The 230686-nt window shown below is 65.5% G+C and carries 192 protein-coding genes, 4 tRNA genes, 6 pseudogenes and 1 riboswitch (1 of these 203 only partly in view); of the genes and pseudogenes, 113 read left to right on the top strand and 89 right to left on the bottom strand.

Annotation, left to right across the window (positions count from 1 at the left end; translation table 11 throughout):
* Nucleotides 1-427 precede the first annotated feature (427 nt).
* The 5 genes from J8F10_RS32190 (at nucleotide 428) to J8F10_RS32170 (ending at nucleotide 10314) form a co-directional block, all read left to right on the top strand.
* Entirely contained in the window at nucleotides 428-2017 is a 1590-nt protein-coding gene (locus tag J8F10_RS32190; RefSeq protein WP_210660827.1) for a BBP7 family outer membrane beta-barrel protein, read from the top strand.
* Nucleotides 2018-2232: 215 nt separating this feature from the next.
* On the top strand, nucleotides 2233-3108 hold the full coding sequence (gene hisG, locus J8F10_RS32185; RefSeq protein ID WP_210660825.1) for an ATP phosphoribosyltransferase: 876 nt from the start codon (nucleotides 2233-2235) through the stop codon (nucleotides 3106-3108).
* 671 nt (nucleotides 3109-3779) lie between these two features.
* Nucleotides 3780-3854: transfer RNA gene (locus tag J8F10_RS32180), tRNA-Pro, on the top strand.
* Between the two features lie 642 nt (nucleotides 3855-4496).
* Nucleotides 4497-8201 (top strand): chemotaxis protein CheB, encoded by a 3705-nt coding sequence (locus J8F10_RS32175; RefSeq protein WP_210660823.1) that lies wholly within the window; start codon nucleotides 4497-4499, stop codon nucleotides 8199-8201.
* Nucleotides 8202-8433: 232 nt separating this feature from the next.
* Nucleotides 8434-10314 (top strand): hybrid sensor histidine kinase/response regulator, encoded by a 1881-nt coding sequence (locus tag J8F10_RS32170; RefSeq protein ID WP_210660821.1) that lies wholly within the window; start codon nucleotides 8434-8436, stop codon nucleotides 10312-10314.
* A gap of 135 nt (nucleotides 10315-10449) precedes the next feature.
* Here the strand turns inward: J8F10_RS32170 and J8F10_RS32165 are convergent, their stop codons facing one another.
* Nucleotides 10450-10878: a hypothetical protein gene (locus tag J8F10_RS32165; RefSeq protein WP_210660819.1), complete on the bottom strand. Its 429-nt coding sequence runs from the start codon at nucleotides 10876-10878 to the stop codon at nucleotides 10450-10452.
* 409 nt (nucleotides 10879-11287) lie between these two features.
* On the opposite strand from J8F10_RS32165, the gene J8F10_RS32160 reads away from it, so the two are divergent.
* From J8F10_RS32160 to J8F10_RS40995, 3 genes and pseudogenes are all read left to right on the top strand, one after another.
* Nucleotides 11288-11434, top strand: coding sequence for a hypothetical protein (locus J8F10_RS32160; RefSeq protein WP_210660817.1), 147 nt, complete (start codon nucleotides 11288-11290; stop codon nucleotides 11432-11434).
* Between the two features lie 85 nt (nucleotides 11435-11519).
* Nucleotides 11520-11768 (top strand): hypothetical protein, encoded by a 249-nt coding sequence (locus J8F10_RS32155; protein WP_210660814.1) that lies wholly within the window; start codon nucleotides 11520-11522, stop codon nucleotides 11766-11768.
* Nucleotides 11765-11953: pseudogene (locus J8F10_RS40995) on the top strand (RNase H family protein); the annotation flags it as partial. The gene J8F10_RS32155 and the pseudogene J8F10_RS40995, both read left to right, overlap by 4 nt.
* A 16-nt stretch (nucleotides 11954-11969) precedes the next feature.
* Here J8F10_RS40995 and J8F10_RS39450 read toward each other — a convergent pair.
* From J8F10_RS39450 to J8F10_RS32120, 7 genes are all read right to left on the bottom strand, one after another.
* Nucleotides 11970-12470: a fluoride efflux transporter FluC gene (locus tag J8F10_RS39450; RefSeq protein WP_246523690.1), complete on the bottom strand. Its 501-nt coding sequence runs from the start codon at nucleotides 12468-12470 to the stop codon at nucleotides 11970-11972.
* 155 nt (nucleotides 12471-12625) lie between these two features.
* A riboswitch (Fluoride riboswitch) is annotated at nucleotides 12626-12690 on the bottom strand.
* 46 nt (nucleotides 12691-12736) lie between these two features.
* Nucleotides 12737-13480, bottom strand: coding sequence for an SDR family oxidoreductase (locus J8F10_RS32145; RefSeq protein ID WP_210660813.1), 744 nt, complete (start codon nucleotides 13478-13480; stop codon nucleotides 12737-12739).
* 36 nt (nucleotides 13481-13516) lie between these two features.
* Complete coding sequence (locus tag J8F10_RS32140) at nucleotides 13517-13984, bottom strand: zinc-binding dehydrogenase (protein WP_315854244.1); 468 nt, start codon at nucleotides 13982-13984, stop codon at nucleotides 13517-13519.
* Between the two features lie 120 nt (nucleotides 13985-14104).
* Nucleotides 14105-14434, bottom strand: coding sequence for an alcohol dehydrogenase catalytic domain-containing protein (locus J8F10_RS32135; protein WP_210660809.1), 330 nt, complete (start codon nucleotides 14432-14434; stop codon nucleotides 14105-14107).
* 56 nt (nucleotides 14435-14490) lie between these two features.
* Nucleotides 14491-15492: a M90 family metallopeptidase gene (locus J8F10_RS32130; RefSeq protein WP_210660806.1), complete on the bottom strand. Its 1002-nt coding sequence runs from the start codon at nucleotides 15490-15492 to the stop codon at nucleotides 14491-14493.
* A gap of 77 nt (nucleotides 15493-15569) precedes the next feature.
* The gene (locus J8F10_RS32125; RefSeq protein WP_210660804.1) at nucleotides 15570-15809 is read right to left on the bottom strand and encodes a hypothetical protein; all 240 of its coding nucleotides are present in this window, start codon (nucleotides 15807-15809) and stop codon (nucleotides 15570-15572) included.
* Between the two features lie 30 nt (nucleotides 15810-15839).
* A complete protein-coding gene (locus tag J8F10_RS32120) occupies nucleotides 15840-16436 on the bottom strand; it encodes an RNA polymerase sigma factor (RefSeq protein ID WP_210660802.1) in 597 nt (198 codons plus the stop codon).
* 114 nt (nucleotides 16437-16550) lie between these two features.
* On the opposite strand from J8F10_RS32120, the gene J8F10_RS32115 reads away from it, so the two are divergent.
* The 3 genes from J8F10_RS32115 to J8F10_RS32105 all read left to right on the top strand — a co-directional run bounded on the left by J8F10_RS32115 (nucleotide 16551) and on the right by J8F10_RS32105 (nucleotide 19737).
* Nucleotides 16551-17030, top strand: coding sequence for a YkgB family protein (locus J8F10_RS32115; RefSeq protein WP_210660800.1), 480 nt, complete (start codon nucleotides 16551-16553; stop codon nucleotides 17028-17030).
* 224 nt (nucleotides 17031-17254) lie between these two features.
* A complete protein-coding gene (locus J8F10_RS32110; RefSeq protein ID WP_210660798.1) occupies nucleotides 17255-17731 on the top strand; it encodes a MarR family winged helix-turn-helix transcriptional regulator in 477 nt (158 codons plus the stop codon).
* Complete coding sequence (locus tag J8F10_RS32105; protein WP_210660796.1) at nucleotides 17728-19737, top strand: alpha/beta hydrolase-fold protein; 2010 nt, start codon at nucleotides 17728-17730, stop codon at nucleotides 19735-19737. The genes J8F10_RS32110 and J8F10_RS32105 overlap by 4 nt, the downstream gene beginning before the upstream one ends.
* A gap of 10 nt (nucleotides 19738-19747) precedes the next feature.
* Here the strand turns inward: J8F10_RS32105 and J8F10_RS32100 are convergent, their stop codons facing one another.
* The 3 genes from J8F10_RS32100 to J8F10_RS32090 all read right to left on the bottom strand — a co-directional run bounded on the left by J8F10_RS32100 (nucleotide 19748) and on the right by J8F10_RS32090 (nucleotide 21580).
* Complete coding sequence (locus J8F10_RS32100) at nucleotides 19748-20305, bottom strand: flavodoxin family protein (RefSeq protein WP_210660794.1); 558 nt, start codon at nucleotides 20303-20305, stop codon at nucleotides 19748-19750.
* Between the two features lie 89 nt (nucleotides 20306-20394).
* Nucleotides 20395-20751 (bottom strand): hypothetical protein, encoded by a 357-nt coding sequence (locus J8F10_RS32095; protein WP_210660792.1) that lies wholly within the window; start codon nucleotides 20749-20751, stop codon nucleotides 20395-20397.
* A 31-nt stretch (nucleotides 20752-20782) separates the two neighbouring features.
* Complete coding sequence (locus J8F10_RS32090; RefSeq protein ID WP_315854243.1) at nucleotides 20783-21580, bottom strand: IS1595 family transposase; 798 nt, start codon at nucleotides 21578-21580, stop codon at nucleotides 20783-20785.
* A gap of 384 nt (nucleotides 21581-21964) precedes the next feature.
* Between J8F10_RS32090 and J8F10_RS40990 the strand changes: the two are divergent.
* A pseudogene (locus J8F10_RS40990) lies at nucleotides 21965-22465 on the top strand (site-specific integrase); the annotation flags it as partial.
* A 274-nt stretch (nucleotides 22466-22739) separates the two neighbouring features.
* On the opposite strand, the gene J8F10_RS32080 reads toward J8F10_RS40990, so the two are convergent.
* Both J8F10_RS32080 and J8F10_RS32075 read right to left on the bottom strand, forming a co-directional pair.
* Nucleotides 22740-22810: transfer RNA gene (locus tag J8F10_RS32080), tRNA-Cys, on the bottom strand.
* A 68-nt stretch (nucleotides 22811-22878) separates the two neighbouring features.
* A complete protein-coding gene (locus tag J8F10_RS32075) occupies nucleotides 22879-23622 on the bottom strand; it encodes an RraA family protein (protein ID WP_210660788.1) in 744 nt (247 codons plus the stop codon).
* Nucleotides 23623-23901: 279 nt separating this feature from the next.
* Between J8F10_RS32075 and J8F10_RS32070 the strand changes: the two genes are divergently transcribed.
* The 3 genes from J8F10_RS32070 to J8F10_RS32060 all read left to right on the top strand — a co-directional run bounded on the left by J8F10_RS32070 (nucleotide 23902) and on the right by J8F10_RS32060 (nucleotide 27497).
* Nucleotides 23902-25260 (top strand): DUF1501 domain-containing protein, encoded by a 1359-nt coding sequence (locus J8F10_RS32070; RefSeq protein ID WP_210660787.1) that lies wholly within the window; start codon nucleotides 23902-23904, stop codon nucleotides 25258-25260.
* Between the two features lie 75 nt (nucleotides 25261-25335).
* Nucleotides 25336-26073, top strand: a complete 738-nt coding sequence (locus J8F10_RS39445; RefSeq protein ID WP_246523689.1) for a hypothetical protein — start codon at nucleotides 25336-25338, stop codon at nucleotides 26071-26073.
* 191 nt (nucleotides 26074-26264) lie between these two features.
* The gene (locus J8F10_RS32060; RefSeq protein ID WP_210660785.1) at nucleotides 26265-27497 is read left to right on the top strand and encodes a YncE family protein; all 1233 of its coding nucleotides are present in this window, start codon (nucleotides 26265-26267) and stop codon (nucleotides 27495-27497) included.
* On the opposite strand, the gene J8F10_RS32055 is transcribed toward J8F10_RS32060, so the two are convergent.
* A protein-coding gene (locus J8F10_RS32055; protein WP_210661762.1) for an ISNCY family transposase occupies nucleotides 27451-28964 on the bottom strand; the annotation gives its coding sequence in 2 pieces (ribosomal slippage) (nucleotides 27451-28080 and nucleotides 28083-28964; 1512 coding nt in all). The two genes, J8F10_RS32060 and J8F10_RS32055, sit on opposite strands and share 47 nt — an antisense overlap.
* A gap of 320 nt (nucleotides 28965-29284) precedes the next feature.
* Between J8F10_RS32055 and J8F10_RS32050 the strand changes: the two genes are divergently transcribed.
* Nucleotides 29285-29821, top strand: a complete 537-nt coding sequence (locus J8F10_RS32050) for a hypothetical protein (RefSeq protein ID WP_210660783.1) — start codon at nucleotides 29285-29287, stop codon at nucleotides 29819-29821.
* A gap of 142 nt (nucleotides 29822-29963) precedes the next feature.
* Here J8F10_RS32050 and J8F10_RS32045 read toward each other — a convergent pair whose 3' ends face one another.
* The 11 genes from J8F10_RS32045 to J8F10_RS31995 form a co-directional block, all read right to left on the bottom strand.
* Nucleotides 29964-30788 carry a ferritin-like domain-containing protein gene (locus tag J8F10_RS32045; protein WP_246523687.1) on the bottom strand — a complete coding sequence of 275 codons (825 nt, stop codon included), beginning with the start codon at nucleotides 30786-30788 and terminating at the stop codon, nucleotides 29964-29966.
* 93 nt (nucleotides 30789-30881) lie between these two features.
* Nucleotides 30882-31304, bottom strand: coding sequence for a transcriptional regulator (locus tag J8F10_RS32040; RefSeq protein ID WP_210660781.1), 423 nt, complete (start codon nucleotides 31302-31304; stop codon nucleotides 30882-30884).
* Nucleotides 31297-31944, bottom strand: a complete 648-nt coding sequence (locus J8F10_RS32035) for a hypothetical protein (RefSeq protein WP_210660779.1) — start codon at nucleotides 31942-31944, stop codon at nucleotides 31297-31299. Before J8F10_RS32035 ends, J8F10_RS32040 begins: the two co-directional genes overlap by 8 nt.
* 657 nt (nucleotides 31945-32601) lie before the next feature.
* The gene (locus J8F10_RS32030; protein ID WP_246523686.1) at nucleotides 32602-33372 is read right to left on the bottom strand and encodes a DUF2314 domain-containing protein; all 771 of its coding nucleotides are present in this window, start codon (nucleotides 33370-33372) and stop codon (nucleotides 32602-32604) included.
* 238 nt (nucleotides 33373-33610) lie between these two features.
* The gene (locus tag J8F10_RS32025) at nucleotides 33611-33982 is read right to left on the bottom strand and encodes a hypothetical protein (RefSeq protein WP_210660774.1); all 372 of its coding nucleotides are present in this window, start codon (nucleotides 33980-33982) and stop codon (nucleotides 33611-33613) included.
* Between the two features lie 302 nt (nucleotides 33983-34284).
* A complete protein-coding gene (locus tag J8F10_RS32020; RefSeq protein WP_210660772.1) occupies nucleotides 34285-35631 on the bottom strand; it encodes a DUF1552 domain-containing protein in 1347 nt (448 codons plus the stop codon).
* A 7-nt stretch (nucleotides 35632-35638) separates the two neighbouring features.
* Nucleotides 35639-38635, bottom strand: a complete 2997-nt coding sequence (locus tag J8F10_RS32015; protein WP_210660770.1) for a DUF1592 domain-containing protein — start codon at nucleotides 38633-38635, stop codon at nucleotides 35639-35641.
* Nucleotides 38636-38902: 267 nt separating this feature from the next.
* A complete protein-coding gene (locus J8F10_RS32010) occupies nucleotides 38903-39562 on the bottom strand; it encodes an RraA family protein (RefSeq protein ID WP_210660768.1) in 660 nt (219 codons plus the stop codon).
* An 87-nt stretch (nucleotides 39563-39649) separates the two neighbouring features.
* On the bottom strand, nucleotides 39650-40606 hold the full coding sequence (locus J8F10_RS32005; RefSeq protein ID WP_210660766.1) for a metallophosphoesterase family protein: 957 nt from the start codon (nucleotides 40604-40606) through the stop codon (nucleotides 39650-39652).
* A gap of 134 nt (nucleotides 40607-40740) precedes the next feature.
* Nucleotides 40741-41196, bottom strand: coding sequence for a hypothetical protein (locus J8F10_RS32000; protein WP_210660764.1), 456 nt, complete (start codon nucleotides 41194-41196; stop codon nucleotides 40741-40743).
* A 19-nt stretch (nucleotides 41197-41215) separates the two neighbouring features.
* Complete coding sequence (locus J8F10_RS31995; protein WP_210660762.1) at nucleotides 41216-42130, bottom strand: DUF1559 family PulG-like putative transporter; 915 nt, start codon at nucleotides 42128-42130, stop codon at nucleotides 41216-41218.
* A gap of 293 nt (nucleotides 42131-42423) precedes the next feature.
* On the opposite strand from J8F10_RS31995, the gene J8F10_RS31990 reads away from it, so the two are divergent.
* Nucleotides 42424-43569 carry a GntR family transcriptional regulator gene (locus J8F10_RS31990; protein WP_210660760.1) on the top strand — a complete coding sequence of 382 codons (1146 nt, stop codon included), beginning with the start codon at nucleotides 42424-42426 and terminating at the stop codon, nucleotides 43567-43569.
* A 352-nt stretch (nucleotides 43570-43921) separates the two neighbouring features.
* On the opposite strand, the gene J8F10_RS31985 is transcribed toward J8F10_RS31990, so the two are convergent.
* Together J8F10_RS31985 and J8F10_RS31980 are read right to left on the bottom strand one after the other, a co-directional pair.
* On the bottom strand, nucleotides 43922-45208 hold the full coding sequence (locus J8F10_RS31985; RefSeq protein WP_210660758.1) for a DUF5690 family protein: 1287 nt from the start codon (nucleotides 45206-45208) through the stop codon (nucleotides 43922-43924).
* Entirely contained in the window at nucleotides 45205-46113 is a 909-nt protein-coding gene (locus J8F10_RS31980) for a sugar phosphate isomerase/epimerase family protein (RefSeq protein ID WP_246523684.1), read from the bottom strand. Before J8F10_RS31980 ends, J8F10_RS31985 begins: the two co-directional genes overlap by 4 nt.
* Before the next feature lie 117 nt (nucleotides 46114-46230).
* On the opposite strand from J8F10_RS31980, the gene J8F10_RS31975 reads away from it, so the two are divergent.
* Nucleotides 46231-47079: a sulfurtransferase gene (locus J8F10_RS31975; protein ID WP_210660754.1), complete on the top strand. Its 849-nt coding sequence runs from the start codon at nucleotides 46231-46233 to the stop codon at nucleotides 47077-47079.
* Nucleotides 47080-47094: 15 nt separating this feature from the next.
* Here J8F10_RS31975 and J8F10_RS31970 read toward each other — a convergent pair whose 3' ends face one another.
* The 5 genes from J8F10_RS31970 to J8F10_RS39440 form a co-directional block, all read right to left on the bottom strand.
* Nucleotides 47095-48408: a type III polyketide synthase gene (locus J8F10_RS31970; protein ID WP_210660752.1), complete on the bottom strand. Its 1314-nt coding sequence runs from the start codon at nucleotides 48406-48408 to the stop codon at nucleotides 47095-47097.
* Complete coding sequence (locus tag J8F10_RS31965) at nucleotides 48405-49583, bottom strand: NAD(P)/FAD-dependent oxidoreductase (RefSeq protein WP_210660750.1); 1179 nt, start codon at nucleotides 49581-49583, stop codon at nucleotides 48405-48407. Before J8F10_RS31965 ends, J8F10_RS31970 begins: the two co-directional genes overlap by 4 nt.
* Before the next feature lie 41 nt (nucleotides 49584-49624).
* Entirely contained in the window at nucleotides 49625-50362 is a 738-nt protein-coding gene (locus J8F10_RS31960; RefSeq protein ID WP_210660748.1) for a methyltransferase domain-containing protein, read from the bottom strand.
* 152 nt (nucleotides 50363-50514) lie between these two features.
* Nucleotides 50515-52134 (bottom strand): hypothetical protein, encoded by a 1620-nt coding sequence (locus J8F10_RS31955; RefSeq protein ID WP_210660746.1) that lies wholly within the window; start codon nucleotides 52132-52134, stop codon nucleotides 50515-50517.
* Between the two features lie 36 nt (nucleotides 52135-52170).
* Nucleotides 52171-53472: a DegT/DnrJ/EryC1/StrS family aminotransferase gene (locus tag J8F10_RS39440; protein WP_246523683.1), complete on the bottom strand. Its 1302-nt coding sequence runs from the start codon at nucleotides 53470-53472 to the stop codon at nucleotides 52171-52173.
* 283 nt (nucleotides 53473-53755) lie between these two features.
* Here J8F10_RS39440 and J8F10_RS31945 point away from each other — a divergent pair, with 283 nt between their 5' ends.
* Entirely contained in the window at nucleotides 53756-54865 is a 1110-nt protein-coding gene (locus tag J8F10_RS31945) for a hypothetical protein (protein ID WP_210660744.1), read from the top strand.
* 54 nt (nucleotides 54866-54919) lie between these two features.
* Here the strand turns inward: J8F10_RS31945 and J8F10_RS31940 are convergent, their stop codons facing one another.
* Nucleotides 54920-55147, bottom strand: coding sequence for a hypothetical protein (locus tag J8F10_RS31940; protein ID WP_210660742.1), 228 nt, complete (start codon nucleotides 55145-55147; stop codon nucleotides 54920-54922).
* 163 nt (nucleotides 55148-55310) lie between these two features.
* Here J8F10_RS31940 and J8F10_RS31935 point away from each other — a divergent pair, with 163 nt between their 5' ends.
* The 5 genes from J8F10_RS31935 to J8F10_RS31915 all read left to right on the top strand — a co-directional run bounded on the left by J8F10_RS31935 (nucleotide 55311) and on the right by J8F10_RS31915 (nucleotide 62735).
* On the top strand, nucleotides 55311-57449 hold the full coding sequence (locus tag J8F10_RS31935) for a helix-turn-helix domain-containing protein (RefSeq protein WP_210660740.1): 2139 nt from the start codon (nucleotides 55311-55313) through the stop codon (nucleotides 57447-57449).
* Between the two features lie 318 nt (nucleotides 57450-57767).
* A complete protein-coding gene (locus tag J8F10_RS31930) occupies nucleotides 57768-58685 on the top strand; it encodes an aldo/keto reductase (protein WP_210660739.1) in 918 nt (305 codons plus the stop codon).
* Between the two features lie 45 nt (nucleotides 58686-58730).
* Nucleotides 58731-59237: a GNAT family N-acetyltransferase gene (locus J8F10_RS31925; RefSeq protein ID WP_210660737.1), complete on the top strand. Its 507-nt coding sequence runs from the start codon at nucleotides 58731-58733 to the stop codon at nucleotides 59235-59237.
* Between the two features lie 738 nt (nucleotides 59238-59975).
* Complete coding sequence (locus J8F10_RS31920) at nucleotides 59976-61802, top strand: serine/threonine protein kinase (RefSeq protein WP_210660735.1); 1827 nt, start codon at nucleotides 59976-59978, stop codon at nucleotides 61800-61802.
* Nucleotides 61803-61913: 111 nt separating this feature from the next.
* The gene (locus tag J8F10_RS31915) at nucleotides 61914-62735 is read left to right on the top strand and encodes a HEAT repeat domain-containing protein (RefSeq protein WP_210660733.1); all 822 of its coding nucleotides are present in this window, start codon (nucleotides 61914-61916) and stop codon (nucleotides 62733-62735) included.
* Here J8F10_RS31915 and J8F10_RS31910 read toward each other — a convergent pair.
* Nucleotides 62726-62799 (bottom strand) — tRNA-Arg (locus J8F10_RS31910). The two genes, J8F10_RS31915 and J8F10_RS31910, sit on opposite strands and share 10 nt — an antisense overlap.
* Before the next feature lie 3 nt (nucleotides 62800-62802).
* Nucleotides 62803-62874 (bottom strand) — tRNA-Ala (locus J8F10_RS31905).
* Nucleotides 62875-63090: 216 nt separating this feature from the next.
* Between J8F10_RS31905 and J8F10_RS31900 the strand changes: the two genes are divergently transcribed.
* From J8F10_RS31900 to J8F10_RS31855, 10 genes and pseudogenes are all read left to right on the top strand, one after another.
* On the top strand, nucleotides 63091-64323 hold the full coding sequence (locus tag J8F10_RS31900) for a tyrosine-type recombinase/integrase (RefSeq protein WP_210660731.1): 1233 nt from the start codon (nucleotides 63091-63093) through the stop codon (nucleotides 64321-64323).
* An 868-nt stretch (nucleotides 64324-65191) separates the two neighbouring features.
* Nucleotides 65192-65407 (top strand): hypothetical protein, encoded by a 216-nt coding sequence (locus J8F10_RS31895; protein WP_210660729.1) that lies wholly within the window; start codon nucleotides 65192-65194, stop codon nucleotides 65405-65407.
* Nucleotides 65401-65643, top strand: a complete 243-nt coding sequence (locus tag J8F10_RS31890; protein WP_210660727.1) for a helix-turn-helix domain-containing protein — start codon at nucleotides 65401-65403, stop codon at nucleotides 65641-65643. The genes J8F10_RS31895 and J8F10_RS31890 overlap by 7 nt, the downstream gene beginning before the upstream one ends.
* Before the next feature lie 317 nt (nucleotides 65644-65960).
* Nucleotides 65961-67478, top strand: a complete 1518-nt coding sequence (locus tag J8F10_RS31885; protein WP_210660725.1) for a phage NrS-1 polymerase family protein — start codon at nucleotides 65961-65963, stop codon at nucleotides 67476-67478.
* Between the two features lie 15 nt (nucleotides 67479-67493).
* Nucleotides 67494-68444: pseudogene (locus J8F10_RS31880) on the top strand (DNA primase family protein); the annotation flags it as partial.
* A 319-nt stretch (nucleotides 68445-68763) separates the two neighbouring features.
* A complete protein-coding gene (locus J8F10_RS31875; RefSeq protein WP_210660723.1) occupies nucleotides 68764-68967 on the top strand; it encodes a hypothetical protein in 204 nt (67 codons plus the stop codon).
* Nucleotides 68968-69053: 86 nt separating this feature from the next.
* Nucleotides 69054-69272, top strand: a complete 219-nt coding sequence (locus tag J8F10_RS31870; RefSeq protein WP_210660721.1) for a hypothetical protein — start codon at nucleotides 69054-69056, stop codon at nucleotides 69270-69272.
* The gene (locus tag J8F10_RS31865) at nucleotides 69272-69664 is read left to right on the top strand and encodes a hypothetical protein (protein ID WP_210660719.1); all 393 of its coding nucleotides are present in this window, start codon (nucleotides 69272-69274) and stop codon (nucleotides 69662-69664) included. Before J8F10_RS31870 ends, J8F10_RS31865 begins: the two co-directional genes overlap by 1 nt.
* Nucleotides 69665-69928: 264 nt before the next feature.
* A complete protein-coding gene (locus J8F10_RS31860; RefSeq protein WP_210660717.1) occupies nucleotides 69929-70177 on the top strand; it encodes a hypothetical protein in 249 nt (82 codons plus the stop codon).
* Nucleotides 70174-70458: a hypothetical protein gene (locus J8F10_RS31855; protein WP_210660715.1), complete on the top strand. Its 285-nt coding sequence runs from the start codon at nucleotides 70174-70176 to the stop codon at nucleotides 70456-70458. The genes J8F10_RS31860 and J8F10_RS31855 overlap by 4 nt, the downstream gene beginning before the upstream one ends.
* A gap of 32 nt (nucleotides 70459-70490) precedes the next feature.
* Here J8F10_RS31855 and J8F10_RS31850 read toward each other — a convergent pair whose 3' ends face one another.
* A complete protein-coding gene (locus tag J8F10_RS31850; RefSeq protein WP_210660713.1) occupies nucleotides 70491-70811 on the bottom strand; it encodes a hypothetical protein in 321 nt (106 codons plus the stop codon).
* 75 nt (nucleotides 70812-70886) lie between these two features.
* Entirely contained in the window at nucleotides 70887-71312 is a 426-nt protein-coding gene (locus tag J8F10_RS31845; protein ID WP_210662361.1) for a hypothetical protein, read from the bottom strand.
* A 153-nt stretch (nucleotides 71313-71465) separates the two neighbouring features.
* On the opposite strand from J8F10_RS31845, the gene J8F10_RS39435 reads away from it, so the two are divergent.
* On the top strand, nucleotides 71466-71621 hold the full coding sequence (locus J8F10_RS39435) for a hypothetical protein (RefSeq protein WP_246523682.1): 156 nt from the start codon (nucleotides 71466-71468) through the stop codon (nucleotides 71619-71621).
* Nucleotides 71622-72351: 730 nt separating this feature from the next.
* Here J8F10_RS39435 and J8F10_RS31835 read toward each other — a convergent pair.
* Nucleotides 72352-72639 carry a hypothetical protein gene (locus tag J8F10_RS31835; protein ID WP_210660711.1) on the bottom strand — a complete coding sequence of 96 codons (288 nt, stop codon included), beginning with the start codon at nucleotides 72637-72639 and terminating at the stop codon, nucleotides 72352-72354.
* Between the two features lie 134 nt (nucleotides 72640-72773).
* The gene (locus tag J8F10_RS31830; protein WP_210660709.1) at nucleotides 72774-72968 is read right to left on the bottom strand and encodes a hypothetical protein; all 195 of its coding nucleotides are present in this window, start codon (nucleotides 72966-72968) and stop codon (nucleotides 72774-72776) included.
* 227 nt (nucleotides 72969-73195) lie between these two features.
* Between J8F10_RS31830 and J8F10_RS31825 the strand changes: the two genes are divergently transcribed.
* From J8F10_RS31825 to J8F10_RS31800, 6 genes are all read left to right on the top strand, one after another.
* Nucleotides 73196-73528 (top strand): hypothetical protein, encoded by a 333-nt coding sequence (locus tag J8F10_RS31825; RefSeq protein WP_210660706.1) that lies wholly within the window; start codon nucleotides 73196-73198, stop codon nucleotides 73526-73528.
* A gap of 335 nt (nucleotides 73529-73863) precedes the next feature.
* Nucleotides 73864-74289 carry a hypothetical protein gene (locus tag J8F10_RS31820; RefSeq protein WP_210660704.1) on the top strand — a complete coding sequence of 142 codons (426 nt, stop codon included), beginning with the start codon at nucleotides 73864-73866 and terminating at the stop codon, nucleotides 74287-74289.
* Nucleotides 74286-75776 carry an ATPase domain-containing protein gene (locus tag J8F10_RS31815; RefSeq protein ID WP_210660701.1) on the top strand — a complete coding sequence of 497 codons (1491 nt, stop codon included), beginning with the start codon at nucleotides 74286-74288 and terminating at the stop codon, nucleotides 75774-75776. Before J8F10_RS31820 ends, J8F10_RS31815 begins: the two co-directional genes overlap by 4 nt.
* A gap of 9 nt (nucleotides 75777-75785) precedes the next feature.
* Nucleotides 75786-77402: a hybrid sensor histidine kinase/response regulator gene (locus J8F10_RS31810; RefSeq protein WP_246524566.1), complete on the top strand. Its 1617-nt coding sequence runs from the start codon at nucleotides 75786-75788 to the stop codon at nucleotides 77400-77402.
* Nucleotides 77403-77479: 77 nt separating this feature from the next.
* Nucleotides 77480-78742: a two-component system sensor histidine kinase NtrB gene (locus J8F10_RS31805; RefSeq protein WP_210660699.1), complete on the top strand. Its 1263-nt coding sequence runs from the start codon at nucleotides 77480-77482 to the stop codon at nucleotides 78740-78742.
* 405 nt (nucleotides 78743-79147) lie between these two features.
* Nucleotides 79148-79966, top strand: a complete 819-nt coding sequence (locus J8F10_RS31800; protein WP_315854194.1) for a sigma-70 family RNA polymerase sigma factor — start codon at nucleotides 79148-79150, stop codon at nucleotides 79964-79966.
* A gap of 233 nt (nucleotides 79967-80199) precedes the next feature.
* Here J8F10_RS31800 and J8F10_RS31795 read toward each other — a convergent pair whose 3' ends face one another.
* On the bottom strand, nucleotides 80200-81078 hold the full coding sequence (locus tag J8F10_RS31795) for a YihY/virulence factor BrkB family protein (protein WP_210660694.1): 879 nt from the start codon (nucleotides 81076-81078) through the stop codon (nucleotides 80200-80202).
* A 107-nt stretch (nucleotides 81079-81185) separates the two neighbouring features.
* Nucleotides 81186-81638 carry a hypothetical protein gene (locus J8F10_RS31790; RefSeq protein WP_210660692.1) on the bottom strand — a complete coding sequence of 151 codons (453 nt, stop codon included), beginning with the start codon at nucleotides 81636-81638 and terminating at the stop codon, nucleotides 81186-81188.
* A 634-nt stretch (nucleotides 81639-82272) separates the two neighbouring features.
* Between J8F10_RS31790 and J8F10_RS31785 the strand changes: the two genes are divergently transcribed.
* Nucleotides 82273-83508 (top strand): sugar phosphate nucleotidyltransferase, encoded by a 1236-nt coding sequence (locus tag J8F10_RS31785; RefSeq protein WP_210660690.1) that lies wholly within the window; start codon nucleotides 82273-82275, stop codon nucleotides 83506-83508.
* A gap of 760 nt (nucleotides 83509-84268) precedes the next feature.
* Nucleotides 84269-85114: a TIGR02996 domain-containing protein gene (locus J8F10_RS31780; RefSeq protein ID WP_210660688.1), complete on the top strand. Its 846-nt coding sequence runs from the start codon at nucleotides 84269-84271 to the stop codon at nucleotides 85112-85114.
* On the opposite strand, the gene J8F10_RS31775 is transcribed toward J8F10_RS31780, so the two are convergent.
* Together J8F10_RS31775 and J8F10_RS31770 are read right to left on the bottom strand one after the other, a co-directional pair.
* Nucleotides 85093-86487, bottom strand: a complete 1395-nt coding sequence (locus J8F10_RS31775) for an SDR family NAD(P)-dependent oxidoreductase (protein ID WP_210660686.1) — start codon at nucleotides 86485-86487, stop codon at nucleotides 85093-85095. The two genes, J8F10_RS31780 and J8F10_RS31775, sit on opposite strands and share 22 nt — an antisense overlap.
* Nucleotides 86488-87248: 761 nt before the next feature.
* Entirely contained in the window at nucleotides 87249-89033 is a 1785-nt protein-coding gene (locus tag J8F10_RS31770) for an RNA polymerase sigma factor (protein WP_210660684.1), read from the bottom strand.
* A 233-nt stretch (nucleotides 89034-89266) separates the two neighbouring features.
* Here J8F10_RS31770 and J8F10_RS31765 point away from each other — a divergent pair, with 233 nt between their 5' ends.
* Nucleotides 89267-90922, top strand: coding sequence for a sigma-70 family RNA polymerase sigma factor (locus tag J8F10_RS31765; RefSeq protein WP_210660682.1), 1656 nt, complete (start codon nucleotides 89267-89269; stop codon nucleotides 90920-90922).
* Nucleotides 90923-90927: 5 nt separating this feature from the next.
* Here the strand turns inward: J8F10_RS31765 and J8F10_RS31760 are convergent, their stop codons facing one another.
* Entirely contained in the window at nucleotides 90928-91917 is a 990-nt protein-coding gene (locus tag J8F10_RS31760; protein ID WP_210660680.1) for a phosphoglycerate dehydrogenase, read from the bottom strand.
* A 636-nt stretch (nucleotides 91918-92553) separates the two neighbouring features.
* Here J8F10_RS31760 and J8F10_RS31755 point away from each other — a divergent pair.
* From J8F10_RS31755 to J8F10_RS31720, 8 genes are all read left to right on the top strand, one after another.
* Nucleotides 92554-93045: a hypothetical protein gene (locus J8F10_RS31755; protein ID WP_210660678.1), complete on the top strand. Its 492-nt coding sequence runs from the start codon at nucleotides 92554-92556 to the stop codon at nucleotides 93043-93045.
* A 167-nt stretch (nucleotides 93046-93212) separates the two neighbouring features.
* Nucleotides 93213-93398, top strand: a complete 186-nt coding sequence (locus J8F10_RS31750; protein WP_210660676.1) for a hypothetical protein — start codon at nucleotides 93213-93215, stop codon at nucleotides 93396-93398.
* Nucleotides 93386-93904 (top strand): hypothetical protein, encoded by a 519-nt coding sequence (locus J8F10_RS31745; protein WP_210660675.1) that lies wholly within the window; start codon nucleotides 93386-93388, stop codon nucleotides 93902-93904. Before J8F10_RS31750 ends, J8F10_RS31745 begins: the two co-directional genes overlap by 13 nt.
* Nucleotides 93905-94080: 176 nt before the next feature.
* On the top strand, nucleotides 94081-94257 hold the full coding sequence (locus J8F10_RS31740) for a hypothetical protein (protein ID WP_210660673.1): 177 nt from the start codon (nucleotides 94081-94083) through the stop codon (nucleotides 94255-94257).
* Nucleotides 94258-94392: 135 nt separating this feature from the next.
* Nucleotides 94393-94578, top strand: a complete 186-nt coding sequence (locus J8F10_RS31735; RefSeq protein ID WP_210660671.1) for a hypothetical protein — start codon at nucleotides 94393-94395, stop codon at nucleotides 94576-94578.
* A gap of 75 nt (nucleotides 94579-94653) precedes the next feature.
* Nucleotides 94654-95556 (top strand): hypothetical protein, encoded by a 903-nt coding sequence (locus J8F10_RS31730; protein WP_210660670.1) that lies wholly within the window; start codon nucleotides 94654-94656, stop codon nucleotides 95554-95556.
* Between the two features lie 235 nt (nucleotides 95557-95791).
* Nucleotides 95792-96565 carry a hypothetical protein gene (locus J8F10_RS31725; RefSeq protein ID WP_210660667.1) on the top strand — a complete coding sequence of 258 codons (774 nt, stop codon included), beginning with the start codon at nucleotides 95792-95794 and terminating at the stop codon, nucleotides 96563-96565.
* A gap of 97 nt (nucleotides 96566-96662) precedes the next feature.
* Nucleotides 96663-97037 (top strand): hypothetical protein, encoded by a 375-nt coding sequence (locus J8F10_RS31720; RefSeq protein WP_210660666.1) that lies wholly within the window; start codon nucleotides 96663-96665, stop codon nucleotides 97035-97037.
* 156 nt (nucleotides 97038-97193) lie between these two features.
* Here J8F10_RS31720 and J8F10_RS31715 read toward each other — a convergent pair whose 3' ends face one another.
* From J8F10_RS31715 to J8F10_RS31705, 3 genes are read right to left on the bottom strand one after another with little or no spacing between them, the layout of a single operon-like run.
* The gene (locus J8F10_RS31715) at nucleotides 97194-97541 is read right to left on the bottom strand and encodes a hypothetical protein (RefSeq protein WP_210662359.1); all 348 of its coding nucleotides are present in this window, start codon (nucleotides 97539-97541) and stop codon (nucleotides 97194-97196) included.
* A gap of 5 nt (nucleotides 97542-97546) precedes the next feature.
* Nucleotides 97547-97756 (bottom strand): hypothetical protein, encoded by a 210-nt coding sequence (locus J8F10_RS31710; RefSeq protein WP_210660664.1) that lies wholly within the window; start codon nucleotides 97754-97756, stop codon nucleotides 97547-97549.
* 16 nt (nucleotides 97757-97772) lie between these two features.
* Nucleotides 97773-97916: a hypothetical protein gene (locus J8F10_RS31705; RefSeq protein ID WP_210660662.1), complete on the bottom strand. Its 144-nt coding sequence runs from the start codon at nucleotides 97914-97916 to the stop codon at nucleotides 97773-97775.
* Nucleotides 97917-98185: 269 nt separating this feature from the next.
* On the opposite strand from J8F10_RS31705, the pseudogene J8F10_RS40985 reads away from it, so the two are divergent.
* From J8F10_RS40985 to J8F10_RS40065, 4 genes and pseudogenes are all read left to right on the top strand, one after another.
* Nucleotides 98186-99434, top strand: a pseudogene (locus tag J8F10_RS40985) (carbon-nitrogen hydrolase family protein).
* Between the two features lie 312 nt (nucleotides 99435-99746).
* Nucleotides 99747-99974 (top strand): hypothetical protein, encoded by a 228-nt coding sequence (locus J8F10_RS31695; RefSeq protein WP_210660657.1) that lies wholly within the window; start codon nucleotides 99747-99749, stop codon nucleotides 99972-99974.
* A gap of 17 nt (nucleotides 99975-99991) precedes the next feature.
* Nucleotides 99992-100270 (top strand): hypothetical protein, encoded by a 279-nt coding sequence (locus J8F10_RS31690; protein WP_210660655.1) that lies wholly within the window; start codon nucleotides 99992-99994, stop codon nucleotides 100268-100270.
* Between the two features lie 1241 nt (nucleotides 100271-101511).
* The gene (locus J8F10_RS40065; RefSeq protein ID WP_261363101.1) at nucleotides 101512-101646 is read left to right on the top strand and encodes a hypothetical protein; all 135 of its coding nucleotides are present in this window, start codon (nucleotides 101512-101514) and stop codon (nucleotides 101644-101646) included.
* A gap of 237 nt (nucleotides 101647-101883) precedes the next feature.
* On the opposite strand, the pseudogene J8F10_RS31685 reads toward J8F10_RS40065, so the two are convergent.
* From J8F10_RS31685 to J8F10_RS31675, 3 genes and pseudogenes are all read right to left on the bottom strand, one after another.
* Nucleotides 101884-102549, bottom strand: a pseudogene (locus J8F10_RS31685) (alpha/beta hydrolase); the annotation flags it as partial.
* Between the two features lie 272 nt (nucleotides 102550-102821).
* Nucleotides 102822-103175: an ArsC family (seleno)protein gene (locus J8F10_RS31680; protein WP_210660650.1), complete on the bottom strand. Its 354-nt coding sequence runs from the start codon at nucleotides 103173-103175 to the stop codon at nucleotides 102822-102824.
* 520 nt (nucleotides 103176-103695) lie between these two features.
* Nucleotides 103696-104724 (bottom strand): metallophosphoesterase family protein, encoded by a 1029-nt coding sequence (locus J8F10_RS31675; RefSeq protein WP_210660648.1) that lies wholly within the window; start codon nucleotides 104722-104724, stop codon nucleotides 103696-103698.
* Between J8F10_RS31675 and fabG the strand changes: the two genes are divergently transcribed.
* The 5 genes from fabG (at nucleotide 104723) to J8F10_RS31650 (ending at nucleotide 111027) form a co-directional block, all read left to right on the top strand.
* Entirely contained in the window at nucleotides 104723-105487 is a 765-nt protein-coding gene (fabG, locus tag J8F10_RS31670) for a 3-oxoacyl-ACP reductase FabG (protein WP_210660646.1), read from the top strand. The genes J8F10_RS31675 and fabG overlap by 2 nt on opposite strands.
* A gap of 71 nt (nucleotides 105488-105558) precedes the next feature.
* A complete protein-coding gene (locus tag J8F10_RS31665; protein WP_210660644.1) occupies nucleotides 105559-106638 on the top strand; it encodes a hypothetical protein in 1080 nt (359 codons plus the stop codon).
* 642 nt (nucleotides 106639-107280) lie between these two features.
* Nucleotides 107281-107700, top strand: coding sequence for a hypothetical protein (locus J8F10_RS31660; protein WP_210660643.1), 420 nt, complete (start codon nucleotides 107281-107283; stop codon nucleotides 107698-107700).
* Between the two features lie 220 nt (nucleotides 107701-107920).
* Complete coding sequence (gene clpX / locus J8F10_RS31655) at nucleotides 107921-109219, top strand: ATP-dependent Clp protease ATP-binding subunit ClpX (protein WP_210660641.1); 1299 nt, start codon at nucleotides 107921-107923, stop codon at nucleotides 109217-109219.
* A gap of 527 nt (nucleotides 109220-109746) precedes the next feature.
* Nucleotides 109747-111027, top strand: a complete 1281-nt coding sequence (locus tag J8F10_RS31650) for a hypothetical protein (RefSeq protein WP_210660639.1) — start codon at nucleotides 109747-109749, stop codon at nucleotides 111025-111027.
* A 210-nt stretch (nucleotides 111028-111237) separates the two neighbouring features.
* Here J8F10_RS31650 and J8F10_RS31645 read toward each other — a convergent pair whose 3' ends face one another.
* Both J8F10_RS31645 and J8F10_RS31640 read right to left on the bottom strand, forming a co-directional pair.
* Nucleotides 111238-111549 (bottom strand): putative quinol monooxygenase, encoded by a 312-nt coding sequence (locus tag J8F10_RS31645; RefSeq protein ID WP_210660637.1) that lies wholly within the window; start codon nucleotides 111547-111549, stop codon nucleotides 111238-111240.
* Between the two features lie 46 nt (nucleotides 111550-111595).
* A complete protein-coding gene (locus J8F10_RS31640; protein ID WP_210660635.1) occupies nucleotides 111596-112279 on the bottom strand; it encodes an SOS response-associated peptidase in 684 nt (227 codons plus the stop codon).
* Nucleotides 112280-112609: 330 nt separating this feature from the next.
* On the opposite strand from J8F10_RS31640, the gene J8F10_RS31635 reads away from it, so the two are divergent.
* The gene (locus J8F10_RS31635; RefSeq protein WP_210660634.1) at nucleotides 112610-113383 is read left to right on the top strand and encodes a 3-keto-disaccharide hydrolase; all 774 of its coding nucleotides are present in this window, start codon (nucleotides 112610-112612) and stop codon (nucleotides 113381-113383) included.
* 93 nt (nucleotides 113384-113476) lie between these two features.
* On the opposite strand, the gene J8F10_RS31630 is transcribed toward J8F10_RS31635, so the two are convergent.
* The 3 genes from J8F10_RS31630 to J8F10_RS31620 are packed head-to-tail and all read right to left on the bottom strand — an operon-like array spanning nucleotide 113477 to nucleotide 117784.
* Nucleotides 113477-115129: a phospholipid carrier-dependent glycosyltransferase gene (locus J8F10_RS31630; protein ID WP_210660632.1), complete on the bottom strand. Its 1653-nt coding sequence runs from the start codon at nucleotides 115127-115129 to the stop codon at nucleotides 113477-113479.
* Entirely contained in the window at nucleotides 115126-116517 is a 1392-nt protein-coding gene (locus J8F10_RS31625; RefSeq protein ID WP_210660630.1) for a glycosyltransferase 87 family protein, read from the bottom strand. The genes J8F10_RS31630 and J8F10_RS31625 overlap by 4 nt, the downstream gene beginning before the upstream one ends.
* A gap of 58 nt (nucleotides 116518-116575) precedes the next feature.
* A complete protein-coding gene (locus J8F10_RS31620; protein WP_246523681.1) occupies nucleotides 116576-117784 on the bottom strand; it encodes an iron-containing alcohol dehydrogenase in 1209 nt (402 codons plus the stop codon).
* Nucleotides 117785-117914: 130 nt separating this feature from the next.
* On the opposite strand from J8F10_RS31620, the gene mog reads away from it, so the two are divergent.
* The gene (mog, locus tag J8F10_RS31615; protein WP_210660628.1) at nucleotides 117915-118436 is read left to right on the top strand and encodes a molybdopterin adenylyltransferase; all 522 of its coding nucleotides are present in this window, start codon (nucleotides 117915-117917) and stop codon (nucleotides 118434-118436) included.
* Between the two features lie 25 nt (nucleotides 118437-118461).
* Here the strand turns inward: mog and J8F10_RS31610 are convergent, their stop codons facing one another.
* The 3 genes from J8F10_RS31610 to J8F10_RS31600 form a co-directional block, all read right to left on the bottom strand.
* A complete protein-coding gene (locus tag J8F10_RS31610) occupies nucleotides 118462-120177 on the bottom strand; it encodes a putative ABC transporter permease subunit (RefSeq protein ID WP_210660626.1) in 1716 nt (571 codons plus the stop codon).
* A gap of 620 nt (nucleotides 120178-120797) precedes the next feature.
* A complete protein-coding gene (locus J8F10_RS31605) occupies nucleotides 120798-121541 on the bottom strand; it encodes an ABC transporter ATP-binding protein (protein ID WP_210660624.1) in 744 nt (247 codons plus the stop codon).
* Nucleotides 121542-121734: 193 nt separating this feature from the next.
* Nucleotides 121735-122610: a hypothetical protein gene (locus J8F10_RS31600; RefSeq protein WP_210660622.1), complete on the bottom strand. Its 876-nt coding sequence runs from the start codon at nucleotides 122608-122610 to the stop codon at nucleotides 121735-121737.
* Nucleotides 122611-122870: 260 nt separating this feature from the next.
* Here J8F10_RS31600 and ald point away from each other — a divergent pair, with 260 nt between their 5' ends.
* From ald to J8F10_RS31525, 15 genes are all read left to right on the top strand, one after another.
* On the top strand, nucleotides 122871-123974 hold the full coding sequence (ald, locus tag J8F10_RS31595) for an alanine dehydrogenase (protein WP_210660620.1): 1104 nt from the start codon (nucleotides 122871-122873) through the stop codon (nucleotides 123972-123974).
* Nucleotides 123975-124075: 101 nt separating this feature from the next.
* Nucleotides 124076-124561, top strand: coding sequence for a hypothetical protein (locus J8F10_RS31590; RefSeq protein ID WP_210660618.1), 486 nt, complete (start codon nucleotides 124076-124078; stop codon nucleotides 124559-124561).
* A 271-nt stretch (nucleotides 124562-124832) separates the two neighbouring features.
* Nucleotides 124833-125660 (top strand): alpha/beta hydrolase, encoded by an 828-nt coding sequence (locus tag J8F10_RS31585; protein ID WP_210660617.1) that lies wholly within the window; start codon nucleotides 124833-124835, stop codon nucleotides 125658-125660.
* A gap of 289 nt (nucleotides 125661-125949) precedes the next feature.
* Nucleotides 125950-129249, top strand: coding sequence for a hypothetical protein (locus J8F10_RS31580; RefSeq protein ID WP_210660614.1), 3300 nt, complete (start codon nucleotides 125950-125952; stop codon nucleotides 129247-129249).
* Between the two features lie 35 nt (nucleotides 129250-129284).
* Nucleotides 129285-130028 (top strand): dolichyl-phosphate beta-glucosyltransferase, encoded by a 744-nt coding sequence (locus tag J8F10_RS31575; RefSeq protein WP_210660612.1) that lies wholly within the window; start codon nucleotides 129285-129287, stop codon nucleotides 130026-130028.
* The gene (locus J8F10_RS31570; protein ID WP_210660610.1) at nucleotides 130025-130756 is read left to right on the top strand and encodes a class I SAM-dependent methyltransferase; all 732 of its coding nucleotides are present in this window, start codon (nucleotides 130025-130027) and stop codon (nucleotides 130754-130756) included. Before J8F10_RS31575 ends, J8F10_RS31570 begins: the two co-directional genes overlap by 4 nt.
* A gap of 56 nt (nucleotides 130757-130812) precedes the next feature.
* Entirely contained in the window at nucleotides 130813-131775 is a 963-nt protein-coding gene (locus tag J8F10_RS31565; RefSeq protein ID WP_210660608.1) for an NAD-dependent epimerase/dehydratase family protein, read from the top strand.
* 189 nt (nucleotides 131776-131964) lie between these two features.
* Nucleotides 131965-132840, top strand: coding sequence for an SDR family NAD(P)-dependent oxidoreductase (locus J8F10_RS31560; RefSeq protein WP_210660606.1), 876 nt, complete (start codon nucleotides 131965-131967; stop codon nucleotides 132838-132840).
* Complete coding sequence (locus J8F10_RS31555; protein WP_210660604.1) at nucleotides 132831-133829, top strand: Gfo/Idh/MocA family protein; 999 nt, start codon at nucleotides 132831-132833, stop codon at nucleotides 133827-133829. The genes J8F10_RS31560 and J8F10_RS31555 overlap by 10 nt, the downstream gene beginning before the upstream one ends.
* A 190-nt stretch (nucleotides 133830-134019) precedes the next feature.
* Nucleotides 134020-135045 (top strand): GHMP family kinase ATP-binding protein, encoded by a 1026-nt coding sequence (locus J8F10_RS31550; protein WP_210660602.1) that lies wholly within the window; start codon nucleotides 134020-134022, stop codon nucleotides 135043-135045.
* Nucleotides 135046-135099: 54 nt separating this feature from the next.
* The gene (locus J8F10_RS31545) at nucleotides 135100-135813 is read left to right on the top strand and encodes a nucleotidyltransferase family protein (RefSeq protein WP_210660600.1); all 714 of its coding nucleotides are present in this window, start codon (nucleotides 135100-135102) and stop codon (nucleotides 135811-135813) included.
* Between the two features lie 119 nt (nucleotides 135814-135932).
* Nucleotides 135933-136553 (top strand): SIS domain-containing protein, encoded by a 621-nt coding sequence (locus J8F10_RS31540; RefSeq protein ID WP_210660598.1) that lies wholly within the window; start codon nucleotides 135933-135935, stop codon nucleotides 136551-136553.
* Between the two features lie 51 nt (nucleotides 136554-136604).
* Complete coding sequence (locus tag J8F10_RS31535) at nucleotides 136605-137165, top strand: D-glycero-alpha-D-manno-heptose-1,7-bisphosphate 7-phosphatase (RefSeq protein WP_210660596.1); 561 nt, start codon at nucleotides 136605-136607, stop codon at nucleotides 137163-137165.
* A 27-nt stretch (nucleotides 137166-137192) separates the two neighbouring features.
* Nucleotides 137193-137897 carry a transaldolase family protein gene (locus J8F10_RS31530; RefSeq protein WP_052559193.1) on the top strand — a complete coding sequence of 235 codons (705 nt, stop codon included), beginning with the start codon at nucleotides 137193-137195 and terminating at the stop codon, nucleotides 137895-137897.
* 170 nt (nucleotides 137898-138067) lie between these two features.
* A complete protein-coding gene (locus J8F10_RS31525) occupies nucleotides 138068-138760 on the top strand; it encodes a hypothetical protein (protein WP_210660594.1) in 693 nt (230 codons plus the stop codon).
* Between the two features lie 387 nt (nucleotides 138761-139147).
* Here J8F10_RS31525 and J8F10_RS41145 read toward each other — a convergent pair whose 3' ends face one another.
* The 5 genes and pseudogenes from J8F10_RS41145 to J8F10_RS31505 form a co-directional block, all read right to left on the bottom strand.
* Nucleotides 139148-141400, bottom strand: coding sequence for a cytochrome c biogenesis protein (locus J8F10_RS41145; RefSeq protein WP_449267463.1), 2253 nt, complete (start codon nucleotides 141398-141400; stop codon nucleotides 139148-139150).
* Between the two features lie 267 nt (nucleotides 141401-141667).
* Nucleotides 141668-141877, bottom strand: a pseudogene (locus tag J8F10_RS41140) (cytochrome c biogenesis protein ResB); the annotation flags it as partial.
* 997 nt (nucleotides 141878-142874) lie between these two features.
* Nucleotides 142875-143483: a hypothetical protein gene (locus tag J8F10_RS31515; RefSeq protein ID WP_210660590.1), complete on the bottom strand. Its 609-nt coding sequence runs from the start codon at nucleotides 143481-143483 to the stop codon at nucleotides 142875-142877.
* 308 nt (nucleotides 143484-143791) lie between these two features.
* A complete protein-coding gene (locus J8F10_RS31510) occupies nucleotides 143792-145927 on the bottom strand; it encodes a DUF4394 domain-containing protein (protein ID WP_210660588.1) in 2136 nt (711 codons plus the stop codon).
* A gap of 179 nt (nucleotides 145928-146106) precedes the next feature.
* The gene (locus tag J8F10_RS31505) at nucleotides 146107-147624 is read right to left on the bottom strand and encodes a serine hydrolase (RefSeq protein ID WP_210660586.1); all 1518 of its coding nucleotides are present in this window, start codon (nucleotides 147622-147624) and stop codon (nucleotides 146107-146109) included.
* A gap of 147 nt (nucleotides 147625-147771) precedes the next feature.
* On the opposite strand from J8F10_RS31505, the gene rfbF reads away from it, so the two are divergent.
* The 6 genes from rfbF to J8F10_RS31475 all read left to right on the top strand — a co-directional run bounded on the left by rfbF (nucleotide 147772) and on the right by J8F10_RS31475 (nucleotide 153165).
* A complete protein-coding gene (gene rfbF / locus J8F10_RS31500; RefSeq protein WP_210660584.1) occupies nucleotides 147772-148539 on the top strand; it encodes a glucose-1-phosphate cytidylyltransferase in 768 nt (255 codons plus the stop codon).
* Nucleotides 148536-149522, top strand: a complete 987-nt coding sequence (locus J8F10_RS31495) for an NAD-dependent epimerase/dehydratase family protein (protein WP_210660582.1) — start codon at nucleotides 148536-148538, stop codon at nucleotides 149520-149522. The genes rfbF and J8F10_RS31495 overlap by 4 nt, the downstream gene beginning before the upstream one ends.
* Nucleotides 149519-150769 carry a class I SAM-dependent methyltransferase gene (locus tag J8F10_RS31490; protein ID WP_210660580.1) on the top strand — a complete coding sequence of 417 codons (1251 nt, stop codon included), beginning with the start codon at nucleotides 149519-149521 and terminating at the stop codon, nucleotides 150767-150769. Before J8F10_RS31495 ends, J8F10_RS31490 begins: the two co-directional genes overlap by 4 nt.
* Before the next feature lie 184 nt (nucleotides 150770-150953).
* Nucleotides 150954-151487, top strand: a complete 534-nt coding sequence (gene rfbC, locus J8F10_RS31485) for a dTDP-4-dehydrorhamnose 3,5-epimerase (protein ID WP_210660578.1) — start codon at nucleotides 150954-150956, stop codon at nucleotides 151485-151487.
* A complete protein-coding gene (locus J8F10_RS31480) occupies nucleotides 151484-152407 on the top strand; it encodes an NAD-dependent epimerase/dehydratase family protein (RefSeq protein WP_210660576.1) in 924 nt (307 codons plus the stop codon). The genes rfbC and J8F10_RS31480 overlap by 4 nt, the downstream gene beginning before the upstream one ends.
* On the top strand, nucleotides 152398-153165 hold the full coding sequence (locus J8F10_RS31475; RefSeq protein WP_210660574.1) for a cephalosporin hydroxylase family protein: 768 nt from the start codon (nucleotides 152398-152400) through the stop codon (nucleotides 153163-153165). Before J8F10_RS31480 ends, J8F10_RS31475 begins: the two co-directional genes overlap by 10 nt.
* Before the next feature lie 19 nt (nucleotides 153166-153184).
* Here J8F10_RS31475 and J8F10_RS31470 read toward each other — a convergent pair whose 3' ends face one another.
* Both J8F10_RS31470 and J8F10_RS31465 read right to left on the bottom strand, forming a co-directional pair.
* On the bottom strand, nucleotides 153185-154654 hold the full coding sequence (locus J8F10_RS31470) for a glycosyltransferase family 2 protein (RefSeq protein WP_210660572.1): 1470 nt from the start codon (nucleotides 154652-154654) through the stop codon (nucleotides 153185-153187).
* A gap of 105 nt (nucleotides 154655-154759) precedes the next feature.
* Complete coding sequence (locus J8F10_RS31465) at nucleotides 154760-156556, bottom strand: sulfatase-like hydrolase/transferase (protein WP_315854193.1); 1797 nt, start codon at nucleotides 156554-156556, stop codon at nucleotides 154760-154762.
* A 206-nt stretch (nucleotides 156557-156762) separates the two neighbouring features.
* Between J8F10_RS31465 and J8F10_RS31460 the strand changes: the two genes are divergently transcribed.
* Nucleotides 156763-157866 carry a YncE family protein gene (locus J8F10_RS31460; protein WP_210660570.1) on the top strand — a complete coding sequence of 368 codons (1104 nt, stop codon included), beginning with the start codon at nucleotides 156763-156765 and terminating at the stop codon, nucleotides 157864-157866.
* A 59-nt stretch (nucleotides 157867-157925) separates the two neighbouring features.
* Here the strand turns inward: J8F10_RS31460 and J8F10_RS31455 are convergent, their stop codons facing one another.
* The 3 genes from J8F10_RS31455 to J8F10_RS31445 all read right to left on the bottom strand — a co-directional run bounded on the left by J8F10_RS31455 (nucleotide 157926) and on the right by J8F10_RS31445 (nucleotide 163732).
* Nucleotides 157926-159353, bottom strand: coding sequence for a DUF1501 domain-containing protein (locus tag J8F10_RS31455; RefSeq protein WP_210660568.1), 1428 nt, complete (start codon nucleotides 159351-159353; stop codon nucleotides 157926-157928).
* Nucleotides 159354-159569: 216 nt separating this feature from the next.
* Nucleotides 159570-162002, bottom strand: a complete 2433-nt coding sequence (locus J8F10_RS31450; protein WP_210660566.1) for a PSD1 and planctomycete cytochrome C domain-containing protein — start codon at nucleotides 162000-162002, stop codon at nucleotides 159570-159572.
* A 137-nt stretch (nucleotides 162003-162139) separates the two neighbouring features.
* The gene (locus J8F10_RS31445) at nucleotides 162140-163732 is read right to left on the bottom strand and encodes an ABC transporter permease (RefSeq protein ID WP_210660564.1); all 1593 of its coding nucleotides are present in this window, start codon (nucleotides 163730-163732) and stop codon (nucleotides 162140-162142) included.
* A 273-nt stretch (nucleotides 163733-164005) separates the two neighbouring features.
* On the opposite strand from J8F10_RS31445, the gene J8F10_RS31440 reads away from it, so the two are divergent.
* The 3 genes from J8F10_RS31440 (at nucleotide 164006) to J8F10_RS31430 (ending at nucleotide 168726) form a co-directional block, all read left to right on the top strand.
* A complete protein-coding gene (locus tag J8F10_RS31440; protein WP_210660562.1) occupies nucleotides 164006-165883 on the top strand; it encodes a 30S ribosomal protein S1 in 1878 nt (625 codons plus the stop codon).
* A gap of 722 nt (nucleotides 165884-166605) precedes the next feature.
* On the top strand, nucleotides 166606-167439 hold the full coding sequence (locus J8F10_RS31435; RefSeq protein ID WP_210660560.1) for a sigma-70 family RNA polymerase sigma factor: 834 nt from the start codon (nucleotides 166606-166608) through the stop codon (nucleotides 167437-167439).
* Nucleotides 167440-168105: 666 nt separating this feature from the next.
* Entirely contained in the window at nucleotides 168106-168726 is a 621-nt protein-coding gene (locus J8F10_RS31430; RefSeq protein ID WP_210660557.1) for a hypothetical protein, read from the top strand.
* A gap of 10 nt (nucleotides 168727-168736) precedes the next feature.
* On the opposite strand, the gene hflK is transcribed toward J8F10_RS31430, so the two are convergent.
* From hflK to J8F10_RS31415, 3 genes are all read right to left on the bottom strand, one after another.
* Nucleotides 168737-169675, bottom strand: coding sequence for a protease modulator HflK (gene hflK, locus J8F10_RS31425; RefSeq protein WP_210660555.1), 939 nt, complete (start codon nucleotides 169673-169675; stop codon nucleotides 168737-168739).
* A gap of 30 nt (nucleotides 169676-169705) precedes the next feature.
* The gene (gene hflC / locus J8F10_RS31420) at nucleotides 169706-170761 is read right to left on the bottom strand and encodes a protease modulator HflC (protein WP_210660553.1); all 1056 of its coding nucleotides are present in this window, start codon (nucleotides 170759-170761) and stop codon (nucleotides 169706-169708) included.
* A 147-nt stretch (nucleotides 170762-170908) separates the two neighbouring features.
* Entirely contained in the window at nucleotides 170909-173059 is a 2151-nt protein-coding gene (locus J8F10_RS31415) for an alpha/beta hydrolase family protein (protein ID WP_210660550.1), read from the bottom strand.
* A 426-nt stretch (nucleotides 173060-173485) separates the two neighbouring features.
* Here J8F10_RS31415 and J8F10_RS31410 point away from each other — a divergent pair, with 426 nt between their 5' ends.
* The 4 genes from J8F10_RS31410 to secD all read left to right on the top strand — a co-directional run bounded on the left by J8F10_RS31410 (nucleotide 173486) and on the right by secD (nucleotide 180042).
* Nucleotides 173486-174862 (top strand): DNA-directed RNA polymerase subunit alpha C-terminal domain-containing protein, encoded by a 1377-nt coding sequence (locus J8F10_RS31410; RefSeq protein ID WP_210660548.1) that lies wholly within the window; start codon nucleotides 173486-173488, stop codon nucleotides 174860-174862.
* 132 nt (nucleotides 174863-174994) lie between these two features.
* Nucleotides 174995-176098: a tRNA guanosine(34) transglycosylase Tgt gene (gene tgt / locus J8F10_RS31405; RefSeq protein ID WP_210660546.1), complete on the top strand. Its 1104-nt coding sequence runs from the start codon at nucleotides 174995-174997 to the stop codon at nucleotides 176096-176098.
* A 115-nt stretch (nucleotides 176099-176213) separates the two neighbouring features.
* On the top strand, nucleotides 176214-176561 hold the full coding sequence (gene yajC / locus J8F10_RS31400; RefSeq protein ID WP_210660544.1) for a preprotein translocase subunit YajC: 348 nt from the start codon (nucleotides 176214-176216) through the stop codon (nucleotides 176559-176561).
* Nucleotides 176562-176652: 91 nt separating this feature from the next.
* A complete protein-coding gene (gene secD, locus J8F10_RS31395; RefSeq protein WP_210660541.1) occupies nucleotides 176653-180042 on the top strand; it encodes a protein translocase subunit SecD in 3390 nt (1129 codons plus the stop codon).
* Between the two features lie 96 nt (nucleotides 180043-180138).
* Here secD and J8F10_RS31390 read toward each other — a convergent pair whose 3' ends face one another.
* Nucleotides 180139-180726: a protoglobin family protein gene (locus J8F10_RS31390; protein ID WP_210660539.1), complete on the bottom strand. Its 588-nt coding sequence runs from the start codon at nucleotides 180724-180726 to the stop codon at nucleotides 180139-180141.
* Nucleotides 180727-180874: 148 nt separating this feature from the next.
* Here J8F10_RS31390 and J8F10_RS31385 point away from each other — a divergent pair, with 148 nt between their 5' ends.
* A complete protein-coding gene (locus J8F10_RS31385) occupies nucleotides 180875-181333 on the top strand; it encodes an RrF2 family transcriptional regulator (protein WP_210660537.1) in 459 nt (152 codons plus the stop codon).
* A gap of 221 nt (nucleotides 181334-181554) precedes the next feature.
* Here the strand turns inward: J8F10_RS31385 and J8F10_RS31380 are convergent, their stop codons facing one another.
* Together J8F10_RS31380 and J8F10_RS31375 are read right to left on the bottom strand one after the other, a co-directional pair.
* Nucleotides 181555-182517 (bottom strand): HEAT repeat domain-containing protein, encoded by a 963-nt coding sequence (locus J8F10_RS31380; RefSeq protein ID WP_210660535.1) that lies wholly within the window; start codon nucleotides 182515-182517, stop codon nucleotides 181555-181557.
* Between the two features lie 95 nt (nucleotides 182518-182612).
* Nucleotides 182613-183203, bottom strand: coding sequence for a 2OG-Fe(II) oxygenase (locus J8F10_RS31375; RefSeq protein ID WP_210660532.1), 591 nt, complete (start codon nucleotides 183201-183203; stop codon nucleotides 182613-182615).
* 132 nt (nucleotides 183204-183335) lie between these two features.
* On the opposite strand from J8F10_RS31375, the gene J8F10_RS31370 reads away from it, so the two are divergent.
* The 11 genes from J8F10_RS31370 to J8F10_RS31320 all read left to right on the top strand — a co-directional run bounded on the left by J8F10_RS31370 (nucleotide 183336) and on the right by J8F10_RS31320 (nucleotide 196418).
* Complete coding sequence (locus tag J8F10_RS31370) at nucleotides 183336-184769, top strand: sulfatase family protein (RefSeq protein WP_210660530.1); 1434 nt, start codon at nucleotides 183336-183338, stop codon at nucleotides 184767-184769.
* A 26-nt stretch (nucleotides 184770-184795) separates the two neighbouring features.
* Entirely contained in the window at nucleotides 184796-187375 is a 2580-nt protein-coding gene (locus J8F10_RS31365; protein ID WP_210660528.1) for a protein kinase domain-containing protein, read from the top strand.
* A 330-nt stretch (nucleotides 187376-187705) separates the two neighbouring features.
* Nucleotides 187706-189451, top strand: coding sequence for a chaperonin GroEL (groL, locus tag J8F10_RS31360; protein ID WP_210660526.1), 1746 nt, complete (start codon nucleotides 187706-187708; stop codon nucleotides 189449-189451).
* A 139-nt stretch (nucleotides 189452-189590) separates the two neighbouring features.
* Nucleotides 189591-189902 carry a co-chaperone GroES gene (groES, locus tag J8F10_RS31355; RefSeq protein WP_210660524.1) on the top strand — a complete coding sequence of 104 codons (312 nt, stop codon included), beginning with the start codon at nucleotides 189591-189593 and terminating at the stop codon, nucleotides 189900-189902.
* A 125-nt stretch (nucleotides 189903-190027) separates the two neighbouring features.
* A complete protein-coding gene (groL, locus tag J8F10_RS31350; RefSeq protein ID WP_210660523.1) occupies nucleotides 190028-191713 on the top strand; it encodes a chaperonin GroEL in 1686 nt (561 codons plus the stop codon).
* A 238-nt stretch (nucleotides 191714-191951) separates the two neighbouring features.
* Entirely contained in the window at nucleotides 191952-192896 is a 945-nt protein-coding gene (locus J8F10_RS31345; RefSeq protein ID WP_210652302.1) for an IS110 family transposase, read from the top strand.
* A 215-nt stretch (nucleotides 192897-193111) separates the two neighbouring features.
* Entirely contained in the window at nucleotides 193112-194263 is a 1152-nt protein-coding gene (dnaJ, locus tag J8F10_RS31340) for a molecular chaperone DnaJ (RefSeq protein WP_210660522.1), read from the top strand.
* A 107-nt stretch (nucleotides 194264-194370) separates the two neighbouring features.
* On the top strand, nucleotides 194371-194877 hold the full coding sequence (locus J8F10_RS31335; RefSeq protein WP_210660521.1) for a nucleotide exchange factor GrpE: 507 nt from the start codon (nucleotides 194371-194373) through the stop codon (nucleotides 194875-194877).
* An 81-nt stretch (nucleotides 194878-194958) separates the two neighbouring features.
* Nucleotides 194959-195315: an FmdB family zinc ribbon protein gene (locus tag J8F10_RS31330; protein WP_210660520.1), complete on the top strand. Its 357-nt coding sequence runs from the start codon at nucleotides 194959-194961 to the stop codon at nucleotides 195313-195315.
* A 58-nt stretch (nucleotides 195316-195373) separates the two neighbouring features.
* A complete protein-coding gene (locus J8F10_RS31325; protein WP_210660519.1) occupies nucleotides 195374-195562 on the top strand; it encodes a DNA gyrase inhibitor YacG in 189 nt (62 codons plus the stop codon).
* A gap of 355 nt (nucleotides 195563-195917) precedes the next feature.
* Nucleotides 195918-196418, top strand: coding sequence for an NYN domain-containing protein (locus J8F10_RS31320; RefSeq protein WP_210660518.1), 501 nt, complete (start codon nucleotides 195918-195920; stop codon nucleotides 196416-196418).
* Between the two features lie 52 nt (nucleotides 196419-196470).
* Here J8F10_RS31320 and J8F10_RS31315 read toward each other — a convergent pair whose 3' ends face one another.
* Entirely contained in the window at nucleotides 196471-198063 is a 1593-nt protein-coding gene (locus J8F10_RS31315) for a tetratricopeptide repeat protein (protein WP_210660517.1), read from the bottom strand.
* Between the two features lie 66 nt (nucleotides 198064-198129).
* On the bottom strand, nucleotides 198130-199521 hold the full coding sequence (locus J8F10_RS31310) for a sigma-54-dependent transcriptional regulator (protein WP_210660516.1): 1392 nt from the start codon (nucleotides 199519-199521) through the stop codon (nucleotides 198130-198132).
* A 109-nt stretch (nucleotides 199522-199630) separates the two neighbouring features.
* Between J8F10_RS31310 and J8F10_RS31305 the strand changes: the two genes are divergently transcribed.
* Complete coding sequence (locus J8F10_RS31305) at nucleotides 199631-200668, top strand: DUF3500 domain-containing protein (RefSeq protein WP_210660515.1); 1038 nt, start codon at nucleotides 199631-199633, stop codon at nucleotides 200666-200668.
* Between the two features lie 186 nt (nucleotides 200669-200854).
* On the opposite strand, the gene J8F10_RS31300 is transcribed toward J8F10_RS31305, so the two are convergent.
* From J8F10_RS31300 to J8F10_RS31270, 7 genes are all read right to left on the bottom strand, one after another.
* Nucleotides 200855-203014, bottom strand: coding sequence for a c-type cytochrome domain-containing protein (locus J8F10_RS31300; RefSeq protein ID WP_210660514.1), 2160 nt, complete (start codon nucleotides 203012-203014; stop codon nucleotides 200855-200857).
* 227 nt (nucleotides 203015-203241) lie between these two features.
* Entirely contained in the window at nucleotides 203242-205659 is a 2418-nt protein-coding gene (locus tag J8F10_RS31295) for a DUF1549 and DUF1553 domain-containing protein (RefSeq protein WP_210660513.1), read from the bottom strand.
* Between the two features lie 26 nt (nucleotides 205660-205685).
* Nucleotides 205686-205991: a type II toxin-antitoxin system RelE/ParE family toxin gene (locus tag J8F10_RS31290; protein ID WP_210660511.1), complete on the bottom strand. Its 306-nt coding sequence runs from the start codon at nucleotides 205989-205991 to the stop codon at nucleotides 205686-205688.
* A complete protein-coding gene (locus J8F10_RS31285; RefSeq protein ID WP_210660510.1) occupies nucleotides 205988-206221 on the bottom strand; it encodes an addiction module protein in 234 nt (77 codons plus the stop codon). Before J8F10_RS31285 ends, J8F10_RS31290 begins: the two co-directional genes overlap by 4 nt.
* A 37-nt stretch (nucleotides 206222-206258) precedes the next feature.
* The gene (locus J8F10_RS31280) at nucleotides 206259-208751 is read right to left on the bottom strand and encodes a PPC domain-containing protein (protein WP_210660509.1); all 2493 of its coding nucleotides are present in this window, start codon (nucleotides 208749-208751) and stop codon (nucleotides 206259-206261) included.
* 76 nt (nucleotides 208752-208827) lie between these two features.
* Nucleotides 208828-210135 (bottom strand): DUF1501 domain-containing protein, encoded by a 1308-nt coding sequence (locus J8F10_RS31275; RefSeq protein ID WP_246523678.1) that lies wholly within the window; start codon nucleotides 210133-210135, stop codon nucleotides 208828-208830.
* A gap of 624 nt (nucleotides 210136-210759) precedes the next feature.
* A complete protein-coding gene (locus tag J8F10_RS31270) occupies nucleotides 210760-212880 on the bottom strand; it encodes a S46 family peptidase (RefSeq protein WP_315854192.1) in 2121 nt (706 codons plus the stop codon).
* A gap of 332 nt (nucleotides 212881-213212) precedes the next feature.
* On the opposite strand from J8F10_RS31270, the gene J8F10_RS31265 reads away from it, so the two are divergent.
* The 5 genes from J8F10_RS31265 to J8F10_RS31245 all read left to right on the top strand — a co-directional run bounded on the left by J8F10_RS31265 (nucleotide 213213) and on the right by J8F10_RS31245 (nucleotide 220977).
* Nucleotides 213213-215684, top strand: a complete 2472-nt coding sequence (locus J8F10_RS31265; RefSeq protein WP_210660508.1) for a spermine/spermidine synthase domain-containing protein — start codon at nucleotides 213213-213215, stop codon at nucleotides 215682-215684.
* Nucleotides 215685-215973: 289 nt separating this feature from the next.
* Nucleotides 215974-217104, top strand: a complete 1131-nt coding sequence (locus J8F10_RS31260) for a thiamine pyrophosphate-dependent dehydrogenase E1 component subunit alpha (RefSeq protein WP_210660507.1) — start codon at nucleotides 215974-215976, stop codon at nucleotides 217102-217104.
* Nucleotides 217105-217273: 169 nt separating this feature from the next.
* Nucleotides 217274-218332: an alpha-ketoacid dehydrogenase subunit beta gene (locus J8F10_RS31255; RefSeq protein WP_210660506.1), complete on the top strand. Its 1059-nt coding sequence runs from the start codon at nucleotides 217274-217276 to the stop codon at nucleotides 218330-218332.
* Nucleotides 218333-218399: 67 nt separating this feature from the next.
* The gene (locus J8F10_RS31250; RefSeq protein ID WP_210660505.1) at nucleotides 218400-219722 is read left to right on the top strand and encodes a dihydrolipoamide acetyltransferase family protein; all 1323 of its coding nucleotides are present in this window, start codon (nucleotides 218400-218402) and stop codon (nucleotides 219720-219722) included.
* Nucleotides 219715-220977 carry a glycosyltransferase 87 family protein gene (locus J8F10_RS31245; RefSeq protein WP_210660504.1) on the top strand — a complete coding sequence of 421 codons (1263 nt, stop codon included), beginning with the start codon at nucleotides 219715-219717 and terminating at the stop codon, nucleotides 220975-220977. The genes J8F10_RS31250 and J8F10_RS31245 overlap by 8 nt, the downstream gene beginning before the upstream one ends.
* A 16-nt stretch (nucleotides 220978-220993) precedes the next feature.
* Here J8F10_RS31245 and panD read toward each other — a convergent pair whose 3' ends face one another.
* Nucleotides 220994-221353, bottom strand: a complete 360-nt coding sequence (panD, locus tag J8F10_RS31240; RefSeq protein WP_210660502.1) for an aspartate 1-decarboxylase — start codon at nucleotides 221351-221353, stop codon at nucleotides 220994-220996.
* A gap of 96 nt (nucleotides 221354-221449) precedes the next feature.
* Between panD and J8F10_RS31235 the strand changes: the two genes are divergently transcribed.
* Nucleotides 221450-222136: a 3-keto-disaccharide hydrolase gene (locus tag J8F10_RS31235; RefSeq protein WP_210660501.1), complete on the top strand. Its 687-nt coding sequence runs from the start codon at nucleotides 221450-221452 to the stop codon at nucleotides 222134-222136.
* A gap of 62 nt (nucleotides 222137-222198) precedes the next feature.
* Here J8F10_RS31235 and J8F10_RS31230 read toward each other — a convergent pair whose 3' ends face one another.
* Together J8F10_RS31230 and J8F10_RS31225 are read right to left on the bottom strand one after the other, a co-directional pair.
* Nucleotides 222199-225177, bottom strand: a complete 2979-nt coding sequence (locus J8F10_RS31230) for a protein kinase domain-containing protein (protein WP_210660500.1) — start codon at nucleotides 225175-225177, stop codon at nucleotides 222199-222201.
* Nucleotides 225178-225999: 822 nt separating this feature from the next.
* Entirely contained in the window at nucleotides 226000-226605 is a 606-nt protein-coding gene (locus J8F10_RS31225) for a hypothetical protein (protein WP_210660499.1), read from the bottom strand.
* Between the two features lie 229 nt (nucleotides 226606-226834).
* Here J8F10_RS31225 and J8F10_RS40060 point away from each other — a divergent pair, with 229 nt between their 5' ends.
* Nucleotides 226835-227533 (top strand): ISAs1 family transposase, encoded by a 699-nt coding sequence (locus J8F10_RS40060; protein WP_210653680.1) that lies wholly within the window; start codon nucleotides 226835-226837, stop codon nucleotides 227531-227533.
* 1 nt (nucleotide 227534) lies between these two features.
* Nucleotides 227535-227981, top strand: a complete 447-nt coding sequence (locus J8F10_RS40055; RefSeq protein ID WP_210653679.1) for an ISAs1 family transposase — start codon at nucleotides 227535-227537, stop codon at nucleotides 227979-227981.
* A 72-nt stretch (nucleotides 227982-228053) separates the two neighbouring features.
* Here J8F10_RS40055 and hemW read toward each other — a convergent pair whose 3' ends face one another.
* The 3 genes from hemW to guaB all read right to left on the bottom strand — a co-directional run.
* The gene (hemW, locus tag J8F10_RS31210) at nucleotides 228054-229208 is read right to left on the bottom strand and encodes a radical SAM family heme chaperone HemW (RefSeq protein WP_210660498.1); all 1155 of its coding nucleotides are present in this window, start codon (nucleotides 229206-229208) and stop codon (nucleotides 228054-228056) included.
* A 172-nt stretch (nucleotides 229209-229380) separates the two neighbouring features.
* Entirely contained in the window at nucleotides 229381-230529 is a 1149-nt protein-coding gene (locus J8F10_RS31205) for a hypothetical protein (RefSeq protein ID WP_210660497.1), read from the bottom strand.
* Nucleotides 230459-230686 carry the 3' portion of an IMP dehydrogenase gene (guaB, locus tag J8F10_RS31200; RefSeq protein ID WP_210660496.1) on the bottom strand. The gene runs 1266 nt beyond the window's last position, so 228 of the gene's 1494 nt are visible here — the last part of the coding sequence; its start codon lies beyond the right edge, outside the window — the gene reads right to left on this strand; it ends in the stop codon at nucleotides 230459-230461. The genes J8F10_RS31205 and guaB overlap by 71 nt, the downstream gene beginning before the upstream one ends.

The raw sequence follows: 230686 nt of genomic DNA, 5'->3' as shown, positions 1-230686 counted from the left end.
TAACGGCCCGGTGGAACCCGACCGCCCCGCGTGTGACGGTTGCCGCCTCGCGGTCCACTGACCGGATAGAAACTTAGCCCGCGATTCTCTGTTACCCAGAATCCGCAGGCCGCCAATCGGAGCCCGTGTTGACCGCATCAACGCGGCGCTGAATCGCGCCCAGTTCTCCAGGGCGGTGGAGCCTTCCCAGGTTCGCGCGGCCGATTCGCCCTCATTTCCCGCACATTCGCTCCAAATCGCAATCGGTCTCAAGGTCCACATCGGATCGTGCCGATTGTTTCGTTTAGCAGGACGACGTGCGTTGTCCGGGTTGGGGGCGGTGTATCGGGGGATACCCGCGGACCACGATTCGGAGTGCCGGAATCTGGGGGAGTGCTCGGCCGCCGGCCGCCTCGTCCCGCCACGGCTGGCAGAGCAGGAGCGTGCCATGCGAAAGGGATTGTTGGGATCGATCGCGGCTTTGGCCGCGGGGGCCGGGGCCGCTTGGGGACAGTCCCCAATTGAGCCCGGAGCACCACCCACCGGGGTTCCCGGTGTGGGTGCGCCCGCCCCGTTGGGCGGCCCGTCACCGTTCGGCCCGCCACCCGGCGCGGCCCCCGGTGGCGGACCGTTCGCACCGGGGCCGGTCATTATGCCGCCGGGTAACTACGGCCCGGCGGACGACCCGTTGGGGCTCGGCCCGGTCGGTGGGTTCGGCCCGCCACCGAGCCCGATGTACCCGATGCCGGGGCCATACGGGGCGCAGTCTTACCAGCCGGCCCCGAACGGGGGCGGGGGCGGACTCGGGAGCGCGCCGCAGTGGTGGGTCGACGGTGAGTACCTGTTGTGGTTCACCAAGGGCCAGCCGGTCCGCTACCCGCTGCTGACCTCCAGCGCGCCGGCGGACATGGGCGTCCTCGGTGCGGCGAGCACCGTCGCTCTCGTGGACCGGGGGACGCTCGGCTACAACGCGATGAGCGGTATGCGGCTGTCGGCCGGGTTCTTCGGCGACGCGGACCGCCGGTTCGGGTTCAATTTGACCGGGTTCTTCACCGAGCGCCGGTCGAACATCCAGGACTTCGGCGGGCTGGGGAACTTCTCGGGCGTCCCGGTACTGGCCCGTCCGTTCGTGGACGCGAACCAGGCCACGAGCACGATCGTGCTCTCGAGTGCGGACTTCGGTCCGGCGAGCGTGCAGGTCGGTACCAGCACCTCGACGTTCAGCATCGAACCGTCGGCGGTCTGGAATCTGTACCGGTCCGCGCCCGGTGCGCGGAAGGCCTGGTCGCTCGACTTCCTGGCCGGGTACCGGTTCTTCCAGCTCAAGGAAGACCTGTGGGTCGACAGCCTCACGGCCCTGAACAGCGGGCTGATCCTCCCGATCTTCCAGACGGGGCCGTTCGGGGTCGTCACCCGCGTCGGGACGCAGACCGTCCCGAACCAGGCCAGCTTCGGCGGGGTCATCATCCAGACGCCGGCGTTCGTCAACGTCCGCGACTCGTTCCGGGCCACCAACAACTTTAACGGTGCGTCCTTCGGGCTCCGCACCGAAGCCCGCTGCGGCATCGTGAGTGCGAGTGCGAGTGCGAAGGTCTCGATCGGCAACCTGCACCAGCGATTGGATATCTTCGGTGGCAGCTCGTTCGTCGACTTCACCGGGGTGTCGGGCTCGCAGATCAACAACACGGTCGCCCGCGGCACCGGCGGCGGGGCCGGCGGGGCCTACGGCGGGGTGCTGGCGAACGCGAGCAACATCGGCACCTACACCGACGACCGGTTCACCTACATGCCGGAGTTCGGTGGGACCATCGGCATCGCCTTCACTAAGGGGCTGACCGGGTACGTCGGGGTGAACTTCCTGTACCTCCCGGACGTGCTCCGCCCGGGCAACCAGGTGAACCCGGTTGTCAGTAGTGCCGCGATCCCGTTCGGGTCGAACTACGGGACGGCCGGTGCGGTTCGCTCGCCGGGCGTCACGCTCGACCAGTCCGATTACTGGCTGGGCGGCGTCACCTTCGGCCTCCAAGTCCGGTACTGATCTCCTGCTTCCGGCCGAACGCACGCTCCCGCCCGCGGTGACGAACCGCGGGCGGTACCGTTTTTCGGTCGCGCGGTAGGGCGTCCTCCGAAACGCGGAGTGCGGAACGCGGAGCGCGGAATAGAACATACGGAAAGGCTGCGGCGCGCCGGCTCCTGTTCGTTTTCGTTCCGCGCGCCGTACTCCGCACTCCGCGTTTCGGACGACTCCGCATTATGAACAACGTGTTGAAGTTGGGGCTCCCGGCCGGGTCGCTGCAAGAGGCGACCGCCGATCTGTTCCGCAAGGCCGGGTACAAGATCACCTTCCCGTCTCGCAGCTATTACCCCGTGATCGACGACCCGGAACTGCACTGCACGCTCATCCGCGCGCAGGAAATGGGCCGCTACGTCGCCGACGGGTCGCTCGACTGCGGGCTGACCGGGCACGACTGGATCGTGGAGAGCGACGCCCACGTGGAGGAGCTCAGTGAGCTCGTCTTCAGCAAGGTGAGCCGCCGGCCGGTGCGGTGGGTGCTCGCGGTGCCGAACGATTCGCCGATCCAGGGGCCGAAGGACTTGCAGGGCAAGCGCATTGCCACCGAGGTCGTGAACATTACGAAGAAGTGGCTCGCGTCGCACGGTGTGACCGCGCAGGTCGAGTTCAGTTGGGGCGCGACCGAGGTGAAGCCGCCCAAGTTCGCCGACGCGATCGTGGAAGTGACCGAGACCGGGAGCTCGCTCCGGGCGAACAACCTGCGCATCGTGTGCGACCTCCTGAGCAGCACGACGCGGTTCGTCGCCAACCCGGGCGCGGCCGCGGACCCGTGGAAGCGCCAGAAGATGGACGACCTCATTCTCATGCTCAAGGGCGCGATGGCCGCCGAGGGCAAGGTGGGGCTGATGATGAACGTGCGCCGCTCCGACTTGGCGCGCGTGCTCGCGCAACTCCCGGCGCTGAAGAACCCGACGATCGCACCGCTGGCCGACCAGGACTTCGTCGCGGTGAACACGATCATCGACGAGGACACGGTTCGGCACATCATCCCGCAACTGAAGGGCGCCGGCGCCAGCGGCATCGTCGAGTACCCGCTCACCAAGATCATCGACTGAGCCCCGTTGGGCCTCCGGCGGGGAATCGATGGTAACGAGTGCCCGTAAATTTTGACGGGCGTGATTGTTGGGCCGCAGGCCCTCGTACCTTTGACCCGAGGGACCGGTGCCACGCAAACCGCCGACCGGAGGGCGGCTGATTTTTGAAACGCGCGCTGGCATTCTGCGCTCAGATGCGAGTGGGCGGTGGCACCGCCCGCGGTGACGGTTCGGGCCGCGGTGAGTGCGGCGCCCTTGACTCGGGGCGCTGATTGGTGTGCGAAGTCCTAGACACGATTCAGACCCGCGACGATACCCCGACGGCTCTCAAAAGGTTCCGTGAGCGATTCGCGCGGGCACTCGACTGCGCGCGACGCATATCAGTACGCAGTTACCACCGGCGAAGAGCGCATCTTGTGCATACCGACGGCGCGCAAAGTATGGCGATGCTCGCCAGCGCGCGGGTCGAGGTGATGTTCCGGATATTGGCCGGTTGGGAATTTGACACTCCCGAGCACGCTGGCACGCGGAGTTTGTCGAACCAGTGGTCGAACTGACCGCAGTCGTCGATACACCCGAATGACACGACTGGCAGGCGGAATATTGAGCGTTTCCAAAACCTGCGGGCACCCTCAAAAGCCGCTATTGACTCTCGTCATACGCTGGATAATATTACTTCACATTAAGAGTAACGGGCTGTAGCTCAGCTTGGCTAGAGCGCTTGGTTCGGGACCAAGAGGTCGTAGGTTCAAATCCTATCAGCCCGACTCGATGACCCTCGGTGACAGTAGATGTCACCGAGGGTTTTTCGTTGACACAGTCAGCACTTACGTCGATTGCTCTCGCTTCATTCTGAAGATCGTCATTCGGCCGTTCGTTGCCAGGAGTGGCCCCAGAATGCCTCCCCAAGAATGCAGTTGGTGCAACCGAATTGGATGCTGAGACGGAATCGTCACTCGTTCTGGCTTCCATGCTCGCACCCGTGGTGGTTCTGGTGCCACCAGTCAGGGGTAGGGTCGGAAGTTTTTCCACGGCCCCGCGGACATCGAGCAGGCGGGTATCTGCATACACTCCCATCGTCAGCTTAATGTCGCTGTGTCGCATCGCCGCTTGTGCCGTTCGTGGCGCGGTGCCCGTTTTGCTCAACAGCGTGCCGAAGGTGGTTCGCATCGCGTGAACGTCCACCGTCCGCCCGCGGTCGTCGCGCTTCGGGATGCCGGCGGCGACCAGATCGCGATCCAGGATGCGAACTAAGGCATGCGATTCGTTACCGTTGCGAGTGCGCCTCTCGCTGTCACAACGAACGGGATGGCCGACTCGCGCATCTATCGCCACACCGGACCGACGTCGGACACGTTCCCCGGTCACGGCGTCTTCACCCGTTCCCACCTAAACCTCGCGTGGCCTCTTTGCCCGATCAACCAACCTCGCCGGCCGAGTCGTTTCCCGTGGTCGGGGTCGGGGCGTCCGCCGGTGGGCTCGAAGCGTTTACACGTTTCCTCCGGTACTTGCCCGCACAGCCCGGTCTCGCGATCTTCCTCGTTCAGCACCTCGACCCGTCGCGCGAGAGCCTGCTCACCGGGATCCTGTCCCGGGAGACCACTCTGTCGGTGCGTGAAGCGACCAACGGCATGTCGGTCGCGGTGGACTGCGTCTACGTGATCCCGCCCGACACCCGGATGGGCGTCGAGGGAGCGGTGATCCGCTTGCACCCGCGTGGGGACCGCTCGTCGCCCCACCAACCGATCGACTTCCTGTTCCGCTCGCTCGCCGCCGCGTTCGGCCAACGAGCGGTCGCCGTGATCCTGTCCGGCGGGGGCACCGACGGGACGCTGGGGCTGGGCGACGTCCGCGAGGCCGGTGGCGTCGTGTTCGCACAGGACCCGGGCTCGGCCGGGCAAGCGGGCATGCCCACCAGTGCGACCAGCGCCGGCGTGGACGCCGTTCTGCCGCCCGAGGAGATCGCCCGCGCCCTGATCCGGTTGGTCGAAGAACCGGACCTGTACCGGCGGCCCGTCGCCGACGCCCTGGAGCCGCTGCCCGGCGACTCGCTCGCGCCGCTGTTCACCTTGCTGCGCGCCCGCACCGGGATCGATTTCGAGCCGTACAAGCAGAACACGATCCGCCGCCGGGTGGCGCGGCGCATGGCCCTGCGGGCGTTCGCGACCGTCGGCGACCTGACGGAAGCGGTTCGCGACGACCCCTCGGAACTTGCCGCCCTGTCCCGCGACCTGCTCATCGGCGTCACCCGGTTCTTCCGCGACCCGGACGTGTTCGATCGGCTCCAGCGCACCACCCTTACGCACCTCCTTCGGGACCGGCCCGCGGACGGTCCGGTGCGCGTGTGGGTTCCCGGGTGCTCCACCGGCGAGGAGGCGTACTCGCTCGCCATCGCCCTGATCGAGGCCCTCGGCGACGCGGCCGACGTGCCGGTGAAGATCATGGCTACCGATGCCAACGACGGCGCTCTGGTCCGGGCGCGGGCCGGGATCTACCCGGAGAACATTGAAGCCGACGTGTCCCCGGAGCGGCTCCGCAAGTTCTTCCGCCCCGTACCCGGCGGGTACCGGGTGAGCCCGGCGGTCCGTGACCTGTGCGTGTTCGCCCGCCACGACTTGACCGCCGACCCGCCGTTCGCGCGCATGGACCTGATCTCGTGCCGGAACGTGTTGATTTATTTCGACGCGACGCTCCAGCGCCGCGTGGTCCCCCAGTTTCATTACGCGCTGCGCCCCGGCGGGTACCTGCTGCTCGGTCCGTCGGAGGCGATCGGCCCGTTCGCCGACCTGTTCGTGCCCGTGGGCCGCGACGACCGGATCTACACCCGCACACTGGCCCCGACCCGGCTCCCGTCCGGGCTCGCCACCGGTATGGGCACCTGGAGCCGGCCGGCGGGCTCGCCCGCGGTGCCGCTGCAGGAGGGCGGCCTCGCGGACGTCCAGCGCGAGACGGACCGGTTGCTCGCCCGGTACGCGCCGCCCGCGGTACTCGTCGACGACAACCTGAACATCTTGCAGTTCCGCGGGAACACCGACCCGTACCTGCACCACCCGGCCGGGACCGCCGGACTCGACCTCTTGCGGATGGTCCGCGAGGGGCTGCTCCCGGACCTGCGCAGCGGTGTCGCTCAGGCGCGGGCGGAGGCCGCGGGCGTCCGCCGCACGGGCGTTCGCGTCGGCGAGGGGGACGAAGCCCGGAGAGTGGCGCTTCAGATCAGCCCGGTCTCGGGCGGCCCCGGCCTGCAGTGCTTCTTGGTCGTGTTCGAGGACGAAGAGGGGCGCCCGCCCGCGCCCCCCCCCGTCGTCCCGACCGGCGACGCCGAGCTCACCGAGCGGGTGGTGCAACTCCGGCGCGAGCTGAACGTGAGCCGCGAGCACCAGCAGGCGGTGGCCGAGCAGTACGAGGTGGCCAACGAGGAACTCAAGTCGGCCAACGAGGAGATCCTGGCGAGCAACGAGGAGCTCCAGAGCACCAACGAAGAGTTGCAGACGACCAAAGAGGAGATGCAATCGGCGAACGAGGAGCTGGAGACGGTTAACGAGGAGCTGCAGCATCGCAATCGGGAACTCGGGCGCGCCAACGATGACCTGAACAGCCTGCTCGTCGGGGTCAACGTGCCGGTCGTGGTGGTGGGTCGGGACCTCCGCATCCGCCGGATCACGGTTCAGGCACAGGCCGCCTTCGGGCTCCTCGCGGCGGACGTCGGGCGGTCGCTCCGCGAGGTCGGGTTCGGAATCGACGTGCCGGACCTGATCGCGGCCGTGGGGCGGGCCATCGACAACTTAGAAGCGACCGCGTTCGAGGCCCGGGACCGGAACGGGCGCTGGTACGCGATGCGGGTCCGCCCCTACGAGACGGGCGACAACCGGATCGACGGGGCGGTGGTCACGGCCCTCGACATCGACGCCGCGAGGCGGGCCGAGGCCGCGCGCCGCGAACTGGAGGCGCAGGTCCATCAGGTCCAGAAGCTTGAGAGCCTCGGCCTCATGGCCGCCGGGATCGCCCACGACCTGAACAACCTGCTGACCCCGGTGCTCGGATACACGCAAGTGATGCTCGCCGAGCTCCCGAAGGACGCGTCCCTGCACCCGATGCTGTCCGAGGTCGCTCAGTCGGCCCGACTCGCCGCCGACATCGTGCAGCAGCTCCACTCGTACTCGGGCAAGACCCGGCGCGAGGTGCGGACGGCAAACCTGAGCGAGCTGGTCCAGGGGCCGAAGGGTCTGCTGGAGCGGGCGGCGGGGCGTGCGGAGCTGCGGTTCGATCTGGCCGACGCGCCACTACCCGTCGAGGTCGACGCCGCTCAAATCGCGCAGGTCGTCCTGAATCTGGTCACCAATGCGGGCGAGGCCGTTGCTGCCGAGGGGGGCATCGTGACCGTGCGAACGGACGCGATTCATGCGGGCCGGGCCGACCTGACGTCGCCCTATTTAGAGGGGACCGTACTACCCGAGGGGCGGTACGCGGTGCTGGAAGTGACGGACAACGGGAGCGGGATGGGCGAGGATACCTTGAGGCAGTTGTTCGACCCGTTCTACACGACCAAGTTCACCGGGCGCGGGCTGGGGCTCGCTGTGGTGCTGGGGATCGTGCGGGGTCACGACGGAACGATCCGGGTCCGCAGCGAGCCGGACCGGGGCGCGACCTTCCGGATTTTATTGCCCCTGTCGAACCGCCCGATTCCCGAGCCGGTGGGTCCCGATACGCTCCTCGCTCCGGACGGCTGGAAGGGGTCGGGAACGGTGCTGGTCGTGGACGACGAGAGGCCCGTGCGCGGGCTCATTCAGCTGGTTCTCAAGAAGGCCGGCTTCACCGTTCTGGAGGCCGGGGACGGTGAAGAAGGGCTAAAAATGTTCCGCAGCAAAGCGGACTCGATCCGATTAGTGCTAGCGGACATGACGATGCCCCGCATGGGCGGGCAAAAGTTCGTGGCGGCGCTCCTGGAGGAGCGGCCCGCCGTTCCGATCCTGGTGATGAGCGGGTACAGCGTCGAACAGGCCGCCGGTCAGTTTAAGAGTCGTTTGGTCAGCGGATTCGTTCAGAAGCCGTTCGCTCCGGAGGTACTGCTGGGGGCCATTCGGAGCGCCCTCGCTGTGCGGCCGGCCGGATCGTGAGCCGCACTCGAATCGCACCACACAGTGGAACCGCACTCCGCACCCGGACGGGGTTCAACGAGTCGAACGCGCGGAGCACCGTACAAGCTGCCGAGCGCGATTTGTTACGAAATGGGTGTTTCGCGGCAGCTGCGTGACGGTATCATCGCAACAGTTCCGCGACCGATCTCGCGCATCGTCGCGGGGTTCCGATCTTACGGCGCACTCACGTCTCGCGCCACAAGGCTCAACGATGCCCGCCGACACGCGAGACCAGCGCATCTTCGAGACCATCGCCGACAACGTCCCTCAAATGATCTGGGTGGCCGACCTCGGCGGCGCGGCCGAGTACCACAGCCGTCAGATCTGCGAGTACACCGGGCAGCCCAGCGAAGCGACCTGCGGGGATCAGTGGATCGAGTTCATTCACCCCGACGACCGCGCCCGACAGGTGACCCTGTGGCAGCAAGCGGTCCGCACCCGCGACCCGTTCGAAGCCGAGTGCCGCATCCGCCGCCGCGACGGGCAGTACCGCTGGCAACTCGCGCGGGCCGTCGTCCGAACCGATTCCGACGGCGTCCTCCGCTGGTACGGGACGCTCACCGACATCGAGGAGCAGAAGCGAACCGCGGCGGAACTGCGGCTCCGGGACCGCGCCATCCGGGCCGTCGGACAGGGCGTCGTGATCGTCGACGCGTGCGAGCCCGACCAACCGATCGTGTTCGCCAGCCCGGGGTTCGAGCGGATGACCGGGTACGGGGCCGACGAGGTCGTCGGCCGCAACTGCCGGTTCCTCCAAGGGGCCGAAACCGACCCGGCGATGGCGGCCCGGCTCCGCACCGCCGTCACCGACGGGCAGCCGTGTGCCGTCGAACTGTTGAACTACAAGAAGGACGGCACCCCGTTCTGGAACGAGCTGTCGATCTCCCCGATCCGGGACGAGGCCGGCCGCGTGACCCACTTCGTCGGCGTGCAGTCCGACGTGAGCGGGCGGCGGCTCCTCGAGGAGCAGTTCCGCCAGTCCCAGAAGATGGAGGCCGTGGGCCTTCTGGCCGCGGGCGTGGCGCACGATTTTAACAACCTGTTGACCGTGATCGGCGGCTACAGCAAGCTGTTCCTGAGTGACGCCCCTGCCGACGACCCGTGGCGCGAGTCCATCGCCGAGATCTATTCCGCCGGGCGCCGGGCGGCGGACCTGACCCGGCAGCTCCTCGCCTTCAGCCGCCGGGACGCACTCGAGACGCGCGTGCTGGACCCGAACGCAGTGGTTCAGGGGGCCGAAAAGCTCCTCCGCCGGTTGATCGGCGAAGACATCGAACTGGTCGCCGAATTGTCCGAGGGTGTGGGCCATGTACTGAGCGACCCGGCGCTCGTTGAGCAGGCACTGGTGAATCTGGCGGTGAACGCCCGGGACGCCATGCCCCGCGGCGGCCGATTGACGATCGGGACGAGGGACGAAGGCGTGGACGGCGAGCGCCCGGATGCAACGCCCGGACCGTACGTCGCGTTGCGTGTGAGTGACACCGGGCACGGAATGGACGCGGCGACCCGGACCCGGATCTTCGAGCCGTTCTTCACCACCAAGGGGCCGGGCAAAGGGACCGGGCTGGGGCTGGCGATGGTGTACGGGTTCGTGCGCCAGTCGGGCGGTTTCGTGGAAGTCGAAAGCGCGCCCGGCCGGGGTGCCACGTTCACGATCTTCCTCCCCCGGGTTCCGGCACCGGTGAGCCCCGAAGAACTGTCCCACGCGCCCGAGCCGCGGGGCACGGGGACGGTCCTGGTTGTCGAGGACGAGGCGTCCGTTCGCGGGTTCACCGCGCAGATCCTGCGCGGGTTCGGGTACGCGGTCCTCGAAGCGGCACACGGCCCGGAAGCGGTTCGGGTCGCGGAGGCCCACACGGGCCAGATCACGTTGGTGCTCGCGGACGTGGTGCTCCCCGGCGGCATGGGCGGGCGCAAGGTGGCCGAAGCGGTGCGCGCGGCCCACCCCGAAGCCCGGGTGCTGTACGTGAGCGGTTACACCGACGACGCGGTGGTCCGCAACGGGCTGTCGATCGACCGGGTGAACTTCCTGCCCAAGCCGTTTACACCGACCTCGCTGGCACAAAAGGTCCGGGAGGTACTCGACGGCTGACGCCCGATCGGGCACGAGCGGCACCACTCCCGGGAGGCGGCTCAATTACTTGCCCTTCTTCAACGGCTCGCCCTCGACGAACACCATCAGCACGGCCGTACTTTTTGCCGCCCTTCGGCAGGGTGGGCTGTAGCGTCATGGCCGGGATGGACTCCTCGGCCGACAGAACCCACCACCCCTTGTCGTGCAGTGTCGTCGTCGCCACCCCGCGGTCGTCGGTCCTGAACTTTGCGGTGACGAACTCCTCGGCCGGAACCTCCGCCGGGGCTCCGCGTTGTACGCTTCCAGTTCCGCCAAGTGCGACCGCTCCGGCTTCGGGAGCGGCAGCCGGGCTTGGAGCACCGACTTCTCGCGCAGTCCGTAGGGGCGGGTCATCGGGGCAAGCCCGAACGGGGACGCCTGATGCGACGTCGCCCACCCGAGGCCCTGCTCGACGTGCAGGTTCACCCGGACCGCGTCCTCGAAGAACTTGTTCCGCTCCTCCACCCACACGGGCGCGGCCGCGAACACGAGGGTGTAGTCGCCCACCAGCTTCGGCTCGAACGTGCACCGGTACGCGGTCACCCCCCAGGGCTAACGCATCTAAATTGCCTTGAAAATCGCCTATTTCTGTAGGTCTTGATGAGGATCACCTGCGTTTTCTAAGTTTGGGCAGTCCTCGGGAGTGAAAATCATCGTAACTCCCGGGATTTAGATGCGTTAGCCCTGGGCTCAACCCAGAACCGGGCGTGAACCGATACCGTCGGTCGCCATCTCGAGCGGCGGACCGATGCCCGAACTCGCGATTCCGCGCGCACGAACGACAGAACCGAGCACCGCGGCATGATCGCCTACTTCCTCTGCACGCCGCTCGCCCTCGCGACCGGCGTTCTTCTCTTCTACTCGGCCGAGGTGCCCTGCTGGGTACGGGAACGGGCGGCTCGTCCCACTCGCCATCGCGCTCGCGGCTTCTCTGTTCGGCAGCCTGTACCTCATGTTCGGCATCGACGCGCCGTGGGGCTGTTGGGCGACCGTGGCGGCAGTCAGCACCGTCGTGGTGCCGATCCTCCTGCCGGTGGCCGGGATGCTCTTCTCGGTCGTGTACGCCGAACTGACGGGTGAGCCCGTGCGGTGGAACTGAGCGCTTGGCGAGCGCGAAATGCCCCCGCGAGGTGTCATCTCAACTCCTGCTTGCACGATCGTCAATCTTCCGGCATTCTCAGCGCATGACTGACCGCACTGATATCCGCTCGCTTCACGCCAGTAAAGAAGCCGTGAATCTACTGCCTTCCGTGGCACTGCACCGGCTGTCGGAGATCATGGGACCGGCTTTGCTTGTCCCCAGCGAGTTGCAGGGCGGCGAACTCGTACCGATTTACCCTCTTCGCGATGACGAGGCGCTTACCCGATTCCTCCACAACTGGGAGATGAGTCGGAAAGAAGCGATACGTCAACTGGAAGGCGCTTCCGTGTGACCCGTACCGAGATTTTCACCGACGGAAGTTACAACGACCACACCGATAGTGGCGGGTGGGAGGCGGTAGTGTTCCGCCACACCTCCGGCCAGCAGACGGGTACGACGAATCAGGAGATGGAGCCGCGCGCCATCGTCGAGTCAGTGAAGATGGCCGAGGGGCCGACCACCGTCGTCAGCGACCATGAAGGCATCGTCGGTATCATTCAACGCGGGATGACTCCCCGTTGGTCACCGGACGTGTGGGGTGGGCTTTACGCGGCGACAGAAGGCAAGGACGTGGATTTCGTTTGGCAACGCCGCGACCAGAGCTTCGGACAGCGGCTCGCACACCAGTTCGCGAGACGCGGCGAAGGGCCGGGGACCTTAAACCCGTTTCTCCTCGCCCAGACCGGGACCGCTCGTCGACTTCCGGTGCGATGTACCGGGCCGAGGCTGCGCCGACGACAACCGCCAGCAACCCGGCGGGCACACTGCCCAACACGTAGGCCACGGCGTTGAGCCGACCGCCGCGCTCCCACAGCGACAGTGCCTCGAACGAATACGCCGAGAAGGTGGTGTAGCCGCCGATGGCGCCGGTGATTAGGAGCAGCTTCGCGTTCGGGTGCGGTAGCCAGCGGGCCAGCATGACGGTCAGGAACCCGATGGCGAACGCCCCGGTCACGTTGATCGTGAACGTCGCCCAAGGGAATTCCGCGTTCATCCACCGGTTCATCCAGTAGCGAGCATTCACCCCCGATCACGCCCCCGGCCGAGAGAGCCCGCACTTTCCACCAGTGTTCCGTGGTCGCGCCTTGTAAAACGAGAAGACCCCGGAGGATATCCGGGGTCTGGCGCGCGGCCCTACCCGGGGGTGGCCCCCGAGTGGGAGTTATCAGCCGGTGTGCGGCGGTTACGTGGCGAACTCCATCGCCGTTGCTCCTGTCATGTTACGGTTGAGCAATACGGGGATCAACCACATCCGTCGAGCTACGCATTGAACCCGCCGTCGATGGTCAGGCTGGCCCCGGTTACGAACCCGGCCTCCGGCCCGGCGAGGTACGCGACCATCGCCGCGATCTCGTCGACGTGTCCGTACCGCGGCAGTGCCATCAGGGCCTTCAGCGACGTGGCGAAGTCCCCGTTGGCGGGGTTCATGTCCGTGTCCACCGGCCCCGGCTGCACGTTGTTGACCGTGATGCCCCGCGGCCCGAGGTCGCGCGACAACCCTTGCACCAGTCCCTGCAGCGCCGACTTGCTCATGGCGTACACCGCGCCGCCCGCGAACGGCATCCGCTCGGCGTTGCAACTCCCGATGTTGATGACCCGTCCGCCTTCCTTCATGTGCTTCACGGCCGCCTGCGTGGCGACGAACACCGCCCGCACGTTGACCGCAAACGTCCGGTCGAAGTCCTTGAGCGAGAACGAGTCGATCGGGGCCATCAGCGCGACCCCGGCGTTGTTCACCAGGATGTCGAGCCCACCGAACTCCTCCGCCGCACGCTCGACCGCCCTCACGACCGCGTCGGCATCCGCCGCGTCGGCCTGGATCGCAACCGCGCGCACGCCGAGAGCCCTGGCGGCTTGCGCCACCTTCTCCACCTCGTCCGGCTTGCTGACGAATGTGAGCGCCACGTCCGCGCCCTCCTTCGCGAGGCGCTTAACGATGGCGGCCCCGATGCCCCGGCTGCCGCCGGTGACCAGTGCGCGTTTACCCTTGAGCGGCTGACCCATTCGAGTGCTCCTGATTGGGCGATTCACGAGCGGGAGTTATACGACCCGCAGCACGGCTTTCCCGTGCCGGGGCTTGTATTCGTAAGCCGCCCGTGCTTCCGCGAGCGGGAACGTGCCGTCGACTTCCGGCCGGAGCACATCGGAGTCGATCAGCCGTGCGACTTCGACGAGCTGCGCGCGGTTCGCCTCGACGATGAAGAACGCCTGCTTGGTGCGCTCGTCCGTAGCGACTTCACCGGACGCGGCGATGGTGACGAGCTTGCCGCCGGGCTTGAGCGCGCCCCACGACCGGGCCAGCGTCTCTCCGCCGACGGTGTCGAACACCGCATCCGCGTGGCGGAGTACGTCCTCAAATTTCGACGCGCGGTAGTCGATGCCCTCGTCCGCACCGAGGGCGCGCACGCGCTCCAGATTGTGAGCGGACGCGGTCGCGATCACATGAGCGCCGCGCCATTTGGCGAACTGAACGGCGAACGCGCCGACCGCCCCCGAGCCGCCGTGGATCAGTACCCGTTGACCTTTAGTTACTTCACACCGCTCGATCAGCCCCTGCCACGCGGTCAGCGCCGAGATCGGCGTAACTGCGGCCGCGTCGTGGTTGAGAGTGAGAGGCTTCGGAGCGATTTACTCCGCCGGCGCGACACAATACTCAGCCTGTGTGCCCTCGGCGAACCAGTCGCTCATTCCGTACACGAGGTCGCCCACGGCGAAATCTTTCACGCCGGTACCGAGGGCTGCTACCTCACCAGAAAATTCGTGGCCGGGGATGACGGGAAACTGGCGGGGCGTGCCCTCGCGCGTCGTCCAAGTCGGCACCCATGTGAGTTCGGTCGGGGTCACGCCGGAAGCGCGGACGCGGACGAGCACTTCGCCCGCACGCGGACTCGGCTCCGGTGCGTCACCGAGCGCGAGCGACTCGGGACCGCCGCGGGTCTGCAACGTGATTGCTTTCATGGACCGTTCTTGCGAGGAGCAGGGATTTCTCGGCGCTGTAAGTTGCGAGCGACGCATCAGGCTAGTTTCGTTTCCGACGGCCCTGTGGCCGCGTTCCGGCAACACTCTTTGAATGCCTTCCCGCTCCCGCAGGGGCACGGGCTGTTCGGCCGCGCCCGTTGCCGGGTCGTCGGCAGGTGGCGGGTCAGGGCCGCCGGGTCTTGATGGAACAGCTTGCGGAGCAAATCGTAGGCGGCGGGGGCTTTCGCCTGGAGCACCTCCGGCGAGCCGAAAAAATACTCAGAGAGGACCGCGAAGAACTCGTGTTCGTTCGTGTAGGCGTAGTCGCTGATTCCGGCGCGCTGGTTCGAAGGATGGGACAGCTCGCGGGCGACGTACCCGACCCACTGCCGCACGACCTCGGGCGGAACCTCCGGCGGGAGGCCGCCGTCAACCTCCTCTTGCTCGACGAGGTGGGCGAACTCGTGAACCCCGACGTTCTCCGGACCGGGGGCGTCCGAGAAACCCGCGAGGAGCGAGGGCTTCGACAGGATCACGACCCCGCGCAGGTGCCCCAGCCCCGTGAGCCCGAGGATGTTCGCACCGGCCGGTTGGTCGCTCCGGTAATCGCGGTCGAACGCCCCCGGGTAGACGAGAACCTCGCCCAGCCGGTGGTACTCCCAGTCCTCGAACCCGAACACCGGGATGATGGCACCCGCGGCTACCAGCACGCGGATCTCGTCGTCCACCACGGTCCGCACCCCGGTCACGCGGATTTCGTCCAGGAACACGCTCACCATCTCGCGGAACCGCTGCTTCGTCGCGTCATCGAGCGCGCAATAGAACCGCACTCGGCGTTCCAGAACGGCGCGCCAGGCCGGGGGGAACGGCCGCCCGGCGACCGTCATCCGCCGCAGGCACCGGCGGCGAAGCAACCGGAACCCGACCGGGGCGAGCGCCAGCACGACCAGCAGCGGCGGACAGAACCATCCCATCGTCCCGCCCACAATGGCAATGACGGCACTTACCGTCAGCGCGTGGCGGCGGTTGTGACGGTCGATCTCGGGTGTCACCAGCACAGGAAAATGCCCCCATAAACTCGTCGCCTGAAAATGCCCGTCATCTGGCGCCTCGATCGTCCGATTCTACGCACCGGTCACGAGAGCCGGTCTTCCTTTAGGGCCTCAAGTAACGCACGGAACTCCTCGGCGCACTCCGGGCACGTGTCAAGGTGCTCGGCGGCCTTCTGTAGCGGTTCTGGCACGGGCTGGCTGGCAGCGACCAATTCGGCGTAGCTCGGTGCGTACCCGAGCCAGTCGTCGCAGCCGATCTCGTTCGGCCGCGTCAGCAACACGAACTTGGCCAACTCACGCAGTTCATCAGGGGACAGGCTCATGTGATTCCCTCTGAAGTTCGACTCTTGAGACTACAGGTCGAACGCTTCCCTTACCTCGTCCCCGTCGATTCCCGCGGCTTCGAGCCCGCGCTTCAGGCTCTGCCGGGCGTCGTAAGTCAGCTTGTACAGCGCGTTCCGCGTCAGCCCCATCTGGGCGGCGATCTCCGCCTGCGGCATCCCCTTGAACTCGGCCACCAACGCTTGCCGCTGTCGGTCCGTCAGTTCGGTTTCGATCACCCGGTGCATCACCGCGAGAACCGCCTGCCGCGCTTCTTGCGATGGAGCCTCGGGTCGGGCCGCCGGTTGTCGTGCGGGGGCATCCTCCACCAGTCGGTCGAGGGAAACGTCCTTCCATTTCGCACGGCGGAGCTCGGTGAACGCCACACGAACAGCAATGGTTTCGGCCCATGTGGTGAACCGGCTGTCACCGCGGAACGTCGCCAGGCCGTCGAGCACCCTCAGAACCCCTTCCTGTGTCACGTCCTCAATGAACCCGTCGTCTGCGGCCGCCCGACCGGCGAGTGCGCGGAGCAGTCCGCGACGAAGGGTCTCCCGCAGTTCGGCCACGGCCTGTTTTTCAGCCGTGCCGAGTGTCCGGAGCCAGTCTTCGTTGGTCCGCTCGGTCACGAGCACTCCGAAAAAAGTTCTCGACGCCGGGGTAAGATCGCGCGCGGGCGCGGCGTCTGACGTGGCGAAGCGGGGTGACGAGGGTCGCCGCCCCGCCAGAAACAGGAGAATACCATGACCGCTATCACCCGTCTCGACAACGTCCTGACCGTTCTTGGTACCCGCGCCGAAGTCGTGGGGAGCCACGCCCTTCGCTACGGGCTGGTCCTGATCCTCGTGTGGATCGGCGGGATGAAGTTTACCGCCTACGAGGCCGAAGGCATCCGCCCGTTCGTCGAGAATAGCCCGTTCTTCGCCTGGACGTACCCTGTGTTCGGCGTCCGGGGCATGTCGGCGGTCCTCGGTGTGACCGAGATCCTCGTCGGGCTACTCATCGCTGCTCGTCCCTGGTTCCCCCGCGTGTCGGCCGTCGGCAGCCTTCTCGCGGTCGGGATGTTCCTGGGCACCCTCAGTTTCCTCGCGACCACTCCCGGCACGTGGGTTAGCGACCTTGGCGGCTTCCCAGCCATCAGCGTGCTCGGTCAGTTCCTCATCAAAGACGCCGCCCTGCTCGCGACCGCAGTCTGGACGTTTGGGGAGGCGGCTCGCCGTTAACCGATCGGAAGTCACGTCGAATCCTGATGCTTCTTGCCGAACGCTTTCCGTGCAGCTTCGTCCATTGTGTGGTTCTTCTGGGCATCTTTTGGCTCACGCCCTCGACGAGTTCCGCGAGCCGGGCGAACCGCTCTCACTATTTTCTCACTGGAAGCCCACCGCCACATCACTTACTGTCGCCGCGTAGATAGTGCGTGTACGCACGAAATACCGAGTGACCCGTCATGGCCGCCGGACACGACATCGCGATCGCCCTCCGCGCCGCGTACCTGGCCCTCCACCGCCGGTCGGATGCGGCGTTCTCGGCGCACGGCGTGACCGCCGACCAGTTCGTCCTCCTCGCGACCCTCGAACGGGGGCACGCCCTCACCCAAAGGGAACTCGGCCGCCGGATGTCGTCCGACCCGAGCACCGTGCGGGCGATGCTCGTGCTATTGGAGAAGCGGGGTCTGGTCGAACGTAACAGTCACCCGACCGACGCCCGCGCCCGGACGGTCGCCCTGACGGCCGAGGGCAGGCGAACGTTTCGCGAGTTGTGGACGGTCGGCGAACCGATCCGGCAGCGGATGATCGGCGTACTCAGCTCCGACGAGGCGGGCACACTCGTCGGGCTACTGGCGCGGGCCGCGGAATCACTGAATGCGGACCGCGTGCCGGTCGGCGGATCGGCTTCCTCACACTCCCCGGAGGACGAACGATGAGCAGTCGCATCCTGGTTCTGGCCCTGCTGGCCTGCGGGCCGGTGATGGCCCACCCGAAGGGCGACAAGAAACCGGACGGCGGGGCCGAGAGGTACCCGGCCCCGCCGAAGGACTACGACAAGAAGCGAGACAACATCGAGCGGGGCAAGGTGGAAGTGGTGGAGTACGACTCGTCCACCGTGGGCAACAAGCGGAAGGTGACAATCTACACCCCGCCGGGGTTCGACCCGAAGGGGAAGACCAAGTACCCGGTACTCTACCTGCTGCACGGCATCGGCGGGGACGAGAACGAGTGGCCGAAGGGCGGCGCGATCGCGGTGCTCGACAACCTGTACGCCGACAAGAAGCCGGTGCCGATGATCGTGGTCATGCCGAACGGCCGGGCGCAACCGAACGACCGCGCGGAGGGCGACGTGTTCCGCACCGCCCCGGCGTTCGCCAAGTTCGAGGGCGACCTGCTCAAGGACCTGATCCCGTTCGTCGAGAAGACGTACCCGGTGAGGGCGGATCGTGAGTCGCGGGCACTCGCCGGGCTGAGTATGGGCGGCGGGCAGTCGCTCAACTTCGGACTGGGGAACCTGGACACGTTCGCCTGGGTCGGCGGGTTCTCGTCCGCCCCGAACACCAAGAAGCCGGACGACCTGATTAAAGACCACGCCGACGCCGCAAAAAAGCTCAAACTCCTGTACGTGGCGTGCGGGGACAAGGACGGGCTGATGCGGGTCAGCGCGGGCGTCCACAAGATGCTCGACGAGAAGAAGGTGCCGCACGAGTACCGTGTCATCCCCGGCGGGGCGCACGACTTCAAGGTGTGGAAGAGCGACCTGTACCACTTCTCCCAGCTCATCTTCCGAAGGGCCCCGGAGAAGACGGACGAGCCGAAAGCCGAGAAGAAGGAGCCGGCCGACGCGGGCAAGCCGTCGGCAACGAACCTGCCGAACGCCCAGTACCCGAAGGTCCACACCGACGGGCGGGCGACGTTCCGGTTCAAGGCCGTGGACGCCAAGAAGGTGCAGGTGTTCACCAACTACGGGCTGGGGCCACGCGGGCACTGGGACATGACCAAGGGCGAGGGCGGGGTGTGGTCGTTCACCTCACCGCCGATCGTGCCCGGCTTCCACTACTACGGCTTCCTCGTGGACGGGGTGTTCGTGAACGACCCCGGCACCGACACCTTCTTCGGCACCAGCAAGCCGACCAGCGGCATCGAGATCCCCGAGAAGGGGGTGGACTTCTTCCACGCCAAGGACGTGCCGCACGGCGAGGTGCGGTCGCGGTGGTACACGTCGAAAGTGACCGGCCAGACCCGGCACATCCAGGTGTACACCCCGCCGGGCTACGACGCCGACCCGAAGACGAAGTACCCGGTGCTGTACCTCCAGCACGGCGGCGGGGAGGACGAGACCGGGTGGACCAAACAGGGGCACATGAACTTCATCCTGGACAACCTGATCGCGGAGAAGAAGGCGGTGCCGATGGTCGTGGTCATGGAGAAGGGGTACGCGACGAAGGCGGGTGAGCAGCCGGCAGCCCCGGGCCGCGGGTTCGGCGGCGGGGCGTTCGAGGACGTGGTGCTCAAGGACCTGATCCCGATGATCGACGCGACGTACCGCAGCATCGCCGATAGGGACCACCGGGCCATCGCCGGGCTGAGTATGGGCTCCGGGCAGGCCATGCAGATCGGGCTGACGCACGCCGACACGTTCTCGGCGGTGGGGGCGTTCAGCGGGGTATTCCGTCAGGGGGACGTGAAGTCCGCCTACGGCGGGGTGTTCGCCGACCCGACCGCGTTCGACAAGAAGATGGGCCTGCTGTACCTGCACTCCGGCGACCAGGGGCTGGACGAGGGCATCCACAAGGCGGCCGAAGACTTGTACTACACCCTCCAGAAGGGCGGGTCAAAGAACGTGGTGTTCCGCGACCTCAAGGGTCAGGGGCACGAGTGGCAGACGTGGCGGGTCGCCTTCCACGACTTCGCTCCTCGGCTGTTCCAGTCGAAGAAGTGAGCCGCATCGGTCACCCCGGCAGCATCCGCGACTCCGGCTTGGCGAGCGGGTGCTGGTCCTTGCGGCCGTCGGCCACGACCGCCACCCACTCGGCCAGCCGCCGCCCGAGCAGCCGGCATCCCTCCTTGACCTCTTCGTCCCGCGGCTCCCGCGCGGCAACGGCCCCGTAGTGGCAGGTGGTCATCTTCCCGGCGTAATCGGTCACCCCGAACACCAGGAATCCGAAGTTCATCAGAACCATGTACAGGGACTGGCAGGCGATCTCGGCCCCGCCACCCCACCCGCCGCTGGACGAGAAGGCGCACGCCACTTTGCCGTCCACCTTCCCCCAGTGGTCGAACATGGTTTCGTCCCAAAACCGCTTCATCTTCCAGGACAAGACGCCCATGTTGGTCGGGCTGCCGACGGCCAGGCCGTCGCACCAGTGGACGTCTTCGGGCGTTGCCGCTTCTACCTCCCGCAGCCGGACCTCCGTACCGGGGATCGACCCCGCCCCCTCGGCGACCAGGCGGGCCATCGCCGCGGTGTTCCCGCTGGCCGAATGGTAGATAACCAGAACCTTGCCCATCCGCCCCTCCGATCGTGATCCCCGACGACACGCTGAAGGGAGTATTAGCGGTAACGGCAGGAGCCGGCATCAAGCCTGGCCCGCAGCGATCACCCGTTCCACCGCTCCGACACCGGGTGAAGTTCGACTTCCCAGTCATCGAACGGTACCTCGGGGTGGAACGACGGGTCGCAGTATGCCCGGATGTGCTCGGCCGCCCCCGACCCACCGGGCGTACAGCCGGTTCCGCGGGCCGGGTGACTGGTCGGCAGGTGGACCTCGTCGAACGGCTCGTGGTCGAGCAGCGTTTTGAGCGGCCCGGCCTGACCGGTGAGCGGCGTCGGCGGGTTCAGTCCGCGGAGCACATCGGCCTGCTGGTCCGGCGGGAGCGTTGCGGCCAGCGCCCGGAAATCGGCGTACCCGATCCACGGCACGAGCACCCGGCGCGCGGCTATAGCTGGAACCATTTTTTGGACGATGGGACAAAATTATTTGGGCTCATGTCTTGTATCGGATGTCGGCCGATTTGGGCTGATCGGCAGTGGGGTGGGTGCCGGGCAGGATGCGGAGGACGTCGTCGGTGACGACTTTGAGGTTGTGTTCCCACTGGAACAGGGCGACGTATTGGGACAAGAACCACTTGCTCACGCCACGGAACGAACGAAGGACGTTCCGCAACCCCGTCCACGTTCCTTCCATCGTGTTGGCTCGAACCTCGCGGGTACCGTCCCCGTCGTCGTCGCGCGCCCACTCCCGATTGCTCGGCGAGTGGCAGATCGTGGCCTGGGTTCGACCCGTCTTCGCCAACTCACCGTAGGCCTTCCACTCGTCGGTGTTCACGGTCGCGGTCGCCGTCGTCGCCCCCGTCACGAATGCTTGCAGGGTCCTGCTATCGGTTCGCTTGACGACCTGCATGCGCACACGCCCGGAGTCCCGGCCGACCGCACCGGCCACCGGCGGGCGGTCGTTGTCCCAGGTGCCATAGCCCCGCCGCTTGTTCGCCCGTCGCCGGGGCGGGTCGTCGGGGTCGCGATGCGGGAGCCCTTTTTCCCCCGCATTCTGGAACATCTCGTCGGCTTCGGTCACCGGGTCTGTCAGGGCATTTTGCGGCAACGCTTGCTCGGCCCAATTCTGAATTTGGTGCCGCAATGGTAAGAGCGAGGTCCGACTACACTTCAGCTCCCGCGCCAATTGCGCACGGGGTGTTCCTTGGGTCACCCCGCGCAAAATCAGTAGTAACACGGATGGCTTGCGTCGCGTGCCGTGGAATCTCGTGCCAGTGAAGATATTGAACACGCGCCCGCATCCGTCGCAGCGGTGCTCGGGCACGGCCTTGCGTCGATACCTTGCGACGCTTGGCACTGCGGACAGCGTAATCCTTGCGGATGCAACAGCGACAGCAGTCTCGCATAGCAGGCCGACTCGTCCATCAAGCCTGTTATTGGGAAGTCCATCGCATCATCCTTGACACGCAAACGGAATCCCCCAAGCCTACCTCCATCCACTGGTCGCGTAAACCCAACATCCAGTGGAAGATATGAGCCGTAACTTCTACCTGACTGCGATGAAACAGTTCTGCAAATGGATAGTGAAGCATGGCCGCGCGGGAAGCGACCCGGTGGATCACCTTGAACCGCTCAACGTGCGCCTCGACCGCCGACACGACCGCGCGCGATTACAGTGGACGAGGTGAAGAAGCTGCTCACCTTGACCGGCGCGGGAGTGGTACGTGGTGGAATGACCGGCTCAGAACGTCGACTGCTCTACCTACTCGCCCTCGAAACTGGTTTGCGTGCGAATGAACTCCGAAGTTTGACCCGCGCCGCATTCGACCTGAACGACAGCGGGCCGACCGTGACCGTCGCGGCTGGTTACAGCAAGCGCAGGCGCACGGACACACCCCCTTTACGCCCGGCGCTCGCCGCCGAACTCCGTGGCCACTTGGCGAGTAACCAGCCCGCCGCACTCGCCTTTAGCGCTCCTGGTAACCCGACCTTCACCCGGATGTTCCAGTTTGATATCGGCGCGGCAGGAATTGTGTACCGTAACAAGGACGGGCGCGTTGCAGATTTTCACGCGCTGCGGCACACATTCATCAGCAACGTGACGCGGTCGGGTGTGTACCCCAAAATCGCGCAGTCGCTCGCCCGTCACAGCACGATTACGCTGACAATGGATAAATACTCGCACACGCTCGTCGGCGAACAGGCGGACGCACTGAAGGGATTGCCGGACCTGACCGGGCCAATCGCGAATGAGACGAAGAAGACCGGCACAGACGGCCGCGGTGAGGGAAATCACTTGGCGGACCACTCGGCGTTTTCCGGGCGTCAACAGTCTGCTGATGTGGACTTCTGTAGGCTACACGGTTGCGACGAGAACACAGGGGAAAAAGCGATCTTAACCCCTGAGATTTCCAGTATTTCACCGGAAATCTCAGGGGTTAAGATCGAAGAGGCCTCGCCCGGATTTGAACCGGGGATGACGGTTTTGCAAACCGTTGCCTTACCACTTGGCGACGAGGCCGTGCGCGAATCAATCACCGCCTCGAAATGTTATCGGGCGGGGCCGGAAGTGTCAATTCCGCGCCCCTTTCATCGGACGCCGGCCGCACGCGACTTGAGGCTCTTCCCCAGTTCGGTCATCCGGCGCTTGCACTCGTCGCGTGCGGTCACGAACCCGGACACGGTCACGTTTCCGGCGCGGAGGTAGTTCAGCACCACCGATTCCGCGTCCATGAACCCGGCGCACCCCTCGGCCGTGAGTGCCGCGAGTTCGTGCGGAATCGTGGTGATGCCGTTCCGGTCGCCGTGGAGCAGGTCACCCGGGTTGATCCAGACGCCCCCGGCGCGGACCGGCACTTCGAGTTCCACGATCTGCGTGTAACCGTGCGACGGCATCGTGCCGCCGGTGAAGCACGGAAACTTCAGCGGTTCGACCTGGTCCAGATCGCGCCCGCACCCGCTCGTCACTAACCCCACGCACCCGAACGCCTTGTACGTGGTACACATGATCTCGCCGAACGTGGCCGCGGTGGGCGGGTCGTCCAGATCCTGGAACACGACCACTTTGGGGCCACTCAGGGCCGCGATTCGTTCGACCTGCGCCCCCAACCCCATGTACGTGTCGCCACCACGAGGCGGCGCACCGGCGCGGAACGTCGCGGTGGTCGCGAACCCGACCATCGGCGGCAGGGCGGGGTAACACGCCGTGATGCGCGCGTCGGTGTAGCCCACGATGCGCGAGCGCATCTCGAAGAGTTCCAGCACGTTGCACACGGTCGGCGTGTCGTACTTGCGAAGCTCGTCGAGAACGGCGGCGGGGATTTCGACCGACATGATTGGAGAGTCCTCGGGGAAAGAAGCACATTCCGAGCGGCGTGCGTTTCCGATGTTTTATATTGCAGGAGGTACCGTCCCGGGGTATCCTTCTGGAAATGGTCGAAGCGCGAGAATCCCACCAAAACCATTCTCGTGCGCGTAATTTCGCGGCGCCAGGGCCGAAATGAAGGAAGGTGCATCGCGCATCATTCCTTCAAACTGCGAAGTTCTGCAGGGCTATTTGCGTTCGGAAGCCGCGTTCGATCCCGCCAAAAACTTCCGCCGAGGCGTTCCGCCATGCTCAGCATTCCCTTCGGTCGCGTTCGCATGTGCGACGGTGTCTCCCGCCGGAACTTTCTGAAGGTCGGGGCGCTCTCGTTCGGCGCCATGAACCTCACACTGGCGGACGTGCTCCGCGCCGAAGCCGCCGCGAAAAAGCAGGACCCGTTCGGCCGCACGCGGCACAAAGCCGTCATCAACATCTTCCTCGGGGGCGGCCCGCCGCATCAGGACATGTGGGAGATCAAGACGGAGGCGCCGAAGGAGATCCGCGGCGAGTTCAAGCCGATCGCGACGAAGGTGAACGGCGTTCAGATCGGCGAGACGTTCACGCGCATCGCGTCGATGGCGGACAAGTTCGCGTTCGTCCGGTCGATCGTCGGCGCCCGCGACGGGCACGACGCGGTTCAGTGTACGACGGGCTTTCTCAAGGCGTCGCTCGCGCCCCTGGGCGGGCGCCCGAGCATCGGCAGCGCGATCGCGAAGCTGCAGGGGAGCGTCGATCCGAGCGTCCCGCCGTTCGTCGGCCTCGCCGAGCGCACCCAGCACGTGCCCTGGAGCGATTCGGGCCAAACCGGGTTCCTCGGGAACGCCTACGAGCCGTTCAAGCCGAGCGGCCCGGACATGGCGAACATGGTCCTCAATGCCGCGAACAAGGACCACCTGCCGGACCGCAAGAAGCTCCTCGCCAGTTTCGATGACATGAAACGGAGCGTCGACCACGCCGGCGGGCTGCGCGGGGCCGATGCCGCGACCGAGCGCGCCTTCGACGTGCTCACCTCGAACCGGCTGGTCGAGGCGCTCGACGTCTCGAAAGAGAGCCAAAAAACGCGCGACCGCTACGGCAGTGGCAAGCCGTACCAGTTCCAATACGACGGCGCGCCGACCGTGAACGAGCACCTGCTCGTCGCCCGGCGGTTGGTCGAAGCCGGGGCGCGCGTGGTCACCCTGAGCTTCGGGCGCTGGGACAGCCACGGCAAGAACTTCGACCTCGTCCGCGACCACGGCGGGAAGCTCGACCAGTGCCTTACGGCCCTCGTTGAAGACCTGGACGTGCGCGGGATGCTGAACGACACTACGGTGATCGCGTGGGGCGAGTTCGGGCGCACCCCGATGGTCAACAAGGACGCGGGCCGCGACCACTGGCCGCAGGTGAGCTGCGCGATTCTGGCCGGCGGCGGGATGAAGACCGGTCAGGCGATCGGCAGCACGGACCGCACCGGCGGAACCGCGAAGGACCGCCCCGTGACGTTCGGCGACGTCTTCGCCACGCTCTACCACAACATGGGTCTGAACGCAGAAACCACGACGATCAACGACCCCACCGGGCGCCCGCAGTACCTCGCCGAAGGCAAGGCGCTGCCGGAACTGGTGTGACACGCGGCGAGCGCCTGTGTCGCGAGCGGGGGGCTGATGCCCCCTGTTTGCGTTTAATCGAGAGCACGGTGACGCATGGTGCGCGCCCCGCTGTGGCTGTTCCTCTGCCCCTCCTGTGGAACGGGGTTGTCGTTCGGCGACACGTTGCACCGCGTTGAATGCCCGAGGTGTCGGCACCAAACTCTGTACCCGAGCGCGGAGGCGTTCGGGGCGGCAGAATGGGACGCGGACCCCAGACCGGACTACCTCTACGGGTGCCTGACCGCGCTCGACTGCGTGCCGAGTTCTCGAAAGTGCCGGCTCCTCTACACCACGGTCGCACGGACCGGGTTCGACTGGCGCCGGGACCGGTGGTTCCGCCTCGCGATCGAGGCCGCGGAGCAGTGGGCGGACACCGACCAACCACCGTTCGGTGTCGATGACATTGTCCGCTCATTACGCGGGCCGGCGCCACGCATCTTCACCGCGAGTTGGGACGCACTCCAGGTCGCGGTGGGCAGTTTGAGCGCCGCGCCACTGATATCAACCGGGAATTTTCGTCCCGCGACGCAGCACGCATTTGCCGGCGCCTACCGCGAGTTGTTCCCCAACCCGTTCGTTCCGCTCGAATGGAACCCGAACTGGCGCACGTCCACGGTGCGCGACCTCGCGCGGCACATTGACTCCACACGCGACTTCGGCGCGATGCCGATTCTGGCCGATGCGCTCCAGGACGCGGGCTGCGAAGACGAGCACGTCTTGGGTCACTGCCGCGCGAGTACACCTCACGCCCGCGGGTGCTGGGTGCTCGATGCGGTTCTCGGCAAGTCATAGCGACCCGTGAGTGGCCACCGCCCGGGGCGCCCGGTTCTTGTGGCGAGCTTGACGCGATACGCGCGACTACGGACAATCTAACTTGCAAGAAGGCTCTCGACCGTTTGGCTCTAACTGGCCCGCGATCCCACCGGTCGGAGTCGCACGCCCCGCGTGAGCGCCGCCCACGATCACCGTCACGAGGTCACTCCATGTACCGCTCCGTTCTGGCCCTCCTGCTGATCGTGCCGGGCGCCCGCGCCGCCGATCCGATCGCGGGTAAGATGCTACCCCTCCCCGCGCCCGGCGGGTGGGTGATGACGCCCGACGGGGTGACGCTCATCGTGTCCCAACCGGATAAGGGCGAACTGGCCTACTTCGACACGGTGACCGAGCGCCAGGTGAAGCGCGTTTCGGTCGATTTCAAGCCATCGGTGATGGCCATCCAGGGCGACACCCTCTTCGTTGGCGCGAAGGGCGCGTCGACCGTCTACACCCTGGAAGCGAAAACGGGCAAACAGAAGAAGGAAATCGACCTGGGTGGGGACGCCGTGGCCCACATCGCGTGCCACCCGACCAAGGGGCTCGTGTACGCATCCACCGCGACTTACAAGATCTACGCGGTCGACCCCGCGGCCGGCACCGCGACCAAGACAAAGGCGATCGGCCACTTCCTCGCGGTCGATCCGATCAACGGGTCGGCCCTCTTCACCGGGGTGCAACCGCCGAACGACCAGGGAGAGATCCTGATTCAGGACTTCCCCGACGGACGGGTCAAAATCACCTTCGATCGGTGGGGCGCACGGGCATTCATCGTGAAGTACGCGCTGGACGACAAGGGGCCGAAGCCGGTGTCCGTACAGTGGAACGCGGCCGTCAGCGGGCACGGGCTAACGATCAGCCCGGACGGGAAGAAAATCTTCATGCCGAGCGGGGGCGGGTGGCGCCCGCCGGTCGGCGTGAACACCGGGGGCGGGGGCGAATGGGCCGCGTTCAGCACCGAAAAATTGACGGGCCGGGTCGGTGAGCTGACGGGCGGAACGAACATGGCCTTCCACCCGGTTCTGAACTTGGGCGTGCTGAACCAAGCCGGGCGCGACATTCAGTTCTTCAACCCGCGGTCGCTGATTACGGGAAAGGCGTTCAGCTTTTCACCGGGCGGGGACGCGCGGCCCCTACTCGTCACCTTCGGGGGCAAGGGAACGAAGATCGTTCTCTGGAACGGGGACAACCCGGCGAGCGCGACCGAAGGGCTGCACTTTTTGCCCCTGGAGCTGACCGCGGCCGACCGAACGGCACTGGAAAAAGTGTACGGCAAGCTGCCCGCCACCGGCTCCCGACCGACCGGGAGTTCGACCGCACAAGCCCCCAAGAAAGGCGAACCGGCGCCCAAAAAAGCTATGCCGGCAAGCCTGACTGGCGGGCCAGGTTTTCCAGGCTTTTGAGGTAGCTGGCGGGATCGCGTCGGAACTGCCGCTGTTGGGTCCGGGCCGCTTCACGAAACCCGAGCTCCTCTCGCAACTCGCGCCAGGCGAGCACCGACGTCGGTGCCAACTCCTCGGCCGTCGCCTCGCCCAGCCGCGTCATCAGCCCGGCCACCAGCCGCACGCTCCCGCGCACGACCAGCCCCGGCGACGCCACTTTCCGACCGCTGCACCGCCGCTCGTGGTGCCGGTGGCTCCCGAACAGTTGCTCCAGGTCGTTGTTGGTCCGCGGCAGGTCCCCCACGTCGTAGGTGTGGAACAAGCCCGGCTCGTAACTGCGGCTCACCTTCACGAAGTGATCCAGCGGCTCGGACAGGTCGGGGCGCTGTCGGCTCATCGCGTCCATCTCCCGGACCCGTTCGTCCCACCGGGCGCGGACCCCGGCCCCGGTCCGGCCGTCGTAGTTCGAGAGCTCGTGGGCGACCCGGTACACCCGATCGAACAGCTCCTTCACCGGCGCGAACAGTGCCGCCGTCCCTTCGAGCCCGCGTGTGATCATTCCGTGCAACCGGGTCAGCTCCCGGCCCGCCCCTTTTTCCCCGCGCCCAGCTTCTTCAGGCTCCCCGCCACCGCGTCGAGCCGCCCGCGCAGCCGCAGCCCGGCCGAGTCCAGCGGCGGACGCCCGTCGTCGGTCAGCGCGCTGCGGACCGCGGAACAGTACCCGCGCACGACCTCCGCCTCCGCATCGCTCCGGTCCTCGACTCGACGCTCGACCTCGCGCACCCCGCGGACGCGCTTCTTGAGCTCCTTCTTGGCGTGCCGGTCGGCCTCGTAAACCGGCCCGGCCGCCTCCCGCAGGTAGTGGAACTGGCACAACTGGTGCGGCACTCCGGGCAGCGCTTGGGCCACCGCGTTGCGGATCGAGTGCTGCCCGTCGGACACGACCCCGGCGATCGGCACCCCGACGGCTTCGGCGGCCTGGGCCAGCAAGGCGGCCAGATCCGCCCGGCACGCCGACAGCAGCGACTTGGCCAGGACCACACGCCCGCTGAGCACGTCGCGGATCACCCACAGCACCTCGTGCCCGACGTCCGGCTGGAGCCCGTCGAGCGCGAGTAATACCCGCCCCTGCTTCTCGAACGCCGGGCGCATCCGGTCCGGGTTGGTGGCACCCAAGGTGCGCAGCTCGTCGAACCGGTGGAGCAGGTTGGTGACCGTGCGAACTGACAGGGCCACACCGCGGGCAACGAGTTCGGCGTGGATCTCGGGCGCGGTCCGGTGCGCGGTGTACCGGCGGTTGCCGGCGTACGCGACGACGTCGAGCCCGAACTCGTGGTGCGGGAGGGCGATTCGGCCTTCGGCCTCGGGTCGGAACGGGACCGAATACAGGTCACACGGGCGGTGACGGCAGCGGCCGATGCGCAGTGTGTACCGGGCGACGCCGGCCAGCGTGGTGACGGTGCGGAAGTTGGAGTAGTCGAGGTACAGGTGATGCCCGCACGCCACACACGCGGTGGCGACCGGGGTCAGCGTTTGCTCGGCGGTTGGCGCGGGACGACAGGTGCGACGGGCCATACGAACACTCCGTGGAGGCGCAACCCATCATCACTCAACGCCTTCTGCACCACCAGTCAGGCTTGCCGGCATAGAAAAAAGGCGAACCCACCCCCGCACCCACAAAGGGAGATCCGGAACCCGAAGAGATACCGCTGCCCCCCGGCGCCATTGCCATCGCCGGTTTCAACGACGCCAAGGGCGAAAACAGCGACAAGACACCGGACTCGCCGTACCCACTCGGCAAATCGAACGTGCGCGGCGGGTTCGGCGAGGCCGGCTGGAAGGGCGTCTGGGTCGCTGATCCCAAAGCGAAGTTCGTGAAGGACGTGGTCGCGGAGGGCGACGGGGCACTGTACCTTTCGGGAACCGCAGGTTACGGCCGGGCGTGGAGCAACCCCCAGAAGGGTAAGTTCGTGATCGAAAACAAGGTCCGCTGTCCGAAGGACGGGGGCGTGAAGTGCTACATCCAGGAGAAGGATCACTTCACCACCGGACCGATGTGGGCGATCTCCGAGGGTCATTTCATGGCCCTGAACGGTAAACCCGGTTCCGAGGGCGACTGGGTCCGAGTGACGCCGTGCAAAGTCGATACCTGGTACACGCTCCGGTTGACAATCGATGTGAGCAAACTGTCTTGGACAATGGCCGTTGACGGCGGCACCCCGAGCGAGGAATTCCGATTCCGCTACAACCCGGGCGCACTCGAAAAGATCGGGTACCTAGTAGAGGGTAAAGAGTCCATCTACATCGACGCGCTCCGCATTTTGGAGGCGGGCGACAAAAAGTGATCGGCGGAGATCGTGGTGCGCGAAGCCCTGCGGGTGCCGTCGCGCACCGGACCCGGTGACAGAGCCCGTACCCGCAGTATCGGCCGCTTGCGCGGTGCGGGGGACGCTCCATTCGACGAGATCGATGTGCGCGTTTTAGCTCTCAACTTGTTGCGGTCGGCGCCGGCCAACGGTACGCGCGCGGGTCCATCGCGCGCCACGCTTTACCCATCTGTGCCCAGGCCGAGCGCCAGAACCGGCCGAACGTGAATCCCCCCGCGCGGAGCGCCCGCCGGTGCCCGGCCCACACCGCGAGCGTGACGCCGGCGAACAGCACGCGGTGGGCTCCCATCGTAAGCACCCACAACACCCGGGCGCGCCCGCGGTGCAGGACCGCGAGGCGCTCGCACTGGAACCGCAAGTGCGGGACTTCGTCGCGCAGGATCTGGTGGCAGATTCGGCGCAGCACGGCGGACCCGGTCGCGCGCCGGAGCGCCGCGTAGTAGAGCATCGCGTGCGACTCGACCATGACGACCACCGTGGCCCACACTTCCATCTGATGCAACACGTGGCGGAAGCACCGGAACACGGCGTCGCCCCAATCGCGGCCCTTTCGCGGCACGCCGACCAGGTCGAGGTACTTACCGAGTTCCGCTCCGTGCCGCTGCTCTTCCGCGATGAACAGTCGGATCGCGTCCACAAAACCGGGGTCGTTCATTCGGACCGCGTACCGCGAAGCCGCTCTCGTCAAGCGCGTGCCGTCGGACGTTTCGCCGAGCTGCCACGCGCGGAGCGAACCCGCGATCTCCGCCAATTCTTCGGGCGATACCCCGGCCCCGCAGCCCCACGGAACCGGCATCAGGTTAGTCGCGTTGTGCCGAAAGTACGCGACCCATTCGGCCGAGTTCCAAACGGTCGGCAGCGCGTGCTTCGTGAGTGCCGCGCTCTCGGTGGTGAGAGTGAGAGCTTCCAGCATCGCGCTCCTCATGTCCCGGTCTCCTTTTGGGATCGTAGATTAGTTTGCAATGCAAAGTTAATAGGCGAAAAGTAAGCGGGTCGAAACCCGCTGAGAAAATCCGCGTTACGCCCCCGCTAACCCCGGGCGCGTCTCGCTCTTCGTGGCGTCCGCGGCGCCGGCTTCTTCGGCCGCGTCGCGCAGCACTTGCTCCAGGTGCGCGAGGTACTCGCGGAACCGCTTGCGGCCGTTGCCGGTGAGAACGACGGTGGTCAGCGGGCGCCGGTTCTGGAACGTCTTCGTGATCTTCACCAGCGCGGGCTTCGAGTCCTCGGTCTTGGCGAGCGTGTCCAGGTGGCGGCTCAGGTTACCGTCGGTGAGGCTGCACAGCCGACTGAGGTCGGCGAACGACAGCCCGTCCGGGTGGGTCGCCAGCGCGGTCAGGATGCCGATGCGCGCTTTCGAGTGCAGCACCGGGTCGAGCCCGTCGTAGGCGAAACGGCCCGCGCCTTCGATCTCGGGTTCGGGCCGGTTCTCGCGGTCAGTCATCGTGGTGCTCCTTCGTGGATCGCAGCGCGAGTGCGGTGGCCAGGTGCCCGGCGCCGAACACGCCGCCGACGCACCAACCCGACGGCTCCGGGGGGAGCCACGCGAGCAGAATGCCGCCCGTTAATACGTAAGTGAGTCCGATGAGTCCCACCGCACGCGGCAAGTGCGGGCGCACGGACACCACGCCCAGACCGAACACGACCGCCCACATTCCGGGCAACAGCGGAACGAACCCGTCGGTGCGTGCCAGTGCGATCGTCAGCAGCGCGCCCGCGAGCACGCACGGCAAGAACTGGCCCATCACGCGCCGCGTGCGCCGGCGCTCGAAGTCGTCCTCGCGGAACAGGTACGCCCGAACCGCGGCGCCGGACCCGAGTAGCGCGCCGGCCGCCCCGATTACGGACCAGTACCACACGAACGCGCGGGCGTCGCCGTTCGGAACGGCCCACCGCTGCCCGGCTGCGGCGAGCAACCCCACGGCTCCCACCATCGCCACCGTGGGCACGCGGAAGCCCCGGTACACCTCACCCCGAGTGAGCTGGTCGTGGATGCGATCGAGTTGATCGAGAGCGTCGCGGACTTCCATGCGCGTGGGGCGCTCCACCGGGATCGGATCGCGGCAGTATACTTTGCGTGGCAAAGCAAAGTCAAGATCACTCACGGGAATCGGCTATTCGGGTGTCCCGGCTTGACCCACGGGACTCGCTGTAACGAGCCGCGACCGCAAGGGAGCGGGAAGGCACCCCGTTCGTCGTCGCGGTTCAACACACCGGAAGCCCCGCTCCCTTGCGGTCGCGGCTCGTCCAACCCGCTACGATCCCGAACCGAGACTAACAAACGCTAACATTTTGGGCTCCCAGAGACGCCGCTCGTGGGAGCTACACGCCAAGTGCCGCCATTTCAAACCTTTTTGACACAGCTCGCATCCCGCGGAGTCGCGCACACGGCTAACAATCGTCCAAATTTCGCGGTTCCGGGCTAACCTTTGGTGACATTTGACCTGGAATCGGCCCGTTTTCGTTCCACTTGAACGCTCCACGACCCGGAACATTTGCGTTCGGCTCCGCAAGCTCGGCCGATAGCAATTGTACACAAATGAACATGGGAACACAAAGCGATTGGGTGTCCGATCGGTTCAGCTCACGGAGAATCCGCCCGCTTCGGACCTCCGCGTGCCTGTTCGTAGCGGCCTTCTTGCGCCTCCACGAAGTGACTCAAATTGTGGGGCCATTCGTGCGACCGGCGCTGGTCGGATCTGCCGCCGGTTGGCCTCTCACTAAACAGCGCGCCCGCGATTTCATCGTGCCCCTTTGCGTGCCAAAAGTGCAACGACTTTATCCCAGCCAAGCGCCTCGGCGAGTTGCACCGGCGTCGTTCCGTCATCGGTCGCCGCGTTCGGATCAGCGCCGCACTCCAACAGAATCTCCACCGTCGCGAGGCTCCCTGCTAGCGCCTGGTGGTGCAAGAGGGTCCAACCCCGATCATCTTTCGAGTGCAACATCGACGGATCTTTCGCCAGTTGATCTTTCAACGGCGGTCCCATTGCCGCGCTCATCGGGTGCTCCGGGTCCGTCGCGCCGCCGCGCCCACCGAAGAGGGCCTTCATCAACCCACCCGACTTCTTCGGCTCGGGCGCCACGCGGATCTTCTGGGGGTCGCCAAAATTCAGCCCCCACGCTCCGTCGTGGCTTTCGCGCTCCTGCGAGTTCATTCGGGAGCGCATGAGGTTGACCGTATAGGCGCCGTAAACGTCCCCATTAATGGCGTACATCCAATCCGTAATTTCGTTGAGCGGTCGGCGGACCGCGTCGCCCACCTGGACCGTTTTCAGCCAATTCGGGCTGTTCAGCAACGCGCCGCTCACGACGCGACCATCGAAATCGATCTCGCCGACCCACATTTGCTCGACTTGGGAAGCGTCCTGTGTCCCGGGGTCCGCGGCGCCGTCGGAGAAAGGCATTTTTACGCACGCGAGGCTCAGCGCGGGGATGATCCGTCGTCGTTCCCAAGCGATTTCCCGCCAGAAATACCGAAAGGTGGCTCGGGCCGTTTCGTATGCCCTTTGCATTTCGGGATCACTATTATCGAACATGAACACTTTAGACGACTGTGAGCCACTCATTGTTTAGATACCCGACGCCCAAGATCAGAAAGTTGAACCGGTTCGCAGAACACGAGAGTTACGCAACACTTCTGCAACTCATTTCGGCTCGGCGGGTTACCATACTTCGCGGCCCACGTCTCGATCGGCTTGCGCAGACCCGCAGCGCCCCAATCTTTCCTGACACAAAACATCGCGCTGTGGATCACGGCTTCTTTTTGGGTTCGTTCCGCAGTTCGTAGCAGTAGAGCAGGTACGGTTCCAGCACGTCCGGCTCGTCCCGGAACAACCGCGCCAGCGACCGCACGTTGTATTCGGTGAGGCGCTGGCGCGTGGCGGGGTCAGTGAAGGCATCGATCTCGACCGTCTCCTTAGCGATGACCTTGGCAGTGAGCAGTGTAATTTGGAGCCACTTCCCCTCGTCAGAGTCTCCCAGATCCTTGAGCTTCTGGTCGTAGGTCTCGCGGAGCTTGCGGAACCGCTCCTGCTTTTCCTTCTCCACGTCCTTCGGGACCGGCGCGTTGGCAAGCGGAGTTGCGGACAGTATCAGCACTATGACCCAATTCCAACAGAGCATGGGTACCACCTCAGTTGACGCGCTACCGCTTGTCTCTTTTTTGGGGCTGATCGGCCCGTGCGAATCTTATCTGCTTAGTAAAAGACGAACGATAGTCTTCTCCGCCACACCCGTCGTCGTATGGATCGCGCCGGTGTCGTGCTCAATCGCGAGAACCCCGGCGTTCCGCGCCGAGGGTCCGTTCCGGTGAAGTGAATGAGGGACGTGGAGCACCAGCTTTATCGCTGGTTGATGGTGCCGTCCCGTGCGGCATGGCCCGGCACGCGCAACGCTTTCTGCGCCCGCGCGCACTAGCCCTTGAATCAGAGGCCCGCGAGCCGGGTGTCCGCGTCGCCGAACTTGTCGGCCTTGACGCCCATGCGGTCCAGCAGCGACAGGTACAGGCTGCACAGTTTGCGGTTGGCGTTGCCCTTCTCGCGGTAGTCGAGCGCGCGGCCCGTTTTGAGGGTTCCGCCGAGCCCGCCGGCCAACAGGAGGGGCACCTTGCTCGAGTCGTGCGCGCTGCCCGACCACATGCTGTTGACGAACAGCAGGCACGAGTTGTCCAGTACCGTCGCTTCGCCTTCTTTCATGGCGTCGAGCTTCGAGGCGAGGTACGCGAACTGGCTCACGTAGAACCGCGTGACCTTCTCGTAGGCTTCGGACCGGTCGCTGTGAGAGGCCCCGTGGTGGGCCTCTCGCACCCCCAGGAACGGGTAGAACAGGCCCGAGATGTCGCGGCACAGGAGCAGCGAGGCGACGCGGGTCTTGTCCGTCTGGAACCCGATGGCGATGAGGTCGCACATGAGCCGCATGTGCTCGCGGACGTCTTCCGGCAACCCGTCGTCCGGGCGCTTCATGCCCGCGACGGGCTTCCCCCTATCTCTGGCCCGTCCGTCGGCCTTGTCCTTGTGCGCGCGGGCCGATTCGATCCGCTTCTCGACCTCGCGGACGCTGGTCAGGTACTCGTCGAGCCGCGCCCGGTCGTCGGCACTCACCTGCCCGCTGAGCGCCGACGCCTCAGTGCGCACGCGGTCCAGCACGCTCTGGTTGCGGCGCGTGCCGCGGTTGTCGAACAGGCTGTCGAACGCCAGTGACGGGTACGCTTCCATCGGCACCGGCGAGGTGGCAGACTGCCATGAAATGTGCGAACTGTACGCCATCGAGAAGTTCGTCTCGTGGTACCCCGTGGTCGGTTGCTCGCACCCGAGTACCAGACTGGATTGATCGGTCTGGTCGCGGAAGTGGTTCGCGATCACCTGATCGACGCTGATCCCACCGCGGAGTTCGGCCCCCTTCTGGAGCGCAGCGCCGGAGAGGATGTTGCCGGTCTGACCGGGGTGAATACCGACGCCCGTTGCGGACTTGTTGAACAACCCGTGGACGACGTTCAGTTTGTGCTTGAGCTTGGTCAGCGGTTCCAGGCTCTTGCCCAGTTCCATGTCCGCCCCAGCGCCCTTCGCCCACCAGTGGTCGGGGCTGATCCCGCACCCCATGAACAGCGCCGCGAAACGCTTCGGAGCGACAGACGAACTGGCCTCCGGCACGCCGGGGGCAGCCCCCCAAACCGGAACCGATTCGAGCCAGGGCAGGGCCATCGTGACGCCCGCGCCTCGCAGGAATGTGCGGCGCGAGGTTTGGGCGTTTGAGCGATCGGCAGCGTCGGGCATGTCGTCCTCACTTCGGTGCGGCGGGGCCGCGCTTATTGAGAAACTGAGGGCTGGTAACGATTGTCTCAACGAGAACCGAGAAGCGGTAGTCCCCCGCTTCGAGTTTCGTGCGCATTGCTCGGACGAGTTGCTCGTCGGACGGGAGCGGGCTGCGCCCCAGAGCGTATACCAGGAGCTTGCGGCTCAGGTTGTCGACGAAATCCTGCTGGCGGTGCTTCCGAATGTACTCGGCGAGTCCCGGAACGCCGTCGCCGTCGCCGCCCGCGCCCGGGAACGTCGCCTTCGCGTCTATCGGGCGTCCGCCGAGATCCTTGGCCCGGCGCTCGCCAACAGGACCATACGCCTCGAACACGAGCCCGAGCGAATCGAACTTCTGGTGACATGATGCGCAGCTCTTGTCGGCGCGGTGCCGGGCCAGTGCTTCGCGCAGGGTCAGTTCGCCCAGCTTCGCCTCATCCGCGGGTAGCTCGGGCACGTCCGGAGGCGGGGCCGGGATGTGTTCGCCCAGCAACCGACGGGCGACCCAGTGCCCGCGCTTCACCGGGCTCGTGCGCAGACCGGGAGCGTTCTTCGTCAGGAACGCGGCCATCGGTAGCAGACCGCCGCGCCCGTACTTCCCGGCTCCGTCCACGCGCGCCCACGCATCCGGTCCGCCGGTCGGTGCCGGCATACCGTAGTGTCGCGCCAGAGGGGGATTCACGAACGTGTGGTCGGCATACAGGAAGTCGAGGACCGAACCGTCGCGGGCCGCGAGGTCGGTGAAGAACCGGACCGGTTCCTCGAACATGGCCTGACGCAAGTCGTTATCGAACGCCGGGAACCGGGTGCGGTCCACCGCGTTGTGTTCCTCGAACCGACGGAAGTCGAGCCAGTTACCGGCGAACTCGGTCGCCAGCCCGCGCGCCTTGGGGTCGCGGAGCATTCGCTTCACTTGCGCCGCGAGCACCTCCGGTTTGCGTAGATCGCCCGCCGCAGCGCGGGCGAGCAGTTCCGTATCGGGCATACTCGCCCACAGGAAGTAGCTCAACCGACTGGCGAGCGCGTAATCCGGGAGCGGTGCGGTGGCGCCGGCCCCGCGCCCGGGCAGGTCCACGCGGAAGCAAAAGTACGGCGACATCAGCACACTGACAACACAGTCGCGGATCGCGTCCTCGTGGGAGAGTTCCTCCTTCTCCCGCAATGAGCGATAGAACGCGGTCAGATTGTCTCGCTCGGCTTGGATCAAGGGGCGGCGATACGCGCGCTCGGCGAACCGGTGGACCGCCGCGAGGTGGTGCGGTTCCGCGTCCTTGCGAGCCTTCTCCAGCCAGCGGAACGTGGCCCCCATGCTCTTGAAGTAGTCGCGGATCGCGGTCCGCGCCGTTTCGCTCGCGCCGGCCTTTTCCGCCTTTGCCAGGTAGATCGTGGCCAGCTTGCGCATCTTGGCTTCGGACGTCGCGTCCTTGTCTTCGGCCCGGAACTCGTCGAACACCGTGTCGCGGAGGTAGTCGGTCTCGGCGCGCTCGTACCAGATGAACGAGAGGTACTGGCGCGCGGACGCATCGGCGGCGAAGTCGAACTCCCGCCAGAGCCGGTCGAGTTCCTTCTGTTGGGCGGTGTCGAGGAGCATGTTGTACAGCGGGCCGTCGTCGCGGAAGTAGCCCATCTGGTTGTGGAACCCGGCGCTCAACAGTCGCCCGGTCAAGCCCTTCTCGCCCTTCGGATCGAGGAACACGCGGGCGCGCTCGGACACGTAGAAGGCGTCGGGGAACGTGGCACAGAACCGCTCGAACGTGGACTCGTACTGCTTGAGCGCGTCCGGATCGGTCGGGGCGGTCATGGTTTTTGCGGCGCCCGACCCGGCGGGCAATCGGAGAGCGTTCAGCGCGAGTGCGCCACCCGCGTACCGCATTCGATTCGCGGCCATCGTGCGGTTCTTCCACAACACGAGCGGCTGCGACCCGTCGTTGATCTTCGGCGCGGTCAGGTTCTTCACGTTCGGGACGAGCTTGGTCCGCAGGTCCGCGACGAAGTCGCGTATCCGCTCGCACCCGGACCGGGCCGCGTCTTGCTTGTCGGCCCCCTGGGGAAGTTCGCGCCACAGCGCCTGGACCGCAACAACCGGCCCGATGTCCTCCGGCTTGTCGGTCAGGAGGAACCAGACCGTCGAGAGGTATTTCGCGCTGAGGCCCGCCTCGGTTGCGAACTCCGGGAGTTCCGCAGACGGCTTGCCCAGCGCGGCCCGGTTCCGGTACCGCCACGCGGCGAAGAAGTAATCGGCGAAATCCGTTCGCTGGCGGCGGTAGAACGCGACGATCCGGTTGACCCCGAACTTGTCCCGGTCCGTCTCCGCGTTGACCGGGTGCGGCGCGAACTCGAACCCGTCCGGGGTGAACACGAGGTGGTCGACCACGCGCCGGGCCGCTTCCAGGTACTTCTTCACCAGTGCCGGGGACGTGGCGAGGGACTCGGCGGAGTTGTCGAACCCGGACTCGTTGGCCGGGTCCACCGGGAAGTCGCGGGTCGGGCGGATGTCCGCGCCGGTCAGGTCGCGGATCGTGTGGTTGTACTCGGCGTTCGAGAGCCGACGGGCGGGCACTGGGCCGGGGTCGCCCGCGTTCCGGTCCCCCTCGTACTTGCGGACCGCCTCGGCCCAATCGACGACCTCGCGCCGGAGCTCCTTCGTGGGCTGCTTCTTCGCGCCCTCGGGGGGCATGTCGCCGGCCCGGAGGCGCTCGAGAACGAGCGCCCAGCGGCGGTGGTCCTTCGCGACCGATTCCAGCGTGGTGAACGGGCTGAGATCGAGATCGCCCTTCGGTTTCTCCGCGCCGTGGCACGAAAGGCAGTAGGTCTGAAGGAACGGCCGGACCGAGTCTTTAAAAGTCTGTTCCAGAGTGCCGGCCGGCATACCAGCGGGGCGCGGCGCCGGGGCCGGTTGAGGGGCCGCGCCCGGTACGTGTGCGGAGGCGCCGACGGGACCGGTCAGCGCGGCGAGCACCAGGCAGCGGGCAATTGGGAAGCGCATGACGGGCCGCGGGGTGGGTGGGGGCGGGCTAGTTGAGCGGGCGCGAGCGGTGCGAAGATCACATTAACGCTGGCGCGGGTCGGGCGGAGGGTTGCGGTTGCGACGGACCGCGGGCGGTCCAACGTCCGGTGCACGGGCGGGAGCGGGCGGTTCGGATGGTCCGGTGTTAGGGGAGGCCCCTGCCCCTATGGGGTTCCTTCCATTAGAGAATATTCTCTCGCCGCGCAGAACGCACGCAAATCGCAAAAAATGATGCCCTTCACCTCTTCAAAGAATCCCGAACTTCTTGAACGCTTCGGCGGTGGTCATTCCGCCCGCGAGCGCCTTCCGCACGAGGTTCTCGCCGCTCACTTTCTCTTCGGCCAATCGCAACGTCTCTTCGGCGGCGATGGATGGGACGACCACGATGCCGTCGTGGTCGGCGAGGATCAGGTCGCCCGGGTACACCAGCACGTCCGCACAGGAAATGGGGACGTTGTGCGCCACCACGTCGAGGCGCCCGAGGCTGTCCGCCGGGTGGAAGCCGACGTGGAACACGGGGAACCCCATCTCCTTGATCGCCAGCGAATCGCGCGTCGGGCCGTCGAGTACCACCCCGCGGCACCCGCGGTAAATTGCGGACGTGGAGAGCAGTTCGCCCCAAAAACTGCACGCGGACTCGGACACCACGAGCACGTCGCCGTTTTGGAGCGAATCGACGGCCGCGAGTTCGCCCGCGTAGGGGTGCGCGGGGGCCAAGTCGCGCGCGGGGACCGTCTGCACGGTGAGCGCGAACCCGGCCGCTTTCGCTTCCGGCCACAGCGGGCGCACCCGGGCGTTCATGCTCTGGTTGCGGTACCCGAGTTTGTCCAGGACGTCCGCAACAACCGGTGAATAGAGCTTGGCGAGCCGATCGACCCATTCGAGCGGGCGGGGCGGGGTGGTCATCAGAACCCTCAAACAAAAACGGCGGAGGAACACCGAAGGTATCCCGTCCGCCGCAACTGGGCAACTGATTCCGCGCCCGAACCGCGATTAGTCCTTGAGTTCCTTCCCCTGCCACTTGCGGGCCGTCCACCCGTAGTCCACGAAATCGTAGCTGAAGGTGCCGTCGGCGAAGAGGTCGAGTTTGCCGTAGCACGGCGGGAACCCGTACTCGCTGCCGCCCCACCACGCGCCACACGCGGCCCCGCCGCAGACGTACCACACCCCGCGGTACTCGCACCGGTCGCACGTGTGCATGTGCCCGCTCAGGCACAGCTTCACGTGCGGGTTCTTGCGGAACACTTCGCTGATGGCCCAGCAGTCCGCGTGGTGCCACACCCCCGGCACCACGTTTTCGTTGTTCTTGCGGCACCCGTCGCCGTACACCTGAGAAGTCACGCTCAGAATGGGCACGTGGCTGAGGACGACCGTGGGGAGCTTCGTCTTCGCGAGGTCGGCCTTCAGCCAGTCGAAGTGCTCGGGCGAGAGCGTGGCGTACTTCGGCCAGTTGCACATGCTGTTGAGCGACACGAAGTGCCAGCCGTTCTTGTCGAAGCTGTAGTACGGCGCCGGCATCCCGAGCACGCCGGTCATGAGCGCGAAGCCCTTCTTCTCGGCGGGAACCGCGTCGGTGGGTTCGTTGCCGTCCCACACGTCGTGGTTACCGAGGCACGAGTAAATCGGGGCCGGGGCGCCCTTCACCGCTTCTTTCCACACGGCAATGTGTTCGGCCGCCTTCGCGCCGGTCGTCTTGCCGTCCACGGCCATCACCGCGTCGCCGGTGTTGAGGATCAGCTCGGGCTTGCCGTCCTTCTGATTGGCCATGTGCGCGAACATCGCGGCAACCCCCTTCGGGGCCTCACGGTCCTTCGTGATGTGAACGTCGGTAATGTGTGCGGCCCGCAGCACCGGCTTGCGGTCGGCCGCGCGCGCGGTGGAGATGAAACCGGGCAGCACGGCGGCACCGACCGCTGCGCCGAACAGATCGCGTCGCGTGGGGGAGGTCATTATGGAACACCGAATTGTGTGTTGGGGTGGGACCGCGAACGGCGCGGCGTAAGCCCGTCGGTGCTTTCAGTACCCACCGACGGGCTTACGCCGCGCCGTTCGCAAAAACTTCAATGCGGACCGCACCTGAGACTTTACTTCAGATCGACCGACCACTCCTGGTTGGCCTCTTTCAGCTCGAACGTGAGGCCGGACTTGTCCGCGTCGGCGTACTGCGCGGGGAGAATTGGTCCCGCGACCTTGCTCACCTCCGCAGATGAAGACTTCTTGCCGGCTTTCTCGTCCGTCACGCCCTTCGACTGGCTGCTGGGCGGGTCGAACTCGCCCTTCACCGCCGAGCGCGGGGCCGCCGTCTGGATCGACACCTTGACCGGGCCGAGGGCCACGCCGCTCACGTCGTAGGTGCCGTCTGGTTTGACGTCCAGCACGTGCGTTTTGGAGTCCTGGGCGATGAAGATCACGGTGGCGCCGGTGAGCGGCTTGCCCTGGACCTTGATCGTCCCGTGAACGCGCCCGCGCGGCACGTCCCCGCCGCACCCGGCCAGAACAACCGCGGCGGTCGCGACCGCCGCGAAGAAGATCGCTCGCATGGGTTCACTCCGGGTCGGGTTACCAGTTGCTGCCGAGCACTTCACCGCCGTCCGGGGTGCAGGCCCACCACCACGTGTTCGCGTCGACGCCGGCGGACACCATTCGCCCGCTCCCGTCGCCCAGCGCGACCAGGATGCCGGCCGAGCGCGGCGCGCTGGCCAGGCGCGGGTCGCAATTCGAGTTGGTCGCGGCCCACGTCGGGTTCACCTGGAACTTGGACGCGGCGCCCGTGATCTGGTAGCCGAACACCGGGTTCCACTCGTTCCACGACGTCCGCCCGTAGGCCCAAATGTTGTACTTCGCCCCGCTGTAGCCCGACGGGACCGCGTTGTTCAGGCACACCGCGGTCTTTTCGGCATAGAAGATCGTGTTCGAGGTGCCGTCGGTGAGGGAGGTCATCCGCATGACCTTGTTGTTGCTCGTCTTGAACCACCACCCGAGGGCCTGGAAGTTGGCCGCGTAGCTGGTGACGCCGTAATTGCCCCAGCCGGAATCGTTGTACAGCCCGTTCGACGGGCACGACGGATCGGACGGACTCACGTAGGACTTCACGCCGAAGTTCGTGTAGACCGACCAGAAGTAGTTCGTGGTCCCCAGGTTCGCCTTGTTCGCCAGGTTGTCCTGTTCGATGTAGGGCAGGATGTAGAAGTGCGACGACCCGGCCTTGTTCCACATCGCGGCGGAGTTGCTGCCGTCCCAGTCGTTCCACGCGAGCGGGAACTGGTTGTTCGCGTCGTGGTAGTTGTGCGTCGCCAGTGCCATTTGCTTGAGGTTGTTCTGCGACGTCATGCGGGCCGCGGCCTCGCGCACCTTTTGCACCGCGGGGAGCAACAATCCGATCAAAATCGCAATGATGGCAATAACAACGAGCAACTCGATGAGCGTGAAGCCGGACGGAACCCCGACTTTCGACTTTCGGCGGGCGCGAGCCATGATTGGTACTCCGCGGTACGAGATGAGAAGGTCCGAACAGATAGCCCGACTGTGAGGAAACAATAACGACACAGATGAGTGATTGCCATTCGATCTGTGTTAAGAATTGGCGAATTCGTTCGATTCTGTAGCAAACAAAATTTCTTCACTTCCACAAAAGCTGTTGCGGATCGCTTACGCTCTGGTAAATTTTGTGGGGGACGGCCATTTGCTTCGCAATTTTGATCGCTCAGATACGATCTCGCCGCCCCAATTGAATGGTACAGATTGCCGAATTCTCGCCGGAGCGATCCGTGTCTCGTTCTGAAACGCCCCCCGACGACTCGTCCCCCAAATACGTTCACCTCGCGGAGCAACTCGCCGCCCGGCTCCGGGCCGGCGAGTGGGGGCTCGGCAAGGTGCCGACCGTGCGCGACATCGCCGGAACGTATGACGTGTCCTCGTTCACCGCGTCGCGTGCGTTACAGTTGCTCCGCGACCGCGGGCTCGTGGTCACGCGCGACCGGTCCGGGTCGTATGTCGCGAGCGACCAGCCCGCGCGACCCGCTCCCACACCGCCGGTGCCAACGGGCCGGTGGGCCGTGGTCACGCGGGTGTCCCCGGGGCCGTGGCAGGGCGCGTCCGAAGCGGTGGTGAAGGTCGGGTTCGAGCGCGTGGCGGCCGAAGGGTCGTTCGTGGTCCGCCCGCTCGAACTGTCCGCCGGGGGCGGGCGGGCCGAAGCCGAACTGATGGCCGGGCGCGTTGCGGGCGACGGCGCGAAAGGCGTCTTCTTCCTCCCCTCGCGCGTTTCGGAGGACGCGTGTCGGCAGGACGAATGGTTCCTGGCCGGGTGCCGGAAGATCGGGCTCCCGGTGGTGCTCCTCGATCGCAACCTGCGCGGCCCCGACCGGCCACTGGAGCACGACCTCGTCGCGTCCGACCACTTCGACGGCGGGCTGCGCTGCACCGAACACCTCCTGGCGCTCGGGCGCAAGAGCGTCGCGTGCGTGATCGCCTCGCCGACGAGCACCCACACCGATCGCCTCGCGGGGTACCTGTCCGCACTTCAAAAGGCCGGCGCGGGGTACCACCCGCGCGTCGTGCGGGTGCCCGAGCACCTGGACGCGCGCGAGGCGTACCCGTGGACCGCGGACGAACTCATCAAGATCGGGGCCGACGGCGCGATCTGCTACCAGGACTACGTCGCGGTCGGGGTGATGCTGGAACTGTTCCGCCGCGGGCTGAACGTCCCGCGCGACGTGGCCGTGGTCGGGTGCGACGACCTGCCGATCGGCCAGAGCTTCGCGCTCGGCGTCTCGTCGTACAGCTACCCGTCGGAAGCCATCGCGCGGACCGCCCTGCGCGTCATGGCGAACCGCATCGCGCACCCCAACGACCCGCTCGCGAAGGTCGTGCTCGCCGGCCGGCTCGTGGTGCGCGACAGCACGGTGACGGGGTGATAGCGTCTCATTTTAATTGTTTTCTGTAGCCGGCCTCTGTCAACAGCTTGCAAACGTGGGCGCCGATTCCGCTTTGGGTTGTGCCCTCTCCCCTTGCGGGAGAGGGTCGCCGCGCTTCGCGGCGGGGTGAGGGGTTGCTTTCCGTATGTGGCGACGACCCCTCACCCGGTTCGCAAAGCCTCACCACCCTCTCCCGCAAGGGGAGAGGGCACAACCCAAACACTGGCCTCACGTTTGCAAGCTGTTGACAGAGGCCGGGATGCCCTCTGCCTGTGGCTCCCTCGGTCTCGCAGAGGCCGGCTACAGAAGATCGGTAATCCGCAGCAATGCTCGGTAGAGAGAACTGATAACCTCAACTCAGCCTGCGCCCGACGGCCCAGCCGCCGATGACGGTACACGCGGCACCCGCCGCAGCCACGACCAGCGACAGCGGGACGAAGAACGCGAGCCGGTCCACGTCCTGGTGGGCCAAATCACGGTAGAGTTGCAACAGAACCGACCCGGTGTACCCGACCCCGTCCGCCAGTTGCACCGCGAACACCGACGTACCGGGGAACCGCGCCGCGGCCACCACGCGCTCGAACAAGATCGTGCCGAACGGGACGTAGGCGAGGTACAACCCGATCCCGACCGCCGAGAGCCATTCGATCCCGTCCAGGTGCCCGGCGCGGTACGCGAGCGTCGAGCCGGCGATCACCGCGAACCCGGTCAGGATCAGCGCGAAAACCGCGGCGATCGCCCGGCGGTGGTTCCCGATCAGGTTCAACACCCCCAGCGCGAGTAGGGTCGTGACCAGCGCCCACCGGTCGGTGCGCACGAACACCCCCGGCGAGCGCGCGTAGCCCATCGCTTGAAGGATCTCGCGGCCGTAGTGATCCCGGAAATCGCGGTACGCGGTGAGCAGGAAATACGCCACGAGCAAGAAGAGGAACCCGGCGCCGACGCGAACCAGGAACGCGCGCCGGCCGGCCGCGTTCAGGCTCGGGCGGGCGCTCCGCGCGAGTTCATCGTGTGCGCTCGGCACGGGGAGCGCGTGGAGCAGCAGCGCGGACACCAGATACGGCACGAGGAACACCGCGCCGGCCAGTGCGGGAACCCAAATTTCCGGGGCGCCGTGTGCGGCGAACAGGTACATCCCGAAGTCTTTGGTCGCCGCACCCGCGATGACGAACGACCCGCTCAGCATCACCAGGAGCACGTCGCTCGTGCGCCGGCCCTCGAGATAGCGAACGAGGAAGCCCCACACGATACCCAGTGGCAACCCGTTGGCGAACATCGCGACCGGGCGCAGCGGGGCCGGGGCGAACGCAAAAGCAACGAGCGCGAGTTCGGCCCACACGCCCGCGCCCAGTAACAGCCACGTGCGCCGTAAGCGCCCCGCCTCCGCGCACACCCGAACGCCGACGTACTTGGAAATGACGTACCCGAGAATCTGACCGAGCACGCACGCGGTCTTCAGGTCGACGGAGGTACCGAGGAACTTCTCGCCGGTGAAGGTGACCGTATCGAACGGCTTGCGGAGGCCGTACATGCAGAAGTACGCGGTGAACGCCGCGCCTCCGGCGTAAAGCGCGAACACCCAGCCGGGCGCGGTGGCGAGCCGCGCCGTCAAGCCGCGGGGCGGTTCCGGTCGGCTCACCCGGCCACCGCTTTCATCTTCGCGAGCCCCGTTTTCGCGACCGCGTGCGGGTCCTGCTTCCAGTAGTCGCGGTTGAACAGTTCGAGCGAGACGAACCCGGTGTAATTCATCTTGCGCAGCGCGGCGAATACTTCTTTTAGCGGGGCGGTGCCGTCACCGGGGTACACGCGGTCCGCATCGTTGATCTTGTCGCGCTCGATCTTGGGGTAATCGTTCACGTGGAAGATGCCGATCGCGGACGCGGAGAGCAGCGGCAGCCCCGAGAAATCGGACCCGCCCTTGTAGAGGTGGTACACGTCCGGCAGCACGCACCCGCGCGCGTCCCCGCACTCGACCGCGACGAGGAGCGCTTCGCCCAGGCGCCGGAGCGTCCTCGAGAAGCCCCACACTTCCACGACGGGGGTGACACTCATTTTCTGCCCCAAGTCGAGCAGCGCCCGGTAGCGATCGGCCGCGGCGACGAGGTCGATGATGGGCTGCGTGAACTTCGGGTCGTCGCGCTTGCTCGTGCCGCCGGTCGCACCGACGGGCGGGGCCGCGATCCGCGGGCAGCCGATTTCCGCGGCCCACTCCATGTCACGCTTCGCCTGCTCCAGTCCGCGCTTCCGGCGCTCGGGGTCCTCGACGATCCACTCCGCGAATCCGATCAGGTCGGCCACCTTGAGGCCCGCGTCGGCAATTCGCTTCCGCAGTTCTTTGAGCGTTCCACCGCCCTTCAAGTACGCATCCACTTCCGACGTCCACGGCTCGAAGGCGTCGTACCCCGCCTTCGCCGCGATCTCGATCAGATCCGTGATCGCGCGCGATTTCCCGTCCTTGTCGCGCACGGTGCTGGTGTTCAGGCAGTACCCGAACGTGTGTTTCGACGCAGCGGGAGTGTCCGCAACAGCTTCGCTCGCGCTCATTGCGAGCCCTCCGGCAGCACCAACGAGCAGCGTGCGGCGGGAAATATCGGTGGACATGGTTCACCAGGCTCTTGTAGGGTGGGCACGGGTCACGGCTCTTCGTAGAGGATTTCGCACATGATGACGACACTGCTGCTCGCTGTCCACCTCGCGGGGGCCGAACCGCCCGCGAATTACCCGACACCGAACATGCTAATTGAAGCGAACGACCCGAAATTGAAAGACGTTCGTGTCCTCGACACGAGGGCCAAAGCGAAGTACGAAGCCGGACACGTTCCGGGTGCGGTGCGGGCGGACGCCGCTCCGTGGGCGAAGGCGGTTCTCGCGAACAAGGCGGACGCGGAGTTCTGGAAGGCCGAACTCGCCAAAGTCGGCGTTACTCCAACGAAACCCGTAGTTGTGTATTCGGACGACGTGCGCGATTCGGCACGGACGTGGTGGATGCTGAAACTGGCCGGCGTGCCGGACGCGCGCATCCTGAACGGTGGCTGGAAGGCGTGGACGGCCGCGAAGTTGCCCGAGGAGAAGGCCGAGACGGTAGCGACGGCCGAACCGCACAACTGGAAGCCGGACCCGAACCGCCTCGCGGACAAGACGCACGTTCTCGACCAACTGAAGGGTGGGAGCACGTGTGTGGACGCCCGCACGAAAGACGAGTTCACGGGCGAAAAAGCGTTCGCAAAAAAGAGCGGGCACATTCCCGGCGCGACGCACCTCGAATGGGTCGAACTCCTCGACCCGAAGACGGACAAGTTCCTCCCGCCCGCGGACCTCATCAAGCTGGTGAAGGACCGCAAAATCGACCTCGACAAGCCGGCGGTCACGTACTGTCAGGGCGGCGGGCGCGCGGCGGTGCTGGCGTTCGGGCTGGAGTTGGCCGGCGCCAAGAGCGTGCGCAACTACTACCCGAGTTGGGGCGAGTGGGGCAACGCCGACGACACGCCCGTGGAAAGCAAAAAGAAGTAGGTACGGGCCGGCCGGTCACACGAAGAGCGCGGCCTCGGCCACCAGCCCCGGCCCGAAGCCGAGCGCCACACACGGCCGCGGCGCGCCCTCCATGCGCAACTTGCGCAGGATGAACAGCACGGTCGGACTGGACATGTTGCCGTACTCGGCGAACACCCCGCGCGACGGGGCGAGCGCCTCCGCCGAAAGGCCGAGCGCTTCCTCCACCGCGCTGACGATCTTCGGCCCGCCGGGGTGAACGGCCCAGCTCCGCACGTCCGCGAGTGACAGCCCGTTGTCACCGAGCCACGACTCGATCCACGGCTTGAGGTGCGCGGCGATCAGCCCCGGCACGCGGCGCGACAGCGACATCTCGAACCCGTGGTCGCCGACCGTCCAGCTCATGTCGGCGGCAGAATTCGGGATGAGGCACGAACCGGACGCGACGAGGGACCAGGGGCGGGGAATGAACCCCTCCCCAACCCCTCCCCTAAGCGGAGAGGGGCTTAAAACCACCGAAGGTTCTGTTCCCCCTTCCTTCCTAGGGAAGGGGGTTAGGGAGTTAGGTTCGGCCCGTAACCCCTCCCCAACCCCTCCCCTAAACGGAGAGGGGCTTAAAACCGTCTTCGGTTCGGTTCCCCCTTCCTTCTTAGGGAAGGGGGTTAGGGGGTTAGGTTCTTCTCTCTGCTCGCTCCCCACCACGGCCGCGGCGCCGTCGGCGAAGATCGCGTTGGCAATCAGTTTGTCCGCAGCGCTACCGTAGTAGTAGTGCAGGCTGCTCAGTTCCACTGCACACACTAGCACGCGCGCAGACGGATCGGAACTCGCGAAGGCGTTCGCCACGCGCAGCCCATTCAGCGCGCCGTGACACCCCATGAACCCGACGTGTGTGCGCGCGACCGTCGGCTTGAGTCCCAACCCGGCCATCAGCGCGAAATCCACGCCCGGAGCCACGAACCCGGTACACGACACCGTGACAAGGTGCGTGATCGTTTCCGGCGCGAATCCGCTTTCGGCCAAGGCGCTCGCCGAAGCCCGGAGAGCGAGCGGCCCGGCCTCTTGTGCGTAGATCGCCAGTCGTTCGCCGGTCGTCGGGCCGACGCCCTCGTTGCCCGGTGTGGGTAGGAACGGCGACCCGCTGTGATTCGTACCCGCCAGTGCGTCGCGCTTCGCAGCGCCGCCGATGATCTGAAAGCGCTGTCGGATTCCGCTACCCGAATAGATCGGCCCGAGCCAAGTCGAAGTGCGAACGTCCGGCCCCGCGAGTACGCGAGCGAGCGCGAGCCCCTCCTCCGCGGTCACGGCGTCCGGCGGGTGCGAGATGCCGAGGCCGTGAATCGCGAAGCTCATACGCGGGCACCGTGAGGGAACGAACCAGAAGAACGGTTGAGAGACCTGACGACCGGGCGCGCGAGCACCGGGAACACGGACAACGCGCGCACGACGGCCCCAGTAAGTGCGGGCGAGCGCAGCACGCGCGAAACGATCCGGCACGCGCGCTGGCGCGCCCCGATTACGCGGCGATGGGCCGCTTGCCACTCCCGGGCGTGCGAGTCGCTCCAGCGTTGCACAGCTCGTGCCGCGATCGGCGCAACGGCCGCGGCGGAGGCGATCGCCCAGGCCATCCCCTCGCCGGTGAACGGCTCAACATAGCCCGCCGCGTCGCCAATGGCGAACCAGCGCTCGCCGGCTAACGCTTTCGCCCGGCGGGTCAGCGCCGGCGTGCCCTTCCAGGGGAGTTCCGCGAGTCCCGGCACACGCGGCCAGCCCACTTCGTTCAGGATACCCTCGGCCGCACGACCGAGCCCCCCGTGCGCCTTCACGAATGCGACGTCGAACGCCGCGGCCACATCGAGCCGTCCGTCCTCGATGCGCACCAGGCCAACGTATCCTCCGTGCCCCGTGGCCATGAAGATCGTGCCGGCCGTGAAGTGTGCCGGCACCAAATCCGCGGAAACGACCACACCCGCCCCGATGCGCGAACCGGCTTCTGGAATCGCATCGCTCCCCACAAGCCCGGTGGCGACGATGACAACCTTCGCGTGAATTGTTTCCGCCGATTCATTGCCGGGCGCGGCTTGCTTCCGCACGCTCACCTTCGCGTATCCCGAACCTGAGTCTTCAAATTTTGCCGTCGAGTCCTCGCACAGTTGGGCACCGGCCTTCACTGCTTCCCGCACGAGCGCGAGGTCGAACGCTTCGCGCGACAGTGACACCCCGCCGGGCAGTTTCACCGAAGCCGAACGCGGACCGGCACCAATGCGCACATCGCGGAGCGGGACGCCGGCCTCCAGAACGTGACCGAGGCCGAGTTGCAGAAGTACGGTGGTCGCGGCGCCGTTGATGCAGCACCCGCACACCTTCGGGCGCGGGAAATGCGCCTTATCCACCAACAGCACCGAGCACCCGCGCCGCGCCAGTTCGCGCGCGGCCACCGCCCCCGCGGGGCCGGCGCCGATGACCACCGCATCAAACGATGAAAACTCGGAATCCGAAGCTCGAAATCCGAACAAAGAAACCGCCATCGTCGCAACTCGTAGAGTTCACCGACCGTCGCCGTGTGCTTTCATTTCGGATTTCGAGTTTCGGATTCCGAGTTTTCATCCGGGCGGCTCCAGGACAACAAGAAGCGCGAGGGGAACTTGCGGCGTGCGGTCGCGCTGTGGAGCCCCGCGCGTTCGGCGATCGCGAGCGCTTCGGCCGGCGTAAACGCGGAGCGCACGGACGCGGGGCCATCGAACCAGACCACCCGCGACCCCGCGAGCACCCGGCACGCGGCCCACACCGCACAGTAGTTGAACCGCGAACGCAACAAATCGTTCACCAGAACCATCGTACCCGCAGCGGCCTTCATGTTTGCGAAGAGCCCGACCGCTTCGTCTTCACTCAGGTGGTGCAGAAAGAGCGAACACGTGACCACATCGAAGCCGGTCGGCAGTGGGTCGCGCAGCGCGTCGTGAACAAAGAACCGTGCGGCGCTCGGGTGCCGTGCGGCTTCTTCGATCGCGGTGGGGCTCACATCACACCCCGAGACCTCGATCGGGGTTCCGGCGCGCGCGGCCCGGGCGAGTAACTTGCGCGGAACGTCGCCGCTCCCGGTCGCCACGTCCAGCACGCGCACCGGGCGCGGGAGCCGCTTCGACAGGTTCGCAATTGCGGGCCACAACACGCCCGCACTGTTACTGAAGCGGTTCAGTCGCACCAGCCCCGCGAGCGCGCGCCGGTGCTCCGCCGGATCGATGGCGGGGTCGTCCATCAGTTCCGGGATGCGGTCGCGTGTGCGCAAGCGGGACAGGAACACCATCGCGGCTCCGGGTACGGGCCGGGGTATTGTAAGGTGGGACGTGTGTCGTGAATCAACTCGGCCCCGCGTCGAGCGGACGGGCCGTGCTGTTCGGTGGCCCGGATCTCGGACCGCGCCACCGAACAGCACGTCGGTACGACGGGCCGGAACAATTACTTCGCGTCCAGATCCACCTGGACCGCGTGCAGGATCTCTTTTGTCGCATCGTTCTGAACGAGCGCGACGAGCTTCAGGTTGCGGAGCGCGAGCGGGCGGTCGGCGCGCGGGAACGGCCCTTCCGCCTTCGTGAAGTCGTCGAGGTACTTCGTGAGCGCTGACTTGACCGCGTCCGGGTCGATGGTCACGGTCTGCTCGTGCGTCTTCTTGGTGAGCGCCACGCCCTTGGTCCCGCCCGGCATCGCGCGCACTACCATGTGGTGGTACCGCAACCCGTTACCGCCGGCGTAGCGGATGCGCTCCTCGGCCAGCACGAACCGGAGCATCACCTTGTCGCCCGGCGCGTCCAGATCGGCGACGGTCGCCTTCGCGCTGAAGCCGCCCTTTTCGCCCTTCGATACCGCGAGCGACAACTTCACCCCGGCCGGCTTTTCGAGCAGCTCGTCGAGCGTGGTGCGGAACTGCTTGTAGAACTTTTCCGAATCGGCCGCCGCGCCGCCGGAACCGGTGCCGAGCTTCCCGCTAATGAACAGCGTGGGCGCGCCCTGGATCTTGTCGGAGTAGTACTCGACGCGGTCCATACCGTCCGGGCTCGTGAGCGGGTCCGGGCGCGGGACGTGGAAGTGGTACTGGAGCAGGATCACGTCGGACGGCTTGTACGCCTTCAGCAGGCCGTCGAACGCGAGGTCCACGCCGACGCACGGCGGGCACTCGGCCCCCGTGAACACTTCGACCACGGCCGCCTTATCGGTCTTCGCTTTGCGCCCGGCGAACGCTTCCGCCTTGAACGGCGGGTTGGTCTTCGCGTACTCCGTGAAGTCGCGGAGTTCGAGCTTCGCGAGCTGCGCCTGGTACGGCTTCGCATCGTCCGCTTTGCCCACTTTGAGCAACGTTCGGACGAGCGATTCCAGCACCGCGATCCGGGTCGTGGCGGTGTCCTCGTCCGTGAGCAGGCGCTCGGCCCGCTTCGCCTGAGCGACCGCGAGTTCCGCGAGGGTCGGCTGCGTGGCGAGCAGATCGACCGTTCGCAGCGTCGCGTCGCGCTCCCAGCGCGGGCCGAAGGTACCGGCCGTTTTGTTCAGCCGCTCGATGATCCCGCGCACCTCGTCCGCGGGCACCTTGTTCTCCCCGGCCTTGGAGAGAACCACGAACGCCGCGCCGAACAGCTCGGGGCCATCCTCGATCTGCACGAGCGCCTCGCGCGCGACCGCGAACGGGTCGTCGAGCTTCGCGAGCTTGGTCGGGTACATCGTCGTGAGTTGGAGCCGCCCGCCCACGACCGCCAGCGACCCGTTGAGCTTCTTTTTGTCCTTGCTCAGCGCGCCGTCGAAGGAGAGGAGCTCGCGCCCCATGAAGCCGAGCGCGAACTGCACCGTGTCGCCGGTCACGGTGGCCGCGGTGACGGTCGGCTTGACCTTCAGTTCGTCCGAGGCGCCGAGGTACTCGCCGGTCCACTTACCGTCCTTCTCGGCGAGTTTAATCAGCATGATCGTCTCTTCACCGCGATCGATCGGCACGGTGAGCTTCCAGTTGCCCGCCGGCGGTGCGGGATCGGCGGAGCGGCCCGAACCGGCCGCGACGAGCAGCACGGTGAGGGCACAAACGGTACGGAGCATGAGGGGTCCGGGTTCGAGGCAGGGGCGCAACGCGGGCTAAAATCGGTCCCGGTAACGATACACCTTCGCCACCGCGTCCGCCACCTGCTGAACGTCGGCCGTTGTGCCCGAAAGAACGGGGTGGTGCAGCGTGACGCAGCGCTCGTGTGCGTCGGCGGCGTGCGTGAGTTCGCCCGGTGCCCGGAACCGCGAAGGCGATCGGCCGATGTGAAGGGCTTTGAAGCCGGGATCGAACGCGACGCCCTCCGCCCGCAGCGCCTTGACGAATATTTCGCGCTTCAGGCCGAAGATACTGGGGGCGTACTGGAAGCCGACTTTGTAGAAGGCGGGAATCGAGTCGGGGATGTTGTTGGCGAAGGGCTGAATCGCAGAACCTACCCCCGTCCCCCTCGCCCCTTGTGAGGGGGGAACCCCCCACGGTTCCCCTGCGACCCCCTCCTGGCAGGGAAGGGGGCTGGCGCGCGAAATCGCCGTGCTTGAGGCGACATCGGCCGACAGTTCTTTCTCCCCCTTCCCTTCAGGGAGGGGGGACGGGGGGGTAGGTTCTGCCACCAGCTCCCGCACCCGCTCGGCGCGCCACGCGGTCGTCGCACGCAGTTTCCGCAATTGGGGGCGCAGCACGGCCGCTTGTAGTTCGCTGAGAGGCGCCCACTGTTGAAGTCCGCGGTGCAGCCAGTTTTTCGCGCGCTGATAAAGCTGCGCGTCGTTGAACAGCAGCGCCCCGCCGCGCCCGGTGGTGAGTAGCTTCGAGCCGCCGAAACTCAGCGTGCCGACGTCGCCCCACGTCCCGGCCGGCTTGCCGATCACCGTTGCGCCGGGCGATTGCGCCGCGTCTTCGACGACGCCGATATTGTGCTTGCGGGCAATTTCCATCACCGCGGGCATGGAAACAAGCCCGCCGTGCAGGTGCGAACAGAGCACGGCCTTCGTTTGTGGCGTGAAGGCCGCTTCGAGCTTGGTTTCGTCGAGCTGCCAGTTGTGCGGGTGAATGTCGATCAGCACCGGTTTCGCGCCGAGCGCGTGGATCGTGAGGAAGTTCGATTCGTAGTCGTAAGCCGACATGACAACTTCGTCGCCGGGACCGACACGGAGCGCCCGAAGTGCGACCTCCACCGCGAGCGTGCCACTCGCGCAGGTGAGTGCGTGCGGGACGCCGTGGAACGTGGCCAGTTCCGCTTCGAGCGCGCAGACGTGTTCGGCGTGGTACTGCCCCCACGCGCCCGTCGCCATCGCCTCTGTAACCGCGGCGCGCACGTCGTCATCGAGAAGCGGCCATTGGGGTGGCCCTTCGGGTCGCGTGGGCGTGCCACCGAGCAGGGCCGGGAGATCGGGGTGCATGGTTCCCACACACAAGAATCGCAGTATTTCGTCTTCGCCCCGGAGGGGCCGGCGTTTTAGCACAGGGCGGAAGCCCTGCGCTTCTTCCTGTGCCGTACCAAAACAGCGCTCGGCATTTCAGGTATACTGGAATACCGTCCCGCGAACGGGAAGCGGCAACGCAGTGTTCGTTCGGCGTCGCGCGCAATCTGACATATACAGTCGCGGGAACAGAGTGGTGGATTTGGCACCCGGTCGCGAGTAGGTTAACTTTCCCCACGCGAGCCGCCAGGGTCTTTTCTCGATGAACGAAACCAGTTGGCAAACCGGCGCCGACGGCGATGAGATGCTGGAATTCGTCGCCGACCGGCTCTCGCCGCGCCAGTGGCTGCTGGCGTCGGCGGCCTACGCGCGCCGGTTGTGGGACGTGCTCCCCGACGGCCCGCTCCGGCAAGCCATCGACTTCGCCGAACTCGCGCTCGAACCGCTGAGCGCCAAGACCCGCAACGAGTGGCTCAAGAAGATTGATGCGGCCCTGCCGGAAGCCGTGAGTGCGGCGGAAGCGGCCCAGCGCGAGATCGTGCGGTCCGCGGACCCCGACGCGGCGACCGTTGCGGACCCGGTTCTCGCGCGGCCGAATCAAATCGCGCCCTCGTTCCCGCTGTTCCAGGCCGCGAGCCGGCACGCGGCCAACGCCATCGAGTGGATCGGCGAGGCCGTCGGCGAGGCGGCGTCCGTGGTCCGCGTGCTGTTCCGCGAAGCCAATGAAGAGATGCTCGAAGAGATTCGGCCGCTCGTGGAACAGGCCGCGGGCAGCCGCACGCGGGCCAACGGCGCAGCGAACAACGCACTGCGATTGAAGCACGAGGGCGACGAGCACGCGGACCGCACAGCGGGGGTCAAAAACAAGCGGCTCGCGGAAGCGGAAGCCCTGGAAATCGTGCGGAAGGTCGATGAGGGCAAGCAGCGCAGTCAGGACGACGAGTTCGAGGCCGAAATGAAGCGCGATCGCGCTGCGGCCAAACAGCTCGCGCGCGTCCTGCGTGAGATCGTCGGCAATGCGTTTACGCCCCCGCGATTTGAACCGGCCTGGCGCACCGACACCGTGACGCAACTCGCGCAGGGCATTTTTGAAGAACGCGCGTTCGAGCGGATGGTGATCCTCGCGGACGCGCTGCTCGACGCGGACTGCGACGAGGAAGCGATTCTGCGCCACTGTCGCGGAACCGAGGTGGGGGTGAAGGAACCCCCGCAGCACATCCGCGGCTGCTGGGTGATTGAACTCGCACTCGGGCGCTACGCCCCGCTCCCCGCGCCGAAGCCGGCCAAAAAGCCCAAACCGAAGCGCAACCCGCTCGACGACATCTTTGACTTCGGCCCGCTACGCGACGATGACGACACGCGGCTGGCGTAATTGACCCAGCGAGTCCCACCCACAAGGATGGGTTCGCCGGACCGCGACGACCCATCAGGCCGCAATCCCAACGAGGGCTGCGGCTATCGCGAGCACGGCCCCTTTTGTCAGAAACCGCGACCGCAGCGCCCGACCGAACTTCCGCACTGCGTTCCCGAGCCGCTTGCCGCCGGTAACGCGAACCTGCACACCATAGCACCGCGAATCCTTCCCGGCCGCACGAGACACCAAGCGAATCGTGATACCGAAGATTCGCACCACACTCTTTTGCTTCTTTGCCATTGCACGTCTCCCTGAATCAAGTCTGAATTTGGTGCTCACCCGATGGCCAGTCGGGTAAGCTGGAACCAATCGCGATTGACACAGGTAGCATTGCAGAGGCGGTTGCCCGAATCTGTGGGCAGATTACCGACACACCGGCATGGCACCGACAGGACACCGACAGATGGCTAAACAGCCAGCACGAAAAGGCGGCCCCGGTGTGCGGATCAACGCGGACATCATCCGAACCAAGCGAATTGCTAAAGGCTGGTCTCAAGAGGATTTAGCAAAGGAGTCCGGTTGGAGTGACGCCAACATGGTGTTTCGGATTGAAAAGCGGGGGACAGCAAGTCTCGAATCGTTGAAAAAGTTAACCGACGCACTTGGAATCTCGATCGAAGAGGCACTAGCTCCCCGTACTACGTGCCCCAGCCTCTCGCTTGAGATGGTTCGGTTCCCGCTCTCATTACCGGACTTCACGGGTCGCGAAGATGAACTGACCCGAATTACAACCCGGCTTCGCGGTGAGGGTGGGGTTGTCGGCGTTTCGTCGGCATTGCAAGGAATGGGTGGCGTTGGCAAAACGGTGACTGCGATCGAAGCGTGCTGGGAAGTGAAAGACGACTTCCCAGACGGCCAACTCGTAGTCGAGCTTCGCGGGATGTCCGAACAGCCGCTCACGCCAGTCCAGGCGATGGCCCAGATCATCCGCGCCTTCCATCCCGAAACCGACAAGCTCCCGGACGACGAGAAAGAGTTACTTCCCCTTTACCGACGGGTTCTTACAGGCAAGAAAGCACTCGTTCTACTGGACGATGCGAAGGACGAAGCCCAAGTCAGAAGTCTGCTGTCGGTGCCGCCGGTGGCGTTCATAGTTACGAGCCGAAACACCTTGGAACTCGATTACGTGGAATCGCTTCGTCTCGGTGTGCTGCCGCCGGACGAAGCCCTCACTCTGATCCGCGGGATCATCGGGACAAAGGGAACGGACGACGAATTACGAACTGTCGCGGAACAGTGTGGGTGGTTGCCGCTGGCCCTGCGGGTGGCCGGTGACTTCCTCCGACTGCACGAGAACTGGCCGCTACCGAAATACATTGCGGCATTGAAAGATGAGTCCAAGCGGTTGGAGCGACTGAAGGGCAAAACGCCAGATCGTGACGTAGAAGCAGTATTGGGACTGAGCGCCCGCGAGCTCACCCGCGAGAACGCAGAGTTGGCAGCACGGTGGCAGATGTTATCGGTATTTCCGGCCGACTTCGACTCATCGGCCGCTGCCGCAATCTGGGATTTGAAAACCAGCGAAGAACCGGACACCGCCGAGGACGAACTCACAGCCCTGCTCGAACGCAGCCTCGTGCAATTCGATGCAGATACCGACCGCTACTCGCTCCACGACCTGATGCGGCCGATAGCCCGCAATGCATTCGATTCCGTCAAATGGTACAAGATGCAAGGCAACACCAGAAATCGTATAGCTGCAGCCGAACGCCGGTTTGCGCATTTCTATTGTCGCGTTATCTTTACCGCGAACGCCCTGTATTTACGGGGTAACAATAGCATCTTGCGTGCGCGCAAGCTCTTTGAGAGTGAGAAAATTAACATTAGGGCCGGTCAAGCCTGGTCAGTTCAATACAAAAATTTGAATAAGCTTGCCACTCAATTATGCCGAAATTATCCGCTTAATGGTGCAAATATCTGCATTCTTTGGTTACCGCCTCTAGAGCAAATCCGTTGGCTTGAAGAAGCAATTTTTGCTTGTCGTAAAATGCGTGACGAATCAGGCGAACGCACGGCTGTAGGCAATTTGGGAGTTGCGTGGGATCAATATGGACAAACCCGCAGGGCTATTGACTTTCATGAGCAATACTTAGTCATGTCACGCAAAGCTGGTGATCTTACAGGAGAAAGTGCGGCACTAGGACATATTGGTTTGGCTTGGACCACACTCGGAGATCCCCACAAGTCCCTCACATTTCACAATGAGCACCTTGCTATTGCCCGCAAAATCGGGAACCGAAGATGGGAGGAAAGCGCATTAGGCAATTTAGGCATAGCATGGCTTTCGCTCAAAGAGGCAAACAAATCAATTTCATTTTTCGAGCAAGCATTGGCCATAGCTCTTGAAATCGGTGACCGACAAGGTGAGGGATTGTCGTTGGCAAGCCTAGGGAGAGCTTGGGGCAAGTCTGGAGACATTCAGAAATCTCTTCATTTTCTAGAGGATGCTCTAGTTATTGCCCGCGAGATCGGGGACCGACGGTCAGAAAATGACATATTAATTAGCATAAATCACGCGCAAAAACATATTAACAGTATGTAGAACTACTTTAATTAACACAAAACAGGAGCGACCCGTGCTCGTGAGCTGGGAAACCAACGCAGCGAAGGAAATTCGTCATTTGACATGAAATTGATGCTGTGTCGACTCAGTCAATCAGACGAAGCCGTTAGACTCGCAGAACTCGCCCTCAGTATCTTCACCGCGATCGAAAGCCCGCAGGCCGAGGCAGTTCGCCAACTCCTCACCAAGTGGCGCAGCAAATCAGCGACCTGAGCGGTCAGTGTTGCCCCGAGTCGCGGGCGCGGTATTGTGCCGGGAACGGATTTCGCACTCCCACCGTTCCCGGAGCCTCTCACGATGTCCCTCCCCACGCGGCCACTCGGTAAGACCGGCGCCAACGTGTCCATTATCTGCCTCGGCGGGTGGCACATCGGGCAGCCGGCCATCGGCGACACCGAAGCCGAACGCATCATGCACGCCGCCATCGATGAGGGCGTCACGTTCTTCGACAATGCGTGGGACTATCACGAGGGCCGCAGCGAAGAGATCATGGGCAAGGCGCTCGCGACGGGCGGTCGACGCCAAAAAGTCTTCCTCATGACGAAGAACTGCGGGCGCGACGCGGACACCAGCCGCCAACACCTCGAAGACAGCCTCCGCCGGCTGCAAACCGACGTGATCGACCTCTGGCAGTTCCACGAGATCAACTACGACAACGACCCCGAATGGGTCGTCGAGCGCGGCGCGCTCGCGGTGGCCCTCGAAGCCCAGAAAGCCGGCAAGGTGCGGTTCATCGGGTTCACCGGGCACAAGGCGCCGCACATCTTCCTGAACATGCTCGGCAAGCACACCAACTGGGACACGTGCCAGCTCCCGGTCAACGTGTGCGACTACTTCTACCGCAGCAGCATTCACGAGGTGATCCCGGAACTGAAGAAGAAGAACGTCGCCGCGATCGGGATGAAGAGCTTGGGCGGCGGGAACATGGTGGACGGCGGGCGCATCGTCGCAGGGGGCGTTGCGACCGTGGACGAGTGCCTCCGGTTCGCGCTCTCGCAGGAGATCGCGTCGCTGGTGGTGGGCATCGATTCCATGAAGGTACTGATGCAGGACGTGGCCATCGCCCGCGCCTTCAAGCCGATGGAAAAGGCCGAAACCGAAGCGCTCCTGGCCCGCGTGAAGACCGTCGCCAGCGACGGCCGGTTCGAGTGGTCGAAGTCCACGCAAGCCTACGACGGCCCGTACCACCGCCGCCAGCACGGGTTCCCGGAATAAACTGAGCACATCACAGCGATGCTCGTTATGGGATGAGGTAGCCCGATGGCAGAATTCACGATCCGACTGGCGACCGCGTCCGACGCGGAACCGATCCGCGCCATTTACAACTACTACGTGACGCACTCCACCTGCACGTACCAGATCGAACTCGAAACGGCCGAGGAACGGGCCGCGTGGATGCGCGAGCGGTCCGAAAAATATCCGGCCACGGTCGCCGAGGCGGACGGGCAGATAATCGCCTGGGGCGCGCTGTCGCCGTGGAAGTCGCGGTGCGGGTACGCCTGGGCCGCGGAAGCATCGGTGTACGTCCACCACGAGCACCACCGGCGCGGGCTCGGCCGCACGCTGCTGCTCGATCTCATCGAGCGCGCGAAGAAGGCCGGAATGCACACCATCATCGGCGGAACGAGCAGCGACCAGCAGGCGAGTCTCGCGCTGCAGTACGCGGTCGGTTTCGAGCTGATCGGCACCTTCCGCGAAGTGGGCCGCAAGTTCGACCGCTGGCTCGATGTGACTTACACGCAGTTGACGCTGCGGCCGTCGGGCTGAGGTGACCAATGGGACGATCGCAGTGCCCCGTATGCTATGCCGCCCTCGAATCCCGCGCGGTGACTCCGTGTTTCATTTGCGGTGGGTGGGACGGGGCCGCGGAACAAATGGGCAAGGCTGAATTTCGAGAATATCAACTAGCCGCCGGCCAGTCGATTGTTCTATGCAACGCCTGCGAGTTGGAAGAATTCATGGTTCAAAATGGGTGGGGGTACCGGCTCGGGCTCGGCGCGCGTCTACCCGTAAACGCATTGTCGTGGAAAGAAACAATCGAAAAGCCCCAAATCAGGCAAGATAAATTCTGTCCAACGTGCCGTCTGCGACTTGTATTTATCAAGCTTATTTCAACAGTGATACCGTCGCCCGACACGAGAGACTGACACCACTTCCAGTATTCGGATTCGTTACTGCGGGCCACCGTTCCCGCTCCCATAGGCGATCAACTGTGGCCGCTCGACGTTCCCGGCTCCAACACCGCAGACGCGACCGGCACGAAAAGCCAAGGCAAAAGAAGTGAGGGCACCAGAATGGCAGCCGCTCATCCCGGGCCGCTGGTGTCGTTGATCGCGCGCACTTTTGTGCCCGCCCCGTGTGCCAGAACGATACCGAAATAGCTTCGCACGAAGGTACTTGTGGCATTTGTGCAAAGAAGTAAGAGTTTTCCTGCTTCGGAGGAAATCGTGTTCTACGGTGGCTGTAATCCTATCTCTCTCATCGTCGCCCAAGGTCTGGTGTTCTATGCCTCCGCCCGCGACGGCGAACGAATTCCTTGATCTCGTTCGGAAGAGTGGCGTTCTCGACGACACCAAGTTCCAAGAACTGTTCCCGGACGATTCCGATCTGCCCGTCGATCCCCGCGAGTGCGCCCAGAAGCTCGTCAAAGTTGAATTACTGACGTCCTATCAAGCGACGCAACTCCTCGCCGGGAAGTCCCGCGGGTTCTGCCTCGGGCAATACAAGATCCTGCGCCCGCTCGGGCAGGGCGGCATGGGCACCGTTTACCTCGCCGAACACGAAGACCTGAACCGCAAGGTCGCGCTGAAGGTGCTCCACGGCGACAAGGCGATGGACAAGCTCGCGCTGGAGCGGTTCCTCCGGGAAGCGCGCGCCGCGGCGGCCCTGGACCACCCGAACATCGTTCGCATCCACGACGTGGGGCAGCACGGAACGGTGCGGTTCCTCGTCATGGAGTTCGTCCCGGGCGACACGCTCGAATCGCTGCTGCAGAAGGGCGGCGCGATGGGTCTGTCGCGCGGGGTAGATTACATCTCGCAGGCCGCGGCCGGGCTCCAGCACGCCTACGAAAAGGGCTTCATTCACCGCGACATCAAGCCCGCGAACCTGATGCTGACCGCGGACGGCGTCATCAAGATCCTCGATATGGGCCTCGCGCGCTCGATGGTGAGCGCGCGCGACAAGCTCACCGAAGTGCTCGACGAGGGCTCGGTCGTTGGCACCCCCGACTTCATCTCGCCCGAACAGGCGATGAACGCCCCGCGCATCGACATCCGGGCCGACATCTACAGCCTCGGGGCCACGTTCTTCACGCTGGTAACGGGCAAGCCGCCGTTCCAGGGGAGCACGACCCAGAAGCTCGCTCAGCACCAGATGAAAAACGCCCCGGCCCTGAGCACACTGGACAAAACGGTTCCGCCGGCGCTGTCGACCGTTCTGGGGCGCATGCTCGCGAAGAAGCCGGAGGATCGCTACCAGTCCCCCGGCGACGTGGTGACCGCACTGAGTGAATGGCTCCCCAGCACCGGCACCGCGCGCGTGGTCGCGGGCCTTTCCGGGACCGACATGGCGCAGACGGAAAAGATGCAGGCCACGCTAACGGGCCTGGTCAGCGGAAAGGGCCGGCGCAACTCGAAGAAGAAAGGCGCGGCTCGCGCGGCCAAACGGAAACAGCGGTACCTGATGGTCGGCGGCATTGCGGCAGCGGTACTCGCGCTGACCGTCGTGGTCGGCGTGGTCATCGCGAAGAGCGGGCGCAGCGATGCGAATCGCGGGGCGGAGCGCCCGAACCCGAACGTCGGTTTGCCGGACGTGGTTCCACCGCCGGCCGACGCCGGGGTGCTGCCGCTCGGTGCGGACGGCAAGCCGCTGAACCTCGACTTCGAGGACGGCACACTTAAGGACTGGACGGCTGAGGGCGAGGCGTTCCGGGAGCAGCCGATTCAGGGGGACACGGTTGCCGCGCGCCGGTTCGGGATGAAGAGCCGGCACCAGGGCAAGTTCTGGATCGGCGGGTACGAGCGGCTCCAGGATACGCCGACGGGCACACTCACGAGCGTGCCGTTTAAAGTCACGCACCCGTGGGCCAGCTTCCTCGTCGGCGGCGGGCCGCTCGAAGACCTGGGTGTGGAACTCGTCGCCAAAGAAACCGGGATCGCGTTCTACCGCGCCCGCAGCGGCGGCGAGGTGGAAGACATGAACCGGGTGTGGGTCGATTTGAAGACCGTGGAGGGTAAGGAGATCTTCATCCGAATCGTCGACAACTACTCCGGTCAGTGGGGGCACGTTAATTTCGACGACTTCCGGTTCCACCAGAAGGGACCGAAATAGCCCGTGCGCTAAACGCCAGCACGCACCTTCTTGTCCGTAAGCTAAAGAGCGCCAGCGCGGGAGCGGCACGGATCATCCGTTCGGCTTCCGCGCCTGTTTACGGGCGTGAATATGGGGACGTCACTCGAATCACTTCTGGCCGAATTGAGCGACCCGAGCGCGGAAATTCGGCGCAGCGCCATACTCCGCGTACCCGAAACGTTTGCCAGCACCGCCGTACACGCAGCCGTTCTGAGCGCCCTCAGCGACCCGGTATGGTGCGTGCGCGAAGTCGCAGCGGGTGTCGCGGGACGGTTCGCCGATGTCGATAGGAGCGTTCACACTACGCTCGTCGCGTTGACGCTTCGAGATGCAAGTCCGCACGTCCGGCTCGCGGCGGCAACTGCTATCGGCCCGCGCATCCGACCCGAACGCGACTACGGCCCGGCCATCCGCCACCACTTCGAGCGCCAGCGCATTCGTGCGGCAGCGACTTTGGGGCACGTTGCGCCCGAGTTCGCTGCGGAAGCACTTCCGCTACTCGCGCTGAGTCTTGCCGATGCGCACCCGAAAGTGAGGCTCACCGGACTGCGTGCATTGTTGCGGTGGGAACCAGCCACCGCGCTACCACTGCTGCCAATTATCGTGCGAAAGTGCGCCGAAGCGGACACCGACGTCGCCGGCGCTGCGCGCGACGTGTGGTTGCGTGTACTGAGCGATCCGGCGGCAGAATTACTGCGCTCGCTGCTCCCGTACCCCGGAACGAACGACGTGCCCGGCGCGTGGGCGGCGATCGCGTCGCTACCCGCCGCCCACGCACTACGGCGAGCGTGGGAATCGCTACTCCCGGCCGAGGAAAACCAAACTGCTCATCGGTTCGCCAAACGCCTCGCCGCCGTGTGCGAGCGCGTGCTGACCGAACTCCGTAACCCGCGCCAATCGGAAGCCCCGTGACGGGACTCGCACCCGCCATCTCCGGCTCCGAAGGCCGGCGTCTTACTCGTTAAACGATCGGGGCGAATGCACCGAGAGGGACTTGCACCCCCGTCTCCGACTTGCAAAGGCGGCGTCTTACTCACTAAACGATCGGTGCGACACATCAAATCCAGATCCCCGTGAGGGACTTGCACCCCCATCTCCGCGGTTTATGAGACCAGGCTTATTGTACGAGAAAACCAGTCGCACTGGCTTATATTTCAGCAATTTTCGCTCCTCACGCTAACCATACGATTCTCATTTTACTACTTCTGCCACTACCAATTCATCAGCACACAGGTTTCGGCAATTGCGCCGCGGAGGATGGTGATACATGCCCAAAACCAGCAAACCGAAGAAACCCTACGCCAACTTCCCGTTGACACCGCACGCGTCCGGGACGTGGCAAAAGAAGATCCGCGGGAAGATCCACTACTTCGGGGCCTGGGCGCGCCGCGTGAACGGGAAGTTCGTCCACGTCGAGGGGGACGGTTGGAAGGACGCGCTGGAAAAGTATAAGGCAGTGGCGGACGATCTGCACTCGGGCCGCACGCCGCGGGTGAAGCCGGGCGGGTTGACCGTCAAGGATCTAGCCAACGCGTTCCTCACGGCGAAGCTCCGGAAGGTCGAGGCCGGGGAACTGAGCTCGAACCTCTTCTACGACTACAAGCTGATAACCGATCTGTTGGTCGCGGCCTTCGGGTCCAACCGCCTGGTCGACGATCTCGCGGCCGAAGATTTCTCCAAGCTCCGGTCGACGATGGCGAAGCGGTGGGGGCCGGTGCGGTTGGGCAACAGCATCACGCGGGCGAAGTCAGTGTTCAAGTTCGGTTACGACTCCGCTTTGCTCGAGCGCCCGGTGCGGTACGGGCCGGAGTTCGTGAAACCCGACAAATCGGTCCTACGACGGCACCGCGCCGGGCGCCCGTCGAAGATGTTCGAGCGGGAGGATCTGCGGGCGATGCTCGACGGGAAGATGATCCCGGGCGCCGACGGCGAAGCGCTCGTGCGGGCCGACCCCACGTTGCGCGCGATGGTCCTGCTCGGGGTGAACTGCGGGTTCGGGAACACCGATTGCGCTGAGCTGACTCTCACCGCGGTGGACATGGAGAAGGGCTGGATCAACTTCCCTAGGCCGAAAACGGGGATCGCGCGCCGATGCCCGCTGTGGCCGGAAACCGTCACGGCGATTCGCGACTCGATCATGGTTCGGCGTCAACCCGCCTCTCCCAAGGACGCGAACCGGGTGTTTCTGACGACGCGCGGAACCCCGTTCGTCGTCCAAAAGAAGCCCGGCTACCGTTACGACTTGATCAAAGACAAGTTCGGGACGCTCCTCAGTACCCTCGGTATCCGGCGCGATGGCGTGAATTTCTACGCCCTGCGGCACACGTTCGAGACGATCGGTGGCGACTCAAAAGACCAAGTGGCCGTCAACCTCATGATGGGGCACGTTGATTCGTCAATGGCCGGTGTGTACCGCGAGCGCATCGACGATACCCGCCTACGTGCCGTGGCCGATCACGTGCGCGCCTGGCTCTGGCCTGGAGCTTTAACCGTCGCGTAGTTCAGCGGGTCTCGCACCCCATTTTTGTCGCCCGTGCCGGTTCTCAGGTGAACCCGAGATTTGGTACAACGAGGTGCTAAGGGGTTGTTTAACGGCTCCTACTGCCCATCTCTTTAGGACAAGCAACTTCACATCGTACCTGGCCGCAATCTCCGGCCAAGTACGGCCGTCACTTTTAAGTCTCAGCACCGCGGCGCGACGACGGAGAAGTTTTCCGTAGCACGAAGCGTTACAGCACCACTGAGCTTTGCGTTTCGACCAGAACCAGTTCGCGCAAAACAAGCACCTGCGCCGGCCAAAGGCCGATGATGCGCCTTTGCGGTAAGCGATCATTCGGCACTTGGGCCCACACGTCAGCTTGGAGGGGTGACAGCTCGCAAGGCTCGTGCCACACCCTCGGCACGGTCGCTTCACGCGCTTTTTCACCGCCCTTTTGGGGACATCAGCAACGGCCGGTTTCGCGGGCACCGGTTGCGGGGGATCGCAGTGGGCCTTCTGAAACACCTGGCCCCGCTGGATGGCCCCTACACTCCGCCAATCGCCCCTCATTCGCCCATCGAGGTACGGCCCCCATTCCTCTGTGGCATCGGAGTAACCGTTGTCCGCGACCAGTGCCGTTAGCTGCTCCCGGTTCAACCACTTCCCATAACTCTTGTTCACTATTCTGCTCAATCCGAGCCAGTCTCGGGTGAGAACCGCCTTCCCAACTTCGCAGAGTGGTGTAACGTCGGTCCGATTCGATTTTCGCTTGATGTTCATGCAATTTCACACATTGAACCCAATGACTTCTTCATTCACCACCCCCATTTTACCCCGCGTGCCATTAGCCGGTCATGTCCGATGTCACACATCACACGCCGGAGTGCTCATGAGCAGCAACAAGTTCCACATGTTGGGTGTGACGGCCCTGAGAGTTGGCGCTTCTCCGCACCACTTGTTCCGGCTCGCGGAACGGGGACAAGTGCCGCACATCAAGGTCGATCGGTTCCGCGTTTTCGCTGAATCCGATGAGCCGGCCATTCGTGCGGCGCTGTTGGCCGCTGGCTACATCCGCGATCAGAAGACGGAGGCGGCCTCATGCTGACCGTCTCCGAAGTCGCGCGCCGTTTCGGTGTCTCTCAGGCAACCGTCCTCGCCTGGATCGCGATTGCCGAACTCAAGGCCGTCAACGTTTCGCGGGGCGCCCGATCGAAGCGCCCGCGCTGGCGCATCTCTACGGCCGCGCTCGAGGTCTTCGAGCTGGCGCGCACGCCCCAACCGGAAATCAAGGCAGTGAAACGAACGAAGCGGCAAAACGACGTGATTGAGTTTTACAAGTGACGTGAAATGCGACGACCCACTGCGGGTCATCTGAATCCGACCAGCACGCCAAGACAACCGAGCATCCACCGCCAGGTACGAAACTGACGGTTTCCGAGAGTGCTTACATGATACCCGACACTCCGACGCTTGCCGGCTGGGCATGGCCCCAGGAGGCCGGTAATGACCGTTGAACCGACTCCGGGCAGCGACGATGACACGATCCGCCGGGCGGCCCGTGACCTTAAAGCGCGTATCCTTACGGCCGGGCGCCCGGAGCTGCTCCCCATCGACCCCAAGGGCATCCCCCCGAGATGCGCCGGGCGGCGCGCTGGTGTGTGTGGTCCTGGGATCGCAGCCCCAAGCAGGGCCGTTGGACCAAAGTTCCACGCCAGCTCGACGGGCGCAATGCGTCCTCCACTAACCCGGCCACTTGGGCCGCCTTTGCGGACGCGCTTGCGGCCTATCGCGGCACATCCGACTCGGCCGGCGGTACTGGTGAACGCAGCTTCGCCGGTCTCGGCTTCTTTCTCGGCGATGGATGGTCCGGTGTGGACGTGGACGGGTGCTTTCATCAAGGCTCGATGACGGCACTCGGCCGGTCCCTGCTCGAGCGGTTCCCGACCTACGCAGAGCGCTCGCCCACCGGGACCGGGTACAAGCTGTTCTTCCGGGCCGACCTCACCTCGGCGCTTGATGCGCTGGGGCTCAAGACGGGCGGCAAGAACACGGTACTTGATGTCGAGATTTATACGCGGGGGCGATTCTTCACGGTCACGTCTGAGGTACTAGCGGGCGAAGCAGTTGCTGATTGCCAGGCCGAGGGCGAACGGCTTGTTACCGAACTGCTCGCACCTGATATTGAACCCGCTGCGCCGAAACCCGAATCCAGGCGCGCGACCGCGGGCACCCATGTGCCACCCGCGGGGTGTGACGTCCTCCGCCTCATGCTCGAGAACCCGAAGAACGGGTCCAAGATCCGGGCGCTTTACGACGGCGAAGCCAGTGCCTACAAGTCACAATCCGATGCGGACCTGGCCCTATGCTGCCACCTCGCATTCTGGTTCGATAAGGACGCCGGCCGCATAGAGTCTGTGTTCAACCAGTCCAAACTGGGCGAGCGCAAGAAGTGGACCACGCGCCCTGAATACCGATCGCGGACGATCGCCAAAGCGATTGCGAGCACGAAAGATACCTACCAGCCGCGCGCCCGGCCGACGGTCGGTAGCGCGTACCGTGCTGATGCTGCAACCGCTCCAGCTGGCAGCACTCTGGAGGATGCCGCGCACGAAGTCTGCATCCCAAAGCCCGAAGAAGGTGAGCAGTGGAATGACCCGTTCCGTCTCGCCCGTCTGCTCGTGGATGCGTCACGCACCCCAGAAGGGCACCCGACGATCGTTCAGTGGTGCGACGAGTACCACGCGTGGGAGACGGCGTGGCGCCCGGTCCCGGATTCGGACCTGGACGCGCGCATTGCTCGCCATTGTCGAGAAGTGTTCGTCGCGGACATGCCTGCTCGTAAAGCCGCAGCGGAAGCGGCATCCGACGGGAAAAAAGAACTCAAGCCGCCGACCATCTTCCCGGTCACGGGCAAGACCAAAGGCGACGTGCGGGTGAATCTGTCCGGCTTGGTTAATCATCCCGACAGCGGGATCGACGCGCCGTTCTGGTTGTGGGGCGACGAATCCCAGCGCGTGACCGAAGTAGTGGCCGCACCCAACGGGTTATTCACGATCGGTGACATCGCGGCCGGCCGCGGACCGTTCGAGCCTCCAACGCCGCGGCTATTCACCTTCAACGCGCTGCCCTTCACTGTGCCGGCCGAGGAACAATCGGAACCCACCCTGTGGATGTAGTGCCTCAAGGAATGGTTCAACGGCGACTCCCCTTCGATCCTGGGGCTGCAGGAATGGCTCGGTTACGCACTCAGTGCCGACACGAGCGCCCAAAAAATCCTGCTGCTTGTCGGTCCGCCGCGGAGCGGCAAAGGGACGGTGTTGCACGTGCTGGGGGAACTGGTGGGGGCGTACAACGTCGCGTCCACAACTTTCGCCAGTTTGGGCGAAAACTTTGGCCTCGAATCGCTCCTAGGTAAACGCATCGCCGTCGTACCCGACGCGCGTCTGTCGGGCCGCACTGATCTCGCGAACGTGGTCGAACGTCTGTTGTCGATCTCGGGCGAAGATCCGCAGACGGTGAACCGGAAGAACAAGCCGCGTATCACCACGCGGCTAAAGGTCCGGTTCATTCTCGCCACGAACGAGATCCCACGCCTGCCCGATGCCTCGGGGGCGCTCGCCAGTCGGTTCCACGTCCTGAGCCTACCGAACTCATTTCTCGGCAAAGAGGACAAGGGATTGAAAGCGAAGATCGCGGCCGAAATGCCCTCGATCCTGGCCTGGGCCGCACGCGGGTTCGTCAGACTCCGCTGCCAGGGCATGTCGTTCACAAGGAACGAGGCTGCGGACCACTACCAGCGCGAGCTCGAGGATCTCTCGTCGCCCATTCGGGCCTTCATCCGCGAGCGCTGTGCCGTCGGCCCCGAATGCGAGGTGCACGTTGCCGAATTGTTCGAGTCGTGGAAGAACTGGAACGACCAGCGCAACCGGGAGCCCGGGGCCGAGAACCTGTTCGGGCGCGATCTCCGCGCCGCAAAGCCTCACATCGTTCTAACACAGCCAAGAAAGAATGGCCTGCGGGTCAGATTGTACCGGGGAATCGGGTTGCGCCCGCGTGATGACTGGGGAGAAGAAGACGTGGCACGGGTTGGCACGCGTGCCAATCCAACGCAGCCATTGGAAGAAACTCTTTTCACTCAATGACTCATATAGGCGCTGTGTTAGTCCGGCACGCGTGCCAACCCGTGCCAGCAATCGCTCTAACAAAAATCGCAACGAGATTATTACTGTGGTCGCAACACCCGCCAAGACAGTCCCGCAACCGACGCTGTTCCAGGTTTGGCGACTTCTCCCGAGTGGCCGCTGGGTCCGCGCCGGCCGGTACGCGAACCGTGCTGAGGCGAACTGCTCGATCCCCGACCGCGGGCGCGAACCCGGTTGAATCGTCCTGCCAGTGACAGCGAACTATCTGGCCGCCGCGATCCTGACGAACACCGACTAGCAATACCGACGAGATTCCACCGTGACCGAACCCGAGACCCCGCCCGCGGCGTTTACGTGCGTGACGTGCAAGGGCGCGCCGCTGATCGTGTACAAGACCATGCGCCCGGCCGCGAACATGGTAGTCCGGTACCGCCGGTGCGACCGATGCGGGTACCGGTGCAGTGGCCTCGAGCGCCCGCTCCGCGAGCTCCCACCCCGTCCACCGAAGCCGGCCAAAAATTAGGGTGCAGATCTGTACCCGAACTTTGCGAACCGGCACTTCTCCCCCTCGCGCATTCCGGGATCGCGCCGATGATGGGAGTAGACACCATGAGGGCACCAGCCTTGACCACCATCGCGACGACAATCGGGGTTTACGAGTCGCTGGTCGCGGACCTCGCGCGCGGTGCGGAGATCAACGTGCAGCTGATGCTCACCGTGCTCGCAGCGGCCGGTAAGTCGGTGCTGGAGCTGGAACAAGACGTTATCGCGGCCGACCGCGCGGGGGCCGAAAACGCAATGCCATCAGCCGGAAAGGAAGACAGCTGATGGCGAGCGACAAGAACAAGCGTGAGGGCCGGTCCGGGGCGGATGAGGCGCTGGCGGCGCAGATCGCAGCCGGGAAGACGCTCAAGGAAGCCGCCGAAGCGACCGGAGTGGCGGAACGAACGACCCGGCGCCGCATGCAGAACCCGCAGTTCCGGGCGATGGTCGCGGACCTCCGGGGCCAGATGATCGGCCGGGCCTGTGGCGAACTGGCCGACGCGATGGGCGCCGCGGCCAAAACGCTCCGCGAGCTATTGGGGAGCGAGACCGAGGGCATCAAGCTGCGGGCTGCGAGTGAGATCCTGAGCCACGGGCTGAAGGTGATGGAGATCGCGGAACTCAAAGCCAAGTTCGAGGAACTGGAGCAGCGCCTCGAGTGGATCGCAAAGCAATGAGCATCAAAGCAATGGTCCGGCGCGCGAAGCAACTCGTCACCAAACTCCCGCGGGGTGGTGCGCGTGCGCGACGACCCCGAGCGGCAAGCCTTGGTCCGACCCGTCCGATCAGCCGGACGCGGACCGCTGGGCCGACGACGGCGGCCGGGTCGATGATGCAACCCCGGTCAAACTCGTCTCACGGTGCCCGACGTGCGGCGGCAAGTACCTGCTCGAACTCGTGGAAGAGATCGTTGAGGTCGCCGACCCCGCAGGAGTCCCGTTGTGAGCATCAAGAACCTCGCGGGCCGGCTCGATCGGGTACTCGCGGCACCGCCCCGGTGCGTGCCCGGGCAGACCTGCGTAATTCGCACCCAGCGGCGCTACGGAGCGCCCTACGAAATCACCGAGGCCGACCGGTGCCCGCTCTGTGGCGCGCTGGGGTGCGGCATCGAAGTCATCGAAGAGGTCGAGGTCGTCCGCGGGCCGGACGGCGTCCTGGTCGATGCGCGCGGTGTGGAGCTCGTGCCGTGAACCGGAGCCGTCTCGCAAAGTTGGTGAAGCGCGTGAGCGAACTGCCGTGCCCGAGGTGCCGTACCCGGCGCGCCGATCGGGAGCATGGTGGCGACGCCCTCGGCCCGCTGAGCGCCGCGGACGCGGCCGAGTTGGACCGATTGATGCAGGGAACGTGGTCGCAGTGCGGAGCGTGCGGAGCCGTAACGTTCGACCTCACGCGGATGAGTGGCGCGGACCTGGACCGGGTGCTCGCGATCCTCCGACCCGTGTGCTCTCCCGCGTTGAGGAAGTTCCTGTGAACCGCACGGCACTGAAGCGCCTGAGCGCACTTTCAGGCGGGCGGCAGGAGTACGCTGCGAAGGATTTTGCAGTCGTGTCGCGTGGTTGCCGCTACGTGGAAAAGATTCTGAGCCGTGAGCAAGAACCTCTCCCCGATCCACGGGCCGTTCTCCAAAAGGGTGATCTCCCACTTGTCGTCTTCCCCCTCGTTCCGGTGGCACTTCGCGCTCTCGGGCACTTGCACCGTTATTTCCTCGGTGTCGCGCTCCTGGTACACGCCTTTCGCGCGGAGCCCCACGGATCGGTAGTAGTAGTGGGGCTCTTCGATACCGTCGCCGATGTACCTTGAGACGCGGATGGTAACTTCGGGCATGTTGTTGACCTCGTTCGGGTGAGCGCCTCCCGAGCGTACCAAAAGGAAACCGCGGCGAAAGTGGACGGGTGCCAGTCAGGTGGCGTTCGCGCTCGCATCGGCCGCCGGATCGGCCGTGCTGGAACCGGTTTCAGGGAGCGACCGATGACCGAGGATCAGCGTTTCGCCGAGGAATGGGACAATGGGACATACCGTTTTTGGATTAGCCGGACGATGGAGTTCCCACGTCGATCCGAGCGGAAACTGAGGCTGCTGGCAGTTGCGTGCAGTCGGCAATGGTCGAACGTATGGCCGTCCAATTTGCTCAGGGCGGTCGTCGACAGGGCCGAGCGTCTGGCTGAAGATGAGGTCTTCGACGAAGAAGTCCGGTACTTGCAGATGGAAGGGCAGAAGCTCACTACCCACTTTGAGATCAACCGCCCGGACGATCCCATTGGAATTGTAGTCCGAGCCGCTACCCGGACGCTTTCGGGACACGGTCGGTGGGCCGCGCTGCATCAAGAATTTAGTCCGCCCGGGGCGTTCGACGCGCGGGGAGAGGAGTATCGACGTGCCACTACCGTTATCGCTCGCTGCATCTTCGGGAACCCGTTCCGTCCCGTCACTTTCTCCCCTTCCTGTCGCACCTCTACCGCGGTTGCGCTGGCGGCGCAGATGTACGAGTCGCGCGACTTCGGCGCGATGCCGATTCTGGCGGACGCGCTCCAGGACGCCGGGTGCGACAGCGCCGACGTGCTCGATCACTGCCGCGGTCCTGGTCCGCACGTGCGCGGGTGCTGGGTCGTAGACTTGGTGCTGGGCAAGGGGTAGCGTGCGGGAACGGGGTCGAGTCAGCGATCTCGCGACAGGTTTAAGCGGCTGCGGTTCCGGTCGGATTTATTCCCGGCCCTTGAACCGGTAGGCAGCACCTTCTCCTCCCACAGCACTGCGGCCATGTGGCCCGTGTGTAATTCCGACGCTCCTGGTCGGTGATGAGCCACTGGTGCCCGCACCTGGGGCACCACAAGTGACAATCCGGTGCCAAGAGATCCGGTGCCTTCCGATTGGCACTTGGTCGGGCCATCTTACCTTCCCGCGCAAAGGAATGAAAAGAACAGCGCCGGCGGGGTCCACACACCGGCGCTGTATCGCACGTCCCCTTCACGGGCGAGAGTTAAAAGTAACAGCCCCGCGCCGCCGCACAATAGCGGTAGGACAAGTTTTCGATTACCGGCCAACAGTTCCATCTTCGCGCGTGACGCCGCCTACTATTCACTGCCCTCACGGGCCGCCCGGTGACAGGGGTGAGGGGCTCAATCGTTCATGGCCAGCCACTGTCATGGGGTTCGGCGCGAGTACCCTGCGGCTCAGTGCGATTCCGCCGCAACCGCGTCCGTTGGAGCGCTCCCCCACCTTGGAGCGGTTCCGACCTCTGCCCGACGGCCGGGCATAAGGGGCAACCCGGCCGACTTCTTCTAATGCAACGACACGGGCCGGGGAGTGATCTCCCCGGCCCGCATCGTGATAAGTCGGTTGAGTGACGTGCCAGGCGGCGCCGCGGCTAGGCTTCGGCCTCTCCCACTTCAACGAGAGCGACTTTGTAAAAGCCGGCGGTCAGGAACGGTCCGCCGCGGCTCACCTCGACAATTGCATCTCCGCCGCCCGAGCGGTACACGACGAACGTGACGTCGCCCGTTGGGGTGCCACTCGCCCGGAAGTCGGCCTCGGTCGCGGCGACCGCTTCATCCAGGGTTCGGTACTCGGTCGTCAAGGGCACGAACGCGCGGACCCGTAGTTCGGGGTCGTCGTTCGCCACATACGCGCCCACCACGTACACCCGGTCGGCCATTGTGATGCTCCACACGGTGATCGGATTTGGCGGCGGTCCCGTGGTTGACCCGCCGTTATTTGGGAACTATCCGGAGACGTGAGGAATGTATCCCGATCACGCGGCGCTGCAAGGGATGTTACCGGGGCCGCATTTCACACCTTCCCTTTATCGGGATCGAGCTTCGGCTTCTTGCCCGCAGCGGCGGAGGTCATCACCTCGGAACAGCACACGGGCCACCCGCCCTTAATGTACTGGTGTAGTTCCGCGAGCGAGCACTCCACGATCTTCCCGCACGTCGCGCATCTCAGGATGCCGACCGGGGGAATCGACTCGGGATCGGGCGTCATGGTTCGTGCCTGTTCGGGTCCGGGGATACGAGCAACACGCGCCCATATGCACATCCTGGGCCTTTTCTTACTCAATTCGCCTGTTCCTCAAGGTTGGTACGACGCGGAGGTAATCGGGAACGGGCCGGCGGCAAAAGTGGATCGGGCCTGCCATGTGCGTGGGCGCCCTGTTCAAAGCGCCGGACCGGACATTCTGGTCCCGGTTTGGCGATTCCGAGGAGGACGGTATGTCAACCAAGAGAAGCCGAGTGCTCGTGGCCGTGTTCGACCTGCGCGAGCGCGCCGAGCGGGCCGCCGAGCAACTGTCCGTAGACGGGCACGAGTGGGAGTACGTCCGGCTCCTGGCCGGCCCCGATGTGCCGCCCGAATGTGCGGACGAATGGTCGGCGGCCGGGTTCACGGCCGAAGAGGTCGGGTACTACGCGGGCGAGCTCCGCGCGGGGCGCTGGTTGGTCGCCGTGTGCTCTCACACCGACGACATCGCGGGCGTGCTGAGCGCGTTCGGGCGGCACGGGGGATCGGTAAACGTGCCGACCGAGGTTCGAGACGACCGCATGTAAAAGAATCGTCCGACCGATGCGACGAGTCCACTCGACCGGAACGCCCACCCGTAGGTCGGACGGGTGGGCCAACTCCAGCGTGGTTCCAGTGCCCCTTAACCCCGATCAGGGATGGGAAACGTACCGGAAGCGGTGGCTGCCAAATAGTCTGGTTCGATCTCGTGGCACCCGCCTCAATGCAACGCAGCCGAGGCCGTTTCGATGCTTGTGCCCCGATTCGTCGTCCGGCGGGCGACTGTTTCAATATTCTAATAAAAGCCGACTTGGTTGACGAAAATTCCTCGCGAACGAAACTCGCTATTCGTCGCCCCTCTACCTCGCGCAAAACGGTCGCGATGAGTACGGTCCCGCCAGCCATTCACGACCTCGCGCGGCGGCTCATCGCCCTCGAAGCGGCGCGCCCCGAGTCGCCCGGCGCGCCCCTCGGCGGCGCGGTCCGGGTCTGCGACCGGCTGCGGACCGCGCTCGCGCGACTGGCCGGGGTCGCCGGGTTCCGCTCCCTGCTGTCACGGGCGCTGGCGCTGGCGACGGCCGAAGCGCCCGAACTCGCCGCCGCGCGGGTCCGCACCGACGGGGCGCTTGAGGGTCTCGAAGGGTTCCCCTACGATCACGATACGGGGGCCGGCGTCGCGATCGTGACCCACTTACTCGGACTGCTAGTGACCTTCATCGGCGAACCACTCACGCTGCGCCTCGTGCGGGACGCCTGGCCGGACGCGCCCGTGACCGGAGCGGACGCGGGAAGTGGGGGGCAACCATGAGTGCGGAAGACCGAGTGACGATTCGCAAGCTGCCGACCGGGGTGCCGGGCCTGGACGAGATCCTGGGCGGCGGGCTCCCCGAGTACTCGTTCAACATCATCGCCGGGAGCCCCGGGGGCGGGAAGACGACCCTCGCCCACCAGATCGTGTTCGCCAACGCGACCCCCGAGCGCCCGGCCCTGTACTTCACCGTTTTGGGGGAGCCGGCGCTCAAGATGCTCCGGTACCAGCAGCAGTTCCAGTTCTTCGACTCGACCAAGTTGAACACCGCGGTCCGGTTCGTCAACCTGAGTCAGGTCGTTCTGGAACGGGACCTGGACGCGGTTCTGGCGGAGATCATCAAGGAGGTCGAGGCGGCCCACCCCGCCGTCGTGGTCGTGGACTCGTTCCGGACCGTGGTGCGCAAGGCCGGGGGCGTTACCGGTGAGGCCGAGTTGCAGGGGTTCGTCCAGCGCCTGGCGCTCCACCTGACGAGCTGGCAGGCGACCACGTTCCTGATCGGCGAGTACACCGAGGGGGAGGTCCGCGACAACCCGGTGTTCACCGTGTCCGACGGCCTGCTCTGGCTGTACCAGCAGGTCGAGCGGAACTCGATCGTGCGCAAGTTGCAGGTGATGAAGCTCCGCGGGCAGGCGTCCGTGCCCGGGCTCCACACGTTCCGGATCACCGACGCCGGTATCCAGGCGTTCCCGCGCACCTTCGGGCTCACCGGGCGCCGGGACACGGCCCGCGCGCGGCGCCGGCTCGCGTCCGGCGTGCCCGGTCTGGACGAGTTGCTCGGGGGCGGGATCCCCGAGGGCGATAGCGTGCTGGTGGCCGGGCCGTCGGGCACCGGCAAGTCGATCATCGCGACCCAGTTCATCGCCGAGGGCCTGCGCCGCGGGGAGCCCGGGATCGTCGCCATTTTCGAGGAGCGCCCGGAAGAATACATGGGGCGGGCGGCCACGCTGGGCATGGATTTCGAGGCGCCCCAGGCCGCCGGCACGTTGACCATTGTGTACCTGCGCCCGCTCGACCTGTCGGTCGACGAGACCATGCGCGAGATCCTCGACGCGGTGGCGCGGACCGGGGCCAAGCGGCTCGTGATCGACTCACTGGCCGGGTTCGAGATGGCCCTGGCCCCCGGGTTCCGGGCCGACTTCCGCGAGTCCCTGTACCGGATGATCGGGGCCCTGACGCGGACCGGGGTCACGATCGTGAGCACCGTCGAGGTGACCGAGACGTTCACCGAACTGGCCCTGAGCCCGTACTCGATCTCGTTCCTGAGCGACGACATCATCCGGCTGCGGTACGTGGAGATCGCCGGCCAGCTCCGCAAGGTGCTGGTGGTCGTGAAGGTGCGGGCCGGGGAGCACAGCAAGGACATCCGCGAGTACGAGGTCACGGCCACGGGGCTACAGATCGGCGCGCGGCTCACCGGGTACCACGGGCTGATTACCGGGGTGCCCGAACCGCTCGCCCCCGCCACCTCGGACCCGAAAGAGTAGGTGAGCGCGATGGATGTCGAACTCGGACTCGACACCGCGGGGCACGTGCCCCTGATCCGGCGCCTGTGCCGGTACCTGTCCGAGCGCTCCCCCCAACCCACGGTCGCCGTCGAGGGCCTCACGCACGTCGTGATTTACGTCAACCCGGCCTTCGCCCGGTTCGTCGGGCGCGAGCGGACCGATTTGATCGGGCGGCCGTTCGCCGAGGCCGTTCCGGAAGGCGCGGGGAACGGGTGCGTCGCCCTGCTCGACCGCGTCTTCGGCACCGGGGTTCCCGAGAACCTGGCCGAACAAGAGCACCGTCACACCCTCCCCGGCCCCGTGTACTGGTCGTATGCGGTTTGGCCCATCCTCGGGGGCGACGAGCGCCCCGCGGGGGTCATGATCCAGGTCACGGACTCGACCGAGACCGCGGTCTACCGCCAACAAGCGGCCGCAATGAACGAGGTTCTGCTCGTTTCCGCGGCGCGCCAGCACGAGCTCACGGGGGCCGCGGAAGCGCTCGGCGCCGGGTACCAGAGCGCGGTCCGCGCGCGGGACCACTTCCTCGCGGTTCTGAGCCACGAACTGCGCAACCCGCTCGCGGCACTGAGTAACGGGGTGCAACTCCTCAAACTGGCCGGCACGGACCCGGGCGCGGTGGCGCGCGCGGGGGACATGATGGCGCGCCAGTTGAACCAGATGGTGCGGCTGGTGGGCGACCTGCTCGACGTGAGCCGGATCGCCACGGGCAAACTGGAACTCCGACGGGAGCGGGTGGACCTCGCGTCGGTGGTGCGGGAAAGCGCCGAGGCGAGTCGCCCGCTGATCGAGCGCCAGGGGCACGAACTGACCTGCGCCCTACCGCCCGAGCCCCTGATCCTGGATGCCGACCCGACCCGGCTCGCCCAGGTGTTCCTGAACCTGCTCAACAACGCCGCCAAGTACAGCGAGCGGGGCGGGCACATCCGGCTGTCGGCCGAGCGCGACGGGGCCGGGGTCGTGGTGCGGGTCCGGGACACCGGGATCGGCATCTCCGCCGTTCACCTGCCCCACATCTTCGACGTCTTCGTGCAGGTGGACACCGTGTGGCACCGGGCACAGGGCGGGCTGGGGATCGGGCTGTCGCTGGTCAAGGAGTTCGTCGAACTGCACGGGGGCCGGGTCGAGGCCCACAGCGACGGCCCGGGAACGGGCTGCGAATTCGTCGTCCGCTTGCCCCTGGCGGAGCCCGCCGCGGCCGAGCCGGCGCCGGCGGTGGCCCCGAGCCCGCGCGGCCCGGGGCGCCGGGTTCTCGTTGTGGACGACAACCGGGACGCGGCCGAATCGCTCGCTGAGATGCTCGAACTGATGGGCCACGAGGTGCGAACGGCCGGCGACGGGGCCGCGGGCGTGAGCGCGGCGGCGGAGTTCCGCCCGGAACTGGTCCTGATGGACCTCGGGATGCCCGGGGTGAACGGGTACGAGGCGGCCCGGCGCATCCGCGCGGAGCCGTGGGGCGCGGCGCCGCTCCTGGCGGCCCTGACCGGTTGGGGGGCCGAGGACGACCGGCGGCGCACGCACGAGGCCGGGTTCGACCGGCACCTGGTCAAACCGGTGGCCCCGGATGTGCTCACGAAACTGATTGCCGAACTACCCCGACCCTAGCGGAAGCGCGGGAGTTCGCCCTGGAGTCATGAATCCCGAGGCCCGGGAGCGGGCGCGACCCGAACCCGGAGCACGTCATGGGTCCCGATGTGGTGCCGATCGTCCGGGCGGATGCGTTCGAGCTGTCCCGCTTGTGCCGGTACTTCTCCGAGCGCTCCCCCCAACCGATGGTGGCCGTCGAAGGGGCCGCCCACATCGTGCGCTATTTCAACCCCGCGTTCGGGCGCCTCGCCGGGAAGTCGTCCGCCGAACTCATCGGTCACCCGTTCGCCGAGGCCGTGCCCGAGGGGGGCGCGAACGGGTGCCTGCCGCTCCTCGACCGCGTGTTCCGGACGGGGGAACCCGAGAGCCTGGCGGAGCAGGAACACCGCCAAGTAGTGCCGGCCCACTGGTCGTACTCGATGTGGGCCGTCCTCGGGGCCGACGAGATCCCGGTCGGGGTCGTGATCCAGGTCACGGACGCGACCGAGGTCGCGGCGTTCCGGCACCGGACAACGGCCATGAACGAGGCCCTGATGGTCTCGTCGGTGCGGCAGCACGAGCTCATCGACGCCATCGAGCGCGGCGAGCGGGAGCGCCAGGCGCTGCAGGCCCAAATGTTTCAGGCGCAGAAAATGGAGAGCCTGGGCGTCCTGGCGGGGGGACTCGCCCACGACTTGAACAACATGCTGACCCCGGTTCTCGGGTTCACGGAGCTGGTCCAAAACGCGCTGCCGATCGACTCGCCCGCGGCCACGATGCTCGAGTTCGTCTCGGGGAACGCGCAGCGGGCCACGGACCTCGTGGGGCAGATCCTGGCCTACGCCGGTAAGGGCCAGTTCGTGATCCAGCCCGTGAACCTTTCCACACTCGTGCGGGAAACGAGCGGGCGACTGAGTGCGGCGGTCTCGGCCGGCACCGAACTCCGGTACGAACTGGCGCCGGACCTCCCGCCGATCGAGGGCGACGCGACCCAGCTCCGCCAGGTCGTCGTGAACCTGGTCACCAACGCTTCGGAGGCCCTCGGGCCGGACCGGGGCGTCGTTACCGTGCGCACCGGTCCGGTTCCGGCCGGCGCCCCGAGCGGGATGGCCGTTTTCCTGGAGGTGGAGGACTCGGGGTGCGGGATGTCCGCGAGCGTCATCGAGAAGGCCTTCGACCCCTTCTTCACCACGAAGTTCACCGGCCGGGGGCTCGGGTTGGCCGTGGTCCAGGGCGTCACGCACGGGCACGGCGGTACCCTGGAAGTGCGCAGCGCGCCGGACCGCGGGAGCACTTTTCGCCTCCTGCTCCCCTGCACAACGGGAGCCGCCGCGGCTCTCGTTGCCCCCCACCCATTGACGCTTGGCGAAGGGCCGTAACCGTCGCCGTTCGTGTCGTTGTGTGAACGGTGCGGCCGGATCGGGCCGTTCACGTATGACGACCTGGCCCGCTTTGCCCGGGAGGGGTGGCCGTGCTGTTGCGGCCGCCAGATGTTGTGCTCCACGCCCGACGCCCCGGGCATCAAGAGATACGGCTACTCGTGAGAGCGATTGGGTCGGACCGACTCGGCGGCACCTCCGGCCGGCGGAAGGATGTGATCGGGCGCGTGCGGTGCCCGTTCGCCGCGCCGATTCTTGCGGGGCAATGGAAGCGCCCGCAGGGAAGAAATGTGGCTCCGTTCGGACCTCCCGAATAGGGCGATTTCGCGTCCCGCTCGACGAGGAACGGTGTACGATTCCCAGCACCGGCACTCCCGCATACGTGATCGCCCCTCAAGGAACCCTGTGAGCACTCCCGCACGTCCCCCCACCGCGTTCTCCGCGTACCTCGGCGAACTCGATCACACGCCGCTGCTCTCGGCCCCCGAAGAGCGCGAGCTCGGGGCGCGCGTGTTGGCTGGCGACGCCCCGGCCCGCGACCACATGGTGCGCGCCAACCTGCGCCTCGTCGTGAACATTGCGCGGGGGTACACCGGTAAGGGCCTCGCCCTCGACGACCTCGTGTCCGAAGGGAACATGGGCCTGTTGCGCGCGGTCGAGGGGTTCGAGCCCTCGATGAACACGCGGTTCTCGACCTACGCGAGCTACTGGATCAAGCAGAGCATCAAGCGCGCGATCGTGAACACCGCCAAGACGATCCGCATCCCGGCGTACATGGCGGAACTGCTCATCAAGTGGCGCCGGGCCACCAACCAGCTCAGCGACGACCTCGGGCGCCCGCCCACCCAGGACGAGATCGCCAAGTTCCTCGGCCTGCCGAAGAAGAAGTTGGCCGTCATCAAGAAAGCGCTCCGTGTGGCGAGTACGGGCGCGCAAGCGGACCAGGGCGAGACCGGGTGGAGCATCGAAGAGATGCTCATGGACTCCCGGGCCGATACGCCCGAGTCCGAGATGGGGAAATCGGACGACCTGAAGCAGGTGCTCTACCTGCTCGACAAGATGGACCCGCGCGAGGGGAGCGTCCTGCGCATGCGGTTCGGGCTGAACGACGAGGAACCGAAAACGCTCAGAGAGATCGGAATTCACCTCGGCCTGACCCGCGAACGGGTGCGCCAGATCGAGCACGAGGCGCTCGCAAAACTGGCTGCCGAGATGAGCGCGTGATCGATCAGGACCGAAAGATGAACGGATTTAAAGTCTGGTACCGGCCGAATCATGTGCGGGTATTCGATTCGAGGGCCGCTATCGAGCGAGCTTTATGCGGCCACGGCGGGCAAGGGCGCGACATTCGAGTGGAAGAAGCGCGACCCAGCCGCTCGGGTCGCGGCTCGCGCGAGACGCAGCGACGGGCCGAGGACGACCCGGACGCGCGCCCGCGTTCGACTCCGAGGGGGCCCTCAGACGCGAATCACCTCGGCATTATCGGTCGGCACGACGGCCCGACCCGCGCGCCGGGCCGTCACCTTGGTCACCTCGGCCCCGAACACCAGCACCATAGCCGAGAAGTAGATCCACACCAAAAAAGCCATCAACGAACCCGCCGCACCGAACCCCGATAGCGACCCCGTGTACCGCAGGTACGTGCCCACCAGGAACTTCCCGATGGTGAACAGGACCGCGGTGAGGAGGGCACCCATCCCCACGTCGCGCCACCCCAGCCTCGCGTTGGGTAAGAACTTGAAGATCATGGCGAACAGCAGGGCCTCGACCCCGAACAGGGCGACCAGGTTCACCACCTGCACCACCGTCGCGGTCCCCGCCACCGTACTCGCGGCGTACTGCCCGACCGCTTCGATCACCGTCGTCAGGACCAGGGACGCTAGCATCAGGACCCCGATCCCGATCCCCATCACGAGCGACGTGAGTCGCGCCCGGGCGAAGGTGCGGAGCGGTCGGCCGGGCTTCGGTCGCACCTTCCACACGTCGTTCAGTGCCTCCTGCAGCTCGACGAACACGCCCGTCGCCCCGATGAACAGGGTGATCAGGCTGACCACGACGGCAACGGCCCCGGTGCCCGGGCCGCGCGCGTTCGCCACGATCACCTCGACCGCGGCGGCCGCCTGCTCCCCGACCAGCCCGGTCAGCCGCTCGGCGATCTCGCCCCGCGCCGCCTCGGCCCCGTACACGGCCCCGGCGATCAACAGCGCGATGACCAGGAGCGGGGCCATAGACAGAGCGGTGAAGAACGCGAGCGCCGCCGCGATCCGCGGAGCCCGGTCGTCCAGCCACGCGTCCCCGGCTTCCCACACCACCGCCCACACTCCGCGCAGTCCCATATCGACCTCTTCACGCACACTGGGGTCCGAGAGACACCCGGTCCCACCCCAAGATACGAAAAACGGCCCGGGGACTTCCCGAGCCGCTCCGACCCGATCTCGTTCGACTACTTCGCGCCGTCGCGCTTCAGGACGATGCTGCACCGCTTCTTGTTCGCGGCATCGGTCGTCGCCTTGTCCGCACCGGCCTGAGCCGCTTCCGTGTTCAAGCTGATGGCGAGGAAATCGTTGGTCAGCACGTACACCCCGGCGCGGGCCGGAGTTGCCGGTGCGCTCGTGTCGGTACCGACTTCGGTCACCTGCACGGTGCCGTTCTGACCGATCACGACCTTCATGGTCAGGGCCGGTTTCCCGTCCTTGCCCGAACACGTGATGGTGCCGTTCTCGGCCTTGACGGTCATCCCCTTGGCCTCGGTCTGGGCCTCGCCGCCCTTCTCGTAGCACACCACCGTCCACGCCCCGTCGAGGCACTTGGCGTCCGGCCCCTTGGCGTCTTCCGCAAACGCCGGCGATACCACGGCGAAGCACGCAACTGCGGTGGCGAGCATGAAGTTGTACATCAGAATCCCCCGGACCGATCTGCATCCCGACCGCCGACCTCGTCCTTAGCCGGCGTGGCGACCCGCCCGGTACCGGCTGCGGCATTCCTTGTATGAGGGGCCGAGACAGTTCGAGCGGGTCGCCCGGAGTGTAGCAAATGGGGAGCCCCGAATCGCAGATGGGTGGATATAGTCGAATACCGCTTACTGGCGGTGCATGTTGAACCGAAGTGACACCGTCGCTTCACACGGAACGGCAGCCGGACGGCTCGGTCAACCGCACAAGATGTACATCCCGCAGGCGATGCCGCCACCGGTTCGCCGAACGAATGCGGCAGATTCTCCCACTCGGACCCGCGACGCCCCGGGTACAATAACCACATGTTACCCGCTCCAGATGCCGCCGGTACCTCGCACCTAACGTCCGCTCATCCGGACTGACGATGCGAGTAGATCAATGTCCCCGACCGCGTACACTTCGGGCGCTTCGGTCCCTCTTTCGGTACTGGTCGTCGACGACTTCCGGGACGGTGCCGACACCCGCTGACGGGCATGGCTCCGCTGGGCGCTCGGGTCATCGGCGCAGTGAAGCCCTGGCGCGTTTCACGCCTTCACCTGCTAAGTCGTAAAGTCGCCCGGTGGAAAAGAGGATGTTGTGAGTGACGTGCTGACGATTCTCTTGGCCGGGGGCAAGGGAACCCGTCTGGAACCGTTGACCCGGGACCGGGCCAAGCCCGCCGTACCGTTCGCCGGCATGTACCGCATCGTCGATTTTGCGCTGTCCAACTGCATCAACAGCCGACTGTTCAACATCCTCGTGCTGACCCAGTACAAGTCGCTCAGTTTGGAGCACCACGTCACCCAAGGGTGGTCCCGGTTCTTCCACCCCGAGTTCCGCCAGTCGCTGACCATCGCCCCGCCCCAGCAGCGAGTGACCGAGGATTGGTACCTCGGCACGGCCAACGCCGTCTATCAAAATCTGTATTCCGTCGAACGCTCGGGGGCCGAATACGTCCTCGTTCTGGCGGCCGACCACGTGTACAAGATGGACTACCGGCGCCTGCTGACCTTCCACCGCGAGCACGGCGGCCCGGCTACAATGGCCACGCTCCGGGTTCCTTTGGCCGAAGCCGCCGGGCAGTTCGGGGTGGTCGAGGTGGACCCCGACGCACGGGTGACCGGGTTCCAGGAAAAGCCCGAGGTGCCGACGCCGGTTCCCGGCGACAACGAGAACTGCTTGGCCTCCCTGGGGATCTACGTGTTCACCGCCCGGTTCCTGATCGACGAGCTCCGCAAGAACGCCGAGTGCGCGGACCCCGGGCACGACTTCGGGCACCACATCCTGCCCCAGATAATGGGCCGGGAGCCGATCCGCGCGTTCACGTTCTCGGGGCGCGGGACCGGGGCACACGGGTACTGGCGGGACGTGGGCACCGTCGACGCGTACTACCAGGCGAACATGGACCTGCTGGCCGACCCGCCCGGACTGGACCTGTACGACCGGACCTGGCCCATCTACAGCTTTCAACCCGGTTCACCGCCGCCGCGCGTGGCCGTCGTACCCGAACCACCGGATCGCCCGTCCACCGGCGCGCGGCACAACATCTTTGCGAACGGAGCCGTATCGGCCGGTTGGGTGCGCGGGTCGGTGATCGGGTTCGATTGCCGCATCGGAGCGGGAGCCGTCGTTGAGGACAGCATCCTGTTCGACCGGGTGATGGTCGGCCCCGGTGCCGAGGTGCGCCGGGCGATACTGGACAAGGGAGTACAGGTTCTGCCGGGGGGCCGTGTCGGATGTGACGCGGACGAGGACCGGTCGAGGGGGTTCGGGGTGAGTGAGGGCGGGGTCACTTGCGTTGCCAAGGACACGATCGTGAACGGCCCCACCTGAGCACGCGACCCGCTCAGGTCCGCTAGCAGTTTCTACAGATCGGAGCGATTCACAGGTTTGACTAGGTAACCGTCGCACCAAGCCTCGTGCGACCGATCCGGGCGTTCTGCCGGCCCCGCTCGTCTGCGCAATGATGATCGTTCCTTTGCCCCATGTGCGCCCTCCAATCCAGCGGATCGCTTCCAGCCCGTTGAGTCTGGGCATTCCCGGGTCCATCAGGATTACATTGGAACGGCACCGGCTCATCCCGCGCCGCGCACTGCGACGCTGGCTAGCAGCGGAGCTGGAAGCGACGTGCGGCGAGACTGATGGGCCTTCAGAATTAGGCGACCAACAGGAGACCCGAATCGGTTGCACTTCGGTGTTCGACTCACCGGCGGGGTTATCGTGTGTGGGAAGGAAACCCACGCTGACGGTCTTTGACAACTCGTTTTGCTGCTCTGGAGGCCGGTAGTAATTACTACCGCTGAGGTGCATTTAGGGGCACTATTGGACGTTTCGAGAGATGTTCGGGAAACGAGCGAAAACCCACGAATCACAGCACTTCGCACGCATTTCAGACGATGACGAAAACACCTCACCCCGCATTATGAGACCAGGCGTCTTACTCGTTAAACGAACGGGGCAGCGCACCGGGACGGACTTGCACCGTCTTCTCCGCCCTGACGGGGCGGTATCTTACTCCGTAGACGACCGGTGCCGTTGAACCGAACCTCCGTCCGATGTGTCCGTCCTTAAGAACTCGCGCGGAGGGCCACTCATGACCGACGACGAACGCGCATTCATTCGGGCCGCGATTGCCGAACCCGACGAAGACACGATCCGCCTCGCGTATGCCGACTGGCTCGACGAGCAGGGCGACGCGGTGACCGCCTCGCACGCCGAGTTCGTGCGCCTCCAGGTCCGGCGCTCGCGCCTGGACGCCTTCGACCCGGAGCGCGCCACCTTACTCGAACAAGAGGCCGCGTGCCTCCGGAAACACAAGCGCGACTGGAACGGGCGCGTTCACCGGTACCTCACGCGCGCCAAGTTTCCGGGCAAGGTGGACGCGCGCCACGGACTCGTTCGCGGTTGGAACTACCACCGCGGGATGATCGCGCGTGCGACCGTCACCGCAGAAGCACTGACGACGCACCCGGACCTGATGTTCGCGCTCGGCCCGGTCGCGCACCTGCGTTTGGCGGCGTGGCCGGTCACAGATTGGGAACCGCGGGTCGCGCGCCAACTGGCAGAACCTTTGTCCCGGCTCAAGGTCGTCTCGTTCGCCGGAGTAAATTGGACCCACCCGCCCCTGAGCGTCGCGAGCCTGGAACCGTTCGCCCGGGTTCCGCTCCTCGACCTGCGCGCGGTGACAATCGACAGACTTACATCGGAACTCCTCGCACTTGCGCGAGCGGGGGCGATTTCGCCAGTTGTGTTGTACCGCAATAACGTTCACACGACGCGCACGCAACGGGTGGGCCGGCGCGAGTACCAGGTTCAGGATGCGCGCCTGGAGGCCCACGTCATCGACCCGCACGGTAAATGGGACGCACTGCGTCTCGAATTCGCGGACCTGACGGGAGAAGTTCTTTCGCCCATTCCTCACCAGGGCACGAGGCGGTAATCCTTGAACAGCACGCCGGACGCCGGTTGCCCGCTCTCGATGCCGGTGAACACCGGGTCGAGGATACGAGCTGCGGCGTCGGTGGCATCGAGCGGAACGCGCCCGCCGGTCGCGGCAAACCGCTCGGCCGCAGGCGCTGCCGATTGCACCGAGAACCAGCCCGGATCGACCGCCGTTAGGAACACGCGGTCCGCCGCAAATTCCGGCGCGGACGTGCGAACCATCATGTTCAGCCCGGCCTTCGCCATGTTCGTGTGAGGGTGGCGTCCGTTCTTTTCGCTCGCGAACTGCCCCTCTACCGCGGACACCATCACCGCGAACCGGTCGCGCGGCGGTCCGGCGCGAAATAGAGGACATAGTGCCCGCAAAAGTAAGAACGGCGCGAGACAGTTCACCGCGTGAACTTCGACCAGCTCGACGGTACTCACGTCCTCGTGAGCCAAGCCCCAACTGTTTTCCCCTCGCAAGTCCAGTGGTTCGCCGTCGGGGGCGAGTTGTCCCGGCGGGAACGCTTCGGTGACGTCATCGCCGGCAACGAGCGGAAGGAGCGCGAGTTCCGCGTGCCAGTTCGCGCGCGAAGGTGTCGCACTCAAAGCAGGAACCAGTGTGCCCGAACTGGCTTCCGGGGCCAACATTTCGCGCGCGAGTGCGGGCAAACTCGCAGGCGGTTCCCGTTCGCTCGCAACAAGCGTGTGGTAGTAAGCGGGCGGGCGGCGAACCGTCTGTGCGGCGTTCGCCACGAAGATGTCGAGGCGCCCCACCTGCCGAGCAAGTGAGGCCGCAAAACGCTCGACCACGGCCAGCGCACGCAGATCCAACCCCACGAACCGGAGCCGCCCGGCCCACTCTTCCGCATCCGGCTCGGTCGCGAACCGGCGGGCCGCGTCCTTCGGGAACCGCGTGGTCGCGACGACATCCGCTCCGGCCCGCAAGAGCTTCAGAACGGTGTGATACCCCGCTTTGATTCGCCCGCCGGTAACCAGCGCCGTGCGCCCGCGCAGGTCGGCGGTCTGGTTCCGCTTGGCGAAGTTCAGTTCGGCACAGACCGGGCACAGCGAATCGTAAAAGTGGTGAAGCTGTTCAAACTGGTGCTTGCAGACGTAGCACGTCACGCCGCGTGACAGGCCCGGAAGAGACGCGGGTGGTTCCCCGGTACGAATCTCGGCTTGATCGCGTAGGTCCGCGTCGCGGTGGCGCTCGGTGGTGCGCTGGTGTTTGCGGTCGCGCTGAACGACACGAGCAGCGAGACGCACGAGTTCGGCCAGGATCGGGTCGTTCGAGGGCCACGCACCTGGCGCGCGGGTAAGAGCGTGCAAAACGTCCCGCGCAACACGGAGTTGTTGCGGGTCGGGCATGGCGGGAACATCAGACATAGCCGCCACTATACCGCGACGGAACACGTCAGCAAACGAGCGGGTTGTTATGGGATTCGATGAGAAAGAATTGCGGTTGCGGTGAGCAGTAGAAATGAAAGAACCGGCCGCGATTCCCTGAACTGTCGCCCAATCAGTTCGGAGACCGCGGCCGGTCTGAACACATACTACGTCGCACTACCCCCACGAGTCAAATCGCCACCGACGGAAAGCCCGACTCATTTTCCTCACGTGTCGGATTCCACGACGGCTTTCTCAGCGCCCAATTTTGCCACACCTCTCCGCATCACCAATTGCAAATCACTACTATCATTCAATTTGCGTCAAATTATTGAAATTAATTAGTCAGCGGTACGGCTCGTGCTTTAGTACCATCACGTCGCCCAGAATCGCCCAGAAACAATCGCCCAATTTCGCCCAAACTTGGTTCGCCCGCTGTCCGAAGTCGCCCACCATCGCCCACCATCGCCCACCATCGCCCTGGTTCGCCCAAAAGTTCGCCCGAGTTCGCCCAACCGCAATCGCCCGATCGCCCACGAGTGTCGCCCTCGCCCAAAGTAACCCGGTCGCGCCCACGACCGGGTTTCATGTGAACAACCCAACATCATCGATATTCCGTTCCGGGTCGCCCTCGGAACGCTGCCCGCGTCGGGCGCCCAATCGCCCACCACCCGACGCGGGCGGTTTCGTTTTCACCGGTCCGCGATCTCACATCCACAACCGAACCCGCAACTGAAACAAGTCACAGCAAAAATTGAGAATCAGGGTTTCTTCAGTGGTCCGATGGGCACTTCAAAGGTGAGCGGCTTCACCTGCGCGCCCCGCCAGTCCTTGAAATGAACGGTCACTTTCGCCTTTCCCTCCCCCGCGTCGTCGGGGACCGGCAGCTCATCAAAGAACAAGCAATTTCCGGCCCCGCGCTTTGTGAGCGGGATTTGGACCTTGATCGATTTTCCTCCGGGCTGTTTGTTCGGGAACTCGATGTCCGCGATCGGGTGAATGTCGTCGGGGACACCGCGGAACGGGTTCAGCCACGCCTCCGTGTATTCGCCCACCCCGGGTGTCCCAACGCGGACGGTGAGTTGCCCCGGTTTGTCACCACGCGGGAGAGCACTGTCGGGCACCCAGGAATGAAGTGCGAGCGAGCCGTTCAAGTGAACGATCGGAGCGTCCTTCGGCCGGTCGCCGAAGCAGAACCCCAGATCGGTCATCTGGATGTACTTCCGGTCGATCTCGGCCCAGACGCTGTATTGCTCACTCGTGCCCTCACCTTTTTCAGCGTAGACCACCCACAGAGTGTGCTTCGTCTTCCCGTCGCGCTCGGTGATGGTGCCGAGCTTGAACGGAGCTTTCAGCAAGAGGGTACCGGTGCGGGTCTCGTTTTTCTCCGAGGCATCGTCGAACCGAACCGGGTCGTTCGTCGCGACGACGCGATCGTTCTCTTCCGTGAGGTCGCCGTTCCCGTTCCGGTCGACGTAGAGGTTGTCGCCGTCGTGAACGAGCCAAACGCGGGTCTTCGCATCGGGGCCGAATACGAGCAGGCAATATTTGGGTGTCTTGGACGTGTACTTTGGCTCTTTCGCGATCGTGCGCTCGATCTTGGCGAGATCGTTACCCGCTCCCTTCTCCGGCGCGGGAGAATCGGGCTTCGGAGCGTCTTCCGCGGCGCGTTGCACCGGCGCCTCGGGGGTGGCCGAGGAAAGGCCGATTCCCGCCCAGGTGCCGAGTGCCGCGATCCCGAGCAGGACCGTCGTCACGATCTTGAGTTTGGTCGCAGACATTGTTTTCACTCCTTCCGCCAAAGCGGAGATAGGAGCCGAAACAGCGGACGAGTGTGTTCCTACCTGCGCTGTTGCGGCACCAACTGTTGAGGCCATGAGCGCGGGGGTGACGGCCGTTGCCGACCCACCGGTAAAGAGTGCAGCGACGAGCACCCCGGATAGTGTCAGCCCGCGAGCCGAGAGGCGGGCGCCGAGCCGTTCCCGGGCCTGTTCCAATCGACTTTTCAGTGTGCTCTCCAACCACCCGAGCCGAGCGGCCGCTTCGTCCCGCGTGAGCCCTTCCAGATAGCACAGAACGAGCGGCACGCGGAACTTGTCGGGGAGCCGGGCGAGTTCCGCGTCGAGTACTTCATTCGCTTCTCGCACAGTGAGTTGGTCGAACGGGTCCGCGGGCACCCGATCCGCGGCCCTTTCTTCGTGCTTCCGGCGGCGAGCGGCCGCGACCCGCATCTTCTGGGCGGTCCGGTAAGCAACGCTGTGGAGCCACCCGCCTACCGACTCTTGCGGGCGAAGCGAGGCGGCCGCGCGGGCCAACGCGACGAACGTCGCCTGGAATGCGTCCTCGGCATCCTGCTGGTGCCGGAGGACACGAAGGCACACTCCCAGAACCATCGCCCCGTGCCGGCGGACCAGCGCTGCGGTCGCGGTTTCGTCTCGTTCGGCGATCCGAACGAGAAGCTCTCGGTCCGCGACGCGGGTGTCTTCGGTCGCCTGCGCCAGCCCTCGGATGTACCGGAGGGTCGGGTTCGTTTGAGCTTTCCGCATCGTTCGTTCCTCGTCCGCACTGCTTGTAGTTTCCCCGCCAACAAAGAACGGCGGAACAATTCCGGGTATTTTGACCGCCGGGCCGAAAACGGGCGCATCGTGCTCCGAGATTTGAGAGCGGAAATGCTACCGCCATAAGCGATTGTTTGGCCACCTATCTAACGGGAAGCGGGCGCGCGAAGATAAATCTTCGTGAGCCGTAGGAATCACCGCAGTGCGGGAACTTATCCGCGATGATACAGACGCTGTTGCACGCCGTGACCCGACGGGTCGAGGCCCTCACCCCCGACGCGGACCTGCTCGCCCGGTTCGTTCGGGAGCGAGACGAAGCCGCGTTCGAGGAACTCGTGCGCCGGCACGGGCCGCTCGTGTGGGCCGTGTGCCGCCAGATGCTCCCTCACCACGCCGATGCCGAGGACGCATTCCAGGCGGTCTTCCTCGCGCTCGTGCATTCGGCCCCGCGCATCCGCAACGGGCGCACCATACCGGCGTGGCTCCACGGGGTCGCGATCCGCGTCGCGACGCGGGCGAAACGGGAGTTCGCCCGCCGGCGGGCGCGCGAGCGCAACGCGGCCCACTCGGAAGCCGGCCCGTCGGTGTCGGACGCGGCGTGGGGCGCACTCGTCGCGACCGTTCACGAAGAAGTGCAGCGGCTCCCGGAAGCGGAACGGACCGTGTTCGTGTTGTGCGAACTCGAGGGCGTTTCGCAATCGGACGCGGCCACTCGGCTCGGCTGGCCGCTCGGCTCGGTGTCGGGGCGGCTCTGCAAGGCCCGCCAGTTCCTGTTGAGCCGGCTCACCGCGCGCGGGGTCGCGCCCGCGGCCGTGGTGGGAATCGGACTGACCGCCGGCTTCGCGAGCGCGCTGCCGGCCAAACTGTTTAACGCGGTGAAAACGTTCCCCGCCTCCCCGATCGCGGCTTCGCGTGCCGCGACGGTGTTGGCGCGTGGACTTACGGAGGGTGTGACGATGCGCATGAAGTTGACGGCCGCCGTCGGGGTGGTCGCCCTGGCCTTCGGGCTAACGGGCGGCGCGGTCTGGATGTCGAAAGTCGGCGCCCAACAGCCCGGGGGTATCCCGGGTGGCCCCGGGCCGGGAGCCGGCGGATTTCCGGGCGCGCCCGGTGGCGCCCCCCTGGGACTCGGTGCTCCTGGGGTGGAAGCCGGTGGACCTCCGGGCGCAGGTGCTCCCGGGTCGGGATCACCTCCGGGCGCCTCAAGTGGGTTTCCTGGGGTTGGCCCCGGAATGCCCGGCATGCCGGGACTTGGTAGCCCGGCAGTAGCTCCCAAAACGGTGTGGGACCACAAGTTCGTGGACGTGAACAACGACCGCAAGAGCTTCGAGAAGGTAATCACGCAGCACGGTAAAGACGGGTGGGAGTTCTGCTCGTCCAACCTCTTCGGACAGAATGATCTGGTGCTCGTCTTCAAGAAGCGGAAGGGCGGCGACGCGCCGTTCGGCAGCGGCACCGGGATTAGTGGTCCGCTGGGCGGCCCGGGTATGATGGGGCCGGGTGGCTCCATCGGTGGCAGCTCGGGGCCAGCGCCCCGTGGTGGCCCGATGATGCCCGGTGGCGGCACGGGGCCGGGCTTCATCGGCCCCGGACCGGGTGGACCGATGAGTGGCTTGCCAGGCGGAGCCCCCGGCACGGGGCCAAAGCCGGGCGGCGCCAATGCGGGTGCGGGGCTGAAAGTGGTCGTGCTGAAACACGCGGTCGCGGAAGAACTGGTGCCGGTGCTGAAAAAAGTGTTCCCGAACGCGGAGATCACCGCCGAAGCCCGAACGAACCAGTTGATCGTCCGGGCCGATACGGAACTGTTTCAGGAAATGTCGAAGCTGCTCGAAAAGCTCGACGTAGACGCTCCGACCGGAAACCGCCCGCGCAAATAGCGCCGTTACCAGCGGAACGCGGGCCGGACCTCGGGATTCACCACTTTCTCCGTCGGCCACTCCCCGCGGCGCAGCGACGCGATCGCTTCCGCCGCGGACCGGGCCATGTCTTCGAGCGATCGCACGTCCACACCCGCCGCGTGCGGCGTCAGCACCACGTTCGGCAGCGTGCGGAGCGGGTTATCGGCCGGCGTCGGTTCCACCTCGAACACGTCCAGTGCGGCCCCGCCCAGGTGCCCGTCGCGGAGCGCCGGGACGAGATCGGCTTCACACACCAACCCGCCCCGCGACGTGTTCACCAGCACCGCGCCCGGCTTCATTTGCGCCAGCGTGGTGCGGTTGATGACGTGCCGCGTCTCCGCGGTGAGCGGCAAGTGGAGCGAAAGGAAATCGGACTCGGTGAGCAAGCGGTCGAACGACACGAGTTCGATCCCGTGGGCGATGCAGAACGCGGTGTCCGGGAGCGGATCATAAGCGACCACCCGCATCTCGAACGCGGCCGCACGAGTCGCGACCGCTTTCCCGATGCGCCCCAATCCCGCCAGTCCGAGTGTGCGCCCACGCAGGGGCGTGCTCATCAGCCGGTTCCACCCGCCGGAAGCCAGCGCCGCGTGGCGCGCGGGGACGTGCCGCGTGAACCCGAGCATGAGCGCGAAGGCGTGTTCGGCGACCGAGCCCTGATTGGTTCCCGGCGCGATGGTAACCGCGATCCCCCCGGCCGTCGCCGCGGGCAGATCGACCGCGTCATAGCCGACCCCGACGCGAGCGATCACGCGCAGTTGCGGGTTCGCCGCCAAAACCCGTGGCGTGTACGGCTCGGACCCCGCAACGACCGCATCAACGCCGTGGAGAGCGACGAGCAACTCGTCCTCGGTCGGCATGTTCACTTCGGCCGGCGGAAGAACGGTGACGCTGAGGCCGGCCCCTTCGAGTACGTTGCGGAACTTGTCCGCAAACTTGGCCACCTCGCGCGGAGAGATCAGCACCGTGGGCATTTCTTGCACTTCCCGATGAAGGTGCGGGCGACCGGATCGCGCCCGCGTCGCGTTGTTGTAGCGGAGCGGCCGCAAGGTGGAGGGGAACAGCCGGCACCGTGAAAGGGCGGGGTGAGTCTGGTCGTTCGAGGCGACGCCCTCGACCCGATCGGAAACCAGGGCCGCGAAGAGGTACGACACACGACTCTGGGGCCGCGGCCCTGTTCCTCAATCGTAAAATTCGCCAACGACCGAGCGACGCGACGACGAACTGCGACCTCCCCTCCACTGAGTCGGACACGACCACTCTGGCCGCCCATCAATCATTTGACAAATATTAAATTATCTACACATCGCCACAGAATCGCTGCGACCCATCAAATGGGATGCGGAATGCCCGTTACGCGATCGGCACGGCGCTTGCTTACGATTCCTAGTAACCTTCGTTCTCTTTCAAACTCATTTCGGCATTCTTCCACATCCAACTTGTCGGATGGTTGGAGCGAGTGTTCTTTTTGAGTGCGTCGGGCTGGTCGCGTTTCGACTCCTGTAACCGCTGCTAACCCGAAGATTAGTTGACGAGGTACGTTTCTCAGCGCTCTTTCTTCTCCTTATATCCGGCTTCGCCGGGCGCCTCACCTGTAGGAGCGACGGGCAATGACCTTACTGAAACGGTTGCGTGTGGTGCCGGTGCTGCTGGGGGTGACCGCGACCCTCGCGGCGCTGGGGAGCACGGTGTTCGGGGACCTGCGGACGAGCCGGTCGGGTCCGGCCGGGGTGCCCGGGCCGGGGCGCCCCGACGGGGGGCGGGTCACCGACGAGCTGGTCGCCACCGCGTTCGGCAGGACCCCGGTGCTCACGTACCAGCCGCGCGACGGGGAGCTCCTGTTCGCGTGGCAGGTCCAGCCCGCCGTGGCGCCCCCGGCCCCGCGCCCGCGCGACGTGCTGGTGATGGTGGACACGTCCGCGAGCCAGGCCGGGCGCCCGTTGCAGCAGGCGCGCCAGGTGGTCACCGCGCTGGCCGCGGCCCTCGGGGCCGGGGACCGGGTGAGCGTGTGGTCCCTGAGCACCCCGGGCGCGACCCGGGCCCTGACCCCGGGTTCGTGCCCGCGCCCGCGGGCCGCGTGGCCGAGGCCGCGCGGGCCCTGACCGAGGTCGAGTACGGGGCCGGGGCCACGGACCTCAAGGGGGCCTCGAGAAGGGGCTCGGGACCCTGGCCCCGGACCGCGGGCGGCACCAGGTGGTGGTGTACCTGGGGACGGGGAGCGCGTTCGAGCGCGTCACCGAGGCCCAGCCGCCTGGCCCTGGGGAACCGCATGGACCGGGACGGGGTGTCGTTCTTCGCCGTGCCCCTGGGCCTGCGCCTCGACGCCCCGAACCTGCACGGGCTCGCGGCCCTCACGGGCGGGGCCGTGGTCCGGGTCCAGGAGGACCTGGCCCAGCCCGCGGGCCAGAAGGAGTTCGCGGCCCGGCTCACGGGGCCCTCGACGTGCCCGTGGTGAAGCCCGTGGACTGGGCGTTCGGGCCCGAGGTGGGCGAGTCGTACCCGACCAAGCTGCCCCCGCTCCGGGGCGACCGGGCGACCCTCGTGATGGGCAAACTGGCCCGGCCCGGGGCGACCGCGGTGACCGCGACCGTGAACGGGCTCGTCAACGGTAAGCCCGTGGTGCTGACCCTGTCCCAGGGGCTCCCGGCCCCGCGCGTGGAGCACTTCTTCCTGAACCTGATGGTGGCCCAGTGGAAGAACGCGCCCCACAAGGACGCGCCGGCCATGTTGCAGTCGGACCGGGCGTTGGCCCTGGCGAGCACCCAGGTGAAGCTGTACCGGGACGAGTTCCTGACCCAGGCCGCGTGGGCCGTGAGCGTGGACCGGTTCGACGAGGCCGAGAAGCTGTACGCCGCGGCCATTAACGTGGACCCGACCGACCGGGAGGCGGCCCAGGGGCCGCGCTCGTGGCCCGGATGCGGGCCGGGAAGCTCACCAAGGCCCAGCTCGCCGAGCGCGTGAGCGCGCGAAGGTGCGGGCCAAGCAGATCACCCCGAACGAGGCGATCCGGGACGTCCTGCAGGAGCCCAAGGGGAGCGACACCGTGCCCCCGGGCGCGCCGGCGGGAGGCGCCGGGGCCGCGGGGACGTGCTCAAGGAGGCCGCGGCCCGGCGCAGATCGAGGAGCAGCGGTACCGGGTGCTCGCGGACGCGACGGTCCGGCGCGCGCGCCAGGTGCTGCGCACGGACCCCGAGGGCGCGTACCAGGACCTGAAGCGCCAGCGCGACGAGATCCTCGGGTACGACGGGCTCGGGGCCGAGGCCCGGACCCGGCTGGTCGCGGACCTCGAGGGGGTCATGCGCGGGTGTTCGTGAAGGGGCCGAGATCAAGCGCCAGGCCGACGCCGAGCGCCAGGCCCTGGCAAGACCAAGCAGCGCCTCAACGAGTTCGACCGGGGCGCGGACGCGCAGGCGAGCGACAAGAACCGGATCGACCAGTTCCGCCAGCTCATGCAGCACGCGCGGTACGAGTTGGCGTACCAGGAGGCCCAGCTCATGGTGCAGGAGAAGACGAGCAAGGGCCTGGCGGTGCCCCCGACCGCGACCGCGAGCTACATCATCGGGCAGCAGGCGACCCAGTTGCGCGGTGGAAGGAGCTCACGCGGATCCGCGAGGACCGGTTCCTGCAGGCCATGATGCAGACCGAGAAGTCGCACATCCCGTACCCGGACGAGCCCCGGTGCACTTCCCCCGGCCGCGGTGTGGCGCGAGTTGACCGGGCTCCGGCGCGAGGCGTACCTGAACTCGAACCTGGGCCCGAACGCGAGCGAGACCCAGAAGAAGCTCAAGAGCGTGATCGAGAACGTGAGCGTGGACCTCGGGGACAAGAACATCAACGAGATCCCGCTGTTCGAGCTCCTCTCGGAGCTGTCCAAGCGGTACAGCGTGTCGTTCGTGGTCATGGAGGAGTACTTCAAGGCCGAGCAGCAGCCCACGATCAAGGAGGAGAAGCCCAAGATCGCGGCCACCCAGTTGCGCGGGCTCAAGCTCGGGAACTTCCTGGACATCGTGCTCCTGTCCATGAACGCCACGTTCATCGTGCGCCCCGACTACATCGAGGTCACCACGTTCCAGCGGCGCCTCGAGGAGAAGGTGACCCAGGTGTTCCCGGTCGCCGACCTCGCCATCCCCATCCCACAATCCGTTAACCAACGAACCTTGTTCCAGAACCAACAGTTCCAGAACCAGAGTTTGGCGATCTTCGGTCAGGCGAGCCTGTTCGGGGCGGGCTGCAGAACATCGGGGCCAGTTCGGGAACCCGTTCGGCGGGGTCGCGGGCGGGGCCGGTGGGAACCCGCTCAACGTGATGGGGGCGGGGGGCCGTTCGGGGCGGGCCAGCAGCTCGGGAACCAGGGGAACCTGGGGAGCGGGGCGGGATCACCGGGATCACCGGGGCCAGCTCGGGCAGTTCAGGGAACCTCGGGGGCCAGTTCGGGCTCCAGGGCGGGGACCAGAGCCAGCTCCTCATGCGCTGATCTTCGAGACCGTGGCCAAGGGCGAGTGGGCCAACATCCCCACTCCCGGCCCATGCCCGGGATGGGCGACGACGACGTCCCGACGGTGCGCGCCGAGTTGCTGAACTCGCTCGGGTACTACCCCCGGCCCGGGCCCTGATCGTGCGGGACCACGCGGTACCACTCGGCGGCCACGATCAAGCTCAAGAAGTCGGGCGAGGGCAACGCCCAGGGGCCGGGCGTGGCGCGCCCCGGGGCGGGGCGTGGTGATCGGACCGGGGGCAACAACGCCGCCGCGCCGGGTGACGCGGTCGCGGCGGTGGCGCCCCGGTTGGTGAACCCGAAGGTGGACCCGGTCGGGGACCGCCCGAAGCTCGGGACCGACCCGCGCCACCATGTGGAGCCACGCGATCGACCGGACCGTGACGGACCCGGGTCTCATCGTGGCGTGCGCCGAGTTCCTCATGGAGTTCCACGAGTACGCGCACGCGGCCGAGGTGCTCAAGGGGAACCTGCGCAAGGGGCTCGCGACCGAGGACTGGGCCCACGAGGCCCTGGCCGTGGCGCTCCGGGCGGCCGGGGCGAGCCCGACCGAGGTCGAGCGCCCGGTGTCCCCGATCGACCTGGACCCGACCAGTGCCAAGGCGTACCTGCGGGCCGCGAAGTCCGAGGCGGACCTGAAGAACCACGCGCGGGCGATGGCGTTCTGCAAGCGCGCGAGTGCAGCCCCGAGGACCCGGCCCCGCACCAACGCGATGGCGTACGCGGAGTTCGCCACGGACGTGAGGAGCGACGCGGTCCTGTGGGCCGCGAACGGGCTGCTCGGGCGCGACTGGAACGCGAGCGACGGGATCGACTACCACAAGCAGGCCCACGAGCGCCTGCCCCGGCTCGAGGCCCGGCTCCGGGGCGCGGGCCAGGACACCGGGGCCCTGCGCGAGGCGCTCGCGGAGCGCACCCAGCGGGACCTGGGTGATCGAGCTCCTGTGGCAGGGGAGCGCGGACCTGGACCTGGTGGTGGGCGAGCCCACCGGGTCGTGTGCTCGGCGACCCACACGCGCACCACGGGCGGGGGCGTGCTCAAGGGGACGTGCTCGGGGAGCCGGGGAACAACCGGTCCGAGGTGTACGCGGCGGCGCGCGTTCACCGTGCGTACACGGTGTCCGTGAAGCAGGCGTTCGCGCCCGCTGGGGGGCGCGCGCCTCAAGGTGACCCGGTTCCAGGGGACCGCGCGGGAGTCCGTGGACCTGGTGGACGTGCCCGTGGGTGGCCCGGGGTCGAGGTGAAGCTGGCCGGGGCTCGCGCGGCCCTGGTGCCCTGGCCGAGGAGGTGGGCACCGGGGCGACCTGCGCGGACCCGGCGGGCCCGGGCCAGTCGGGTCTGGGTGGCGGGTTCGGGACCGCGGGCTCGGCGCTGTCGGCCCCGGTGACGAGCTCGGGCGGGGTCGCGGCGCCCCTGGTGTCGGCCCCGGCCGAGACGCGCGAGGCCGGGATCTCGTCGGGGGCCGCGGACATCCGGGCCACGTACCAGTTGAACCCGGACCGCAAGTCGTTCCGGGTCTCCGTCACGCCCGTGTTCGCCGCCGGCACGCGCGCCATCGCGCTCCCCACCGTACCGCTCCTACCCGGAGGAGAAAAGTAACGAGTCCGGCCATTCCTATTACGGTGCCACGGACCGAACGTGGCGCCGTAACGGACGGGTGGGGTAGTTCTCGCGTCACACCGTCGATCGGTTTGCTTTGAAGCACGATACGTAGACACCGCGCGGTGGTACCATCCACCCGCGCGGTGTTTTCATTCAGCTTCCCCTACTCCTTCTCAACACGAGATCGGCGACCCAGCACCCGCGCACGTGCGGGCCTTCGCCGCGACAGTGATCGAGGACGGCGGCGCTGTCGCACCCGGCATCCTGGAGCGCGTCGGCCAGAATCGGCATCGCGCCAAATCCCGCGACTCGTACATCTGCCCCGCGAGCGCAGCGCGGTGTCGGTGCGCACGAGGGAGAGAACGTCACGGGGCGGAACGGGTTCCCGAAGATCTCGCGGAGCACCGCGTCCAACCGACGCAGCGATTCGGCTTGAGGATCGCGCCCGCCGATCGAATGAGGCGCCTTACCCAACACTTTGACCAAACATTCTGCGGTCATGGATGTCATCTCCACAACATCTTGAATGCTCTCATGGCCCGCCCAGACCGCCATCTCCACGGCCAGTTGCGGCGGGTGCTTCCTTTGGCGATCAAGCCCTTCGGCTCGCGGGGAAGTTTGAGCGCCACTGCGACCTCGGCCGCCGCACGATCCGCACGCGCCAGCTCGCTCTTCTTGGCTTCCCCGTCCGCGAACCGCTCGGCGGTCTCGATCACCTGTCGGCTCCGTTCGTCACTCAACCTGGACCAGATCAGGCGACAACAGGCGCAGCCGAACAAGCGAAACTTCCGATGCGGTAACCCGGTTCGCCGTGCCGATCGGCGCACGTGCGTACAGATTTGACAGGTCCGCCGTTAGCCATTCCGCTTCGGTCATGAGTTACCTTCTGAAACGGCACGTACCACTGCCCGAACGTTAATACCGCACCCGCGAGTCCGACGAAATTTCGTACATCCACATCGAAACTTCGTGAGTTACGATTTTCGTCTCGCTTGTTTTCGGCTAGATCATTGACCTAAATTATTTCCTATTCATGCCTTGTGACACTGGAACAGTTACGGCACTGAGTGTGCTTTTCTTCCCTTATCGGTCGCTTCCACACGCGCATATCCGAGCCGCGAGTTTCGACTGAGAGGGCCTCTTCAATGGCTGCGTCCGTTCGTTGCCCCTGTCACGGGAACCCGGAGTGCGAGCTCTGCCACGGGACGAAGTTCTACGAGTACCAGCCCGGCCCCCGCGGATGGATACCGTTCCGCTGCCCGACGTGTCAGGGGCGCGTGCTGAGTCACGTTTCGGGCGCGGAAAAGCCCTGTTTCACTTGTATGGGAGCGGGGGTGTTGACCCCGGGAACCCGCCGATTGCCCCGGGTTGGTGGGGGCGTTACGGGTCGGCTGGAAAACCTTTTTCGGCGGCGGGTAATCTTCTCACGTCACCGTCTGGAGCGATCCGAGTTCAGGTGCCCGATATCGAACGCCGGTCTCACCGACGTGCCGGAGTGTCCTAAAAGACCTCTGGGCACGTGTGCCCACAGGCGAACGTGCCTAAATCGGAGACGCCCCATGCTCATCGCGCTGGCTTCGCCCCGAGTCGCATCCTCTCTTGAAGAGGGCTTGGACAAGGTCAAGCGGGCGATGTCCGAAGCCGCGGGGCGAGGGGCGGAAGTCGTGTGCTTCCCGGAGGCTTACCTCCCGGGCCTGCGGGGACTGGACTTTGAAGTCCCGCCCTTCGATCGGGCGCAAGAAGAGCGTGCTCCGTGCCGTCGCGGAGTGGGCACGGGCGTACAAGGTGGCCACGATCCTCGGCACGGAGTGGCACACCAGCGCGGGCCGACACATTGCGGCCGTCGTCATCGGCGCGAGCGGCGATGTCCAGGGCGTTCAGACCAAGAACCAACTCGACCCGACCGAAGATCCGCTGTACGCACCCGGGCACACCCGGCAACTCTTTGAAGTCAACGGCCTCAAGTTCGGGGTGGCGATTTGCCACGAGGGATTCCGGTACCCCGAAACAGTGAGATGGGCCGCGGTGCGTGGCGCCAAAATCGTCTTCCACCCGCACTGCACCGGGAGCGACAAAGCGGGGCCGCAACTGACGCAGTGGGGCGCGGCCGACGCGCCCTACTACGAAAAAGCGATGATGATGCGCAGCCGGGAGAACACGATCTACTTCGCCAGCGTCAACTACGCCTTCCGCTACCAGGAATCGGCCACCAGTCTGATCGCCCCGTCGGGCGAGTGCCAGCGCACCTCCCTTACGGAGAGGAAGGTGTCCTGGTGCAGGACATCGACTTGGGAGCCGCGACCGGGCTGCTCGCGTCACGGTACGCGCCGGAGCGGTACCGAGAATCCACCGTTGAATGAGAGCATCAACCAGCACACGGTGCGGCTCTACTGACTGGTTATAAACGACCGCAGGTCACGCGAACACGCGACGAGCCGCCCACTGAGGCGGCCCGTGCTCGTTTACCAGTGATCGGAGGCGCCGACTTGCACCGGGCGCCCGAAGCGGTCATGCTGGAAGCGATTCCAGAGGGTAGCCGATGACCGAAGCGGAATGGCTGACGTGTCACAACACTACGGAGGCACTAATTTTCTCCGTAGAAGACTCGATCCCAGAACTGTGCGTTACCCGTTCGGCCGTTTCTGGGATCATCAACTGCGGCGCAGGTTACTTTTGTTTGCCGGTCAATTCGCGGCCTTCGGTGGCATGCGAAGAGACGAACGGCCCGATGATTCGGAATGGCAGGCCGGGTGGCTCTACATCCAAGATAGCATCGACTTGTGGTCCGAAGATCGGCTCCGGTCCGGCGAACTCTGCGGTGAGGCGTATTACTTCTTCGAGGCGTTTGCGCGGTGGATCTACCGCCCTCTTCCGGAGATCTGGCGGTCACCGTGGACCATTGCCGCGCGGGGCTGCAACTTGGTGGGGCCGTAGCCGGCAAATTTGAGCGGATGTCTTCGTGTAACGGTGTTTTGGCGTGCGCGCTGCTCCGCGACATTTTCGGTAACCCGTTCCGTCCTGTTTCCTTCTCCACCGCTTGGCGAACTAGTCTCACGGTCTCGCACGCACGTCGCATTTACGAAGCCTACGACTTCGGGTTGATGCCGATCCTGGCGGACGCACTTCAAGACGCCGGGTGCGACAACACCGACGTCCTCGATCATTGTCGCAGCGAAGGGCCACACGTGCGCGGGTGCTGGGTCGTTGATCTCGTGCTCGGCAAGGAATAGAGCGGGGCGCAAAACCACGATTTTCGCGCGACGCGCCGGCGCGGGCGGGGACTATACGGTCGGAGGGAGCGGATGAGCGCGCGCGACCGGCGGAGATCTTGCGGCAACTAGAGTACACCGGCACACCCGACGCGGACCTGCTCGCGCGCTTCGTCGCGACCAAGGATACCGCCGCGTTCGAGGAACTGGTGCGCCGACACGGATCGCTCGTGCTGGGCGTGTGTAAGCGGGTGACCGGGCACCCCAGGACGCGGAAGATGCGTTCCAGGCCACGTTCCTCGTGCTCGCGCAGCAGGCCGCGTCGGTACGGAACGGGGAGCGGCTCTGGAACTGGCTGTACGGGGTCGCGTTCCGGGTGTCGTGGCGCGCCCGGCGTGCCGCGCGTCGGAGGCGGGCGCGAGGTTCCGGTGGCACTGCTACCCGAACCGCGTGCCCGAACCTTCACCGATACAAACGGAACTGGCGCCGATTCTGGACGAAGAACTCGCCGCGCTACCGAGCCACTACCGCGAGGCCATCGTCCTGTGTGATCTCCGGGCGCGTCGCGACAGGAAGCGGCCGCGGCGCTGGGCGTGCCCGAAGGGACGCTGTCGAGCCGGCTCGCGAACGGGCGCAAAAAGCTCGCCGCGCGCCTCACCAAGCGGCATCGCACTCGCGGTCGCAACGCTCTCCGGAGCATTCACGGAAGCGCGCGTGCCGGCACGGGCGCGCCGACCGAGCTGGTCACGAAAACGTGCGGATGGGTGACCAAATACACAACGGGCGGCGCCATTCCCGGCCCGCTTGCCAAACTCATCGAAGGGAGATTAACCGTGCGCAAGACGCTCGTGTTCGGACTGGTAGTGCTCGCCGCGATTGCCGGGACGGTGTTCGCCGAACGCCCCAATAGCGCACCTCCGTCTGAATCACCGAAACCACAGCCGGTCGCGGAGAAGCCGGCGGTCGCGCCGCAACCCGACGCGGGGCGCGGAACGAGCCGGCCAAGCCGAAGAAACTCACAACCGATGACGTGGTCAAATTGTGGAAACCCCAACTGAAGAACGTGACTGATTACCACCAGATGGGCGGGGAACCAAAACAGTCTAACGTTGCCGCGTACTCGTTCCGGGCGGAGGGATTACGTTCGAGGAAACGTGGAAGCACTACGCCAAATTGTGCGGGGTGGCGCACGAGTACAAGGAACGGGAATCCTGATCAGTGCCAGCACCGGTCCGAACGGCCCCTATGTAGTGTCGGAGCGGATGTCCGACGACGGGAAGCAGCGCACAGTGTCCGTGTTCATGCTTAAAACGGACACTTATACTGTTACTGTGACGTTTCAACCGGCTTCGGACGGCAAGTCGATTATCGGCAGCCTGAGTGTCGTGCTCCCGTAACTGATCCAACGAGCGGGCAGAAGTGTCGGGCGCGGGATCGGTGGAAGTATCAAAGGGTCGAGGCGAGCAGAGGGTCCGGTTATCGACGCGACGCGAGGTCCGCTCCTCATCGATAACCGGCCACACGTCTGGAATCATTGACGCCAACACGTACTCCAATTTCGCGAGCGCTGATACGCACAAAGTGCCGACTCGCTACAAAGCGGAAGCACACTGCGGCGGTGTGCCCACCGCCGTTTACTTGCAGTTCTTCTGCACGAACGCACGGAACGACTTGTTCAGTGGGTCCGTGTCGTTCACGAACTGTATGATGATCGTGTAGTGGTTGCGTTCCTTGCACTTGATGAGTTCGGTCGGGCTCTCCGCCTTCTTCAGTGCCGCGTGCATGTCCTCGGCCATCTTGTCAAGTCGCGGAAAGTCGTTGTCCGCGTAGGCAATGAAGAACGGCGGGTGCTTGCCGGCCGCGTGCGCCAGCGGGGACGCGAGCTTGCACACCTTCTCGTCCTTGCCGAACGGCACATCGAACACCTTTTCGCCCGCAACAATCTGGTAGACGCCGCTCAGAGCCGCGACGCCCCTCACCTCGCCCGGCGCGTGTTTCTCCGCTTTCAGGTACTGCGGGTCAGTCACGAGGAGCGACACGAGGTGCCCACCCGCGGAGTGCCCGCACAGGAAGAGTTGATCCTTCTTGCCGCCGTACTTGGCAATGTTCTCCGCGGTCCACGCGAACGCCTTCGCCACGTCTTCAATGTGGCCCGGGTGCTGCACTTGGGGCGACAGGCGGTAGTTGCAGATCACGCACCCGATGCCGTCGTTCGCGAGCGACTGACCGAGCGAGGCGTAGATGTTCTTGTTACCGCTCTTCCAACTCCCGCCGTGGACGAACAGCACGGTCGGGAAGTCCTTTTGCCCTTCGGAACGTACACATCAAGGACGTGTCGTTCTTTGTTCGCGTCTTTATCCGTGCGGTACGCGATGTCGGCGTGCTTCTCGAACGCCGCCGCCTTGTCGTCGGCCGGCACTGATGCCCAGCGCCGCCAGCACCCACAGTACGTTCATCGCGCTCGCCTCGTCCTCGAGTAAGGAAGCCAACTGGTGATAATTGTAGCGCACAATGCCCCTCGAAGTGATTAAGAATCACACCGAGGTTAGATTCGTTGGGCACCGGGTGGGATTCAGCCGCCGAACACGCGGGCGTAAACCTCCTCGTTGAACCCGACCACAAGTGTCCGACCGATTCGGGCCGTCGGCGCCCGCAGGTTGCCCGTCGGTCCCATCAATCGGGCGAGCAGCATCGCGTCGTCGGGGCGATCGTTCTTCAGGTCGAACGTTTCGACCTTCTGGCCCTTCATGGCAATGAGCGTGTCGACCCCGTCGAGTAGCGCGAGTGCCTCGTCCGCATCGAAGCGGGTTTTGGTCGCGTTCACGGTTTCCTTCACTTCCACGCCGATGGCGTCGCGTGACGCTTCCGCCCGCTTACAGGTGATGCACGATTTTCGGTGATACAGCCAGTCGATTTGCTTGGACATGGTCGCGAGCCTCCGGGGAAATCGGAAAGCCCGCGAACAACGTCCGCGGGCTTTCACGTAACCGATTCGCCGGTCTACTTCTTAACCTAGTTCGCGGAACGCTCACGGCACCGCCAGGCCAACCCGCAATTGCACCTGGGCGGAACCACGATTGACGGGGTTGATCCAGTCCGCCCAGGTGCAATTGCGGGTTGGCCTGAAAGCGGTGCTGGAACAGCGTTCCCCGAGACGCATGGGGTGGTAAGCACTCGGACGACGCAACATCGTCCTGCTGCAAAGCAGCGAGCTAAACCGGCCGAAATCGGTTGAAAGCGTTGTAGTCGGGCGGAGCGCGGGGGCAAGGAAGCCCCCCCCTAAAGGGAAGGGGGAGGAAAGACAACCTAACCCCCTTCCCTAAGAAGGAAGGGGGAACAGAACCAAATAGCAAACCAAACTCTAGTTACATCGCTGTTCGCTCACCGACCTCCGGCGCCTGCTCCCCTTTCTTTCTAGGGAAGGGGTTGGGGGTTAGGTTCCCCAATCAGCCCCGCGGCAACTCGAACTCGAACGTGTCCGTATCCACGAACGCTCGCGTCGCCGGATCGTACACCCGACGCTGCCCCTTCAGGTGCCAGCCATCAATGGTGTAGTCGTGGTACCCCCAGCGGCGCGTTTGGGTGGAACTACCCGTGCAGATGGTCGGGAACGGCAGGTTTGGCGCAGTCGGCAGTGTGTACCAGTGGTGCCGGTGCCCGTGCAACCAGAGGCTGATGCCGCACTCGGCCGCAGCGTCGCGGGCCGCACGCCAGTCGTGGAGCCGGTGCCAGCGCGGTTCGACCTGGTGCCCCTCTTTTAAGAGGGGGTAATGACTCACCACGATGCGCGGGCCGGGGGAGAGTGTGGCACACAGCGCGCGAAAGCGGTCGAGCTGCGGAACTCCGACGCGCCCGGTCGCGTCCCAGAAGAGCACGTTCGGCTTCGCGGAGTTGAGCGCGATCAGCCACACGTGCCCGACCTTCTGTGCGAACGGGTACGGGTCCGCACTCACCCGCTGGCCGTGCTGCCACGGCGCAAAGGGCGTTTCAAAGAACCGGTCGCGGACCGATCGGCGGATGTAGAGGTCGTGGTTCCCCGGAACGGCGATTCCCGACGGTAAAGTTGCGTCGCCCACGCCGAGCCGGGTCGCGGCTTCGGTCATTTCCGAGGGGAAGCCGAGTGCGGTCGCGTCGCCGGAGAAGACCAACTGGTCGAAGCCTCGTGAGGCGAACTCGGCGCGCAGCGCGGCCGTTACGTCGTTCGCGTGCGCGAACCGGGCACCGCGCCCGAGCAGTTTCACGTTCACCCAACCCGTCGTGCGCTTGTTGAGCGCGTCGCGGGGCCGCCACCCGAGCGGGCGGGCGGTCAGGTGGATGTCGCTGAAGTGCGCGAGCCGTGTAGCCATAATGCGGAACTTGGGTGCGGTCCCGGGGAGCACGGAATACAACCGACCACTGTAGGGTATCGCGGCGCGCGACCGGCGACAGGTGTCTTCCGTTTCGTGCCCGCACTCCGTGTTCCGCGTTGAGAGCATGATTACTTACAACTTCTCCGGCAAAGTGGTTCTCGTCACCGGGAGTTCGCGCGGGATCGGCGCGGGCGTGCTGACCGCGTTCGCGCGGGCCGGCGCAACGTGCGTGCTGCACTTCTGGGACGATCCCGCGGGCGCGAACCGCGAGGACGCCGAAGCGCTCGCGGCCGAACTTCGCGCGCTGGCGAGCAAGCCGCCGGTGTACGTTTTCGCGGGCGACGTGCGCGACGCGGCCCAAGTCGAAGCACTCATGAAGCAGGTGAAGGACCAGTGCGGCGGACTGGACGTGCTCGTGAACAACGCGGGCATCATCAAGGACCGCACGCTGAAAAAGATGACACTCGACGAGTGGCACGCGGTCATTCAAACGAACCTCGACGGCGTGTTCCACTGCTGCAAGTACGGCGCGGAGGTCATGCGCGACGGCGGGCGCATCGTGAACGTCGCATCGGTGGCCGGGCTGGTCGGGTTCCACGGGCAGACCAACTACGCCGCCGCGAAAGCCGGGGTGATCGGCCTCACGCGCGTGCTGTCGAAGGAACTCGCGCGCCGGCAAATCACCGCGAACGCGGTCGCGCCCGGCGTGATCCAGACGCCGATGCTCGGCGAGATCAAGCCCGAGGTGATGACCGAGTACCTGAAGCAGATCCCCGCGGGGCGGCTGGGTAAACCGGAAGACATCGCCAACGCGGTGCTGTTCCTCGCGACCGAGGAGAGCGGGTACATCACCGGGCAGGTGCTCCCCGTCACCGGCGGGTGGGTGTGAGCGCCGATTTCTAGCCGGGCGCACCGTGGTGAAGTAAGCTGAACCGACTCGACACTCTGGAACCAATCTCCATGAAACGGCATGTAACTCGCGGCCTGGCGGCGCTCGGGCTAGTAACGCTGGTGGCCACGGTGAGCGCGCAGACCGTCCCGGACACGATCGAGGTGCGCAACCGCAAGGACGGCACCACGAAGTCCTACTCGGGGCAGTTGAAGGCCGGTCCCGCGGGGTTCCAGGTGTTCAGCGGCGAGAAACTCGACAAGGCCACCGATGCGTTCGCGCCGGACGACATCGTTAAAGTCGCCATCGGCGATTTGCCGGGCGTGGAGCGGAACGCCTTCAACGCGGCCAAAGCGAAGGAAGACAAGAGGACCGCGAAGGACTACGCGGAGGCCAACGAGGGGTACAAGGCGCTCATCAAGCCGGGAATCGCGGACCGGAGCAAGCGGTACCTGGAGTTCCGAATGGCGAACATTAGCCAAAAGCTCGCGGACGAACTCGAACCGGGGGAACCCTGGAACAAAGCCTCCGACACCGCGATTTCCAACTGGAAAGAGTTCTACGACACCTACAAAACCGCGTTCGGGTGGGAACTGTGGCCCGCGGTCCGGTCCATGACGCGCCTCCAGATCGAGCGCCGAAAGTACGACGACGCGGCCGCCGCGTGGGAGAAGTTGCGGGGCGTGGCGGACCTTCCGCCCGATGCGAAACTCGAAGCCGCCCTCCAGGGGCTCGACTTTCGGATTCGCAGTAAGGGGTACTCCGCGGCCGTGACCGCGGCGGACGAACTGCTCAAGACCGCGGCCGGCGCCAAGAAGGACCGGCTCGTCCTTTACCAACTGGCCGCGAAAGAGGGCGGCAACGGCAAGCACCAAGAGGGCATCGACAAGATCAAGGCCGAGATGGACAAGTCGAAAGACCCGGCCGTTCACGCCACCGGTTTCTCGATGATGGGCGAACTGTACCTCGCCGCCGGCAAACCCCGCGACGCGATGTGGATGTTCCTCTTCGTGGAAACGGTGGTGAACCAGGACAAGGACGAGGTGTTCAAAGCGATCTCGCGCCTCGCCGAGATCTTCGAGGCCCAAATGGACGAGGACCAAACGAAGAAGTACCGCGAGAAGATCAAGCGCTTCCGCGGAACGCTGTAGGAACCAGAAGAGCAGAGAGCAGAGAGCAGAGGACAGAAAACAGAGAGCAGAGGGCAGAGAACGGTGGTGTTGGTTTTTGTAGCCCCGGATGGGGCGACCGATCGTAGCCAGGGGTGGAGCGCAGCGCAACCCCTGGCGAACTTCCGCGAACCCTTGGAATCGTAAACAACATAGGACCGAGCCCCGTAGGGGCGACAGCCTCCGTTTGGGTCTGTCGCCCCTACGGGGCTCGGTCATTTGCGCACGGGCCGTCGGGGATTGCGTATTGTCTACCAGGGGTTGCGCTAGCGCTTCACCCCTGGCTACTCGCCTCCGCCCCTCACGGGGCTACAAAACCAACACACCCCCTCTGTCCTCTGTCCTCTGTCCTCTGCCCTCTGCCCTCTGCCCTCTGCCCTCTGCCCTCTGCCCTCTGCTCTCTGCTCTCTGCTCTCTGCTCTCTGCTCTCTGCTCTCTGCTCTCTGCTCTCTGCCCTCTGCCCTCTGCCCTCTGCCCTAACTCCTTACCCCTTCCGATTCTTCTACCTGTTCGCATTGCCGCGCCCCGTTTCTCCATGTTCCCAAGTCTTTGGATTGTCGCGGTTTGGTTGGCGGGGTAAACTGTGCAAAGATTGCCCGTTGTCGTCGGTGCGAGGCGATTTGCATGTGGGCGTTTTCCCTTCTCGCGGCAGATGATCCGCTGAGCCGACCGGAAATCATTTACGGCGTTGCCGCCCTGGTGGGCGCGATGCTCGTCGGGGCGATTGCCATTTCGCTCACGGACCGGTGGCGCAAGCGGGCCACGGCCCCGGCGCACGACGTCACCGACGTGCTCACCACGTACCGTGATATGTACGAGCACGGCGAAATCACGGAAGCGGAGTACACGGAATTACGGCGTAAGGTGGCCGAAAAGGTGAAGAACGCGCCCGCGCCGGTGGTCCCCCCGCCGCCCGATCCGACCGGGCGCCCCGATCCGGCGAAACTGGTGGTGCCCCCGCTGTTCGCCCCCGAGGTCAAACCCGACCCACCAGCGCCGCCCGATGCACCGCCCGAGTCGCCCCCGGCCCCAGGAAGCCCCTAGCCGGCGCCACGGGCAGAACCCGTACCACTAGCCGGCCAGTCGGCGCGATTGCGCCTGTTCTCCTGTTCTCGCGCGACTCGACTCCTACCCGGCGGTATGATTAGGCTGAAGTCGAGGAGCGGACGGCTTCTCGCGAACGACCGAACCAGTGCGGGGGCCGAACCTCTTCCGCACGCCATGAAACAACAATCCATCCGGCACCACCAGATCGGGGAGCCCAATGCCTTCGGACCGCACCACCGGTGACTCTGGCGGACGCCGCCCACCCGGAACCGCCGGCCGCAATCGCAACGCGTACTGTTCGTTTTGCCGCCGCAGTCATCGCGACGTCGGCCCCCTCGTCGAGGGGCCGGGCGACGTGTACATCTGCGGCGAGTGCATCGAACTGTGCCAGTCGATCATCGACCAGGAGAAGAAGCGCCGCGGCGGGCCGAAGACCGCGACCTCGAACACGCCGGCCCCGCGCAGCATTAAAGAGAAGCTCGACGGCTACGTGATCGGCCAGCAGCGCGCGAAGAAGGTGCTCTCCGTCGCGGTCCACAACCACTACAAGCGCCTCAGCCTCGACGCCGGCAGCCGGCACGAGGTCGAGATCGAGAAGAGCAACATCCTCTTCGTCGGCCCGACCGGGAGCGGCAAAACGCTCCTGGCCCGGACCCTCGCGAAGATCCTCGACGTGCCGTTCGCGATCGGCGACGCGACCACGCTCACCGAGGCCGGGTACGTCGGCGAGGACGTCGAGAACCTGCTCCTCAAGCTGCTCCACGCCGCAGACTTCGACATCGAAGCGGCGCAGCGCGGCATCATCTACATCGACGAAATCGACAAGATCGCGAAGACGAGCCAGAACGTCTCGATCACCCGCGACGTGTCCGGCGAGGGCGTGCAACAGGCCCTCCTGAAGATGCTCGAGGGCACCGTGTCGAACGTTCCGCCGCAGGGCGGGCGCAAGCACCCGGAGCAGCAGTACATTCAGGTCGATACGTCGAACATCCTGTTCATCTGCGGCGGCACGTTCGTCGGCCTAGAGGACATCATTTCGCGGCGCCTGGGCCGCAAGTCGATCGGCTTCGGGGCGGTCGAGAAGGAGCAAAAGGAGAAGTCGCTGGGCGAGCTCCTGAGCCAGGTCACCGCCGACGACCTGATCGAGTTCGGGATGATCCCCGAGTTCGTGGGCCGGTTGCCGGTGCTGGCGCCGCTCGACCCGCTCGACGAAGAAGCGATGCTCCGCATCCTCACCGAACCGAAGAACGCGCTGGTGCGGCAGTACCAGAAGCTCTTCGAGATGGAGGGCGCGGAAGTCGAGTTCGAAATCAACGCACTGAAAGAGATCGCGCGGCTGGCAAAGGCCCGCGACACCGGTGCCCGCGGCCTGCGCGCCATCGTGGAAGACGTGATGCTCGACGTGATGTACGACCTGCCCGAAATGGAACACAAGGGCAAGCACGTGATTACGGCCGAAGTGGTCCGCGGCGAGCGCAAACTGGGCGAGAAGAAGCCCGGCAAGAAGAGCGCGTAAGCATTCGGGGAGGGTGAGCCAGGAGAACGCCCGCGGGTCGGACCCCGCGGGCGTTCTTGTTTTTTGCAGACTTCAAACATCATTCAGGGCAACGTCAATTCTGGAATAGTGCTTTTGTAACATCTTCGCGGTCACGTCTCGAAATCTACCTATCCACTTGTCCACTAGCGTATAATTCTGTTGTGGGAAGTGTCCCAACAGTGCGCTTACTCCTTCGAGGCCCAAGGGGAGCACTGAAGTAAGTGAGCGAAAAGTGAGCCCTGTGCCGGCCCAGAAATGGCAAAATGTTAGCGATTGTTAGCAATTCGCGCGGATCTGCGACGAGGCAACTGCGTCATAAGTATTGCGACAACAATAGCTAACGCATTCCAGTTCAGTGCAGCGGCACCCCGAAGGCCCAGAATGTTAGCAATTGTTAGCCGAGCGGGGACGCCGCAGCGCCGGTGCTGTTCGTGTTGCACGCCGGGGCGATTCTGGGTCTACTCTGCCCACGTGCGGAAGCCCGACTTGAGCGGAGAAATGAGAACATGACCACATCACGGATGATGTTCGGTATCGCGTTGTGTTTCGCGCCCGTGGTCACAATGGGGTGTGGCTCCAAGCCGGAATCGCCGCCGGCGCCAACGAGCATGCTGGAACCCGACCCGAAACCGGGCGATCCGCCGACCGCTCCAGTGGCACAGAACCCAGTGGGCGAAGGGGCAAAAGCCCAGGCACCGAAAATCCCCTGGGAACTGGACGCGGACAAACAGGTCGCCCCCGCAGCGCCCGTTCGCGGGAGCATTGCGGGCGTCGATGTGACGCCGGAGGTCTCGGTCACGAGCGACGAGTTGGTCTTCCGCCTAACGAAGCCCGGTGCGCCGGTGCCGGAGCGCTCGGTATCAATCAAGTTCGCACCGCCGGCCGGTCAGCAAGCGCTGGGCCGCAACTGGAAGGTGAAGGGCGGCGATGAACCGGGACCGAACGTGCCGGAGGTGTGGCTCGAAGTACAGGGTCAGCCGATTCACCTGCACCCGTCCGGCTACGCGATGACGCTCGAACTCGGCGCGCGCAAAGACGGAAAGGTGAACGGCAAGGTCTACATCAGCTTGCCGGACAAGGACCAAACGGTCCTCGCGGGCACATTTGCGGCGGACTACGTCCGCCCGCACACGGAGAAGCCCGGTCCGGACGATGCCCCCTACGTCGCCGGCGAAGTGGCCGTGATCGGGGCGCCGCAGGGTGCCGAGGTGCGCGTCGCGTATGCGGCCTTTTTGCCCGCGGGCACGGTGACGTTCAAGGAACTACAGCTCGCGTTCGATTCACTGCCGATCGAGCAGGCCCGCTGGACCAGCGACAACGAGAAGCCGCGGTCCAGCACGCTGCTCCCGGGTGACGGCAAGGCGCGCCCGTTCCGCTACGAGCACGTGAAGCTGGCGCCCGGTCGCTATCTGCTCTCCGCCGCGATCACGGGCGGGCCGGCGGTGTGGAAATGGGTCGATGTCCCCGCGACCGGCACGCTGGCGGAAAACTTTACGCTCGACGTGTCGAAGACGGGCGGGCTCGAAGTCACGGCCCCGCAAGGTGCCACGGGCAAGGTGTTCATCGCGCCCGCCGACGAACCGGCGCGCCCGCCGCTGGAAGCGAGGCTCTTCGAGGGCATTTCGGTTCAGGTGGTGCGTACCGAAGTCGAGGTGATTGGCGGCAAGGCGATCGTGAAGAACCTCGGCGCGGGCCGGTACGAGGTGCGCCTGGGCGACGAGCGCCGGACCGTGGAAATCATCCCCGGCAAGACCGCCGAGGTGAACATGACTCCGGCGAAGAAGTGAAGAACCTAACCCGGGGTGGCCCCAAATGGGATCACAAAGCACCCGGGGTTGAAACCCCGGGCTATTCCCGGTGACCCCATTCGGGGTCACAAAGGCATTTGACCTCGTTGGGGCGTGAATACCGTTCGTTGTTTTCGGACCCCAAAGGGGTCACCGGGAATAGCCCGGGGTTTCAACCCCGGGTGTGGGCTCCACGTTTGCAATTCGTTGTCAGAAAGCGGCTTCCGATACCACGAGTTTGACGCCGGTTACGAAGTTCTTCACTTTCTCGCGGTACTCGGTCATGTGGGGAGTAACGCCGTGCGCGTAGAGAGCCTCGACGCTCTCCCACTTCTCGACCACCGTCACCACGTTGTCGTGCGGGCCGTCTTGCACCGCGAGCGTCGTGGGTACATCGATCGTGGCCTGGTACTCGATGCACCCGGTTTCCGCACGAACGAGCGGCGTGACCCACTGGAACACTTCCAGGTAGGATTTCCGCACACCGGGTTGAAGCGTGATCGTCGCAATAACGTGAATCATTTGGTTCCTTGATGTCTCGACAAACCGTGAAAGCAACCGAATTTGGTTATAGCGGACCAGCGAGGGGTGTGAGCAGGTCCGCGTCGTCTTCGACCGGATCGTTCACGCGGGTACTGATGGGCCAGCACGTCATTTGGTCGGCCGGATAGGGCGTGAAGAGCGCGAGTAGTTTTTCGGGGTTCGCCTCGTTCGGATCGAGCCACGCGGCGAAGTGCTCTTCACCCACCACGACCGGCATCCGCTCGTCCATCGGCTTCACCAGTGCGTTCGAGGGCATCGTCAGCACCGCGACCGTCTCGACCGGCCCGCCGGGGCTGTCCCACCGGTCCCAAATGCCCGCGCACACGAACACTCCGTTCCCCGATGGGCGGAAGTAGTACGGCTGTTTGCGTCTGAGGCCCGGCTTCCAGCCGTAGAAACCGTTCGCGGGGACCAAACACCGGCGCGCCCGAAACGCGCTGCGAAATGAGGGCTTTTGTGCAACCGTTTCAGACCGGGCGTTCACGAAGCCCTCGTGTGCGGCGTCGGTGTTCCAGTGGGGAACGAGTCCCCACCGCAGGTCCGCCAGTTCGCGTGTACCGTTCGCCATTCGCACAACGGGTACGTCGTGCAACGGCGCCACGTTGTACCGCGCCTTCGACAACGACCGAGCGCTGGCCGCGCTGAGTGGCAGGCCGAATAAAGCGGCGAGTTCCGATTCGGCGGCGGTGATGACGAGTCGTGCGGGCATGGGGCGTCCGGGTTGGTGCGAGGGCGAGGAGCATACCGCGCGCCCGGTGGCGGGCCGATGTCGGTGGCGAACCGCACTCGCGAGCGCGGCGGGTTATTCGCTGTGAAGCGCACCCGCGGCCGAGAGGTGCGACGCGGCAGCCGTTGCGACTGCTGCGGAAGCGAGAAAACTGCGCCGATTGACGTTCGACATTTCATTCACCCGTGGGAAAGGAAGGAGCGGGTTCCCAAAATACCACCCGGGAGAGCCGCGGAGTAACGCTTTCTCAGTTGCGTTCCCGCGCCCGCGGTTCGACAATTCCTGCGTGTTCCCTCCAACTCGGAGCCTCTCATGGCGAGTAAGCGTTTGGTGATTCTGGCAGCGGTCGGTGGGGCGGTCGCCGCGTTCGGCGTGATGACCGCGGTCGCGGCGCGGCAGAAAGAGTACAAGAGCGGGATCGTGTGGCCGGAACCGGCACCGGTCACACCCGGTAAGACGGACGCCGAACCGCCCTCCGACGCGACCGTGCTCTTCGACGGCAAAGACCTCTCGAAGTGGGTCAACGGCGACAAGTGGGAAATCAAGGACGGCTACGCGGTCGTTCAGAAATCGGACATCGTCACGAAGGATTCGTTCGGCGACTACCAGTTGCACGTCGAGTTCGCGACGCCGGAGAAGGTCAGCGGCAGCGGCCAGGGGCGCGGGAACAGCGGCGTGTTCCTGGCGAACCACTACGAGGTGCAGGTGCTCGACTCGTTCGACAACAAGACGTACTTCGACGGCCAGTGCGGGAGCCTGTACAAGCAAACGCCGCCGATGGTGAACGCCTGCAAGAAGCCGGGCGAGTGGCAGACCTACGACATCCTCTTCACCGCACCCCGGTTCGACGAAAGCGCAAAAGACGTGAAAGTTCTCACGCCGGGGTACGTCACCGTGATTCACAACGGCGTCGCGGTGCAGAACCACTTCGCGCTGCAGGGGAACACGAACTACGACAAGCCGGCCGCCTACGAGAAGCACCCTCTGAAACAGCCGATTCGCCTCCAGAACCACAATAACCCGGTGAAGTACCGGAACATCTGGATTCGCGAAATCAAGGCGCTCGAAGGTAAGAAGCCGCAGTGACCGCCCGGCGCCCTTACCCACGAGGGTGGGGGCGCGTTACCGCACCGCCATCCGCCCTCGCACCAATTCCGAACAAGCAAGGCGCCCGCGTCGTCATTTCGCGGGAAGTACACGCAGGCGCTGGACGGCCTCCACATCGCTGGTGAGATCAAAGACGTACAAACTCCCGGCGAGAATCGCAGTCGGTTCACGATCGCGCAACCACGCGAACGTACCCGGGTCGTTCAGGTAGATGCCGAGCAAGTTGTTCGCGCTCACGACAACGACGTGGCGCGCGTCCGCGGGAACGAGTTCGCCACCGGGTTCGCCCACGCGCCCGTAGGCGGGAAGCGGTTGGTAGCGGATGCCGTAAGCCTCGAGTCGATCGGTGCCGAAGTACGACAGGTAAATGACGTCCGGCCCGTTCGCATCAAGGTAGGCTTTCAGTGCCGGGAGCCCCTGCCCCCAATCCACGTTAGAATCTGCGACGAAGCGAAGTCCACCGCGCGACCCGCCGGCCAGTTCGTTGAAATACGCGATGGGGTGCGGGTCACCGCGCGCGGCCGAAATGCCGGCCCACGCCAAGCAAAGTACGAGGAGAGCGGTTCCCGCCGCGCGGCAACAAGCGCCACTCGCTAACCCTGCCGCAAAGACGTACAGAAACGGCAGAACGGGTAGCACGACACGGATGCCGAGATCGACCCGCGAGTACGATGCGAGCGCGAAGAACACGACCGCGGGCACGAGCAGGAATGCGATCCGCGGCGCCCGCAGCAATCTTCCGGTGGTGCCCACGAGCAACGTACCCACGAACAACCCCAGTGGTAACTTCAGGGGCAAAAGAACGAGGAAGTAGTGGTACCAGCCGCTACGAGAGAGTTCACCATTCAGGTACATCATCCCGTCGCCGTGATCGGCCCGCGTGAGTTGGAACTTCAACCCACGCCCCCACTGGTCGAAGTGAACGAAGCCGTAGGTCGCGGCCAGTGTTACGAGCGCGATTACCCCCAGCCGAAACGCGAACTCAGCCAGGGCGCGTCCGCGCGGAACATCGGCCGGGGCATTTGGTAGCGCAAGCCTTCCGCCCCGAAGCACGAACACGATTCCGGCCGCGCCGAGCCCCAAAGCGACCGCCAGTGCCGAGAACTTCGCCCCGAGCGCAAGCCCCAACGCGACGCCCGCACCGACGAGCAACCCGCGCGACGGCGCCGCGGTGTACTCCCACACGAGATAACACGCCAGCACTGTGAAAAGCGTTAGTCCGATGTCGGTAGAAAGAATGCACGAGAGCGCGAGCAGATTCGGATCGCACACCGCGAACCCCACCGCGCCGATACCCGAGATGCGCGAGTTCCACAGCCGAAAAGCCCACCACCCTACCAACAGAACCACCCCACACCCGAGTGCGAGGTTCACGCGCCGGGCCGGGCTCAGCAACTCGTTCGGCGCGCGACCCGATTGAAAGAGGAAGGCGTTCCCGATGTGCCAGTGGTCGTTGTTGGTTTCGCGCGCGACATCGTGCGGGTACGGCGGGCGATCACCGAACACCAGCGGCGCGGCCCAGAGCAGTTTCAGGAGCGGCGGGTGTTCGGGGTTGAGCCGGAAGCTGCCGGTGGCCCAGTAGGAATAGCCGGCCGCGAGGTGGACCGGTTCGTCGAACGTTGGGCCGTTCGCCGCGAGAACTCGTTCCCCGCGACACCAGAAGCACGCGACGAGACCCGTGACCACGGCCAGCGCCAACAGCGCGGAAGCCCGATTCCTTGTCACGGGTTGCCTCCGCTTGCGGAGCGGGGAGCGCTACCGGCGAACACGACAGGTGTGCGGTCGAAGTGCCACAAACGGAGGGCCAGCCAGCCGGTCAACACCGCGACCATCCCCCACCGGGCGAACAGTAGCGCGAACCCGAGCGGAGTCGGCCCGGTCCAGGTATCCGATTGATTCGGTACGGGCGCGCCGTGGACCGCCGGCCACAAGTACGGGTAAGTCAGCGTCGCGAGCAGACCGGCGCCAACGAATCCGACCGCCCAGACGCGCTCGGCACTGGTGCGCAATGGGAGCAGCGGCACCAGCGGCGCGACCCAGAGTAAATACTGCGGCGACCCGACCTTGCTCGTCAGAATGAACGCGAGCCACACCAGTACACAGCCGGTGGCGAGGACCGAAATGCGGTCCGCGGGGTCGCTCCGCCGAATCGCGCGAGCCGCCAAGAGAAGTGCCAACCCGACGCCCGCGATGGTCAAAATCTGTGCGGCCTTCGCGACCCCATCCGTGATCGGCCCCTGAACCACGTACCCGCCGAAGGCGTATCCGACGCTCGTGTCTTGAGCGAGAAGCGGGGCCGCGTAGACCGATCCCAATTCCACCCCGCGCTCGGCGTGATACCTCATGTAAACGAACGCCCGGTCCCCGCCCCCAAACAGCACAGACAGGACCGGCCACAGCGCGAACACCACAAGCGCGATGACAATTTCGCGCGCGAACGCGGGCCAAAATCGCCCCTCGCGCCGCACCGCGGCTGCCACCACAAGCAGTGGCAGCAGCACCGCTGGCACCAGTTTGAACCCCACGCCAGCAGTCAGAATCGTGTACGCGACGATTGGCCGCCTCGATGCGAGAGCCACAATCGCGATCAGCGCACTGGCGCCGACCACGAGGTCGAGCCGGTCGTACAGAATCGGCCCAAGTGCGGCGGTCCCGGCGACGTACAGCCCGAGTCGCCATGTTTGCGTGCGCGGGTCGTTCGGCTGCAACTCGCGCCCGAGGCGCGCGATCAGAATCAGTAGGCCGATATCGACCGCGCCGAGAACCAGCCCGAGCGCGACCTGGAAGCGTGCGGTGCCGACGTCCGACGGGAAACTCGGTCGGGCCGCGATAACTCGCTCCGCCCCAGGCGGCAGCGCGTCCGCAACGAACCCGACGCCCGCAGCAAATAGGACGGCCAGTTGAGGGTACTCGGCGTCGTACTCGCGAAAGAGCGTGCCCACGGACGAAACGCGAGCGGCCACGCCGTACTGGTAATACACCTGAGAATCGGTGGCGGACGTGGCCGCAAAAAAGATCGCGACGCGGGTGAGCACGAACACGGGAGCAACGGCGGCAATTGCGTGCCACCGGCCCACAGTCGTTCCCTCAGCACCCGGCCCGCGCGCAGTCATGTGCGAATCTAGCACACACCAGAGCGCGCCAGCCGACGGAATTCGACCGTAACACCGGTCAGAACGCGGCCCGATAGATGCCGAGGATTTCGTCCTCGCTCTGCGGCATCCGCGGGTTCACGCGCATCAGCCGCTTGATGGCAAACGCCTTCGACGCGAACCCGGGCAGCATGTCTTCGGTCACACCAATGTCGCGCAGACGGAGCGGAATGCCAATATCCGCACGGAGTTGCTCGATTGCTTGCAGTGTTGCCTCAGCATTGCTCGCGTGACTGCCGGAGAAAGTTGAGACGCCTAGCATGCCCCCAATCAGAACGGTTTCACGCACGCGCTTCTCCAAGTTGAACCGCATCACGAACGGCAACAGCAGTCCGTTCCCGGCCCCGTGTGAAACGTGAACCGCCCCGCCGACCGGGTACTCCATCGCGTGAACCAGCGCGACGCCTGCGTTCGAGAACGCGAGACCACCGAGGGTCGCGGCCAGTGCCATCCCGTCGCGGGCTTCAAGATCGTTCCCGTCCTTCACCGCGCGTCGGAGGAACTTGCCGACGAGCTGAATAGCCTCTTCCGCCATCAGATCGGCCATCGGGTTCTTGCCCTGATAAACGGTCTTCTCGCCGCTCGGGAGCGGGAACTCGTCGTTGTGAACCGCGCAGAAGCCCTCGATCGCGTGCGTGAGGGCGTCGATGCCGGAATCGGCGGTTACTTTCGGTGGGCAGCTCACAGTGAACAGGGGATCGACGATCGCGAACGCGGGTCGCAAGAACGGGCTGAGGCAGCTCACCTTGATGTGGTTCGCGGTGTCGGTGAACACGGCCGCGGCGGAGACTTCCGACCCGGTACCGGCCGTGGTCGGGATGCAGATGAGCGGCTTGACCGGTCCCGGTACGCGGCAATCACCGGTGTAATCGAGCGGGTCGCCGCCGTGGGCCAGGATCATCGACACGAGCTTGGCCGTGTCGATGTTGCTCCCCCCGCCCAATCCAATAATCACGTCTGGAGCGAAGGCCCGCGCCGCCGCGACGCACTCGCGCACGAGTTCCACGCCCGGTTCCGGCGTGATCTTGTCGAAGTGCGCGAACGCCACGCTTCCCGCGGTGAGCGGCTCGGTCGTTTGTGCGAGCAGGCCCACTTTCACCAAGATCGAATCCGTTACGATGAACGCGCGCTTCGCGCCGAGCCGCTCGCATGCTTCGCGGAGGTGGAACTGGACCGCGTTGCGTCCGAAGAACAGTGCGCCGGCGGAGGAGAAGGACCAGGTGCGCATGATGAAGATTCGGGGTTCAGGATGAAATTCGGGGCGCGAGGGTGAATGCCGCTGAATACCGGGCGGTTATACTACACCGCGTGCGATCGCTCACGCGGTTCTTTCCCCGAATCCTGACCCAACCCCTCCCATGCGTATCGGCATCCTCACCGTTTCCGATCGGGCCAGTCACGGCGTGTACGAGGATCGAGGCGGACCGGCGATCCGCGCGTGCCTCACGGAGTTCCTCTCGTGCGAGTGGCAGCCGCACGCGATGGTGATCCCGGACGAGCAGGAACAAATCGAAGCGACCCTGAAGGCAATGTGTGATGATGAGGGGTGTTGCCTCATCGTCACCACCGGCGGCACCGGTCCGGCCAAACGCGACGTGACGCCCGAAGCGACCGAAGCCGTGTGCGAAAAGCTACTGCCGGGCTTCGGCGAACTCATGCGCCAGGTGTCGCTGAAGTCCGTCCCCACCGCAATCCTGTCGCGACAAACGGCCGGCATTCGCGGAAAGACGCTCATCGTGAACCTCCCCGGCAAGCCGACCGCGATCCGCGAGTGCCTGCTCGCGGTGATGCCCGCGATCCCCTACTGCGTCGACCTCATCGGTGGGCCGTTCTTGACCACGAATGAGGCCGTGGTGAAGGCGTTCCGGCCCAAAGTGTGATTCGACCTTACGCGGTTCAGTTGGATCAGAACTCCATTTCGCGCAACGACCGTGCCCCGTGTCGGAGCGGCAGTACGATCGCGAGCGCGCCGATAATCAGCCCGACCGGGATGCCCACGAACACCCACGGGTTGATTTTCGCCGCGCCCCCCGTCGCGCTTTTCGCGAGTTGCGTGACGTGGAACGGCACCACCATCACGCCTATCACCGTGACGAGGAACGCGAGGCCCGTCACCATGTTCACGGTGCCGCCGAACCCGACCACGATCTTCGACGGGTCCGTTTCGCGGAACGTCGGCAGGTAGGCGCCCAGCCCCACGTTCAGCGCGCTCAGTCCGATTGCCACTATCGCGACCGCAACCGCGTGCAGCAGTATCGCCTCCGCGGGGAGCGTGAGTAGCAAGTCGCTCCCCAGAATGAGCGTCTCGGCCACGATCAGCGACCCGGTCGCGGCGAACGCGAACTTCCCCCACAAAATCTGATCGCGACTGACCGGCGTGAGGCCCAGAATCCAGAACTTCCGCCCCTCCAGCGAGATCAGCGGGAAGATGAACCGGCTCAAGCCGGCGCACATCAGAATCGCGGTCCCGCAGAGGTTCATGAGGCTGATCGCGTACTTGTCCATGATCCCGATGTCGGCGGAATAGTATTGGCGGAAGTTGCTCGCCCCGATCAGCATGAGCACCGCGAAAATGGCGAGCACGGCCCACTGCGTCGGGTCGCGCCGGAACGTGCGAAAATCCTTCACCACGAGGACGCGGGTGCGCTTGTCGAGGTACCACACGAGCGTTTCCATCATTCGGTCGAGCGGGCTGGTGCCGTAAATCTTCTTCCCGCGACCGAACGCCGAAATTCGATCATACGCGGTCCGGTAGATGCGCCGCGCGATCCACGCCGCGAAAACGAAGAACAGTAGCCCGTTACTCCACACCTGCGCGAGCGGGATCAGTGCCGCGTTCAGGTTCCCGCGGGCCGCGGCCATCACCCCGCTCGTCATCCAGTGACTCGGCGAGAAACTGCTCCGCAGCAAGCTGAACTGTCCGATGAGGTCGTCGAGTTCCCGCCCACTCGTCACGAGTGATCGCCTCAAGCTCATCACCACCCGGTACCCCCAAATCACGAGAGCGAGCGCGAGAACCAGTCCGACGAGCGCGAAGAACTGTTTGCGGTTCCGGGGCATGTACCGCACGAGTAACAGGCACCCGGCGGCGGACACGGAGCCGGGCAGGAGCACGTAGCCGAACAGGTACGCGGGCAAGAGCGGGTAGAAGTACCACGGTACGCTCGACATGATGCCGTAGGCCACGAAGATCGGCACACCGAGGACCACGAACCCCCACGAACTGAACATCACCGCGGCCTGGAACTTCATCGCAAAAATCTGGTCCGCGCGGGCCGGCGAACAGAGCAGGAACCGCGCTTCTGGACTGGTGAACAGGCTCGCGTAGAGGATGATGCCGGTCGAGAAGATGAGCATCGTGCCGAGCGTGAAGAACAGCAGGTCGAAGAGCGCTTCGACAATGGCCCCCTTGAACGGGATGTTGTTGACCGCGAGCTGGTTGAACAAGTACAGGCTCACCGCGAACGTGAACGCGGCCACGAGCCCGCTCGTGGCGATCATGGTGAGCAACCGCACGCGGCCGTTCTCGAGGGCCACACGCAGACCGTTACGAAACAGTTGCGCGCGGAGGCGCCGAAACAGCGCGCCCTGATCGGCGACGGCGGGAATTTCAGCACCCATGTTTCGGTTCCCCTAACCCATTCTTGAACCAACGGCCCCGGTTCTCGGAGTTCCGAGGCGACCTGCGCCACTCACTTCACCCCGCCCGAGCTAACAAACACTAACATTTTTGGACCTGCGCCATCCCATAGACCGCGAAAACGATCCAACTACTGACACTTCAAACACTTGGTAATTTCCACGCTTCTAGCGACGAGCCAAAAACGGCTAACAAACGCTAACAATCACCCCAAAAATTGCGACTCCAGGCTCACATTTAGCTCGATTTCAGATTACGAGCCGCGACCGCAAGGGAGCGAGAGGCGTTAGGCAATTTTTAGCGGGCGCAATTCAGCGCACGGGGAGCTACAGCCCCGCTCCCTTGCGGTCGCGGCTCGTTCAAAACGAGACCTCCGTATTACGGTGGCACTGATGCCCCATCTGTGTCCCCTCAAACGAGGAAGTCGACCTACATAGTCGCCATTAATCAATTGTATACTAGTGTACGGAAAAATCAAGCAGTTTCACTTACTGTTTCCGGCTCGCGCAGCCTTCAATCGATGGCACTGGTGGATGCAATCGCGGCGGTATGGGCGCAACACCTTCGGCGGTGGCATCTCTCGTTTCGGTGCAAACAGAGTTCAGACCGGCGCGGCCTCATTCGGCGTTTCTTCTGTGATCTTCATGAACAGGTCTTCGAGACTCCCGTCCTGGTTCGCTTGCTTGCGCAGATCGCTCATGGTGCCGCACCCGAGGAGCTGACCGCGGTCCAAGATCCCGATGCGGTCGGCGAGTTCCTGGGCGATGTCCAGTGTGTGTGTGCTGAGGAACACCGTCATTCCTCCGGCCGCGAGCTTGCGGAGCAGCACTTTGAGTTCGCGGATGCTCTTCGGGTCCAAACCCACGGTCGGTTCGTCGGCGATCAGCAACTTCGGATCGTGAACGAGCGCCGCGGCGAACACGGTGCGCTGGCGCATCCCGTGCGAGTAGCGCTCGGTGAGGTCGTCCACGAACTCGTCGAGGTGGAACAGCTCGATCACCTCTTCGATTTTCTCCGCAACTTTCGCCGCCGGCATCGCGTAGAGATCGGCCGTGAACTGGAGGAACTCGCGCCCGGTCAGTTTCTCATAAAGGAACGGCTGGTCGGGCACGTAGCTGACGAGTGCGCGGGCGTGGTCGCCCTGGGTACGCACATTGAACCCGCCGATGCTCACGCTCCCGGTTGTGGGGAAGAGCAGTCCGCAGAGCATCTTGATGGTGGTCGTCTTCCCGGCCCCGTTCGGCCCCAGAAAGGCGAACAGTTCGCCCGCGGGGACGTGCAAGCTGAGGTCTTGCACCGCGACCTTCGGGCCGTAGAGTTTTGTGACATTGTCGATTCGGATCATGGCTGAACCTACCCCGCCGTTTTTGTTTCTTACCCGAAGGGGTTGTACATCGGAGCCCAGGGTCGGTCGCAACGCGAGCGCACCCTGGGAAACAAAAGCCACCGTCGTAGTCGTAGTCATTGAGTTCCCAGGGGCGCGTTGCGACCCTGGGCTCCGATGTACAACCCCTTCGGGGTACAGACAGAAATTGAGATCAATCTTCCCGGTCGAACATGAGCGATTCACCGCCCTCGGACGCTTCCTGGCGCAGCACCTTGCCGTCGGTGACTTGCACCCAGGTGCGGGCGATCACGTCCGCGTCGCGCCGGTACTCGATCACCCAGCACGCGATTTCCTGGTTCTGCCACAGCAGGTTTCGCGGCGAACGGTCCACGTCCGCGATAAGTGAGGCTTTAGGTTTAGGAGCACCGAGCGATATCCCGCTCTTGGCGATTTGTTTGCGAATCAAGTCACCGAGCGCGTCCTGAAGCGGGTTGTACTCGTGAACGTTCCACCGGTGCCCGCCGCGCACGCCGTTGATGCGGTTCACCGGTTGGAGCGGGTTCAGCGGTTGCCCCTGCTTCACTTCCATCGGTTCGAGGTCGCTCGCGATCGTGAGCAGGGCGCTTTTCAATTCGGCGCGCCCGGTCAGCTTGTTGTTTTTGACTTCCCCGCGCACGTCGATCGTGCCCTCGATTGTGATGCCGCGGGTAACCGCTTTGACCCGCGCGGTCAGGCTCTGCTCTTTCAGGTCGCCGCTCCGGGTCATGCGCACGTCCGAGGTGGCTTCCGGGACTTCGAGCGTGATACCGCCCTGTTCGAGTTGGAGCTGCGTGTAGCGGTAGCTGAACTGAAAGGCGTCGTCCGCGTCGTGGTACTTCATCAGGGTCGTGAGTTTGCCGACCCGCTGCCCGTTGCGGTACAGCGTCCACCGCGCGGGGATGTTCTGCTTGGCCTCGTCCGCGAGTTCGATCGTGACCGGCGGCGGGCCGGACGCGAACACGCGCGGCCACACGTCGCGGTACGCGATGTAAGCAGTGATGGCGAGCCAGAACGCGACGATGACCGCAACAGCGGAACGCGGCGGCATGATAAAGCACCCGTGACCCGAACCAACAAGACGTGAAACCCGGAGCGGCTCAAAGAGCCTTCTCAATCCTAGACATCTGACGCCGTGCGGGACAAGGCATTTCATCGTGAGAGCCGTTTCCCTTGTTTCACTTCTCCGCGGGTTCCTAAATCAGTAGTTCCGGGTACACGATTTCCGAGTTCCGTGTGGAGCGGCCGGTCGTAACGATCGGTCGGCCGCTTCAATCTCATAACGTGAACCTTCGACTTTTGAGGTCTGTCATGATTGTCGGCGTCCCCAAAGAAGTGAAACAGGACGAGTACCGCGTCGCGATGGTGCCCGCGGGCGTGGAGGAGCTCACGCGCGCCGGGCACACCGTCCTCATTCAGTCCGGGGCCGGCTCGGGGTCCGGGGTCAGCGACGAGCAGTACGTCGCCACCGGCGCGGAGATCGTCGCGAGTGACGCCGACGTGTGGAAGCGGGCGGACCTCATCGTGAAGGTGAAGGAGCCGATGCGGGCCGAGTGGCAGCACATGCGCAGCGGCCAGACCGTGTTCACGTACTTCCACTTCGCCGCGGACAAGCACCTGACCGAAGCCGTCATCAAGTCCGGCATCACCGCGATCGCCTACGAGACAATCAAAGACGCGAAGGGCGCGCTCCCGCTCCTCACGCCGATGAGCGAGGTGGCCGGGCGCATGAGCATTCAGGAAGGGGCGAAGTACCTGGAACGGCCGTTCGACGGGCGCGGGATTCTGCTCGCGGGCGTTCCCGGCGTGCCGCCGGCCACGGTGTCCGTCATCGGCGCCGGGATCGTCGGCGCGAACGCGGCCCGCGTCGCGGCCGGGTTGGGCGCGAACGTGTTCATTCTCGACGTGAACCTCGACCGCCTGCGGTACATCGACGACGTGATGCCGCAGAACGTGACGACCGTGTTCAGCAACCGGCTGAACATCCTCGACTGCCTCCAGCAATCGGACCTCGTGATCGGCGCCGTGCTCATTCCGGGCGCCAAGGCCCCGCACCTCGTCCGGCGCGAGGATCTCAAGAAGATGCCCCCGCGCGCGGTCGTCATCGACGTCGCCATCGACCAGGGCGGGTGCTTCGAGACGAGCTTGCCGACGACGCACGCGAAGCCGACGTACATCGTGGACGACATCGTTCACTACTGCGTGACCAACATGCCCGGGGCGGTCGGCCGCACGAGCACCTACGCGCTCACCAACGTGACGCTCCCCTACGCGCTGCAACTGGCGAACAAGGGGCCGGAGCGCGCGGTGAAGGAAAACGCGGCGCTGCTCGCGGGTGTGAACATTAAGGCCGGCCAGGTGACGAACCAGGCCGTCGCCGAAACGTTCGGTCTGGAGTGCGTATCCGCGGTGTAACGGCGAACGGCCGGCGTGAGCCGGCTGGTGAGCGATCGCGTCCCGGTCACGTCCTCCGTCCAGGTAACTTTCACCGAGCCGGCTCACGCCGGCCGTTCGCCATGAATGATCTCGCCCGACAACTGTTCGGTGATGACGTACCAGCCAAGCGGTTGGCGCTCATCGTCGACCTAGACGAAACGGTGTGTACCGGGTTCGCGTGCCCGCTCCGGGCCGCACTCGACGTGCTCTCGCGCCTGCACCGGCAGAAGGTCGAGGTTCACTACGTCACGGCGCGCACAGAGGTGAGCCGCAAGGGAACGGACGACTTCCTCGCGGAGCACCGGCTCCCGGGGCACCGCAACGTCTATTACTGCCCTAACTGGCAAGGATCGAAGCGCCACAAAGCCGAGGTCCATGCACGCCTCGCCCGCGAGTACCAGATCATTGCCAGCATCGGCGACACGGACGACGAAGAGGGCGAAGCGTCGCGGCTCGCGGGCGTGCCGTTCGTGCTGGTCGACCGCAACAAGCCCGACGGCGCCTGGGCCGTTCTCGCGGAATTGATTATCGCGGTGGAAGGCTTTCGTGTGGAAATTGAGGAATGAGGAACAAGGAAGAGCCGCAGATAAACGATAACGCGGATCAGACAAGAGAGAATGAAGAGGAGATGGTCACGAAAAAGCACAAAAGGAGCAGAGGACAGAAAACAGAGTTCAGAAGGCAGAGAGCAAATCAAAACCAGAAGGCCAGAACTCGCTGTCGCCCTAACAGATTTTCAAATGTCCTCTGTCCTCTGTCCTCTTTTGTGCTTTTTGTGGCTAATCTGCCTTCTGTCTTGATCCGTGTTTTCTGTGTTCATCCGTGGCGGATTTTCTTATGCCATCACCCCTTCGCCGCGTGCGCCGTTGGGCGGTGTTGCTCCTCGTCGCTTATCTGGGGATCGTCGTTGTGTTCTGGTTCATCGAGCGTCAACTCGTGTTCCGCCCGTCTTCGGCGGAAGAAGCGTGGCTGAAGCCGGAAGACGACCGCACACAAGACGTGCAGTTCGACTCCGCCGACGGCACCAAAATCTTCGGGCGCTGGATTCCACCGGAGTCGCCGCAGCACGGCGCGGTGCTGGTCGCCAACGGCAACGGCGGGAACCTCACCCACCGCGGGCGCCTCGCGGCCGACCTGCGCCGGGCGCTCGGCGCGGGCGTGCTGCTGTTCGATTACCCCGGCTACGGCAAGAGCGCCGGGAAGCCCACCGAAGAGGGCTGCTACGCGGCCGGCGATGCCGCGTACAGGTGGCTGACGGACGAAGCGCGGGTCGCCCCGAACCGGATCATCCTTTGCGGCGAGTCGCTCGGCGGCGGAACGGCGGTCGAACTGGCCACGAAGCGCGAGCACCGCGCGCTCGTGCTCATTTACACGTTCACCAGTCTCCCGGCCGCCGCGAAGCACCACTTCCCGTTCCTACCCGTTCACACTCTCATGCGCACGCGGTTCGACAACCTCGCGAAGATCGGCCGGTGCCCGCGCCCGGTGTTCCTCGTTCACGGAACCGCCGACAGCGTGGTGCCGTTCGACCACTCGGAACAACTCTCCGCCGCCGCGAACGAGCCGAAATGCTTCGTCCGGCTCGAAGGCGCGGGGCACAGTGTGCTGCCCGGCGAATCGTACACACCGGCGCTGGTAAATTTCCTGCACGCGCACGCGCCGTAATCACTTCTTGGGCCTTGTGTTAAAGCGGCGCGTGCCGGAGATCGCCCGCCGATCGGCACCTCGAACGCGCGAACGAATTGCGCCAGTCCCCCCGCACGAGTCGCATTGCGGTAACGCGCCAAATTCGCTATTACCCCTAACCGGCATGGTCAAGCCACGTCCCGCGTTCGCGCGGGCGAACGACCCGCCCCGCTCGGTAACAACCGCAACGACCGCGTGCCCGCTTCAGTCGGCGCGGCGAACGGCCGATACGGGTAGTAACTGCGCCGATTCGGACGGAGGGTGACAAGTGGCGGTCCTTTTAACCTGGGCACTGTTCGTGGGCTGGGCGGTCATCGGCACCGCGGTACTGAAGCTCGCCCGGTTCCGCTGGACCACGGTAACGCTGCTCCTCGCCCCGACCATCGGGTTCGTGACGCTCGTCATCCCTACCTACATACTGGTACGGTTTGAAGTACCCGTGCGCCTCTCGGCGGCACCCGTCGGCGGCGCGCTCCTCGCGGGCGCGCTGGGCGTGTTGTGGCGCGCCCGACCGACCGCGGCCCGAGCGCGGGGCCTGTGGCGGCGCGCGCGCGTGTTCGCGGTGGTGCTGGTCGGGGCGTTCGGGCTGACCGCGTGGCCGCTGTTCGGTTACGGGTTTGATTGGGTGGCCAACGGCAACGACGACATGGCCAACTACTGCCTAATGGCGACCGGGTACCGCGAACACGGGTTCGTGGAGCCCCCGACCCTCGACGGGCTGACCGAGGGGCGCGACCCGACACGAGCGTACTGGTTCGGGTTCATCATGTCCCAGGTGCGCCCCGGATCGGATCTGTTGCTCGCGCTGGTGTCGGCATGGACCGGGCTGTCGGCGCAACAAGTGTTCATGCCCACAATCGTCGCGCTGAATCTGTCACTCGTGGCCTCAGCAGGCGCGCTGGCCGGTACGGGCATCGGGCGGCGCGGGGCCGCGGTCGCGTGCGCGCTGCTGGCGGTGTCCGCGGCGTCGACCTACGGGGTCGTGCAGCAGCTCATCGGCCAAGTGAGCGGGCTGGCCGTTCTGTGCGCGGCGCTGGTGCTACTGTGCGGGCGCTTCCGCCGGCTGCGGTGGGACGCGCTCCTGCGGCGGGGCGGGGTGTGCGGAGTGCTGCTCGCGGGACTGTCGGTGTTCTACCCGGAGGTGATCCCGATCCTGGTCGGGGCGTGCGTGGTGGTCGGTGTGTGGGCACTGCCCCGGCGGACCGCGGGCGGGTACCTCGCACACGCGGCGGTGGCGATCGTGGTGATGGTGGCGCTGTTGCCGGTGTACATGCACGGGATCTTCGGGTTCCTGGTCGGACAATCCAAGAGCGGCACGTCCAGTTCGACGATCATCGCGGACATTTTCCCGTATTTCCTGACCCCGCGCGGCCCGGCACTGGTATGGGGGCTGCTGCCGATAGCCGGTCCCGAGTCGCCGCTATTACAAAACGTGTGCATCGCACTGGGGGCCGCGCTCTTGGCCGCCATCTTGGTTCCGTTCGTCACCAGCCTCCGCCGCCGCCGGACCTTCGCCGCGGCGCTCGTGGTGGCCGCGGCACTGGCCGCTACTCTCTACGTCCAAAGGTCCGCGTTCGGTCTGTTCAAGATTGCGATGTTTGCCCAGCCGTTCCTGTGGGCGGTGGCGGCCGGGTGGGTCGTGTCGCGGCGGGCGCAGTGGGGCGCAGTGGTGGCGGCCGTGCTGGTGGCCGGGGTCGCGGGATTAAACGCGCGGACCCAATTCTGGTACGTCGACCAGAGCCGGGGGCGGGAGGCCCGCGGTGACCTGCCGGCCGCGAACACGCGCCAACTGCTGTCCGAGTTCCGGACCGCCCACGCGGCGCGGGTGGCCCGTGGCGAGGTCGACCGGGTGCTGCTCGCGACCGAAAACAACGTGCTCCTCAAGCTGTTCGCCGCGGAGATCCGGGGCGTCCCGGTCGGGCAGATCGGGTACGCCCCGTTCGACGACATGGCTTACGGCGGGCTGCGGCTCATCGAGCAAGCGCTCTGGGTCCGCCTCCACCCGGAACAGCAGGACGCGCTCGTGGGAATACGGACCGGGTTCTACGGCGCGCGAGAGAGAAACAGTCACACGATTACCCACCCGGACACCGGGCTCCCGCTCCACCGACTGGAGTACCCCACCTGGGACCGGTCGCGGGAGCGGCCCGAACGGGTGATGGTCGCGGCCGGGGGGGGCTGCGTGTCGGTACTGAACCGCCACTATTTCCCGGAAACCGGTCCGCCCTTGATTTACGCCCCGCTGACCGATTTGAAGAATTTCGCCGTGTTCTGCGACGCGTCCGGCGCGCGCCAACACTTCATCGGCGGGATCACCGACCCGGAGAACGTCGCCTTGTTTCTATTAGAGGGCGACCCGATGTTCCGCCCGCGGACGATGGCCGGGGTCGGTCACGCGGTGGTGCTCGACGTCCTCAACCCGTCACCCCAAGTCCGGGTACTGGTCAGTTGCACCAACTCGTACAGCACTGATCCGGTGCGGCGCAACGTGGCCCCGGTACAGTTATTCGGGGACCGGAGCGCCGCGTTCGGCTCGATCGGGGCCGGGGCGGCACGGCTCGTTTCGCCACCCGTGGCGCCCCAGGCGGTCGGCTCCAGCCGCTACCTGGCGCTCGGCTTCGGCGCGGCGACGCGCAACCCGAACCGCCTGTGCGCGGCCGAGCAGTTGTGGGGCGCGGGCCTGGCGCGCGACCGGCGGATGCTCGCCACCCACGCCCGCGACATCTCGGTTCTGTCGGAGGAGGATTACGCCGCGTTCCGCCCGCCACAACAGATCGCGAAATTCCCCGGCGATCTGGCCCACCCGCACCTCGAGTACTCCGGCTTCTACGAAGAGGGGTGGGTCGACACGGAGTTCAAGATCCGGCTGGCGCAACCGGCCCCCGACCAAGAAGCGGTGATCCGCGGAATGATCCCGCAGGTGTCGCCGACCGGGTCCGGGTTCCGCACCGAAGTGACGGTACTGGTCGACGGAATGCCGGTGGAGAAGCGCGTCCTAAGTGTCGGCAATTTCGAGCTCCGCGCCCCCGGCGGCGCGGGCACCGGCCCGCGGTGGATCGAGGTCCGGTTCTCGGCCGATCAAGCGCTCCCCGCACCGGACGAGCGGCGCGTGGTCGCGCACCTCGCCTCCGTCGGTTTCGAGCCGAAGAACGAAGCCCTCTCGCGCCCGCCGGAGAAGATCGGCGCGACCCCGGCCGACCTGAGCCACCCGAAGGCGAACGTGCTCGGCATCGCGGCCGACGGGTGGGGCGAAAAGGCCCTCTCGGTGCGCCTCTGGCAGGCGGGTCCGGACCGCGACGCGGTCGTCCGCGGGGAGGTCCCCGACGTCGCGCGAGACGGCACGTTCCGCACCGAACTGACGGTTCTGATCGACGGCACCGAAGTCGCGAAACGGGCGCTGGCCCCGGGCGCGTTCGAGGTCCGCGCCCCCGCCGGCGGGAAGATGGCTCAAGCGCGCGGGCTCGAATGCCGATTCTCGAACACACAAGTGCTCCCGCACCCGGACGGACGGGCCGTCGGCGCGCACCTCCGGTTCGTCGGCTTCGAGCCGACGCAGCCGTCCCCGTAACCGGTCGCACGACGAAAACCCAGGAGCTAGCTCCGATGGCCGCGCCCCCGCACCTGAGTCTGGTGGTCCCCGCGTTCAACGAGGTCGCGACGATCCAGCGCACGCTCCGCGCGATCCGGGACTACCTCGCGCCGCGCGGGGTCACCTACGAACTGATCGTCGCGGCCGACGGCGCCGACGGCACCCGGGAAGCCGCGGCGGCTCTCGCGGGGGAGCTGCCGGTCCGGGTCATGGGCGCCCCCGAGCGCCGGGGTAAGGGGCGCGGGGTGCGCGAGGGCGTGCTGGCCGCGCGCGGCGACGTCATCGGGTTCCTCGACGCGGACTATAAGGTGACGATCGAGGAGATCGAAAAGATACTGCCCTGGTTCGACCACGATTACGACATCGTGATCGGCTCCCGGGCCGCGGTAGGGGCGGACATCCGCGTGCGCCAGCCGTGGTACCGGCGCCTCGGCTCCAAGGGGTTCGCACTGATCATGAGGCCGCTGGTCGGGCTCTACGGGATCGGTGACACGCAGTGCGGGTTCAAGTTCTTCCGCGCCGAGGTGGCCCGCGACCTGTTCTCGCGCCAGCGGATCGACGGGTACATGTTCGACGTCGAGATCCTCTCCCTGGCCGTTCGAGCCGGGTACCGCATCAAAGAGATCGGCGTCGCGTGGCGGGACGACGGTGACACGCGCCTGAAACTGGTTTCGGGCAACTGGAAAAATCTGAAAGACCTGTTCCGCATCCGGTTCGGTTCGGCGCGGCGCGCCGCGCCCCAAGCGTGGAGTAAATGATGGGATCGGGCAGCTCGCAGGCGACCGTTGACGCTAACGCGGCGTGGTTCGCCGATAACGACCAGTACATCGAGAACCAGTCCAAGCTCGAGTGCTACCAGCACACCCAGCGGGCCGTCGAGCGCGAGGTGCGCGGGGCCGACGCGCTGCTGGACATCGGCAACGGCGGGTTCTTCAACTTCGATACGGCGCTGGCCGGGCACGTCACCGCCGTGGACCTGTTCCTCAAAGACGGTCCCGGCCCGACCGCGAACAGCACGTTCAAATCCGGGTCGTTCCTGGACCTCCCGTTTCCCGACGGGAGCTTCGACTGTGTGATGCAGCAAAACGTACTGCACCACGTCACCGGGCACTCGATCCGCGAAAATTTTGCCAACATGCGCCGGTGCGTCCAGGAGATGTTCCGCGTGTGCGCCCCGGGCGGCAAAGCGGTGGTCGTCGAAAGCACGGTGGGGTCCGTGTTCAACCTGTTCGAGCGCGTCGTACACGGGCCGCTGTCGTGGGTGAAACGCCGCGGGCACCCGGTAACGTTTCAGTACACCGCCAAGCAACTGCTGACCGCGGCGACCGCGAGCGGGTTCGAGCTCGAAGAATTCTCCCTGATCCCCCGGGGCCGGTGGATCCTCCAATTCGGCGTCGTGTGGCCGACCCTACTTACCCCGGCCACGCCGATCAAACTGGTGCTCCGGCGCCCACGCGCGGCACAGGCCGTGCGCCTCGCCGCCTGACACAGCGACCGGCGTCGGTCGCGAGAGATTCCCGAACGAGTGCGAGATTACAACAGATGCGCTACTTCGTTACCGGCGGGGCCGGGTTCATCGGCAGCAACTTGGTGGACCGGCTCCTCGCGGCCGGCCACCACGTGACCGCGTTCGACAACTTCAGCACGGGCCGGCACGAGTTCCTCGCGGACGCGCGGACGAGCGACCGGTTCGCCCTCGACGAGGGCGACCTGCTCGACAAAGCCGCTCTCGCGCGCGCGGTCGCGGGGCACGACGTCGTGTTCCACCTCGCGGCCAACGCGGACGTCCGGTTCGGCACCGACCACCCGGACCGCGACCTCCAGCAGAACACGATCGCCACGTTCAACGTGCTCGAAGCGATGCGCCTGAACGGGGTGAAGCGCATCGGGTTCTCGTCCACCGGGTCCGTGTACGGCGAAGCGGAAGTGTTCCCGACGCCCGAGAACGCCCCGTTCCCGGTCCAGACGAGCCTGTACGCGGCCAGCAAGGTCGCGGGCGAGGCGCTGATCTCGGCCTACGCGACCGGGTTCGGGTTCCAGGCGTTCATCTTCCGGTTCGTCTCGATCCTGGGCGAGCGCTACACCCACGGGCACGTGTTCGACTTCTACGCGAAGCTGCTCGCCAACCCGCACGCCATTGAGGTGCTCGGCAACGGCAAGCAGCGGAAGAGCTACCTCTACGTGCAGGACTGCATCAACGCGATCCTCACCGTGGTGGAGAGGGCCACGGACCCGGTCACCGTGGTGAACCTGGGCGCCGACGAGTACTGCCAGGTCGATGACTCCCTGGGGTGGATCTGCGAGCGGCTCGGGTTGACCCCCAAGGTGAACCACACCGGTGGCGCGCGCGGGTGGATCGGCGACAGCCCGTTCATCTTCCTCGACACCGCGAAACTCAAGTCGCTCGGCTGGCGCCAGACGCTGACCATCCGCGAGGCGGTCGTGCGCACGCTCGACTACCTCCGCGCGAACCCGTGGGTTCTGGAATCGCGCCACGCGGCCTGATGCCTGCAAGACACGCGCCACACGAGGCCCGGGGCACCCGCTCCGGGCCTCACTTGTTACAAAGGCCCCGGACACCACAGTTGGCCTTGCAGCGTGTTTCTCACCTCGGCTATAGACGCTTCGTTCTTATTCCCAACCCGTGCAAATTACCGCGACCGGTGATTGGCCGTTGCTCCGGAAGGAAACCGGATGGATTCGCGGACCGTGAAGCCACTGGCCGGCCGCGTCGCCGTTGTCACGGGCGCGTCCCGGGGACTGGGGTCGGCCCTGGCTCGGGCGCTCGCCGCGAACGGGGCGCGCCTGGGCTTACTGGCCCGCGACGCCGGCGCGCTTCAACAAGCGGCCGATGCGGTTCGGGCCGAGGGCTCTGAGGCGCGGATCTACCCAGTTGACCTGACCGACCGCGCCGGCACCGGAGCCGCGATCGCGTCGTGCCTGTCCGACTTCGGGCGCATCGACGTTCTTGTGAACAATGCGGCCGTTCAGGGCACGATCGGGCCGTTCGTGGCCGAAGGCGGAGGCGGCTGGGAAGACGTGTTCCGCGTTAATCTGCTCGCTCCCGTGTGGCTCACGCGAGCGGTACTCCCGGGCATGATCGAGCACGGGTTCGGGCGCGTGATTAACGTTTCTGGAGGCGGTGCGACCGGTCCGCGCCCGGACTTCGCCGCCTACGCCGCGTCCAAGTGCGCGCTGGTCCGGTTCACCGAGACGCTCGCGCAGGAGTTGGCCGGTACCGGGGTCACGATTAACGCGGTCGCACCCGGTGCGATGAACACCCGGATGCTGAACGAAGTACTGGCCGCCGGACCGGGTCGGGCGCGGGCCGAGTACGAAGCCGCAGTCGCGCGAGGTGCGAACGGCGGCACGCCCCCGGACAAGGCCGCGGCACTCGTGACGTGGTTGGCCTCCGCCGCGTCCGACGGCATCTCCGGGCGCCTGATTAGTGCGGTGTGGGACGACTGGGCGGGCCTGCCCGAGAAGAAAGACGAGTTGGCCGCCGGCGACATTTATACGCTGCGCCGGATCACACCGGACGACCGCGGGGGGTGGAAGAAGTGCGCGTAGCCATCGTGGGGTGCGGGTTGATCGGTGGGAAGCGCGCGAAGTCCATCGCCGCCCTGGGGCACACTGTCGCGGGCACCGCGGACGCGGTCCTGGAGCGCGCGGCCCAACTCGCCAAATCGTACCCAGGATGTGCAGCAAGCGCGGACTGGCGCGACCTGGTCGCCCGAGCCGACATCGACGCGGTCGTCGTGGCAACGATCAACGACGCGCTCGCGGCGATCACCCTCGGGGCGGTTCGCGCGGGCAAGCACGTTCTCGTGGAGAAGCCCGCGGCGCGCGCGGCGGACGAACTCCGCCCCGTTGCGGCCGCGGCGAAGAGCGCGGGGGTGACGGTCCGCGTCGGGTTCAACCACCGGTTCCACCCGGCGCTGCGCAAGGCGCGCGAACTCGTCGATGCGGGCGCGTGCGGGCCGCTGATGTTCGTCCGCGGGCGCTACGGGCACGGCGGGCGCGTGGGCTACGACCGCGAATGGCGCGCGAACCCGGCGCTCGCTGGGGGCGGCGAGTTGCTCGACCAGGGCGTTCACCTGATCGACCTCACGCGCTGGTTCCTCGGCGACGTGGCGAGCGTGAGCGGGTTCGCGGGGACGTTTTTCTGGGACATGCCGGTCGAGGACAACGGGTTCGTCTGCCTGCACCACGCGGGCGGGCAAGTGGGGTGGCTGCACGCGAGCTGCTCCGAGTGGAAGAACCTGTTCTGCCTCGAAATTTATGGCCGCACCGGGAAGCTCCAGATCGACGGCCTCGGCGGGAGCTACGGTGTCGAGCGGCTCGCGTACTACCGCATGCTGCCGCAAATGGGTCCGCCGGAAACGACCATCTGGGAGTACCCGGGCGAAGATACGTCGTGGAACGCCGAGTTCCGGGACTTCGAGAACGCAATCGCGGGTACGACCGGGCTGGGCGCGACGCTGACGGACGCGGTCGCGGCCCTCGACGTGGTCGCGGCCGTGTACCAGCACTCCGGCGGGGAGCAGCGGGCCGCTTGATACGGCGTTGATTCGCTCCACCCGACCAGGGCCGCACCGCGACCGAGGCGCCCGAAGAAAACGCGACGGCAGCGCGAGCAGATTCTTCGGCAAACTCTGAACCGCGGGCCACCTTGTAACCGACTATTACAATACCGCGCGATGCGCGGCTGCCTCAAATGCTCCACACCGCACGGAAGCGGAGTGACCGATGATTATCACGCGAAGCCCGCTCCGCATCTCGCTCGGCGGGGGCGGCACCGACCTGCCGTCGTACTACCGCGAGCACACCGGGTTCCTCGTCGCGGCGGCGATCGATCGGCACGTTCACATCGTCATCAACCGGACCATTCTGCCGGAGATGATCCTCAAGTATTCCCAGACCGAGCGCGTGACGGACGTGGGCGAGGTCCAGCACCCGCTCGTGCGCGAAGCCATGCGGCTCGTGGGCACTCCCGCGGACGGGCTGGAGATCGCGGCGATGGCCGACATCCCGGCCGGCACGGGGCTGGGCTCGTCCGGGAGCTTCTGCACGGCGCTCCTGCGCGGGCTCCACGCGCTCCGCAACGGGAACCCGAGCGCGGCCGAGATCGCCGAGCAAGCGTGCCACATCGAAATCGACCGGCTCAAGGAACCGGTCGGCAAGCAGGACCAGTTCATCGCCGCGGTCGGCGGGGTCACGTGCTTCCGGTTCCACCCGGACGGGCACGTGGAATACTGGCCGCTCCGGGCGTCGTCGGACACGCTCCGCAAGCTCGAACAGAACCTCGTACTGTACTTCACCGGGTACACGCGGTCCGCGTCCGAGGTGCTGCGCGAGCAGGACACGAAGACGAAGGCCGCCGACCAGTCGATGATCGACAACCTGCACTTCATCAAGGACCTGGGGCTGAAGAGCAAGGACGCCCTTGAAGGCGGCGACCTGCGGGCCTTCGCGGAACTGATGAACGTCCACTGGCGGTCGAAGAAGAAGCGCAGCGGGAACATGTCGAACTCCCGCATCGACGAGTGGTACGACCTCGGCCTCAAGAACGGCGGCTTGGGCGGCAAGCTGATCGGCGCCGGCGGCGGCGGGTTCCTCATGTTCTACACCGAGGACGCCGAGCAACTCACCGATGTGATGACCGAAGCCGGGCTGCAGCAGGTTCCGTTCCGGTTCGATTTCGAGGGCACGCGCATCGTGAGCGGGGCGACCCCCTCGCCGGCGCTGCGCCCCGCGATCCGCCGGGCGGCGTAACCCGGTACCGGTCCGGTTCCCACGCACGAAAGTCACACAAGTAAGGTAACGCCCGTGACGGATCTCGCTTCGACGCCCGTTCTGATCCTCGCCGGTGGAAAGGCCACCCGGTTGGGGGACGTCACGAAGGCGATCCCCAAGGCGCTGGTGCCGCTCGCCGGGCGCCCGTTCGTGGACCACCAGTTCGAGGACTTGTACGAGCAGGGGCTCCGCGAAGTCGTGATGTGCGTCGGCCACTTCGCGGACCAGATCCGGGACCACGTGGGCGACGGCGCGCGGTTCGGGCTCCGCGTCCGGTACTCGGAAGACGGCCCGACCCTGCGCGGAACCGGCGGCGCGGTGCGCCGGGCGCTGCCGCTCCTCGGCGCCGGGTGCTTCGTGCTGTACGGGGACTCGCTCCTCGATGTGGACTACGCGCGCGCGTTCAACGCTCTGCCGCCCGCCGCGCTCGGGCTGATGACGGTGTTCCACAACGAGAACAGCTTCGACAAGAGCAACGTGGTCTTCCAGCGCGGGCGCCTGTTGCGGTACAGCAAGCGGGACGCGACCCCGGACATGACGCACATCGACTACGGCCTGTCGCTGTTGCGCCGGGCCGCGATCGAGCGCATCCCGGCGGAGCAGGTGTCGGACCTCGCCGAACTGTACAGCGCGCTCGTTGCGGGCGGCGAAATGGTCGGCTTCGAGGTGACGAACCGGTTCTACGAGATCGGTTCGCCCTCGGGCCTGCGCGAGGCCGAGCAGTTCGTCCTGAGCCGCGCGGCGTAAGGTGCCAGTGCGCCCCTGACCCAATCAAGGGACGGGGCGAATCCCGCTCCCTCTTCCTTCTTAGGGAAGGGGGGCGGGGGGTTAGGTTCTCTGATCCTACAGCGAACGGAGTCGCTCGAATGTCCTTCACGCAGCAGTTCCTCGCCGAAGCGAGCGAAATCATTGCCCGGCTCGATACCGGTGCCATCGACAAGGTCGTGGACGCGCTCGCGAGCGTGCGCGGGCGCGGCGGGCGCCTGTTCATCCTCGGCGTCGGCGGTAGCGCGGCGAACGCATCGCACGCCGTCAACGACTTCCGCAAGATCGCGGGCATCGAGACGTACTCGCCGACCGACAACGTGTCCGAACTCACCGCGCGCACCAACGACGAGGGCTGGGAGACGGTGTTCGTCGAGTGGCTCCGCGGCAGCCGGCTGAACGCGAAGGACGCCGTCCTCGTGTTCTCCGTCGGCGGCGGCGACCTCGAGCGCAACGTCAGCCCGAACCTCGTGCGCGCCGTCCAGCACGCGAAGACCGTCGGCGCGACCGTGTGCGGGATCGTCGGGCGCGACGGCGGGTACACCGCGAAGGTCGCGGACGCCTGCGTGATCGTGCCCACGGTGAACGCCGCCCACGTCACCCCGCACGCGGAAGCGTTCCAGGCGGTGGTGTGGCACCTGTTCGTCACGCACCCGGCGCTCAAGGCCGCCGCGACCAAGTGGGAATCGACCGCCGCGGCCGACGCGAAGAAGGCCGCGTAGTCACCGGCAGAAGCTCAAAAGTAACGATTCACATTCCGTCGGAGTTTCGCAATGGCGCAGCGGGTGGTGTTCCTGGACCGCGACGGGGTGCTGAACAAGGCGTCCCCCGCGGGCGGCACCACGCGCCCGCCGATGGGCCTGGACGAACTCGAATTGCTCCCCGGGGTGGAAGAAGCCCTCGCCCGCTTGCGCAGCGCCGGGTTCGTGCTCGTCGTCGTGACGAACCAGCCGGACGTCGCCCGCGGGACGCAGACCCGGGCCGCGGTCGAGCGGATCAACGCGGAGCTGTACCGCGCTCTCCCGCTGCTCGACGTTTTCGCGTGCTATCACGACACCGCGGACACGTGCTCGTGCCGCAAGCCGAAGGCGGGGATGCTCCTCGCGGCGACGGCGAAGTGGGACCTGGACCTGCCCGGCGCGTTCCTGATCGGCGACCGGTGGAGCGACATCGCCGCGGCGCGGGCCGCGGGCTGTCGCGGCGTGTTGATCGATACGCCGTTCGGCCAAGCGGAACGGTGCCCCCCGGACCATCGGGCGGCCGATATTACGGGGGCCGTTGATTGGGTTCTGGCAACCAGTGCGGGCGAAGTCGCGGGGCGCTCGGCCGCTTGAAATAAAACTCACCAAACGGGGGCTGGCATGAAACTGTTCGTCGATACGGCCGACGTGAAGGAACTGGAAACGTGCCTCGAGCGCGGGTTCGCGTCGGGCGTGACTACTAACCCGATGCTCATCGCGCGGTCCAACTGCGTCGACTTCGGCGAGCACATTCGCTCGATGATCGACGCGCTCATCAAGCACGACGCGAAGATCCCGCTGAGCGTCGAGGTGAACACCACCGACCCGGCGAAGATGGCCGACCAAGCGGAGCAGTTCGTCAACGAGTTCGGCGACTACCCGTACCTGAACATCAAGATCCCGATCGGGTGGAACGAGCTGAAGGTGATCGCGCAACTGGCCAAGCGCGGCGTGCCGGTGAACTGCACGTGCTGCATGTCGTACAACCAGGCGGTGATGGCCGCCAGCGCCGGCGCGAAGTACGTCAGCCTGTTCTGGGGGCGCATCCGGGACATCGGCTACGACGCCGGCTCGGTCGTCCGCTCGACCCGCGAGTCGCTCGACCGGCGCGGGCTGGACAGCGAGATCATCGTCGGCAGCATCCGGCACCTCGTGGACGTGAACGAGGCGATCCAGGCCGGGGCGCACATCATCACGGTGCCGCCGAAGTTCTTCCCGCAAATGTGCGGCCACCCGAAGACGGACGAGGCCGTGGGCCAGTTCATGACCGAGTTCCGCGCCTGGGAACAAGCGGTTCAGGCCAACCAACTGAAGCGCGCCGCCTGAGTACGGCACGCGCGACAACGAGACAAGCGGGGCGGGCCCGGTAAGCAATGGCTTGCCGGGCTCGCCCCGCTTACGTGCGAGCCAGTAATTGAGTCGAAAACGCCTCTCGACAGCCCTTCCCCTCCTCGGTATGCGGGGCGCAATTCTTTAACACATAAGGGGCACCCGTCATGAACCGTTTCGCCGCGCTGGTAGCGGGTATCGCCCTGCTCTCTTCCACCGGCTGCATGCACGACGGCGAGTGGTCCGTGTCCAAAGCGCTCGGTTGGGACGACGAGCCGAGCTTCGACCCGAAGAACCCGCCGAAGGCCTCACTGCCCACCGCGGAGCGCGTCGAGGTGCTCGGCCGGAAAATCATCGTGCAAAACACGTTTACGGGCATCGAACCGCTCATCTTCACGGTCGGCGTGAAGGAGTCCGTGCTGTTCCACCGCGGAACGGAACAGCTCTACATCAGCGAAGGGCTCGTGAACAAGTGTAAAACGGACGCGGAACTCGCGGCCGTGCTGTGCGCGGAGCTGGGCCAGATGGTGGCCGAGAAGCGGGCCGCGAAGAGCGTGGGGCGCGACGTTGACCCGATCAAGGACGCGGGCTTCGGCGGCAGCCCGGTACTCGGGGGCGGTACGCCCGTCGACGCCGGGCAGCAGGCGAACCTCGCGTTCCACGAGAAGCGGTTCCCGCGCGGCAATCGGGGTGTCGATGCGGCCGACGCATCACAGGCCGCGCGCGACTTGCTGAAGGGCTCGGGGTTCGACCCGGCCGACCTCGAGCGCGTCGAACCGCTGCTGAAACAATCCGACCGCGGCGAGAAGATCCGCAAACAGATGGGTAGTTCCGCCGCAGCGCCGGATTGGAAGAAGTAACGGGCGCGAAATCGACCACGCGCGGTGGCGTCATCACGATATCCCAGCAACGGGATGCGGTGATAACTGCCACCGCGTTCTCGGTTGCCGCTGCGAGCTACAAATCTTTCTGGTTTGATCCGCGTGATCTGCGTTTATCCGCGGCTCTTCCGTCTTCTTACACGCGGACGGTTTCGGCCCCACTCCCTCGCGGCTCGTCAAACCACTCCGACAACCCCGAACCGGCGCTGGCCCTGATTGAGGGCAAGTCGCGTCCCCGTCGGGTCTACGGTGCCCTCGCCCATAAGGGCGGCGGTAGCGTGGCGCCCAAAAAGAAACGTGCGGTTGGGGCACCAATCCGGCACGCCAACCGCACGTCGTGAATCACAACACGCATCGAATCAACTGTTACCGGCGCTTGCCGTGCTTCTTCCCCTTTTCCGCGTCCGTCCCGGCCGGCGGTGTGGGAGGAGCCGCCACCACTTCAGCAACCGCGACCTCGCGCACGACGGTCCGGCGAGTCGCGCTCGCCCAGAAGCGCCGCGGGACCGCAGCGCCGAAGCCCAGGATGAGGAACTGCAGCATCCAGAAATTGAAGCACCCATCAGCGAGGCGGCTGTCGAACCCGTAAGCGTGGAGCCCGATACCGAGTTGGTTGGTACCGAACCAGCTCCACGCGGTCATCGCGTTCCCGAAAACGGCGAGCACCGCCGTACCCCGGTCCTTCACCAGCCCGGCCCAGCGCGCGTGCAAGATCAGCGAGTTCCACAGCACGATGAGAACCGCGCCGTTCTCCTTCGGGTCCCAGCCCCAGAACCGCCCCCACGATTGGTCGGCCCAGATGCCCCCCAACACAGTACCCACGAAGCTCAAGAGCGTCGCAAAGGCCACCACGCCGTAAATCATCTGGCCGAGGATCTTACCGGACTCGTGCGTGAGCGCGAGCGCGACGACCGGCTGAGCGAGGGGCGGCACCTGACCCTGGAGCGGCTTCCCGTGCCCGTCCACACCGCCCGCCGACACGCGCAACAGCATCAGCGCCAACCCGTACACCACACCGGCGGCGGCGGCGAGCCAGAACGCTCCGTCCAACAGAATCAGGTTCACCAGCTCGAATTTCTCGAGCGCGACCTTGAGGAACCACAGGAAGAACACGGGGACGGCTACCAGCCCCACGACCGCCGTCCCGAACGCGAGCAGCGCCCCGACGGTCGGCTCCCCCCGGCTCTCGAACGAATCCCGGACGACCGTTCCCAGCACGCACAGAACGTAGATCGCGCCGAGGAACCCCGCGACGAACGTGGCCGTGTACCCGAGCGTCACGGTGGTCACGTGCGTGGCGAGCCAGAAGTTCGTGTCCAGCACCGCCTCCATCATCTCCAGCGTGTCCTGCTGCGTGCCGAGGTTGTGCGCCACGATGCACGTCGCCAGCCCGAGCGTCGCGGCGACCACGTTCCCGACGCCGATCGGGAACAGGCGCTCCAGCACGAGGCACAGCGCCACGCACCCCCACCCGATGAAGACGGCCGACGAGTACAAGTTCGTGACGAACACCCCCGCCCGGTTCATGAGGTACATGCGGGCGAACAGCGCGATCGTGTGGACCACGAGTGCGAGGATCAGAATGTACGTCCCGGACCGGCGCAACGCGCCCGCGGCGTGCGGTTTCTGCGCCGCGCTCGCCGCGAACCCGATCATCGACAGCACGAACCCGATCACGTACAGTCCGGTACACTGGTAGAAGGGCTGGAACCGGTTGAACGTCACCTCGGTTCGGAGCTTCCCCAAAGAGTTGAACGGGCTGTAAACCACTTTCTCGAAGAAACTGTGCGGCGTGTTCACGTCGGAAATGTGCCCGGCGTGCTTCCCACGATACTCCCGCACTACCGTGTTGAACTCGTCGGATTGCTTCTCCCGGTACGCGTTGAGGAGCTTGTTCCAGTCCGCCGCGGGCGGGTTCTGCGCGAAGGCCGCGGACTCGAGCACCGCCATGCGCGCCCTCAGTTTGTCGTTGAGCGCCTTCTTCTCCTCTTTCGACATCTTGGAGAGAGCGTCTTCCGAGATCGGGAACTCGGCCTGAAGTTGCGGTCGCATCTGCGTCTCGATCTGCTGCCGCAACACACCGAACGAGCCCCACGTCTCCCCGCCCTCGCTGGCCGGGGGTAAGAAGAGTACCCGCCCGGTCGCACTGGGGAGAGCGTCGCTCTCGGCCGCGATGTGGAAAACCGTGTTGATTCGATCGACCAGTTCCTTGAACTTCGTCTCGGTCTGGTCGAGTTTCTGCTTGTTGTCGACTTTCTTCCCGAGGGCCGCGGCGCGCTGCCCGATGAGGGAGAACTTCGGGGACAGCTCTTCGAGCGAGTACCGCAGCCCCTCAACGGGCCGCAGTTCCAGGGCGCTGAGCACCTGCTCGTTGTCGATGCGAATGACCCGGTGCTTCCACGCGGCCCCGCGGACCTCCGGGCTCCCGCTCGTGAGCACGTCCAGGTACCAGCGGATCGCCGGCTGCTTCTTACCGGTCTCGTCCTCGAACTCCTCGCGCCCGCTCACGACGCGCAGGTTCACCCGCGCCACCGTATCGAGCGGCTTCACGCGCCCGCCCTCGACGACCGGCACGCGCCCGAACGCATCGAGGTCGTAGGGCTCGGTCTTCGGGTTCATTCGACCGGAAACCGAGAACAGGTAGAGGACCATTGCCGCCAGCATGAGCCACGGTAAGTACCGCGTGCCCACGGGTGCGGCGCTCATTAAGGGCGCGGCGCCCGTCGCAGCAGTGGTTTGCGCGGCGCGCGTGCGGAGCAGGAACCGGACGAGGAAGATCCCGAAGTGGAGCAGCAGCCCGAACCCGACCACCGCGCACGAGATGTACGGCAGCAACCAGCCCGGGTTCTTCACCACCTGAAGAATGGTCGTCGTTTCCGAGCGGTCGAAGCTCTGTTGGTAGAACGTCTCGCCCGCGTACCGCAGGGGATCGTTCATCGAGATGCGCTGGGCGACGACCGGGTCCGCCCCGCCGCTCTGGTCGTACACTTTCACGTCGCTGGAGTAGTTCTTCGCCTTGCCGGTACCGATGTAGCGGTCGAACCGGAACTGGTCGAGGTGAATGCGGTACGGCTTGTAGTACCGTTTGAGCCGCATCGCGAGTTCGTACCGCTTCCCGTCCACCTCAATGTAATCGGCCCGCCCCATCAGTTGGAGCCAGAGCGACGTGTAGTAAACGCCGAGCGCCTCGTCGGTCCCCTTCTTGAACAGTTTCACGTAGACGGTCGGCGTGTCCGTCTTCTGTTCCGTATCGACGCCCGCGACCTCTTTCCGCTTGATCCCGATGAGGTGCTGCCCCCACCCCGCCGTCGCGGGGTTCGGCGCGCCCGGCGCGGCGTCGGTGAATTCCGAGTTCACCATGTACTCGCCGACGACCTCGATGTCGACGGGCAGGTCCGGGTGGGTGATCCGCCCCTTCGCGGTTTTGAGAACGTCTTGCGGGACCGCGACCACGCGGTCGGTGTCCGGGTCCGAGTGGTCGACGAACACGAGCTGCACGTACCGCGAGTCCTCGGTGAAGTTGGTCGACTTCCCGGTCTCGATCGTCATCCGCTGTTCGATGGCGTACTCGCGCGTGATGAACTCGCCCACGAACAGGAGCAGCAAGCCACCGTGAATGAGGAAGATCCCGGAGCGCTTCCAGGTGAGCCGGAACCGGGTCGCGTGCGCGGCCAGCAGGTTCGCGAGCATCGCCCCGCCGAGGAGGATGCCACCGGGGAGCGGGAACGCACCCACCCACTCCGACCGCCCGTCCGGGAACCCTTCCTTCCAGAACACGTTGAGGAACTTGTGGACCAGCTCGAACGGGACCATCACGACGGAGGACCAAAAATACTTATCGACGACGGTCCAGACGCCGTTATCGAGCTGCGCCAGGGTGCCGAAGAAGACCAGCAGAATGCCCAGCGAAAACAGCACGACCGTGAGCTGGAGCGAGGCGAGCGCTTTGAGCCCCCGGAGCGCGTAGTAGCCCGGTCCACGGACGGGCGCGGTGCGGACCGGCGGTTCGCCGTGTTCGCCCGGGACGTGCGGTTGGGTCGGGGTCATCGCTGGTTCCTCGGAGATTCGGACCGCAAAGCACGGAACAAGATCACTACTTCCCGCCACCCATGAACGGACCACCCTTCGGGGAAGGGTTGTTCGGCCCGCGGACGTCGGCCCGCAGTCCCTTCACCCCCTTCGCGTCGATCGGCTTGGTGACTTTGGCGACGTCCTCGGGACCGAAGTCCTTCGCACCGAGTTGCTGGACCGCCCACCGGCGCAAGTTCGCCTCGACACCGCCAATCGAGGAGGTCACGGTGACTTCAAACTTGTCGTCCGGCGTCCGAATGGTCGCGACCACGATCCCGGCTCGCCCCGGTCCGGTCTTCCACCCCTCGGGCGCATCGAACTTCGGCGGCCCGTTGGCGGGGAGCGACACACTCGCGAGCAGTTTGTCGAAATCCGCTTCGTATTTCGCGAGTTGGTCGGCCGGACCCGACATTTTGAAGAACCACTCCGGGTCTTTGGCCGGGTACATCGCACCGAGGATGCGGTACTCGGTCGCCGCTTCGACCGCGCCGGGCGCCTTCCCGCCCTCGGACTTCGGTGCTGCGTAGGTCTGCACGCTCTCGCCGCCCCCGCACCCGATCGCACCGACCGCGAGCCCCGCGACCAGCGCAAACGGCAGAACAGAACGCACGCGAAGTTGTGGCAATGGCATGTTTGGATGTCTCGGAGACGGCCCGCGAGGGCCGGTGTGGAGGCGGGCGCATCAGCAGGAGCCGTACACGCATTCTCGACAGGTTGACACCCGGCGTCAAGGCGGACGTGGATAGGTAACCGCGGTTCGACCCATCGGCGAACCCCGGCCGCACAAGTGGTGCGCTGCCCGAATCACACCAGCAAAGAACATTCGCCGGTGACAAAGTCAAAGGTCGTCTCTTGTCGAGACCTTTGACTTTGTCACCGGCGAACAGGAATTACAGCCCCGCCATTACGGTTGGGGCCGCGTAACACGTGTGGGTCGCGTTAGTTAACGTACACGCCGCCCTTGAACGCGGCGCCAAAGGCGAGGAAGCTGTTGATTTCCGCCCCGGTGCCGCCGTCGAAGCCCTTCACGTGCGACGCGCCCGCCGCGGTCCCGACGAGGATGTCGGCGAGCCCGTCGCCGTTCACGTCCCGGGCCGACACGTTCAGCCCGCCCGAGTAGCCCACCGCGAACGGGCGGAAGGTGCGCGTCTCCGTGCCCGTCGCACCGTCGAACACCTTCACCGACGACGTGGCCGACACCGCGCCCACGATAACCTCCGCGCGCCCGTCGCCGTTCGTGTCGCCGGCCGCCACGGTCACCCCGCCCGGTTGCCCCACGAACGAGTGGTCCACGAACGCGATCATGCTCTGGATCGTCGCGAAGGTTCCGCCGGCGAACACCTTCACGTGCGAGGTACCGGTCGCGGTGCCCGTGATGATGTCGGCGAGCCCGTCGCCGTTCACGTCCCCGGACGCGACGTTCACCCCGCCGCCGAACCCACTGTAGGCGTAGAAGCTCGCGAGTTCGGCCCCGCTCGCCCCGCTGAACGCTTTCACGTGCGAGAAGCCGCTCGCGGTCCCCACGATAATGTCGTCGAACCCGTCGTTGTTGAGGTCGCCGGCCGCGATCGTCAGCCCGCCCATGAAGCCCTGCCCGAACGCGAGGAAACTGCGGATCTCCGCGCCGGTCACGCCGTCGAACACTTTCACGTGCGGTGCCCCCATGCGCGGGGTCGTGATGATGTCGGCCACGCCGTCACCGTTCACGTCCCCGGTCGCGACCCGGACGCCCGAGGTCATGGAGGTGCCGTAGGGCAAGAAGCTGCGGCCCGGGGTGCCGTCCGGGTTCAGTAGTTGCACCCCGCCGGCCCCGACCCCGGTCCCGAGAGCCGTGCCCGACCACCCCGTGGGCGGGGGCGAAACCGGCGGAACCGTCGTCTCGTCGGTATCGGTGATCGTGACGGTCGTGGTCGATTGTGCGCCGAGCGCCGCACCGCCGGTCGGGGTCGACAGCGTCAGCGTGATGGTTTCGGCCGGTTCCTTGACGCCGTCGTCCGCAACCGGGATGTTCAGGGTGGCCGTGGTCTGACCGGCGGCGAAGGCCACGACGAACGAGCTACCAGTAAAGTCGGTACCGGCCGTCGCGGTGCCGCCCGTCACCAGTACGGAAACCGCGACCGCGGAGCTCGTGTCGCCGGTGCGGGTGAGCGTGATCGCCGCACTCGTGCCGGTTTCCGACGCGGTGAACGTCGCGTCCGTGAACGCGACCGCCGCGGGCGCGAGCGTCAGCCCGCTGGTCCCCTGCGGGGCGGTACCGAGGTCGGTCGCGGCCCCGGTGGTCAGGTCGATCTCGTAGATGCGGGTGACGTTGTTCACCGTGAGCGCGGTGACGCCGGTGTTCCCGGAAACGTCGAACCCGTTCGCGCGGGTGAAGTCGAGCGGGGCGCCGTTCAGCGTCACGCCCACGCGGGCCGTCTGCGACCCACTGTTCGCCCCCTGCACGAACAGGCCGTTGCTCGCGGCGTCGAGCGTGTACTGCGTCGCGCTCCCGGCCCCGCCCACGAACGCGGTCGCGTCGACACCGGTCGAACCGGTGGGCAGCCCGTTGATCGCGCCGTCGGTGTTGACGCCGTTCACGCTCCCGGCCAGGCCGGTGTTGCCATCGATGGCGGCGCCCGAGGTCGGGTCGATGCGGAAGTTCAGCCCGTTCGCGGTCACGACGCGGAGCTGGCCCGTCGCCGGGTCGAAGGCGACCCCGTAGCTCACCGCGGACGGGTCGGGCAGATCGACCGGGCTGCCGACCGTGTCAACGAACTTGACCGAACTCGGCGTGCCGATGGCCGTAGCCTGGCCGGTCTGTGTCGAGACCTTGTAGAGAGTGGCCGTGTTCGCGCCGGCGTCCACGCCGAGGGTATAAAGCCCGCCGTCCTGTGCGCGGAAATCCAGTCCGACGAGCGACTCGTTCGCGCCCACACCGGTGATCGCGGTTACCGGCGCAGCGGACGGGTTGGTCGTATCGAACGAGAGCAAATTGCTCCCGCTCAGGGCGTACACGGACGCGGGCGTGGCCCGATCTTCCAGGGTCTCACAACCGAGCTGAACGCCCAACTTTGCGGTCCGAAGTAGCGCACCCATGACTGCTCCTGGTAGGACGAGAGTTGTCATGAGTAATCGGAATAATTGGACCAAACCTCCGCAGTAGTTTTCGCCTTTTTCTGGATTTGTTGAAGGTCGGACCACCGAAAGCAGACGAGTAGGGGACTTGGGAAAGCGACGCCCCCGCCCATCTTACCTCGGCACAATCACCCGCGACTTCACTTCTTCGCGCGCGGGAACTCTTGTTCGAGGAACCTCATGCTCTGCACCTCGCCGCTGGTGCCGAGGCGGAACTGCACGTCGAACGTGCTGCGGTCGAACGAAAGGACGTCGTCCTTCGGCTCCACCGGGACCGCGGTGAACGTGTCGAAGTGGTAGTGCTCCACGCGGAAGGTGTACTTGCCGCACCGGATCATCAGTTTGTCGTTCTCGACGGTTACTTCGGCGCGACCATAGGCGCGCTCCTCGAAGGCGCCCGCGTACTCTTTGAGAGCGAGGCTCGGCTTCGTGTCCGGTTTGCGGGCGCTCTCGCGCTTCTTCTTGGCGGCGGCGGTACTGAAATCGAGGGCCGCCAGTTGCACCTTGTGGAACGCGGTCCAGTCCTCCGCCGGCAGTTCGAGCAGCGCGTCGAGCGCGGTCTTGCACACCGTCTCGCACACATACGACGGGCGGAGGTTACACAGCACGAACACTCCGAGCTTCTTCTCCGGCACCAACATGCACTGCGCGCGAAAGCCCGTGAGCGTTCCGCCGTGCGAAACACAGTTCGTGCCCCGGTAGTCGTGAACGAACCACCCCAGCCCGTAGCTCGCGAACCGCGTCACCTTCGGGGGGAAGTACACCGCGAACGGCCCCTCCGGGATCAGCAGCATTTGTGACGTGTGCGTGTCCCGGAGCGCGCGCTCGGTCACGAGCCGCCGGCCATCGAACTTGCCGCCCGCGAGCTGGAACTGGAGCCACGCGCCCATGTCACGGGCCGTGCTGTTGATGCACCCGGCCCCGCCCGCGTGGTCGATTTCGTCCCACTTGATCGCGGTGGTGGATTTGTCGAGGCCGTAGTAGTGCGCGGTCGCGTGGTCGGGCTGCGCCGCGCCTTCCTTCCAGGTGCAACTGCTCCGGTCCATACCCAGCGGCTTGAAAATGCGCGCTTTGATGACGCCCGCCCAGTCGCTCCCATCAAGCTTCCCGGCGATCAGGCCCGCCGTCGTGAACGGCACGTTCGCGTACTCCCACTTCGAGCGGAACGACGTCGCGGGCGGGGCCTTTCCCCAGCGCCGGATCACGTCGCCACTGTCCGTACTCAGCCCGGACCAGAGCACGTCGTGCCGGGGCATCCCGGTGCGGTGGCAGAGCAGGTCGCGGAGCGTCACCTCGCGGTCCGCGAGTTCGTCCGACAAGCGGAAGTAATCGAGGTGGTCACGCACTTTGTCGTCCCACTTCAACTTGCCCTCGTCCGCGAGCGCCGCGAGCGCCGTCGCGGTGAACGCCTTCGAGCACGACGCGATCGGGAACACCGTGTCGGGCGTAACCCGATCCTCCTTGCCCTTCTCGCGAACTCCGAAGCCCTTGAGATAGATCACCTGACCGTCCTTCACGATCACGACGGCCGCCCCCGGCGCATCGAACTCCTTGAGCGCCTTCGCAACGGCGGCGTCGATCGCCTTCGGGTCGAACTCCGCAGCGCCCGCGGGGGGCGCGACGAAGAGCAGCGCGAACAGCAGAATGTACCGGCGCATAATTCCTCCGAGCGGGTCGAAAAGCGTGGCGGCCCGGGCCGACAAGCGAGTGTAGCCAAGTCGGGCTTGCGGGCGCTGGGGCAAACGGGGTAAATTTGCCGACTCTTTACGACAGACACCCATTCCGTCAAGGACGGCGGAGCTGCATTGCGCGCGGTCATTCTCGCCGGAGGGCTCGGCACCCGACTCGCCGAAGAAACCGAAACGCGACCGAAACCAATGGTCGAAATCGGCGGGCGCCCGATCCTCTGGCACATCATGAGCCACTACGCCGCCCACTGGGTGACCGAGTTCGTGGTCGCCCTGGGGTACAAGAGCGACATCATCAAGCGGTTCTTCGTCGAATACTCGCGGTACATCGGCAGCCTGTCGGTGAACCTGGCGCGGGGCGAGGTCACGCACCACGAACCGGTCGACGTGGACTGGACCGTTCACCTCCTCGACACCGGGCTGCACACCAACACCGGCGGGCGCGTGAAGCGCGCGGCCCCGTGGGTGTGCGACGACACCTTCATGCTCACCTACGGCGACGGGGTGAGCGACGTGGACGTCCAGGCGCTGCTCCGGTTCCACCGGCACTCCGGCAAGCTCGCCACGGTGACCGCGGTGCGCCCGCCGGCCCGGTTCGGCGAGCTGGTGTTCGACGGCGACCTCGTGAGCGCGTTCGCCGAGAAGCCGCAGACCGGCGACGGGTGGATCAACGGCGGGTTCTTCGTGCTCGAGCCGAAGGTACTCGACTACATCGGCGGCGACGACGAGAGCTTCGAGCACGACGTGCTCCCGCGCCTCGTGGCCGAGGGCGAACTGGCCGCGTACAAGCACGCCAAGTTCTGGCAGTGCATGGACACGCTCCGCGACAAGCGGCAGTTGGAAGCACTGTGGCAGGAAGGCCGCGCGCCGTGGAGGGCCGCATGAGCGGGTTCTGGCAGGACCGGCCGACGCTGGTGACCGGCGGCACCGGCCTCGTAGGGGGCTGGGTCGTGCGCCGGTTGCTGCGCGCCGGAGCGGACGTCACGTGCCTCGTGCGCGACTGGGTCCCCGAGAGCGAACTGGTGCGCGGCGGGCTGACCCAGCACGTGAAGACCGTGCGCGGGGACGTGTGCGACCAGAATCTGCTCGAGCGCGTGTGCGGCGAGTACGAAATCGACACCGTGATCCACCTCGCGGCGCAAACGCTGGTCCCGGTCGCGAACCGGAACCCGGTCGCGACGTTCGAGAGCAACATCGCGGGCACGTGGGCGCTGCTCGAGGCGTGCCGCCGCAGCCCGCGCGTGAAGCAGATCGTCCTGGCGTCGTCGGACAAGGCCTACGGCGACGCCGAGAAGCTGCCCTACGACGAAACGACCCCGCTCCGGGGCCGGCACCCCTACGACGTGAGTAAGTCGTGCGCCGACCTCATCGCGCAGTCCTACGCGGCCACTTACGGCCTCCCGGTCGCGATCACGCGGTGCGGCAACTTCTACGGCCCCGGGGACTTGAACTGGAACCGCATCGTGCCCGGAACGATGCGCTCGATCCAGCGCGGCGAGCGCCCCGTGATCCGCTCCGACGGGAGCCACGTCCGCGACTACTTCTACGTCGAAGACGGGGCCGCCGCGTACCTCATGCTCGCGGAGAAAATGGCCGCCGACCCGTCCCTGCACGGCGAGGCGTTCAACTTCTCGAACGAGACACAGGTCACCGTTCTCGACCTCGTGCAAAAACTCCTCGACCTCGCGGGTTCGCGGCTGACGCCCGACGTGCGCAACGAAGCGAGTCACGAGATCAAGCACCAGAGCCTGAGCGCGCGAAAGGCGCGCGAGCGCCTGGACTGGCACCCGCTGTTCACCCTGGACGAGGGGCTGCGCAAAACGGTGCCCTGGTACGGAAACTTCCTGGCGACGAGGAACGCCGCGTGACCGCGACCGCCACTGGTACCCTCCCGTCGTGCCGGTCGTGCGGGGCCGCCCCGCTCGCGCCGGTGCTCTCGCTGGGCAACACGCCCCTCGCGAACGCCCTCCGCGGCGCGAACGAGCTGGGCGCGCCCGAAGCGACCTTCCCACTGGACCTCGCGGTGTGCCCCCGGTGCGCGCTGGTGCAGATCACCGCCGAGGTGCCCCCCGAAGACCTGTTCCGCGACTACGTGTACTTCTCGTCCTTCTCGGACACGATGCTCCGGCACGCGGCCGAACTCGCGCACGAACTGATTCGTGCTGAGAATCTCGGACCCGAGAGCCTCGTCGCCGAGGCCGCGAGCAACGACGGCTACCTGCTCAAGAACTACGCCCGCGCCGGAGTCGGCGTTCTGGGGATCGAGCCCGCGCGGAACATCGCCCGCACCGCGGTGGAGCGCCACGGCATCCCGACGCGCGCCGAGTTCTTCGGCCGCGCGTACGCGCGGCAGTTGGTCAGCGAAGGGTACCGCGCCGATGTGTTCCACGCGCACAACGTCCTCGCGCACGTTCCCGACCTGAACGGGTTCGTCGCCGGCATCCGCACGCTGCTCAAGCCGACCGGCGTCGCGGTGATCGAAGCGCCTTACGTGAAGGACATGCTCGACCACTGCGAGTTCGACACGATCTACCACGAGCACCTCTGCTACTTCTCGCTCACCGCACTCGATGCGTGCTTCCGCCGACACGACCTCGTCATCCGCGACGTACAGCGGGTGCCGATTCACGGCGGCTCACTCCGGCTGTTCGCGGCCCCGGCCGCGAGCACCGGCGAGGTGTCGCCGCGCGTCACGGACCTGCTGGCCGAAGAAGCCGAGTGGGGCGTGGGCACGTTCGAGCCGTACCGCGCGTTCGCCGAGCGCGTCGCGGCGATCAAGCACGGCCTACGCGACCTGTTGAAGCAACTGAAAGCTGGGGGCAAGCGGATCGCGGCATACGGCGCATCGGCGAAGGGCAGCACGCTCCTGAACTTCTGCGGCATCGGCCCCGAAACGCTCGACTTCATCGTGGACCGGAGCACCGTTAAACAGGGTAAGTTCACCCCCGGCACGCGGCTCCAGATCCACGCGCCGGAGAAGTTGCTCGAAGACATGCCGGACTACACGCTGCTGCTGACGTGGAACTTCGCGGACGAGATCTTGAAGCAGCAGGCCGAGTACCAGAACCGCGGCGGCCGGTTCATCCTGCCCGTACCTCTCCCGCGCGTCGCGTGAGTGGGGTACGGAAGAAAGGCGCCGCAGATCACGCAGATAACGCAGATCAAGACATGAACAACATGAGACCAAAAGACGGGGTTAGCTCGAAGCGGTTCCGCCCAGTTAATTCGCCTAATTTCTTTCGTGCATTAATCTGCGTTATCTGCGTGATCCGCGGCGCATTCTTATCACTCACGTGACCATGCAATTTCTCCCCACCGAATTACCGGGCGTGTTCGTGATCGAGCCGGAGCCGAAGGCCGATGACCGCGGGCTCTTCGCGCGCACCTACTGCCGCGACGAGTTCGCCGCACACGGGCTCTGTACCGACTGGGCGCAGTGCAACGTGTCGTTCAACGCGAAGGCCGGCACGCTCCGCGGGATGCACTGGCAGGCCGCTCCGCACGAAGAGGTGAAGCTCGTGCGCTGCACCAGCGGTGCGGCCCACGACGTGGTCGCGGACCTGCGCCCCGGGTCGCCGACATACGGGAAATGGGTGGCCGTGGAGATCACCGCGGAGAACCGCCGAGCGGTGTACATCCCCGGCGGGTTCGCGCACGGGTTCCAGGCGCTCGCCGACGGCACCGAACTGTTTTACCAGATGTCCGCGTTCTACGTCCCGGACGCGGCGCGCGGCGCGCGCTGGGACGACCCGGCGCTGGGCATCACGTGGCCCGCGTGCGCGAAGCGGATCATCGCCCCCCGCGACCTGTCATTCCCGGACCTGCCGATATGAAGCGGCTGCTCGTTACCGGCGCGACGGGGTTCGTCGGCGCGCCCGCGGTGCGCCTCGCGCGGGACCACTTCGAGGTCCACGCGACGGCCCGGACTGCCCGTGCGGTTCCCACCGGCGTGTCGTTCCACCCCTGCGACCTCTTGAACGCGGACAAGACCGCGCGCCTGATCGAAATCGTCCGGCCGACGCACCTGCTCCACCTCGCATGGGTCGCGACGCCCGGCGTGTACTGGACCTCCCCGGAAAATCACCGCTGGGCGGAAGCGTCCAAGCACATCCTTCTCACGTTCGCGCAATATGGTGGAACGCGCGCGGTCGTTGCCGGATCGTGCGCCGAGTACGATTGGGGCACGGGCGGCGTGTGCCACGAGCGCGACACCCCGGCGCGCCCGCGGACCACCTACGGGCGCTGCAAACTCGAACTCGGGAAGTGGGCCGAGGTGCTCGGTTCGGCCCGCGGCGTGAGCGTCGCACGGGCGCGCCTGTTTTTCCTGTACGGGCCGGGCGAGCACCTCTCGCGCCTGGTGCCATCGGTCGCGCGCGCATTGCTCGCCGGAACGCCGGCCGCGTGTTCTACGGGCACACAGGAGCGCGACTTTCTTCACGTCGAGGACGCGGCCGACGCGCTCGTGGCGCTCGCACAGAGCGACCTGACCGGCCCCGTGAACGTCGGTTCCGGCGCCGCGGTCGCGGTCCGCGATCTGATCGACCACGTGGCCCGCGAGTGCGGTCGGCCGGATCTGGTGCGCCTCGGCGCGCGCGCGACGCCCGCGGGCGAGCCCCCACTTCTCGTGGCCGACGCCGGGCGGCTCCGGGACGAACTCGGCTGGCGCCCGCGCACCGACCTGGAGCGCGGGTTGAGAGAAACCGTCGACTGGTGGCGCACCACGGGCAGCGAAGGAGTACGCAAATGCGGCTAATCATCGACACGGACGCGCGGACCGTTACCGAGCACACCGCGGACGGTGAGCGCGCCCACCCGCTCGATTCCCCCGAAGCGTTCCGGCTCATCAGCGAGCACTGGCTCACGGTCGGGTGGACCCAGAAGTACACCTACGGCTTCACGTGGCTCGGGCGCCCGATCATCCAGTTGCCCGAGGACATGATCCGCGTTCAGGAACTCATTCACCGCGTGAAGCCGGACGTGATCGTGGAGACCGGCGTCGCGCACGGCGGGTCACTGATCTACTACGCGAGTTTGTGCAAAGCGACCGATCGGGGCCGCGTGGTCGGCGTGGACATCGAGATCCGCCCGCACAACCGGACCGCGATCGAGGCGCACCCGCTCGCGGGTTACATCACGCTCGTCGAGGGCAGCTCGATCGAAGCGCCGACGGTGGCCCGGGTCCGCGAACTCGTTCGCCCGGGCGAGCGGGTGCTGGTGCTACTCGACTCGAACCACACGAAGGCCCACGTGCGGGCGGAACTGGACCTGTACGCGGAGTTCGTGAGCGCCGGGTCGTACATCGTCGCGACCGATGGCATCATGAGTCAGGTGGCCGGGCGCCCGGGATCGAAGCCGGGCTGGGAGTGGGACAATCCGTCTGAAGCGGCCCGCGAGTTCGCGGCGGCCAACCCACAGTTCGCGCTCGAAGAGCCGGGGTTCCTGTTCAACGAAGGGAAGATCACGCAGCACGTCACGCACTGGCCGTCGGCCTACCTGCGCCGGGTCGCGTAGGGACCGAGCCGCGTGCTCGCTACCTCGAAACGCGCCGAGCGGCCCCGGTGAGCAAGCGCATCGCGACCCGGAGTGGGCGCTTCAGCGACCACCGCAGTTCGTCCCGAAGCTGCTGGTCCAGTTCGCGGGTCCGGGCGTCCGCCCGGTGAATGATCTCTTCCCGCTCGTCGCACACGCTCTGGAGTCGGTGTACGGTCTGGAGCAGATCGGTCGAAGACAGGTGAACCCGAAGAATGGCCCGCTCGCGCTCGTCGCACACGCGGTTAAGGTCGGCGATCTTCATCGCGGCGACGTGCCGGTCGTCTTCGGGCTGAGAGTACGTGATCGGCTGGTCCCGGTAGTTCAACAGGTGCTCGCACAGCCGAGCGGCCCCGGCCACGTCGGTGACCCCGAACGCCGCGGCGTCCAGGTGCAAGAGCCGCCCGTCGAACCCCAGGCGCTCGGGCCGCAGGCGCACGCGCGGCGGGGTCGTGTACGGCGTCGCGGCGAGTTCCGCGTCGAACCACTTTTGCGCCTCGGGATCGTCCGCGAACGAGGCGCGGATGGCAGACAGGGCCGCGGGCCAGTCGGCCCGGGACACGCGCGCCCCGGTCACGCACGCCCGCGCCAGCGCGCGCCGGTCCAGGTCCACCGCGAGGTCCGGGAACAGGGTCCGTTTCGCGAACGCGAAGGAATCGGCGACCGGGACGTGCGGGTACACGGGCAGGTCGGGCACCGTCGGCTCGGACCGCAGCCCGTCGCGCGCGTTGAGCGCGTGGAACTCGCGGTCGATCTCGTTGCGCCCGCGGTTGAACAGGGTCGCGATGCCGTTGCTCGCCGCGGACTGGCCCGAGATCGACATCGGCGCCGTGGTCGAGGCGAACCGCCCGGCGGCGTGCGCGATGGCGAACCCGGAGTACACGTCCGGGACCGGGTGAACGAACACGCGCCCCGTGCGCGCCCGCAGGGCCGCGAGCACGTCCCGGTGGACCGCCGAGTTGTACAGCATCGGCAGCGCCGTGTAGAACTCCCGGAACGTGGCGACCTCGCGGATCGCGTCGCTCCCGTCGCGGGTCCGGAGCGCGCACCCGAACGACATCTCGATGTAGTCGCCCTGCCCCGGGAGCGCCACGTTCGGCCAGGTGTAGTAAACCGGGCTCCACCGGATCACGCGCGCGTTCGTCCGGCGCTCGAGGCGGTCCAGTTCGGTTAGTGCGTGCGGGAGCAGCCCGTCGTCGTCGCCGATGAGCAGGACGAACGCGCCCCGCGCGTGCGAAACGGCGAACTCCCAGTTGGTGCTCATCGCGACCGGTTCGGCCGTGCGGACGTACCGCACCTTCGGCGACCGGCACTCGTCCACGACGGCTTTGGTCGCGGGTGAGCTGAAGTTGTCCGAGACGATGATTTCGTAGTCGTCGAACGTCTGGTCGAGGCACGTGCGCAGTGCGAAACGGAGCGTCTCGGCGCGCTCCCGCGTCGGGATCACTACGCTAAACTTCACGGCGGACATCGTGTACCCCCGCGCGGCTGCCGGCCCCGCAGCCCGTTCGCTTGAATCAGGTACACGGGTGTAACAGGTGCCCTACGAACGGGCAACCCCAACCGCGCGCCGCCCTCACTTCGCGGGCTTGAGTACGATCTGCCGGAGGTCCATGACCGCAACTCCCGGCTTGGTCTTCGCCTTCACGGTCATGGTGTAGCGCCCGGCCTTCTCGAACTTCAGCGTGCCGACGTCGCGGGCCTCGAAACTCTGGAACCCGCCCGTGTCCTTCACGGTAAAGGTGAGCTTCTCGGAACCCGCCGCGAGTTCCACCTCCGCGCCGCCGCTCCCCTTCCCGCACCCCTGGAGCACTTCCACCGTGAACGCCCCACCCCTCTCCACCGTAAAGTCGAAGGTCGCGTAGTCGTCCTTGTTCACCCAGAAGCCGAGCGTGTTCTTGTGCGGGAGCGGCTCGAACCGGAGCATCACTCCACTCACGAGTGCCGTCCGCGCGGGCATCGTAATCACGCCGTCTTTATTTGGTGGGTTCGGTTTGTAATCCGGGTTCGGTGTCGGCATCTTCGCGCCGACGCCTTTTCGCCACGAATCGAGCGCGTCGGTCAGCGTCTTCGCGACCGCGGGCGCATCACTGATGAGATTGCGCGATTCGGACGGGTCTTTGCGCACGTCGAAGAGCTCCCGGCGCCCGTCCTCGTAATACTCGATGAGCTTATGGTCCTTGAACCGCACTGCGCCGCCGGGCTTGCTCCCCTGGTTCGCGTAGTGCGGGTAGTGCCAGTAGATCGCGCGCGGGGTCCGCGGTTCGCCGGTCGTCACGGTGCGCAGCAATGACACCCCGTCCGTCTTAAGACTCGCCGGTTTCTTCGTGCCGGTCGCGTCCAGGATCGTATCGAAGAAGTCGATGCTACACGCCACTTGGTCCGTGGTACCCGGTTTGACTTTGCCGGGCCACTTCACGACGAGCGGAACGCGGACGCCGCCCTCGTAGAGGTAGCCCTTCCCCTCGCGTAGCGGCGAGTTAATGGTGGGTGCGAACGGCATCCCTTCGAGGGTCGCGAGCCCGCCGTTGTCACTCGTGAAGATGACGAGCGTGTTGTCGGAGAGTTTGAGGTCATCGAGCTTTTTCAGCACGCGGCCGACGGCTGCGTCCATGCTCTCGACCATTGCCGCGTACACGGGATTACTCTGTTTGCCGTGAGTCGGCGCCGCCTTGTACTTGTCGACGAGTGCTTGCGGCGCTTTGAGTGGAGTGTGAACCCCGTAGTGCGGCAAGTAGAGGAAGAATGGCTTGTCCTTGTGCTTCTCGATGAACCCTTCGGCCTCGGCCGCGAGCCGGTCCGTAAGGTACTCGCCCTCCTTCGCGTTTTCCAGCCCCGGCATCTTGCCGAGTTTGTTCTCGAAGGGGGCGAAGTAACTGCGCGGGGTGCCCGTTTCGTCACCGCCAATGTTCACATCGAAGCCGTGTTTCTCGGGCTCGAATCCCTTCCCGCCGAGGTGCCACTTCCCGATGAGCGCGGTGGCGTAACCGTCCTTCTGGAGCGCCTTCGCAATGGTCGTTTCTTCCAGCGGAAGTTCGTTCCGAATTTCGGGGCGCTTGAGGCGCTGATCGGAGTTGTCCTTGCGCCCGGGAATCCAGTCGGTGATGCCCGCGCGCTGCGGATACCGCCCGGTCAGGATGCTAGCCCGCGTCGGTGAGCACACCGGGCACGCGGCGTAAGCGTCCGTGAAGCGCACGCCCTCTTTCGCCATCCAGTCGATGTTCGGCGTCTTGTAGAACGTGCTCCCGTAACACCCGAGATCGCGCTGCCCCAGATCGTCGATCACGATCAGCACGACGTTGGGTTTGTCGGCAGCTCGAAGAACGAGAGACGAGTTACAGAGGCACGCGGCGAGCAAAATTGAGCGCAGCACGAGTTCACCGGAGCTATTTAAGGTTCCCAGTGGCGAACCCGGAGCGTAACCGAGAGGACACGCCCGTGCAAGCAATGTGGGGGCACTCACATTGCTTGCACGGGCCAAGTTTATTTTTCATTGACAGCCACGGGCGGGCAATCTCTACTGATCGCGACGTAAACAGTGACTTGATCGAATCGTCAACGCATTTAGAGGCTCGCTCAATGTTATTACGCCCCCCTCCCATCCAGAAGCTGCTCTTCGCGCTCTTGACCGCGTGCCCGCCCTCTGCGGCACGAGCCGCGGAGTTAAAGGCCGCGCCCGCAGCCGCCGCGGTACTCACGCCCGATACGAAAACGCTCATTCTCTCGGCCCCGAATGAGGGCGAGCTCCTGTACATAAACACCGAAACGGAGAAAGAAACCAAAAAGGTCACGCTGAGCTTCAAACCGCTCGCGCTAGCCGTCCAAGGTAAGTCGCTGTTCGCCAGTACCAAAGGCGCCGGCACGATCCACGCTCTTGATTTGGAAACTGGCAAGGTGAAGAAACAGTTCAAAATCGCCGGTGAACCGATCCTGAACTTGGCCTGCCACTCTACCAAGGGGTTACTTTACGCCACCAACGCGGCCGGTGAGGTGTTCGCGATCGACGCCGAGAGCGGCAAGGTGACCAAGACGAAGGCCCGTGGCCAGATGATCGTGGTCGACCAGACGGACGGGAAGTTCGTGTATACCGGAATCCGGGCCTCGATCTCCGAGCAACTCGTCATTGAACAGGGGCCGGACGCAAAGACGAAAGTGCCGCTGGAGGTCGCCGAGTCGCGGGCGATCATGCTGAAGTTCGCTGTGGACGGCGCGGCGCTGAAACTGGCCGCGGTCCAAGACAACGCCGCGCTCAACGGTAAGGGCATCGCCCTCAGTGCGGACGGCAAGCAGATCGCGATGGCCGGGGGCGGCGGATGGGCATCAAAAATCAAACAGAAAAAGAGTTACGGCGTCGCCGTATTCGACACATCAGACATGAAGACGATGATCGGAGAAGTGGAGTGCGGGGCGTACCCGTATTCGGTGTCCTTTCACCCGGTCCTGAACCTGGGAGTTGTGGTCAAGCGCGGTAACCAATTGAACGTATTCGACGGCAAGTCACTCGCGAAGAAGGCGTCCATCAAGGCGCCCGGGGGAGAGCCGGCACAGATACTGTACGCGATCAACGGAACAAAAATCGTGCAGTTTGTTAACTCGGGCACCCAGACGACCATAAGTTTTCACCCTCTGGAACTCGGCGAGCAGGACCAAGAATTGCTCAAAAACGCCCTCCCAAAGAAGTAAATGAGCGGCGAGCCGGCCGCCCTCGGTTCCGTGATTACCCGGCTCGCCGCGGCCTTCGGCTACGACAAAATCTCCTTAATCACGTTCCCGTGATCGATGTCGAGGCGCTTGCGGCCGGGGATTTCGAGTTTGCGCGAGTCGAGCCCCAACTGGTGCATGATCGTCGCGTGGACGTCGGTGACGTAGTGCCGGTTCTCGACCGCGTGGAAGCCGATTTCGTCCGTTGCGCCGTGAACGATCCCGCCCTTCAACCCACCGCCGGCCATCCACGTACTGAAGCCGTAGATGTGGTGGTCGCGCCCGTCGCTGCCCTGGGTGCCCGGCGTGCGCCCGAACTCCGTGCAGAACACGACGATCGTGTCCTTCAGGAGCCCGGTGCGTTTCAAGTCTTTGAGCAGCCCGCCGATCGGTTGATCGACCGCGAGGCAGTTCTTCGCGTGGTTGGCTTTCAGCCCGCCGTGCGCGTCCCACACCCCGGCCCCGCCCGCGCCGTGCTGAATTTGGATGAACCGCACGCCGCGCTCTACCAGCCGGCGCGACGCGAGTAGTTGCATCCCGAACGCCTTCGTCTCGGGTCGATCGAGGCCGTAGAGTTTTTGTGTCTCCTCAGTTTCTTTCGCGAAGTCGAGCACCTCCGGCAGCGATTTCTGCATCCGGAACGCGAGTTCGTAGCTCTTGATGCGGGCGTCGAGGGCCGCGTCGCCGGGGTACTGCTTCTCGCGCAGCTTGTTCAGTTTGCCCGACAGCGCGAACCCAGCCTTCTGCTCGGCCGCCGTCACAGGCACTTCCGGCTTACCGTAATCCAGCGGGTTCGCGGGGTCGACGCGCATCGGCACCGCGTCGTGGGCCGGTCCGAGGTAGTGGCCGTCCTTGATGTTCCAGTATTCGCGGAACCCCATCGAGACGAACTGCGGCAGGTTCTCGTTGAGCGTGCCGAGTCCGTAATGCACCCACGCGCCGAGCGTCGGGTACTCGCCGTCGAGCATGTGCCGGCCGGTGTGGAACTGCGTTTGCGCCCCGTGGTTGTCATCGGTCGTCCACATCGACCGAATCAGAGCGATGTCGTCGATGCACGATCCCGTGTGCGGCAGCCAGTCACTCAGTTCGGTGCCACTTTTGCCGTACTTCTTGAAGCCGACTTGCAACGGGTAGAGCTTGTTCCGCTGCTGACCGTTTGCATCGTTAATGACCGTAACGCGCGCGAGTTTGAGCTTCTCCGGGTCTTGCGCGTCCGGGACCGGTGACTCCTTGATGGTCTTCCCGGCAAACTTCGTGAGCGCGGGCTTGGGGTCGAACGTCTCCATGTGCGAGACGCCGCCGTTCATGAACAGCCAGATGACCGACTTGGCTTTCGGGGCGTGGTGCGGCTTGCCGTCGGGCGGCACCCACTTGTCTTCCGTCGCGTACCCGTCTTTGTGAAGCATGGCCGCGAGAGCCAGACCGGAGAAACCTCGGAACGAATCAGCAAAAAACGAGCGGCGGTTCATAAGGACACCGTGTGAACTAGTTTTTGAGCCCCGGATGGGGCACGGGCGAGTAGCCAGGGGTGAAGCAAAGCGCAACCCCTGGCGGGTGTCGCGGACCAACGGCAAACGTCGCACGTCGGCCACCGGATTTGCGTTTCGGGGCGTCCGCCAGGGGTTGCGCTTCGCTCCACCCCTGGCTACCATCTGTCGCCCCTACCGGGGCTACAAAACGCGGTGTCACCTTACGGTGACAAAATCGTTGTGGTTGATGAGCGCCTGGACCACCTGGAGGCGGGCATATTTGCCCCTCTCGGGCTCCTTCGCGTCCTTGAGCGCGGCACGCAGTTCCGTGAGCGCCTCCAGGCACGTCGCGAGTTCATCCTTTGTGGGTGACGTGCCCAGAACCGTCTCGAACGCGGCCGCCACGAAGCGCGCGTCATCGGCGTCCTTGAGGCGCGCGTGGAGTTGGTCGTTGATCTTCGCGGCCGTCGCTTGCGCGAGCTTGCTGTTCCACAGCGCGAGTGCCTGTTGCGGTACGATGCTCTCACTGCGCCGGTAGCACTCCAGCACGTTCGCGTTGTCGAAGATGTCGAGCAGTTTGTTGTGCTCGTTGTGCGAGTGGAAGAAGTACAGCGATCGGCGCTGTGACGCTTCCTGCTGCGGGATCGGCACCGGCGGGCCGCTCTGCGTGAGATCGAGGACACCGGCCAGATGGAGCAGACTGTCGCGAACGATGTTCGCGTCCATACGAACCGAATTCATCCGCCAGAGGTACTTGTTCTCGGGATCGAGCTTCACGTTCGCGTCCGCGTTCGCAGCGGACGAAGAGAGCCGATACGTGTTACTTGTCACGATGAGTTTGTGCAGGTGCTTGAAGCTCCACGGCTTCGCGCTATCCCCGATCTTGTGCTGGGGGTTGACCAGTTCGCACGCGAGCCAGTCGAGCAGTTCCGGGTTCGACGGCAGCGCTCCCTTACGGCCGAACTCGAACACGTTGGGCACGAGAGGCGCGCCGAAGTGCCGTAACCACAGGTGGTTCACCGCGACGCGGGCCGTCAGCGGGTTCTTTCCGTCCGCGATCCAGTTCGCCAGCGCGGTTCGGCGCCCGGTGCTCGTACCGGGGAACGGCCGGGCCTGCGATTCGGCGCTCTCCACGTTCGATTCGGCGCTCTTCACCGATCCGCGGTAGGCCGCGAGCGCCTTCGCCGGATCCGCGACGGCCGCGTATAGCTGCGCCAGCTCCTTCACAGCAGTGGCGTGCGCGGCGAGCGGGTGGAGCATTCGCCACGCATGGAACGCGGAGCGCTCGGCGCTCGCGGCCCCGGCCTTCGTCAGCGCGTCCATCGCGGCCGCGACCTTCGCCTCGGCCGCCTTCAAGTACAGCGCGGCGATCTCCGCCCGACGAAGCGGTTCGTGCGCTTCTGGCGGGAGCTTCACCGGTGTCACCTTCAACCCGTCGGCCGCGAGAAATTGCGGCAGCCCCGGAAGCACCACGCGATCTTTGTCGGGGTTGCGTTCGTCGCCGCGAATGTGGAACGGGGTCTTCGCATCGGGATTGCAGTCGAACACGCGCGGGATGCCGGCCTTCGTCACGTCCAGTTCACCCGGAACCACGTCGGTGCGCACTTGGTACGGCTCGAAGATCGCGCGGAACTGGTAGTAGTCGGTTTGCTTGATCGGGTCGTACTTGTGGTCGTGGCACTTGCAGCAGTTGAACGTCAGCCCGAGGAAGCCCTTACCCGAGTGCTCCACGACCTCGTCGAGCCACGACGTGCGGTTGAACAGGAAGTACGAGCGCGCGAGGTACCCCGTGGCCCGGAGCTTCTTCGGGTCGGTGGGGTACAGTTCGTCGGCGGCGAGCATTTGCCGGATCATCTCGTCGTAACCGAGATCGGCGTTGAAGCTCTCGATGGCCCAGTCGCGCCAGTGCCAGATGTGCCGCTGGCTGTTGCGGAGTTCGGCCCCGAGCCCCCACCAATCGGAATAGCGCCAGATGTCGAGGAAGTGGCGCCCCCAGCGCTCGCCGTATTGCGGTGACGCGAGCAACTGATCGACCACCTTCTCGTAAGCGCCGGGAGAAACGTCCTTCACAAAGGCTTCGGTTTGCTCCGCGGTGGGTGGCAAGCCGATGAGGTCCAGATACACGCGGCGCAGAAGCACGCGCTTGTCCGCGGGCTGAACCGGGGTAAGACCGCGCTTCTGAAGTTGTGCCGCCACAAACACATCGATCGGATTCCCACTTTGCGCCTTGCGGTCGGCAGTTGGGGGTAACTTGGGGCGCATCGGCGCCCGAAACGCCCAGTGGTCGCGCGGGTCCGGCTCGGGCGCATCGTCCGCCGGTACCTTCGCGCCCTGCTCGATCCACGCTTTCAGTTTCGCGACCTGCTCCGGCTTGAGTGGGTGGCCTTCCGGCGGCATTCGCTGCGCCTCGTCGTCGGACGCAACACGCAGAACGAGTTCGCTGGTACCGGGCTTCCCGGGAACGATCGCCCCGCCCTTCAGCAAATTCGCACCGCTATCGACGCGCAACTTTCCCTTCTGCGCGAGCGCGCCGTGACAGGCGTAGCACCGCTCTTGCAGCAGCGGCTTGATGTCTTTGCGGTAATCGACCGGCTCCGCAGCGCGGACCAAACCCGGGGCCAGAACAATGAGGGAAAGGAAGAACCGCATTGGAGAGCGTTCCGATGGGGGCGGGAGTGCGAGCGCGGGCGGGCGAAGCCCAGGCTAAACGATGCGCGCCCCTTATTCAAGGAAATGACAGAATCGCGTCGACCGCAGCGCACTTAAAACGAGTCCGCAACTCGACTTCACCCGTACCGCAGCGCTTCAATGGGGTGGATTTGTGCCGCGCGCCGGGCCGGGTAGAGGGCCGCGAGTGTCGTGACGGCGACCGCGAAGCACACCGATACGGCCCACAGCCACGCCGGGAACACGAAGATCGTGGTGGAGAGCATCTTCTGCCCGTCCATCTGCCCCGCGATCAGACTTTGAACCCACTTGTCCGCCCAAATCGTTAAGCCGAATGCGAGAGCCAGCCCGAACACCGCGCCCGCACAGCCGATCAGCGCGCCTTCCGTAAGGAACAGCCCCATCACCTGTCCGCGCGTCGCGCCGACCGCCCGCAAGATGCCGATTTCCCGCGTGCGCTCCACGACGCTGGTCACGAGTGTGTTCGTGATTCCGACGGAAGCGACGAACAGTGCGATGAGAGCAAACAGGTTCAGCCCGGCCGCAATAAGAGTGACTTCGCGCTTGGCCGCCGCGAACCACTTGGCGCCGCTGTGCGTGCGAAAGCCGAGGGCTTCGATCTGCGCGACCGTGCCGGGCAAATCACCGCCGGGCGTCACGCGGACGTCGGCACTGTAGAACCCACCTTCCTTTTGCCACGGGAGCTTCCCGAAGAGTCGGTCGCCAGTTGTTGGAGGGAGGAACACGTCGCCCTGGCTGAGTTCCCACGAGTCTAGTGGAGTCGTCTTCTTGCGCTCCTCGCGCGTGAGTCGGCGCACGACGCCACAAATACGGAACGTACCGCTCGCGGTTTTGCCGGACTCGCCCGGCCGGTCCTCGCTCGGCTCGGTCGGTGGCACGAGCAGCTTTTGCAGCTCAATTTGCTCCGCGGCGCTGAGGTCGAACGCGCCGATCTTCTTCGGGAGCGCGGCCGTGAGTTTCTCCAGTACCTGTATCTGCCCGCGCGTGAGTTCCTCCGGCGGGCGCTGGCCCAGCAGCGCCCGGGCGAGCGCGAGTGACGGGTTCTGCCTGACTCCGCCGACGTCGAGTTTCACCACGCGACCGATCGCGCCCTCAATGTCCGCGTCGTCGTGAATGCCCAGTTGGTAGAGCACGTACTCGGACACCACGATTTCCTCGGCGTCCGGGGAGGCGGGCACGCGGCCCACGAGGAGCCGCGGCGCGAGTTCGTCGAGCCGGCCGCTGACACTGAGCGCGCCGGCCGGCTTCTCCGAGGTGTCGATCCACAAGCGCCCGTCCCCGGTGCGGTACGTGCGCACTTCGGCCACGCCGGGGATGTGCGCGATCGCGTCGAGTTTGTCCGGTGTGAGTAACTTTGCTGCTCGCGGTGCGCGGGTGCTCTGGTAGCGATCGACCAGGGCTTCGCGGATGCGCGCCCGGCGCTCGTCGGACATGGAGCCGCGCACCACGATCTTATCGGGCGGGATGGTGCTCTCGTCGGGGGGCGGTTCGTCCACGCGGACCACGACGCGCCAGAAGTCCTCGCGCCCCTTGAACTCAGTGTCGATGAACGCGCGCAGCCCCAATCCCAGGGACACGCTGAACGCCAGCGCGCAGGTGCCCACGCTCACGCCCACGAGCGTGAGCGCGGTGCGCACCTTTTGCCGCCACAACCCCCCGAGGGCGAATTTGAGCAGTTGAACGAGGTTCATGGAACCTTGACGGCAGAGGGTGAAAGATCAATCCAGACAAAAGACCAGAATCCGGGGACGACAGCAAGGCGCTAACGATTTTGTTCGCCCCGATCGTGTTCACCATCGTTTCAGAATCCCCCCTGTTGCGAATGCTGAACGCTCGATACAATTCCCCAACTTCATTCCCGCAGCATGTGAACTGTGTCAAGTTCGCCGGACGTGGAGCAACCTTTAACCCCAGCCCACCGTTTTCTCACGAGACCGGACCGGGCCATCCGCCTCCCCTACACTATGGTCAACCGTAACCTCCTCCGTCAGTTCGAGCCCTCGCCAGAAGACATTGACCTCGGCCAGAGCGATGACGACTTCAACCTAGCCATTACGGAATGGATCCAGAGTCCCGAGCAGGACTACGAAGCCAACAAGATCGTCACCGGTAAGGTGCTCGAGATCCGCGGCGACGACGTCGTGATCGACATCGGGTACAAGTCCGAAGGCGTCATCAAGATCGACGAGTGGAAGGAAGACGGGAACGAGGGGCCGCCGCCCAAGGCGGGCGACGTCGTCGAGGTGCTGCTCGAGACGGCCGAGAGCGAAGACGGGACGATCCAACTTTCGTACCGCAAAGCGAAGCGGCAGAAGGAATGGAACGCGATCCTCGCCAAGCACAAGGAAGGCGACGTGGTCGCCGGAAAGGTGCTCAAGAAGATCAAGGGCGGGTTGCTCGTCAACATCGGCGTGAACGTGTTCCTGCCGGCCTCGCAGGTGGACATCCGCCGCCCGCAGAGCATCGACGAGTACATCGACCGCACCATCGAGTGCGTCATCCTGAAGATCGACGAGCAGCGCCGCAACATCGTCGTGTCCCGGCGCAAGCTGATCGAGGACCGGCGCAAGATCCAGAAGGACAAGCTGCTCGGCGAACTGGAAATCGGCCAGATCCGCACCGGCGTGGTCAAGAACATCGCCGAGTTCGGCGCGTTCGTGGACCTCGGCGGGATCGACGGCCTGCTCCACATCACGGACATGGGCTGGCACCGCGTGACCAACCCGCGCGACGTGGTGCAGATCGACCAGTCGCTCGAAGTGTACATCCTGCACATCGACCGCGAGAAGGAAAAGATCGCGCTGTCGCTGAAGCACAAGACCCCGAGCCCGTGGCAGAACATCGAGGCCAAGTACCCGATCAACAGCCGCCACAACGGGGAAGTGGTCAACATCATGCCCTACGGGGCGTTCGTGAAGCTCGAGCCCGGCATCGAGGGCCTGGTCCACATCTCCGAGATGTCGTGGGTCAAGCGCATCGCCGACCCGAAGGAACTGGTCCAGATCGGCGACAAGGTCGAGGTTCAGGTTCTGAACATCAACCACGACAAGAAGGAAATCTCGCTCGGCATGAAGCAGTGCCAGAGCAACCCGTGGGGCGAGGTCGCCAAGAAGTACCCGACCGGCACGATCATCACCGGCGTGGTGCGGAACCTCACCAACTACGGGGCCTTCATTGAAATAGAGGAGGGAATCGACGGCCTCCTGCACGTCTCCGACATGAGCTACGTGCGGAAGGTGTCCAACCCCTCCGAAGTGGTCCAGAAGGGCCAGAAGATCACCTGCGTGGTGCTGAGCGTCGACCAGGAGCGCAAGCGGGTCGCGCTGGGCCTCAAGCAGATGGGCAACGACCCGTGGGAGACCGACATCCCGGGCCGCTACAAGCCCGGCCAGAAGGTCCAGGGCAAGGTCACCAAGCTCACCAACTTCGGCGTGTTCGTGCAGCTCGAAGAGGGGCTGGAGGGCCTGCTCCACATCTCCGAACTCTCCGACGACAAGATCGAGAGCCCGGAAGAGGTGGTGAAGGTCGGCGACGACGTGGACGTGAAGGTGCTCCGCGTGGACGCGAAGGACCGCAAGATCGGTCTGTCGATGAAGAACGTCGACGACAACACCGTCCCGGACGACGTCCAGGACCTTCCGATCGAAGGGCCGGAAGCGGAAAAGGCTATGGAGGAGAAGCTCAAAGCCACCCGCGAGAAGGAAGCCAAGAAGGAAAAGGAAGGCGGCACCAAGGAGAAGGAAGCAGCCCCCAAGGAAAAAGAGAAGGAGAAGGAAGGGCTTCGCGGCGGCACCGGCGCTGCCGGCCCGCTGTTCCAACTCCCGGGCGACAAGAAAGAGTGATGTTTTTGCGGGCGGCCGGCTCTGCGCTGGCCCGCCCGCAAGAAACGAATCCGTGCCACCGGCCCCGACGAACTGTCGGGGCCGGTTTCTTTTTGCCGGTTGCGCGGATTTTTGGCGGTCCAGTGTCGCGAATTGGGTTTACGAAATGGGTAGCGGCGAGCGCCGAGTTAGCGTTTTTCTGCCCCGCGTGTAAAGCTCCGGCCACCGTCGTACTTCGCGACGCCGGAGGTCAGTAGCGGAGAAATCGCGGTTGACTTTCGGAAACTTTTTCACGAACCGAGCGGTCTTAAAGTGGCAACCCGATAACGATTCGGTGCTGGAGGAATAAGACTCGTATCCGCTCCGGCCGGAAAATAGTGTTGAACTCGCGCCGGAGGAAAATGTATCTTGGTACGGCCGCGGAACCATCCCATCCGGTTCTGTCGGTCGGCGCCCCGATGACAATGTACGACCTCCCCCGGTTGTACCGGCCGTAACGATTCGTTGCGGCGATCGGGTTGTGGCTGTAGTTCGCTCGACAACGCCCGAAATCCCCCTCGTCCGGGCGTTCAACCAGTGCGTTTATCCAGGTTATTGTTTCAGCGGTCGATACGTCTCTGCGGGTTCGTCCGTGAGCGACTCACCATCGCCCCGAACGGCCCAGCGCCCCTCAGTCGGGCGCCATGCGGACTCGCCAGACCGCGACCAATGCCGGCCCTTTTGTAGACAGGATGCTCGATACCATGTCGCGACTCCGCCGCTACCGCCCGGACGTGGTCCAGTCCCCGCTGGAAACGTACCTCCGCGAGATCAACGAAACCGCGCTGCTCACGGCCGACCAGGAGAAGTCCCTGGCCCGCGCGATCGGTGTGGGCGACACGGAGGCCCGCGACCAGATGGTGCGCGCCAACCTGCGGTTGGTGGTGAACATCGCCCGCGGGTACACCGGGAAGGGGCTGGCCCTCCAGGACCTCATCGAAGAGGGGAACCTCGGGCTGCTCCGCGCGGTCGAGGGGTTCGACCCCACGATGAACACGCGGTTCAGTACCTACGCGAGCTACTGGATCAAGCAGAGCATCAAGCGCGCGCTGGTGAACACCGCGAAAACGATCCGCATCCCGGCCTACATGGTCGAACTGCTCGCGAAGTGGCGCCGGGCCACCAACAAGCTCAGCGACGAACTGGGCCGCCCGCCGACCCACGAAGAGGTCGCCAAGTTGCTCGGCCTGCCGAAGAAGAAGCTGAACATCATCAAGAAGGCGATCCGCGTGTACAACGCGGCGCCACAAGCCGACCAGGGCGAAGCCGGGTGGAGCATCGAGGAGATGCTCATGGACAACCGCGCGAAGACGCCCGACACCGAAATGGTGGAAACCGACGATCTGAAGCAGGTGCTGGTGCTCCTCGACAAGATGGACCCGCGCGAAGCGACGGTGCTGCGCATGCGGTTCGGGCTGAACGACGAAGAGCCGAAGACCCTCAAAGAAATCGGCGAGTGCTTGGGGCTGACCCGCGAGCGCGTCCGGCAGATCGAGGGCGAAGCGCTGGCGAAACTCGGCGAGGATCTCAGTAACTGACAATCGGGTAAACGGAACCGACGCGGGCGGTGTGCTTCAGTGCGCCGCCCGTGTTCGTTTTCCAGGGCGAGAAATGCGATAGTTGACATATTGACATTATGTGATCGGGCGAATACCATTCCGTTAACATCTGTGGTTGAGGGGCCGCGGGTGTTCGTGAACGTTCCGCGTGCTCGCGCAGGGGGCCGAGGATGGGCGGCACCCGTGTTGAGTTGCGTGTCGAGACGTTTGACAGTTCGCGCGGTGCAGGAGGTACAACACACACAAGCTTCCTATTTTCGCGCCGCGTTTCACCAAGTCCCCCGGACTGCGTGAACCCGCGCAACCCGCGCCGTCGATGCTTCCCGTGACACCGGAGGATCGGCGATGCGGGTTGCGCTATTATTGGTGCTCGCTGTTATCGTTGTCGGGTGCGAGTCCCTGCGCGCGCCGCAGAACCCGCCACCAGTTCCAGCGAGCGCGGGGCAGGCAGAGGAGCGAAGGCAACCTAACCCCCTAACCCCCTTCCCTAAAAATGAAGGGGGAACAGAATCAAATGCGACAGGCACCACATCACAAGCGCCGGTTTTAAGCCCCTCTCCGTTTAGGGGAGGGGTTGGGGAGGGGTTACAGGCAGAACCTATGCCCCCGTCCCCCCTCCCTAAGAAGGAAGAGGGAGAAAGACCTGTGCCAAGTGCAGGTGGGGCGTCCACTTCCGCCCAAGCCCCGGGCGAAGATGATTCGCTGGTCCACGTCGCGAAGTGCTTGGAACGCGACGACCACCTCGGCGCCGCGACTCATCTCGAAGGGTACGTTCGGCGGCACGCGGACCAGCCGATGTTCCGGTTCCAACTCGCGGAGTTGTACTTGCGTGGTGCCTCTTATCCCGAAGCGAAGTGCCACCTCGAACAGTTCGTCGCAGACGCACAAGCTGGTCCGAGTGCGTTGCAATCGCATCTGGTGACCGCGCACATCAAATTGCGCGAGATCGCAGTCAACACCCGCGACCGGTTCGGTGAAGCGTTTCATCGCGGCGTCGGGCTGCTTTTGCTCGTGAGAGAGCAGGACGCCGATTCCAAACGCGATGACGTGTTTTGCGAGGAGATGCTGTGCAAGGCGCTTCGGGCACTAATGGAAGCAAAAGAGCAGAGGCCGGGAGATTCGCGCGTGCGGGTATACTTGGCCGAAGCTCACGCCCGGGCCGGCAACCGCCACGCGGCCGGCGCCGAACGCGCTGCGGCGCGAGCCGATGTTGTGAGCGGCGCGCTGACCGAGAGTGAGCGCAAGCCGCTGTTGTTGCGCGAGTAACAGCGCGGGATCACCGCTTGGGGAGCGGGACGAACTCGGTGATGTTGAGTTCGCCGTTCTGGAGGTAGTGGTCGAGCGGGCGCACCTTCCCGCCGCGGGTCTTCATCGCGACCATCGTTCGGCGCATCTCGTCCCACCACAGGAACGCGAGCGCGTCCGGGTTGGCCATTCGCACGTCGCGGAACGCTGCGAGCTGTGCAAGAAACTCGGTCGCGTCGGCGTGCGCCAGGCGCAGTTGCGACTCGCGGTATTCGCTTGCTTCTTGGCCGAGCCGGTAGCGGATCGCGTCGGCTTGCCGCAAGCGCTGGTCGCGCTCCTGCTGCGCCTGGAACTCCTTCGTGCGAATCGCGGTCTGCGCTTGCGTGACGGCCTCGAACGCGGACCGCACTTCGTCCGGCGGTGCGATCAGGGCCACGCTCACGCGCTGCACGCGAATACCGAGTCGTAGTTCGGGGAGCCGTTCCGTGAGCCGGTCCATGACCCACGCGGGCAGCATCCCGGTCCCGGTGAGCAGCACCTGATCGACCGTGCGCCCCGCGACCCACTCGCCGGCAACGGCTTCTGCCGCCCGGGCGAGCATCGCATCGACGAGTTCGCGGTGAATCACGTAGTCGTCGAGATCCTGGTCCGCTTCTCCGATGGCGTAATCGAGAACGATCTGCACGTTCACGTGATTCTGGTCACCCGTGAGCAGTTGACCCACGGGCGTGCTCATGTCGTTCGCGGCTTCGGAGTCGTAACCCACGCGCAGTTGCCGCACCGTGCGCACCGGCACGCGGTCCACGCGATCGATGCCCCACGGCAACCCGAACCCGAGCCCCGGCCCCGGGCGCGCAACGACCTCCCCGAACCGTCGAACGACGGCTCGTTCGTCCGGCGCGACTTGGTAGACGCCGGTGAGGAGGTACGCGCCGAGCGCCAGAACGAGGATGTAGCGTGCGCGGAACATGATTCTCCTGACGAGCGCGATCGGGCGACCCTATTTCGGCGCCGGAGCCGGGGTCGGCGGCCCTTGAATGATCCGTAGCAGCGGGTGCTTGGTGGTGAGCAAGAGCACGTCGCGGGTGTCGGCGAGCATCGCCTGGAAGGACCGCAGTTGTTCCAGGAACAGGTAGAATTCGCGGTCCTGGGCGTAGGCTGCGGCGCGGATGCGGGCGGCATCGGCGTTGGCTTGGCCCTCGATCACGGTCTTCTGGGCTTTCGCATCAGTTTCGATGATGCGAGCCGCGCGGTCGGCGTCGGTGGTAATGTCCGCGGCGCGCTTGCGGCCGTCGCTCTCGTAATCGGCCACCTTCTTCGCGCGCTCGCTGCGGATGCGCTCTGCGATGCTCCCGCGCACGGCGTTCGGGTAACTGAACCGGCGCACGCGGATGTCGATGACCTGGATGCCGTACTCGCTGAGGGCCTTCGTGCGGATGTCGTCCGTCGGGTTCGCGAGGCCGCCGTGCAAGTTTTCCGTGCCGAGCAACCGCCGGCGCACGCGCTCGTTCCGCTCGTCGATGAGCCGGGAATCATCGGTACGGAACGCCGATTCGGATAGCGCAGTGACCCACCCGCCGGTGACCGCGGAGAGCGTGGTTTGTGTGTCGGTCACCCCGATCAGGTCTTCGATCGGCATCGTGCTGATGACCGCCGCGAGGCGCCCGTTGATGAGCGGGCCGAGGATCTTCTGGGCCTGTTCGGGGGTGCGGACGGTCTTCACGAACCGGTCCGCGGATTCGGTATCGGGGATCTTCCACGTCACGAACGCATCGACCGCGAGCGTCTTGTCGACGGTGCGGGTCACGGGGTCGCGCGTGAGCGCTTCGACCGCGGGCAGGTCGAACGACTGCACGCGCCGGTCCATGCGCAGCACGGAATCGATGGGCCACGGGGCCTTGACGTGCAACCCGGCGTTGGTTCCGCCGTCGTGGATCGCTTCGACGTGGCCGAACCGCGTGACGTACACGAACTCGGCCGCGTCCACCGCGAAGAACGCGGACCTGAGCCACAGCCCGACGAGGAGCAACGCGACAACGATGAGGGAGCGGCGCATACGGGCTTTCCAGAACCTCCCCGCCCTTTTCAGGGAGGAGGAGTTGATGCGGGGTGCGATCGAGTAAACCGCCGGCACCAGCGAGCGGGAGTCGTTCTCCCTTTCCTTCTTAAGAGAAGGGAGGGGAGAGGTTAGGGTTCTTCTCCGTTACTTCACCAACCATTCAACGACCTTCGCGGGTTCGAGCTTCTCGGCACTGCGGGTCAGATTCTTGCCGGCGCCCGCGGCCTCGTATGCGGCGCGCGACACTTGACCGCTCCCGGTGCCCTTGTGGTTGTGAACGAGCACCTCGCCCGGCGCGCACAGTGCGAGGAACGCGCCCAGCCCGCCGTACTTCACCGCGCCGGGCAGCAGCATCGGATCGGCTGTGTCCTTGATGTCCTCGAACTTGAACTGGTTCATGTCGGCCGCGGTCTTCGCGACCGCGTCGCCGGCCAGCGCCTTCGCGAGAATCGCAACCGGGCCAAACTCGTTCCATCCGACGAGATACAGCGTTTTCCACGCGGGGTTAGACCGGCCGAACGCGATCAGCGTGAGCACATCGTGGGCGCGGTTGGCGAGCAGCGTGCGGTTGTAGCCGTGTGTGTAACCCGCAAAGCCCTTGTCCACGGGGAACGATTTCGGGAATCTGTTTTCGCCGGTACCGAGCAGATCCGGGGCGAGGATCGCGACACCGGCATCGGTGATCGACTTCGCCGCGGGTGCGACTTTACCGCCCTCGAAGAGACTCGCTTTCCCCTGCGGGTGCAGCCAGATCGCGACCCTGTCGCCGGTAAATTTCGCTCCGATCACGCCGCACGCCGGCACCGCGTCTTTCTCATCCTTGCGACCGAACACGGCGCGGTGAACGGTGTGACCGTCGCCCTTCGACTCCAGTGGTCCGGTCCGAACCGCGATCTCCTTGGGTAGTTCGCTGTTCACCATCATCTGCAGTGCGGTCCCCACCACGCGCTGGAACTCCTTCAGGCTCTCGGCGTCCTTCGGGGTGAGTTTCGCGATTTGCTCATCGCTGGCTTTCGCCATCACTTCGCGGAGTGCCTTCGCGCCGAGTTCGTCCTTCGGGCGCGGGTGCTTGTCGTCGAAGACGCTCAACCCCGACGTCGGCGCGACCGGCTTGAACGCCGGCTCCTTCACTGTTTCGCCCTTGCCCTGAAGGTGTTTCTGGAGCCAAGCGTACATCATTTCGCGGGCGTGGACGTTGTACTGGTGACCGTATTCGAGCCACGCTTTTGCCGCAACTTTGTCCTTCGCCCCGTACAGCCCGTAAAGCTGTTGGAGTTCGGGGTAGCCTTTTGTCATCAGCTCCTTCGTCCAGTCGTTCGCGGCACTCATGGCCTGGGGTTTGGGCGCGAACAACCCGGCGATTTCCACGTTACCGGTGTTCACGCGGAGCAGCGAACAGTTCTCGCACACGCACCCGCCCTGCATCCCCGTACTGACCATCACCGCGGGGAACACCACCGCGAGTCGGTCATCAATGGCCGCGAGCATGAACGTCTGCGTGCCGCCGCCGCTCGCGCCGGTCATGCCCAGGCGCGTGGTGTCCACGTCGGGCAACCCCGCGAGGAAGTCAAGCGCGCGAACGCTGTTCCAAGTTTGGAGGCCCATCGCGCTTTGCAGTCGCAGTTCGCCTTCGGCATCCGCGAAGCCCTTCCCGTGCGGGATCGCGGTGCTATCGGCGACGCCCACCATGTCGTAGTGGAACACGACGAACCCGAGTTTCGCGAGTGTCGCCGGTAGTGCCTGCAGGAAGTACCGACCGCGATCCATGTCCGGTTCGCCGCCGCCATCGACGTTCGCTTTGCCGGCCTTTTCGCCCGCATCATGGAGCCGGCCGTTTTCCCAGTGGCCGTGTGCGAACAGTACCCCGGGGAACTTCGCGGGTTTGCTGGAGTCGGGGCCGACCGGTCGGTACAGGTTCCCGCACACGTAGTGGCCCGGGGTGCTGGCGAAGTACACCTTCTCGATCGTGTAATCGCCCTTATCGATCTTGCCGTGAACGGTCGCGTTGAGCGGCGTCTTCTCCGGCAGCGGCCAGAGGCCCGTGGCGACGAGCAACTGTTCACGGAGCTGCTTCCGGCGCGCTTCCCACGCCTCTTTCGACTTCGGCACGACGAACGGGAAGTAATCGTTGAGCGTCTTCGGCGCGCCGAGGCGCGCGTCGGTCGGCTTTTTGCCGTCGGTGAACACCTTCGTGGGATCTTCGGTGTCGGCGGCAAATGCGAATTGCAGGAAGGGGCGAGACGACAGGAGGCCGGCGGCAGCAGGAAGCGCAAGAGCGTCGCGGCGCGAGAGCATGAGGAAACCTCGAAGAGACCGGCCCTCAACCCCTCCCTCAAAGGAAGGGGAGAAAGAGCGCGGGTCGGTTTTGGCCCCTCCATTTTTAAGGGAGGGAGGTGAGGAGGGCTGGCTTGCTCAGTCGCCGACATTAAGGGATGAGAGGCCCCGCGTCAACGATTCGCCGGGCCGAGCGCCGCGCAGCGCCCGTTTGGGTGGTCTTGCCAAAACGCAGGTGCGGTCGTTATTATGCCTCTCTTCGGCACGGCACGTTATTTTCGCCGGCTCTCGCGCGATCTGCCGACGCGCGGCAAGGCCCGGCTAGTGAGTTTTGGGTCGCACTGTTCCTCCCCTTAGTGGGCGCTCGGTCGGGTCCCCAAGTGGAACTTTCGGGTTCCGCGGAACCCGGTCCGAGGAATGGAACGGTCGGCCCCCTGGGAGCCAGACGTGACGGAATCTCTCATCGATCTGCGGGCGCTTCTCGTCGAGCGCGAAGACTTTGAAGGCGGTATGGTCGGGCGGTTGCGGGAAGGGTTGGCCCAGGGCGGCCCGCAGGTTCGTGCCCTCAAAGACATCATCGACACCCTCACGAAGCGGCTCGCGGTCGCCGCCGCTCCCCAACAAAAGAAGATCCACCTCAAGCTCGGTGTCGCCAACTACTTCCTCGGTCACGTCCGCTCCGCGGTGGACCACCTGCACAAAGCGGAAGGCCCGCTGGCCGCGTTCTTCCTCGGCCAGGCGCACGTTACGCTCGGCCAGTCGCGGCCGTATGTAGAAGACGAGACGGACAACACCGACCACTACGACGCGGCCGTGAAAGCCTTCGAGAAGGCCGAAAAGTCGGGCTACGCGCCGCAATCGGTACAACTCCAGCGCGCCGGCGTGCTCCGGTTGCAGGGGCACCTCGGCGAAGCCAAGACCACGCTCACCAAGCTGAAAGACGCGGCCGCGCACAACGCCGAATACTACTACCAGGAAGGCGCGCTCGCGGAGGCCGAGGGCGATATCCCCCGGGCCGCGAAGTACTTCGAGCGCGCCGTTGAGCTCGAACCCCGGCACTCGGCGGCCCTGTTCCGCCTGGGCTTCCTGAACGACCAGCAGGGCAACGACCACGACGCCATCGGGTACTACGAGCGGTGCCTGAAGTACCCGCCCGTTGGTAAGGGCGTGCTGTACAACCTCGGCGTGCTGTACGAAGACAACGACATGTACGACAAGGCCGCGGACTGCTACCGCCGGCTCGCGAAGGCCGACCCGCGCGACGAGCGCGCCAAGCTGTTCGTGAAGGACTCCGAAGCGTCGCTCTCGATGCACTACGACCCGGAAGACGAGCAACTCAACCGGGCCAACAGCGTCGTGCTCGAGATCCCGATCACCGACTTCGAGCTGTCGGTCCGCAGCCGCAACTGCCTCAAGCGGATGAACATCCGCACGCTCGGCGACCTCACGCGCGTCACCGAATCGCAACTGCTCGCGAGCAAGAACTTCGGCGAAACCTCGCTCGAAGAGATCAAGATCATCATGAACGCGAAGCAACTGCGCATCGGGCAGTCGCTCGACCAGGGGCAGCAGTACGAGTTCCGCTACCGCCCGCAGCAGAACCTCAGCCCGGAAGAACAGGCCACGCTCAACAAACCGGTGAGCGACCTGAACCTCTCCGTTCGTGCGCGCAAGTGCATGAACCGACTGAACATCGGCACCCTGGGCGAACTCGTCCAGCGTACCGCCGACGAACTGCTCGAAGCGAAAAACTTCGGTCAGACCTCGCTCACGGAGGTCCGCGAGCGCCTCGGACAGTTCAACCTCAAGCTCCGCGGGGACTGAGCATTCGGCGATGCCCCGGCCACAAGGCCGGGGCACTTCCACCGCTTCGCGACGGTCCGTCACGTCAGTACGGCTCTCGCTGTCATCGGATGACCTTCACACCCCCGGCCTTGCGGCCGGGGTTCGCCGTCTATGCACTTCACCCTCCACGCGACCGACGGGACCGCCCGAGCCGGCACTTTCACCACACCCCACGGCGCGGTGCCGACACCCGCGTTCATGCCCGTGGGTACGCAGGCCACCGTTAAAGGGTTGACCCCGGAGATGGTCCGCGACGCCGGCGCGCACATCATCCTCGGGAACACCTACCACCTCGCACTCCGGCCCGGCGACGAGATCGTTCGCGACTTCGGCGGGCTACACAAGTTCATGCACTGGAACGGTCCGATCCTCACGGATTCGGGCGGCTTTCAAGTGTTCAGTCTCGCGGGGCAGGTGAAGATCACCGACCACGGGGCGAAGTTCAAAAGTCACATCGATGGTTCCCCGCTCGAACTCACGCCCGAGCGCGCCGTCGAGATCCAGCAGAACCTCGGCTCCGATATCGCGATGGTGCTCGACGAGTGCCCGCCGGCCGACTCCGAACCGGCGAAGATGCGCGCCGCGGTTCTCCGCACCATTCGCTGGGCGGAACGCTGTAAAAGGCACCACACCAAACCCGATCAGGCACAATTCGCGATCGTTCAGGGCGGGTTGAACCTCGATCTGCGTGCGGAGTGCGCCCGCGAACTCGTGGCGATGGATTTCCCGGGGTACGCACTGGGTGGGTTCAGTGTGGGCGAAGCGCCCGAAGCCATGCACGCCGCCCTGCCCGCGTGTACGGCGTGCTTGCCCGAACACAAACCCCGGTACCTCATGGGTGTGGGGCGACCACAGGACCTGCTCGCCGGGGTCGCGGCCGGGATCGACATGTTCGACTGCGTGATGCCGACCCGCAACGGGCGGAACGCCCTCGCGTTCACGAGCGACGGGCCGATTCGCCTGCGGAACGCGAAACACCGACGAGATCCGAGCCCCGTCGCGTCCGATTGCGCGTGCTACTGCTGCGGGAACTACTCGCGGGGCTACCTGCACCACCTGTTCGCGGCCGACGAGATGTTGGGGCCGACGCTGCTGAGCCTGCACAACATCGCGTTCTACTTGCGGTTGATGGCGGACGCCCGAAAAGCCATCGCGGAGGGCCGGTTCGCGGCCTTCCACGCCGGTTGCCTTGCCCGCTGGAACGCGGCTCCCTAAATTGAACGTTCCGATTGTAGCGACCGGGTGCCGTTTTCATCGCGAACGCTGAAAACCAGCTCTGTTGTGATGCAACCGCGGACGCGGCGCCGAGAGTTAGGAACGCAGGGTGACAATGAGCTTGCTCTTATTATTCGCACAAGAAGGGCAACAGCCGCCGCAGGGCGCCCTACCCGGCGGCCCGATGGCGCCGCTGTTCATCATCGGGTTGGTGGTGCTGTTCCTGCTCGTCGTCGTCTTCCCGGCCCAGCGCCGGCAGAAGAAGGACCAGGAGAAGGTGATCGCGTCGGTCAAGCGCGGGACCAAGGTGCTGACCAACGCGGGGATCGTCGCTACCGTCGTTTCGGCGAAGGACGGCGAGGACGAGATCGTGATCCGCTCCGAGGATACGAAGCTGCGGATCAAGCGCAACGTGGTCGTCCAGGTTCTCGGCTCGGACGACGCGGAAGCGGCCAAACAGTAATCGCGGGCATCACAGTCACACAGGACGCCGACGTTCGGCACGCTCCCCGCCGGGGGAGTCGCCGGACCGTCTCAGGAATGGTTCACACGCCATGCAACGGAACTTCATCCGCGGCCTTTTGATCTGCTTGGTCCCGTGCCTCGTGGCGGCGCTGTTCGCCGTGCAGCTCCAGAAGTACCGGCTGGGCATCGACCTCGCCGGTGGCACCATTCTGGTGTACGAGATCAACCTCGAGCGCACGAAGGCTCGTAAAGAGGCCCTCGGGAGCACCGAGAGCGGCCCGCGCCCGCCGGGGAACGCGGGGCGCGCCGAGGGGCTCTCGACCGAGGAAATGAACAACCTCGCCGGGCAGATCAAGCGCCGGATCGACCCCACCGACATCAAGAACGTGACCGTGCGGCCCCTCGGCGACAGCCGGCTCGAGATCATCCTGCCGACCGGCGGGGCGTCGAGCGGCCGGGCCAACCTGTCGAAAGAAGACATCGAAGAGGTGAAGCGGCTCATCTCCCAGATGGGCGTGCTGGAGTTCCGCATCCTCGCGAACGGGGTGGACGACCAGGCCGGGGTTCTGGCCGCGCGGCAGTTGCTCGAAGCGAAGTCGCCGGCCGACCTCGAAGACCGCGCCCGCAAGGGGCTGCCGCCCGAGGCGCCCGCGGACGAGTACAACGTGGACATCGGCGACAGCAAGGCGCGGGTCCGCTACGTGTGGTCGGAACTGGGCGCGGAAGAGCGCAAGACCCTGGGCCTGAGTAACGACCAGGAGGGCGCCGACCCGCGCTGGGCCGCCCTCGCCGCCCAGCGCGACAAGCCGGTCCCGGTCCGCGACGGCTCCCCGGTCGATTACGTCAACTGCAACATGCTGCTCTTCAGCCGCAAGGCGATCGGCGCCGAGCAACTGGCCAAAGAGGAAATGGACGAGAAGCGGCTCCGCGCGGATAGAGATAACGTGGGCAAGAGCGACGAAGAAATTAAAGCGATGGTGAACCGGAAGAAGTACGAGTACTTCGTACTCACCCGCGTGTCGCCCGAGGACACGCTCCGCGTCGGCGGCGCGATCACCATCACCGCGACCGCCGAGACCGACAAGTCGTTCAGCCCGTCCGTCGGGTTCACGTTCAACTCGGCCGGCGGCCAGCAGTTCGGTAAGATCACCCGGCGCAACAAGCCGACCGGGAGCACGACCCGGAACCTCGCGATCCTCCTCGACGACCGCGTCGTGTCCGCTCCCACGCTCCAGAGCGAAATCGGTAGCCAGGGGCAGATCACCGGTAAGTTCGACCGCAAGACGGTGGACCGACTGGTTCACATCCTGCGGAGCGGGGCGCTCTCGGCCGAACTCCGCGAGAAGCCGGTCAGCGAAAACACCATCGGGCCGACCCTCGGGGCCGACACGATCTTCCGCGGGACGACGGCCATCGGCTTCGCGTTCATCGCGGTGCTCGTGTTCATGGTCGTCTACTACCGGTTCGCCGGGATGGTGGCGTGCGTCGCGCTCTTCGCGAACTTGCTCCTGACGGTCGGGTTCATGGTCGCGGTGAACGCGGCGTTCACGCTGCCTGGGCTGGCCGGGTTGGTGCTCACGCTCGGTATGGCGGTCGACGCCAACGTGCTGATTTACGAGCGGCTCCGCGAGGAGCGGAACAAGGGGGCGAACATCGCCACCGCGCTCCGCAACGGCTACGAACGGGCGTTCCTCACGATTATCGACACCCACTTGACGAGCATCTTCACCGCGATCGTGCTGTACTCCGCGGGCAACGACCAGCTCAAGGGGTTCGCCATCAGCCTCTCGGTCGGGCTCATCATCAGCCTCTTCACCTCGCTCTACATGACGCGGCTGATGTTCGACTTCTGGCTGCACAAGCGGTGGCTGACCGAGCTGAAGATGATGCGGTTGTTCGAGCGGCCCAACTTCAACCCGATGCGGTACCGGCGCATCTTCTTCTCGATCACCGGCGTGCTGACCGTGCTGGGGTTGGCGCTGTTCCTCCACCGCGGCGAGGCCGGGTTGAACGTGGACTTCCGCGGCGGCACCGTGTTCGCCGGCAAGCTGAAGGCCGGCGAAGAGCGTGGGCTCACGAAGACCCAGGACCAGAAGCTCGGGTTCCGCGAACTGTTCGGCGAGGAAGCCCAGAAGACCAAGCTCGCGGTGAAGCCCGGCGACGACGCGATCGTTTGGGAAAACAAGCCGACCGGGAGCGAGTCGGTGAACACGTGGGTTTACACGGTCACCTACAACGACGGTACGAAGAGCACCGTGACTCTGACGGCGAAGCCGGACGGCACCACGGAAGCCGAGATGAAGGACGACATCCGGCAGCGCGTTAGCCACCTGCCCGACGTGTCCGTGGAGCAAATGTTCCTCTCCGGTGAGGACTACGGCGACGGCAAGAGCCGGTACTTCACCATCCGGACGACGGAGAAGCAGCGGGCCATCGTGCAGGCGTCGCTCGACCGGCTCCTGCAGACCGAGACCGGCTCCATGATGGACGGGGCGACCATGACGCCCGGCCCGATCACCGGCGCGACCGTGACGTTGAGCTTCGACAAGCCGACGTCGCGGAACTTCACGCAGGAACTGTTCGAGCGCGAGTTCAAGAAGCTCGGGGGCGAGGGCGGGGCCGATGCGTTCGCGCTCACCAGCGTCGACGAGCAAGTGGACGGCCGGTTCAAGCAGATGAAGTTGGACGTGTCGCGCAACCAGTCGCTGTCGCTCCTGGCGTCCGCACCGGGCGCCCCCGGCGTCGATGCGAAGGCCCGCGAGCAGCAACTCGCGGCCCTCAAGGAGATCGTGGCGGGTGCGAAGCGAGCGTTCGACAGCACCCCGGAACCGGAGCGGCTGGAAGTGTTCGACAGCCAGCTCGCGTCCGATACCCGCGAGAAGGCGCTCATCGCGATCACCCTGAGCTGGATCGCGATCCTCCTGTACCTCTGGTTCCGGTTCGGGAACTGGACGTTCGGCCTCGCGGCCGTGATCTGCTTGGTCCACGACCTGTGCTTCACCGTCGGGGCCATTGCCGCGTGCCACTACCTGCACATGATCCCCGGGCTCGGGTTCCTCGGGATCGAGGACTTCAAGATCGACCTCGCGACGGTCGCGGCCCTGCTCACCCTCGTCGGGTACTCGGTGAACGAGATCATCGTGAACTTCGCCCGGATCCGCGAGGTCCGCGGGAAGAACCCGACGCTGACCCCGCAGATGATTAACGACAGCGTGAACCAGACGCTGAGCCGGACGATCCTGACCTCGATGACGGTGTTCCTCGCGTCGATCGTGCTCTACATGTTCGGCGGCGAGGGCGTTCACCTGTTCGCGTTCGTGATGGTGATGGGCGTGCTGGTCAGCACCTACAGCTCGATCTTCGTCGCCAGCCCGCTCCTCCTGTTCCTCGGCGAGGGTCGCGACGGAACCAACGCCGCGCCTGAAGAGTCCGCGGTGGAGAAGGAAGAGGGCGCGGAAGAGGAAGTGGTCGAAGGATAATTCATAAAGAGGTCGTAAAGTCATAACGTCGCAAGTCGTAAAGTCGAAGACCCGATGGTTGAGGTCTTCGACTTTACGACTTGCGACGTTATGACTTTACGACCTCACGACTTCGCCCTGGTAGTGGCGCGTAACCAGGTCGTTTTGAATCCACAGCAGTTTACCGAACGCGCGGAGCGTCTTCACTTCGGTGTCCCGATCGAGCCCCAATCCCAGGATCGTGGCGGTCAGCGCGTCGGCCACGAAGCCCAGTAGCGCGTTCATCTGCACGAGCGGCACGTCGAGATCCTTGCTCCCCGCCTTCGGCGTGTGCATCTTCCCGACCATGTCGAGGTACTCGACCATTTTGCCGTCGTAGGGCTTCGTCACGAGGGCCGCGAGGTACCGGCCCAGGTGCTGCTTGCGGAACTGGATCTGCGGGTGGTCCATTGCGAGCTGGTCGACGGTCTTCGGCACCTCGCCCTGGTACCCGTGCTGGCGCGGGACGAAGTGGCGCCAGGTCGCGTCCTGTTGGAAGAGCTTGTTGTACACGGCATCGACGAGGCCCGGCACGAGCGGCGCGAGGACCGGCGCCGCGCCGTGAATGGCCGCGATGTCGTCCGCCCCGAACCCCATGAATCCCGCGACGTACCCGAAGCGGTACCCCAGATCCGATTCCAACCGCGGTTCGTCAATGTGTGTCACGTGTGGCTCCCTTGAGAGAGGATCGCACGGGAAAAGCGTGCGAGGCGGAAACAGGACTAATTTATCCTATTTATCGAATCGAGTCCAGCCGCTATAATGAAATTTGCAGATCGAAGACGCACTCACGCGCGACTCAGGGGCCGTAAGGATGTTCTCGCGAACGGTGGAATACGCCCTGCGCGCGGTGATTCACCTAGCGCACGAGGCCCCAAAAGCGCGAACGACGGCGCAGATCGCGGACGCGACCCAGGTGCCGAAAGACTACCTCTCGAAGATCCTTCAGGGGCTGGCCAAGAAAGGGCTCGTCGAGACGCAGCGCGGGGTGGGTGGTGGGGTCTCGTTGACGAAAACGCCGGAAGAGGTCACGATTCTCGACGTGGTGAACGCGGTAGAACCGATCGTGCGGATCGCGACGTGCCCGCTGAACCTGCCGAACCACGGGGCCAATCTTTGCCCGCTGCACCGGCGCATGGACGCGGCAATGGCCACGGTGGAAGAGGCGTTCCGCAACAGCACTCTGGCGGAAGTGTTGGCCGATCCCAGCGCCAGCGTGCCATTGTGCGACGGCAGCGGCGCCCTGCAAACGCTCAAAGTGCGTAACGGGTGAGGGCAGTTACTCGTTTGGGCAGATCGCTCACACTAGTCTCGTTTCGAGATCCACATAGCGACCGAACGAGCCGCGACCGCAAAGGAGCGGGGCTTCCCGTGGGTGGAACAGCGAAGATAAACGGTTGCCCCTCCCGCTCCCTTGCGGTCGCGGCTCGTTACAATCCGGGAACCTCTCACTCCATTGTGGTCGCGACTCGCTACAAGGGAACTGAAATGGGACTAAAACAATTCCTCGAAGTGTCGGCGGAGTTCGCGGTCGTCGACGCGCGCGATTGCTTCTTCGACTTGCTGCCGGACCCGAGGCATGTGGCAGTGCGCGAGCGCGGCGAGGGCGTCGCGGGCGGTGCCCCGGTGGTTCTCGAGTAAAGAGAGAAGGAACTCGACCGCCCGGTCGTCCCGTAAAAGTGCGATGGCGGTGAGCAGGTCGGGTTTGAAATCGTCGTCGAAGGTGCTCTTCCATTTGGCAGTAAGGAGGTCCAACGCACCCGGCGCCCGAGATTGACCGATGGCGAGTGCCGCGTGCGCCCGAACCCGCGAGTCTTGACTATCCAGATGGTCAGCGACAACCTGGAAGTACCTCACTTTGTCACACGCGAGAACCTGCTCGAAGCCCGCGGCCATGACACTCGGGCTGTCGTCACCGAGAAGGATCTTCAGCTTCAAGAGCGGGCCGCAAATCGCTCCCCCCAGCGCGGCGACGCAGTGGACCGCGGCCAGTCGCACGTCCTCGGTCGGGTCCGCGAGCAAACCCGCCAGTTCGTCGACCTCCGATGCGGAACCCAGTTCTGCGTGAGCATAAGCCGCGGCGATTCGCAACTCGGCGGCCGCGTCGCGACTACCTTTATTGGGACGGGCGGGCCAGTAGCACGTCATTCCGTTGAGGTACGGTGCGGCGCGCTCGATTTTGAGTCGGCGCAGCGCGTTCACAATCGCGACTTTCGCCGCACAGTACCGGTCCGCGCGCATCCCGTCGCCGCTGAAGCGCTCGAACGCGGCACACAAGTCACGCGCGAGCCGAGGTAGGGCGAGGCGCCCGGCCAACTCTGCCGCCTGAGCGACGACCGCACTCGTCCCGCTCGATAAAGCGGAGCGGAGCGTCTCGGCTGCCTGATCCTTGTCCGTGCCATCTCCCTCGTCGGATAATTGTTTGAGCGCAGCGGCGGTTGCTTTGGGGCGCGACATGATCTTCCGTGGTGGGTATGTTGAGGGCGATTTGGGGGAGCGGCAATTTAACTGAGCTTTTCTCCGCCCCACATGTTGGTTGCTCAGCACGCGGGTCATTCGTCCCGCCCCACGTGGTACATCACATCGGTTCGCAGAACGTACTTGCGCCCGGCGCGGACCGGCGCCCCTTCGTGCAACAGGTAGTGGAAGAACACCAGCGCCTTACCCGCTTCGGGCTTCACGCGGATGTCGGTCCCATCGGGAAGTACCAGTCCGTCGTCCTGGATGTAAATGACGGTTTCGCCGCCCTCACATTCGCCGCTCAGGTACACCATAAACGTGAACTGGCTCCGCTCGTCGTTCCGGGCGAAGGCCCCGTCGGTGTGGGGGCGGAACGTCTGTCCCGGGTCGTAGCGGTAGAAGCGGAACCGCTCGTTCAGTGCGGTCGCTTCGCGCCCGCGGTACGGGGACGGCAGGAGCGGTTTCGCCCGGCCCCAGAGCTCGGCGGCCCAGGCGAAGTTATCGACCATCACGCGCTCGTTGTTCCGAACTTCCGGGGCCATCACGAACCCGGCGCCCGTGCTGATGGGCGCGGCGCCGTAGCCCACGGCCTCGGTCACGCGGACGTATTCCGCGCACTCTTCCGGTGTGAGGAAATCGTGGATCACGAACACCTGTTCGCCGTCGAGTTCTTCTTTTCGCATCGGGCGGGCCTCACGGGGAAAAGGGTGCGGTCATTGTCTCCGACACCGCGAGTCGGCAAAAGGTGATCTGTCGGCGTGAACGAGAGGGCACGCCGCGTTATACTTCGGTCGCGTTCCTTCCCGGAGTTCTCCATGCGACTGCTCCTCTCGGTTGCGTTCCTCGCGGCGTGCGCGTTCCCCGTTCGCGCGGCGGACAAGCCCAACATCATCGTGATGATGACGGACGACCAGCGGCACGACTTCATGTCGTGTGCCGGCCACCCGTTCATCAAGACGCCGAACATGGACCGCATCGCGAAGGAGGGCTACCGCTATACGAACGCCTTCGTGACCAACGCCCTGTGCGCACCGAGCCGCGCGTCTCTCCTCACGGGGCAATATTCGCACGCGAACGGTGTCCGCGACAACATGGGCACGAAGCTCAATCCCGATTCGCCGTGGCTGCCCGACGAATTGCGGAAGGCGGGCTACGAGGTCGCGTTCTGCGGGAAGTCACACGTTCCCGGGCACTTCCGCGAAAAGACCTGGGACTACTACTTCGGCTTCCAGGGGCAGGGGAACTACCTCAAGCCGGTGATCGCCGAGAGCGGGGCGGACGGCAAGATCGGCCCGGACAAGCCCTACGACGGCTGGATCGATGACGTCGTGACGGACAAGGCAATCGAGTGGGTTAAAAAGGGACCGGAGAGTAGCAAGGAGCGGAAGCCGTTCGTGTTATTCCTGTTCTTCAAAGCGCCACACCGGGCGTGGCAGCCCGCAGCGCGGCACAAGGAACTGTACGCGGACGCCGTTGTGAAGAAGCCCGCGTTGTGGGAGGACGCTGGCACCGGTAAGCCGCGCGCGTTCCTTCAGGCCGCGAACATGATCGGCCAGTACCCGGACACGAAGGATTTCGATGGCATGATCCGCGACTACTGCCGGTGTCTCACCGGCGTAGACGACAACGTGGGCAAGGTGCTGAAGGCGCTCGACGACCTGAAAATCGCCGACGACACGGCGGTCATGTACACGTCGGACAACGGGTTCTTTCTGGGCGAATGGCAGCGGTTCGACAAGCGGTTCATGCACGAACCGAGCATCCGCGTTCCGCTGTTGGTGAAGTTGCCGAAAGTGACGCAGAAGCACTATCGGCCGATCGGCACGAAACTCGACCCGATGGTGCTGAACGTGGACATCGCGCCGACGCTGCTGGACCTTGCGGGCACGCCGGCACCAAAGACAATGCACGGGCGAAGTGTGCTCCCGTTCGCACTGATTCCACCGACCGGACCGCTCCCGCCGCACATGGTTCCGCGGGAAGCGTGGTACTACGAGTATTTCGAGTTCCCGGACGTGTCGCACAACGTGAACAAGCACCGTGGCGTTCGGACCCCGAAATGGAAATTCATTCACTACTACGATCCGCCGTTCAAGTTCCGCGAGGAGTTTGAACTGTACGATCTGGAAAAAGATCCCGAGGAGCGCGTGAACCTCGCGAACCGGCCCGCGTTCCAGGCGACCGTGAAGGAACTGCAAGCGAAAATGGAATCGCTTCGTAAAGAGATCGGGTCCAGGGACGAGAAGTAGCAGATTCTTCAGAGTGCGAGCGCCCAATGGCTGACGATCCAACAATTCAGAGCCCACCGCGGACAACAGTGACCGAGGTGCAGCGCGACTTGCCGCCGCGCTTCGATTCCGATGCGCTCCCGGCGCTGCCGGGGTATGTTGTGTCGAGCGAGATCGCGCGCGGCGGAATGGGCGTCGTGTTCGCCGCGCACGATCTCGCTTTCGCACGCGACGTGGCAATCAAGGTGATGCACGCGGGGTTGGACGCCGACCGGTTCGTGATCGAGTCCAAGGTAACAGCCCGGCTCGCGCACCCGGGCATACCGCCCGTACACGCGCTCGGCACCCTATCGGACGGGCGCCCCTACCTGGTCATGAAACTCATCCACGGGCGCACGCTCACCGAGGAATTGCGGCGCTCGGACCTCCCGCGGCTCCCGGCGTCGTTCGAGCAAATTTGCCAGACGGTGGGCTTCGCGCACTCCCAGGGGATCATTCACCGCGACCTGAAGCCATCGAACGTCATGGTCGGGGCGTTCGGCGAAGTGCAGGTCATGGATTGGGGGCTCGCGAAGGAGATCCGCACCGCGGACCAAGAGGGCACCGCGACGAACGTACCCACGCTCCGCGATCCGCACGCAGTGGAGACAATCGCCGGTCAGGTGAAGGGCACGCCCGCGTTCATGGCGCCGGAGCAGGCGCGAGGCGAACCGGTCGATGTGCGGGCCGATGTGTTCGCGCTCGGCGGCATCCTGGCCGTCATGCTGACCGGCAAACCGCCGTTTCTTGGTAATACCGTCTTCGACACCGTGATGAAGGCGGCCCAGGCGCAACTGAGCGACTGCTTCGCGCAACTTGATGCGAGTGGGGCCGATGCGGAACTGATCGCGGTCGCGCGCCGGTGCCTTGCGCCCGAGCCCGATGCCCGGTACCCGGACGGCGCGGCCGTGGCCGAAGCTGTAAGCGCGTACCGGGCGGGTGTCGAGGAGCGCCTGAGCCGCGCCCAGCGCGACCGCGCCGCGGCCGAAGCGCGGACGACCGAGGCGGTGAACACCCGGCGCGAAGCCGAGGCGCGACTGACGGAACAGCGGAAGCGCCGGCGCGTCCAGTTGGCGCTGGCGTTCGCGGTGTTGCTGATGGTGGCTGGAGGTGGGTCCATCGCGTGGTGGCAGGACCGGCAGGCGGCCGAACGGAAACTCACGGCCCAGCGCGAAGCGGCCGAGCGACTCGCGGACAGTGAGCACGCGGAGGCGGATCGCCGGGCGGTCGAGGCGCGGCTCGTGGGCGAGCGCGACGCCGAGGCCCGTAACAAGAGCGCGCAAGCCCAGCAAGGCGTCGAGGCCAGCCTGCGGCTCGCGGCCGACCTCCACAAGCAGTACAAGTTCGGTCAGGCCGGGACCGCGCTCGCGCAGGCCGAGAGTTTGGCCCGCGGTGGGGCGCCGGAACGACTCGCGGAGGTCGAACAGGCTCGAGCCGATTTGTCGTTCGTCACCGAACTGGACGAGGTGCGGTTCCGCAAGTGGGTGTTCGTGATCGCGAACGGGAGAGGAGAGTTCAACACTCAGAGCGCACCGCCCGGCTACCGAAAGGCGTTCACGGGTCGCGGGCTAGATGTGACGACCCTCGATCCCATCGAAGCTGCGCGGCGTGTGACGGCGTCGAGTGTGCGGATTGAAACCGTGGCCGCGTTGGACGACTGGTCGCTGTACGAACCGGACGTGAAGGTTCGGGAGCGGTTGTTGGAAATCGCCCGGCGTGCTGATCCCGGACCGTGGACCGACCGGTTCCGTGATCCCGCCGTTCGCACGAATAAGGCCGCCGTCGCGAAACTCGCTGCGGAAGCGGATTCGGCAGCGGTTTCTTCCACCGCGCTCGGTTCGCTGGCCGAGTTGATGGAACGGAACGGCTTGAACCCCGTTCCGATGCTATCGGCCGCACGCGGGCGGTACCCGGCCGATTTCCAGTTGGCGTTCGTGTTGGCTCTGTGGCAGAAGGGCGGGCGACAAATCGGCCCTTACGAGGCCGCCCGTGCGCTCCGACCCGAGCACCTCACCACCTGGAATAATCTGGGTCTCGCGCTGTACACGCAGGGTGATTACGATGGGGCAGTCGCGGCCCTTCGAGGCGCGATTCGGATCGACCCGACCTATCCGCCTCCGCACAACAATTTGGGTGTCACGCTGTACGCCAAGGGCGATTGGGCGGGGGCTGCTGCCGCGTGGGGGGAACTCGTCCGGCTCAGCCCGCTCGATGCAAAAGCACACGACAATTTGGGTTTGGTGCGGCACCGGATGGATGACCTGAAGGGCGCTGAAGCTTCGTTCCGCGAAGCCATGCGGCTCGATCCGAAACTCGCTGCGGCTTACAGCAATTTGGGGGCGATTTATCTCGATCGCGACAACCTTCCGGAAGCGATCCGCTGGGCACGAACCGCGACCCTAATCGACCCAACGTACCCCAACGCATTCGCTCTGTTGGGCTTCCTGCTCCACAAGACTGGCGACATCCCTGGCGCGCGAACCGCGTTGACCGAAGCGGCTCGGCTCAACCCGCCTCGATACTCGTCGCTGCTCGCGAAATTACCGCCGCTCGCGGTCGCTCCTCCACCGCGCGAGGTGAAGCGGTGATGGGCCACAATCGTTAATCGTACCCGTCGGTTTACCCGGTTTTGGTTTTTCATTTTGGCGAGCCGCGACCGCAAGGGAGCGGGAAGCGAGAGACACTTCCCGCTCCCTTGCGGTCGCGGCTCGTTCGGCTTCGACCGGCCTGCCATTTCGCCGCACGCCCGGCTCGCGGTTCCTGCCACTCTGACACCACGGGCCGTTTCTTCCCATCACCGCGCTTTGCCAAAGGCTTGCCCTTTCACAGGTTGCGTCGCCCGCATTTCGCGGCACAAACATTGCATGTGAACCGCGAAAACGATATTCCCTTTCGTTTCCCAACGGGCGGATAGACCGATGGCAGCCAAGCAACTTTCCTACGCCGATGATGCCCGGCAGAAACTTCTCGCCGGGGCCAGCAAGCTCGCTCGTGCTGTTCGCTCCACGCTCGGGCCGCGCGGGCGCAACGCCGTTCTCGACAAGGGTTGGGGCGCGCCGACCGTCACCAAGGACGGGGTCTCCGTCGCCGAAGACATCGAGCTCAAAGACCCGTTCGAGAACATGGGCGCGCAGCTCGTCAAGGAGGCCGCGAGCAAGACCTCCGACGTGGCCGGCGACGGCACCACCACGGCGACCGTTCTCGCCGAATTCATCTTCCGCGAGGGGCTGAAGAGCGTCGCCGGCGGGCACGACCCGATGGCGATCGTGCGCGGCATCCAGAAGAGCGTCGATAAGGTCGTCGAAGAGCTCGCCAAGATCGCCGAGACCATCGACCCGAAGGACAACAAGAGCATCACCGAAGTCGCCAGCATCGCGGCCAACAACGACAAAGAAATCGGCAAGAAGCTCGCCGAAGCGATGAAACTGGTCGGCGCCGCCAACGGCGTCATCACCATCGAAGAGGGCAAGACCGCCGAGACGGTCATTAACGTCGTTCAGGGCATGCAGTTCGACCGCGGGTACCTCTCGCCGCACTTCGTCACCAACGCCGAAACGGTGACGTGCGAGTTCGAGAACCCGTACATCCTCATCTACGAAGAGAAGATCAGCAGCCTCAAGACCATCCTCCCGCTGCTCGAGTGGGCGCACAAGGAAAAGGCCCAACTGCTCATCATCGCCGAGGACATCGAGGGCGACGCGCTCGCGGGCCTGGTGCTGAACAAGCTCAAGGGCGTCGTTCAGGTGTGTGCGGTGAAGGCGCCGGGCTACGGCGACCGCCGCAAGGCCATGATGGAAGACATCGCCATCCTCACCGGCGGTAAGGCGATCTTCAAAGACCTCGCGATCCAACTCGACGCGGTCACGCAGACCCCCAAGGGGCCGGTTCCGACGGTCGTCCACGACAAGGGGACGCTCGGGCGCGCGAAGAAGGTGAAGATCGACGCCGAGAACACGACCGTTACCGAGGGTAAGGGCGAAAAGGCCTCGATCGAGGGCCGGGCCGAGTCGATCCGCAAGGAAATCGAGAAGACCGAGAGCGAGTACGACCGCGAGAAGCTGCAAGAGCGCCTGGCGAAGCTCGCCGGCGGCGTGGCACAACTCAAGGTCGGCGGCGCGACCGAGACCGCGATGAAGGAGCGCAAGGCGCTGTACGAAGACAGCCTCCACGCGACCCGCGCGGCCATCGCCGAAGGCATCGTGCCCGGCGGCGGCGTGGCCCTTCTCAACGCCCGTAAAGCGATCGAGAAGAGCAAGCTCGCGGGCGACGAGGGCGAAGGCGCCCGCGTGCTGTTCCGGGCGCTCGAAATGCCCTGCCGCATGATCGCGGAGAACGCGGGCGCGGACGGCACCGTGGTCGTGTCCAAGATCCTCAAGGGGACGGACAAGAATTTCGGGTACAACGCGGACACCGGTGAGTACGCCGACCTCCGCAAAGCCGGCGTCATCGACCCGGTCAAGGTCACCCGCAGCGCGCTCCAGCACGGGGCGAGCGTCGCGTGCCTGCTCCTCACCACCGAGTGCATGATCGCGGACATTCCCGAGCCGAAGAAGGCGGGCGGCGATCATCACGATCACGATCACGGCGGCGGGATGGGTGGAATGGGTGGCATGGGCGGAATGGGTGGCATGGGCGGAATGGGTGGCATGCCGGGGATGATGTAGACAGCTTCGTTCTCAGCCCGGGGGGTTACCCCGGGCTGAGAAATGTCACCCGATCGGGTGAATACAAAATCAGTCCGAAGAACTGCGACTCCTCGGGGCGACACCCCGGGTTCCGACAAGATTCAACCGGAGCACAACAATGGCCAAAGCAGAAAAGCAACTGACCCTGAAGCCGCTCGACGACCGCGTGGTGCTGGAGCCGACCGAAGCGGAAGAAAAGTCGGCCGGCGGCATCCTGCTTCCCGACACCGCGAAGCAGAAGCCGCAGCAGGGCAAAGTGATCGCGGTCGGCCCGGGCAAGCTCTCGGACAAGGGCACCCGGACCGTGCTGGCCGTGAAGGTCGGCGACACCGTGCTGTTCGGCAAGTACAGCGGGTCCGACGTCGAAGTGAACGGCAAGGAATACAAGATCGTCCGCGAGTCCGAGATCCTCGGCAAGCTGAACAAGTAATTCAAACTCTATTTCACCGCAGAGGGCGCCGGGAACGCAGAGATTGAGAGCGGGACTCAGCCGATCTCACGTTCTCTCTCCGCGCCCTCTGCGTTCTCTGCGGTGAATACCTTCCTGGAGACACAATGGCGAAGCAACTGCTCTATACCGATGACGCGCGGAAGAAGCTCCTGACCGGCGCCGAGAAACTGGCCCGCGCGGTCGGTTCGACGCTCGGGCCGACCGGCCGGAACGTCATCATCGACAAGTCGTTCGGCGGACCGACCGTCACCAAGGACGGCGTGACCGTCTCGAAGGAAATCGACCTCGCCGACCCGTTCGAGAACATGGGCGCCAAGCTCGTGAACGCGGTCGCCCAGAAGACGAGCGACGGGGCCGGCGACGGCACCACCACCGCGACCGTACTGGCCCTGGCGATCTACCAGGAGGGACTGCGGAACATCACCGCCGGCGCCAACCCGATGGCCGTGAAGCGCGGCATCGATAAGGCCGTGGCCGCCGCGGTCAAGCACCTCGAAGACACGCTCACGAAGAAGCTCTCCAAGAAGGAAGAGATGCAGCAGGTGGCCGCGATCTCGGCCAACAACGACCCGAAGATCGGCGCCCTGATGGCCGACGCCTTCGAGAAGGTCGGGCGCGACGGGGTCATCACGGTCGAAGAGGGCAAGACCTCCGAGACCGTGCTGGAGTTCGTCGAGGGGATGCAGTTCGACAAGGGCTACATCTCGCCGTACTTCGTGGTGAACACGCCGGAACTGAAGTGGGAGCACGAGAACGTCTCCGTGCTGCTGTTCGAGAAGAAGCTCTCGAACGTGCGCGAGATGCTCCCGCTGCTCGACGCGGTCGCGAAGGCCGGCCGCCCGCTGCTCATCATCGCCGAGGACGTGGAGAGCGAGGCGCTCGCGGTCCTGGTGGTGAACCGGCTGCGCCAGTTGCTCGAAGTGTGCGCGGTGAAGGCGCCCGGGTTTGGTGACCGCCGCAAGGCCATGATGGAAGACATCGCGGTCCTCACCGGCGGCACGTTCGTCAGCGAGGACCTCGGGATCAAGCTCGACAGCGTCGAGGACATCAGCCCCGCGGAGCAGCAGCGCGGCGCCCGCCCGCAGCCGAAGGTGTTCGCGCTGCTCGGGCACGCGACCCAGGTGTCGGTCGACAAGGAAAACTGCACCATCATCGTGGACCCCGACGACGCCCGCGAAGAGGCGATCAAGGCCCGCGCCCAGACGATCCGCACCCAGATGAACCAGACCGAGAGCGAGTACGACAAGGAGAAGTTCTCCGAGCGCCTCGCGAAGCTCCTCGGCGGGGTCGCGATCGTCAAGGTTGGGGCGTCCACCGAAGCCGAAATGAAGCAGACCAAGGGCCGCATCGAGGACGCGCTGCACGCGACCCGCGCCGCGGTGTCCGAGGGCATCGTGCCGGGCGGCGGCGTGGCCCTGCTCCGGTGCATCCCGGTGGTCGAGGCCCTGGGCGAGAAGCTCAAGGGCGACGAGCGCATCGGGGCCGAGATCGTGGCCCGCGCGCTCGAGAAGCCGATCCGCACCATCGCCGAGAACGGCGGCGTGGACGGCGCGGTGGTGGCCGACGAGGTGACCACCCGCGGCGAGAAGGACCCGAACATCGGCTACGACGCGAACACCGGCAAGTACGTCGACATGTTCAAGGCCGGCGTGCTCGACCCGCTCCGCGTCACCCGCAGCGCGCTGACCAACGCCGCCAGCATCGCCGCCCTCATGCTGACGACCGAGGTCATGGTCACCCGCATCGACGAGGACGACAAGAAGTCCAAGGTCACCGGGGCGATCGCCTGATAGCCCGCGATGGGTACACGCTGGTACACAGGGCTTCCGCCCTGTGCTACGTCAGACGGCCCCTTGTATGTTTCGTAAACCGAAGAGTGGTGGGGTAGGCCGCACGCCCCTTGGGAGTGAAATCCCGTCCCGGAGCAAGGACCACCCCACGACTCTCGCACCCTCGCAGCCCGAACAGGCGCGTGGACCCCAACCGGATTCGCAAGGCCGGGCCGAACGGGTGCATCGGGGCACCACCATGACGACCGCATGTTTCGTGGGGATCGATGTCTCCAAGGATCATCTCGACCTCCACGCGCGGCCCGACGGATCGGCCGCGCGCTACACCAACGACCCGACCGGTATTGCGGCCCTACTCGCGCGCGTGGGCGAACGGGCGCCCGAGCGCATCGTCCTCGAAGCCACCGGGGGGTTCGAGGGCGCGGTGGCCGCGGCCCTCGCCGCGGCCGGGCACCCCGTGGCCGTCGTCAACCCGCGCCAGGTACGGGACTTCGCCCGGGCCACCGGCAAGTTCGCCAAGACCGACGCCATCGACGCCGCGGTACTGGCCCATTTCGCCGAGGCCATCCGACCCGAGGTCCGGGCGCTCCCCGGTGCCGAGGCCGTGGCCCTCGCGGGTCTCGTGGACCGGCGCCGCCAGCTGTTGGAGATGCGCACCGCGGAGGCCAACCGCCTGGCCCTGGCGACCGCGCGCGTGGCGACGAGCGTGCGGGCCCACATCGCGTGGCTCTCGAAGCAACTGGACCAGGTCGACAAGGAACTGGCCGAGCTCATTGAAGCGCGTCCGGTGTGGCGCGCCAAGGACGACCTGCTCCAAGGGGTTCCGGGCATCGGACCGGTCGTGAGCCGGGTGCTGGTGAGCGAGCTCCCGGAGCTGGGAACGCTCTCGAACAAGCGGATCGCGTCGCTCGTGGGCGTGGCCCCGATGAGCCGCGACAGTGGCCGGATGTCGGGCACCCGTTCGATCGCCGGCGGGCGCGCGGGCGTTCGGAGCGGCCTGTACATGGCGATCCTCTCGGCCGTGCGGTACAACGAGCCGATCCGCGCGTTCTATCAGAAGCGGCGAAAGGCGGGTAAAGCGATCAAGGTCGCGCAGGTGGCGGCGATGCGCAAGCTCCTCGTCATCCTTAATGCCATGATCCGCGACAACAAACCGTGGACCCCGAACGTCGCCACCGCCTAATCGCGTGTTTTTCCCTTGACCTTCAACACAGGCGCTCCGGGGCGAAGAGAAAGACACCTGATCTGATCCGTGGGTGTTTCTGTCTTCCGCCCCGGAGGGGCCGTCTTCCGTAGCACAGGGCGGAAGCCATGTGCTTGTCTGTGTGCCCATTACCGCGTGCTGCCTATCATGGGTATTGTGTCTTTTCAATTACCCCCAGTTCACCGCCCAAACCTATGGCCGAGAAGCGCGACTACTACGAGGTGCTGGGCGTCATCCGCACGTCCACCGAGGTGGAGATCACCAAGGCGTACCGGCAACTCGCGAAGCGGTACCACCCGGACCGCAACATTGGCGACGACGAGGCGAAAATTCGGTACGCCGAAGTCGACGAGGCCTACGCGATACTGAACGACCCGAACAAGCGCGCCCGCTACGACCGGCACGGCCACGCCGGTGTGCAGGGCGGGGCCAGCAGTGAGGGCGTGGGCGTCGATCTGGGCGACCTCCTCGGCGACTTCCTCGGCGGGTTCTTCGGCGGTGGTGGGGGCGGGCGCCGGCAGCGCGGTCCGCGGCGCGGGGAGAACATCGCCGCGGTCCTCGATCTGGACCTGCTCGAAGCCGCGACCGGCGTCAGCAAGACGTTCACCGTGCCCTCCGAGCAAAACTGCCGCGATTGCGGCGGGGGCGGCGCGAAACCAGGCACGCAACCGGCCCAGTGCCGCCGGTGCCGCGGGCAGGGCTTCGAGGTCGCGGACACAGGATTCGGCATCGCGACGCGGATGCGGTGCCGCGGGTGCAACGGGCGCGGCGTGGTCATCACCGACCCGTGCCCGACGTGCCGCGGGGCCGGGCGCGTCGAGGTGCGCGAACCGGTCACGGTGAACATCCCCGCGGGCGTGGACACCGGCATCCGGTTCACCTACCCCAACGGCGGGCACGCGGGCGAGCCCGGCGCGCCGCGCGGGGATCTCGAAATCGTGATCCGCGTCCACGAGCACAAGAGCTTCGAGCGCGACGGGCACAATTTGATCTGCCAGTGCCCGATCACGTTCAGCCGGGCCGCGCTCGGCGGGCCGATCGAAATCACCACGCTCACGAACCAGAAGGTGACCATCGAGGTGCCGCGCGGGAGCCAGACGCACGCGACCGTCGTCCGCGTCCCGGGGCACGGGATGCCCTGGCTCGACGACGCCCGGCGCAAGGGCGATCTGCTCGTGCAACTGGTGGTCGAAACGCCCACGAAACTGAACGCGGAGCAAGAAGAGTTGTTCCGCAAGCTCGCGGACCTGGAGGGCACACTCGCGCCCGGTCCGCGGAAGGGAATTTTCGGCAAATTGAAGGATCTCGTAAGCGGTGATCTCCCTCAAAAAGAAGAGAAGAAGTGATCCGCAGTGATTTGTAGGGTGGGTCGGGGCCTTGCGCCTGCCCACCGTTGTGACGACTCGCACCAAACGCGACACGAACGCGCCGACTCCGCCCCAGGGTTTCACGAATGCCTGACGAAGCACCCGACGCGATCCCTGTTGAGAACGCTTCCGAACTCGCCGCGACGCGCGCGAAACTGGACGCGACCGAACAGGAATTGAGCAACTACAAGCTGAAGCTCGCCGACTTCGATAACGCCCGCAAGCGGATGCTCCGCGACGCGGAGGTCGAGCGCAAGTACGCGGCGGAATCGCTCGCCCGCGATTTGCTCGCGCCGCTCGATAACCTCGACCGCGCGCTCGACGCCGTGAAGCGCGCCGGCGACACCGGGCCGCTCGCCACGGGCGTGTCCGCGACCGCAGCGCAGTTCCTCGACGCCCTCAAGCGGCACGGCATCACCCGGATCGTGTGCGAGCCGGGGGCGGATTTCGATACGAACCTGCACCAAGCGGTCATGCAGCAGCCCGGAACCGAGTTCGCCGCCGGTCAGGTGGTGCAGGTGCTCCAGCACGGCTTCATGCTGCACGACCGCGTCCTGCGCCCGGCGTCCGTGATCGTCGCCAGCGAAGCCTAAACGCGGCGCGCCGAGCACTCCGTCGTTCACCTTCAAACACGTCACCGGTCGGCCCGCGCCGACCGTTCGCCCGGAGTACCCATGCCGACATACGACTACCGCTGTAATGCGTGCGGCCACACGTTCGACGAGCTCCAGAAGTTCTCGGACGCACCGCTGACGAAGTGCCCGGAGTGCAAGAAGAACAAACTCGAGCGCCTGTTCGGGGGCGGCGGCGCGATCATCTTCAAGGGCGGCGGCTTCTACGAAACCGATTACCGCCGCGCGGGGGAGAAGAAGGACGACGGCGCCGAGAAGGGCGCCAGCGACACGAGCAAGAGCGAGACGAAGGAGACGAAAGAAACGAAGGCCGAGTCCCCCGCGCCCGCAGCGGAGAGCACCACCAAAACCGAGACCAAGAGCGAGAGCAAGGGCGGCGCGAAGAAGAAGGGAAAGTGATGGCGCCGGTCGTCCGGGTTATCGGGAGAATTCTCGAAGTCGGGAGGGGGCGGAACCGATGAATAAGGTGCAATGTCCGATCTGTGACGCGGCGATGCCGGGAAACTGGCAGGAGTACCCGGACTATCCGTTCTGCTCCGCACGGTGCCGCAAGATCGACTTGGGTCGGTGGCTCGACGGAAAGTATCGCGTGCCCGACCCGACGCCGCCTGACAGTTCTAGTGATGGACCCGGTGACGCCGACTGACTCGTTCGTTGTTCTCACGGCCGATCCTCCGGCCGATTTACGATAGATAACGCTTGAAGGCCGCGCGTCGCGACGCGCGGCCTTCGGCGTTTTGTGGCGCGCCGTCAAAGATCGGCTATGCTGTAGTTATGCCTTTGTAAGTGTGGTCCGCTCGCGGTTCTTTGTCGAGTTCGGATTCCGAGTAACGAGTAGCGCCTCCCGCTCCCTTGCGATCGCGGCTCGTTTGAACCGTTACGACGGCCCGAAAACGGAACGAGATCGTCGCCTCTCCCACCCGAATGGATCACACGCACACGGATACGCCGCTCGCGGAGCGAACGGTTCACTAACGACCCCTGCGCCAACCCGGTGCGCCGTGACGTTCCTCATCGACGGCTACAACCTGATGCACGCGGTCGGCCTCGTGAGCCGCGCGACCCCCAGCGCGCACTTCGAGCGCGCCCGCACGCGGTTCCTCGACTGGCTGGCCGACGGAGTGAAGGGGCGTGCGGCCACGCTCCGCGTGGTGTTCGACGCCCAAGACGCCCCCGCGCCTTCGCTCGAAATGACCCACCGCGGGGTTCGCGTGCGGTTCGCGTACCAGCGCACCGCCGACGACGTGATCGAAGACTTGGTCGCGGTCGAACAGAAGCCGCACGCGGTCACGGTCGTGTCGAACGACTCGCGCGTGCGCGAAGCCGCGCGGCGGGCGGATTGCGGCGTCGCGTCGTGTCAGGAATTTACCGACTGGCTGATTAGCGACAGAGCCCCGGGCGCCAGTGCATCCAGCGCGCCGGAACCCGATAAGCCGGAGCCCACTGCCGACGACCTGGACGAGCTGTTGCAAATCTTCAGTAAGCCGAAATCGAAGCCGTAAATCTGTGGCCGGCTCGTGCCCCGGGAGGCGCGATGCGTAAACGCACTCCACTTTACGCGCCGCCCTGTTCGGCGCCGGGCGCGTCCTTCGATTCTGCCGGCGGCACCTCGATCTGATCGCGGAACGGCTTGTTCTCGCAGTAGAGGGTCAGGCGCGTTTCGTAATCAGGTTTGCTCGCGTCCGGGGCCAGTTCCACGGCTTTTTGCTGCCACTTCACCGCGTCCTCGAACCGGCCGAGTTCCGCGTAAGCCGCCGCGAGCGTGTCCACGTACCCGGGCGCTTCGTGGTTGGTGAGTTCGCACGCCCGCAGCGCGTCGCGCAGGGCCGCCGTGCCGTCGCGCAGATCGTCCTGCGGGCAGGTGGCACGTACCCAGGCGACGTGATTGAGCGTGGCCGCGTCGTTCGGGTCGATCTCGGCCGCTTTCAGGTGGTCCGCGAGTGCGGTCGCGAAGTCGCCGAGCTGGTAGAGGAGTGATGCGCGCAGGTTGTACGCGGAGTCCGATTGGGGGTTCCGCTCGACCACGGCCGATGCGTCGACGAGGGCGGCGCGGAGGTCGCCCTTGCGCCGGTTCGCCAGCGCGCGGCCGAAGTAGGCCCGCGCGCCGTCCGGGCGCAGGGCAATGGCCTGGGTGAAGTCCGCGATCGCGCGCTCCGAATCGCGCAACTCGTGAAATGCGTAGCCCCGCTGCACGAACGGGGCCGGGTCGTCGGGCGTGAGCCGGATCACTTCCGTGAAGTCGTCGATGGCCGGCTGCGTGTTTCGGAGCCGGAGGTGCGACAGCCCGCGGTTGAACCACGGCGCGGCGTCGGCCGGGTCGATCGTGATGGCCCGGGTAAAGTCCGTGATCGCCTTGGTGTGGTCGTCCAGTTCCGCGTGCGACACGCCGCGCAGATTGAGCGCGTCCGAGTGCTTCGGGTCGATCTTCAGCACCCAGGTGAAGTCGGAGACGGCCTTCACGTGCTCGTCGCGCTCGGCGTGGACCCGTGCCCGCTGCCAGAACGCTTCCGCGCTCATCGGCTGGAGCCGCAGGGCCGTGCTCAGGTCACTGAGCGCCTCGGCGGACCGGTCGAGCGCGTCGAGCGACATGGCGCGGTAGAGGTACGCCCGGGCGTGCCGCGGGTTGATACGGAGCGCGACGGTGTAATCGGCGACGGCTTCTTCGTGCTGGTTGAGCGCGGAGTAGGCGTTCCCGCGGTTGAAGAACACGCGGAACGTGTCGGGCGCGAGCTTCGCGGCGGCCTCGTAATCGACGAACGCCGCGTCGTAGTTCTTCTGACGGCTGTAAACGGCCGCGCGCCCGTTCACGGCGTCCGGGTCGTCCGGGTCCAGTTCGATGGCCTTCGTGTAATCGGCGAGTGCGGAGTCGAGGTCGCCGCTATCGACGTGGGCGGTGGCGCGGTTGTGGTACGCCTCCGCGTAGTCCGGTCGCAGTTCGACGGCTTGTGTAAAGTCGGCAACCGCGTCGTCGTGCTTCCCGGCGGCGGCGAGCGCGTTGCCGCGGTGGAAGTACAGTTCGGGGTCGGTCGGGTCGAGGTCGACGGCGCCGGAGAACGCCTCGACCGCTTTCCCGTACTCGCCGCGCCGCGCGTAGGTGTGCCCGCGGCGGACGAGGTTCAGAATTTCCGAAGGGTTGTCGCTTGCCATGCGTGCATTATACCGGTGCAAGTGCTCGTGACTGGAAGCTGGGTTGGTCCGCGCGTCACTTCGTAATCACTCGGCGGGCTTCTCGCCCTCTTTCTTCCACTCTTGCAGCTTGCGGTACATCGTGCGCTCGCTGATTTTGAGCATTTTGGCCGCTTCCTCGCGGTTACCGGCGGTCAGGTCCAGCGCCTTTTCCATGTAGTAGCGCTCGACGTCTTCGAGCGGGCGCCCGATCAGGTGGTCCGGGCCGGTCGCCGTGGTTGTACTTGTCGCGCCGGCCGGCTTCACGCCCGCGTCCTCGGGGAAGTCGTCGGGTGTGAGTTCGCCGTCCAGATCGAGCACCATCATGCTGTCGAGCAGGTTCCGCAACTCGCGCACGTTGCCGGGCCAGTCGTAGCCCTCGAAGGCTTTCCACACATTGGGCGAGACTTTGGGAACCGGCTTGTTGTAGCGCTTCGCGAAGTCCTTCAGGAAGTGCGAAACCAACTGGGGGATGTCCTCGCGGTGCTCTCGCAGTGGCGGCAATTTAATTGTGCCGACCTTCAACCGGAAGTAGAGATCCTGCCGGAACCGCCCCGCGTCCACTTCTTTCTGAAGGTCTTTGTTCGTGGCCGCGATGATACGCACGTCCACTTTGATCGGGTCGTTGGCCCCGATGCGCACGATCTCGCCGTTCTCCAGGGCGCGGAGCAACTTCGCCTGGAGCGTCAGCGGCATGTCGCCGATTTCGTCGAGAAACAGCGTGCCCCCGTGGGCGTGCTCGAACCGGCCCTTGCGCGCGCCCTTCGTGCCGGTGTACGCGCCGTCCTCGTGGCCGAACATCTCGTCGTCGAGCAGGTTCTCGTTGAGCGCGGCGCAGTTCATCGCGGTGAACGGTTTGGCCTTGCGCGGGCTGTTGGTGTGGAGCGCGCGGGCGACCAGTTCCTTGCCGGTGCCGTTCTCGCCGAGGATGACCACGGACGCGGGCGAGGGCGCGTAGGCTTTCAAGTCCTTCAGTACGCGCAGCATTTTCGGGCTGTTGCCGATCACGCCCTCGAAGCCGAATTTCTCATCGATCTGCCGGCGCAGGTCGCGCAGTGTGCCCACACGTTTGGCAGAATTTTCGACCACCGCGCGCAGTTCCGCCATATCGAGCGGCTTCTGAAGGTAGTGCGCCGCCCCCCGCTTCATCGCTTCCACCGCGGTCTTTACGTCCGCGAACCCGGTGACGACGTACACCTCCGCGTCCGGGCGCAGTTGCTTGCACCGCTCCACGACCTCCAACCCGTGCAGGTCGGCCATCTTCAGGTCGGTGAGCACCACGTCGAACGGCGTCTGTTCCAGTTTCGCGACGCCGGCTTTTCCACCGGTTGCAATGGTGCAGGCGTGCCCGCGGCGCTCGAGGCTCTCGGCCACCGTTTCGGCGTGGGTCTTGTCGTCGTCGATCACCAGGATCTGGAGCGGTTCGGCCGGGGCGGACATAAAAACGGTCCCTTCGCAAAACGAGAGCGGTTCCCTTAGTTTAGCGGTGCCCCGGGCCGAGACACCGCTTAACATGTCTTCTACCCGCCTCGAAAGGAGCCACTCTCCAATGACCCGTGTTCGCATTTCCGTTCTCGCAATCACCCTTGCTGCCGTTATGGGTGTTGCGCTCGTCGGCAGTTCCGCGCCGGAAACGACCGGCGGCCGGATGACCGCGTCCGCGTCCACGTTCCTCGCGGCGCTGTCGCCGGAACTGAAAAAGAAAGCGGTCTTCGACTTCAAAGACCCGCACCGCGCCGCGTGGTTCTTCACCCCGCAGCAGGACCGGGAGAAGAAGTTCACCCGCAAGGGCGCCCGCCTCGAAGAAATGACCGCGGAGCAGAAGAAGGCCGCGATGGAACTGCTGAAGTCCGGCCTCTCCGCCAAGGGGTACGAGCAGGCCACCACGATCATCGGCCTGGAAAACCTGCTGCTCGAACTCGAGGGACCGAAGAGCGCGATGACGCGCAACCCCTCGTGGTACTTCGTGAGCGTGTTCGGGGAGCCGTCGAGCACCGGGAAATGGGGCTGGCGGTTCGAGGGGCACCACCTGTCGGTGAACTACACGCTCGATAAGGGCGAGGTGGTAGCCGGCGCGCCGATCCTGTTCGCGTCCAACCCGGCCGAGGTGAAGGGCGGGGCGAAGAAGGGGCTGCGCCCGCTCCCGGAAATCGAGGACCACGTGCGTGCCCTTATCAAGTCGCTCAACGAGGAGCAGGACAAGTCCGCGAAGCAGCCGAAGGCGTTCCCGGAAATCAAGGAGGGGCAGGCCAAAGCGGACGTGGGCGCCCCGGTCGGGATCACCGCGGACAAGCTCACCGCGGACCAGAAGGCCACGCTCGTAAAGCTGCTGCAAGCCTACGCCGGGCGCATGCCGGACGAACTCGCCGACACCGAAATGAAGAAGGTGAAGGCCACGCCCGATACGAAACTGTTCTTCGCCTACAGCGGCAGCCCGAAGCCGGGCGAAGGGTACACGTACCGCGTGCAAGCGCCGGATTTCGTCGTCGAGTTCCTGAACGTGCAGGCCGACAGCGCGAAGAACCAAGCGAACCACATCCACAGCGCGTGGCGCCGGCTCCCGATCGACTTCGGCCTGAGCGAGTAACGCAATCGGTCGATTGAAATGAAAAGCACCGGGGCGGCACTCTTTTAGAGTGCCGCCCCGGTGCTTTTCCTGGGACCGCGGACGTCTCGTCCGCTGTTTTGGGGACCACTCACCAGTACAACGAACCGCGCTTCCGGTCATGCAGCGTGCGGACGGGACGTCCGCGGTCCCAGGAAAAACACCGGGTTACTTCTTCGGCGGGACGGGCGTGGGGGCCGGCGGTGCGGTTACGGTCTTCAGTTGCTCGAGCGTCGCTTTCGCAGTGGCGATTTCGGCGTTGAGCGCGTCGAGTGCCGCTTTTGCGGGCGCCGTGGCCGCGTTTGCGGCGTCGGCTGCGGCTTTGGCCGGTGCGACCGCGTCGGTTGCGGGCTTCTGCATTGGAGTGAGCGTCGCGACCGTCTTCTGGTTCGCAGCGACCACCGCCGTTGCGTCGGTGTACGCCTTCGATTGAGCCGCGTGCTTGTCCGTTGCCGCTTTGAGCGCGGCTGCGGTGTCGGCCTGGACCTTTTTTGCGATCGCCAGTTCTGCGCTCAAAGCCGCGAGCGCATCGGCCTTTTTCTTTACTTGCGCGACGAGGTCCGCGTTCGCGGGCGTTTTCGTCGAAGCGTCGGCGATGGCCTTCGCCGCAACGGTTTCCGCGCTCACCACCGCTTCGAGGGCAGCGGCCTTGTTTGCCGCCGCGGTCGCGATCGGCGTCGCCTTATCTACTTCGGCCTTCGCCGCGTCCATTTGCGGTTTGGCGGCGTTCGCTGCGGCGGTGAAGTCGGTCACGGCCTTGTTTGCTGCAGCCAGGTCCGCGTTGATCTTGTTCACGTTCGCGACGGCCGCGTTGTGAGCGTCGGTCGCTTGCTTCGCCTTGAGCGCAGCCGCATCGAACGCGGCCTGCGTCGGCGGAATCTTCGCGGTCGCCGCAGTGATCGCGGTTTCGACCTTTTTCAATCGTTCGACGGCCGGGAGCGGGTTGACGTCGAGCGTGGCGACCGCTTTCGCGTCGACCGCGGTCCACGTCTTCACCACGCCGGACCAGTCACCCGCGATCACGCGGGCATTGTCGTGCGTCACCGCGACTTTCAGCCCCAAGTCCGGGAACGCCTCGAAGGTCTTCAGCGCGGTGCCGTTCTGGTCCCAGAACTTCGTGACCCGATCGCGCCCGGTGCTGGCGAGTTTGCCGTCGTGCGTGAACTGCACGCTCGCCGCGCCACCGCCGTGCGCGCCCCAGTTCTTGATGTTCCCGCCGTTCTCCATTTCCCAGAGCTTGATCGTCGTGTCTTCGCTGCACGTCGCGAGCACGTTGGAGTCGTCGCGCCACGACACGTCCGTAATCATCGCGGTGTGCCCGCGGAGGCTGAAGTACTCGCGCCCGGTGAACGCTTCCCACACGAACGCGCCGCCGTTGCGGTCCCCGGTCGCGAGTAGCACGCCGTCCGCGCTGTACTCGACCGCTGTCACCCAGTCGGTGTGCTTCTTGATTTCGCGGATCACCTTGCCGTCGGTGGTGGAGTAGATGCGGACGAGCTTCGACGGACTGCCGACGGCGATCTGCGTTTGGTCCGCGGAGATGTCCGCGGCGAGGATCGCGTCGTTCTCGATGCCGACCTCGATCACCTTCTCGCCGTTCTCGACCTTGTAGAGTACGGCCTTCCCGGACGACCCGCCCTTACCGCCCGCGACCAGGAGGAACCGGGCGTTGCGCGAGAACTTGATGCTGTTGATCTGCCCGTGCTCGAACGGGATGAACCCGATCAGCGCGCCGGTGTCGGTGTTGTACAGGATGACCTGCTTCTGCCCGCCGATGGCAACGAGGGGTGCCCACGGACTGGTCGCCATCGCGAGGACGGCGCCCGGTCGGCGCGCGGTCACTACCGGGTCGAGCTTCAGTTTGCCGACGGCCGGCATCGGCGGCGGGCCTTCCGGCCGACCCTTCACGATGGATTTCAGCCCGATGTCGGCGGTGGGCTTGGGCGTGACGCTGGCCTTACTGCCGGCATTTTCGCGCGCCCCCTGCTCTACCCACAACTTGATGACCGCGAGCTGTGCATCGGGCATCTTGTTGCCGTTGGGCGGCATCTTCGGCTCTTCGATGTGTGCCGAGAGCGTGTAGACGCGCGACTTCGACGGATCGCCCGGCTTCACCGCGGCCCCGGACGACCCGCCCTTTTGCAGCGCCGCGTAAGTGGCGAGGTTGAGGTCGCCCTTCTGCTTGTCGTTGCTGTGACAGTTCGCGCAGTGCTGCTTGACGATGGGCAACACATCGTCGTCGAAGGTCGGGTTCTTCGCGTCCGCGAGGACGCGAGCACCGCCCGCAAGGACCGCTACCACGGAACAGAGGAATGCCAATTGCCGCATATCAAGAAGCCTCGTCGGAATCGTTTGTGAGCGGCGCGACATCAGCCCGCCGGTGTGTTTTAAGCCCCGGAGGGGCGGCAGAGTGTAGCCAGGGGTGGAGCGAGCTACGCGAGCGTAACCCCTGGAAAAGAGCGATTCGGGAGCGGTTGGACCCAATCCGCCAGGGGTTGCGCTGCGCTTCACCCCTGGCTACTCTCTGTCGCCCCTACCGGGGCTACAAAGACCCATTAGTGATTAAACATGAACTCGCGGGAGTTCATCACCGCCCAGAACACGTCTTCGAGCGCCTGCTTCTTGTCCTTCGCGGCGTCCACGATGGCGGTGAGGTTCTTCAGCTCTTCCGCACGCGGGGCGCGCGTGAGACAGCGGACGTAAATCTGTTCGATGATCTGCGCCGGGGTCTTCTTCTCTTGGAGCATCTTGCCCACCAGATTGCCCTGCGCGATCTTCGGCTCTACGGTTTCGCCGTTCAGCAGGTGGAGACTTTGCGACAGCGTCGGCTCGAGGCGCACCTCGCACGAGCACACCGTTTCGCGCGTGGGCCGGCCGAAGGTCGTGAGGAAGTACGTGCTCACACCGCCGTCCGCGATTTGTACGGCTCGTGCGCCCAGTGGGAGCCCCTGGAACTTGTTCTTCGTGTCCGTCACCTGCGTGATGACGTCGAGCATCGTTTCGGCCCGGATTCTGCGGACCGGACCGCGCGCAAAGTTCCGCGTATCGCTCTCGTTGGTCTTCGTAGCTTGTGTGCTGCGCTGGTACGTCTGCGACGTGCAGATGTCGCGCACGAGCTTCTTGAAGTCGTACTTGTAGCCGGTGAACTTCTTCCCCAATTCGTCGAGCAGTTCCTGGTTGCTCGCGGGGTTCGAGATGCGCACGTCGTCCACTTCGTTTACGATGCCCTGACCGAAGAAGTGGTTCCACACGATGTTCGACAGGTTCTTGGCGAAGTACGGGTTGTCCGCACTGGCGAGCCAGTTCGCGGCGACCGTGCGGCGATCCTTCCCGGCCACATCGACCGGCGCCGTGCCACCGAGGAACTTCGCGGGCATCGGGCGCCCGCGCACGGGGTGGTTCACCTCGCCGCCGCCGCTGTTGAACACCACCAGTTCGCGCGCGTCGTCCGTGCCCTTGCGCCCGATCTGCGTGAAGAAGCTCGCGAACCCGTAGTAATCGTCCTGCGTCCAGCGGTCGAACGGGTGGTTGTGGCACTGGGCGCACTGGATGCGCATGCCCATGAACACCTGGGCGACGTTCTCCGTCACTTTTAGTACGTCGCGCTCGAGCTGGTAGTAGTTGGTCGCCGGGCTCTTGAACGTCCCGCCGTTGGCGCCGAGCAGCTCCTTCACCCACACGTCCGTGGGCACGTTGTTCGCGATCTTCTCTTGCAGCCAGCCGTAATAGAGCAGCATCGCCTTGTAGCTAACTTCGTTCGACGAGCGGATTTGCAGCAGTTCCGCCCACTTGAGCACCCACAGTTCCGCGAACTCCTTGCGGTCGAGCAACTCGTCGACGAGCAACTCGCGCTTGTTCGGCAGGGTGGACACCATGAACCGGGCGTACTCCTCGGGCGCGGGCAGCCCGCCGATGATGTCCAAATATACGCGGCGCACGAAGGTCGCGTCGTCGCACACGCCGGACGGCTCGATGCGGAGCTTCTTGAGCTTATTGTGAACGAGCGTGTCGATGTAGTTCGTTTCCGCGGGGTTGGCCCACGCGAACTTCAGATCTTTGGGCAGCGTGATGAACGGCACGCCGATGGTGAACGTGTGGAACCGGGCCATCACGAACGCTTCCCCGCGCTCGCCCGCGGTCACGGCGCCGGTGTCGTCGATCTTGGCCGCGGTGTCGTTGTTGGTGAGGAAGAGCGCGAGGTTCGTCACGTCGCGGTCGGTGCCGTCCGAATACTTCGCCCGCACCACGATGCGCTGCTTCTCGCCCTTGCCATCGAGTACGGCACTCGGCGGGAACACTTCCATGCTCACCGGCAGTGCGATTGTGGGGGCGTCCAGCGGGGCATCAGCTTCGAGCCAGCGCGTGATCGCCTGGTAGTACTCGTCGCCCTCCTTGATCTTCGCGCCGCCCGTGTGGGCGACCTTGCCCGTCGCTTTTTCGAGCAGCGTGCTCTCGGCCGGGAGCGCGAGGTTGATGCGGCGGCCGTTGAGTTCACGCGTGAGCCGGAAGTGGTCGCCCTCGGGGTCGAAACCGAACAGTGAGAGCCGGAACCCGTCCTTCCCGCGCGCGGCGCCGTGGCACCCGCCGACGTTACACCCGGTGCGCATGAACACGGGCATCACGTCCTGCTTGAAGGAGATCGCGCGATCGTCCTTCGCCTTCGTGACCTTTACGGGCACTTTGACCGTTTGCCCGTTGAGCCCGACCGTCATTTCGGTGGCGCCGTCCGCGACCGGCACGACGTAGAACTTGTCGAGCTTCACGAGCGCGGGGTTCGCAAACGTGACCTGTGCCTGGGCGGTCACGTCTCGGGTGATACCGTCGGGCTGCGTGAGCTGCACCACGAACGATTGCCGGTCGCGGCTCGTTTCGAGATTAATGTCGGGCGGGTAGACAGCGATCTGCTGCCCGAAGACGGGTTCACCGCAGAGGGCACAGAGGGCACAGAGAGAAAGCAGATAAGCAAGGCGCATGTCGAAAAGCCTCATGCGGTGGGTCTTCACACGTCGTTCAGTCGGTCGAGCCAGTAGCCCGGTTTCCGTCGTTGGTTCGCGACCGCGATCACGTGAACCGCGGCATCTCGTTCGATGAAGTAGACGGCGAACGGGAACCGATTGAGGAGCCGGCGCCGCGCGGGACCACCTTTGTAGAGGGCAAACACCGTGGGCACGTTGCCGATCTGGGTGAGAGCGGCTTCGATTTCGGCCCGGAACAGTTCGCCGTAGCCGGCCCGACGCGATTCGTAGAAGTCGGCTGCGTCCTCGATCTCCGTTTCGGCTTCCGGGTGCAGGATGACCGGTTTCATTTTGCGTACTTCGCACGGAGCCGTTCCATCACTTCGTTTGCCGGTACACCCTTCACCCGCCCACTATCCAGGTCTTCTGCACGGCGTTGGAGCACCGCATCGAAGGCGGTATTGTCTTCCGTGACGTCATCGGGCGGAAGCGACGCAGCAAGCGCGTCCATCACCTCTAGCCGCTCCGCGAGGGGCAGTTCCAGTATGGCCGTTTTCAGTTTCTCGGCGGCTTCGCTCATGGCTTCTCCGTGTCGAGTGGGCGAACGCCTCATCATATCACGGCTTCTTCGGCTCTTCTTTCTTGGGTGGCGGTTGCGTGCCACTGGCCGCGGCCTTCTCGCGCTCCTCGGCTTCCTTGCGGAGCTGCTCGAGGCGCGTGAGCCGCTTTTCGGGCGTCGCCGGTGTCGGGGTGGGCGGCTTCGGCGTCATCGGGTTCGGTTGTGGTGTCGGGGTGGCCGCGACCTTCGGCGGGAGCGGGGCGTCGATGCGGAGCTGCGTACCGCCGGTGTTCCCCGTGATGAGCTCGCCGCCCTTGTCGATCACCACTTGTGCGAAGACGTTGTGCTGACCGATGGGGCTGGTCTTGTCCGCGACGATCGGGAACGCGATCTCCTTCGTGTCCTTCGTGACTTCCAAAACCTGAGTCGTGACCTTCGTCGGGAGGCCGTAGACGGTCACCTTCGCCTTGCCCTCGAACGGTCGCGTCACCGCGACCTTGCAGAATAGTTGCGTTTGCCCGCCCTGTTCAACGGCCGGGCGCTCCATCGCGAGGGTGACGACGGGGGCCGCGACTTCGAGCGCGAACAGTTGGCTCGAAACCCAGACCGGGCCTTTGCCCGCGTCCGCCACCGCGTGAACGGCCGTCTTCCACTTGCGGGCGCCCGCGTCCGGGGCCGCGTTCATCGGCAGCACGGTTTCTGTTTGACCCTCGGGGATCACCGCGGAGCCTTGAATGCCCATGCCCGGCGGGGTCCACAGCGGGAACACCGTGATCGCGCCCTTGAAGCCCGCGGCGCGCTTGGCGACGACACGGAGGTTGAACGAGCCGTTCTGCACGAGCGGCACTTTCGGCTCGATCACCTCGATCGAGTACGGTGCGACCTCACCGACCGCGACCGCGGTGCGGTTGATTTCGTGCCGCGCGTACACGGTCTGGTTCGGCGGACCGAGAACGAGCGCCGCATCGAGCGACAATTTGTACGACGCCTTTACGTTGGGGTCGGGGTGGACCGCGGTGATTACCGCGAGGTGGCCCGCGGTCGGTGCGTCCGGCTTGGCGTCGAACACCACGGGAACGACGTTCAGCCCCGCTTCCATTTGTTCCGCGGTCAGCGTGACGCCCGCGGGGAGCTTATCCAACCCGATGTTGAGTGGGCCGCCGAAGTCGGCGCGGTTCGCGATCACGAGCACCGCGTTCCGCCCGCCCTTCGGAACGGTAATCGTCTGGCGGTCCTGGTTCGCGGGGTTGTTGCCGTCAACTTTGGGGATGGTGGTGCTGATCGCGGCCGCGACCGGCGTCAGTTCGATGCGGTAGAAGTAGTCCGCGCCGCCCTTCTTCAGGTGGTCGTGAACCCAGAGCGTGTAGTCACCATCGGCCGGGATCGTGAGGCGGAAGTAGCTGTCCGGGCCACCGCTATCGTCGTTGGCGGCGATCACCCCGCCGGTCGCGTTGCCGAAGTAGAGCACCGGGTCGAGCGGCGAGCCGAGTTGCCGGGCGAAGCACCGGGCGTCGAACACCTGGCCCTTCTTCGCGGCGAACTTGAAGTAGTCGGTTTCGTTCGGTGCGCTCACGACGCCGTTGAACGCACCGGGCGCGGCGCCGGGGCTGGCGGTCGCGGGCGCGCCGTTGTTCGGTGTTTCGAGCGCGTTGGGCAGGTTCGCGACGCGGAACTTGAAGCCGGCGGGGTGAATCCCCTCGGGCGTCTGGCAGTGCAGCCGCCACTGGTCGTCCGGGTTCGCGGGGAGCTTGACCTTCTGCTTGATCGGCCCGGACGGGTCGCCGAGGAAGGTGACTTCCAGTTCTTCGCCCGGTTTGCCGCCTGCGGGCACAACCGCTGTAGGCCGCGGGAAGTTGCCAATGTGCAGACGGTACTGGCACGCACCGTTGCCGCCGTAGGCGCTCTCGCGGATCTGGACGATGTACTTGCCGTCGGCCGGGACCACGACCGAGCACCCGCCGTCTTGCGCGCTGAGCGCAGAGTCGTCGCCGGTCGCGAGTTCAAACCGCTTCGCGTCGAGGATCGCGACGTAGGGATCGAAGAACGTGACGCCCAAACGCATTCCTTCGACTTCGACCGAGAGGCGCTGGCCCTTCTTGCACTCGACGACGAAGTAATCCTGGTCTTCCGCTTGAACGATGCCGTGAACGGTCACGTTCAGCGGGACCGGTTGCGGCTTGTCGAAATCGTTGTTCGGCTCGACCTCTTCCACGACTGGAAGTGCCCCGATCCAAAATGTGCGCACCTCCGAGATTCCCGACGCGGTCCGAACACGAAAGGCGTGCTCACCGAGGGGGCAATCCGGTGCGATCGTGACCGTGGCCTTCAGCGTCGCGTCGTTGACGACTTCGAGCTTCTTGACCGCGATGCCGGGGTAATAGACGAGCACCTCCTGTGCGTCCGCGAGGCGCCCGCCGGAGAACGTGAGTACGGCTTCGGTGCCGCGCTGCGCCCCGCGCGGCTGGATTCCGCCGAGCGAGGGAGACGCGGCAAATGTTTCACCGCAGAGGGCGCAAAGGGCACAGAGAGGAAGCACGAGACGAAGAAGCATGGTGTGAACTCCTGATTCCGGTCTTTCTCTGCGCCCTTTGCGCCCTCTGCGGTGAACACCCTTCCTGAAATTCCGCTTACGCCAACAGTTCCTTGCGGGTCTTCCCCTCGCGGACGATGTCGATCGGGCGGTCGCCGGGCGACATGAGTTTCTTGGTCGCGTCGATGCCCAGGCAGTCGTAAACGGTGTGCGCCAGGTCTTCGACCGTCAGCCCGTCCTCGTCGGGTTCGCTGGCGGTCGCGTCGGACTTGCCGTAGATGAAGCCCTTCTTGATGCCGCCCCCGGCGAGCACCACGCTGAACACCTTCGGCCAGTGGTCGCGCCCGGCGGTCCCGTTGATCTTCGGCGTGCGCCCGAACTCACTCGACACCATGATGAGCGTGCTGTCGAACAGCCCGCGCTGCTTCAGGTCGGTGATGAGGGTCGCGAACGCTTGGTCGAATTGCGGGAGCTGGCTCTTCGTGCCGTTGATGATGTCGTTGTGCAGGTCCCACCCGCCGTAGGTGAGCGTGACGAACCGGACGCCGCCCTCGACGAGCCGGCGGGCCATCAGCATCCGCTGGCCGGCGGTGTTGCGGCCGTAGGCGTCGCGGAGCTTGGCCTCTTCCTTGTTGATGTCGAAGGCGTCGCGGGCCTTCTCGCTGGAGATCAGGCCGTAGGCGCGCTGGTAGAAGGTGTCCATCGCGTCGAGGTTGTCCGACTTCTCCTTACCGGCGAAGTGAGCGTTCACCGCGTCGAGCATGTTCCGCCGGGTGGCGAACCGGTCGGGGGTGACGCTCCCCGGGAGGCTGAGGTCCTGCACGCGGAACCCGCCATTGGCCGGGTCGCTGCCCAAACTGAACGGGGCGAAGGACGACGACAAGTACCCGCTGCCCGCGTCGTTGGCCGGCATGTTCGGCACCGCGACGTAGGGCGGGAGGTTGTTTCGCACGCCGAGCTCGTGGCTGACCACGCTGCCCATGCTGGGGAACTTGAGCGCCGGGCTGGGGCGGTAGCCGGTGAACATGTTGTGCGTGCCGCGCTCGTGGGCGGCTTCGCCGTGGGTCATCGCCCGGCACACGGTGATCTGGTCCGCGATCGCGGCGGTCTTCGTGAGGCACTCGTTGAAGACCTCGCCCTCGATCTTGGTCTTCACGGTGCCCATCTGCCCGCGGTACTCGACCGGCGCGAACGGCTTCGGGTCCCAGCTCTCCTGGTGGGCCTGACCGCCGGGCAGGAAAATGTGGATACAGGCTTCGGCCTTCGGCTTCTTCTTCGCGGCCGGTTCCGCGGCCTGCAGCCGCATGTACTGGTCGAGGGTCAGGCCGAGAGCACCAATTGCCCCGACGTGCAGGAAGTTTCTCCGGCTGAGCGGCGAACCCATGCAACGAGACAGCAAGTTCATCGGCAGGACTCCTGTCGGAAGGAATGGCGTGAGGTTGTTAGGCGGGTCAGTGTGCAGCGGGTCGGGCGTTGAGCGCAGGCTCGGGCCTGGGGAGGGCAGGCGGCGCGGTTGTTGGCAGGACGTCAAAACGTGGCAGCGCGCGAGCGCCGTGGCAGCGGTCATTCGCGCAGGTAGAAGATAGTCGGCCGGAGAGTGGGAGTCAATTCATTCCTTTCGTCCTCACCGAAATTCCGAAATTACCCAGGCGGTAAGGTCGGATCGCTCTGGTGGGACCAAAGGCGTGCCGGGCTGTGGGGAGAACGTATTAAACCCGTGTTATCAGGTGCGGTACCGTTGCCGGCCGTTCGCGGTCTTCAATTCGTCGCGAATCTCGAAGATGGTGACGAGCCGTTCGCACAAAGCACCGAAGGATCGATCGGTTCGATCGAGGCTGCGTGCGAGTAGGTGATGGGCCAACGCGCGGAGGGCGCCGGGACGTGTTGTATGAGGCCAGAGCGGGTTCCGTGTTCCGCCTTTGTGCCTTGTTCTGAAGTGAGAAAGGTGAGTGCGACGCCTACTCATCCCACAAACATACCGACCGAGACACGCCCGCGGCACAGTGTGCCGCGGGCGTTGTAAGCGGCGTTACTTGGCCTTCCCGGTCAATTCGTCGGCGAGGTCGTTGGCGTCGTACACCTTCCGCAGCGCCTCGACGATCGCGCGACTGTCCACCGACACGGCCCGGGCGGTGTCCTGGTCGAAGATGAAGTCGAGTACCAGCGACTGGATGTTGCCGTCGAAGATCAGCCCGACGACTTCCGCGTTGCGGTTAATCACCGGCGACCCGCTGTTGCCACCGATGATGTCCGCGGTGCAGACGAAGTTATAGGGCGTCGAGAGGTCGAGCTTGTTCTTCTTCTCCACCCACCGCTTGGGCAGCTCGAACGCCCCCTTGTTGCTCTGCTCGGCCGAGCGCTTGTAGAGGCCCTCGAAGGTGGTGAACGCGGGCACGTCCTTGCCGTCCTCCTTGTAGCCCTTCACCGTGCCGAACGCGAGCCGCAGCGTGAACGTGGCGTCCGGGTATACCTTATCGCCGTCCATCGCGAACTTGGCCTTCGCCAGCGCCGCGTGCGCCTGGCGCTTCGGCTCGTCCACCTCGTTCTCGAACCGCTTGCGGAGCGCCCGGGACGGGCCGTCGACGAGGCGCGCGAGTTCGATCATCGGATCGTTCAGGGCCGCGAGATCGGCCGCCTTGCCGCCCTTGGCCGCGGCCTCGATGTCGGCGAAGATCTTCTTCCGCGTCTCCGGGTTGCGGACCTTCGTGCCGCTAATGAGTTCGTAAGCCCGTTCGCGCGGCGATTTGCCGCCGAGCACCTTCTTCACGAGGTCCGAGTCCGGCCCGAGCGTGACCGCGAGGAACTGCAGGCCGTCGGCGAGCTTCAGAGTTTCGAGGTCTTCAAAGATCGGCTCGTCCGAGAACAGGCCGAACTTGAGCGACGGGAGCCGGGCGTCGGCGAACTCGCGGAGCCGCTCGCCGCCGGACTTGGGCAGCTCTTCGGACGCGCGGAGGAGCGTGCGAGCGATCCCGAACGAGGCCGAGCTGAACCCGCCCGCGTTCTCCAGTACGGTCATTTCTTTGATGAGCTCGGTACGAACCTTCTCGGCCTTCGCGACAGAATCAAACGCGGTCGCTGCGGCCTGCGCCTCGGGTGCGTTCCACTGGCCGATGAACGCCTTCAGTCGCGCCTGTTCCGACTCCTTGCGCCCCATGAGCGCCGGGTCCATTAGGCCCGCCAAGCCCCCGATGCGTGCCTTGCGGCTGTTCTGGATGCTGAACAGTTCCTCTTCCGCGCGCTGGGCGTTTTGCTCGCTCCGGCCGGACCACGCTTGGAGCATGACTTCGAGCCGGTTGAGGCGGTTGAGCAGGTACGGGTACCCGGTGTCCCGGAGGTACTTGAGTTCGTCGACCGTGTTCGCGCGGTTCGTGCGCCCCGGGTGCCCGGACACGAACACGAGTTCGTCCGCCTTGCTGCCCGCAGCGCTCCACTTCAAATAGTGGGCGCACTTGATCGGCTGGTCGTTCTCGTAAACGCGGAAGAAGCACACGTCGAGATCGAACCGCGGGTACTCGAAGTTGTCCGGGTCGCCGCCGTAGAACGCGGCCTGCTTCTCCGGCGCGAACACGATGCGAATGTCCTCGTACTTCTTGAACGTGTAGAGGTGGTACTGGCCGCCCGCGTAGAGCGTGACCACGTCGGCACGAATCTGCTTGTCCGGAACGGCCGCGGCCTTCTCCAGTTCGGCGATCTTGGACGTGCGGAGCTTGAACGCCGCGGCCGGCGCGGTGCCCGCGGGGACCGCCTTCTCCACCTCGGCCGTCACGTCCTTAATGTCGATGAGGACGTTCAGCTCCAGGCCCTTGCACTTGATCTCTTCGGCCCGGGTCTTGGCCTGGAACCCGTCCCGGAGGTAGTTCTTTTCGGGCGTGGACACCTTCTCCAGGTCGCCGGCGCCGACGTGGTGGTTGGTCATCACGAGGCCGTCGGGCGAGACGAAACTCCCGGACCCGCCGGAGTTGAACCGCACGCTGGAGAGCCGCACGTGATCGAGCCACTGCTGGGTCGGCTCGAAGTTGTACTGCTTGAGCTGGGCGCGGGGCGGGTTGCTGAACAACCACATGCCCTCGTCGGCCTGGATGACGTTGGGGATCATGAAAAACCCTATCAGGGCGGTGGCAGCCGCCAGCGCGGGGACACGCGAAGTCACGGTGAATCTCCGACGGGTCAGTGCGGGATGGGCACTGGGCGGCCGCGAGTAGGCCGCCCGTGGCGCAAAGTTATAGGCACCCGAACGGAGAAAACCCACGGAACAGGCGCACAGGAAGAGCACAACTGCGTTCAAACAATCGCCTTGCACTGTGTTTCGCGAATTTGAAACGCCGTAAACTTGGAGAACGGTTCGGTGCCCCGATTCGGGAAGTGCGGTCCGGTGTCGTGACCTAGTCTTATCGAGGTGTCCGCGGCGCCGAGCGGTTCGTAAACCGTCCGGACGCCCCCGCCCTCAATTACCGACCGCCATACCGAGCCCCGAGCCGCCCCATGCGCGACCGCCCGGCCTTCGACTTGTTCCTCATCTCCTGGCTCGTGCTGTTCCTCGAACTCGCGTGCATCCGCTGGTTCCCGTCGCACGTCCTGTTCCTCACGTTCTTCGTCAACTTGGTGCTGCTGGCGTGCTTCGTCGGCATGTCCGTCGGGTGCCTCGTGAGCCGCCGGCCCAATAACTTCATCCGCCACACGCCGTACTGGTTGCTCCTCGGCACCGGCCTGGGACTCGTTGCCAACGTCAACTCCGACTACTTGCAAGCGGTGTTCGCGGTCGGGAACCCCGCGAAGCCGGACGTCGTGTACTTCGGGACCGAGGCGCCCGCCGTGTCCCGGAACCCGCTCCCGTTCACGGTGCCAATGGAACTGGTCGGCGCCCTGTTCTTTGTCATCATCGCCGGCATCATGGTCGGCCCCGGCCAGGAGATGGGGCGCGCGTTCAACCGCGTGACCAACCGCACCACCGCCTACTCCGCGAACCTGCTCGGGAGCCTCGTCGGGATCGGCACGTTCGCACTGAGTTCGGTCCTGAGGCTCCCGCCGATCGTGTGGTTCGGCCTCGCGGGCGCCGTCCTGGCGCTCTGGCTGTTGCGCAAAACCCCGGCGCCCGACGGGGCAGCGCCGGGAGCCGCCCCCACTCCGGCAGCGCCCACGATCCCGCTCGCGTGCCTGGTGACCGCGGTGGTGTTGACGTTCGCCACGTCCGGGTTCCTACCGATCTTCAACCGTGACACCATCTGGAGCGAATATTACCGCATCGACTCGCTCCGCCCCACCGCGGACGCGCCGAACCACACGATCAACACGAACCTCATCAGCCAACAGTTGATGGAACCGCGCAAAGATCCGCCGATCGCGGCGGTGGCATACGCGCTGCCCTACCTGTTCCAGCGCGACCTCAAGACCCCCGAGGGCGCCCCCGCGTGGAAGCCGTTCCAGCGCGTCCTCATCATCGGGGCCGGGAACGGCAACGACGTGGCCCGCGCGCTGCTCTGGGCCGCCCCGGACGCGCAGATCGACGCCGTCGAGATCGACCCCGTGATCCAGCAGCTCGGCGCGCAGTACCACCCGGACCAGCCGTTCCAGGACCCGCGCGTCAAAGTGTACATCAACGACGGCCGGAACTTCCTGCGCGATGCCAAGCCCGAAACCTACGACCTCGTCGTCTTCGCGCTGATCGATTCGTTGGTGCTCCAGTCCGGGTACTCGAACCTCCGACTCGAGAGCTACCTCTTTACACTCGAATCGTTTCAGGACGTGCGCCGGGTGCTGAAGCCCACCGGGGTGTACACCGTGTACAACTTCTTCCGGCACCCGTGGATCGCGGTGCGCATCCGGGAGCAGTTGCGTACCGCGTTCGGGGGCGTCGATCCGGTCGCGGTGACCACCCCGCCGACGGGCGCGATCCGGTTCACCGATCCGCTCGACCCGGGCATGTGTACCGGCCTCTTCGCGGGCAGCGCGGAGGTGCTGGCGCCGCTGAAGCGGGCGTTCGAGCCGCGCGCGGGGAAACCGGTCAAATACTGGTACCCGTGGTACACGGGCGTGCCGAAGGACGCGGCGTCCCGGTTCGACACAGAGCCGCCCGCGGAACCACCGCCCGCCCCCCAGCGCCCGGCGTGGCGCGCCCGCTTCCACGCGGACGCCAACGGTATCGAGGGCGACGAACCGGTCATCGACCCGGTTACCGGAAAGGTGGCACGAGAAGACGTCGCCCCGATGTGGCTCGGATTGGTTCCGGCCCAAATCGAGGAGAGCACCGGCGCCCTGCGCCCGGCAACGGACGACTGGCCGTTCCTCTACACGCGCGAGGCCCGGGTCCCCAACCAAACGTGGACCAGTATCGCCCTCACCCTGTTCCTGTCCCTCGGTTTGTGGATCGCCTTTGGCGGGCCGAAGGCGCTCGGCGCCGGAACCGCCGCCCGGCCCGACTACCCGGCGATGCTCCGGGCGTTCTTCCTCGGGGCCGGGTTCATGCTCGTCGAAACGAAGGCGGTCGTGGAAATGGCGCTCTTGTTCGGCGGGACGTGGATGGTTAACACCGCAGTGTTCGCGGCGATCCTGGTTATGAGCCTCGCGGGGAACCTGTTTGCGGGAAAAGTGAACCCGAAGCGTCTGGAGCCGTATTACCTCGGCCTGTTTGCCACACTCGGGATCGGGCTCGCGGTATCACCGAGCGCGTTTCTCGGAACGGCACCGGCGGTGCAAGTCATTGGGGCGTGTGCGTTAGTATTTGCGCCGATTGCGTTCGCTGGCGTGATCTTTGCCACGAGCTTCAAGCGCACTACCCAACCGGACCGCGTGTTCGGGGCCAACGTTGCAGGGGCGCTCGTCGGCGGCTTGGCCGAAAATTCCTCGGTGGTTCTTGGGTTCCGGTTGCTCTTGTGCGTGGCGGTCGGATTTTATTTGCTGTCGGCCGCGTTCGGAAGCCGCAATCTGCCCGACGGCGCGGCAGACCGAGGTGTATAATGCCGATAGAGGGTTAGCGGGGCGTGTTACGAAATCGCAACAGTGCAGCCCTGCTCGCGCATTCCGCACAGTTTGCCGAATCGCGCGACACGCCCGTCACGTAGGATTTGTTCAACGTTGTGTTTGGTGCTTGGTATTTGGTACTTTGGGTTTCGGCCCGATTCCTGCTGTGGGTTTCTCTCACAGAATTGCCGAAATACCGAACACCAAATTAGGCCCGGATCGCAGTCGTTTTCGGACCCTGGTCGGTCCCTCCTCTCCAAAACCGACCTCTGCCGGGAGTATTCACATGCCGGATGCAAACGAGGATCCGCCCGATATCGAAGACGCGCTGCTGCGGCGCGGCACCCGCACCGCAGCACCGTCCGCGATCCGGTCGGGTCGCGACGTCATGTCGGTCGAGGTCGCGCTCACGGTCTTTCGCCAGATGCTCCGCACGCGCGCTCTCGAGGAGCGCAGTATCAAGATGTCCAAGTCCGGAGAGGCCTACTTCTGGATAGGCGGGCCGGGCGAAGAGGCCTTCAACGTCTGCCTCGGGCTGCAAATCAACAAGGGCCGCGGTCCCGCTCACGACTACCTGCACCTCCACTACCGCAACGCCGGAATCATGCTCGCGATGGGGATGCCCATGATCGAGCACACGCGACAACTCGCGATGCGGTGGACCGACCGGCACTCGCGCGGGCGCAACTTCGTCGGGCACTACAGCATCCCCGAGTGGAACGTCGTCCCGGTCACGAGCGTGATCGAGGTGCAGTTCGCGATGGCGCCCGGTACCGCACTCGTGCAGAAGCGCCACGGTCTGAAGACCCCCGGCGAGAACGAGGGGATCAGCGTCGTCGTGGGCGGCGAGGCCGGCACCGCCGAGGGCGACTTCGAGAGCTGCTTGAACTGGAGCACGCGGCCCGGCGCGGAACTGCCGGTCCTGATGCTGGTGACCAACAACCGGTACGGCATCTCGACCGACCTCGATAGCGTTCACACGCACCGGCCGATCGCGGACCGCGCGATCCCCTACGGCGTGCGCCACGAAACGATCGACGGCAACGACCCCGTGGCGACGTGGCACGGCATCGACCGCGCGATGCGCTACTGCCGCCGCGAGCGCAAGCCGTTCCTGCTCGAGGCGACGGTGAGCCGGTTGCACGGGCACTCGTCTTCGAGCGGCGCCCAGCGCAACTGGAACGAGATCGACCCGCTGAACGCGTTCGAGCAGAAGCTCATCGACGCGGGCGCGATCGACACGAACGCCGTTCGCGCGCTGAAAGACGAAGCGAAAGCGGAAGCGGACGAGGCCGTCGTCGAGACGATGAAAGAAGCGGAACCCACTCGTGAAGACGTGTACGCATTCACCTACGCCCCGAGCGAAGTGGACGCAGCGTACCCGAAAGATTACACCGGCCTCCCAGGAGCGAAGTAAAACCTCACCACGGGGAATGGGATTTCGGATTGTCGATCTGTGTTTGGAGATTGAAGAACCGGGCGTTTTCCCGAATCTCACCAATCACCAACCATAAATCTGCAGTCTCAGATCCCGATCCCCGTGGTGAGCGGCTTTTATAGCTTCGTGACTTCGCCGAGGAGCAACAATGGCGAACATGGCACAGGCGGTGCGAATGGCACTGCACTACGGCGAAAAACACCTCGGGGTGACGGACGTGTTCGGTGAGGACGTCGGCCCGCCCCTCGGCGGGGTCTTTACCGCCACGCAGGGCCTGAAGACCGCGTGGAACACCCCGCTCGACGAGCGCGGCATCATTGGCACCGCGATGGGCATCGCTTACGCCGGTGGGCGGCCCGTCTGCGAAATCCAGTTCTGCGACTACGCGTTCAACGTTCTGGACATGTTCAAGATCGCGGGCAACCAGCGCTGGGCCAGCGGCGGAGGCTACGACATGCCCCTGGTGGTGATGACGCCGAACGGGGCGGGCATCCGCGGGAGCCTGTACCACTCGCACAGTTTCGAGAGCTGGGCGAGCCGGCTCCCGGGGTGGAAGGTCGTGATGCCGTCCAACGCGCTGGACGCTTACGGCCTCATGATCGCGGCGATCAAGGACCCGAACCCGGTGCTCGTGCTCCTGCCCAAAGCGCTGCTCCGCGCGCGCGACCCGCGGCTCATCCCGGGCGAACCGGCCGACCAGGACGAACTGAGCCGGATGATCGATGCACCGATCGGCGACCGCGCCGACTGGGAACCGAACTGGCCGGAGCTCGAAGACCACACGGTGAAGATCGGTACGGCGGAACTGGTCCGCGAGGGCACGTTCGGCACCGTCATCAGCTACGGGCGCCCGCTACCGCTGTGCGCGCAAGCCGCGGACGAACTCGCGAACCAACACCACCGCACGTTCGACGTGATCGACCTGCGGAGCATCTTCCCCTACGACTGGGAGATGATCTCCCGGAGTGTACTGAAAACGGGCCGCGTGCTGATCGTGAACGAGGACACCGAGGTGACGAACTTCGGCGAGCACCTGCTCCGCCGGATCGTGGACGAACACTTCTACGACTTGGTGGTGCGCCCGCGGACGCTGATGGGCAAGCACGTCCCCGGTATCGGTATGAACCAGAACTACGAACTCAACAGCGTCCCGCAGTTGGGCGACATTCGCGGCGCGTTGTGGGACTTGGCGACCGAGGCCGCTTAAGGCACCTAGCCCTTGACCGAACAACGAGTGGGCACGGCCCGCGGAACACTGTGAGCGGAGCAAACAGATGGACTATCCTCTCCCGCCGGTCGGCGAAGGGCTGCTCGAAGTCGAGTTGACCCGCTGGCTCGTGCGCCCCGGCGACGCGATCGCGCGCGGGCAAGCGATGGCCGAGGTGATGTCGGACAAGGCGAGCATGGAAGTCCCGGCGCCGTTCGCGGGCACCATTACCGCACTGAGCGCCACACCGGGCACGAAGATCAAAGTCGGGCAGGTGATTCTGAGTTACAACCCGGTCGGCGAGGGGGCAAAATCAATTCCCCCCTCCCCCCCTGAAGGGAAGGGGGAGATAGAAAGGCAACCTACCCCCCCGGCCCCCTTCCCCAAGAAGGAAGGTGGAGAAAAACAAAAGCCCGCTTCTGGTTCATCCATTCTTGGGGAGGGGGCAAGTGGCACCTCCAACGGGCACACCACAACACTTCCCCCCGCAGCGCCCTCCGTGCGCATGCTCGCGCGCAAACTCGGTGTGGACCTCGCACACGTTCGCGGCAGCGGCCCGCACGGGCGCATCCTGCTCGACGACCTCACGCCGTACCTTGCGCCGCGCCCCAGCGCCAGTGCCCGGCCCGCGTCCGCACCGAGCGGAACGGACACATCGAAGCTCGATTTCGGAATCGCGGGGACGCGCCAGAAGCTCATCGGTTTGCGCCGGCGCATTGCCGAGCACATGGTCGAGTCGAAGAAGCACATTCCGCACTACTCGTACATCGACGAGTGCGACCTCACCGACGTGGTGAAGCTGCGGAACCAGCTCCGCGAGCCGCTCGCGAGGGCCGGCGTAAAGCTCACCTACCTCGCGTTCTTCGTGAAGGCCGTGGCGCGGGCACTCAAAGAAGTGCCGGTCGTCAACAGCACTTACGACGAGGCCGCGGGGGAAGTGGTGCTCCACGACAAGTACCACATCGGCGTCGCGGTCGCGGCCCCGAGCGGGTTGATGGTGCCGGTCGTTAAGGACGCGGACAAAAAGGATCTCGCCACCATCGCCACCGACATCGAGCGCCTGGGCAACGACGCGAAGACCGGGAAGAGCAAGATCGACGACCTGCGCGGGAGCACGTTCACGGTCACGTCGGTGGGCGGCATCGGCGGGCTGATCTCCACGCCGATCATCAACCACCCGGAAGTCGGGATCATGGGCGTGGGTAAGGTGGTGAAGCGCCCGCTCTACGACGCCAACGGCGCGCTCAAGCCATCGGACATCGTGTACCTGTCGTTCTCCTTCGATCACCGCGTCCTGGACGGCGCGATCGGGGCCGCGTTCGGTAACGCCGTAGTGCGGTACCTCCAAAACCCGGCCGTATTGCTCCTCCCGGAGACGTTCGGTGTTTGACACGAGCGCCGCGACGTGGGTGCGATTCGCGCCGGCCGTGCTGCTCGGCGCCTTGGGGATCTATCAAGCTTTGGCGACGAACAACTTCCCCGATTTCTTCATCTACCGCGCCGGCTCGGAACTCGGGCTGCGCGGCGAATCGCCCTACAACATTGCACTCATTCGGCAGATCGCATCGGCGCAGTTCCCGGACGATGACCCGCGGGAAGACAGCTTCGTTCTCAACTGCGGGTACTTCCTCCCGCCAATGGCCGTGCTCGCGTTCGCGCCGTTCACGGCACTCGCGTGGCCGGCGGCAAAGGTTGCCTGGGGCGTCGCGCTCGGTCTCGCCGCGGCCGCAATCGTGACTCTACCGGACCTGTTCCGCAAACCCGACGCGGGCGATCTCGCTCCCGTTCGCGCGGGACCGCTGCGGCCGATCGTGTCGTTCTTGCTCGTGCTGAACCCGCTCGCACTGGCGATCGTCGTCGTCGGGCAAGTCACAATCGTTTCGATCGGGTGCGTGGCAGCAGGGTTGTGGTGCTTTTCGCGCAACCGACTGACACTTGGTGTGGTTCTGTGGTCCGTGGCGTTCGTGAAGCCGCACGTTGCGCTGCCACTCGTTCCGCTCGCGTGGTACCTCGGTGGCTGGAAACGCGCTGCGGCACTGGTCGCGCTGGTCGCCGGTTTGAACCTGGTCGGTGCGACCATCGTGGGCGGCTCGCCACTGTTCCTGAAGGATTACTTCGACTACCTCCCGACCGGTCACAAGGCCGTGCTGTACAACCAGGCGGAACGTAACCCACAAATTACGAGCTGGAACCGACTTCTCGTCTCGTGCGGCGGCCCGCTCATCGAACTGAGCGCGGCCACGACGCTCGCCGGCTACCTCGTGTGGGGCGGGCTGGTGCTCGGTCGGTGCGCGGCAGGGGGCCGTCCATCGACGACCTGGGCGTGCGCGGCGGCCGCTTCGGGCGCGGTCGTGTGCAGCCAGGTATTGGCGTATGAACTGCTGGTGCTCGTAATCGCCGTACCGTGGGTACGCGATTTGTTCACCGCCCGGCGCCCGGTGTGGGGCCGGACCGCCGTGTTGTTCTTGGTGATTCAGACGATTCCGATCAGTAGCACGAACCCGGTGTTCGATTTCTACCGCCCCGCCGGGGCGCTGACGTTTGCGCTGCTCGTGCTCCTGGGACCAGTCGCCCCGGAGCCACCCCCGCTCCCGTCCGCGCCTCGCTCACTCGCGGGGGAGCGCCAACCCGTGCCGGGCGCGTAACGGGACGAACCCGGCTTCACGATACCGTGCCCTTGATCGTGTTCCCGCGGTCGATGAACACGACCCGCGGTTGGTGCCCCCGGGCGTCCGCGTCCTCGTACTCCGCGAACGTCGCGATGATTACCACGTCGCCGGTGCGGATCAGGTGCGCACCGGCCCCGTTCACACAGATCACCCCGCTGCCCCGCGGCCCTTCGAGTGCGTAAGTGACGAGGCGCGTCCCGTTGGTCACGTCCCACACGTGGATCTGCTCGTGCGGCAAGATGTCCGCGGCCTCGAGCAAGTTCGTGTCGATCGTCAGGCTGCCCTCGTACTCGACGTTCGTTTCCGTCACCGTCGCCCGGTGCAGCTTCGACTTCATCATGAATCGGCGCATGTGCTCCCCAACTCGCGATCTATTAGCATTTCGCTGACCATTCTACGCGCGGCGGGTAAGATGTCGTGCGGACCACCCCACATAAGGAGCTTCTTCATGCGAATCGCGTTACAATTCGGTGCGCTCGCGGTCGTGGTATGCGCGGCGGGCCTGCGCGCGGACGAGAAACCCAAGGCCACCGAGAAGCCGATCGAGCCACCCGCGGGGTTCACGAATCTCTTCAACGGCACGAGCCTCGACGGGTGGAAGGTGAGCGGCGGTAAGGCCGAAGCGTGGGGCACCGAGAGCGGCGTGATCGTTTGCAAGAGCGGCGGGGGCGGCTACCTGCTGACCGAGAAGGAGTACGCCAACTTCGAGTTCCGGTGCGAGTACAAGTGGGCGAAGGCGGGCGGCAACAGTGGTGTCGGCATCCGCACCCCGGAAAAGGGCGACCCGGCCTACGCCGGCATGGAAATTCAGCTCATCGACGACGAGGGCTGGGAGTCGGTCAACAAGTCGAAGCTGGCCGGCTACCAGCACACCGGTTCCATCTACGACGTGCAGCCCGCGAAGGAGGCGAAGAACAAGGCGATCGGCGAGTGGAACACCGTGAAGGTCGTCTGCGACGGGCGCAAGGTGACGGTCGTCCACAACGACGTGGAGCTGGTGAACGCGAACCTGGACGACTACAAGAAGAAATTCGACAAACACCCCGGCCTGGAGCGCACCAAGGGGCACATCGGGTTCCAGAGCTACAACATCCGCGTCGATTTCCGCAACGTGTGGATCAAAGAGCTGAAGTAGTAACGCACCGCCAGGACCACAGGGTTTCAACCCCGGGCTCCTTTCCGGGCTCCGGGTTCGCCCTACACCGGAACGAGGTACGTACCCGCGAGCCGGTCCTGCGGCGGGCGCGCCGGGAACCGCAGTGCGATCACCGCGTACACCGGCAGCAGCGCGGCCGCGAGGAGCCACAGCACGGCCGCCAAGTACATCGCGTCGGGCGCGTAAACTTGCAGCAGGATTGCGCCGAGTAGCAGCGCCGTAATCGGGAACCACACCAGCCCGGCGCGGAACGAACACTGCCGCCGGTACGCCGGGCGCCCGTCCGCGCGAACAATGGCGATGCCCGCCAGCACCATCGACGGCCCCCGACGAGTCGCTCCCGCAAAGAACACTAAGCCCACCGGGACGAGCGCAAATACCACCGAGACGACCGGTACGACCGAGACCCACGGCGCGCGGGTGCGCGAGCGCGGTGAATCGTTCGGCGCGCCGGCCCACAGGAGCACGGGCTCCACCGCGCCCGGAGAGAACACGGCGCGGTCCGCACCCGTTTGCTCCAGGATGAGGCGCTGCGGGCGGAATAATTGCGCGCGCCGGACTTCGGCTTCCGCCCGCGTGCGCTCGACGAGGTCGTTCACGCGCGATTTCGCGCGCGGGTTGCTGAGCGCCACCGCGAGTTCCGGAGTCGCCGCGTCCGGCAGTTTGGCAAGTGCGTCCGGTTGCGCCAGAACCTCGGCCGCCTGTTTCGCGCGCTGGGCCTGCAACGTGGACTCGAACGCCATGAACAGCGAGAGCATGAAGGAGATCGCGAACATGGTCGCCACGGGCAGCGCCAGGAGCGCGGCCTGAATACCCAGGTGCGCGGCACGTACCTGGGCGGTTACTTCCGGCTGCTGGGCGTGCGTTTCGGCCAGTTCTTTCTGAAACTCCGCCAGCGGCGGCTCGGTCTCAAATAACTGGTTTAATACGCGCCCCGCGTGCGCCGGGAGCGGAGCGCGCACCGGGCCGCGACTCGATCGCGGGTGCCCCTCCAGCACGAACGACGCGGCCTCGCGCAGTACGGCCAGCGGTTCATTGGGACCGTAGTGCGTCGCACACAGTGGGAAATCGAGCACCTGCACGCGCCCGTTCGGTTCGACCCAAATGTGATCGAGCGCGAGGCGCGGGGGAACCGATTCTTCGACCTCCGCAGCGCGGAACTCTTCCACCAGTTGTTCGAGCACGTAGCGGGCGTCGGCCCACGGCAGCGGGTACCCGGGGCGAACCGCCTCGACGAGCGGGCCACCGAGCGGCGCCGCGAACGCGGTCCAGTCGAACGCGGCCCCGCCCCACCCGAGCGCCCCGCTACCCACGCGCCGCAAGCGCGTCGGGCGCGCCGGGTCGGCACTGAGTGTGAGGGTGCCCCACGGCCGCAGCCAGAGGAGCACACTGCGCCCGAGCGAGCGGTCTTCAGCAAGCCACACCTGTTCGCCGGTCTGCTCGACCGAAAGGCGCCCGCGAACGATGTACCCGCCCACAACTTCGGGCAGCGCGTCGCTCGGGGGCGGGAGCAGCGTCTGGAGCGGGGTCGGCTGGCGCACCCCGAGTCGCAGTTTGCGCGCCCCCAGTGGCTTCTGCGTAACGCGGCACCCGCTCACGAAATCATGCACCCCGCGAAAGCTCCACTTCTTCCGCACCTGGAGCAGCATCGCGGCGACGCACGCGAGGGCCGAGCCGCCGCCGAGCACCCCGCCGATCCCGGGGCCGAACCAGCGGACCAGTTCTTCCGGTACGAAGAACATCCCCACGAACAGCGCGTGAAACGCGAACACGCGGACCAGCGCGCGGCCGATCCCGGGGGGACCGGTCTGCCCCACGCGCGAGACCCGCAGCCCGAGGAGCCACTTCCCCGGCGTGGCGCCGAGCAGCCCTTCGGTGAGGCCGAAGTACGCGAACAGAAGGCCGACCGCGAGCCAGCGCAGCTCGAAAACATCGATCTTCCCGGATCGCGAACCCTCCAGCCAGATGCGGACCACCTCGGCCGGGAAAATCAGGAACGTGAGCAGGATACGGTCGAGGATGTACGCCGCGACGAGGACGCGCGGGCGGGCCGGGCGCTGACGTTCGGGGAGCAGATCGACGAGCGCCTCGCGCAAGTCGTCGAGCGTCTGCCACCGGCGCGAGCGGTCGCGTTCCAGCCCTCGCAGGATGACGGTTTCGAGCTGCGCGGAGACGTCCGGGCGCTTGACACGAACCCGGGGCGGCGGATCGGAGATCGCCTTCGCGAGAGCGGTCGCCGCGCTCTCGTGGTGGAACGGGGCCTGGCCGGTGAGCAGGAAGTACAGCGTGGCCGCGACCGAGTACACGTCCGAACCGTAGTCGAGCGGTTCGCCCCGAATCTGTTCGGGCGACGCGAACAGCACCGTCCCCAGGAACGCGCCGGTCTGCGTAAGGTGGTTGCGTCCCGTGCCCGCGAGCGACTTCGATAGCCCGAAGTCACCGACTTTCACGCGATCATCGGCGGTGAGGAAGCAGTTGGACGGCTTCACGTCGCGGTGAATCATGCCGACGCGGTGCGCTTCACTGAGCCCGTCGATGATGTCCAGCGTTCGTGCGATGGCTTCGTGTTGGGTCAGCGGCCCGCGCTCGTCAACGAGGTCTTTGAGTGTGCGGCCCGGCATCAGCTCCATCACGATGTACGGCCGGCCGTTCTCGGTATCGGCGGACAGCACGAACACGCAGCGCGGGTGCGCGAGCTGACTCGCGAGCCGCCCCTCCTGGCGGAACCGCTCGACGGATGACGGGTTGGACGCGAGCCGCGACGAAAGCAGTTTCACCGCGACGCGGTGCCCGGAGCCGGGCGCTTCCGCTTCGTACACGGTGCCCATCCCACCCGCGCCGAGCATCTTAACGAGCTTGTACCCGCCGACTTCTTCCGGGGCCGACTCCTGTGCGGGCGGCACGTCGTCATCGATTCCCGAATATCCCTGGTCGGCGTTGGGAGTGAACGTCTGCGTGTACGTTTCAGACGACGGCCGCGAGCTGTCGGTGAGTTTCTGCCCGCAGTACATGCAAAACATCGGCGGGGCGTCCGCGGACACGGACGACAGGGAGCGGTGACAGCGGGGGCAGGTTAAGACCATTGGTGCGGCACGCGCGGGCGGGGCGAACAGCCATTATCCGCGCCGGTGCCCGATCCTCAAGCCTTACAGTGGTTACAATGCACCGCTCGCAGGTGAGTAAGCCGCGGTTCCAGGGCGTTACTTCTTCACAGTTACCCAGATCACTTCGCTCACGTACCCGATTTTCACCACGAAGTTGATTGCGACAAATCCTGTACGTCGGCGGATTCCGGAGCGTTCGGATCGAGTGAGACAGGTTCGCCCCGCTCATTGATCGTGGCAGTACCGAATCTGCACCACCGAAGCGTCCACTTTGGCGTCCTTCGCGGCGCTCACTACGAGCAAGTTCTGAGTCATATTCGCAGAGATCGTGAGCGTATTCACAGAAATGCCCGCGAGCAGCCCCGCACGTCCACTTTCACGGGACCGGTGAAGCCGTTCGTGCGCGCTACTTGCACGTACCACGCGGTGCGCGAGACCGGGCCGCAATCGCCTTCGCCGCTCTTGAGTTGTTCAGATCGCGCACACGGGCGACGAAATCCCGTCACTCGGCAGCACAAAGATCAGGCCAGCGTTGATGAGGAGTTACCCAAAGGACGAAATGCCGAGACTCGATGTGATGCAGAACTCACCGGTCGTGCCGTTGGACCGCGACCGGTGACGTATGCGTGACCATCGGGGAATGTTTGTGTCGTGCCTGCGGCACGCAGGCGAAGGCCCGAAGTCGGGTGGCCGGCCGGTACTAAGAACGCTCTGCACACCGGCCGGTCGCCTAAGACCTTACTTGCCTTCTTCGTACTTGCTCAGTTCGAGCTTCACGACTTCGTTGGACTGGAGGATGAATTCCTCCTTCACGATGCCGCGCTCCTTGGCGAACCACAGGCGCACGGTGGTCTTCGCCCCGGCAATGTCCATGTCCTTACCCTCGACGAACACCGTCGTGAACTTGCCGGCGGGCGTCGTGATCTCTTCCTTGTCGTTGAGCACCTTCATCGTGCCCTTGATGGTCTGCGTGCCGACCTTACTGTTGATGTCCCAGGTCGCGTCCTTCTTGATCGGGAGCGCGAGCACCTTCACGGGCGGGTCGAGCTTGTCTTCCTTCACTTTGGTGCGGTACACGCCGTCCGCTTTGATGACGTACACTTCGGTCATCTTCACTTCTGTGCCCACTTTCGTGTCGACCTGGAAGTGGTCCTCGGTGCCGACCTTGTCGGACTTCGCGACATGGACCTTCACCTCGTTGTCGCCGACCTTGTAGGTCCACGTCGTGTTCTTCTTGAGCGGGAAGTACCCTTCGGCCTGTGGCGCATCTTTCGGTTGCGCGAACACCGCGCCGCCGAACAGGACCGCCGCCGCACCCAACACCGAACGGATCGCGCGCAACATCCGCAGGACTCCTGAGTTGTTACCAGATGGAAGGGCCGTCGGGCTAATATACGCACGGCTCCGCGAAAGCCCACGGGAGGACGGCCCACCAGCGGCGCCGGGCTGAGAGCGTTACGAGCCGGCATTTCGTCCGGCGCGCCGGTTCTCTGTACCCAGGGCTCCGCACGGATTGGCCTTGGGTAAGGTGTAGCGTTTGGGTATGCGTGCAGCTCCAAGCGAGGAACTGTATATGTCCCGTTCACTGGTCGAGCGGTTGGCCGAGTTGCCGGATCCGCGGAGCCGTCACGGGCGCCAGTACCCGCTGGTGGGGCTGTTGACCCTGTGCCTCGTGGCGGTGATGGCCGGGCATACCACGCCCGAGGCGATTGCGCAGTTCGGTCGGCTGCGGCAGAAGCGACTGGGGCACGCGCTGGGGTTCAGGAACGGGAACATGCCGTGCCCCAACACCATCGCCGGGTTGCTGCGGAACCTGGACCCGGACCACCTGGACCGGATCATCGGCGCGTGGCTGGGGGAGCGGCATCCCGAGGGGTGGGAACACATCGCGTTGGACGGCAAGCGGTTGCGGGGCTCCCGGGACGGCGAGGTACCGGGCGCGCACCTGCTGGCCGCGTATGCCCCGGGCGCCGCGGCCGTGGTCGCCCAGATGACGGTCGAGGCCACCACCAACGAGCACAAGGCGGCGCTGCGGTTGTTGGGCGTGTTGCCCCCGCTGGGCGGAGCCGTGGTCACCGGGGGCGCCATCTTTACCCAGCCGGACGTGTGCACCGCAGTCCAAGACCGGGGCGGGGACTACATCCTGTACGCCAAGAGCAACCAAGGTACGCTGCACGCGGACCTGGAAGCCACGTTCGCCACCGGCGCCGGGGGCGACTTTTCCCCCCGGGTTACAGCGCCTGTGGGACCGGGATGCCGGTACCGCGTGTGAGTTGAGCAAGGGGCACGGGCGGATCGAGCGGCGGACCATTACCACCACCACGTGGCTCAACGAGTACCTGACCCGGTGGCCCGGGGTGCAACAGGTATTCCGGCTCGAGCGCACCCGCCGGGTCGGTGGGAAAGCAACCGTGGAGATGGTGTATGGGATCTCCAGCCTGAGCCCGGTGGCTGCGCCACCGGATGCGTTGCTCGGGTACACCCGCACCCACTGGGGGATCGAGAGCTTGCACCACATCCGCGACGTGACCCTGGGCGAGGACCGGTGCCGGGTCCGCCGGGGCGCGGCACCGCGGGTACTGGCGTCACTGCGGAACGTCGCCGTGTACCTGCTACGGCGCCTCGGTGCCGGCACCATTGCAGCGGCCGTTCGGACCATCGTTGCCACACCCGAACGGGCACTGGCGGCGCTTAATCAGCCAGTTTCAATCTCTGAGTAGCCCTGTCTCTGTACCCACTCTCCGTGCGAGTGGTCAAGCGGGTACAGAAAGAAACCGAACGAGCCGGCGAAATCAAGCTTCCTTCAGTAACTCCGAGACGGCGGCGTCCGCGACACACTTTCCGCGGCGCGTGAGCCGCACGGCCGATCCGGTGTCACTCACGAGCGCGTTGTCGCGCAGAAGCGCGAGCGCCGCGGGCGCGAGTGCGTCCAACTCGAAACCGGTCTGCTCATGGAATCGCGCGCGATCGATCCCGTCCGCGCGCCGGAGTTGAGTCGCCATCGTCTCGAACGCTCGCGCTCGTGGCGCCAGTTCTTCGCGCTGGAACGCGACCGGTTCACTACCGAGCGCCTTACGGATGTAAAGCTTCGTGTCGCGCACGTTCAGTTCGCGCGCGCCGTGTACGTAGCGCGCGGCCCCGACACCGAAGCCGAAATACGCCTCGTTCGCCCAGTAGCGCTCGTTGTGCCGACAGCGGAAGCCGGGGCGGGCGAAGTTCGATATCTCGTAGTGCTCGAAGTCGGCCGCCGCGAGCCGGTCCATTGCGTGCTCGTACATCGCGAGTTCGTCGTCCTCCGACGCCGCTACGATCAACCCGCGGTGCCGCTGCTTCCACAGCGGAGTTCCCTTCTCGTAGGTCAAGCCGTAAGTGGAAATGTGTTGCGGCGCGAACGCGAGCGCGGCATCGAGATCGGCGACCCAACTCGCGGGGGTAGAGCCCGGCGCGCCAAATATCAGATCGAACGACACCGTGGGGACGTGCTTCCGCACCGCTTCGACGGCGCGCCCGATGTGATCCGGCTCGTGGCGCCGATCGAGCGCGGCGAGCGACTCCGGCCGGAACGACTGCACCCCGATGCTCACGCGGTTCACCCCGAACGCGGCCAGCACCGCGGCCTTCTCTTCGGTAAGTGAATCCGGGTTGGCCTCAATCGAAAACTCGCGCGGCGTGCTTTCGCGTGCCGGAGGCAGCCAGCGCGTAATTGCTCCCAGCAAGCGTTCCAACTGATTCGCGGACAGGTGCGTGGGCGTGCCGCCGCCGATGAACAGGCTCTCGACCGGGCGCGGGGTGCCGAGCGTCGCCAGTTCGGTCGCGAGCGCCTCGAGGTACAGGTCGATGAGGTGATCGTGACCCGCGGTCACCGCGAAGTCGCAGTACCCGCAGTGGTGCGCGCAAAACGGGACGTGAATGTACGCGGTGCGCGGCTCGAGCCAGGGGGGAAGCATACAGGCATATTACGGCGGACAGTCGATGTGAGCGGCGATTACGGCGAACGACCGGTAGAGTGTTGCTAACTTGAGCGCGGGTTCTGTGGCGAACGGCCGGTGTGAGCCGGCCGGTGAAGGACGTTGCCCCCATCGGGCGGCTCACACCGGCCGTTCGCCTGAAGCGCGTCTCTTATGGGAACAGGAACGCGGCCCCGGTGATGATGCCCGCTTCCGCGACGGTGCCCGTGAGGGTCAGGCCGGGCGGGTACAAGTAGTACGGGCTCGGGCTGCCGGGCAAGCACTTACCCGCACTGGTGTCCCAGAACCCCGACCGGCACCCGGACATGAGGCTCTGCGGCCACAAGAGGACGTTGCGGTAGAACGTCCCGGCGGACACGAGCGTCGAAAGCGGGCCGAGATCCCACCCCTGCCGCTCGGCGTTCCGCTCCTCGAAGTGCAGGCGCCGGTGAACCACGTAGCCCGGCTCGAGGTACATCGTGTGCGGCGCGTACATCGCCGTTTTCGCCTGGTACGCCACCCCCGGTGAGGTAATCACCGGCAGCGGTGGGAACTGGTAACCGCTGTCCTTGGGCTCCTTGATCCCCTTGAGTTCCTGGAGGTTCTTCTCCAGCTTCTGGATCTCGGTCGGGTCTTTCTCGTCCCGGAGCTGCTTCTCGAGCACGCCGATCCGGTCGCGGATCGTCTGGAACATGATCGCTCGTTCCAGTTCGGGGTCGTTGTAGACCGTGAAGATTTTGTCGCGCGCCGGCAACTGGATCTCGCGCGGGTCCACCGGCGGCACCGCGTTCCCCAGTTTCTTGTCGGGTAACAGCCCACCGGTTTTCGGTTGTGCAGCGAACCCGCTCGGGGCCACCGTCGGAACACTTACCGCGGGCGGTTGCGTGAACGCGCGCTCGGGCGGCGGGACGTTGAGCGGGGGCACCGGCGGCACATCGGGAACGGCCCCGGCACGCACGGGCTCCTTCAACTGCGCGACGCCCGAGCCTTCGGTCGCGTTCGGCAACCCGCCGCCGGTCGCGGTGAGCGCGTCGACCTGTTTTTGGAAGTACATCACCGTGCCCGCGGCGCCGGGAGCCGCGCCCGGCGCCGGGCGCTGAGGTTGCGACTGCGCGGGTGGCGTTCGGGGCCGATACCCCGGCGGCAGCGGCAGCCCGCCCGGTTGAACACCCGGCGGTTGCGCCTGCGGTTGAGTGCCGGGCGGCTGCGCGAGGGCCGGCCCCGCGACCAGCGCCAGGAGCAGCGCGGCCTTAGCCCCCGCTGTCCCCGGCGTAATCAGCCGAACTGTAGTTCGGCGCTTCCTGCGTGATAGCAATGTCATGCGGGTGGCTCTCCTGCACACTCGCCGCGGTCACTTGAATGAACCGGGCCTTGGTCCGCAACTCGTCCAGCGTCTTGCAGCCGCAATACCCCATTCCGGCCCGCACGCCGCCGACCAGCTGGTATACATACGGGGAGAGGTGTCCCTTAAACGGAAC

Source organism: Gemmata palustris (assembly GCF_017939745.1).
In the GTDB taxonomy this organism is placed as follows: Bacteria; Planctomycetota; Planctomycetia; order Gemmatales; family Gemmataceae; genus Gemmata; species Gemmata palustris.
The sequence above is the reverse complement of the archived record's forward strand: the minus strand, read 5'-3'. Positions and strand labels throughout refer to the sequence as shown.

Coding starts and splice junctions, on each gene's coding strand:
- J8F10_RS32190 (WP_210660827.1), top strand. CDS start 428: ATGCGAAAGGGATTGTTGGGATCGATCGCGGCTTTGGCCGCGGGGGCC.
- hisG (WP_210660825.1), top strand. CDS start 2,233: ATGAACAACGTGTTGAAGTTGGGGCTCCCGGCCGGGTCGCTGCAAGAG.
- J8F10_RS32170 (WP_210660821.1), top strand. CDS start 8,434: ATGCCCGCCGACACGCGAGACCAGCGCATCTTCGAGACCATCGCCGAC.
- J8F10_RS32160 (WP_210660817.1), top strand. CDS start 11,288: ATGTTCGGCATCGACGCGCCGTGGGGCTGTTGGGCGACCGTGGCGGCA.
- J8F10_RS32155 (WP_210660814.1), top strand. CDS start 11,520: ATGACTGACCGCACTGATATCCGCTCGCTTCACGCCAGTAAAGAAGCC.
- J8F10_RS39450 (WP_246523690.1), bottom strand. CDS start 12,470: ATGAACGCGGAATTCCCTTGGGCGACGTTCACGATCAACGTGACCGGG.
- J8F10_RS32145 (WP_210660813.1), bottom strand. CDS start 13,480: ATGGGTCAGCCGCTCAAGGGTAAACGCGCACTGGTCACCGGCGGCAGC.
- J8F10_RS32135 (WP_210660809.1), bottom strand. CDS start 14,434: ATGAAAGCAATCACGTTGCAGACCCGCGGCGGTCCCGAGTCGCTCGCG.
- J8F10_RS32125 (WP_210660804.1), bottom strand. CDS start 15,809: ATGAGCCTGTCCCCTGATGAACTGCGTGAGTTGGCCAAGTTCGTGTTG.
- J8F10_RS32115 (WP_210660800.1), top strand. CDS start 16,551: ATGACCGCTATCACCCGTCTCGACAACGTCCTGACCGTTCTTGGTACC.
- J8F10_RS32110 (WP_210660798.1), top strand. CDS start 17,255: ATGGCCGCCGGACACGACATCGCGATCGCCCTCCGCGCCGCGTACCTG.
- J8F10_RS32105 (WP_210660796.1), top strand. CDS start 17,728: ATGAGCAGTCGCATCCTGGTTCTGGCCCTGCTGGCCTGCGGGCCGGTG.
- J8F10_RS32100 (WP_210660794.1), bottom strand. CDS start 20,305: ATGGGCAAGGTTCTGGTTATCTACCATTCGGCCAGCGGGAACACCGCG.
- J8F10_RS32095 (WP_210660792.1), bottom strand. CDS start 20,751: ATGGTTCCAGCTATAGCCGCGCGCCGGGTGCTCGTGCCGTGGATCGGG.
- J8F10_RS32075 (WP_210660788.1), bottom strand. CDS start 23,622: ATGTCGGTCGAAATCCCCGCCGCCGTTCTCGACGAGCTTCGCAAGTAC.
- J8F10_RS32070 (WP_210660787.1), top strand. CDS start 23,902: ATGCTCAGCATTCCCTTCGGTCGCGTTCGCATGTGCGACGGTGTCTCC.
- J8F10_RS39445 (WP_246523689.1), top strand. CDS start 25,336: ATGGTGCGCGCCCCGCTGTGGCTGTTCCTCTGCCCCTCCTGTGGAACG.
- J8F10_RS32060 (WP_210660785.1), top strand. CDS start 26,265: ATGTACCGCTCCGTTCTGGCCCTCCTGCTGATCGTGCCGGGCGCCCGC.
- J8F10_RS32045 (WP_246523687.1), bottom strand. CDS start 30,788: ATGAGGAGCGCGATGCTGGAAGCTCTCACTCTCACCACCGAGAGCGCG.
- J8F10_RS32040 (WP_210660781.1), bottom strand. CDS start 31,304: ATGACTGACCGCGAGAACCGGCCCGAACCCGAGATCGAAGGCGCGGGC.
- J8F10_RS32030 (WP_246523686.1), bottom strand. CDS start 33,372: ATGCAAAGGGCATACGAAACGGCCCGAGCCACCTTTCGGTATTTCTGG.
- J8F10_RS32025 (WP_210660774.1), bottom strand. CDS start 33,982: ATGCTCTGTTGGAATTGGGTCATAGTGCTGATACTGTCCGCAACTCCG.
- J8F10_RS32020 (WP_210660772.1), bottom strand. CDS start 35,631: ATGCCCGACGCTGCCGATCGCTCAAACGCCCAAACCTCGCGCCGCACA.
- J8F10_RS32015 (WP_210660770.1), bottom strand. CDS start 38,635: ATGCGCTTCCCAATTGCCCGCTGCCTGGTGCTCGCCGCGCTGACCGGT.
- J8F10_RS32010 (WP_210660768.1), bottom strand. CDS start 39,562: ATGACCACCCCGCCCCGCCCGCTCGAATGGGTCGATCGGCTCGCCAAG.
- J8F10_RS32005 (WP_210660766.1), bottom strand. CDS start 40,606: ATGACCTCCCCCACGCGACGCGATCTGTTCGGCGCAGCGGTCGGTGCC.
- J8F10_RS32000 (WP_210660764.1), bottom strand. CDS start 41,196: ATGCGAGCGATCTTCTTCGCGGCGGTCGCGACCGCCGCGGTTGTTCTG.
- J8F10_RS31995 (WP_210660762.1), bottom strand. CDS start 42,130: ATGGCTCGCGCCCGCCGAAAGTCGAAAGTCGGGGTTCCGTCCGGCTTC.
- J8F10_RS31980 (WP_246523684.1), bottom strand. CDS start 46,113: ATGAGCGCGAGCGAAGCTGTTGCGGACACTCCCGCTGCGTCGAAACAC.
- J8F10_RS31975 (WP_210660754.1), top strand. CDS start 46,231: ATGATGACGACACTGCTGCTCGCTGTCCACCTCGCGGGGGCCGAACCG.
- J8F10_RS31970 (WP_210660752.1), bottom strand. CDS start 48,408: ATGAGCTTCGCGATTCACGGCCTCGGCATCTCGCACCCGCCGGACGCC.
- J8F10_RS31965 (WP_210660750.1), bottom strand. CDS start 49,583: ATGGCGGTTTCTTTGTTCGGATTTCGAGCTTCGGATTCCGAGTTTTCA.
- J8F10_RS31960 (WP_210660748.1), bottom strand. CDS start 50,362: ATGGTGTTCCTGTCCCGCTTGCGCACACGCGACCGCATCCCGGAACTG.
- J8F10_RS31955 (WP_210660746.1), bottom strand. CDS start 52,134: ATGCTCCGTACCGTTTGTGCCCTCACCGTGCTGCTCGTCGCGGCCGGT.
- J8F10_RS39440 (WP_246523683.1), bottom strand. CDS start 53,472: ATGCACCCCGATCTCCCGGCCCTGCTCGGTGGCACGCCCACGCGACCC.
- J8F10_RS31945 (WP_210660744.1), top strand. CDS start 53,756: ATGAACGAAACCAGTTGGCAAACCGGCGCCGACGGCGATGAGATGCTG.
- J8F10_RS31940 (WP_210660742.1), bottom strand. CDS start 55,147: ATGGCAAAGAAGCAAAAGAGTGTGGTGCGAATCTTCGGTATCACGATT.
- J8F10_RS31935 (WP_210660740.1), top strand. CDS start 55,311: ATGGCTAAACAGCCAGCACGAAAAGGCGGCCCCGGTGTGCGGATCAAC.
- J8F10_RS31930 (WP_210660739.1), top strand. CDS start 57,768: ATGTCCCTCCCCACGCGGCCACTCGGTAAGACCGGCGCCAACGTGTCC.
- J8F10_RS31925 (WP_210660737.1), top strand. CDS start 58,731: ATGGCAGAATTCACGATCCGACTGGCGACCGCGTCCGACGCGGAACCG.
- J8F10_RS31920 (WP_210660735.1), top strand. CDS start 59,976: ATGCCTCCGCCCGCGACGGCGAACGAATTCCTTGATCTCGTTCGGAAG.
- J8F10_RS31915 (WP_210660733.1), top strand. CDS start 61,914: ATGGGGACGTCACTCGAATCACTTCTGGCCGAATTGAGCGACCCGAGC.
- J8F10_RS31900 (WP_210660731.1), top strand. CDS start 63,091: ATGCCCAAAACCAGCAAACCGAAGAAACCCTACGCCAACTTCCCGTTG.
- J8F10_RS31895 (WP_210660729.1), top strand. CDS start 65,192: ATGAGCAGCAACAAGTTCCACATGTTGGGTGTGACGGCCCTGAGAGTT.
- J8F10_RS31890 (WP_210660727.1), top strand. CDS start 65,401: ATGCTGACCGTCTCCGAAGTCGCGCGCCGTTTCGGTGTCTCTCAGGCA.
- J8F10_RS31870 (WP_210660721.1), top strand. CDS start 69,054: ATGAGGGCACCAGCCTTGACCACCATCGCGACGACAATCGGGGTTTAC.
- J8F10_RS31865 (WP_210660719.1), top strand. CDS start 69,272: ATGGCGAGCGACAAGAACAAGCGTGAGGGCCGGTCCGGGGCGGATGAG.
- J8F10_RS31850 (WP_210660713.1), bottom strand. CDS start 70,811: ATGCCCGAAGTTACCATCCGCGTCTCAAGGTACATCGGCGACGGTATC.
- J8F10_RS39435 (WP_246523682.1), top strand. CDS start 71,466: ATGTACGAGTCGCGCGACTTCGGCGCGATGCCGATTCTGGCGGACGCG.
- J8F10_RS31835 (WP_210660711.1), bottom strand. CDS start 72,639: ATGGCCGACCGGGTGTACGTGGTGGGCGCGTATGTGGCGAACGACGAC.
- J8F10_RS31830 (WP_210660709.1), bottom strand. CDS start 72,968: ATGACGCCCGATCCCGAGTCGATTCCCCCGGTCGGCATCCTGAGATGC.
- J8F10_RS31825 (WP_210660706.1), top strand. CDS start 73,196: ATGTCAACCAAGAGAAGCCGAGTGCTCGTGGCCGTGTTCGACCTGCGC.
- J8F10_RS31820 (WP_210660704.1), top strand. CDS start 73,864: ATGAGTACGGTCCCGCCAGCCATTCACGACCTCGCGCGGCGGCTCATC.
- J8F10_RS31815 (WP_210660701.1), top strand. CDS start 74,286: ATGAGTGCGGAAGACCGAGTGACGATTCGCAAGCTGCCGACCGGGGTG.
- J8F10_RS31810 (WP_246524566.1), top strand. CDS start 75,786: ATGGATGTCGAACTCGGACTCGACACCGCGGGGCACGTGCCCCTGATC.
- J8F10_RS31805 (WP_210660699.1), top strand. CDS start 77,480: ATGGGTCCCGATGTGGTGCCGATCGTCCGGGCGGATGCGTTCGAGCTG.
- J8F10_RS31795 (WP_210660694.1), bottom strand. CDS start 81,078: ATGGGACTGCGCGGAGTGTGGGCGGTGGTGTGGGAAGCCGGGGACGCG.
- J8F10_RS31790 (WP_210660692.1), bottom strand. CDS start 81,638: ATGTACAACTTCATGCTCGCCACCGCAGTTGCGTGCTTCGCCGTGGTA.
- J8F10_RS31780 (WP_210660688.1), top strand. CDS start 84,269: ATGACCGACGACGAACGCGCATTCATTCGGGCCGCGATTGCCGAACCC.
- J8F10_RS31775 (WP_210660686.1), bottom strand. CDS start 86,487: ATGTCTGATGTTCCCGCCATGCCCGACCCGCAACAACTCCGTGTTGCG.
- J8F10_RS31770 (WP_210660684.1), bottom strand. CDS start 89,033: ATGCGGAAAGCTCAAACGAACCCGACCCTCCGGTACATCCGAGGGCTG.
- J8F10_RS31765 (WP_210660682.1), top strand. CDS start 89,267: ATGATACAGACGCTGTTGCACGCCGTGACCCGACGGGTCGAGGCCCTC.
- J8F10_RS31760 (WP_210660680.1), bottom strand. CDS start 91,917: ATGCCCACGGTGCTGATCTCTCCGCGCGAGGTGGCCAAGTTTGCGGAC.
- J8F10_RS31755 (WP_210660678.1), top strand. CDS start 92,554: ATGACCTTACTGAAACGGTTGCGTGTGGTGCCGGTGCTGCTGGGGGTG.
- J8F10_RS31750 (WP_210660676.1), top strand. CDS start 93,213: ATGGACCGGGACGGGGTGTCGTTCTTCGCCGTGCCCCTGGGCCTGCGC.
- J8F10_RS31735 (WP_210660671.1), top strand. CDS start 94,393: ATGCAGCACGCGCGGTACGAGTTGGCGTACCAGGAGGCCCAGCTCATG.
- J8F10_RS31725 (WP_210660667.1), top strand. CDS start 95,792: ATGTGGAGCCACGCGATCGACCGGACCGTGACGGACCCGGGTCTCATC.
- J8F10_RS31715 (WP_210662359.1), bottom strand. CDS start 97,541: ATGACCGCAGAATGTTTGGTCAAAGTGTTGGGTAAGGCGCCTCATTCG.
- J8F10_RS31705 (WP_210660662.1), bottom strand. CDS start 97,916: ATGACCGAAGCGGAATGGCTAACGGCGGACCTGTCAAATCTGTACGCA.
- J8F10_RS31695 (WP_210660657.1), top strand. CDS start 99,747: ATGCGAAGAGACGAACGGCCCGATGATTCGGAATGGCAGGCCGGGTGG.
- J8F10_RS31690 (WP_210660655.1), top strand. CDS start 99,992: ATGTCTTCGTGTAACGGTGTTTTGGCGTGCGCGCTGCTCCGCGACATT.
- J8F10_RS40065 (WP_261363101.1), top strand. CDS start 101,512: ATGTCCGACGACGGGAAGCAGCGCACAGTGTCCGTGTTCATGCTTAAA.
- J8F10_RS31680 (WP_210660650.1), bottom strand. CDS start 103,175: ATGTCCAAGCAAATCGACTGGCTGTATCACCGAAAATCGTGCATCACC.
- fabG (WP_210660646.1), top strand. CDS start 104,723: ATGATTACTTACAACTTCTCCGGCAAAGTGGTTCTCGTCACCGGGAGT.
- J8F10_RS31675 (WP_210660648.1), bottom strand. CDS start 104,724: ATGCTCTCAACGCGGAACACGGAGTGCGGGCACGAAACGGAAGACACC.
- J8F10_RS31665 (WP_210660644.1), top strand. CDS start 105,559: ATGAAACGGCATGTAACTCGCGGCCTGGCGGCGCTCGGGCTAGTAACG.
- J8F10_RS31660 (WP_210660643.1), top strand. CDS start 107,281: ATGTGGGCGTTTTCCCTTCTCGCGGCAGATGATCCGCTGAGCCGACCG.
- clpX (WP_210660641.1), top strand. CDS start 107,921: ATGCCTTCGGACCGCACCACCGGTGACTCTGGCGGACGCCGCCCACCC.
- J8F10_RS31650 (WP_210660639.1), top strand. CDS start 109,747: ATGACCACATCACGGATGATGTTCGGTATCGCGTTGTGTTTCGCGCCC.
- J8F10_RS31645 (WP_210660637.1), bottom strand. CDS start 111,549: ATGATTCACGTTATTGCGACGATCACGCTTCAACCCGGTGTGCGGAAA.
- J8F10_RS31640 (WP_210660635.1), bottom strand. CDS start 112,279: ATGCCCGCACGACTCGTCATCACCGCCGCCGAATCGGAACTCGCCGCT.
- J8F10_RS31635 (WP_210660634.1), top strand. CDS start 112,610: ATGGCGAGTAAGCGTTTGGTGATTCTGGCAGCGGTCGGTGGGGCGGTC.
- J8F10_RS31625 (WP_210660630.1), bottom strand. CDS start 116,517: ATGACTGCGCGCGGGCCGGGTGCTGAGGGAACGACTGTGGGCCGGTGG.
- J8F10_RS31620 (WP_246523681.1), bottom strand. CDS start 117,784: ATGCGCACCTGGTCCTTCTCCTCCGCCGGCGCACTGTTCTTCGGACGC.
- mog (WP_210660628.1), top strand. CDS start 117,915: ATGCGTATCGGCATCCTCACCGTTTCCGATCGGGCCAGTCACGGCGTG.
- J8F10_RS31610 (WP_210660626.1), bottom strand. CDS start 120,177: ATGGGTGCTGAAATTCCCGCCGTCGCCGATCAGGGCGCGCTGTTTCGG.
- J8F10_RS31605 (WP_210660624.1), bottom strand. CDS start 121,541: ATGATCCGAATCGACAATGTCACAAAACTCTACGGCCCGAAGGTCGCG.
- J8F10_RS31600 (WP_210660622.1), bottom strand. CDS start 122,610: ATGCCGCCGCGTTCCGCTGTTGCGGTCATCGTCGCGTTCTGGCTCGCC.
- ald (WP_210660620.1), top strand. CDS start 122,871: ATGATTGTCGGCGTCCCCAAAGAAGTGAAACAGGACGAGTACCGCGTC.
- J8F10_RS31590 (WP_210660618.1), top strand. CDS start 124,076: ATGAATGATCTCGCCCGACAACTGTTCGGTGATGACGTACCAGCCAAG.
- J8F10_RS31585 (WP_210660617.1), top strand. CDS start 124,833: ATGCCATCACCCCTTCGCCGCGTGCGCCGTTGGGCGGTGTTGCTCCTC.
- J8F10_RS31575 (WP_210660612.1), top strand. CDS start 129,285: ATGGCCGCGCCCCCGCACCTGAGTCTGGTGGTCCCCGCGTTCAACGAG.
- J8F10_RS31570 (WP_210660610.1), top strand. CDS start 130,025: ATGATGGGATCGGGCAGCTCGCAGGCGACCGTTGACGCTAACGCGGCG.
- J8F10_RS31565 (WP_210660608.1), top strand. CDS start 130,813: ATGCGCTACTTCGTTACCGGCGGGGCCGGGTTCATCGGCAGCAACTTG.
- J8F10_RS31560 (WP_210660606.1), top strand. CDS start 131,965: ATGGATTCGCGGACCGTGAAGCCACTGGCCGGCCGCGTCGCCGTTGTC.
- J8F10_RS31550 (WP_210660602.1), top strand. CDS start 134,020: ATGATTATCACGCGAAGCCCGCTCCGCATCTCGCTCGGCGGGGGCGGC.
- J8F10_RS31540 (WP_210660598.1), top strand. CDS start 135,933: ATGTCCTTCACGCAGCAGTTCCTCGCCGAAGCGAGCGAAATCATTGCC.
- J8F10_RS31535 (WP_210660596.1), top strand. CDS start 136,605: ATGGCGCAGCGGGTGGTGTTCCTGGACCGCGACGGGGTGCTGAACAAG.
- J8F10_RS31530 (WP_052559193.1), top strand. CDS start 137,193: ATGAAACTGTTCGTCGATACGGCCGACGTGAAGGAACTGGAAACGTGC.
- J8F10_RS31525 (WP_210660594.1), top strand. CDS start 138,068: ATGAACCGTTTCGCCGCGCTGGTAGCGGGTATCGCCCTGCTCTCTTCC.
- J8F10_RS41145 (WP_449267463.1), bottom strand. CDS start 141,400: ATGAACCCGAAGACCGAGCCCTACGACCTCGATGCGTTCGGGCGCGTG.
- J8F10_RS31515 (WP_210660590.1), bottom strand. CDS start 143,483: ATGCCATTGCCACAACTTCGCGTGCGTTCTGTTCTGCCGTTTGCGCTG.
- J8F10_RS31510 (WP_210660588.1), bottom strand. CDS start 145,927: ATGGGTGCGCTACTTCGGACCGCAAAGTTGGGCGTTCAGCTCGGTTGT.
- J8F10_RS31505 (WP_210660586.1), bottom strand. CDS start 147,624: ATGCGCCGGTACATTCTGCTGTTCGCGCTGCTCTTCGTCGCGCCCCCC.
- J8F10_RS31495 (WP_210660582.1), top strand. CDS start 148,536: ATGAGCGGGTTCTGGCAGGACCGGCCGACGCTGGTGACCGGCGGCACC.
- rfbC (WP_210660578.1), top strand. CDS start 150,954: ATGCAATTTCTCCCCACCGAATTACCGGGCGTGTTCGTGATCGAGCCG.
- J8F10_RS31480 (WP_210660576.1), top strand. CDS start 151,484: ATGAAGCGGCTGCTCGTTACCGGCGCGACGGGGTTCGTCGGCGCGCCC.
- J8F10_RS31475 (WP_210660574.1), top strand. CDS start 152,398: ATGCGGCTAATCATCGACACGGACGCGCGGACCGTTACCGAGCACACC.
- J8F10_RS31470 (WP_210660572.1), bottom strand. CDS start 154,654: ATGTCCGCCGTGAAGTTTAGCGTAGTGATCCCGACGCGGGAGCGCGCC.
- J8F10_RS31460 (WP_210660570.1), top strand. CDS start 156,763: ATGTTATTACGCCCCCCTCCCATCCAGAAGCTGCTCTTCGCGCTCTTG.
- J8F10_RS31455 (WP_210660568.1), bottom strand. CDS start 159,353: ATGAACCGCCGCTCGTTTTTTGCTGATTCGTTCCGAGGTTTCTCCGGT.
- J8F10_RS31450 (WP_210660566.1), bottom strand. CDS start 162,002: ATGCGGTTCTTCCTTTCCCTCATTGTTCTGGCCCCGGGTTTGGTCCGC.
- J8F10_RS31445 (WP_210660564.1), bottom strand. CDS start 163,732: ATGAACCTCGTTCAACTGCTCAAATTCGCCCTCGGGGGGTTGTGGCGG.
- J8F10_RS31440 (WP_210660562.1), top strand. CDS start 164,006: ATGGTCAACCGTAACCTCCTCCGTCAGTTCGAGCCCTCGCCAGAAGAC.
- J8F10_RS31435 (WP_210660560.1), top strand. CDS start 166,606: ATGTCGCGACTCCGCCGCTACCGCCCGGACGTGGTCCAGTCCCCGCTG.
- hflK (WP_210660555.1), bottom strand. CDS start 169,675: ATGTTCCGCGCACGCTACATCCTCGTTCTGGCGCTCGGCGCGTACCTC.
- hflC (WP_210660553.1), bottom strand. CDS start 170,761: ATGCGCCGCTCCCTCATCGTTGTCGCGTTGCTCCTCGTCGGGCTGTGG.
- J8F10_RS31415 (WP_210660550.1), bottom strand. CDS start 173,059: ATGCTCTCGCGCCGCGACGCTCTTGCGCTTCCTGCTGCCGCCGGCCTC.
- tgt (WP_210660546.1), top strand. CDS start 174,995: ATGCACTTCACCCTCCACGCGACCGACGGGACCGCCCGAGCCGGCACT.
- yajC (WP_210660544.1), top strand. CDS start 176,214: ATGAGCTTGCTCTTATTATTCGCACAAGAAGGGCAACAGCCGCCGCAG.
- secD (WP_210660541.1), top strand. CDS start 176,653: ATGCAACGGAACTTCATCCGCGGCCTTTTGATCTGCTTGGTCCCGTGC.
- J8F10_RS31385 (WP_210660537.1), top strand. CDS start 180,875: ATGTTCTCGCGAACGGTGGAATACGCCCTGCGCGCGGTGATTCACCTA.
- J8F10_RS31380 (WP_210660535.1), bottom strand. CDS start 182,517: ATGTCGCGCCCCAAAGCAACCGCCGCTGCGCTCAAACAATTATCCGAC.
- J8F10_RS31375 (WP_210660532.1), bottom strand. CDS start 183,203: ATGCGAAAAGAAGAACTCGACGGCGAACAGGTGTTCGTGATCCACGAT.
- J8F10_RS31370 (WP_210660530.1), top strand. CDS start 183,336: ATGCGACTGCTCCTCTCGGTTGCGTTCCTCGCGGCGTGCGCGTTCCCC.
- J8F10_RS31365 (WP_210660528.1), top strand. CDS start 184,796: ATGGCTGACGATCCAACAATTCAGAGCCCACCGCGGACAACAGTGACC.
- groL (WP_210660526.1), top strand. CDS start 187,706: ATGGCAGCCAAGCAACTTTCCTACGCCGATGATGCCCGGCAGAAACTT.
- groES (WP_210660524.1), top strand. CDS start 189,591: ATGGCCAAAGCAGAAAAGCAACTGACCCTGAAGCCGCTCGACGACCGC.
- groL (WP_210660523.1), top strand. CDS start 190,028: ATGGCGAAGCAACTGCTCTATACCGATGACGCGCGGAAGAAGCTCCTG.
- J8F10_RS31345 (WP_210652302.1), top strand. CDS start 191,952: ATGACGACCGCATGTTTCGTGGGGATCGATGTCTCCAAGGATCATCTC.
- dnaJ (WP_210660522.1), top strand. CDS start 193,112: ATGGCCGAGAAGCGCGACTACTACGAGGTGCTGGGCGTCATCCGCACG.
- J8F10_RS31335 (WP_210660521.1), top strand. CDS start 194,371: ATGCCTGACGAAGCACCCGACGCGATCCCTGTTGAGAACGCTTCCGAA.
- J8F10_RS31330 (WP_210660520.1), top strand. CDS start 194,959: ATGCCGACATACGACTACCGCTGTAATGCGTGCGGCCACACGTTCGAC.
- J8F10_RS31325 (WP_210660519.1), top strand. CDS start 195,374: ATGAATAAGGTGCAATGTCCGATCTGTGACGCGGCGATGCCGGGAAAC.
- J8F10_RS31315 (WP_210660517.1), bottom strand. CDS start 198,063: ATGGCAAGCGACAACCCTTCGGAAATTCTGAACCTCGTCCGCCGCGGG.
- J8F10_RS31310 (WP_210660516.1), bottom strand. CDS start 199,521: ATGTCCGCCCCGGCCGAACCGCTCCAGATCCTGGTGATCGACGACGAC.
- J8F10_RS31305 (WP_210660515.1), top strand. CDS start 199,631: ATGACCCGTGTTCGCATTTCCGTTCTCGCAATCACCCTTGCTGCCGTT.
- J8F10_RS31300 (WP_210660514.1), bottom strand. CDS start 203,014: ATGCGGCAATTGGCATTCCTCTGTTCCGTGGTAGCGGTCCTTGCGGGC.
- J8F10_RS31295 (WP_210660513.1), bottom strand. CDS start 205,659: ATGCGCCTTGCTTATCTGCTTTCTCTCTGTGCCCTCTGTGCCCTCTGC.
- J8F10_RS31290 (WP_210660511.1), bottom strand. CDS start 205,991: ATGAAACCGGTCATCCTGCACCCGGAAGCCGAAACGGAGATCGAGGAC.
- J8F10_RS31285 (WP_210660510.1), bottom strand. CDS start 206,221: ATGAGCGAAGCCGCCGAGAAACTGAAAACGGCCATACTGGAACTGCCC.
- J8F10_RS31280 (WP_210660509.1), bottom strand. CDS start 208,751: ATGCTTCTTCGTCTCGTGCTTCCTCTCTGTGCCCTTTGCGCCCTCTGC.
- J8F10_RS31275 (WP_246523678.1), bottom strand. CDS start 210,135: ATGAACTTGCTGTCTCGTTGCATGGGTTCGCCGCTCAGCCGGAGAAAC.
- J8F10_RS31265 (WP_210660508.1), top strand. CDS start 213,213: ATGCGCGACCGCCCGGCCTTCGACTTGTTCCTCATCTCCTGGCTCGTG.
- J8F10_RS31260 (WP_210660507.1), top strand. CDS start 215,974: ATGCCGGATGCAAACGAGGATCCGCCCGATATCGAAGACGCGCTGCTG.
- J8F10_RS31255 (WP_210660506.1), top strand. CDS start 217,274: ATGGCGAACATGGCACAGGCGGTGCGAATGGCACTGCACTACGGCGAA.
- J8F10_RS31250 (WP_210660505.1), top strand. CDS start 218,400: ATGGACTATCCTCTCCCGCCGGTCGGCGAAGGGCTGCTCGAAGTCGAG.
- panD (WP_210660502.1), bottom strand. CDS start 221,353: ATGCGCCGATTCATGATGAAGTCGAAGCTGCACCGGGCGACGGTGACG.
- J8F10_RS31235 (WP_210660501.1), top strand. CDS start 221,450: ATGCGAATCGCGTTACAATTCGGTGCGCTCGCGGTCGTGGTATGCGCG.
- J8F10_RS31230 (WP_210660500.1), bottom strand. CDS start 225,177: ATGTTTTGCATGTACTGCGGGCAGAAACTCACCGACAGCTCGCGGCCG.
- J8F10_RS31225 (WP_210660499.1), bottom strand. CDS start 226,605: ATGTTGCGCGCGATCCGTTCGGTGTTGGGTGCGGCGGCGGTCCTGTTC.
- J8F10_RS40060 (WP_210653680.1), top strand. CDS start 226,835: ATGTCCCGTTCACTGGTCGAGCGGTTGGCCGAGTTGCCGGATCCGCGG.
- hemW (WP_210660498.1), bottom strand. CDS start 229,208: ATGCTTCCCCCCTGGCTCGAGCCGCGCACCGCGTACATTCACGTCCCG.
- J8F10_RS31205 (WP_210660497.1), bottom strand. CDS start 230,529: ATGACATTGCTATCACGCAGGAAGCGCCGAACTACAGTTCGGCTGATT.